The following is a 221303-nucleotide window of genomic DNA, read 5'->3' on the forward strand; positions in this document are numbered from 1 at the left end:
GCTTCTTCCACCGTGGTGGCGGTGGGCGCGGTGTTGTTCAGCAGCAGGGTTTCGGCGTCGGGCGTCTGCTCGTACACCGCCACGCCCATGTCGTTGAGCATGGTGACCACGACTTCCATGGTCTCGGCATCGACCAGCTTGTCGGGCAAGTGGTCGGAGATTTCGCCGTGCGTGAGGTAGCCGCGGGTCTTGCCCAGCGTGATCAGGGTCTTCAGGCGCGAGCGGCGCTTGGCCAGGTCTTCTTCGGAGAGCACGGTCTCGTCGAGGCCGAACTCCTTCATCAAGGCGCGTTCCTTCGCCTTGCTGATCTTCATGCGCAGCGGCTTGACCTTTTCTTCGGTGGTCGTGGCGACCACCGGTTCGTCGCCGGCCAGGTCTTCTTCGATGTCCGACAGGTCGACGTCGCTCTCGGCGGCTTCATTGCCGGCCTTGGGCTTGCGGCCGCGCTTGGCGCCGGTGGCAGGTGCGGCGGCACCGGCAGCCTTGGGCGGACGGCCGACTTTCTTGGCGGCGGGAGCCGCGACTTTCTTGGGATCGTCGAGGGAGGTCGTTTTCGTGGGCACGGTTTTCACTTTCGTTGCGGGTGCCGATTTGGACGCGGCGGCACCCGTCTTAGATGCCGGCGTCTTGCCGGCTTTCAACGGTTTCTCTGCGACAGGCTTTTTGGCGACGCTTTTGGCAAGTGAAATAGCAGGCTTCTTTGAACTGGGCATACGACCTCGTTACGACAAGAATGGACAAGCGGAAATCACAGGCGCACTGCCATTCGGGCAGCGCCACCACAGCCCGCGCACAGGCACGGACATACAACAATTGGGAACGAGGAAATTAATTCCTCAGCAGACAAGATGTAGGGCGAACATTTGGTGTGCAGTCCTTGCGGTTATTGACCCTTTCCGCCGGAATTTACCGTTGGAGTGCGTTGCGCTAGGGGTCGGCCCGGAGGTGCTGCTGTCGCTCTTGTCTGATTTCGCCAGTTGCGAAGCCCTACATTATAGCGTCTTTGCCAAATTTCAAGCGGTTTCTGAACCGCGCGGACTCAGGCGGCTGCGTAATTCCAGCCGCCGCGCCTCGAGTGCCTTGTAGCGCTCCAGCGCTTTCGGGTCCTTTCCGACCGCGGCGATGGCCTCGCTTTGCTGGGCCTTGAGGCGGTCGTCGAGCATGAAGTCGAGCACGCTGGAAAGCTCCTTGGCGGCGTCGACCAGGTGCTGTTCTTCCTCGCCCTCGGGGACCGGGGCAGCGTCGGCGACGTTCATGAGGCGCTCGGCCAGCGCTTCGAAATCCTGCCCCCGCATGCCTTCGCGCAGCGCCGCCCAGGGTTGCACGCCGTGCTCGTGCAACTGGCTGTCGAGCCAGGTGAAGAGCGCGCCATGTTGTCCGGGCAGGTCGCACAGCATCAGATGGAGTTCGTGCGAGAGCGCGTCCCACTGCGCCATGTTCGACAGCAACAGCCGCACCGCCACGTCGGGCCGGCTGGGCGGCTTGCCGCGTCCGCGCAACGGCTCGATGGGCTCTTCGTACTTGCCACCCCAACGCTTGCCCTTGACGAATTTGCGCGACTTGCTATCGCTTTCATAGCGCGGCGCTTCATATTCCATGGGCGGCGGCATGTCCGGATAGTCCCCGCCGTCGCCGCCCGATTCGCTGTGGCGCGGTGAAGGCGGGGAAGCCGCCTTGCGCGGACCGGGCGTGGAGGCCCAGAGATCCGAAAGCGCCGCCGCATCCAATTGCACCAGCGTGGCGATCTCGCTCAGCAGCTGCCGCTTGAGTGCGCCGTCCGGCATCGCGCTCCAGAGCGGGCGCACGTTGCTGGTCATGTGGGCGCGGCCTTCGGCGGTGGTCAGGTCGCAGCCTTCGCGGGCGGCCTCGAGCATGAAGCGCGACAGCGGCGTGGCTTCGGCGACGAATCGGGCGAAGGCCTCGGCGCCGTGTTCGCGGATGAAGCTGTCGGGGTCGTGCTCCGCCGGCAGGAACAGGAACTTGATGCTGCGCACGTCAGTGGCATAGGGCAGGGCGCCGTCCAGCGCCTTGCGCGCGGCGCGTCGGCCGGCGGCGTCGCCGTCGAAGCTGAACACCACCGATTCGGTGAAGCGGAAGAGCTTCTGCACATGCTCGGTCGTGCAGGCGGTGCCGAGCGTGGCCACCGCGTTCGGAAAGCCCAGTTGCGCGAGCGCGACCACATCCATGTAGCCCTCGGTGACCAGCGCATAGCCGCGGTCGCGAAAGGCGGCGCGCGCCTCGTAGAGGCCGTAGAGCTCGCGGCCCTTGCTGAACACGGGCGTTTCGGGGGAATTCAGGTACTTGGGCTTTTCGTCGCCGAGCACGCGCCCGCCGAAACCGATGCACTCGCCCTTGACGTTGCGGATCGGGAACATCACGCGGTCGCGGAAGCGGTCGTAGCGCTTGGCTTCGCTCTCGTCGAGCTGGCCGTCTTCGTTGTTGACGATGACCAGGCCGCTCTCGGCGAGCAGCGGATCGTCGTAGTCGGGGAACACGCTCGCCAGTGCCCGCCAGCCCGCGGGCGCATAGCCGATGCCGAACTGCTTGGCCACTTCGCCCGAAACGCCCCGGCCCTTGAGGTATTCGATGGCGCCGGGCGCCTGCCGCAACGACTTGCGGTAGGACTCGCCGGCCTTCTCGAGCACGTCGGTCAGCGTGGCCTGCTTCTGGCGCTGGTTGGCGGCGCGGGCGCGCTCGGCAGGGGAGGCGTCGTCTTCCGGCACCTGCAGGCCGTATTGGCCGGCGAGGTCGTGCACCGCCTCGACGAAGCCCATGCCCGCGTGCTCCATGAGAAAACCGATGGCGTTGCCATGCACCCCGCAGCCGAAGCAGTGATAGAACTGCTTGGTCGGGCTGACCGAAAAAGAAGGGGATTTCTCGCCGTGGAAGGGGCACAGCCCCATGAAATTGGCGCCGGCCTTCTTGAGCGGCACATAGCGGCCGACGATTTCGACCACATCGGCGCGCGCGATGAGTTCCTGGATGAATGAAGCGGGGATGGTCATGTAGGCGAAGAGCGGCAAATCATACGCAAGCGGCCGGCCCATTGCGGTGGGGCGGCATACTGATTGCGATCCGGATTTCCCAACGCATGACGACGCCCAACCCATTGCACCACGCCGCGCCGCTGCTGCGGCACCCGTTCCGATTCATCTGGGACGCGCTGAAGGCCTTTCGCGCCAACCAGGGGCTTCTGCTCGCGGGGGCGGTGGCGTACTACGCGCTGCTGTCCATCGTGCCGCTGCTGATCGTGAGCGTGATCGCGATTTCGCATGTCATCGACCAGGCGGAACTGCTGCGCACCATCGGCCGGTATCTCGAATGGCTGCTTCCGGGGCAGTCGAAGGCGATCGTGACCGAGCTGTCGAGCTTTCTCGACCACCGCGACGTGATGGGCCCGGTGCTGCTGGTGACGATGATCTTCTTCAGTTCGTTGGCCTTCAGCATCCTCGAAAGTGCCATGGCGGTGATCTTTCACCACCGCAAGGCCGACCACAAGCGCCACTTTTTGGTCTCGGTGGCCATGCCGTACATCTACATCCTGTGCCTGTGCGTGGGGCTGCTGTTGGTCACGCTGGTGTCGGGCGCGCTTCAGCTGGTGGGACAGGAAAGCGTCGACTTGCTGGGGCGCAGCTGGTCGCTTTCGGGCGTATCGGGGCTGCTGCTGTACCTGCTGGGGCTGGGCGGCGAGATCTTCATGCTGACTTCGCTGTACCTCGTGATGCCGGCCGGCCGGATGTCGCTGCGCCATGCGCTGCTGGGCGGCGTGACCGCCGCGCTGCTGTGGGAGGCGACGCGGCGGGTGCTGATCTGGTACTTCTCGACCTTGTCGCAGGTCAATGTGGTCTACGGCTCGCTCACCACGGCGATCGTGGTGTTGCTGAGCCTGGAGATCGCCGCCACGCTCGTGCTGCTGGGCGCGCAAGTGATCGCCCAGTACGAGCGGCTGGACCGCACCGGCAGCACGGCGGTGCCGCCTCCGGCGCCGGGTGTCAGCGCGGAGGGAGTCGAATCGCTCCGTCCAGACGAATCACCTCGCCGTTGAGCATGTCGTTCTCGATGATGTGCTTCGCAAGCTTGGCGTAGTCCTCGGGCGTGCCCAGGCGCGAGGGGAAGGGCACGCTGGCAGCCAGCGCGTCCTGCACTTCCTGCGGCATGCCGAAGAGCATGGGCGTGCCGAAGATGCCGGGGGCGATGGTCATGTTGCGGATGCCGTTGCGGGCGAGGTCGCGGGCGATGGGCAGGGTCATGCCGACCACGCCGCCCTTCGAGGCGCTGTAGGCGGCCTGGCCGATCTGGCCGTCGTAGGCCGCGACCGAGGCGGTGGAAATGAGCACGCCGCGTTCGCCGGTGGCTTCGGGTTCGTTCTTGCTCATCGCGTCGGCCGCAAGGCGGATCATGTTGAAGCTGCCGATCAGGTTGACCGTGACGGTCTTGCTGAACACGGCCAGGGCGTGCGGGCCGTTCTTGCCCACGGTCTTCTCGGCCGGCGCGATGCCCGCGCAGTTGACGAGGCCGACCAGCTTGCCGAGCTTCGTGGCGGCTGCAACGACGGCCTGGCCGTCGGCTTCCTGGCTCACGTCGCATTTGACGAACACGCCGCCGATCTCCTTGGCGACGGCTTCGCCCTTTTCAGCCTGCATGTCGGCGATCACCACCTTGCCGCCGTTCGCGGCCAGCATGCGCGCCGCGCCTTCACCGAGGCCCGAAGCGCCACCGGTCACGATAAAAACCTTGCCGTCGATCTGCATTGAAGTCTCCTGAAGATAAGCCGGCCATTATCGAAGAGCCTCCTCAGGTCAAAAAAAAAGGCCTCATCCGAAGATGAGGCCCTGAATTGGATCCGTGAGGACCCAAGGAGACAACTGGTGTGGTCAGTGCTTAGCGCTTGCGCGAAGCGGTGGCCGTCTTGGCAGCGGCGACGGCTTGCGTCGACACGGCGTTGAAGTTGGCTTCGGCGACGTCGGAGGCTTGCTTGACAGCCTTCTGGACCGATTCGAATGCGTTGTTGGCGGCAGCCACGGCGCTCTTGAGCACGGCAACGGCGGTTTCCGAACCGGCCGGTGCGTTCTTGGAAGCGCTGTCGACCAGGCCGACGAAGGCTTGCTGGGCTTCAGAAGCCTTGGCTTCGAAAGCCTTGGAGAATTCCGAGCTGGTGCCTTGGGCGATGTCATACAGGTGACGGCTGTAGGCAGCGGTCTTTTCGGCCAGGGGCTGGAACAGGCTGGCTTGCAGCGTCAGCAGTTCTTGCGCGTCCTTGACGCTCAGGGCAGCCTGGGCAGTGCTCTGTGCTTCGGCCAGGGCGGCCTTCGATGCGGTCACGTTCAGCTCGACGAGTTTTTCGACGCCTTCGAAAGCCTTGGTGGTCAGGCCGAACAGGGTTTCGAGGTTTGCTTTTTGGGCGGCGAGGATTTGGTCAGCGGTCAGGGCCATTTGGGATCTCCAGAAGGATGGTGGTCGATACACGTTGCGCTGCGCCTCGTCGTCTTTGTTGCGGTGCAGCATGGCCTCAAGTATAGGCAGCTGGGATTTGCGATCAAGGGGTTTTTGCTGCGATGCAGCAATCTAGAGGCCGCTTTCTAAAACGGGCTCGCATCGCAGAATGCGGGTCATGCGCGCCTTCTATTCCGGCCAGTTCGTATTGCCCCTTCCGCCGGGGCACCGTTTCCCGATGTCGCGCTACGCCTTGCTGCGCGACCGCTTGGAGGAGCACCTGCCCGCCGTTCAGATGGACCAGGCTCCCCGCGCCAGCGACGGCGAACTGGCGCTGGCCCACACCCCGCAGTGGATCGCCGCCATCAGCGACGGCAGCGTGAGCCCGCAGGCGATGCGCGAGATCGGCTTTCCCTGGAGCGAAGCGATGGTCGAGCGCTCGCGCCGCTCCACGGGCGCCACCATCGCGGCCTGTCGCGCAGCCTTCGCCGGCGGCATCTCAGCGAACATGGCGGGCGGCACGCACCACGCCTATGCCGACAAGGGCGGCGGTTTCTGCGTCTTCAACGATGCCGCGGTGGCCGCCCGTCTGATGCAGGCGGAGCACGGCCGCAGCGGCCGGCAACTGAAGGTGGCGGTGATCGATCTCGACGTGCACCAGGGCAATGGCACGGCCAGCATCTTCCGCAACGACGCCAGCGTCTTCACGCTCTCTATGCACGGCCAGAAGAACTTCCCCTTTCGCAAGGAAGCCAGCGACCTGGACGTCGAACTGCCCGACGGCTGCGGCGACGCCGACTACCTCACCGCCCTCGAGCACGCGCTGGACGAACTCGATCGCCGTTTCTCGCCCGGCCTCGTGATCTACCTTGCAGGCGCCGATCCGTTCGAGCGCGATCGTCTCGGCCGCCTCAAGCTCAGCTTCGACGGCCTGGAGGCGCGCGACCGCCGCGTGTTCGACTGGACCTGGCAGCGCCGCATTCCCGCGGCTTTCGCCATGGCCGGCGGCTATGCCAGCGACATCGCCGAGACCGTGCAGGTGCAGTTGGGCACCTTCCGCGTGGCCTTCGACTATTGGCGCCGCTGGCAAAATGCCGCGCGATGAGCTCCGCCACCAAACCCACGCCGAATTCCCGCAGCAGCTATCGCGCGTTCCGCAGCATCCCGACGCGCTGGGCCGACAACGACATGTATGGGCACGTCAACAACGTCGTCTACTACAGCTGGTTCGACACGGCGGTGAATGCGCTGCTGATCGAACGCGGCGCGCTCGACATCCACCAGGGCCGGGTCATCGGCTTCGTGGTCGAGACCCAGTGCAACTATTTCGCCCCGATCGCGTTCCCGCAGACGGTGGAAGCCGGCATCCGGGTGGCGCAGGCGGGCCGCTCGAGCGTGCGGTACGAGATCGCGCTGTTCGCCGAGGGTGCAGACGCCGCGGCGGCGCAGGGCCACTTCGTGCATGTCTACGTCGACCGTGAAACACAGCGGCCCGTGCCTTTGCCCGAAGCGTTGCAGCGCGTGGTCGATTCGCTGAAATCCTAATCCCAATAAAAAACGGCGCCCGAGGGCGCCGTGGTCTTTTGTCGTACAGCAGATCGATTCGCCGATCAGCTGAACAGGCAGAAACTGCTTACTTCTTCATGGCCTTGATTTCGGCCTTGCCCTGGGCTTCGTCAGCCTTGGCTTGCTTCACGCAGGCATCCTTTGCGGCACCGTTCTGGTCGTCGCACTTTTCCTTCGCGACTTCGTAGGTGGCCTTCACCTTCTCTTCTGCCACCTTGCGTGCGTTGCTGTCGCTGGGCTTGTACTGCTGTTCGAGTTCGGCCTTGGCCACGTCTTCCTTGCCCTTGGCTTCCTTCTGGCAGACGTCCTTGGCGTTGTCCTTCAGCGTGTCGCACTGGCTCTTGGCGACCTTGTAGTCGGCTTCGATCTTTTCCTTGGCGACTTTGTGTTCATCACCGGTCATCGCGCTGGCTTGCGTGGCGACGAAACAGGTGGAAGCGAGAGCGAGCATGAGCAGGTGTTTTTTCATTGGAGTTTTCCTTCGAGGTTGTTGAATTCGGTTGGGTGCGGCGGCATTGGCCAGCGGCTTCTTGATCAGGACTTTTCGAACCAGAGCGAATCGGCCGTGCGGCCATCGCGCGATTCCCAGTCCTTGACTTGCTTTTCGGCTTCGTCGCGGCTGATGCCGTGGCGTTCCTGGATGCGGCCGAGCAGCTGATCGCGCTTGCCGGCGATGACATCGAAGTCGTCGTCGGTCAGCTTGCCCCATTGCTCCTTGACCTTGCCCTTGAGCTGCTTCCAGTTGCCTTCGATGGTGTCTTTGTTCATTGCGAATCTCCTTGAGAGGTTGATTCGGCGGCTGTGTTGCCGCCGTGAAATCAATGTCTCGTGATCGATTCGCCCTGCCAGTAGGACGTGCTGTGCAGCCCCCGTAGGCAGAGGCCGACGCTGCCCGTGATAATCGAGCGGACGCCGAAAAGTTTGAGACACCGCGCACCGACGACGACCATGATCATCCACAGCCTGCTCGACACCGACCTCTACAAGTTCACGATGATGCAGGTGGTCCTGCATCACTTCCCGGGCGCCCGGGTCGAGTACCGCTTCAAGTGCCGCAATCCCGGCGTCGACCTGGCGCAGTTCGCGGGCCAGATCCGCGACGAGGTGCGCAGCCTCTGTTCGCTGCAGTTCCGCGATGCCGAGCTGGCCTACCTGCGGTCCATGCGCTTCATCAAGAGCGACTTCGTCGACTTCCTGGGCCTGTTCAGGCTCAACGAGAAGTACATCAACATCATTCCCCAGCCCTCGGGCGAGCTCGAGATCCGCATCCAGGGGCCGTGGCTGCACACCATCCTGTTCGAGATCCCCGTGCTGGCCATCGTCAACGAGGTCTACTTCCGCAACACGCAGAAGAAGCCCGACATCGAGGAAGGCCGCCGCCGCCTCGAGACCAAAATCGCCCAGCTGCAGGACGCGGGCCTGGCCGACCTCAAGATCGCCGACTACGGCACGCGCCGCCGCTTCTCGAAGGACTGGCACGAAGAGGTGCTGCGCACCCTGAACTCGCGCCTGGGTGCCGTCACGCCGCCGCCGATGCAGGCCAAGCCCGGCGCCCGGCTGCCGCAGCTCGCGGGCACCAGCAACGTGCTGTACGCCATGAAGCTGGGCCTGATCCCGCTGGGCACCATGGCGCACGAATACCTGCAGGCCTGCCAGGCGCTTGGCCCGCGGCTGCGCGACAGCCAGATCTTCGGCTTCGAGAGCTGGGCGCGCGAATACCGCGGCGACCTGGGCATCGCGCTGTCCGACGTGTACGGCATGAGCGCCTTCCTGCGCGACTTCGACCTGTACTTCTGCAAGCTCTTCGACGGCGCCCGCCACGACAGCGGCGACCCGTTCCAGTGGGGCGAGCGCATGCTGGCGCACTACGTGGCGAACCGGGTCGATCCGCTCACCAAGACGCTGATCTTCAGCGACGGCCTCACGGTGCCGCGCACCATCGAGCTCTATCAGCAGTTCCGCGGCCGCTGCCAGCTGGCCTTCGGCATCGGCACCAACCTCACCAACGACCTGGGCTACGAGCCGCTGCAGATCGTCATCAAGATGATCAACTGCAACGGCCAGCCGGTGGCCAAGCTGTCGGACACGCCGTCCAAGAACATGTGCGAGGACGAAAAATACCTGGCGTACCTGCGCCAGGTGTTCGAGATCGAGGCATGAGGCGTGTCCCCGGGCTCGGGCTGCTGGCGCTGCTGCTTGCGCCCACGCTGGCCACGGCCGCGGACTTCGACGGTGCGCAGCTCTCGCCGCTCTGGGGCGTGCCGTTCGCCGGCATCCTGCTGTCGATCGCGCTGCTGCCGCTGCTCGCGCCTGCCTTCTGGCACCACCACTACGGCAAGATTTCCGCCGCCTGGGCGCTGGCCTTCCTGCTGCCCTTTGCCGCCACCTACGGCGCGGGCCTGGCGGGCGTGCAACTCGTGCATGCGCTGGTGGCCGAGTACATCCCGTTCATCATCCTGCTGACGGCGCTCTTCACGGTGGCGGGCGGCATTCACATCCGCGGCAACCTGCGCGGCGCGCCCGGGCTCAACACGGCGATCCTTGCGATCGGCGCGGTGCTCGCGAGCTTCATGGGGACCACCGGCGCCTCGATGCTGCTGATCCGGCCGCTGATCCGCGCCAACGACGACCGCCTGCACAAGGTGCATGTGATCGTGTTCTTCATCTTCATCGTCTCCAACGCGGGCGGCGCGCTCACGCCGTTGGGCGACCCGCCGCTGTTCCTCGGATTCCTCAAGGGCGTGGGCTTCTTCTGGACCGCGCAGAACATCCTCTTCGAAACGCTCTTCATCCTGGCCGTGCTGCTGGCGCTGTTCTATGCCATCGACAGTCACTACTACCGCAAGGAAGGCGTGCTGCCTGTCGACCCGACGCCCACGACGCCCGAGACACAGCGCCTGGGTTTCGATGGCGCTGCCAACTTCTGGCTGTTGGGCGGCGTGGTCGCGTTGGTGTTGCTGAGCGGCTTCTGGAAATCGCCGGTCAGCTTCGACGTGTTCGGCACCGAGGTCGGGCTGCCGGGGCTGGTGCGCGACGTGGGGCTGCTGCTGATCGCCCTGGTCTCGTACAAGCTCACCGCGCCCAAGGTGCACGCCGACAACCAGTTCGAATGGGAGCCGATGGCCGAAGTGGCCAAGCTCTTCGCGGGCATCTTCCTGACCATCATCCCGGTGATCGCGATGCTCAAGGCCGGCACGCAGGGCCCGTTCGGCGCCATCGTCTCGGCCGTGACGCGCGCCGATGGCCAGCCCGACCCCGCGATGTACTTCTGGGCCACCGGCGTGCTGAGCTCGTTCCTCGACAACGCGCCGACCTACCTCGTGTTCTTCAACACCGCAGGCGGCGATCCGGCGGCGCTCATGACCACCTACGCGAGCACGCTTGCCGCCATCTCGGCCGGCGCCGTTTTCATGGGCGCCAACACCTACATCGGCAACGCGCCCAACCTGATGGTCAAGGCCATCGCCGAGAGCCGCGGCGTGCGCATGCCGAGCTTCTTCGGCTACATGGCGTGGTCCGTGGCCATCCTGGTTCCGCTGTTCGTCATTTCCACGTTCATCTTCTTCCGCTGAGTGCACACATCATGAGCAAGCCCAAGATCCTGGTCGCACGCGCGATCTTTCCCGAGACCATCGAGCGCCTGTCGCAGCATTTCGAGGTCGAATCGAACCAGTCCGACGAGAGCTGGAGCAAAGAGCAGCTGATCGCCAGGCTCAAAGGCAAGCAGGGCGCCTTCACCACCGGCAGCGAGCGCATCGATGCCGCCGTGCTCGACGCGAACCCCGACCTGAAGATCTGCGCCAACATGGCCGTGGGCTACAACAACTTCGACGTGGACGCGATGGCTGCGCACGGCGTGCTCGGCACCAATGCACCCGACGTGCTGACCGAGACCACGGCCGACTTCGGTTTCGCGCTGCTCATGGCGACCGCACGCCGCATCACCGAGAGCGAGCATTTCCTGCGTGCCGGCAAGTGGGAGAAGTGGAGCTACGACATGTTCGCGGGCTCCGACATCCACGGCGCCACGCTCGGCATCATCGGCATGGGCCGCATCGGGCAGGGCATTGCCAAGCGCGGCGCGCATGGCTTCGGCATGAAGGTGATCTATCACAACCGCTCGCGCCTCGACGCGGCGCTCGAAACCGACTGCAAGGCCAGCTATGTGAGCAAGGAGGAGTTGCTCAAGACCGCCGATCACGTCGTGCTGGTCGTGCCTTACTCGCCCGCTTCGCACCACACCATCGGCGCCGCCGAGATCGCGCTGATGAAGCCGACCGCCACGCTGGTGAACATCGCGCGCGGCGGCATCGTCGATGACGCCGCGCTGGCCGTGGCGCTGCGCGAGAAGCGCATCGCGGCGGCGGGCCTCGATGTGTTCGAGGGCGAGCCCAAGGTTCATCCCGACCTGCTGACCGTGCCCAATGTCGTGCTCACGCCGCACATCGCGAGCGCGACCGTGCCCACGCGCCGCGCCATGGCCGACCTCGCGGCGGACAACCTGATCGCGTACTTCAGCGGCAAGGGGCCGCTCACACCCGTCACGCCCGTTCCGCCGGCCGCCAAGTAACCCAACCCTGCACAGCGACACAGCGCCTTCGCCTTGGAACCCAGTGAATTGATTCTTCTCGTGCTGGCTGCGCTCGCAGTCATCCAGCTCGTGCTGGTGATCTGGCTGCTCGCGCGCCGGCAGCCCAGGCCCGACCACAGCGAATTGCTCGGCGTCCTGGCCGCGATGGGCACGGCCAACGAGCGCACCGAGCGCGAGCTGCGCCGCGAGATCGGCGAAAACTCGCGCGGCGCGCGGCAGGAAACCGCGCAGGCCTTCGCCACCTTCCAGCAGTCGCTGGTGCAGCAGGGCGCCGAGGCCACGCGCACGCAGAACGCGCAGCTCGATGCCTTCTCGCTGCAACTCGCCTCGCTGCAGAAGTCGCTGGCCGACACGCTCAACACCCAGTTGCAGGGCCTGAGCGAATCGAACGCGCGGCGCCTGGCCGAAGTGCGAGCGACGATGGAAACGCAGCTCGCACAACTGCAACAGAGCAACGCCGCCAAGCTCGACGAGATGCGCAAGACCGTCGACGAGAAGCTGCAGAGCACGCTCGAAGCCCGCCTGGGCGAGAGCTTCAAGCAGGTGGCCGACCGACTCGAGCAGGTGCACAAGGGCCTAGGCGAAATGCAGACGCTGGCCGTTGGCGTCGGCAGCCTGCAGCGCGTGCTGACCAATGTGAAGACGCGTGGCGTGTTCGGCGAGGTGCAGCTCGAGGCGCTGCTCGAGCAGGTGCTCACCACCGACCAGTACGCCAAGCAGGTCGAGACGAAACCGCGCAGCGGCCAGCGCGTCGACTTTGCGATCCGCTTTCCGGGCCGTGGCGACGACGGCGCACCGGTGTGGCTGCCCATCGATGCGAAGTTCCCGCGCGACGACTACGAGCGCCTGATCGACGCGCACGAGCGCGCCGACGCGCCCGCCGCCGAACTCGCGGCCAAGGCGCTCGAAGCGCGCATCCGACTGGAGGCCCGCTCGATCGCCGAGAACTACCTCGCCGCGCCGCACACCACCGATTTCGCGATCCTGTTCCTGCCGGTCGAGAGCCTCTACGCCGAGGTGCTGCGTCGCCCTGGCCTGATGGACGCCATCCAGCGCCAGCACCGCGTGACGCTGGCCGGCCCGACCACCTTGCTCGCCATGCTCAACAGCCTGCACATGGGCTTTCGCACGCTGGCGCTGGAGCAGCAGGCCTCCGAAGTGTGGAAGGTGCTGGGCGCGGTCAAGACCGAATTCGAGCGCTATGGTGAATGGGTCGCGCGCATCAAGGAGCAGGTGGCCAAGGCCTCCGACACGCTCGACAAGGCCGACACGCGCGCCAAGCAGATGCGCCTGGCGCTGCGCAAGGTCGAGGCACTGCCCGAGGCAGAGGCGCAGGTCCTGCTGCCTCCCACCGCCGACAGCGAGGGCGACGACACCCCGTGAAAGGTTCCGAACTGCTGCGCGTCATCGCCGCCCAGGTCTGCCTGCACGCCACGATGGCCGGAATGCGTCTGGCAACGCCGCTGCTGGCGCTGCAGCAGGGCTACAGCCCCGTGGCGGTCGGCGTACTGATCGCGCTGTTCGCGCTGAGCCAGGTTTTTCTCGCGCTGCCAGCGGGGCGCTTTGCGGACCGACACGGGTTCAAGCGGCCGCTCTGGCTGTCGGTGATCGCGGCGTCAGGCGGCGCGGGGCTGGTGCTGGTCTTTCCGACTTTTCCGGTGATGTGCGTCTCGGCGCTGCTGACCGGCGGCTCTACCGGCGTGACCGTCATTGCACTGCAGCGCCACGTGGGCCGTTCCGCGACCAACGTGTCACAGCTCAAGCGCGTGTTCAGCTGGCTGGCCATCGCGCCCGCGGCCGCCAATTTTGTCGGGCCGTTCCTGGCCGGCATGCTGATCGACCACGCGGGCCGTGCGGCTGCGGACATGCAGGCCTTTCGCGTCTGCTTCGCGGTGATGGCCTTCCTGCCGGTCCTTTGCTGGCTGCTTGCACGCGGCGCGCACGAGCCGCCGCGTGCCGCCCCCGTTCCCGGCGCCGCAACCACGCGGGCCTGGGACCTGCTGCGCGAGCCGATGTTCCGCCGCCTGCTGTTCGTGAACTGGCTGCAGTCGTCCAGCTGGGACGTGCATGCCTTCGTGCTGCCGGTGCTGGGGCACGAGCGCGGCATCAGCGCCTCGGTGATCGGCTCGATCCTCGGCGCTTTCGCCATTGCGGCGGCGGTGATTCGCGTGGTGCTGCCGCTCATCGCCTCGCGCGCCTCGGAGCGCAGCGTGATCCTGAGTTCCACCATCGTCACGGCGTCGATGTTTGCGGTGTACCCGCTGCTCGATTCGGCCCTGGCCATGGGCATCTGTTCCGTGGTGCTCGGCTTTGCGCTCGGTGCGGTGCAGCCGATGGTGATGAGCATGCTCCACCAGATCACGCCGCACGCGCGGCACGGCGAGGCGCTGGGCCTGCGGCTGATGACCATCAACGCGTCGAGCGTGGCGATGCCGATGCTGTTCGGTTCGCTCGGGGCGCTGATCGGCATCGCAGGGGTGTTCTGGGTCGTGGGCGGCGTGCTGGCGCTGGGCGCTCGGGCGACCTGGGGGCTCAAGATCTAGAGGGGCATTCCGGCGAAACCATGGTCCGGACAAGATCAATTCACATTGAGTTGACATTCAACTGACCCAAAGTCAGTATCGACGCCTTCTTCAACGACCCGAAGGCGTCCACGGTGCGGCGCCGCCTCGTCCCCCGAGATTTGCCATGACACGAAGTGACCCCGCCGTCGATTCCACTGCGGCATGCGAGGCCGACCCTGCCGCGCCGCGCCGCCGTACCAAGGCCCCCGAAACCCGTGCCGTCGCGCTGATGGATGCGGCCGAGCGCCTCTTCATCGCGAAGGGCATCGCCAGCACCAGCATCGACGACATCGCGGCCGGCGCGCAGGTGGCCAAGGGCACCTTCTATCTGTACTTTCCGTCGAAGGAGGCGATGCTCGGCGCGCTGCAGCAGCGCTTCGTCGACAACTTCTGCGAGCGCCTGCAGAACGCCATGGACCGCCATCGCCCCGACAACCACCGTGCGCGCCTGAAGGCCTGGGTGGAGACGGGGCTCGAGATCTACCTCGACAACGTCGCTCTGCACGACGTGGTGTTCCACGAGTACCGGCCCGAAGATCGGCGCATGCGCAACGACAACGCGGTCGTCACGCAACTGGTCGGCATGCTGAAGCAGGGCGACGCGGCGGGGGTGTGGGAAGTGGAGGACGCGACGCTCACCGCCGTGATCCTCTTCAATGCGCTGCACGGCGTGGCCGACGATGCCGTGGCCATGGGGCCGGCCGAGGATCCGGTGGCCGACCGCCGCCGCCGCGCCCGGGCGCTCACGCGCTTCTTCGAGCAGGCGCTGCACCCCGACGTGGTCGATGACACCGACGCCTGAGCGCCGGCATGGGTCAGAGCTTGTAGAAGCGCTTGATGTAGTCCCACGCGTCTTCGGGCGCGTCGATGTACTCGAAGAGCTTCACGTCGCCCGGCGAGATCACGCCTTCGTCCACCAGGAAGTCGAAGTCGATCATTCGCTTCCAGTAGTCCGAGCCGAACAGCACGATCGGCACCGGCTTCGACTTCTTGGTCTGCACCAGCGTGATGACTTCGAACAGCTCGTCGAGCGTGCCGAAGCCGCCCGGGAACGCCACCAGCGCCTTCGCACGCATCATGAAATGCATCTTGCGGATCGCGAAGTAGTGGAACTTGAAGCTCAGCGCCGGCGTGACGTAGGGGTTGGCTTCTTCTTCCATCGGCAGCGCGATCGCAAGGCCCACCGAGATGCCGCCGCCTTCGTGCGCGCCGCGGTTGGCCGCCTGCATGATGCCCGGGCCGCCGCCGGTGCAGATGAATAGCTTGTCCTGCGGTTCCTTGTCGTTGCTGTATTGCGCGACCAGCTTGCCGAAGGCGCGGGCCTTCTCGTAGTAGTGCGAGCTGCGCGCGAGCCGGCGCCAGCGCTCGGCGGCCACCGTGTCGCCGGCTGCATCGGCCTGCGCGATCATGGCGGCGGAGTCTTCCTCGCTGCGAAAGCGGGCGCTGCCGAAGACCACCACCGTGTTCTCGATGCCATGGGCGCGCTGTTCGACATCGGGCTTCATCAGCTCCAGCTGCATGCGGATGCCGCGGGTCTCGCGGCGCAGCAGGAATTCGGGATCGGCGAAGGCGATGCGCGAGGGGTCGGGATCGAGCGGCAGGCCTTTTTCGGAATGGGACTTGAGCGTGGCCCAGGCATCGGCCAGGCGTTTGTCGTGAAGATCGTGCGTGTTGTTCATGAAGGACTCGGACGGGAAGACCTGAGGGATTGTGCAGCGTTGCAATCGCCATGCCCAAGAAACGAAAAAGGCCCCTTGCGGAGCCTTACTTCGGAGAGAGTGACCGACCCGTCGGGCCAGGAACGCTCAGACGCGCTTGCGGTATTCGCCGGTGCGCGTGTCGATTTCGATCTTGTCGCCTTGCGAGACGAAGAGCGGAACCGGCACTTCGAAGCCGGTGGCGATCTTGGCGGGCTTGAGGACCTTGCCCGAGGTGTCGCCCTTGACGGCCGGCTCGGTCCAGGTGACTTCGCGCTCGACGCTGGTGGGCAGTTCGACCGAGATGGCCTTGCCGTCGTAGAACACCACTTCGACGGCCATGCCGTCTTCCAGGTAATTCAGCGCGTCGCCCATGTTCTCGGCTTCGACTTCGTACTGGTTGTAGTCGGCGTCCATGCAGACGTAGAGCGGGTCGGCGAAGTAGGAGTAGGTGCAATCCTTCTTCTCGAGCACGATCTGGTCGATCTTGTCGTCGGCCTTGAAGACCACTTCGGTGTTGAAGTTGGCCACCAGGCTCTTCATCTTCATGCGCACGGTGGCGGAGTTGCGGCCGCCGCGGCTGTATTCGGTCTTGAGGACGACCATCGGGTCCTTGCCGTGCATGATGACGTTGCCGGCGCGGATTTCTTGAGCGATTTTCATAACAGGTTCTCTGGATGTTGGCCGCTCGGTGCACGGGGCTTTCTGCGACATCCGGCGACGTTCGAGACGCGCTTGCCGGTGTATCTGGCCCCGCGGTACATGTCCCGCGGCAGGTTTGGCGAAGAGCTTCTCGGGTCCTGAGGGCCCGGGCCGAAATCCGCAAAGCCCGCTATTTTAGCTTTTTTGGGCGATCAGATGCCGCAGTTGCGTGACCAGGTCGTCCTGATCGAGCAGCCTTTCGCGGCCGATCCGGGCTGTTTCCCGCCAAGGTCCCTGCATTTCCAGAGGCGGCAAGGGGGCAGGGTCGAACCCGTTCCATACGTGGTGAAAGCGCCTCAGCGAGGGCGGGGCACCGAGCCAGTCGAGCCAGGCGTTCAGCTTGGCGTGATGGGCGTCGTCATCCTGCGGATAGATCTGCCAGACCAGCGGGGCGCCGGCCCAGAGGGCGCGCACCAGCGAATCCTCGCCGCGCACGAAGTTCAGGTCGCAGGTCCACAACAGGTGGTCGAAATCCGGTTGGGTGAGGTGGGAGAGGTATGAAATCGATAGCGAGCCGCGTCCGTGTTTGGCGAAGGTCCGGGCGCCTTCGCTGGCAAGAAGCGCCTTGACCGCCTGCGTGGCACGGCCCGCAGTCACCAGCAACCGGGTGGATTCGCGGTCGTCGGCGAGCTGGGCCAGCAGATCCGCCAGCGCGGGAGGCTCATAGCAAAAGAGAGAGACGAGGCGTTCGCTTTCTGACCAGGGAATCTGCTGCGCCGCGAGCCATTGCGCGCGGTCGAAATGGGCTCGCCGTTCCAGCAGGTCGGGCTCCCGCAGCAGCCCGCCGGTCGCGGTCGTGAAGCCCGGATAGAAAAAGCGCTTGGTCAACCCCGCGCCCGGCCCCTTGAACACCGGCGAGGGCAGGCCGTGCAGGCGCTCGACGTACGGCTCGGCCGACAGGTATTCGAGGTTGATCCAGGCCCGGGGGCTGGCGGCGTTCGACGCCTCGGCGAACCTCGCAATCAGTTCCGGCGCCGGCTCGCAGCCGAAGGCTTCGATGAGCACATCGGGCGCCGACTCGGCTGCGGCCGCCTGCACTGCAGCAGGGGCTAGCCAGTCGATCACCTGCACGCCGTCGCGTCCCGCAGGCGCCATCCAGTGCAGCGCCGTCGCATCGTCGATCCACAGCCGCACGCGCTCGCCGAGCGCGGCCAACTGGCTGGCCAGTCGCCAGCACACGCCCAGGTCGCCGTGGTTGTCGATGACCTTGCAGAAGATGTCCCATTGCATGCGCTTGCCCATGGTCGCGAGTGTGCCTGTCCTGGGAGCCCGTTCGACGCCCGGCTTGCTATGCTGGCCGCCACAACAACCACCGGAGAGAGAAAGACCATGAGGATGCAGACCCGTTCGCAGTTTTCCCTTCGTTCCACCAAGACCGTGCTCGCCCTGTCGCTGGCCCTGTGCGGCATTGCCGGCATGACCGGTGCAGCGGCCCAGACAACAACCGCGCCGACGTCGCTCACGCCGCAGCAGCAGCGCTTCCACGATATCTATAAAGAGCTGATCGAGATCAACACCACCCACTCGACGGGTGACAACACGCTGGCCGCGCGCGCCATGGAAAAGCGCCTGATCGAATCGGGCTTCGCGCCCGGCGACATCCAGATCTTCGAACCCTTCCCGAAGAAGGGCAACCTGGTGATGCGCTTCAAGGGCAACGGCAGCAAGAAGCCGCTGCTGCTCCTGGCTCACATCGACGTGGTGGAGGCCCGGCGCGAGGACTGGAAGACCGATCCCTTCAAGCTGCAGGAAGCCGGTGGCTACTTCACCGCGCGCGGCTCCATCGACGACAAGGCCATGGCCTCGGCGCTGGTGTCGTGCTCGGGCAGCTCAAGCAGGAAGGCTTCAAGCCCAGCCGCGACATCATCCTGGCGCTGACGGCCGACGAGGAGCGCGGCGATGCGCTGAGCAACGGCGCCTTCTGGCTCATCAGCAACAAGCCCGAGCTACTGCAGGCCGAGTTCGGCATCAACGAAGGTGGCGGCGGCGAGCTGCGCGGCGGCAAGCCGAACCTGCACCGCATGCAGGTGGCCGAGAAGATGTACACCACCTACATGCTCGAGGCGCGCGACGTGGGCGGCCACAGCTCGGTGCCGACGAAGAACAACCCGATCTACGCGCTCTCCGCGGGTCTCGAGCGGCTGGGCAACTACGCCTTCCCGATCAAGCTCGCGGACGTCACCAGGACCTACTTCGCGCGCAGCGCCCCCTTCGCCACCGGCCAGCTGGCCGACGACATGCGCGCCATCGGCAGCGGCAACCCCGATGCCGGCGTGCTCGAGCGCATGACCGCCAACCCGGCCTACAACGCGCAGCTGCGCACCACCTGCGTGGCGACGATGGTGCAGGCCGGCCATGCCGAGAACGCGCTGCCGCAATCGGCCAAGGCGACGGTCAACTGCCGCATCCTGCCGCATGACGACCCCGACGAAGTCGAACGCCTGCTGACCCAGGCGGTGGGCAACGACAAGATCGTGGTGCGCAACATGGGCAAGCCGCTGCGCAGCCCGGCCTCGCCGCTGAACGGCGACCTGGTGAAGACGGTGGAGTCGCTCACGCAGCAGATGTGGCCCGGCGTGCCCGTGGTGCCCGCGATGAGCACCGGCGCCACCGACAGCCGGTTCCTGCGCAATGCCGGCATCCCGATGTACGGCGTGACAGGCATGTTCCTCGAACCGGCCGATGCGCGCGCGCACGGGCTGGACGAGCGCATCGAGATCCAGCGGCTGTACGACGGGCGCGAGTTCCTGTACCGGCTGGTGTCGGAAGTCGCGAAGTAGGCGGGTCGAACGAGCCCGTTCTTCCGCCAGCGGGGCCACCCGGCACTGCGGCCGTTGCAGAGGTGGCCGGGGCGGGGCGGGGGCTCCCGTCCCGCGCCACAATAGCCGCCATGTCAGACGTGCATTCCGATCAACTGCTCAGCGAGGTCGCGGCGCTGCCGCAACTGCCGGGCGTGTACCGCTATTTCGACGCAGCCGGCGCGGTGCTCTACGTGGGCAAGGCGCGCAACCTCAAGAAGCGGGTCGCCAACTATTTCCAGAAGAGCCACGGCGGCACCCGCATCGGCCACATGATCTCGAAGATCGTGCGCATGGAGACCACCGTGGTGCGCTCCGAGGCCGAGGCGCTGCTGCTCGAGAACAACCTGATCAAGACGCTCAAGCCGCGCTACAACATCCTGTTTCGCGACGACAAGAGCTACCCCTACCTGAAGATCGCGTCGCACGCATTTCCGCGACTCGCCTACTACCGCGGGTCGGTCGACAAGAAGCACCGCTACTTCGGCCCGTACCCGAGCGCCTGGGCGGTGAAGGAATCGATCCAGCTGCTGCAGAAGGTGTTCAAGCTGCGCACCTGCGAAGACACGGTGTACGCCAACCGCACGCGGCCTTGCCTGCTGTACCAGATCAAGCGCTGCACCGGCCCCTGCGTGGACTACATCACGCCCGAGGCCTACGCCCAGGACGTGGCCAGCGCCGAAGCCTTCCTGATGGGCGACACGCAGCTCGTGCTCTCCAGGCTCGAGCACCGCATGACCACGCACGCCGAGAAGCTAGAGTTCGAGCAGGCGGCCGAGCTGCGCAACCAGATGTCGGCGATCTCGCGCGTGCTGCATCAGCAGTCGATCGAGATCGCGTCGGACAAGGACGTGGACATCCTGGCCGTGAAGGTGCAGGGCGGCAAGGCCTGCGTCAACCTCGCGATGGTGCGCGGCGGGCGGCACCTCGGCGACCGGCCCTACTTTCCGGTGCATGTGGAAGACGCGGCGCAGATTCACCATGGCGAGATGGACGACGTGGAAGAGGGCGCCGCGCCGGTCGCGGCCGACCCCATCGAAGTGCAAGTGCTCGAAGCCTTCATCGCCCAGCACTACATCGACGTGCCAGTGCCGGCCACGCTGGTGCTGAGCCATCTGGTGAGCCGCGAGCTGATCGAGGCGATCTCGCTGCAGGCCGGCGGACGCGTGACGGCGGTGTTCCAGCCGCGCGAGCAGCGCCGCCACTGGCTCGAGATGGCCGAGACGAATGCCGGCCTGCAACTGGCCCGCCTGCTGGCCGAAGAAGGCTCGCAGCAGGCGCGCACCCGCGCGCTGGTCGAGGCGCTTGAACTCGCATGCGACGACCTGGACAACTTCCGTGTCGAGTGCTTCGACATCTCGCACACTGCCGGCGAGGCCACGCAGGCCTCGTGCGTGGTGTTCGCGCATCACACGATGCAGAACAAGGAATACCGTCGCTACAACATCGAGGGCATCACGCCCGGCGATGACTACGCGGCAATGCGCCAGGTGCTGCACCGCCGCTACGGCAAGCTGGCCGAGGCGATGGCGGCCGAGACCGAGGCGCTGCCGCCGGGCGACGCCGAGAGCGAAGGCATCGAGGGCAGCGAGGCATCGCCCAAGACGCGCACTGCGCGCATGCCAGAGCTGGTGCTGGTCGACGGCGGCAAGGGCCAGGTGTCGATGGCGCGCGAGGTGTTCAGTGAACTGGGCCTGCCGCTGTCGTTGATCGTCGGCGTCGAGAAGGGCGAGGGCCGCAAGGTCGGTCTTGAAGAACTCGTGTTCGCCGACGGCCGCGAGAAGGTCTACCTCGGCAAGGACTCGGCCGCGCTGATGCTGGTGGCGCAGATCCGCGACGAGGCGCACCGCTTCGCCATCACCGGCATGCGGGCCAAGCGCGCGAAGGTGCGGGTGGGCGGCAGCCAGCTGGAAGACATCCCAGGTATCGGCCCGAAGCGCCGCGCGCGCCTGCTGCAGCGCTTCGGTGGCATCCGCGGCGTGGCGGCGGCGAGCATGGAAGACATCGCCTCGGTCGAGGGCATCGCCGCCGAGTTGGCCGAGGAAATCTACAAGGCGCTGCACTGAGGCGCACACGAGAGACGAGCCAAGCTGCGGGGTCATCCCGCCGTGACACAATCGCCCGCATGTTCTGGACCCTACCGACCATCATGACCTGGACGCGCATCGTCGCGATCCCTTTGATCGTCGGAGTGTTCTACCTGCCGATCGCCGAACCGATGCGCAACCTGATCGCCACGGTCATGTTCATCGTCTTCGCGGCCACGGATTGGCTCGACGGCTACCTGGCGCGCAAGCTCAACCAGACCTCGGCCTTCGGCGCCTTCCTCGATCCGGTGGCCGACAAGTTCCTGGTGTGCGCTGCGCTGCTGGTGCTCGTGCATCTGCAGCGCGCCGACGTTTTCGTGGCGCTCATCATCATCGGCCGCGAGATCGCCATCTCGGCGCTGCGCGAATGGATGGCGCGGATCGGTGCCGGCAAGAGCGTGGCGGTCCACATGATCGGCAAGGTCAAGACGACCGTGCAGATGGTCGCGATTCCCTTCCTGCTTTATGACGGGCACCTCTTCAAGGTGATCGACACCGGCCTCTGGGGCCAGTGGCTGATCTGGATCTCGGCGGTGCTCACCGTCTGGTCGATGGTCTATTACCTGCAGAAGGCCATTCCGGAGATTCGGGCTCACTCCAAATGACGACGGCGGCCGCCGTACCCGGGCCGGGTGGCTCGGGCTGGCTCCGTGCAATGCCGGTGGTCTTCGTGCTGATCTGGAGCACCGGTTTCATCGTTGCGCGCTATGGCATGCCCTATGCGCCGCCTCTCAAGTTCCTCGCTGTGCGCTATGCGCTGTCGCTCGTGTGCTTCGGCGTGTGGGTCGTGCTCGCGAAGGTCGCATGGCCGAAGGAGCGCGCGCAGTGGGGGCACCTGGCGTTGACGGGCGTGCTGATGCAGGCGGGGTATCTCGGCGGCGTCTGGGCTGCGGTGCATGCGGGCATGGGCGCGGGACTGGTGGCGCTGCTGGTCGGCATCCAGCCGGTGCTCACCGCGATCTGGTTGTCGCTCAACGGCGGGCGTATTTCGAAACGGCAGTGGACGGGGCTGGTCCTGGGCTTCGCGGGCCTCGTGCTCGTCGTCTCGCGCAAGTTCGGCCAGGGTGCCGAAGTCAATGCGTTGACCTTGGGGCTCGCCGTCTTCGCGTTGCTTTCCATCACGGCGGGCACGCTGTACCAGAAGCGTTTCGTCGCGCCGTGCGACGTGCGCAGCGCGAGCGCGGTGCAGATGGCGGCGGCGCTGCTCGTGACCTTGCCCTTCGCGGCCATGGAGTCGCAAGGCATCGAATGGAACGCGCACTCGACTGGCGCGATGGCCTGGTCCGTGCTGGCGCTGTCGCTGGGTGGCAGCTCGCTGCTCTACATGCTGATCCAGCGCGGCACGGCCACGGCCGTCACCAGCCTGCTGTACCTGGTGCCGCCTTGCACGGCGGTGATGGCGTGGCTGTTGTTCGCGGAGCCGATCACGCTCGTGACGCTGCTGGGCATCGGCCTCACCGCGGTCGGCGTGAGCCTGGTGGTGCGCAGCGAACGCTGAACCTCAGCGCGTTGCCGTCTTCGCCGGCTTCCACGGCTCGCCGCGAAACTGCTCGGCCAGGTGATCGAGCAAGAGGCGCACCCGACGCGGCGTCTTGGGCCGCCATGGCGCGACCCAGTGAATGTCCGCATCGGGCATCGCGTACTGCGGCAGCACCCGGACCAATTCGCCGCTGGCGAGTTGCGGCGCGATGTCCCACAGGCTGCGCAGCATGATGCCGTGGCCGGCCAGGCACCAGTCGCGCACCATCTCTCCCGAGTTGCTCGCCAGCGGTCCCTGCACGCGAACGCGCGCGGTGCTGCTGTCGCGCGCATGGCGCAGCGTCCAGAGTGCGAACTGGCGCTGGTTGACCTCGCCGTTCTCGCGCGCGACCAGGCAGGCGTGCGAGGTCAGCGCGTCGACCGTGGCCGGCATGCCGTGCTGCGCGATGTACGAGGGCGCCGCCGCCAGCACGCGCTGGTTGCGCGCGATGCGTCGCGTGACCCAGTCGGCCGCGCGGTGCTGTTGCACGGCCCACAACCAGAGTGCGCCGTCGTAGCCTTCGGCGCCGAGGTCGGGCAGTTGCTCGGTCAGCAGCAGCTCGATCTGCAGCGCGGGGTGCCGAGCCTGGAAGGCGGCCAACGCCGGGCCGAGCCAGCGCCGTCCGAATCCGAAGGTCGCAGCGAGCCGGATCGTGCCGACCAACTCGTTCTGCCGTTCGCCGAGTTCGCTTTCAAGCGCCGCAAAACCTTCGAGCAGCGTGCGGGCATGCAGACAGACCGCCTCGCCCTCGGCCGTGGCGCTGAGCCGCCGCGTGGTGCGGTCGAACAGCCGCTGCCCGAGCCGCCCCTCGAGCGCGCCGAGCCGCTTGGTGATCACCGAGGGCACGACATCGAGCGTGGCGGCCGCGCCTGCGAGGCTGCCCTGGTCGCGAATCGCGATCACCAGTGCGAGATCGCTGCGTTCCAGCAAGGAGGGATTCATGCCAATCCGGAAAGTATGAATTGGCCGATTGTTGCTTGATGATCGCGGAGGCGCAACGCACAATCGTCGCGTGACTGCCTCCTTCCTCACCTTTCCCACCTTCGACATCGAGCGCAACGGCGTGCGCATCCATGGCCGCATCGGCGGCAAGGGCGCACCGCTGCTGTTGCTGCACGGCCATCCGCAGACGCATGCGATCTGGCATCGCGTCGCACCGCAACTGGCCGAGCGGTTCACGGTGGTCGCAGTGGACCTGCGCGGCTACGGCGACTCGGGCCGGCCGGCGGCCGATGCCGATCACGCGGTCTACAGCAAGCGCGAGATGGCGCTCGATGCGCTCGCCGCCATGCGGCACCACGGCTTCGAGCGCTTCGGCGTGCTGGCGCACGACCGCGGCGGGCGCGTGGCGCACCGGCTCGCGGCGGACCATCCTTCGGCGGTCGAGCGAATGCTGCTGCTCGACATCGCGCCCACGCTTGCGATGTACGAGAACACCTCCGAGGCCTTCGCGAAAGCCTATTGGCACTGGTTCTTTCTGATCCAGCCGCCGCCGTTGCCCGAGGCGCTGATTGCATCCGACCCTGTGCGCTACGTGCGCAGCGTGATGGGCGGGCGGCACGCGGGCCTTGCGCCGTTCGCGCCGGAGGTGCTGGCCGAGTACGAACGCTGCGCGCGCATTCCGGGCACGGCCGAATCCATCTGCGAGGACTACCGCGCTTCCGCCACCATCGACCTCGTGCACGACCGCGCCGACATCGCCGCCGGCAAGAAGCTTGCGCACCCGCTGCGCGTGCTGTGGGGCGCGCATGGCGCGGTGGGCAAGTGCTTCGACGTGCTCGCGCTGTGGCGCGCGTGCGCCGACGATGTCTCGGGCCGCCCGCTGCCGTGCGGCCACTATGTTCCCGAAGAAGCCCCGGCCGAATTGCTCGCCGAGGCGCTCGCATTCTTTTCATCTCTACAACCATCTCTCCCGCAGACAGGAGCCACTCCATGAGCACCCACAGAATCGCAGTCATCGCCGGCGACGGCATCGGCAAGGAAACCATGCCCGAGGGCCTGCGCGTCGTCGACGCGGCGGCGCGCAAGTTCGGCATCGACCTGAAGTTCGACCACTTCGATTTTTCCAGCTGGGACTACTGCGAGAAGCACGGCAAGATGCTGCCCGACAACTGGAAGGACCAGATCGGCGGCCACGATGCGATCTTCTTCGGCGCGGTCGGCTGGCCCGAGAAGATTCCCGATCACGTGTCGCTCTGGGGCTCGTTGCTGCTGTTCCGCCGCGAGTTCGACCAGTACATCAACCTGCGTCCCGCGCGCCTCATGCCCGGCATCATCGCGCCCGTGGTGCGGCGCGACGGCACGCCGCGCCAGCCCGGCGAGATCGACATGTACATCGTGCGCGAGAACACCGAAGGCGAGTACTCGAGCATCGGCGGGCGCATGTACGAAGGCACGCCGCGCGAGATCGTGGTGCAGGAGACCGTGATGTCGCGCGTGGGCGTCGACCGCGTGCTCAAGTTCGCCTTCGAACTGGCGCAGTCTCGGCCGAAGAAGCACTTGACCAGCGCCACCAAGTCGAACGGCATCTCGATCACCATGCCGTACTGGGACGAGCGCGTTGCGGAGATGGGGAAGAACTACGCCGACGTGAAGCTCGACAAGTTCCACATCGACATCCTCACCGCGCACTTCGTGCAGCGCCCCGATTTCTTCGACGTGGTGGTGGCGAGCAATCTCTTCGGCGACATCCTCTCGGACTTGGGCCCGGCCTGCACGGGCACCATCGGCATCGCGCCCAGCGCCAATCTCAATCCGGAGCGCACCACGCCCTCGCTGTTCGAGCCGGTGCACGGCTCGGCGCCCGACATCGCCGGCAAGGGAATCGCGAACCCGATCGGGCAGATCTGGTGCGGCGCGATGATGCTGGAATTCCTGGGCCACAAAGCGGCGCACGACGCGATTCTCTCGACGATCGAAAAGGTGCTCGCGCCCCAAAGCGGAGCGCCGCGTACCCCAGATATCGGCGGCAACGCCAGCACCAGCGACCTCGGAAAGGCGATTGCCGAAGCGCTTTGAAAAGTACTTCACGAAACGGCCCGGAAAGTGCGCGACGAAACGCCCCTAAAATCGCGCGCTCCGCTGTTTTGCATGACTGCGTGTCTTATTGACACCCTGCAGGGCAGTGGTTGTAATCCTCGCTGGCAGTGCGCTGCCGAGGCGTCAGGCCTGCCAAGCTCTTGAGTCGCACTCGCCGCGGCCAGGTCGCAGCTGACGAAAGCCGACCAACTTTTTCTCTACAAGGGGCCCTTGTGAACAAGACCGAACTGATTGAGCACATCGCAAAGAACGCCGATATTTCCAAAGCAGCTGCCACCCGCGCGCTCGAATCCACCATCGGCGCCATTCGCACGACGCTCAAAAAGGGCGGCTCGGTCTCGCTCGTCGGTTTCGGCACTTTCGCAGTAGGCAAGCGCGCCGCCCGCACCGGCCGGAATCCCCGCACCGGCGACGCGATTAAAATCAAGGCAGCCAAGATCCCGAAGTTCCGTCCAGGCAAGGCGTTGAAAGACGCGCTGAACTAAGACTAGACTCGGAGAGTATTCCCGGTGGGGTGCTTAGCTCAGTTGGTAGAGCGGCGCCCTTACAAGGCGTAGGTCGGGGGTTCGAGCCCCTCAGCACCCACCACCACGAATGCAATGAAATCAAGGGCTTAGAGCGATCTAGGCCCTTTTCTTTGCCTATATCGCCAACTTTTAGGGGAGCCAGAAGGAGCCTCTGCCAACCAAAAAGAGCAACTTGCCAGCCGTGCGAATCGCGTAAAGTGCGTAGCTTCACGGTGCAAAAGATGGAGCGGTCATGGCTGGAAAAAGGCAGCGGCCCAACGGGTGGGAATACGTCATCAAGCGGGCCGGCCTGCTCGACAAGCCGATCTACCTCACGTTCGCCGACGAGAAAGAGGGCGACGCCTTCGTCGCTCGCACTGAGAAGCTGCTCGACAAGGGAATCATCCCCACCGAGCTGCGCGCACCGTCGCGCATCGACACAATCGCCGACCTCGTGCGCGAGTACGAGCGCGATGCGCATCCGAAGGCGAAGGATCGCGCCGCCCTCGGAACGATCATCAAGGCGAAGGGTGCCGCGCGCTTGACCAGCATCGATGCGGGATGGGTCGATGACTGGATCTCGGAGATGAAGCGCATCGACAAGCTGGCGCCGGCTACGATCCGGGCGAAAGTGGGCGCGCTCGCACGCTGCACGGACTGGGGCATGCGGAAGGGGCACGTCCTGCTGCCCGACCATCCCCTGCGCACTCTCCCGGATGGCTACGCTCAGTACACCAAGACAGATGCGGCAATCGCCGGCGAGGCGCGCGTCGATGTGGAGCGCGATAGGCGGCTGGAGCCTGGCGAATTTGAGAAGGTGTCGGCCGTGATCGTGGCCGGCGTGCTGCCGCGCAAACAGCGGCCGCTTGCGCTCGATGACCCTCAGGCGCTGTGGTGCATGTTCGTGCTCGCCGTCGAGTCCGCCATGCGCATGCGGGAAATGTTCACGCTGACGCTCGATCAAGTTGACCTCGCGAAGCGCACCGCATTCCTCGACAAGACGAAGAACGGCGACAAGCGGCAGGTTCCTTTATCGAGTGTCGCGGTGGCGACTCTGACGGCCTACCTGGATCTGCGGACGGCCGCCGGCGCGAAGGGGAGGGATGTCCTTTTTCCGTGGTGGGATGGCGACACCAGTCCAAAAAAACTCGACAAAACTTCGGACTATCTTTCGAAACTCTACATCGGGATCTTCGAGGCGGCCAAGTGCCCGGGCCTAAAGTTTCACGACCTGCGCCACGAGGCGACGAGCCGTCTCTTCGAAAAAACGACCCTCTCGGAGACGCAGATCATGAAGATCACCGGGCACAAGTCGCACCGCATGATGATGCGGTACGCGAACCTACGTGGCAGCGACCTGGCTGCGCGCCTTTGGTGAGCGCAGCGGCTGGCGCATGCGCCGCGCTGTCTCATTGACGATCTTGCGCTCGATGTAGTCGAGCACGTCTTTTGTCAGCATCACCCATGCGCGCCCGATCTTGGCAGCGCGGATGTCGCCGCTGTTGATTAGGTCGAGCACTGTTTTCGGATGCACCTTAAGCAGCTCGGCCGCACCGAGCACGTCAACCGTGAGGTTCACTTGGCGAGTCCTTTCGCCGCTCCAGGTGGCTCGACAGTCGCTAACGGCGCCCCATCGTGCTCCTTCGAAGGGCGGGCTACCATCCGCGCAAATCGAGGAGAAGCGAAATGCCTGCTGTTGCCGAATATTGCCTTGTTGGAATTGACTGGTGGCCCCTCTGCATGACAAAAGCAGAATGGTCGGGTTGGGTCCAAGCGATCTTCTCGGTTGTCGCCATCGCTGCGACGGGAATCTACATCTACTGGCAACACAAAATGGAGCTTGCTCGTAGCCGCGGAGACGACGCAAGCCGCCGCCTCAGGCGTCTTGACTCCATAGTTGAACTCACCTTCGCGAACTCCCTGTTCGTCCGCTACGTCGCACTTCAGTTCAAAGATCGGCAATCTATCGACGACGTTCGAGAGGGGCGCGCCGGACTTGATGTGTCCGAAATCGACGACCTTGGCAATTTCACGGCGTCCATTCCGTTGCACGATCTCGACGATGCGGTGGTTGTTCGGCGTGTATTGCTTGCGACTCAGAACGCTCGTGCCGCGCGAAACATGGTTCGACGAGCCATGCGCGACTTTCGCGGACTGAGTGCTAACTCTTTCACAAACATCGCGGCGACAGTGAACGAGTGCGCCAGGCAATGCGAGGAGAGCTACAAGGTTCTCGACCAACGAGCGACGGACTATGCACAGCAAGAAGGATTGGAGAGGGCTATCAAGCAGCACACGACCAATCCGCAAACTGCAGCGGTTAATGGCAAATAGGGACGTACTCATGCGTCTCCTTCGGAGGCGTGTTTACGCATGCCCTGTTTTGAAGCCGCAGGTCGGTCCCACTCGGGCATCAACATGCTGCGTCCGCCGATGTGGAAACTCATCTCGTTGCGATCAAGCCCGAGTTCGCGTGCGATGAACAGCGACAGTACCTCGACCTGAAGCTGGCGCACGTCGTGGGCGTTGGTGATGACGACCTCAGGGTTGAAGCGGCTGCCGTCCGTCGAACTGACGTGTTCGCCTTCCGCGGCGCCGTCGTGTCCTGGGCGGGTGATTTGCCAGAGCACGGCGCCGGCCATCCGCAGTGTGTGGGCCTCGTTATCAAAACGCACATCGGTGACCACGAAGCGGGTTTCGCCCTCGCGGCGGTAGTCGGCGAGGCGCTTGATCAGCTGCGTGGTCCAGTAGCGCGGTGACTGCGCACGACGGTACTCAGTGCCCCACCATTGCAGGACCTGTCGCGGGCTGCGCGGCTCGTCTAGCCACTCACCGCTGAGTGGTGTTCGGCGGTTGGGTGCCGCGGCACTCAGGGACAGAATCACGGCCGCGAGGAAATCGTGCGGCGCGCGGCGCATGCGAAGCGCGACGGTCGGAACGTTCTTCAGATGCGGGTTGCTGAGGTCGGCGAGTGAGAGGTCGAATGCATTCGCGACCTCGCCGCGCAGCGCATCGGCGAAGGCGAGTTTGCGAAAGCGCGCATGCGCAACGAGCAAGTCAGCGGCGGTGTCCTTGCCGACGCCAGCGTGACCGGTGAGCGCGATGAGATGGTGAAGGGCGGGCCGCTTCACCGGCGGTGTGAGGGTGTTCATGTGTCCGGGTCGTGGGGGATGGGCTACGCGGTTTGAGCGGCAGCAGGGGCGTGTGCAGGCAGCAGCTCGCACGAAGAGATGGCGGCGTGCGTCTCCGGCGACACGGTGCCGGGCATCGCGCGCGGGTTGGAGAGCACCAGGCGCAGCGCGTCGCCGGCCTTGAGGTTGCGGTGCTGCGCACGCCAAGCCGCAGCGGCCGGGCCTACCCAGCGCGTCTCATAGACCTCAACGGTGCGCGGCCCTTGGTTGTCGATGAGGCGCATCTTCAGAACGAACTCGCCCGCATCGGACGTGTGTTCGCTGATGGCTGGACGCCCGGGGCGGTCCTTGTTGACGTAGAAGGTGCCGGTCGTCGTGGTGGTCATGGTGTGCTCCAGCCATAGACGCACATCGCGGCCAGCACGATGGGCAGGACGATGAAGACCGCGAGCGCGGCGGCGGTCGCGAGGAAGCCCGGAGCGGGCGCGACGGGCGATGTCCTCATGAGGCCAACGCCGGTGTCTTGGAACGAGGTCGAGCGCATGGCCGGCCTTTCAAAAGGGGCAGCGCAGGGCAGGGCGCCCGCGCGTGGTCAGGACGATTTCGAGCGCGATCTCGATCACCTCTTCGTCAGAAGCGCCGTGTCGGCTCGCGAGCAGCGCCGCGCTCATGGGGTTGTGCTCGCAGAAGGGCGAACCCGGGCGGTGCTCGTAGTGGTAGCCGCCGCACCGGCACAGCCGATGACCGGTTTCGCGCAGGTGCTGCGTGAACAGGCCATGGCTGCGCCGCCGCGTGCGGCACTCAGGGCAGCGAAAGAGGAACGCCATCAGGCAGCGCTCCCCGCAGCCCTCAGGGCGTCAGTGCGCGCGCGTTCGAAGGCTTCGATTTCCTCCGACAGCGAGGGGTGCTCGCTCGACAGGAAGCCGACCACGTAGTGCCAGTTCAGATGCCCGCACTCCTTGCCCGACTTCATTGCACGAACAAGGGCCTGAGCTGCGGTCGTGCGCCGCGCACGGGCCGTCTTCATGCGTCACCTCGCGCGCAGAGGTTGAGCGCGTCAATCTCTCCATTGAGAGCGCGCGCACGCTCGGCGAACGCGACAGCCATCGGGTGCGCCGGTGCGTCTTCGGTGTAGGCTTCGACGGTCGCGTCAGAGATACCTGGCAGGCTGATGCTGCCGAGCTTCAGCGCCTTGTCGGCGAGCGGCACGCCCATGGCTTGCCACGTCGAAACGCCCATGGCGGGGCAACGGTAAAACGCCTGGCGGCGGCGACCGGTCGTGCGAATCCAGATGTCGACGCGCGCCGAGCGGGTCGCGACGTAGCCCGGCGCTACGCGGCTGCTCGTGGCGTGGTGAGCTTGAACGCGGGCCACGTCTTCAGCCCTCGATGCGGGTTGCGTCGATCACCGGGCAACCGGTGACTTGCTGTGCGATGTCGAGAGCCTGTTCGGCATTGGCCGCGAGGAACTGCACGTACGGCGCCGCGCCCGTCTCGGACGGGTTCAAGTGGCCGAGCGAGTCGCGGGGCGTGTACGTGCAGCGATAGCGGCGATGGTTATCGACCTGGGCGGCCGTGATGGGGCGCGTTGCCCTCTTGGGTTGGTGCGCGGTGCGCGTCATTGCTCACTCCTTCGCGCCGGGATGGCGCATTGGAGTGAATTATCGGTATTCCGATATTTATGTCAACGGTTTACCGATATGAGGTCCGATATTTTTATCGGTTTCCCGTTGAGAACGGAGGAACCCGGCAGCCCCGAGGAGATGCTTCAGGCTCCTCGCCATCGTTCTCCGGACAAACCGAAAAAATGGCGAGATGCTCGGCCCGGGTTAGCGAACTTTCCAAAATGCTCGTACTTATCCTGCGGTCACGTCGTTGCGTGGAGCTGGGCATTCGAATGGCTTTGAATAGGCGTTGCTCCAAAGCTGGTCTTGGGCGGTGCCGATAAGCCGCCGCGCGGGGGCATCCGCAAGCATCTCTTCCATCTTGTCCCATGGAATGAAGACTTGATGGGCCTTGCGCCCTTCTAGGCAAAGGGGACAACCGGTTTCGACGGCATACAAAGAAAGGTCGGTATGCACCCACCCAAGCCGTCTTGAGAGAGTCTTGAATCTCCACATGTGGGCTAGTCGGTCTCGAACAGTTGACTTTTTGTAGGGGTAGAGGATGCCAACATGCGCCAGGTGAATGTCGTGCGGGGAGAGGTTGCGGACACACACACTCAGCCCGGAGCGCGTCTCACCGTCTACGGTCTCGACTGTGAAAATAATGTCAACCCTCATTCTCGGGCGAGCCTGAAGCAAGTTCCATAGGAACACCGCAGTTGATAGCAACGCGGCATAGAGAGCCAGGTAGTCCGTGGTCTTCATTTCCATCTACTCCTTTTGTGTCGCCTTTTATGGGGCGCGATCGGAAAGGGATGGAATTCGAGGCAAAGGGGTTGGGTCTCCCCTTCAGGGCATCCCCGATGTGTCCACCTGGTTTGAATCGAGCTCCCTCGTGCCTCAGCGTTTGTGCCTTTCGACGGCCTGAGCAACCAGCTTTGATACGCTATCGCGATCACGCTTCAGCCTCGCTGCCATCAGCTTATCGCTCATGATGAGTTCAATGGCCTTGCGCAGGATCGGCAGCTCACCCTCGCATTGCTCTTCAGTTAATTCGTGTACTCCAAGGCTGAGAATCCCATAAAGCTCGGGATGCTCAGACATAAATTTGGGCAAGTGATCTCGTAGCAGCCGAATGCGCTCATCAGTCCGGGCGCTCTTAAATTCAGGCCAATCCGACATGTTCTTCTCGACCATGTACTGGTCTCTGGCCTCGATGAGAACGCCTTCGAATACCCTCCGGTAGTACACACACGCGGCAACATTGAACCCATGAGCAGCAGTGTTGGTGGCCCGAACAAATTCTCTTCGCTGCTGCTTTGACATTCCTTCTTCGAACGCGCTCAGGTCACCAAGATGAAAATCTGTCAGTGAAGGAAATTGCCCCACCTTGATGATCGAGTACTTAAATGGTGAGGACGCAAAACTCAGCGGAGCACCAGGGGTGCTGGAGACAACCTTGGTGTGAAAATAGAAGTTCGCCACATGGTCTGCATTCCGAGCACAGGCGGTGCGGAGAACGAAGTCTCCCATCCAGCTTAATGGCCTGGATGAAGTCTGGGCCCCCGCCATAGCAACCCGGTCCTTCTCTGTGATGGCTCGCTGTTCTAGATCCGGCAGCGGGACTGCGGTCCATGTAGTGTGTTTCTCGCACCGGGGGCAGTAATCGTCGAACTTAGTTCGGCTGATCCGGACCTCTCGAACCTGCTCGCTAGGCTTGGTTTTTCCGTCGAGGTCGAATGCACCATAGAGCGGCATCTTGATGAGCGTCTGAAAGAGCTGTGGCGTTGAGGTGGGGGTGGCCGGGCCAAATGGAGATTGTTCGCTCATCGCGATATTCTCCACCCCACGCCCTAGTTTCGCCTCTGCAATAGATGTCTACGTCCAGCAGCGACAGCGGTCGTCGCGCGGCTATTCAAAAAAATTTCAGCTGAAAGCTGACGGGAACAGGAATAGGACCCTAGGTGCGAGTTTTGATCTTTCGCCGCGGCACCGGGTACGGAACGTAGTACATCCACGCGACCTGCTCGGCCTTAAGGTGCAGAACCACGCTATCGTTATAGCTGGCTAAGCTATAGCCGCCGCGACGGGAAACAAGGCGTTTGATCATGGTCTCACCCGTCACGAGGCGCACTAGCACGTCGTCTTCTAAATCAGGCTCGGTTCCTGGCTCCACGAGCGCGAAATTGCCGGGCGTGTACTTGGGGTGCATGCTTGCTCCCTCGACTTCAACAACGAATGCATGTGGATCGCTACTCGCAATGTCCTCGGCGTATTCACCGGTCGCCCCCACTGGGTAGTCTGAATCAGTCCAAATCACCTGCGGCATTGCTCCCCCGTTGCCTCTCCCAACTACGGCAACGCCCTTCAGCTTGCCGGCCCTGACAGCCTGCGCCGTCTCAAGCCCTTTCGGTCGAGGGATCATCTCGCCTTCGCCAGTCGCGAGCCAGTCAACGTTGACGCCGCAGGCCTTCGCAATTTGCGGTGTGAAGGCAGACCCAAGGCCCGATTTCTCGGCCTCAGAGTAAGCCGACTGGCTCATGCCGACCTGCTTCGCAAGCGCACCCTGTGTCAGGTCCGCATGCTTGCGCGCAGCGGCAAGCCGCTGGCCGAAATCTGTGCGTTGGACATCCCTCATGACCGATAGGGTAGGTTCACTGTACATCGGAAAACCGCTTGAATGAATATCGGAATACCGATAAAGTCTGGCGCCTATGGACTGGCCTCAACTCATTTCGGGACTGCAGCGACGAAAGCTCAGCCACACCCAAATAGCCGCCTTGTGCGGATGTGGGCAGGCGACCATCGCCGACTTGGCTCGGCGAGCCACCACTGAGCCTCGCTATGGGCTCGGGCGGTCGCTCGTGCAGCTCTCGCATGCGAGCAACGTCGAGATTCAGCGCCGATTGGCGGTGTTGCGGCCGGCTGCTGTGCCTATCGAGCCCGCTCGCGGCGAGGGCGCACATGCTTGAGCGGCGACCGCCGTTGCGGCGAATCACGACAACCATCCCGACGACGGCCGTAGCACGTCTACGGCGGGCGCAAGCACGCGCTCGCACAGCTGCGCCATCGCGGCGCGTTGACGCGGCGCCTGCAGCCCTTGGACGCCTACGCTTGCCGTCGTTATCTCGATCCACGCCGCAATGCTCTCCCGGTTCAGGTCTGGTTCGACCTCCAGCAGTAGCACGAGCTGCTGCAGGAATTGCTCGATGGCGTCGATGCGCTCCGCCAGCGTCGGAGCAGGACTCGCGTCTGCATGTGCATTTGCGAGGCATTGGCTGTTTTTCTCTGAGGTCTGCATGAGAACGAATATCTCAATTGACGAGGCGCACGGCTATGGCGCCGATGAGCCCGTGCCCGACAAGCTGCGCGGCCACGATGCCGCGGTAGCGGCCTATGACACCGCGCATGGCTACGAGGGCGGCATTGATGCCCTCGCCAAGCGCATGGGCCACAACGTCAACACGCTGACGCACAAGGTCAATCTGCGCAACACGACCCATCACCTCACGGTGCGTGACGCCATCGAGATGCAGTGGCAGAGCCGCGATTACCGCATCTTGCACGCCATGGCCGACGAGCTGGGATATGTCTGCGTCCGCGCGACGCCGGTGCATTCCGATGACGATCCGGTCGATACGTTGATGCGCATGCAGATGGCGTTTGCCGACTACGTGCAGGCGCTCGGCGAGGCGTGGACGCGGCGGCAGGGCGGCGTATCGCGCAATCAAATGCGCAAAGCCGAGCACCATGCGGCCGAGGCAGCTGCCAGCATGGGCCATGCGCTGGCGATGCTGCGCGACATGATGCGGGAGGAACCGAAGGCATGAGCGCAGCGGTTCAACCTGGGCGGGGAGGGCGCGCGACCCCATGAGCATCAAAGTCATGTCGATGGTCTTTGACCGCTATCCATCGGGCGGCATGGAGCGGCTGCTCGCGCTAGCGATGGCCGACCATGCCAGCGACGACGGCCGGCGCATCTGGCCCTCCGTGGATGAACTGGCCCGCAAGACCATGCAGAGCCGCAGCAGCGTGCAACGGCAGATCCGCCGGATGGTCGCCATCGGTTGGTTGATTCAGGTCCGCTCCGCCACCGGGCGGCCGGGCATCACCAACGAGTACCGCATCTGTCCCGAATGGATCGAAGGCGGCGAAGTGCCAACACCAGAGAGGGGTGTCAATTTGACACCCCTCAACGATGAATCCCCAGCTGAAGTTATCCACACGGGTGTCAATCTGACACCCGTCCCAAGGCCCGAGAGGGGTGTCACCACAGCCGCGAGGGGTGTCACCAGAGACGAGAGGGGTGTCACAGCTATGACACCCGAATCTTCAGAACCATCATTGAACCAATCCCCCCTACCCCCCGGCGGGGGGGCGAGCGGGTTCGATGAGCTTTTCTCGATCTACCCGAACCACGACAACCGGGCGAAGGCAGAACGCCGATACCGCCGGCTTGCGCCGACCGCCGCGCTGCAGCAGACGATGCGCTCGGCCATCGAGGCCCAAAGGCTTAGCAAAAGGTGGACGAAGGACGACGGCGAGTTCGTGCCCGAGTTCGCGACCTGGCTTCGTAACGAGCGGTGGCGCGACGAGCCTCGTGCGACTGGCGCCAGCAGCGCCGATGCCAGCAACGACGCATGGCAGGAGACGCGCAGCGGCATTGACGCGAAGGCGCGTGCCCTCGGCCTCACCGCCTGGGACGAAGCGGCCTTCTCGGTGGGCCGCGGCGAGAACTACATGGCCTTCACCGCACGGGTGAAGCGCGCCGCCGAGAAAGCAGGGGAGGCGGTATGCGCGTGAGCGTGGGATTCAACGGCACCGGCCTCGCGAGCGTGCAGTCGAAGCTCGCCAAGCTCTCGGGCCAACAGGCCAAGCAGGCCTATGCCGACGGCCTGAGCGACGGCGGATTCCATGTACGGCGCGGATGGCAACGCGAGATGCGCGAGCAGTTCGACCGACCCACCGCCTACATCCTCAAGAGCGTGTATGTGCGCAAGTCCACGCCCGAGCGGCTGAGCGTGGAGATCGAGCCCACCTACTTCGGCGGCAAGGGCGTGGACCCCCAAAAGATTCTGCAGGCGCAAGAGTTCGGCGGTGTGCGTCGAGACAAGCGCAGCGAGGCCGCACTGCGCCGCATCGGCATCTTGCCCGCCGGCTATCAGACGGCCATCCCCGCCACGCCATTCCCGGGCAGCGATGACGGGCGCGGCAACATGCGCGGCGGCTTCCTCGTGCGCCTGCTGTCGTACTTCCAGGCGATGGGAGAGCAGGGCTACAAGGCCAACATGACGGACAAGCGCAAGGCCCGTCTGCACAAGGGGACCAAGGGCCGCGAGGGCGTGCGCTTCTTCATTGCATACGGGCGTCTTCGCAGTGGTCCGACACAGCACCTTGCACCTGGCATCTGGGCGGCGACCGGACAAGACGGGTTCATCGTGCGGCCCGTGCTGATGTTCGTGCGTGATGGCAGCTACGAATCGCGGATCAGCCGCGAGCGCGTGGCAGAGCGTGCCGACCTTGAGCCCTACATCGAGCGGCGCATCCGCTATCGCATCCGAAAGATGGTGGGCGAATGAGCAGAGCAGTGTCCACGCCGTCTATCGAGGCCGGGCCCACCTCGCACCACCTCGGGGCATCGCGCGCGCCCAAGGGCACGGGTCCTTCCGCAGAGGTGGTCGTTACGGGTAATTCGAACCCCGACTTCGGACTGTTCGGCCGCATTGCTAAGGGGGTTAAGTGAAGGCCATTGAAGCAATGAGGCAGGCGATTTCGCAGGCCGAGTTCGGCGCGTGGGTCGGCATCAGCGAAGCGCGCGTGAGCCAGCTCATGGCCGAGGGCGTGCTCACGCGCGGCGAGACAGGCCACGAATGGCTCATCGCCTACTGCGAGCGCATGCGGGACATCGCCGCCGGCCGCGCGTCGTCGGAGACGGGCGGCCTCGACCTTGTGCAAGAGCGCGCGGCGCTGGCGCGCGAGCAGCGCCTCGGGATCGCGATCAAGAACGCCGTCGCCCGCGGCGAGTACGCGCCGATCACGCTCCTGGCCGAAGTGCTCGCGACCGCGAGCCAGGCCGTCTCCGAGCGCTTCGAGCAACTGCCCGGCCTGCTGCGCAAGGTGTGCCCCGAGCTGCCCGACACCGCGCGCGACAAGCTGATGTCGGCCTTCGCCGATGCGCGCAACCAGTGGGTTCGCTTGACGAGCCGCCTTGTCGCCAAGGCCATCGTGCAGGTCGAGAGCGATGGCGACGAGGACGATGGCGATGACGAAGAAGAGGACGTGTCGGAATGAGCATGGCGCCCACCGAAACGCAACGTGCCATCGTCCAGGCGGTGAGGTTGGGCCTCGTGCCGCTCAAGATGGAACGGCCGCAGCCGCTGAGCACCTGGGCCGAAGACAACTTCTATCTCTCGCCCGAGGCCAGCCACACGCAGGGCGAATGGAAGGCCTACCCGTTCCAGAAGGGCTGGATGGATGCCTTCAGCAATGACGACATCGAAGAGGTGACCGTGCGCAAGGCCAAGCGCGTCGGCTACACGAAGACGCTGCTGGCCTTCATCGCCTACAACGCGGCGCACCGCCGCCGCAAGCAGGCGCTGTGGATGCCGACCGACGACGACCGCGACAGCTTCGTGAAGTCGGAGGTCGAGCCGATGCTGCGCGACGTGGACGCCCTGAAGGCGGTCATCGTGCCGGGCAAGGAAGACACGATGAAGCTCAAGAGCTTCTTCGGCTCCGTGCTGCACCTGCTCGGCGGCAAGGCCGCGCGCGCCTATCGCCGCATCACGGTGGCGGTCGCGGTGCTCGACGAGGCCTCGGCCTTCGATCAGAAGATCGAGAAGTCGTCGGACCCGATCACGCTTGCACGCGGCCGGCTCGAAGGCGCCCCGTTCCCGAAGCTGGTCGCCGGCAGCACCGTGCGCATCAAGGACTTCGACCACATCGAGACGCGCGAGAAGAACGCCGATGCGCGCATGCGCTACCACATCGTCTGCCCGCACTGCGACACCAAGCACCCGCTCATCTGGGGCAGCAAGAAGGTGCGCCACGGCTTCAAGTGGGACGGTCACGACTACAACACGGTGCGGCATGTGTGCCCGCACTGCCACGAGTCGATCACGCAAGCCGACTACCTGCGCATCTGGGACACCCGGGCGATGTGGGTCAGCGAGTGCGGCCGGTATCGCTACGACCACGATCTGCACGTCTGGACCGATGCGCAAGGCGTCGTCATCCGCGCGCCGCGACATGTGGCCTTCGTGGAGATGTGGAGCGGCTACAGCCCGCAGCGCGCATGGTCGGACATCGTGCGCGAATTCCTCGAAGCCACGATCAAGGCGAAGGCAGGGGACACGGCGCCGCTCGAAGGCTTCGTGAACGAGACCCTTGCGCAGTACTGGGAAGCCGTGGTCGAGCGCGCCGACGAGCACGCGCTCTCGCGCCGGGCCGAGGGCTATCGCCGCTTCACCGTGCCGTATGGCGGCCTCGTGCTGGTCACCGGTGTGGACGTGCAAGACAACCGCTTCGAGTTGGTGACCTGGGCCATTGGCCGCGGCGAGGAAATGTGGTGCATCGATTACAGCGTCATCTATGCGAACCCGGCCGACGAGCGCGACTGGTCGCACCTCGATGCCTACCGCAAGACGATCTTTCAGCACGAGAGCGGGCAGGCGATGAAGATCGAAGCGATGGCCGTGGACACCGGCGGCCACTTCACGCACCAGGCCTACAACTACTGCCGCCAGCGCGAGCGCGAACGGGTCTTCGCGGTGCGCGGCGATCCGCAGCCCAGCAAGATGGTCAAGAGCAAGGCCACCGTTCAGGATGTGAACTGGGGCGGGAAGATCATCAAGCGCGGCGTTCGCCTTTGGTATGTTGGCACCGACACGGCGAAGGATCTGATGTATGGCCGCCTGTGCGTCGAGAAGAGGGGCGCCGGCTTCGTCCACTTCAGCAAGGATCTGCCGCCCGAGTTCTACACGCAGTTGACCTCCGAGGCGCGCGTGCCGCAGCGCGTGGCCGGCGGCGAGGCCTATCGGTGGATGAAGTCGCCCGGCGCGCGCAACGAGGCGCTGGACTGCACCGTCTACGCGATCTTCTGCACGCACATGCTCGGACTGCACCTCTACACCGGAAAGATGTGGGAGCGGCTGGAGTCCATCGTGCAGCCGCCGAATGGGGATCTGTTTCGCGTGGAACACACGGAAGAGGTTTCACCGGCTGATGTTCCACGCGAAACGCAATCGGTCGAGCAGACCTCCGAGGAGGCAAGTGCCGAGCCGAGTGCGACGCCCACGAGCCCACCGCTACCGCCTCCCGCACCGCCAACACCGGCGGCGCCTCCAGTCGCACCCACGAAGCCGGCCCCGCCGCGCCGAACCGTTCAACGCCCCTCCCGTCAATCCTTTCCCGCTAGATCATGGTGAATATCACGAACCAGAACGACATCGTTCTCGACATCCTTGGCCGAGTGCAGGAAGCGCTTGCCGAAGCCAAAGGCGAGCTGACGCCCGAGCTGGTGAAGGGCGTAGAGGCCGGCATCCGGGCCGACTGGGGTGGTGACCGCGTGTTCATCGCGAAGCGCCGCGGGGAGGGGCATGGCAATCGGAACAGCCGCATCTTCCGGGACTACCTGGCCGGGGAGCGGGTGAAGCTGCTTTCGCGGCGCTATGAGCTTTCCGAGCGGCAGGTGCTACGGATCGTCAAAGCACCGAAATCCTAGGCTGTTTGGAAAATAACCTACGAGCCGCTCAGCCGCTATGAAGACGGTTTTGGGCGCGTCCTGTAAATCTAAGCGGCTTATCTATTCACTAAACGCGCCCAATCATCCAATTAGGTCGCATGCTGTGAAAAACAGTAGGCTTCATCGATTCGGTTCCAAATGTGATCATAAATAGCTTGCAAATCCGAGCAGTAGCGTGACTCGTTTTTGAAGCTTGTTCCCGACCAGCGGTGCGGAAAAAAACCGCCGCCGCAAGATTCGGAATAACGGCACTCCTTGCACTTTTTGCACAGGTCGGTTGACTGATAGGCTATAGCAAGCCAGTTTGGATCACTTCTGATGGATTGCAGCGGGTGCTCAAGAATATTAACTGCAGTTTGAGTAAATCCTCCGCCATTAGATCTTAAAACGTCAAGCGGTTCTAAAGCGCCTGAAGGTAATAAGGTTGTGGTTATTATGGGGCCATACCCGTAACTCTCGACTTCGGTATTCAGGCCGAGTAACCCTCTGATAATTGCAGAAAAAGTTCGGATTGAAACACCGTCTGATTCGGCGTGATCGTACCAATGGTCAAACAGTCCAGTCAGGAACGGAGCAATCGATGCCACGTTGGAGTTTGTCCAGCTAGCATCGGGTAATAACACGTCAAAATGCCTAATCCCCAACTGTTTCATGTGAAGGTAGTACTCCACCGGATCAGCGGCCGCATCGCCTACTGAAAGACATCCAAATGAGAGTCCAAATTTTGCTAGGTGCCGCATTCCGCGAACTGTTGAAGCGGCGGTGCCTCCTCCATCTTTTTGCACTCTGTGTTTGTCATGGCTAGGGCCGTCGTAGCTCAAAGTCACCGCTACATTTAGCGCACAGAAAAGCGCGCACCATTCATCATCGATTAACGTTCCATTTGTGGTCAAGGAAAATGAAATTTCGGTGCCACAATCAGTCCCAATACGCTTCAACGTTTCACACAATCGAAGAAATCTCCGCTTCGGAAATAAGAGGGGTTCGCCTCCATGAAATAAAATTTCGAAACGGGGAATTGAATGCTGTGTAAGGTGCTCTTGGAGCTTTTCGGCTAATGCCTTCGTGACCTCATTTGACATGGTAAGTCGACCCGCAAGCACATCTGGATCTCTAAACCAGTAGCAATAGTCGCAATTTATGTTGCATGCCGACACCAGCTTTACCAGCAAATAGTTGATGGCGAATTTGCTTGCTGGTACCTCGTCCGCAGTTATTCTTTTTGAAAAGTATATGGGGGTAGTCATTCCCGAAACTTTTCGACGATTTGATTTATCTCATTCGGCGAAATGTGATCTTCCCAGGTATCGATAGTGCCGTATCCCGATTGCGTCCTGTCGTATCTCGTGTAATCGGGTTTCCCGACCTGCCCTTCGGTATACGTTTTCGTGTAATCCGCACTGGCGGCCTCTTGAAAAGAGGGTTTTGCCAGAACATTTTTTAAAATCTCATCAACTACTAGATTCTTTTTTAGAGGAGATGCTTGGGAAAGCAGTGAGTTCTCGATGATTTTTGCTCTCAGCGCATCGTTAAACGTGTTCACGGTTTCACTCCTTAGATAAGAAACTCAAAATATCACTGGCGAGGCGCGATGTACACGGCATATGTCTTTTGGCCGGTCAGAGCCCGCATGCGAGATGGCTCTAGGCAGCCGTAGAACCATTTGCTCACTCGATATGGAGATGTTGGGTACTTGTCCGCCCGAAGTGACACGTCTCGCCTTGTCGATGTCAGCATCCCCCTTCGATAGTCCGGTCAACACTGACCAAAGGCCTGACCGTGGCTATCGACACCTCCAACACCGAACCCATCTCCATCATTCCCGGCGATACCGTCAAGTGGACGCGAACGCTCGCGGACTACCCGGCCTCGGCCGGTTGGGCGTTGAGCTACGAACTGCTCAACGCGATGCATCGCTACGAGATTCCCGCATCCGCTGACGGCAAGGCGTTTCGCGTCGTGGTCTCGGCGCAGACCACGCAGAGCTATGCCCCCGGTTCCTACGACTGGAGAGCGCGCGTCACGAATGCGGATGAGGTCTACACAGTCGCCAGCGGTCGCCTGACCGTCGCGCCATCGTTCGGCGCCGTAGGCGATGTCCGCTCGCATGCCCGGCGCACCCTCAAAGCCATCGAGGCCGTGCTCGAAGGCCGGGCCACCAGCGCAACAGCCGAATACGAAATCAACGGCCGCCGCCTGAAATACATCCCGCTCAACGAGCTGCACGCGATGCGCACGAAGTATCAGCGCGAGGTCGCTGCGGAGGAGGGTAAGAGCGGCCCGCGGGGCGTATCGGGCCGCATCATGGTGAGGTTCGGCGCATGAAGGCCCCCGCATTCCTTCGCAACCTCTTCCGCGGCAAGCCCATCGCCAAGAAGACGCAGGTTCGCCGCTTCCAGGCCGCGCGCATCGACCGCCTCTCGGCCGACTGGATCGCCACCTATTCGAGCATCAACGAAGAGCTGCGCGGCGACCTCGACCGGCTTCGCGCGCGCGGGCGCGAGCTGCGCAACAACAACGACTATGCGCGCAAGTTCTGCGGCATGGTCGAAACCAACATGGTCGGGCCGGCCGGCTTCGTCATGCAGTCGCGCGCAGAGATCGCACCCGGCAAAGCCGACAAGCTAGCGAACGATGCCATCGAAGCGGCCTTCGTGCGCTGGCAGGCGGTGTGCGACGTCACCGGCCGGCAGTCGTTGCGCGACATGTGCGAGACGCTGGTCGGCGGTCTGCCGAGCGACGGCGAGTTTCTGGTGCGGATGGTGCGCGGCCCCGATGCGCGCAACGAATTCAACTTCGCGCTGCAGCTCATCGACGTGGACCGGATCGACACCACGTTCAACGGCGTCGAGCATTCGACGGGGAACACCGTCATCATGGGCGTGGAGGTGGACGCCTACCGCCGAACCGTCGCGGTCCACATCTTCGAAGCCCATCCGAACGACGGCCCGCGCACCTCGCGCCAACGTGTGCGCCTGGCGGCCGAAGACATCATCCACGGGTTCAAGGTCGAGCGCGCCGAGCAGGTGCGCGGCATCCCGTGGATGGCCCCGGGCATGCTGAGCCTGCACCACCTGGGCGGCTTCATGCTGGCCGCGGTGCTGGCCGCCGAGCATGGCGCGAATCACTTCGGCTTCTTCACGCAGAACCAGGACGCGGCGCCGGGCACCTTGCCCATCGGCGAGCGTGACGACGGCGGCGATGCGATCACCACGAGTCAGCCCGGCATCTACGACACGTTGCCGCCGGGCTACGACTTCAAGCCGCACGAGAGCAAGTACCCGAACGAGGTCTTCGGCCCCTTCGTGAAGACCGCGCTGCAGCGCGTGGCGAGCGGCTGGCGCGTGTCGTACCACGCCCTCGCGAACGACCTCGAAGGCGTCAACTTCTCCAGCATCCGCAGCGGCACGCTCGACGAGCGCGACCGGTGGTCGTCGGATCAACAGTGGTTCATCGACATCCTGCTCAAGCGTGTGCGCGCCGAGTGGATGGTGATGTCCCTGCTGTCGAATGCCATCACGATGCCGAACGGAAGTCCGCTGCCCGCGGCGAAGGTCGCGAAGTTCGGCGCGCACGACTGGCTCGGCCGTCGTTGGGAATGGGTGGACCCGCTCAAGGACATGAACGCGCGCATTGCGGGTGTCGGTGCAGGCTTGATGGCGCCGCAGGATCTGAGTGCGCAGATGGGCCGCGACTTCTACGACACCATGCTCAAGATCAAGGAAGCGCAAGACCTGGCGCAGCAGCTCGGCATCGTGCTGCCAGCGTATGCGACGAAGGTCGCGGCACCAGCGCCGAAGCCGGCACCGAAGGGGCGACCTGCCGACGTCGAAGAAGAAAACGAAGAGGAAGAAGAAACCGCGACCTAGTGACATCGCGTGCCTTATGAATGTCAGTGCCGCGCAGTTGCAATAGCGGCATGACTTCAAGTCTTCCTCAAGTCCTTCGCCAGCACCTTCCCACCGGCCAACTCCAGCGCGCCTTCGTGGTGGAGCGTGCCTCCATCGACGAAGAGACGCGCACCGTGAAGCTCGCCTTCGCGAGCGAAACGCCCGTCAATCGGGGCTGGTTCATCGAGATGCTGGACCTGAGCCGCAAGTCCATGCGAACCGGCCGCCTGACCGCCGGCGCCAACCTCCTTTGCGACCACGACACACGCGATGTGGTCGCGGTCGTCGAGTCTGTGGAAATCGGTTCGGACAAGGTCGCCCGTGCTGTGGTGCGCTTCGGTCGAAGCGTGCGCGCAGAGGAAGTCTTCCGAGACGTGATCGACGGAATCCGCGTCAACGTGTCGGTGGGCTACATCGTCCACGAAGCCATTCTGGAAGGCACGAAGGATGGTGCTGACACCTACCGCGTGACCGACTGGGAGCCCTTCGAGTTGTCTCTGGTCAGCGTGCCAGCGGACGCGACTGTCGGTGTCGGCCGCAGTCTCCCCACCGAGCTGCCGGCCCCTTCTTCCATTGCTTCCCTTGCCTCCACTTTTCCAACCTCTACGGAGAACCGCGCCATGACGACGCCCGCAACCATTCCCGCCACCAACCCGGCGCCCACCATCGAAGTTATCGCGCAGCGCAACCACGCCAGCGAAATCAGCCAGATCGCTGCGGCCATGCCGGGCGGTGCCGAGCTGGCGATGCGTTCCATCCAAGCTGGCCACACGGTCGAGCAATTCCAGGCCGAGGCGATTCGCGCGCTCGCGTCCAAGCCCGTGCCCACAGCCGACATTGGCCTGACCCCGAAGGAAACGCGCCGCTTCAGCATGGTCCGCGCCCTCAATGCGCTGGCGAACCCCGGCGACACCGCGGCACGCAACGCCGCGGCCTTCGAATTCGAGTGCTCCAGTGCGACTGCGACCAAACTCGGCAAGGCCTCGCGCGGCATCATGATTCCATTCGAGGTGCAGAAGCGCGACATGGTGGTGGGCACGCCCTCGGCTGGCGGCAACCTTGTGGCCACGGACCTGATGTCGGGTGACTTCATCACCATCCTGCGCGATGCGATGGTGCTCAACACGCTGGGCGTGCGCTTCCTCTCGGGTCTGGTCGGCAACATCGCGATTCCGAAGCAAACCGGCTCCGGCAGCGCCTATTGGGTGGCCGAAGGCCAAGCGCCCACCGAGAGTGCTGCAGCCATCGGTCAGGTCGCGATGTCGCCGAAGACGGTTGGCGCCTTCACCGACATCAGCCGCAAGCTCCTGCTGCAATCGAGCATCGACGTGGAGAGCTTCGTGTCGGCCGACCTGGCGATGGTGCTCGGCCTGGCGATCCAGCGCGCGGCCATCTCGGGCGGCAGCGTTGCGAATGAACCGCTCGGCATCCTTGCCAAGCTCGCAGCGAGCGTCATCGGTGGCCCCAATGGTGGCGCGCCGACCTGGGACAGCGTGGTGGATCTGGAGACGGCCGTGTCGGTCGCGAATGCCGACGTGGGCACGCTGGCCTATCTCACCAATGCCAAGGTGCGCGGCAAGCTCAAGAAGACCTTCGTCGATGGCCCCGGCACCGGCGAGCGCGTGTGGCAGAAGGGCAGCGAGCCGCTGAACGGCTACCGCGCCGCCGTCACCAACGCAGTGCCGAGCAACATCACGAAGGGCACCGGCGAGGATCTGTCGGCGCTCATCTTCGGCAACTTCGCCGACCTCGTGATCGGCATGTGGGGCGGCCTCGACCTGATGGTCGATCCGTACACGCACAGCACCACGGGCACGGTCCGCGTGACTGCACTGCAAGACGTGGATGTCGGCGTCCGCAACGAAGAGAGCTTCGCCACGATGGAAGACGCGCAGACCGCGTGAACCGCGTAAATCCACCATGTTTGCCGAAGACCTGTCCGTTTTCTTTAGCGACTTCGCGGTGAGCGCTTCGTTCACTGTCGAAGGCGTGCAGAAGACCGCGCGCGTCCATTTCGACCGCCCGTATGCGGCGCCCTTCGGAATGCAGGCCGATGCGGATTCACCGTCGTGCCAAGGCGCGACGGCGGACCTCGCCGGGCTGCAGCGCGATGACGCGATCACCGTCGATGGGAAGCCGTTCGAAGTCGCGCGTGCGGAGCCGGACGGCACCGGTGTGACCAACCTTGTGCTGCGGAGTCTCTGATGCTTGCGCTTGAGCCCGCCATCGTCACGCGCCTGCGCGGAGAGCTGCCCGGGACGTGGACCGTCAAGGGCGTCTTCACCGACAGCGGCAAACGCGATCCAGTGCTGCTGGTGTCGGTGCTGTTCGTCGATGCCAACGTGCCGGCCAGCGATGTGCCTGGCGCACTGGTGCGCCCGTTCTGGGCCATCACGCTGATGGCGAAGCGCGGCGATCCCGAGGCCCTTGTGCATCTCGACAGCGCGTTCGCGCTCGTCGTCGAGGCGCTGCAGGGCTGGACGCCCGGACAGGTCGCAGGGCGGCGCTGGGAGCGCCTGCAACTGGTGAGCGTGAAACCGCCGCCTTACCCCGACGACGGCTTCGTCGGCATCGAACTCATTTTTTCTACTTCGGCCCGCTTCGACGGCCAACCCTGAAAGGAATCCCCATGCCCATCGTGCATACCAAAACGGAACTGTCGGCCCCGCGCGGCCGCCTGCGTCTGGACATCATGAACGCCCTCGAAGAACTGACGGGCGAAGAAGAGATGGGCAACTGCCCGAGCTTTGTCCTCACCGTCGATTCCGAGAAGGCCGAGGAATTCTCGGCCGAGACCGCCGCGAGCGAACTCATCGGCACGCTGACGGGCAAGGTCAAGCGAACCGCCAAGATCAGCTGCAACAACATGAGCATGGCGACCTATCAGCGCTTCCTCGCGGCGACGAGCGAGGTCGTGACGCAGGACGCCACGGCGGTGACCGGTGAGATTCGCACCGTGGTGCCCGGCAAGATCTATCAGCTCGGCCAGACCGCCGCCAATCCCATCGGCGTGCGCAACGTCACGGGCGTGACCGTCAAGACCGAAGACGGCACCACGCCCTACGAGGCAGGCGTCGACTTCAACGTCGATCCCGAAACCGGCGCCGTGCAGATCATCGCCGGCAAGGGCATCGCGGCGGGCAAGGTGCAGTTCGGATACACGCCCGTGGCCGGCTCGTACACGCGCCTGAAGACCGGCGGCAGCACCTCGTTCCTCGCAGCGATCCGCGTCATGGCCGACAACGCCGCGGGCAGCAACAAGGATTGGTACATGCCGCGTTGCAGCCTCACGCCTTCCGGTGACCTTCCCATCGTGTCGAACGAGGTCGAGTTCGTGACCGTCGAGTTCGATGTCGATGTTCTCAAGTCCGCCAACGCAGAGGCGGTCTACGTCGGCGGCCGTCCCGTCGCCTGACCGTCCCCCGTCCCCGCGCGTGGCGCGGGGGCGTGGTGACGCATGCGGCTTCGCAGCGAGGCCGCATGCGCCGCCACCGTCCATTCACTTGATCTTTCCTCCCCATGGGCTTTAAGCCGATTCAGATCGTTATCAACGCCAAGGACGATGCGTCCAAGGTGTTCGACCGCCTGCAAACGCGCCTTGCCGCGTTCGTCGCGGTCGTGCTGGGCTACTTCGGCATTCAGGCGTTCGCCGGCTGGGTGAAGGGTGGCGCGGACTTCGAGCAGGCGCTGAGCCGCGTACAGGCCGCCACCGGTGCCACCGCCAGCGAAATGCGCGCGCTGCGCAAGGCGGCGCAGGAAGCTGCGGCCGATGCCCGGTATGGCTTCACGGAACTGGAAGCGGCCGGCGCGCTGGAGAACCTGGCAAAAGCCGGTCTCGGCGTGCGCGATGCCATCGCCACGCTGCCCGCCGCGATGCAGCTCGCGCGGGCCGGCGACATCGAGCTGGCAACCTCGGCCGAGTACCTGACGAAGATCGTCAACGGTCTGGGCCTTGCCTTCACCGACTCGGGCCGCGTGGCCGATGTGCTCGCCAAGGGTGCGAACGCGACGAACACCAGCGTCACAGGTCTCGCGCAAGCGCTGAGCTATGCGGCGCCGCTCGCGAACACGCTCGGGCTGAGCCTCGAAACCACCGTTGCGATCATCGGCAAGTTCGCCGATGCCGGCATCGATGCGAGTCGCGCCGGCACGGCGTTGAACAGCATCCTCGCGCAGTTTTCCGACCCGGCCAGCAAATTCCGCACGGAGCTGGCTGCGGCCGGCATCACGACGGGCAACTTCGAGAAGATGCTGCACGAGCTGGCCGCGGCCGGCCCGGCGGGGCAGCGGGCCATTGCGGCCGTGGGGCAGGAAGCCGGCCCGGCACTGCGCGCGCTGCTGAATCAGGGCGTCGACAAACTTGATGCGCTGAAGAAGTCGCTGGAAGGCGCGACGGGCAGCGCGGCCGAGACCGCCGCGGTCATGCAGTCGAACCTCAACGGCGCGCTCAACGGCCTGCGTACCGCATGGGATTCGACGATCAATGCGCTGACCACGCCCATCCTGCCTGTGCTGAAGGAAGGCGTCGAGCAACTGTCCGGCGCGCTGCGCGCGGCGGTTGCCGATGGCACGGTGGGGCGCTTTGGCTCCGCGCTGGCATCGGCGTTTCAGAACGGCATCAAGTGGGTGCAATCCTTCGTCGCGAGCGTGGATGTGCCGGCACTGGTGGCGAAGGCGCAGGCACTGGCCGACCGGGTGGGCGCGCTGCTCGACAGCTTCGGGCAGAAGGCGCAAACCACCGGCGACATCGTGAAGGCGGTGTGGGGTGTCGCAGCAGCGGGCACGAATGTGCTCCTGGCGGCGATCTTCAAACTGGCCGAGGCGTTCGCGACGGTCGGATCGTCGATTCATTCGGGCCTGGCCTTCATCACCGAGGGGCTGTCGAAGATCAGCTTCGGCGGGCTGTCGGAGTCCTTCAAGCAGCTCGCCGCGGATTTCCGGGAGTCGGCAGGCGGCGCCGTTGCGGTAGCGGATGCCTTCGGGCAAAAGGCGGAAGAGGCCTTTGACCGTGCGGCCGAGGGTGCCGAGCAGGCGCGCGCCGGATGGGCGGGCCTCACCGAGAGCGCCGAGACGACGACGACTGCAGCGGCCAGCAGCGCCGCGGCCTTCACGAACATGGCGGCGGAGATGAAGGCTGCCGGTGACAGTGCGCAGGACGCGGGCCAGAAGGCCGCCAGCGCGGCCGAAACGCAACGGGTGAAGGCAGAGGAGGTCCGGGCGACCATCGCGCGCCTGAAGGCCGAATACGCGCAGGCCATCGAGACGAAGAATTTCGAGCTGGCGGTGCAAAAGCTCGACGAACTGAAGAAAGCCAACAACGCGGCGGCCGACGCGGCAGGCGGGAACAAGAAGGCGCACGCCGAAGCCGCTGCGGAGATTGCCGCCGCCTTCCAGCGTGCCGGCGTGCAGACCCAAGTCGAGCTGGAGACGGTCGCCAAGACCGCACTGCGCGACTTCGAGCTGATTCGCGACAGCGGGCAGGCCACGGCCATCGGGCTGGGCGAAGCGTGGAAGCGCGCCGCCGAGGCGGCCATTGCGGCGGGCAACGGCGTGGCGCCGGGTTGGGTGCAGGCGCAGTCCGCCATGCGCGGCTTCGAGGTCGTGCTCGACAGTGCAGGGCGCTCCACCCTCAAGTTGCGCGATGCGCAGCAGGACGCCACGCAGACGGCCCACGGCTTGGCCGGCGCGCTGCGCGAGGTCACCAGCGCGAGAGAGAAGGACATCGAGGCGCGCGAGAAAGCGAATGCCCTCAAAGAGCGCGAGAACGCCCTCGAAGACAAGCGCCTCGGCCGCGACGCGAGCGGCTTCTCGACCGACAAGAACGGGAAGACCGTCAACGCCGGCAGCGACCTCGGCACCCTGACCGGCATTGCAGCCTTCCTCAAGAACGCCGGTGTCAAGGACGACGAGACGGCGCGCCGCATTGCCCGCGAATTTGCGGACGAGAAGGGCAACGTTCAGTTCTTCAACAACCCCGGGCAAAAGAAGTACGGCGGCGATGGCGGCACGCTGAGCATGGCGCTACTGAAGGCGGCGGAGAAAGTGACGTTCTTCGGCGACGGGCAGACGCCCACCTCGATCCCGAAGCCGGAATCCAACCGCACGGTGAACCTGCAGCTCAACCTCAACGGCCGCGACTACGGCCGGGTGAGCACCGATGCGGCCGGCGCCGACGCCATCGAGGGATTGCTCGCGCAGCTCGGCGCCGCGGCCGGCACGTCTTCCATTCGCCCGAGCTGACGCATGTCTGTACCCATGTTTCACACCCTCGGCGCCCTGCAGATCCCGCGCGGCATGGTCTGGTCCGACGAGTTCGGATGGAGCCGTGTCGAGAAATCTCTCGAGTACTCCGTCACGGGCGCGGCCTTGATCGATGCCGGCGTGCGCCTGGCTGGCCGGCCGATTACGTTGCAGGGCGAAGTCGAGGCCGGTTGGATCAGGCGTGGCGCGCTCACCGCGTTGCAGGCGCTGGCCGATTCCGACCCCACCGGCGAACACGCCCTCGTGCTGGCCGATGGCCGCACGTTCACCGTGCAGTTTGCGCCCGGCCTCGCCGTGGAAGGCAAGCCGGTGGCCCGTCCCGAGCTGCCCGTCGAGAGCTATCCCTATGTCGCGACCGTGCGGCTCATCACTGTTTGACCATGACCATTCACGAATCCGACATCAAGCTCGTTGCCACACAGGTGATGGACGACGTGCCCGAAGGCGGCGGCGCGCCAACTTCGACCGTCATCGAAGACGGCAAGAGCAACGCCATCTTCAAGGACATCAGCGAGCCCGACCGGGCCATCGGCGATGTGTCCATCATGAAGGTGGCCGCCACCATCCAGACGCTCAACACCGACACCGCGCTCGGCGGCAGCGTGATCCTGTCGCGCCCGCCGGTGGACCCAAACGTGAGCGCCACGCTGTTCTACACGGGGGATTTCTTCGACCGTCGCGCGAGCATCCAGAACCGTATCGAGAGCTACCTGTCGCCCGGCGAGGAATTCAGTGGCTTCCTGCTGAGCAACCATGTGCAGGGCCAACGCTCGATCCAGATCTTTCAGCGCCCGGGCGCCACGCCGCCCGACGTTGGCGGGACGCTGCAGATCAGCGGCGGCGGCAACATCGACTACGCCCGTGTGACCGACGTGACGGTGCAGCAGCGCACCTACAGCTACAGCACGGGCGGCGGGTTTGTCGACTACGACGCGCAGGTATGCATCTGCGACCTGGCCGATGGCCTGAAGCACGACTACAGCGGCACCGCCGCCAATCGACTGTTCGAGCGGACGCAAACCGCTGCGGTCATCGACCGCATGCTTGTGGCCGACGCCGCGCGGTACTACGGTGTGGCGAAGCTGGCGGCGAACATCACGGCCGGCGACCTTTCCGCGCTCGTGGACACGATCTTCGCGCAGCTCGTGCCCAGCGCGCAGACCGAAATCCCCATCGTGGACACCAGCGCCGCAGGCTCGGCCACTGCGCTCGTGCCTTCGGGTGCCGGCAGCCTGTCCATCGCCACCAGCGCGGCGTTTGCGGCCAATGGCGTGATCTACGTCGGCAACCCGTTTCTGCCCGGCACGCTGTCGGTCACCACGACCGCCGGCACCATCACCGACGACGGCGGAAAGCTCAAGCTCGGCGCGACCACCATCGGCACCGCCACCTACGCCGCCGGTACGCTGGCCTTCGCGAGCGACGCGCCGACGATTGCCGGGAGCAAGACGATCAGCTTCCAGCCCGCCGGCGCACCGCTGGAGCTGGCCGACAGCGCTTCCATCGTTGTGACCGACGCGAGCCGGGCGCTCAACTACATCATGACGATCTTGCCGCCGCCGTCGCCTGGCACGGTGCGCGTGAGCTATCGCAGCAATGCGAACTGGTACGAGCTGTACGACGACGGGGCAGGGCGCCTGCGCGGCGCTGATTCGACCGTGGGCAGCGGCTCCGTGGACTATGCAACCGGCACCGTCGCCGCGACGCTGGGCGCACTGCCGGACGTGGGCGGCGAGGTCATCGTCCAGCACGGCGCCAAGGTCAACTACAAGGACCGCAGCGGCACGCTGGCGAACGCGCCCTCGGTCATTCTCGACCTGGCGAACCAAGGCGCGGAAGCCGGCGCCGTGTCGGTCGCTTGGAATGACGGCACCGCACGCCTGGCGGGCGACAACGGCAGCGGCGTGTTGACGGGCGATGCCACCGGGCCGGTGGCCTATGCCAGCGGCACCATCACGCTCAAGCCCAACGTGCTGCCGGCCTCGGCGGTTCCCTTCACCGTGACCTACAACCACGGCGACCTCGAGACGAAGACCTTCAATGCGCCGGCGCGCGAGGTCAACGGCTCGGTGAGCGTGAACCTCGGAAAGACGAACATCGCGCCGAAGTCGGTGGCACTGAGCTGGAACCTCGTCCTCCAGTCCACGGGCGGTGTGCCGGCCAACCAATGGGTGCCGCAGAACTTCGCGGCCACCAAGAGCGTGACCGACGACGGCGCCGGCACACTGCGCGACGCGCTGGGCGTGGCCTTCGGGACGGTGGACTACGCGACCGGCATCGCCAACTTTTTCCCCGAGGTCATCTCGACCGTGGCGGTGCCGCAGTGGGCCGTCAATCAGCAGGGCGTGCTCGGGACCGTGCTGTCGCCGAACCTGCCGGGCCTGTACCGCAACACGCTCACGGGCTACAGCTATGCGGCGCTGGCGACCACGCTGCCATTTGATGCGTCGGCCGTGGTGACGGCGAATTTCCGGATGGTGGGTTCGAGCAATTCGGCCACCGAGGTGTTCGAACAGCCGCGCCTCTCGATTGCGCTGCTGCCCACCTTCCGCGAAACCGCCGTGCCTGGCAGCGTGAACTTCACGCTGGGCGGAAAGACCTTCTTCGACCGCGCCGGCAGCATCTACAGCGACCTCGACCCGACCACGGGCGCAGGCACGCTGGCAGGCAGCTTCGACTATGCGACCTGCACCGCATCGCTCACGACCTGGCCGGCCTCGGGCTCGACTGATGTCATGGTGAACAGCCTGCTCACCACGCTGGACGGCCAGCCGGTGGAGTACGTGGTGTTCCGCACGCCCGTGGCCCCGGTGCGCACCGGCTCGCTGCAACTGCTCGCGACCAGGCTCAACGGCGGCACCGTAAACGTGACGGCCGATGCCAGCGGGACCATCGTCGGACCCGACGTGCTCGGCACCTTCGACTACTCGACCGGTGTCGCGAAGGTGCGCTTCGGAAGTTGGGTCGTCGCCGCCGGCAACGAGGGCGAGATCTGGTACCGCGCCGATGCCGTGGGCACGGACGGCAAGATCTGGAAGCCGGCGCCGGTCTTTGCGAGCACGATCCGCTACAACGCGGTCGCCTTCACTTACCTGCCGCTCGATGCATCGCTGCTGGGCCTCGACCCGGTGCGCCTCCCGCAGGACGGCCGCGTGCAGATCTTCCGCAAGGGCGGGCTGGTGGTGATCGGTAACACCAAGCGCATGGGCGCGGCCGTGGTCAGCGCGGGGCAGACGCTCAACGTCGGGCGCGAACGCCTGTCGAGCCTGCGTGTGATCGGCAGCGATGGCCTGACCATCGTCGGCGGCTACACGCGCAACCTCGACGCCGGCACCGTGACCTTCAACGACGTGACCGGCTATGCGCAGCCCGTCGAGGTCGAGCACCGCATCGAGGACATGCTCGGCGTCTCCGATGTGCAGAACAACGGCCGGCTGGCCTTCACCCGCCGGATCACGCACGACTATGCGGCGGGCGAGAGCTACGTGAGCAGCGCGCTCATGACCGGCGACCTCAAGGCGCGCGTGTCGACCTTTTTCGATCAGCAGACGTGGACGGGCCTGTGGGCCGATGAGTTGATCGGCAATCCGGCCGACGCGGGCTACAACGACATCGACTTCCCGCTGCTTGTGACGAACAAGGGTGCCGTCACCGAGCGTTGGCGCATGCAGTTCACGAGCACCACGACCTACAACCTCATCGGCGAGCACCTGGGCCAGATCGTCACGGGCCAGAGCATCAACGTCGATTGCGAGCCGATGAACACGGCCGCCGGTGCGCCCTACGTGTCCATCCGCGCCGCGGGCTTTGGCAACGGCTGGGGCAACGGCCAGCTCATCCGCTTCAACACGGTGGCCGCCACCGTCCCGTTTGTCGTCATCCGCACGGTGCAGATGGGCGCCGAGACGGTGCTCGACGACAGCTTTGAACTTCTGGTCCGCATCGGCGTGGACCGCCCCTGAACTGAAAGCGAACCCTCTCTATGACTTCTATCGTGGACACCAGCGTGAAGCTGTACACCAGCGACATGGCGAATGCGCCGGCGCTCACCAATGCGAACGGCTCGCTGATCGCGCTGCTCGACGCGGTGCTCAAGGATGGCTTCGACGTGAAGAGCATCACATCGCTGACCGTGGCTGCGGGAGTGGCGACGCTTGCGTGGACGGGTTCGCATTCGGCGATTCCGCATGCGGTCATCGTCGTGGCTGGCGTCACGGGCGGGCCCGAAGGCTTCGCCGACATGAACGGCGAGCAGAAGGTGCAGACCAAGCCCTCGGCCAGTTCGTGCACGTTCCTCACGTCGCTGCCCGATGGCGCCTACACCGGGACCATCACGATCAAGATCGCGCCGCTCGGTTGGGAGAAGCCGTTCTCGTCCGGTGCAGACAAGGCCGCCTATCGGAGCGCTGACCTTGAGAGCACGCGCATGTTCCTGCGCGTCGATGACAGCTACGGCACCAGCGCAAGGCTCGTCGGCATGGAGACGATGACGGACATCGACACGGGCACGGGTCGATTCCCGACGTCGGCGCAGGCTGCGAGTTTTGCAGAGGGCGGCGGTTGGTGGCCGAAGGCAGAGGCTGGCGCGCAGCCGGCGCCCTGGGTGATCGTGGGCGATGGGCGAATCTTTTTCTATCACGCCTCGCCCTACGTCTCGAACGGCAGTGCCTACAACGGCTACATCATCGGCAACCTGCGCGGCTTCGGAGACCTGATCGCATTGCGACCGGGCGGCGATCCGTATGCATGCATGCTGGGTGTCCAACAGGGACCGGGCGGCTCCTACCCCACCTACGGCACGGTCGATGCCGGTTCGTCGAACATGAACTTCCTGCCCCGCGATTGGACGGGGGTCGGTTCCTCGCACCCCAACTATTGCGTGCCGTACACGGGTTCCCCCAACCCGGTGTCCGGGATGGACAACACCCTCGGCGCTTTCCCGAGTCGCATCGATGGGTCGCTGCGGCTGTCGCGTCGGTTCATGTCGCAGTACCCACTCGGGGACGCACCGCGCGCGGATGTGCCTGGCGTCCTCTCGATCCCGCAGTCCGGGCTCGGTGGGCTGGAGCACAAAGGTTTGTTTGACGGCACGGAAGACCTGGCCGGCCGAAAACTTCTGGGTCTCATCGTCTCCAGTGGTGGCCCCGGTCAGCTACCCACACCGGGCAACGCTGGAATGATCCTGCTCGATGTCACGGGGCCGTGGCGCTAATGGCTGCGACTTTCCCTCCTGTGACGTTGCTGCATTTGAATGGCAGCAACGGCTCGACGGACATCGTCGATGTGATGCGCAACGCGTGGACAGCGAACGGCGGCGCGAAGCTCACGACCGCGGACTCGAAGTTCGGCGGATCGTGCCTGGCCTTGGATGGCGATGGGGATTACGTCAGCATGGCCGGCTCCCTCGCGTTCTACTTTGAAGCGAACGACTTCACCATCGAAGCGTGGATGAAGCCGACCAACACAGGGCGGGAGATGGTGATGGTGGACCACTACCTGTCGGGTCAAGCGGCGTGGCAGGTGCTGGTGACCTCGGCAGGCCTGCTGTCCTTCTATGGCTGGAATGGGTCCACGACGAATTACATCGTCTCCGGCACCTCGTCGCTCTGGGGCGCCTGGCACCACATCGCAGTCTCCAAGCGCAACGGCGTCATTCGTCTGTTCGTCGATGGTGTGCTCGAAAACAGCGTGCCGCACACCGCATCGTTCACTGCCCAGCCGTCTTACTTCGCACTCGGCGCGCAGGTGTCGGCGCGCAATGCGGCCTACGACTATGCGGGTCTGATGGATGAGGTGCGGGTGATTCGGGGAACCGGGCTTTACCTGGACTCGTTCACGCCGCCCGCAGCACCATTTGCGGACGAGACGCGGCCCTCTGTTTTGGAGGCGTCTTTGCCTTTGCCCGCCGGACTGGCGGCGGCGTCGTTTTCGGGCGTGGTTCCGGTCACCAAACAGCGCCTCTACCGCAACTTCAACATCCTCGGCGCCGAGGCTCGGCTGATTGGCACCGTCAAGGAAAAGCATCTGCCCGCCAACACGCCGCTGCGCCGCCGCGTGCGGTTGATTCGAGAGCGCGACGGTGCCACCGTGGGGCAGACATGGAGCGACATGACCACGGGCAGCTATGTGTTCACGAACATCGACTCGGCCGAGGCGTACACCGTCATCGCCTACGACTACCAGCACAACCACCGGGCGGTGGTGGCCGACAACCTGACGGTGGCGGGCGGCGGCGTGGAGTTGGTCGCATGAACGTGTTCGCGATCAACTTCATGCTCACGGCGCTCATGAGCTACATGGGCACCGGTGCGAAGTTCAAGGTCTACGGCGGCATCAAGCCAAGCGCGGGCGGTGCCGAGACCACGCTGCTCGCTGCAGCCGTCCTGGCCGATCCTGAAGGTGTCGTCAGTGGCGGCATGCTCGTGCTCGCGCAGGCCGACGCGGCCGGTGACATCGCATTGGCAACCGGCGTCGCAACGTGGGGCCGCCTCGAAACCGCGGATGGCGTGTGGGTCGAGGACTTCACCGTGAGCGGCCCGTCTGGCAGTGGACAGGTCAAGATCACTGCGGTGGACCCGGCGCCGGGCGATCCCGAGGGTCAGATCTATGCCGGCGGCACGTTCTTGCTCGGGACGGTGATCCTCGGTGCCTAGCGATCTCGTCTTCGACAGGCCGCCGCTGACCGGCTCGCCGGTCGAGCTCGTCTTCGGCGATGACGTGGCAACGCCGAGCGATGCCGTCTATGCGACCGGCCGCATCGCGCTGCCTTCGTTCATCGTGCTTGGCGCCGCGACAGTGAAACGGCCGCCGACCGCGACCGCCGGCGGAAGCATTGCGCTGCCTGCCTTCATGCTGACCGGCACCCTGCGCTACGACAGCGCGGTCGAACGCCCGCTGGTGGGGCGTGCGCGTGCGCAGTGGCAGCTCGCTGCATCTGTGCAGTCACCCGTCAGCGCAGAGCTTCAGGCGGTGCAGCCGGTGCGCGCAACCTCCCGCGCCAAATGGCAGCGCGCCGCGCCGGTTGCTGGGCGCGCGGCACTTGCCTGGCAGGACGTGCAGGCCACTCGAGTGGTCGCCGGCATGCGGCATCAGGACGCGCTGCGCGTCGGTGCTGCGGCGGATGCAAGGTTTCAGGACGTGCAGCGGGTGCGCACCGGCGGCGTGAGCCGCTGGCAGGAAGCCGTGCGCGTGCTGCCGGCTGCGTGGTCCATGCGGCATCAGGATGCCAACCGCCTGCGCGCCGCGGCGCAAGCCCGCTGGCAGGAGGCGGTGAAGCGAGACCTGCTGCGCGAAGAGCCCGCACGCGCAGCCGGACTCACCGCAGCCGGTACTCGTTCGCGCTGGCAGGAATTCATGCGTCCGCTGCCGGGCGTCTCCATCGTCGTGCCGCCGGCACAGGAGCCTTGCTACCTGCCTTCGACGGCGCTCGTTTTTGCAGAGGGGCCGCTCGCCACGGGCGTGCTCGTCTTCGTGTGCGAGCGGCACACCACGCCGCCCGGCGGCGAAATCATCACCGTGCCCATCAGGAGGGCCTACATCGTGCAGAACAGCATCAGCCTCGTACGTATCGACAGCGGCGAGGTGATCGAGGCCTCGGCCTTCTCCATGAGCCTCGATGCGGACTCGTGGACATGGCGATGGAGCGCCACGCTGCCCGGCGCAGCATGGCCCGTCATCCGGCGCGGCATTCATGCGGCACCGGTGGAGATCCTCGCCACCGTCAACGGTGTGCCGTATCGCCTGGCTGCGACCGACTGCAATCGTGACCGCAGATTCGGCGATGCAAGGGTGCAGGTACAGGGCAAGGGGAGGGCGGCCATGCTCGACGATCCGTATGCGCCGATCCTCAACCATGCGTCGGCCTCCGCGCGCAGCGTGGCGCAACTGCTCGACCTCGCGCTGACTTACAACGGCGTGGGTATCGGCTGGGACATCGACTTCGGTCTGACCGACTGGACCGTGCCCGGCGGAACGTGGAGCTTCCAAGGGAGCTACATCGGCGCGGTGCTCGACATCGCCAGCGCGGCCGGCGCCATCGTGCAGCCGCACGCCACCGATGCGACCCTGCGCGTCATGCCGCGCTACCCCGCGGCGCCGTGGAACTGGGACACCTTGACGCCCAACTTCGTGCTGCCTGCGGCTGCTGTATCCATTGAGGGTATCCAGCCGCTGAAGAAGCCGGACTACAACCGTGTGTTCGTGGCCGGCGCCAACGCGGCCGGCGTGCTCGGGCAAATCACCCGCAGCGGCACGGCTGGCGACAGCGTGGCGCCGATGGTGACGCATGCCCTCGCCACACACAGCGATGCGGCCGCGCAGCGTGGGCTCGCGGTGCTCTCGGACACAGGCGCACAAGCGAGCGTCAGCCTGCGGCTTCAGGTGTTGCCCGAAACGGGCCTCATCCTGCCCGGCGCACTCGTGCGCTACGAAGACGGCGCCGAGACGCATCTCGGGCTCGTGCGCAGCACGTCGGTGGATTGGCAGCGTCCGGTGTTGCGCCAGTCGATCACCCTCGAAACGCATGTGGAGGTGTGAGCGTGGCAACGAACGTTTATTCCGCCTTCCTTGCACTGCTGCCGAGCTACCCGCTGCAAGTCGCAACCATCACCGCCATCGACGGCGAGATCGCGCGACTCGCGCTGCCTGGCGGCGGCGTGCTCACGGCGCGCGGTGTCGGCGCCGTGGGCGATCAGGTCTTTGTGCGCGACGGCGTGATCGAGGGTCAAGCGCCCGCCATGCCCTTCGTGCAGGTCGAAATCTAAGAGAAAGAGAAGAGGCACCACATGGACATGGGCGACATCGCCGGCAATCCGATCGCGCAGCTTGCGGCGCTGATTCTTTCCGTTGCCGGTGGCTACAGGGTCTGGCGCGCGCAGCAGCCGACCGAAGCCAAAGAGCGCGCCGACAGCGAAGGCCAGATTGCTGCGCTTGCGACCTGGCAAGCATTGCTCGAAGGCGAGCGTGCAGCGCGGGTGAAGGCCGAAGAGCGCGCCGACAAGTTCGCGGCCGAACGCAACCAGGCGCTGCAGGAGCTGTGGGAGATGAAAGGCCAGATTAAGGCCATGAACGAAACGCTCACCGCGCAGACCCTCGAACTGGGCTCGCTGCGCGACCTCGTTCGCCAACTGAAGGACCAACGAAATGCAAAGTGAATCGCACATCGACGCCGACCGGACGCTGCATGAAGAGCAGCCGCGCATGCGCGTGCCGCGCCAGTGGCGCCGCCTCTTCGAGACCTTGGGTGTCGTCGGGAGCCTGTTCCTCGGCGGCTTCGGCTCGGGCTACTTCTGGGCCACGCGCAATGCCGAGGCGCAGATGACGCGCCAGCGCGACGACCACCTCGCGGAAATCGACCGACTGCGCGAAGCGTTCGGCGACCGCCTCACTTCCCTTGCTGGCCGCGTGAACCAAGCGGCCGGCACCGCGGCGAGCGCTGCGCAGACAGCGGGTGAAGCCGCGAGCACTGCGCAGACCGCCGCACAGACCGCCAACCAAGCCGCGAAGACCGCGGCAAAGGAGTTTAAGAAGCCATGATCGACACACAGACCCTCATCGACTGCACCGGCGCCACGCGCGCCAACGCCGAGCGCTACGTGCTGCACCTGGCGGACGGCATGAACCGCTTTGGCATCCATTCCGACAGCGCGGTGGCCGCATTCCTCGGTCAGCTCACCATCGAATCTGACGAGCTGGAGAAGGTCGAGGAGAACCTCAACTACACGACGGCCGCGCGGCTGCGCGAGATCTTCCCGAGTCTGTTCGTGCAAAGCGGCTATCGCGCGGAGGACTACCTGCGCAACCCGCGAGGGCTGAGCATGCTGCGCTACAAGGGATTTCACGGCCGCGGCCTGATTCAGTTGACCTGGGAGGATGCCTACATCGCCGCTGGGCGGGCTATGGGTGTGAACTACCGCGCCAACCCCGAGCTGCTGCTGCAGCCGCAGCATGCGGCGTTCTCGGCGTGCTGGTTCTTTGCGGACTTCAAGGACTGTCTGCCGGCGGCCGAGCGTGGCGATGTCTACGACATCACCGGGCGCGTCAACGGCCCGAAGCGGCTCAAGCTGGCCGAGCGCAAGGCGGCGACGGCGCGCGCGTACAAGGTGCTTTGCAAATGAATGCGCGAGTCGGTGAGCTTCCGTGCTGGGGCAACCCATGAGCAAGTTGCTCGACATCGTGCCGTCGTGGCTGTGGGCGTTCCTGCTGGTGCTGGCTCTAACCGTGGCGGGAATCGAGCGAACGCAGGTGCTCAAGGCCAAGGCCGATACCGCGGCGGCGCAGAAAGCCGTCTCCGATGAAAAGCTCGACCGTGAGGCCGAGAACACCCGCCGCGCACTCGCCGCGCTCGCTGATCTTCAGCGCGTGATTGCAATGCAGGCGGCCCATGCCAAAGCTCAACAGGAAAACGTCAATGCCTACGAAACGAAACTGGCTGCACTCGATGGTCGCCGCCGCGCTGCTGCCGGCGATGCTGAGCGGCTGCGTAATCAGTTCACCGTCTTCGCCTCCCGTGATCGGGACCAAGCTACAAGCGAGTCCGCTGCCTGCCAGCGTGTCGCGGATCGATCCGCGATCCTCGGAGACTTGGCTGCACGAGGTGCAGAGCTACTTCGAAGCGGTCGAATCATCGTTGAGCAGCGAGATGCCGAAGTGAAAGTATTACTGGGCATCTCCCGTAACGACCGCAGATTGCTTGCCGACTGAACGCCTCGGCCGAATGACTCTAGTACACCTCAATTGATCGGGGAAATGATGAAGAGCATTTGTATGCCCCGGGCTTCGCCCCATTGCCAGCACGAGAGAGACTGAGTTTCAACTTCGAAGTGCTGGAACAGCCGCATGTTTGAGACAAATGGGGGAGAGGTGCATGGCGGCATGCCGCTGCTTTCTCTGTATCGCGAATCAACGCTATGGAACGGAGCGCGACCATCCCATATTCAGGCGATAGGAGTTGCGGCCGTGCAACCATATGGTTGCTCGCTGCGAGCGAAGGGGGAGCACTGGCGTCCAGCTACGCACAAAAAAAATTGGAGGAGTTCATGAAATCCTTTCTTCTGCTGTTGTGCCTCACGGCGCTGACAGCCTGCGGCAGCTATTCCGTAAAGCCTCCACCATCCATTGCATCGGACCCAGAGATAAACGCTTCGAGCCTCTCTCCGGCGGAAGGTCTGGACGTGTATTTCGCCTTCAATGCCGCACTCACTCAAGCGCGCAGAACTCCATCTTCAGAACACCACGCGACGCTTCTTGGCGAAGGGATGGAGCTCATCTCCGCGAATTGCACTCGCTATTTCTCTCGCCTCGGAGCTGCCGACCAACACCTGAGATTTGCGCGACGGGAAACGGTGTTGACCGGGGGCGTGGTCGCGACCGCACTTGGTCTCGCAAACTCCACTCCGAAGGTCATCGCGAACACCGCAGCTCTCTTTGCGTTTGGCGCTGCCACCATCGATGGCTATTCGGAGACTTACGTGTTCTCCCCCGATGTAAAAGCCGTCCAGAGCTTGGTGATTTCAGCACTGAATGCGCAAAAGGCGCTAGGCGATGGGCTGATTGTCGACGCACAAGCGAGTAAGTATCTTAGCTATACAAAGGTGGCGAACTTTCTGCTCGTGATGGAGAGTTCATGCCAGCCTCATGGAATTCGCGAACTAGTAAACAGGGCAGTATTGGGGCTCAAGGCGGTACCGGTCGATGCGACAGCGGGGGTTGTACCGCCTGCTGTCGTGCCGCCTGCTGTCGTGCCGCCTGCTGTCCGGCCGCCCGCTGTTGTGCCGCCTGCTGTTGTACCGCCTGCTGTTGTACCGCCTGCTGTTGTGCCGCCTGCTGTTGTGCCGCCCGCTGTTGTGCCGCCCGCTGTTGTGCCGCCCGCTGTTGTGCCGCCCGCTGTTGTGCCGCCCGCTGTTGTGCCGCCCGCTGTCGTGCCTGCACCGATTCCAGGGGCGGAAACCATTAGAGGGCTCCCATTTCCTCCACCCGAGCCCTCTTTCGGCAAGCCGCCTAGCCGATCCACTTCACAGGAGCTGAAGTTGGTCCCACGTTAAACGCGGAGCGCTGAACGCATCACCGCCTGTTGCGGCTCTGACTTCAAAGAAATTCCACAATGCCGCTCGATCGTCCTTTTAGGCTTGTCAGCCGCCAACTTATCGATGGCTCCTATGCCAACAATGGGAACGGCCGCTATGTCTCGCATGCCGCGTACGCAAAGCAGCCCGCGCACTATGTCCGTGCGTTTTTGCTGCTCCAGGACGATCTCAAGAGACTCTTCGAGTTCGTTGAGCCGGCGGATCAGAACCTCAACTGCTACTCGTTTCGCATCCATGAACTGCTGATGCGTGCCTGCATTGAAGTGGAGGCAAATTGCAAGGCAATTCTTCAGGCCAACGGGTATGCCGACGACGGCTTCCCCACGATGTACGACTACATAAAGATCAATGCGTCGCATCGCCTGTCTTCCTACGAGGTGCGTGTGCCGACGTGGGATGGAGCAATGCGGGTTCGCAAGCCTTTTGCAAAATGGCACGATGGCGTGTCACTGCCTTGGTACAAGGCTTACAACGAGTCCAAGCACGACCGCCACGCAAACTTCAAGCGCGCCACGTTTGAACATGCGCTCGACGCCATCGGCGGGTGCGCGATCATCTTGGCTGCGCAGTTTCGAGGGGAGGATTTCAATTCCCTGACGAGCTATCGCACCTTGGAGGGCGGCCGCGATGGATGGGTGGATGCCATTGGAAGATTTTTTCAGATCAAGTACGCAGACGATTGGCCTGTGGCGGAGCGCTACGAGTTCAAGTGGAGCGATCTTGAGGGAGAGGCCGATCCCTTTGTGAATTTTCCGTACCCGCCGAAACCGCCGAGGCCGACGCGGTGAGCGAAAGCGGTCAGTCGAAGCGATTCCTGTCTAGAGCGCATGCTGCGTCCGTGGCGTTAATTTGTAAGACGGCCGCCCGGATGGATCCGTAGCGGTTGATCGTCGGCTCCTCCTTGGTCACAGGAATGCACCACCAAACCTGCCGCCAGTATTGCCGATAGCCGTGCTCCTGCTGGCCCTCGATTCGCAGGCCTCCGCGTTTGATCTTCTTCACATGCGCGTAGTCCACGAAGGCAACTACCTCGGTGGGGTCTGTCCTGCTTCGGTGCAGATGCGCTTCCTCGTGCGGGTAGCTCCGGCCCGCGTCCCCGAAGCACAGCCAGCCGCGAACCGGGTGAGCTTTTGCCTGGCCTTCGGGGCGTGGTTCGCCGGATTGGTAGAGGATGTAAACGTCACATAGCACTGTATAAATATACAGTAATATGTGCTTATGGAAAACGTGCCCGCAACCCTCTGGATTGCTGCCTGCGCGCACCGGTTGCAGCAGCAATGGCATACGGTCGATCCTCTCCAGTTGGAGGAAGTCGCGCGCGACCTTTGGCGCGACGAGCGGCTGCGAGCGATGCCGCCGGATGAAGCGGCGGTCGATTGGTTGAGGCCGATAAGCGGTGCGGGTTGAAGATGCGGCACGCTGTTAATAAACGGGCGTGGGGATGGCACAGGGTCGTTCTTGCTCCAAGTCGGAAATGAAAAAAGCCATTGAATATCAATGGCTTACTAAGTTGGCCTGACTGCGTGGCGCGGGCCGAGGGCCGTCGCCACGTGTCGAGGTCGGATCAGTTCGGAAACTGAGGCAGCGAACGGAGCGCAGGGGCGACGATTTTGTCCGCGGCAGTGCGGAGCGAAATGTCGCTGTCGCGCATGCGGTCATCGGGGTAGATCTCCACCGCCTTGCCGTTGCTGAGCCTTATGAAAAAGCGCGCTCCCGCACGATACATCGCCACGACTGCGGCCACAGGAAGGCGCCACATTTGGCGACCATTCAGCACAGCACCTACCTCTACGACTGAAAAACCGTCTAGATTCACGTGCGTAACTTCGACACACAAGTTGCTACTCATTTTGGATACCCAAAAAAAAGTGCTTGGCGCCGTCTTCGCGAAATGCAAAAATATTTGCGCTGTCTAGGCACGAATGGTTTTTCGCTGTTCGTTTCCCCCGCCAAGCTAAAACAGGTGGGGCCAGAGGGTCAGATCTGTGCAACCAGGTCTGACCCTTCTGTGTTTCTGGACCTCCAGAAACAGGACTTGGGGAAACTATATCTAGGGTGTCGTGGCTCAACAACCCACTACATATGGCGTTTAGCGCCCGGAGCGCACACTTACTCAAAAATGAGTAACACCTGTTGACGGCGTCGTCAACAGTCAAAGTGCCCACACCCCGCGCAGAAGCAAGGGCATCATCGCGTATGCCGCATGAACATTGGCTTTGGAGATGATTTCTTGCGGCAGACCGCATGGATGCTGAAGACTTTGATTGCAGTGGTCAAATATCGCCGTCGTTCCACGTGATAATCGACCGGCGTGTAGTGATTGAAAAAATGCATGGGCCGCTTGGAGGTGGTCTAGACCAGTTATTTCCCTCTCTTTCATATGGTTAATGCCGTCGCTGGAAACGGAGGGGCTTCCTACCTTGCCTTGCCGCAGTCTTGTGGAGGCGCAATGGCAGAAAATTTGCCGCGCTCAACGCGTTGTGAAGCCAAGCATCACGTTACATTGAGTCCTTGGTTCACAGCCGCCTTTGGCTGAGTGATCCGCAAAAACGATGAGGTCGCTCATGAAGGTGTTTGTCAGCTGGTCGGGGCCACGCAGCCATGCTGTTGCGCAAGTGCTTAGGGAATGGGTAATGGCAGTCATTCAGGCTGCACGTCCTTGGCTCTCATCCGAAGATATTCAACGCGGGGCGCAGTGGTTTGGCGACATTGGTAGCCAACTCCAAGAGTCTTCTGTTGGAATTTTTTGCTTGACGCAACGCAACAAAACTGCGCCTTGGATCCTTTTTGAGGCGGGTGCCATCGCAAAGGGTGTTCCGACTAATAGGATTTGCACGCTGCTGATTGACTTGGAGCCTACAGACGTGCTCGGGCCTCTGGCTCAGTTCAATCACACCAGGCCCACGCGCGATGAGATGTACAAGCTCGCTGCCACGCTGAACTCGGCGCTAGGTGAAACGCGGCTCACCGAGGCTCAGCTGAAAAAGTCGTTCGATGCGCACTGGGAGAGTTTCGACGAAGACTTTAGAGCGGCCGTTGATGAAAATCCCGAGGCTGGCGCACCTGTGGCGCCGCCAGCAACCGACGAGATGCTTGGCGAGATTCTTTCCAACCTTCGAAGCATGAACTCGCGGTTGTCTCAGATTGAAGCGAGTGCTACTGCAGACGTCACCGAGGCATTCGTAAGGGCTGCGAAAGCAGCGACAGCAAATCGCCCGCCATGGTTGAAAGATGACGGATTGCCTCGTCTGGAGCCCGTAGACATCAGTCAACCGGAAAAGAAAAGCATTCTGATCAGGAGAAGGCCAATAACGGGTGTGGGTGGAATGGATCCATCGCAGAGCTAGCGTAGGGTTTTTAGCCATCGCCGCCCCGAGTAGAATCTGCCGTCGCTACGCGCCAAAGTTGGTAGCGAATGGTTGGTAAGCTTGCTATCTCGTTGATTTGTAAGGGAATCCTGTTCCCTTACAAGGCGTAGGTCGGGGGTTCGAGCCCCTCAGCACCCACCACCACCCAGATGCAAAGGCGAACACCAGTTCGCCTTTTTTATTGCCGTCCGACTTCCGTCGAAAAAGAGTGTCCAAGCATGTTTGATTTCTTCCGCAAGTACAACAAGATCGTCATGATTTTCTTGTTCTTGCTGATCATTCCGTCGTTCGTGCTCTTCGGCGTCGAACGTTATCAGGGCTCCGGCAGCGACGAGAAGGTTGCCCGCATCGAGGGCCACGACATCACCAAGCCCGAGTGGGACGCGCAGCACCGCATCGAGAGCGATCGCATCCGCCAGCAGTCGCCCAACGTCGATCCGACGGTGCTCGACTCGGACGCCCTGCGCTATGCCACGCTGGAGCGCATGGTGCGCGACCGCGTGCTGGCCGCGGCGGCCGCCAAGGCGAACATGACGGTGTCCGAAGACCGCCTGGGGCGGATCTTTGCGCAGGACCAGGGCCTCGCCTCGTTCCGCACGCCCGATGGCAAGTTCGACCGCGAAACCTTCCTGCGCGTGACGGGCCGAACGCCCGAGCAGTACGAAGCCTCGGTGCGCGCCGACATGTCCACGCAACAGGTGCTGCTCGGCGTCTCGGGCACGTCCCTCACGCCGCCCGCGCTGGTGGCCGCCACGGTCAATGCCTTCTACGACCGCCGCGAAATCCAGGTGGCGCGCTTCACGCCGGAGAGCTTTGCTTCGAAGGTGACCGTGAGCGACGCCGATGTGGAGGCCTATTACAAGGACCACACCTCGCAGTTCCAGGCGCCCGAGCAGGCCAACATCGAATATCTGTTGCTCGACCTCGATGCGGCCAAGAAGAACGTCGTCGTCAGCGAAGCCGATCTCAAGACCTACTACGAACAGAACACCGCGCGCTTCGGCACGAAGGAAGAACGCCGCGCCAGCCACATCCTGATCACCGCGCCGGCCAGCATGGCGGCCGCCGATCGTGCCAAGGCAAAGGCCAAGGCAGAGCAACTGCTTGCCGATGTAAAAAAGGCGCCGAACACCTTCGGTGACGTGGCGCGCAAGAACTCACAGGACCCGGGCTCGGCGGAGAAGGGCGGAGACCTCGACTTCGTCACCAAGGGCGCGATGGTCAAGCCGTTCGAGGATGCGATGTTCGCGCTGAAGAAGGGTGAGATCAGCGGCATTGTCGAAACCGAGTTCGGCTATCACATCATCCACCTCGTCGACATCAAGCCGGCCGTGGTGCCGCCTTTCGAACAAGTGCGCGCGACCATCGAAGGCGAAGTCCGCGCCGCACAGGCCGCGCAGGAATTCGCGAAGGCCGCCGAGGTGTTCACCGATGCGGTCTACCAGCAGCCCGACAGCCTCAAGTCCGCCGCGGAGAAGCTCAAGCTCACGATCCAGACAGCGACCAATGTCCCGCGCATTCCCGCGCCGGGCGCGAAGGGTCCGCTGGCCAGCCGCAACTTCCTGAGCGCGCTGTATGCGAGCGACTCGCTCGAGCGCAAGCAGAACACCGAGGCGATCGAGGTTGGCTCCAGCCAGCTCGCGTCGGGCCGCGTGACCCAGTACACGCCCGCGCATCCGATCCCGCTGGCCGAGGTCAAGGAAAAGATCCGCGCGCAGCTCGTCACCGAGCGTGCCGCCGCGCTCGCCAAGGCCGAAGGCGAAGCCAAGCTCGCGGCCTGGACGACCAAGGCGGACGGCGCAACCTTCGGCGCCCCGGTCACGGTCTCGCGCATTGATGCGCAGTCGCAGCCCCTTCCCGTGATCGATGCCGCGCTGCGCGCCGATGCGGCCAAGCTGCCTTCGCTGGTGGGCGTGGACCTGGGTGCGCAGGGTTATTCGGTGGTCCGCGTGACCAAGGTGGTTCCGCGCACGCCGCCGACGCCGGAGCAGGCGCAGCAGGAAAGTGCGCAGGTCGGCCAGTCGGTCACCGCTGCCGAGGCTGCCGCCTACTACGACCTTCTGAAGGAACGCTTCAAGGCCAAGATCCTCGTGCCGAAGCCGGCGGACACGCTGCCCGTTGCCACAGCGCGCTGACAAGGCGCCGCGCACGACAAACGCCCGGGTCGATGACCCGGGCTTTTTTTTGGTCGCACGAGGGACAAGCGTCGCCCGCGCTTCTTGCCAGAATCCGGCGCATGGGAACCCTCTACCTTGTGCGCCACGGGCAGGCCAGCTTCGGCGCCGCCGACTATGACAACCTGAGCGAGCTCGGGCACCGACAGTCCGTGCGCCTGGGCGAGTATTGGCGCGAGCGCGGCATGAAGTTCGATGCCGTCATCACCGGCACCCTGAAGCGGCATCGCCAGACCTGGGAAGGCATCGCCAAGGGCCTCGGGCTCGAGCGCGACGATGTGCTGCCGTGGCCCGGGCTCAACGAGTACGACAGCGAGGCGGTCATTGCCACCATTCACGAGGGCAAGCTCGAGAAGCCCGATTCACCCGAGATGTACCGCCATCACTTCCGCCTGTTGCGCGAAGGGTTGGGCGCATGGATGCAGGGCAGGACGGCACCGGTCGGCATGCCGAACTATGTCGACTTTCTCTCCGGCGTGACGACGGCGCTCGACCATGTGCGCGACCGGCACCACGGGGCGAAGGTGCTGGTGGTGTCGAGTGGAGGGCCGATCAGCACCGCGGTCGGCCATGTACTGGGCACGAGCGCCGAGACGACCATCGAACTCAACCTGCGCATCCGCAACACCTCGGTGACGGAGTTCGCCTTCACGCCGAAGCGCCACATGCTGGTGACCTACAACACGCTGCCGCATCTCGATGGGCCGGCGTACGGGGACTGGGTCACCTACTCCTGAGAACCCCGATTCGCATGGCGCGGCGCGTCAGGCCTGCCAGACGCCGTAGCCGGCCTTGCGCAATGCGATGCCGAGGTCGACCTCCATGAGGCGCGCGTCGTCATAAGGCATCGGGTTGTGGCGCTCGTAGAGCGCGGGGAGCAGCCGCAAGCCGAACGCCTGCACGAAGCTGTTGGCCTGGATGCCGGCCTTGTGCTTGTCGAAGCGGATGTCCGGGTCCAGGCCAGTCATGCCCACGTAGACGAAGGGCTTGCCGAGCTGGTAGTTGGGATTGGCGCGCCTGAAGCGGCTGCTGTTCCACACGCGATCGTCGAGCTCGACCACATAGACGTGGTGCCTGGCGCGTGGCTTGCGGGGCATGGGGTTCGCGGCCTGGCTTGGCCTTGCCGCGCTGCGCGGCGACGGCAAGGCCGCGTGGGGATCAGCTCTTGCGCTTGATCAGGCCGTAGAGGATCAACAGAACGATCGCGCCCAGCACGGAAGCGATGAAGCCGGCGCCCTGGCCTGCGGTGTACCAGCCCATGGCCTGGCCGACGTAGGTGACGATCAGCGAGCCTGCAATGCCGATCAGCGTGGTCACGATGAAGCCGGCGGAATCGTCGCCGGGCTTCACGGCGCGTGCCACAAGACCCACGACGAACCCGATCAGAATAGTCCAGACGATGCTCATGAAGAAATTCCTTTGGTGAGGTGGAAGTGGCGAAGCGCCGCGCCCGGCTGCGCGGGCCGCGTCGATGATAGCGGAGCCATGTGAGCGGTCGCACCCGCGATCCGCATCGGTGCGTGCGAGCGAGGATTTTTGCTGCAGGGCAGCGGCCAGGGCGCTGTGGCGTCCTACAGCGGGCGGACGCATGCGGGGCTATACCTGCCGCATGCTCGAAAAACTACCTGAAGCCGTCGGCCGTGCATTGCACGGCGTGCGCGCCGGCCTGGACAACATCGTCTTCAACACGCTCGGCCTGCGCGAAGGCATGGCCTCGATGACGCTGACGAGCCTGGCGTTCGCCGACCATGCACCGATTCCGTCGCGCTACACGGCCGATGGAGAGGGCGTTTCGCCTCCCTTGCAATGGACGGGGCTGCCCAAGGGCGCCGCATCGCTGGTGCTGGTCGTCGAGGACGCCGACTCGCCCACGCCCAATCCGCTGGTGCATGCCATCGTGGTCGGGCTGGCGCCTGAAGACGGCGCGCTGGCAGAGGCGGCCATTCCCGGTGGTGATCGCGAAGGCGCAGGCCTGCACGTCGGGCTCAATTCGAGCCTGCAGGCGACCTGGCTGCCTCCGGACCCTCCGCCCGGCCACGGCGTGCATCGCTATGCCTTCCAGCTGTTTGCGCTGGGCACCGTTCCGGTGTTTTCCGAAGAGCCGGGCCGTGACGAGGTACTGGGCGAATTGCGCGATCACGCCATTGCCAGTGGACTCCTGATCGGCACCTGCGAACGATCCGATGGATCGATCAAGATCGAGGAGGGTGTGTCGGCGTCGGGCCCTCTTGCGGCAGGCTGAACATGAATTTCAAACCATGTCGCAGTCGCCGAAGCAAAAATCGCGATTTTTGACGCTACAATTGCGGGCTCTGCGGTGGCTGTAGCTCAGCTGGTAGAGTCCCAGATTGTGATTCTGGTCGTCGTGGGTTCGAGTCCCATCAGCCACCCCAAAAAACAACTTCTTCGTGCTATTTCCAAATAGCACTCAAGCAAATACAACGCCGGGTTTACCCGGCGTTGTCATTTTTGGCAAATCGCTCGTTGCAGCAGTTGCCTCGAACTTTCCCTCCTGTTTCCCCTCGATATACCGCGCGAAAGCGATCTGCTTTGCGTTGCGCCCTGTTGCATTGCACCGATTGGTGCTGCCATTTTTTTGGGGTCGGCGTACTTGTGGCAAATGTAAACTGAATTAAAATCCACCCGTTTTCAATTTCAGGAGTCCAACAATGGCTTCGACACTCGCCGATATCAATTCCCAGATCAAGAAGCACGACGAGCAGATTGCTCAATTGCGCAAGCAGGCCGAAGACCTCCGTAACCAGGAGCGCGCAGGCGTGATCGAGGAGTTGCGCAAGAAGATTGCGGAATTCGGTTTGACCGCTTCCGACCTGAAGCTCGGCGGCCGCGGTCCGGCCGCCAAGCGCAGTGCAGGTGCCGCGGCACCCAAGGCAGCTGCCAAATACCGTGGTCCGACAGGCGAAACCTGGTCTGGTGGCCGTGGCCGCAAGCCACGCTGGGTGACCGAAGCATTGGCTGCCGGCAAGTCGCTTTCTGATTACGAGATCAAGTAAGCGCCCCGAGTCGCCGAACTTTTATCAATAAAAAAGCCCGCTGATGCGGGCTTTTTTATGGATGCTGAAACGAGGCTCGCTCAGTTCACCATCACGAGTTTTCCTTTGACGCCGCGCGAGCCCATGTGGGCATACGCGGCCTTCAATTCGGCCATCGGCATCGTGCTGTCGATCACCGGTTTGATCTTTCCTTGTCCGTACCACTGTGCCAATTCGGCCATCATCTGCGCATTGGCTTTGGGTTCGCGCCTGGCGAAATCGCCCCAGAACACGCCCACGAGCGACGCGCCTTTCAGCAGGGTCAGGTTCAATGGCAGCGATGGAATGGGGCCTGATGCAAAACCCACCACCAAATAGCGGCCGCGCCAGCCAATGGAGCGAAAAGCAGGCTCTGCAAAATCACCGCCCACGGGGTCGTAAATGACATCGGGGCCCTTGCCGTCGGTTGCCGCCTTGATGGCGTCCCGAAAGCCGTTGGGCAATGCGTGGGTCGTGTAGTTGATCGTCGCATCGGCACCAATGGATCGGCACAGTTCACATTTCTCGTCGGTGGAAGCGGCAGCAATCACCTTGGCACCGGCAGCCTTGGCAATCTGGATGGCTGCAGTCCCCACGCCGCCTGCTGCACCCAGCACCAGCACGGTTTCCCCGGCCTTGAGCTGCGCGCGGTCCATCAGTGCATGCCACGAGGTGGCGTAGATCATGATGAACGCGGCCGCGTCGACATGGCCGAAGCCCTCGGGCAGCGGCATGCACAGCGCGGCGGGTGCCAGCGTGTGGGTGCCGAAGCCGCCGGTGCCCGACAGGCAGGCCACGTTCTGGCCGACCTTCAGGTGCGTCACGCCTTCGCCGACCGCCTGGATGACGCCCGCATATTCCGACCCCGGAACGAAGGGCAGGGGCGGCTTCATCTGGTACTTGTTCTGCACGATCAGCAGGTCGGGGAAATTCAGGCTGGCCGCCTTGATTTCGATCAGCACCTGCCCTGGACCCGGCGTGGGCGTCGGCAGTTCCTTCCAGGTCAGCGCGTCGACGCCAATGGGGTTTTCGCAAAGCCATGCGTGCATGCTCGGGTCTCCTTCGGATGGGTAATGTTGAGGCAATGACTGCGGGCATGATAGGTGTCGCGGCGGGGCATCCTTGTCCCTGCTGCGACGCACCCGACGCCTACAATCCGGTGCACCGAAAAGCACCATGAAGATACTTATTTCCAATGACGATGGCTTCCAGGCACCGGGCATCGTCGCATTGCACGACGCGCTCAAGGACATCGCCGAAGTCGAGGTGGTCGCACCCGAACACAACAACAGCGCCAAGTCGAATGCACTGACGCTGGCCGCACCGCTCTACGTGCACAAGGCGCACAACGGTTTCCGCTACGTGACCGGCACGCCGGCCGACTGCGTGCACATCGCGCTCAAGGGCCTGCTCGACTACCGGCCCGACCTGGTGGTTTCCGGCATCAACAACGGCGCCAACATGGGCGACGACACCATCTATTCAGGCACGGTCGGCGCGGCCATGGAGGCCTACCTGTTCGGCATTCCGGCCATTGCTTTCTCGCAGATCGAAAAGGGCTGGGCGCACGTGGATGCGGCCGCACAGGTGGCGCGCCGGCTGGTGCAGCAGATCGAGCGCGAGAAGATGATCGGCGGTCCGGCTTTCCTGCTCAACGTGAATGTGCCGAACCGGCCGTTCGACGAACTGAGGCCGGTCAGGGTCTGCAGGCTCGGCCGTCGTCACGCGGCGGAGAAGGTCATCACGCAGGACAGTCCGCGCGGCGAGACGATGTACTGGATCGCAGGCGCGGGCAGCGCCAAGGACAGCGGCGAGGGCACCGACTTCCACGCCACCGCCGCAGGCCATATCGCCCTCACCCCGCTGCAGATCGACCTGACCGACCACGCCAACCTTGGCCAATGGCGCGAGACGGTGGCCCGTCTCGGCAATTGACATGGCCACGCAACGGCCCAGCTTTCCGGTTCGCCTGACACCCACCGCTTCGGCTGCCACGCGCGGGCGCATGCCCGCCGTGCCGGTCAAGCCCATGGTGCCTTCCACGCCCTCGATGGCTTCGGACGCCGTGCGCGCACGCATGGTGCAAAAGCTCGCGGCGCAGGGTGTTTCCGATCCGCGCGTGCTGCGTGCAATGAGCGCCGTCGAGCGGCATCGCTTCGTGGACAGCGCCCTGGTCAACCAGGCCTACGAAGACACCAGCCTGCCGATCGGCCTGGGGCAGACCATTTCCAAGCCGAGCGTCGTGGCTCGCATGATCGAACTCCTGCTGGCCGCGCCCGCGCTGGCCGGAAAGCCGAACGACCGGCTCGGCCGCGTGCTAGAGATCGGCACCGGCTGCGGCTACCAGGCCGCGGTGCTGAACCACGTGGCGACCGAGGTCTACAGCATCGAGCGCCTGCGCGGCCTGCATGAGCGTGCACGCGCCAATCTGCGTCACTTCCGGCTGGCCACGGTTCACCTGATGCTGGGCGATGGAATGGTCGGCTATGCCAAGGGCGCGCCCTATGCCGGCATCATCGCGGCGGCCGGCGGCGAAGCCGTTCCAGAGGCCTGGATCGAACAACTCGCGGTCGGCGGGCGCATCGTTGCGCCGACCCATTCGGCCAAGGGCGGCCAAGCCCTTGTCGTCATCGACAAGACTGCCCGTGGGCTTGAGCGCCTCATTCTTGAGGCGGTTCACTTTGTCCCCCTAAAATCAGGCATCGCTTGAAGGAATAACAAATGCAGGGTTTTGGCAATCGGAGTTTGTTCGCGGGCATCACGTTGGCCGTCGTGCTCGTGATCGCGGGCTGCTCCGCACCGCGCGGGCCGGCGCCCGTCGAAGACCGCGGCACCATGACGCGGGCGCCCGGTGCCACGCCTGGCGGTTCTCCCATCACCGTCGATGCCAATGGCAAGCCGCTGGCGGGCATCGAGAACTACGGCAAGCCCGGCTACTACGCGGTACGTCCCGGCGACACGATCCGCCGCATCGGCAGCGAAACCGGACAACGCTGGCAGGACATCGTCCGCTGGAACAATCTCGACAACGCCGACCTGATCGAAGTGGGCCAGGTGCTGCGTGTGATTCCGCCCTCGGGTTCGGGCACTGCCGTTGCAACCGCTCCCGCGGCTTCCGGATCGGATGGCGCCGTCACCAAGCCGGTTGTGCCACCCTCGGTGGTGGCACCCGTTCCTGCGACCGGTGCCAGCACGCCGGTCAAGCCGGCGGCGCCTGTCACGGCCTCTCCGGCGAGCCCCGGCAGCGGAAGTTCGGGCGACGAAGATCTCGGCTGGATCTGGCCCGCGAGCGGTTCGCTGATCGCCGGCTTCGACGAAGCCAAGAACAAGGGCTACGATATCAGCGGCAAGGCCGGCGACCCCGTGCTGGCCGCGGCCGACGGGCGAGTGGTTTATGCGGGTGCGGGCCTGCGCGGCTACGGCAACCTGATCATCCTGAAGCACAACAACACCTACCTCACGGCATATGCGCACAACCAGGCGCTGCTCGTGAAGGAAGACCAGTCGGTTCAGAAGGGCCAGAAGATCGCCGAAATGGGCAACAGCGACGCCGATCGCGTGAAGCTGCATTTCGAGATCCGCCGTCAGGGCAAGCCCGTCGATCCGTCACGCTACCTGCCCGGCCGGTGATGCCATGGCTGCCTCCCGCCCCCGCCGCACACTGCCTGTGCGCGGGCTGGCGGGCCGAGGCGGCAAGTCTCATGACGGCGAAAGGGACGCCTCTGCCGATGAGGCGCTCCCAGCCGACCCCGTAGCGCTCAACGCATCGCTGCCGCGAGGCGCAATGACCGAGTTGATCGGCGGCGAAGGTGCCGATGCGCTGACCATCTACCTGCGCCAGGTCCGGCGCACCGAGCTCTTCACGCCCGACGAGGAATTCCAGACCGCCTGCGCTGCGCGGTCCGGCGATTTCGCGGCACGGCAATCGATGATCGAGCACAACCTCCGGCTCGTGGTCAACATCGCCAAGGGCTACCTTGGCCGCGGTGTGCCGCTGTCGGACCTCATCGAAGAGGGCAACCTCGGACTGATGCACGCCATCACCAAGTTCGAGCCTGAACGCGGTTTCCGTTTTTCCACGTATGCGACCTGGTGGATCCGCCAGTCAGTCGAGCGCGCGGTCATGACGCAGGCGCGCGCGATCCGCCTGCCGGTGCACGTGGTGCGCGAACTGCAGCAGGTGCTGCGTGCCCGGCGTGCGCTCGAAGGCGACGCGGAGTTTCTTGCGCGCCGACCCGACGGGGTGCGCGTGGAAGACATCGCGGCACTGCTCGGTCGCGACGTGCAGGCGGTGGCCGACCTGCTGGCCCTGTCCGAAGCGCCGCGCTCGCTCGATGCCGGCGATGCGCGCGGGGACGAGGGCTTCACATTGGCCGACACCGTGGCCTCCGACGACGAGCAGGGCAATCCGAGCGGCGTGACGCAGGCGCACGAGGTGGAGCGCCTGCTCGACCAGTGGGTCCACGCGCTCGATGCACGCGAGCGCGAGGTGCTGGAAGGCCGCTACGGCCTGCATGACCGCGAGCCTGAAACGCTCGAGGTGCTGAGCGTGCGCCTGGGCCTTACGCGGGAGCGCGTCAGGCAGATCCAGAACGAGGCGCTGGCCAAGATGCGCCGGCAGCTGGCGCGCTCGGGCATCGGGCGGGACGCGCTGTTCTAGCGGGGTGAAAAGCGGGGGCGGCCGCTGAGACAATCGGGGGATGACGGAATCCATCGAAGAAAAGAAAGTCCCCACGAATCCCGGCGAAGAATGGCTGAAGGTCGAGTCGCTCGACCTCGATGCGCAGGGCGTTTCCCACAAGGCCGACGGCATGGTCGTTTTCATCGAGGGCGCATTGCCTTTCGAGGAAGTGCAGTTCAACGTCCATCGCCGCAAGAACAACTGGGAGCAGGGCACGGTCACCCACATCCGGCGCGAGTCCTCGCAGCGGGTGCGCCCGGGCTGCCCGCATTTCGGCCTGCACACCGGCGCCTGCGGCGGCTGCAAGATGCAGCACCTGGATGCGGCGGCCCAGGTTGCCGTGAAGCAGCGTGCACTCGAAGACAACCTGTGGCACCTGGGGAAGGTGCGTCCTGAGAGCGTGCTTCGGCCGTTGGAAGGCCCCGCATGGCATTACCGCTATCGCGCGCGGCTGTCGGTGCGCCACGTGGTCAAGAAGGGCACGGTGCTCATCGGCTTTCACGAGCGCAAGAGCCGCTATCTGGCGGACATGCAGGTGTGCCCCGTGCTGCCGAAACAGGTCAGCGAGATGCTGATGCCGCTGCGTGCTTTGATCGGTTCGATGGATGCGCGCGAGACCTGTCCGCAGATCGAACTGGCCTGCGGCGACGCACCCGATTCCACGGCACTCGGCACGATCGCCCTGGTGCTGCGGCATCTGGCGCCGTTGTCGGGCGCCGATATCGACCGGCTGAAGGCCTTTGCTGCTCAGAACAAAGGCATCCAGTGGTGGCTGCAGGCCAAGGGGCCGGAGACGGTGAAGCTGCTGGAAGAAGGCGGCGCGCCGCTCGCCTACCGCTTGCCCGAGTTCGGCGTGACCATGCCGTTCAAGCCCACCGATTTCACACAGGTCAATCCGCACATCAATCGCGCGCTGGTGGGCAAGGCGCTTCGCCTGCTCGACGTGCAGCCCGACGAACGGGTCATCGACTGGTTCTGCGGCCTCGGCAATTTCACCTTGCCGCTGGCTAGCCGGGCGCGCGAGGTGCTCGGCATCGAAGGCAGCGACACGCTGGTGGCGCGCGCGACCGACAACTTCCAGAAGAACCAGCCTGCAACGAGCGCGCGACGCGCCCTCTCAGCGACCCGGTTCGTGGCGCGCAATCTGTTCGAGATGACGCCGGCCATGCTGGTGGCCGATGGCCGCGCCGACAAGTGGCTGGTCGATCCGCCGCGAGAGGGCGCTTTCGCGCTCGCCAAGGCCATGGCCGACCTGCATCAGCAACCCGAGTTGCGCACCGATGGCTGGACGCCGCCGAAGCGCATCGTGTATGTGAGCTGCAACCCGTCGACGCTCGCGCGCGATGCCGGGCTGCTGGTGCATCAGGGCGGCTACCGATGCACCTTCGCGGGGGTGATCAACATGTTCCCGCACACCGCGCACGTCGAGTCGATTGCGGTGTTCGACCTGGAATAGCAAAGGGCCCCGAGGGGCCCTTTGTTCTTTGAAGCGCTTCGCCCGGTCAGTCGCGTTCGCCGCCAAAGATGCCCAACAGTGCCAGCAGGCTCTGGAACACGTTGAACAGGTCGAGGTACAGGGCCAGGGTGGCGGTGATGTAGTTGGTTTCGCCGCCGTCCATGATCTGCTTCAGGTCGTAGAGCATGTAGGCCGAGAAGATGCCGATGGCGGCCACCGAGATGACCAGCATGCCCGTGGTCGAGCCGACGAACACGTTGATGATCGCGCCGAACATCAGCACCATCGCGCCGACGAACAGGAACTTGCCCATGCCCGACAGGTCGCGCTTGATGAAGGTGGCCAGCGAGGCCATCACGAAGAACACGCCTGCAGTGCCGCCGAAGGCCGTCATGACGAGCTCGGAGCCGTTCTTGAAGCCGAGCACCATTGCAATCAGGCGCGACAGCATCAGTCCCATGAAGAAGGTGAAGGCCAGCAGCACCGGAACGCCGGCGGCCGAGTTCTTTGTCTTCTCGATGGCGAACATGAAACCGAATGCGCCGCCCATGAAGACGATCAGGCCGAGCCCGCCGGTGAGCGAGCGCGTGATGCCGGTGCTGACGCCGAGCCAGGCGCCCAGCACGGTAGGCAGCAGGCTCAGTGCCAGCAGCCAGTAGGTGTTGCGCAGGACGCGTTGGCGCTCCGCCTGCGGCAACGTCTGGCCGTAGCCAGTGGAAGTGTCGAGGGTGGTGACGCGGTCGTTCATGGCCGAAGCTCCTGTGGTTGCTGCTACGCAGTTGGGCGCATTCTAGGTGGCTGCAAGAGGAGGGTGTCCGAAAGACCGTATGCAGGTTGTTCTTAAGCGCCTTGGCGGTTTAGAGGCGGGCGGCCGTTATGCTTTCGGGTTTTTACGCAACCAGAGCTCAATATGAAGACCAAATCATTCCTCGAACTTGCCGACGTCAAGGCCATCGCCGCAGCAGCCGAAGCCGAAGCGCTCAAGAACAACTGGGCCGTGACCATCGCGATCTCGGACGACGCCGGCAACCTGCTCTGGCTGCAGCGCCTGGACGGCGCCGCGGCGCTGTCGTCGCACATCGCTCCCGCCAAGGCGCACACGGCCGCCATGGGCCGGCGCGAGAGCAAGGTCTATGAAGACATCATCAATGGCGGCCGGACTGCGTTTCTGACCGCACCTGCGGTTCAGGGCCTGCTCGAAGGCGGTGTGCCGATCGTGAAGGACGGTCAGGTCATCGGCGCGGTTGGCGTGAGCGGCGTGAAGTCGAACGAAGATGCGCAGATCGCCAAGGCGGGCATTGCCGCAATCGGCCTCTGAGTCGTTCTTTCTGCACAAAGCAAAACGCCGACTTCGAGGTCGGCGTTTTCTTTGGAGCGTTCAGCGTGAAAAAAAGCTTGGCTAGTCGGCGAACCGTTGGCTAGCAAAAAACGACCCTTCGGAGATGAATCTCCTTGAGTCGCCCCACGATGAAACTTGCGCGAAGGGCGGGCTGGGTGACCTACTTGGTCAGGATCAGCTTGCCGAGTTTGGTGGCTTGGAGGCGGTAGAGCGAACCGTTGTGCATGATGCCCACGGTCTTGCTTCCCTTGAGAAGCTCCGTGCTTTCGACCATTGGCACCGGACGCGACGCCTGGATCGACGCATGGCCGCCACCTGATTGGTCGAGCGACGGATGGTTCAGAACAGAAAAGGCGTTCGGTGTGGCTGGCATCTGGAGTTCCCTTGTCGAAGCGATGAGTGAATGATAATGATTCTCAATAAAAAGTCAATCGTGAAGATTGATTTTTTCACACGCTTCGCATTCGGATTACTTCGTTTCGGGTTCCGTGATGAAGCCGATCTTCCGAACGCCGGCCTCCCGCGCTTCCGACATGGCCTTTGCTACGCGTTCATAGCGCACGGCCTTGTCGCCGCGGATGTGCAGCTCGGGCTGCGGCTCCTTGGCGGCTTCGGCGGCGAGGCGGTTGGGCAGTTCGCTGTCGTCGATCTTCTGTTCGTTCCAGTAGTAGCTGCCATCGGCCGTGACGCTGAACAAAATGTTCTGCGGCTTGGGTTGCTCCGGCTCGCTGCTGGCACGAGGAAGGTCGATGTTGACCGCGTGTTTCATCACCGGCACGGTGATGATGAAGATGATCAGCAGCACCAGCATGACGTCGACCAGCGGCGTCATGTTGATCTCGTTCATCACCTCATCGGGCTCGTCTTGTGTTCCGAAAGCCATGGTGCTCAGCCTTTCTTGAGCGGAACCACGATGGCATCGCCGCTGCCGCTCTGTACGCGGGCGCCGGTGACGAAGTAGGCATGCAGGTCGTGGGCAAAGCTGTTGATCTTGGTCAGCACGAACTTGTTGCCGCGAACCAGCGCGTTGTAGCCGAGCACGGCGGGAATCGCCACTGCCAGACCGAGCGCCGTCATGATCAGCGCCTCGCCGATCGGGCCTGCCACCTTGTCGATGGTGGCTTGGCCGGCCGAACTGATGCTCATCAGTGCGTGGTAGATGCCCCAGACCGTGCCGAAGAGGCCGATGAACGGTGCCGTGGAGCCGACCGAGGCGAGTATGGCGAGGCCGGTCTGAAGGCGTGCAGTGAATGCGTCGATGCCATTGCGCAGCGCGCGCGTGATCCAGTCGCTCACGTCGAGCGCGTCGTGCAGGTGGGCCTTGGTGTTGCGGTGGTGTGCTGCCGCTTCACGGCCTTCGAGTGCCAATGCGCGGAACGGGTTGCTGTCGTCCTTGCCGAGCTTGTTCAGCGCGGTGGCGAAGTCTTCGCTGTGCCAGAAGTCCTGCGAGTGCTTGGCAAGGCGCTTGTACTTGATGACGTCGAGCGCCTTGACGATGATCACGATCCACGACGCGAGCGACATGCCGATCAACAGCACCGCGACAGCCTTGGTGACGAAATCGCCCTGATTCCAGACGTTCATCAAGCCAAATTGGGAATCCATACGAAGTTGCTCCAGAGAAAAATTAGTTCAGAACGTAGTTGACGGGGGCGTCATAGGACATGGCCTGCACCACGCCGTTGACCTTGCCGGGCACGAACCGGCATTTCATGATGTATTCGACGGCGGCCTCGTCGAGGCGGTCGAAACCGCTGGATTTCTTGACTTCGGCGCTCTTGGGCAGGCCATCTACGCCGACGAGCACCTTGACGATCACCTTGCCCTGTTCGCCGAGGCGCTTGCTCATGGCGGGGTAGACCGCCTTGGGGTTCTGAAGGTAGTCGGCGTTGCTCGACGGCAATTGCACGGCAGGTGGGGCCGGTGGAGCGGGAGGCAGTGCGGGCGGAGCCGGTGGCGTGGGCGCAGCCGGCGGCGCTGGAGGAGGAGGCGGTTCCGTGGTGCCCACAGGCGCCTGCGGAGCGGGCGTGGGCCTTGGTTCGCGAATGGCTTGCGGCCGCGGCGGAGGCGGCGCTTTGGCCACTTTCGGTGGTGGCGGTGGCGGGGGAGGGGGATCCACCTTGGGCTTTGGCGGCTCGACGAACTGGCTCAGTATTTCGACCGGGATCACCACTTCGGCGGCCCGCCGCAGCAGTCCGCTTTGCAGTGCCCAGAGCGCAGCCGCATGAAAAAGGATGACGCCTCCCGCAATGACGACATTGCGCGAGAGGCCTAAAACCGAGGGAGGGGGGGCAAAGCGGTCAGACACGATCAACCATTCGAGTGCGGGCACGCCGGAACGTGCCCCGATTGCAGCAAAACCGCTACGACGTTACTTGCGAAAAATCCACCAGACCGAGCCTGCAACCAGGATCAGGCTGCCGCCGAGTGCCGAGACGAGTTCCATGCCTTGCTTTCCGTGATGGAGCTGGCAAGCTGGATCGCCCTCGGACCCGATTCGCGATTCAGCGCGGCGACCGGATGCGAGGCACTGCACTGTGCGACGATATCGCGCGCACAACCTTCACATTGACCACACTGGGTGGCCACACCGAGTTCGAATTGGACTTCGTCGAACGTCATGCCGGCTCGCACATGACGTGCGATTTCACGGTCGGAGACTCGGCGGCAGACGCAAACGATCATGGCTGTGAAAGCGGCAGTGGGCTGGCTGTTGGTTGCCTGATTATAAATAAGAATCCATCGCATTTGCAATAACTATGGTGTTACCGGGCTTTGCGAAGCCTCCGCAGGCACCCGGCTACACCTCGGACCAAAGCCGCAAGAGGTTGTGATAGTGGCCCGTCAGCGCCACCGTCTCTTCGCATTCGCCCAGCCGCGCCCGCAATTTCTGGATGTTCTGGTCGAGTTCGAACAGCATGCTGCGTTTCTGGTCGCCGCGCACCATGCTCTGAAGCCAGAAGAACGAGCAAACCCGCGCCCCGCGCGTCACAGGGTGAACGCGGTGCAGGCTGCTCGCCGGATACAGAATGAGGTCGCCTGCCGGCAGCTTGACCTCGTGCGACCCGTAGGTGTCGATCACCTCGAGCTCTCCGCCGTCGTAGTCGTCCGGATCGCACAGGAACAGCGTGCAGGACAGGTCCGTGCGCAGTTGCTGGCCGCTGCCCGGCAGCGCGCGCACCGCACCGTCGACGTGAACGCCATAGTGCTCGCCCCCCTCGTAGCGGTTGAACAAGGGTGGAACGAAGCGCAGGGGCAGCGCTGCCGAAAAGAAGAGCGAATGACGCGCCAGCGCGGCAAGCACCGTGCTGGCGAGTTCTCGGCCGACGGCCGACGACTCCGGCAGTTGCCGGTTGCGCTTGACCTGCGCGCCCTGTTCGCCAACGGTTTCGCGGCCATCGATCCAGTTCGTGGCCTCCAGCGCCGTGCGCATTTCGTGCACCTGGGCGGGGCTCAGAACGTCGGGCACATGCAGCATCATTTCGGGAACTCCGCAAAGAGAAAAGCCCCGGCGCAGGCCGGGGCTCGAGTTTCGCACCGTGCCGGGCGAACCCGGCAGGCAAGGATCAGAACGCGAAGTTCGCGGTGATCTTCGCCGAACGGGGCGTACCCGGCGTGTAGCGGTAGCCGCTCTTGTTGATGGCCGCTGCGTACTGCTTGTCGAACAGGTTGGAGACGTTCAACTGGAGGTCGACGTTCTTGTTGATGCGATAGGACGCCATGGCGTCGAACACCCAGTAGGCGTCGATGTAAGCCGGCGTTCCCACCGCGCCGTCGGTGCCGCGATGCAGCTTGCCGTTGTAGCGCGCGCCGCCGCCGATGGTCAGGCCGAACGGGAACTGGTAGGTGGTCCAGGCCGTGAAGGCGTTCTTCGGGGTGTAGACCAGCACATTGGTGCCGTCGGCGGTGACGTTGGGGCCGCTCTGGACCTTGGTGTCCATCGTCGTGAACCCGGCCGTCACGCCCCAGCGTTCGGTGATGCTGCCTGCCAGGCCCAACTCGATGCCCTGGACGCGCTTCTTGCCGCTCTGGTAGTAGAGCGAGGTATTGGTCGGATCCTGCACCACTTCATTGGTGACGTCCGTGCGGTAGATCGCGCCGGTCAGCGACAGCTTGTCGTTCATCACATCCCACTTCGTTCCGATCTCGAAGGTCTTGGCCTTCTGCGGCAGGAAGTCGGTGCGCGCAGCGCTGTTGCCCGAGCCGGCGGCCGACAGCGAGAAGTTCGCGCCGCCCGGGGGCTGGGCCGAGGTGCCGTAGGCCGCGTAGATGCTGCCGTTCTTCACAGGCTTGTAGACCACGCCGATCTTGCCGGTGAACAGGTTGTCGGAGAGCTTCAGCGACGAAGGCACCAGCGTGCCGAGCGTCAGGCCCGGGTTGGTCGTCGCGGTCGACAGCGTCGCGCCCTGGAACGACGTGTTGTAGTGGTCGAAGCGCAGGCCGCCCGTGATCTGCCACTGCTCGTTGAGCTTGACGGTGTCGAAGGCATAGAGGCCGACCGTATTGGTCACGCCCTTGCTGTCGGCGCCGCTCTGAATGCGGCTGTAGCCGTTGACGTAGGGGTTCGGTGCGTAGAGGTTCGCGGCCGGCCAGGCGCCGTTCTGCACAGCCTGGCCGTTGAACAACGCGCCGGGAGCGAAGTAGCCCAGGTTCGACTGTTCTTCGCGGATCAGCTCGACGCCTGCGCTGAGCGAGTGGCTCACGCTGCCGGTGTCGAACTTGGCGGTCACGTTCGTCTGGTTGACGAAGATCGTGTTTTCCTGGTTCTTGTTGGTCGGCGAATTGCGCGTGACCGACCAGGTGGAGGGCAGGCCCGGGACCAGCGTGTCGAGGAATGCCGTGCCGGCCGCGGGCCGCGCACCGGTGGCCGTGAGGCCGCCGAGCATGAACGACGTCAGCATGTAGTCCTGCTTCGTCTTGCCGTAGCGCGTGGTGTTGCGCAGCGTGACATCGGGCGTGATGTCGTGCTCGACGCGCGCGGTGAACATGTCCGCCGTCACCTTGTTGAAGTCATAGGCCGTGCCGTAGAAATTCTTCGGATCGACCGGCGAGGCAAAGTTCAGGAAGCTGCGCCGACGTGCGCCGAGTGCCGTCGGATCGGGGTTCGAATAGCTGGGCAGGCCGATGGTGGGCACGCCGCCGTCGGGGACGTTGTCCTGGTCGACGTGCAGGTAGTCGAAGTAGAAGCGCGTGGGTGAATTCAGGCCGAGCGCGATCGACGGCGCAATGGCCGTGTGCTTGTTCTTGACGAAGTCGCGGCCGGCAACGCCCGAGTCTTCCACCACGGCGTTCAGGCGGAATGCCGCGCCGATGCCGTTGGCGCTGCTGAGCGACTTGTTCCAGTCGATGCTGCCGCGCTTGTAGTCGGCGCTGCCGAAGCCGATCGAGCCCACGAAGCTGTCTTCGAGCTTCGGCTTCTTGGTGACGAGGTTGATGTAGCCGGTGGGCGAGGTGCGGCCGACGTCGGTGCCCGACGGGCCCTTCACCACTTCGACCTGCTCGATGTTGAACACGTCGCGCGAGATCGAGCCGAGGTCGCGAATGCCGTCGACGAAGATGCTGCTCGAGCTGTCGAAGCCGCGCATGAAGACGGCGTCGCCGGTGTTCGTGTTGCCGTTCTCCCCGAGGAAGAAGGTGCCCACGCCGGGTGTGTTGCGCAGCGCTTCGGTCAGCGTCGTCGCGCCCTGTTCGCGGATGACCTGTTCCTTGATCACCTGGACGGTTTGCGGCGTGTTCAGCAGCGGTGCGGTGAATTTGGGATTGGCGGAGGTGTCAGTCTTGTAGTCGACGCCGGCGGAGTCCTGCACGCGGACTTCGGGCAGTGCGCCGCCTGCCTGTGCAAAGGCGGCGGGGGCCACAATGGCCATCAGCGTTGCAGCGGCAGCGCCAGAGAGGTGGGGAACGGCGCGCGCGACGGCGTGTTTGCGGCTCTTGATGTAGGCCATGAAGTTATCTCCGGAAAGGGCGGCGAACTGAAAGACTCGACTGGCGAGGTCCGCAGGCATGCTTTCTGGGAAGAGAAAACCGGGGACTGGCTGAGTGAGTCAATTTGCGGCGAATGCAAATTGATGCGAATAATAGTGTTTCTCATTAACTTTTGAGAAACAAAGGCAAACTTAGGTCATAAGTTTTGCTGTGTTGTTGCTAGTTCGCAACTGATCCAGATCTGCGGAGTGAAGGAAGATCAGTAGACATCGCGGCAATAGCGACCAGTTGCCACCAGATCCTGCCAAAGCGTACTGCCGGCCACCTGCTTCAAGGCGGCATCCACACCCGACGCCATGCCTTGCCGGCTTCCGCATACGTAGATTGCCGCGCCCTTGTCCAGCCACGCGCGCAGCGTATCGGCCGATTGCAGCAACCGGTGTTGCACGTAAAGCCGCTCGGGTTGGTCGCGCGAAAAAACCATGTCGAGCCGCTGCAGCACGCCGCTGGCCTGCCAAGCCTCGATCTCCCCGCGGCAGAGGAAGTCGTAGGCCGCTTGCCGCTCGCCGAACACCAGCCAGTTGTCGTGGCAACCTGCCGCCGCGCGAGCACGCAGATGGGCGCGCAGGCCGGCCAGCCCAGTGCCGTTGCCAATGAGGATCAGGGGCCGGGTTTCGTTGCCCTCGAGACGGAAGGCGCGGTGCGGCCGCAGGCGCAGTGCAACGGTGTCGCCGATCGTGAGCGTCGATGTGAGCAGGCCCGATGCAGTGCCCAGGGTGCCGTCGGGGTGCTGCTCCTGGCGCACCAGCAATTGCAGTTCGCCGTCGGTAGGCAGCGAAGCGATCGAATAGTCGCGCGGCCGCGCCGGATCGCTGGCCACCGCGATCTGCACCAGATCGCCGGAGGCCCAGCGCGGCATCGCGCCCGCGTGCGGCACCAGGCTGAGCAGGAAGACCGGTGCACCCGCGCTGCCGGCGTTGAGCAGCTCACGCCTCGCAAGCCGCCACGGCGCGAATGCACCGTCCGGATCTTCATGCCCGATCGCAGCGGTGTCGCCCCATCGGGCCTGCCAGGCGGCCAGCGCGGCGGGGTCGCTGTTGTCGACCTCAAGGCATTCGAAATTGGGGCTGGCGCCTGACGCCTGCAGCCAGGCATCGAGCGCGCGCCCGAAGCCGCAGAAATTCTTGTACTGGCGATCGCCCAGCGCCAGCACGGCATAGCGAAGCGAGGACAGGGCGAGAGGCGAGCCCATCACGCGTTCGGCGAACACGCTGGCGCCGTCGGGGGCATCGCCCTCTCCGTAGGTGCTTGCCACGAAGAGCGCGCGGCTTGCGGAGCCCAGCGTGGCGGCGTCGAGGGCGTTGAGTTCCATCACGCGCACCGGAGTGCCTGCCGCGCGCAGTTGCCGCGCTGTCTGCCAGGCGATCGTCTCTGCCTGGCCGGTCTGGCTGGCGAACAGCACGAGGGTCGGGGCGGCATCGCTTTCGGCCGAGAGAGCCGCCGCCTCGCGGATCGCCGCGCTGCGCAGCCGCCGCTGGCGCGCATAGACGGCGAGGCAAAGCGCCGCATAGGCTGTCGCCGTGGCGCCCGCGCCCAGCGTGCGCAACATCGCCTCGGTCATGCGCCGGTCTGGGCTCGCCAGGCGCGCGAGGCTTGCGGAGCCGCATCGTCGTGGCCGATGAAAAGGGCCGCGATGTCGTGCCGCTCTGCGAAGGCCAGGCCATCGTCCGGGCCCAGCACGGTCAGAACGGTTGCGAGCGCATCGGCCTGCATGCACTGCGCATGCAGCATCGTGACGCTCGCCAGTGCGTGCGCGACCGGCTCGCCATTGCGCGGATCGATGGTGTGCGACCAGCGGCGGCCTTCGTGCTCGCGACGATGCCAGCGGTCGCCCGACGTGGCGATGGCCATGTCGGCCAAGGCGATGCGCTGAGGGTCGGCCGAATCGCCATCGACCAGCACCTGCCACGGCCGGCCGTCCGGACGGCGACCGATGCCGCGCAGTTCCCCGCCGATTTCGAACAGCAGATTGGCGAGGCCGAGTTCGAGCAATGCCTCGATCCCGTGATCGACCGCGAAACCTTTGGCGATGCCCGAGAGGTCGAGCGTGATGCCTCCCGGTTGCAGCAGCGCGTTGCTCGCTGCATCGAATTCCAGCCGCTGCCAGCCGGCGCGTGCACGCACCGCGGCAAGCACTTCGGTGGCGGGCACGCCGTTCTCTTTTGCCTCGGGGCCGAATCCCCAGCAGGCCACCAACGGCCCGACGGTGGGATCGATCGCGCCTGCGCTGATGCGCGCCCAGTGAAAGGCGCAAGCCATCACCTCGGCAAACTCCCGGGGCAGTTCATGCCGCGAGCCCGCAGGTGCCCGGTTGAATCGGCTGATGTCCGACGTCGGCTCCCAGTGGCTCATCTGCGCGATCACCCGCGCAAGCGCTGCCTCCACCGCTTCGCGCACCTGCTCCAGCGGAAGCATTCGCGGGTTGTCGAAGCGCAGCGACCAGGTCGTGCCCATGGTCTGCCCGCCCAACTGCTGCAGGGTGGCCGGGTCGGCGCGGCGCGGGACGGCCGCGTTGGCGTAGCCGCCTGCGTGCCAGGTGCTGAAGGAAAGTCCCAAGGGAGCGCGCAGGTGTCAGGGCATCACTTCAAGGGTGGCCGCATAGCTCAGGCGGCGTTCCTTGGCTTGCGGCACGGTGGTCTTGTTGTCCTTGGTGCTGGCGTCGAGCCAGTACATGCCGGCGGCCGGCCAGGTCACGCTGAACTGGCCCTTGTCGTCGGTCTTGAGCTTGATTTCCTCGAGCTTGTCGCGGTACTGCGTGTTGCCGGCGGTGACCGTCACTTCGAGGTTCTTCGCGGGCTGGCCGTCGAGGTTCAATGTGAAGCTGGCTTTCTCGCCCTTGACCAGGTCGGTCGGGCTGCCGGCCACGATCAGTTCCAGCCCCTGGCCGATGGCCTTGAGCGGCGAGGGCTTGCCGACCGTCACGAAGGTCTCGATGCGGCCGGACGACTGGGTGATGGTGACGTCCTGCGCATCGGCCGGGATTTCCATGCCGATGGTCTCGGCCGTCCCACGCGCACGCTTGTTCTGGCCGGTGGCCTTGTCCTTCCAGCTCGCGAAAGCGCCCGCATTGACCACGGCGATGCGGTACGTGCCCGGTTGCGCCACGCTCACGTCGAACACGTTGCGCAGCTTGAGCTTGGCTTCGCTCTCGGGTTTGACAGTGCTGCCATCGGGCGCGGTGATCTGCAGGCCCTCGAGCCGCAGCGGCGCGTGATTTGCGACGAACAGGTCGTTCGAGACGGCCGCATCGACGGACACGGTGTCCGCTTTCGAGAACACGGTGGACGAAGGCAACAGCCAGGCGTTGTGTGCCATGGAAACGGAGGCGAGCGCCGAGAGGGCGATGGCGAGGCCGGTGGCGCGCAGCGTGGAACGGGTCATGGGAGGTCCTTGATGGATGAAGCTAGAGGAGAAGGGCGGTCTGGCGTCGATCAGGGCTTGAGTTCGAGCTTGATCTCGCCGAGCTCTTCCTTGCCGGCCGCGGTCGGCTGCGTTGCCGCGGTGGGTGGCCACTGGAAAGGAATGCTTACGACCTCGCGGCCGCCGACTTCGCGCGCCGCCTCGACCACCAGCTTGTAGGCGCCGGGCGCGAGCTTGGGCATCGGTGCCGTGCCTTCATTGAAGCTCAACTGGTGCTTGCCGGCGGGCTTGGTGGCACCGGTCACGCCATCGACAGGCACCGCGAGTTCGCGGCCGCCGCGGCGCCACCACTGGCGCATGTCCTTGAGCCACTTGGTGCCTTCGCCTTCGGGGTTGTTCGTCTTGGTGCGCACGTCGTACCAGACGGCCAGCGTGCCGGCGACCGTGTTGTCGGCGCGCTCGATCCAGGTCGCCACATAGGGGCGGTGGTACTCGGAAACGTTCAGCCGGGGAATCTCGATATTGACAGCCAAGCTCGCCGCAAAAGCTGGGGCTGCGAACAGCGCCGACATGGCGATCGGTGCGAGTGAATAGCGAACGTGCACGGGAAACCTCTTTTTCTGAATCGATCGGTCGATCAATGAATGAACAGCAGCGCGAGCAGCATCGGCACGACCAGCCCCATGCCCACCATCGGCCAGGTGAACGGTCGATTGCCCGCATGCATCTTGAGAATGAACAGCCCGGTGATCGAAAAGACCAGCGTGGCGCCCGCAAAGATGTCGATGAACCAGCTCCAGGCCGCGCCGGTGTTGCGGCCCTTGTGCAGGTCGTTGAGGTAGGAGAGCCAGCCGCGGTCGGTGCGCTCGTATTCGATCTCGCCGTCGGCCAGGCTCAGGCGCAGCCAGGCGTCGCCGCCGGGGCGGGGGAGCGAGAGGTAGATCTCGTCGTCGGACCATTCGGCCTCTCGGCCTTTGGTGTCGACGTCCCAGTTTTTCTGAATCCAGCCTTGCAGTTCGGCGGGCAGGGGCGCCTTGCCTTTTTGCGCCTTGGCGGTGGGCAACTGCTGTTCGAGCCGTGCGCGCAGTGCCTCGTCGATCGAGCCATTCAGTTTCGTGATCGCGGGGTTGGCCTCGATCTGGCCCGCGTGGTTGAGGGTGAAACCCGTGACGCTGAACAGGATCATGCCGATGAGGCAGATCGCAGAACTCACCCAATGCCATTCGTGCAGGGTCTTGAGCCAGTAGGCACGGCGGCGGTTGTCGGGGCGGGCGGCAGCGGTCATCGAAGGCGCGGATTCTATCCGTGCAAATGAGAATGACTGCTATTTGACAATCGTTAAGTTACGTAAAGCAATAAAAAACGGGGCCGAAGCCCCGTTGCCTGAATTCGAAAGCTTGCGCTTATGCGAGTTCGCCCATTTGCGATTGCAGATAGTTCTGCAGGCCGACGCGGTCGATCAGGTCGATCTGGGTTTCGAGGAAGTCGATGTGCTCTTCCGTGTCGTCCAGAATTTCTTGCAGCAGGTCGCGCGAGACATAGTCGCGCACCGATTCGCAATGCTGGATGCCGTCCTTGATGGTGGCTTGCGCGCCGGTTTCTGCGCCGAGGTCGCAGCGCAGCAGTTCGGGCACGTCTTCGCCGATGTTCAGCTTGCCGAGGTCCTGCAGATTGGGCAGGCCGTCGAGCATGAAGATGCGGTCCATCAGCTTGTCGGCGTGCTTCATCTCGCCGATCGATTCCTCATATTCCTTCTTCGCCAGCTTGTCCAGACCCCAATGCTTGAGCATGCGGTAGTGGAGGAAGTACTGGTTGATTGCAGTGAGCTCGTTCTTGAGCTGCGCCTGCAGATGTTCGATGACCTTGGGGTCGCCCTTCATGATTTTTCCTTGTTCTGAAAGTGGTGATTGTCAGAGGGGCGGGTGCGCACTTGCAAGCAATCCCATGCTGCGCCGGTCTGCATGCGTTTGATGGTGATACACGTTCGTATTGGAGGCGCCGATAAAGCCTTCGCGATCCCATCGCAAACATAGCAAGCTCCAATAGTTTTAATAGCTCATGGCTATTGATAATATGAGATTGGTAGCTATACTCATGGTTCGCCTTTTTCATCAGCCACCTAGGAATCACCAATGTCCCTGATCAACACCCAAGTCCAACCCTTCAAGACCCAGGCCTACCTCAACGGCAAGTTCATCGATGTGTCCGACGAGACGCTCAAGGGCAAATGGTCCGTGCTGATCTTCATGCCGGCGGCATTCACCTTCAACTGCCCGACCGAAGTCGAAGACGCGGCCGACAACTACCCCGAGTTCCAGAAGCTGGGTGCCGAGGTCTACATCGTGACCACCGACACGCACTTCTCGCACAAGGTCTGGCACGACACGTCGCCGGCCGTCGGCAAGGCCAAGTTCCCGCTGGTGGGCGATCCGACCCACACGCTGACCAATGCTTTCGGCGTGCACATCCCCGAAGAAGGCCTGGCACTGCGCGGCACCTTCGTGATCAACCCCGACGGCATCATCAAGACCGCCGAAGTGCACTCCAACGAAATCGCCCGCGACGTCAAGGAAACCCTGCGCAAGCTCAAGGCAGCGGTCTACACCGCCGCCCACCCGAACGAAGTTTGCCCGGCCAAGTGGAATGAAGGCGACAAGACCATCGCTCCGTCGTTCGACCTCGTCGGCAAGATCTAAGCGCTTCCCGTGCGAAAGCCCGGGCGCTCACGAGGCCCCGGGCTTTTTTGTTCCCAGTTGATAGTTTCCAGTTATCGAAAGTGAGTCCGTCATGCTCGACGCCAGCACCAAAGCCCAATTGAAGAGTTACCTCGAACGCGCCACGCAACCGATCGAAATCGTTGCCTCGCTCGACGACAGCAAGGCCTCGGGCGAGATGTTGTCGCTGCTGAAGGACGTCGCCGAGTCCTCGCCGCTGGTCAAGCTGACCGAGAGCCGCGAAGACAGCCACCGCAAGCCCTCGTTCTCGGTCAACCGCCCGAGCGAAAACCACGGCCCGCGTTTCGCCGGCCTGCCGATGGGCCATGAATTCACCTCGCTGATCCTTGCGTTGCTGCAGATCGGCGGCTATCCGCCCAAGGTCGAGCAAGCCGTGCTCGACCAGATCAAGGCACTCGACGGCGACTTCGAGTTCGAGATCTACGTCTCGCTCACCTGCCACAACTGCCCGGATGTGGTTCAGGCGCTGAACCTGATGGCGGTGCAGAACCCGCGCATCCGCACCACGATGATCGAAGGCGGCACCTTCCCGGACGAAGTGAAGGAACGCCAGATCATGGCGGTGCCGACCGTGTTCCTGAACGGCACCGAGTTCGGCCAGGGCCGCATGAGTCTGGAAGAAATCCTCGCGAAGATCGACACCAGCGGCGTCGAGCGCGAAGCGAAGAAGATCGCCGCCAAGGACCCGTTCGACGTGCTGATCGTCGGTGGCGGCCCCGCGGGCGCCGCAGCCGCCGTGTATGCGGCGCGCAAGGGCATCCGCACCGGTGTGGCGTCCGAGCGTTTCGGCGGCCAGGTGCTCGACACGCTGGGCATTGAGAACTTCATCTCGATCAAGGAAACCGAAGGCCCGAAGTTCGCCCATGCGCTCGAAGAGCATGTGCGCGACTACGACGTGGACATCATGAACCTGCAGCGCGCCAAGGCCCTGGTGCCGGGCGCTGACCTCATCGAAGTGCAACTGGAAAGCGGCGCCTCGCTGAAAAGCAAGTCCATCATCATCTCGACCGGTGCGCGCTGGCGCAACATCAACGTGCCCGGCGAGCACGAGTTCAAGAACAAGGGCGTGGCCTACTGCCCGCATTGCGACGGCCCGCTGTTCAAGGGCAAGCGCGTCGCGGTGATCGGTGGCGGGAACTCGGGCGTCGAAGCGGCGATCGACCTGGCCGGCATCGTGGGCCACGTCACGCTGATCGAGTTCGACACCGCGCTGCGCGCCGACGCCGTGCTGCAGCGCAAGCTGCACAGCCTGAAGAACGTCGACGTGTTCACCAACGCGCAGACCACCGAGATCACCGGCGACCAGAAGGTCAACGGCCTGGTCTACAAGGACCGCGCATCGGGCGAACTGAAGAAGGTCGAGCTCGAAGGTGTGTTCATTCAGATCGGCCTCGTGCCCAACACCGACTGGCTCAAGGGCGTGGTCGAGCTCACGAAGCACGGCGAGATCGTCGTCGATGCTCGCGGCCAGACCTCCGTGCCAGGCGTGTTCGCGGCGGGCGATGTGACGACCGTGCCGTTCAAGCAGATCATCATCGCGGCCGGCGACGGTGCGAAGGCGGCGCTCGGTGCGTTCGACCACCTGATCCGCACCTCGGCGCCCGCTGCGGCCTGACCCGTCGATTCCATCTTGCGTTCTGGCGCCTGAATGCGCCAAACAAATGGGCTGCCGATCCGGTAGCCCATTTTTTTTGGAAGGCTCAGTAAGTCAGCCGCTCCGGCCGCAGTTCCTGCAGGATCGTGGTCGCGATTTCCTCGATCGACTTGGTGGTGGTCGAGAGCCAGCGGATGCCGGCGCGCCGCATCATCGCCTCGGCCTCGCTCACCTCGTGGCGGCAGTTCTCCAGGCTGGCGTAGCGCGAATCGGGCCGTCGCTCATTGCGGATCTCGCTCAGCCGCTCGGGCTGGATCGTCAGGCCGAAGATCTTCTTTCGGTGCGGCATCAGCGCCGGCGGGAGCTGGCGGCGGTCGAAATCCTCGGGAATCAGCGGGTAGTTGGCCGCTTTCAGGCCGTGCTGCATCGCCAGGTAGAGCGAAGTGGGTGTCTTGCCGCTGCGGCTCACGCCGACCAGGATCACGTCGGCGCCCTGCAGGTCGCGGTTGCTCTGGCCGTCGTCGTGCGCCAGGCTGAAGTCGATGGCGGCGATGCGGGCGTTGTATTCCTTGCTCTTGCTCACGTCGCTGAAGCGGCCGATGCGGTGGTTCGACTTCACCGCCAGCTCGATCTCCAGCGGCCGCACAAAGGTGCCGAACATGTCCAGCAGCATGCCTTTGCAGCCGGTTTCGATGACTTCCAGCACGTCCATGTTGGCCAGCGTGGTGAAGACGATGGGCCGCAAGCCTTCGAGTTCGGCCGTGTGGTTGATCTGCCGCACCGCCTGGTGCGCCTTGTCGACCGTGTCGGTGAAAGGCAGCCGCACGTGGCGCGGCTTCATCTCGAACTGGGCGAGCACGGCGTTGCCGAAAGTCTCGGCGGTGATGCCGGTGCCGTCGGAAATGAAGAAAACAGTGCGTGTATGCATGGTGTTGCTCTTGCGGCCTTGTCCTGCGGCGCGGGCGACCTTGCCACGCCTACAATCCGGGCCATTATCGGGAATCTGCTTTCCCACCCCCATTCTTTCCATGCACGCCGCAACCGCACCCAAAGCAACGACAACGATCGTGCCGTGCCGCCTGCATGCAGCACCGGTTTCAACTTCTGGAGCTTCCCCATGTCTGCACTTTTCGACGCGACCGCCCTGGTCGTACCGTTTGAAAACCTGAGAATGACCGACGTCGAGGCGGTTGGCGGCAAGAACGCCAGCCTCGGCGAAATGATCTCCCAGCTGCCACAAGGCGTGCGGGTGCCCACCGGTTTCGCAACCACGGCACACGCATTCCGCCAGTTCCTGGCCCACGACGGCCTGGCCGACAAGATCAGCAAGCGCCTGGCCGCACTGGACACCGAAGACGTGCGCGCGCTGGCCACGGCCGGCGCCGAGATCCGCGCCATGGTCGAGTCCCAGCCTTTCCCGGCCGACCTGCAGAAAGCCATTGGCGAGGCCTTTGCCACGCTGAGCGCCGGCAACCCCGAGGCCTCGTTCGCCGTGCGTTCTTCCGCTACCGCCGAAGACTTGCCCGACGCCTCGTTCGCGGGCCAGCAGGAAACCTTCCTGAACGTGGTCGGCATCGACGACGTGCTGCACAAGATGAAGGAGGTGTTCGCCTCCCTCTACAACGACCGCGCCATCAGCTACCGCGTGCACAAGGGCTTCGAGCACGATGTGGTTGCCCTCTCGGCCGGCGTGCAGCGCATGGTGCGCTCCGACCTCGGCGCCGCCGGCGTCATGTTCACCATCGACACCGAATCGGGCTTCGACCAGGTCGTTTTCATCACGTCGAGCTATGGCCTCGGCGAGACGGTGGTGCAGGGCGCCGTGAACCCGGACGAGTTCTACGTGCACAAGCCGACGCTGCGTGCCGGCAAGCGCGCGGTGATCCGCCGCAACCTGGGCTCCAAGCTGATCCAGATGGAGTTCGCGACGCCCGAAGAGAAAAAGGCCAGCGGCAAGCTGGTGAAGACCACCGACGTCAAGGCCGAGCAGCGCAACCGCTACTCGCTGAGCGACGCCGACGTGGAGCAACTGGCCAGGTACGCGCTGGTCATCGAAGAGCACTACGGCCGCCCGATGGACATCGAGTGGGGCAAGGACGGCACCGACGGCCTGCTCTACATCCTGCAGGCCCGTCCCGAGACGGTGAAGAGCCAGCAGCAGGGCAAGGCCGAGCAGCGCTACAAGCTGCTGGGCAAGGGGGCAGTGCTCGCCGAAGGCCGAGCCATCGGCCAGAAGATCGGTACTGGCCCCGTGCGCCTGGTGCACAACATCAGCGAAATGGACAAGGTCCAGGCCGGCGACGTGCTCGTCACCGACATGACCGACCCCAACTGGGAACCGGTGATGAAGCGCGCCGCCGCCATCGTCACCAACCGCGGCGGGCGCACCTGCCATGCGGCCATCATTGCGCGCGAACTCGGCATTCCGGCCGTGGTCGGCTGCGGTGACGCGACCGACCTGCTGAAAGACGGCACGCTGGTCACCGTGAGCTGCGCCGAGGGCGACACCGGCTTTATCTACGACGGCCTGCTCGAAACCGAAGTGACGGAAGTGCAGCGCGGCGTGATGCCCGAGATCGACATCCAGCTGATGATGAACGTGGGCAACCCGCAACTGGCCTTCGACTTCGCGCAGTTGCCGAACCACGGCGTGGGCCTGGCCCGCCTCGAGTTCATCATCAACAACAACATCGGCGTGCACCCGAAGGCGATCCTCGACTATCCGAACGTCGACAACGACCTGAAGAAGGCCGTCGAATCGGTGGCCCGCGGACACGCTTCGCCGCGTGCGTTCTACGTTGACAAGGTGGCCGAAGGCATTGCGACCATCGCTGCCGCCTTCTGGCCCAAGAAGGTCATCGTGCGCCTGTCGGACTTCAAGTCGAACGAGTACCGCAAGCTGATCGGCGGCAGCCGCTACGAGCCGGAAGAAGAGAACCCGATGCTGGGCTTCCGCGGCGCGGCGCGCTACCTGAGTGCCGATTTCGGCGAGGCCTTCGCCATGGAGTGCGAGGCGCTCAAGCGCGTGCGCAACGACATGGGCCTGACCAACGTGCAGATCATGGTGCCCTTCGTGCGCACCCTGGGCCAGGCCGAGCGCGTGACCACGCTGCTGGGCGAGCATGGCCTCAAGCGCGGCGAGAACGATCTCAAGCTGATCATGATGTGCGAGGTGCCGAGCAACGCGATCCTGCCGGAAGAGTTCCTGAAGTTCTTCGACGGCTTCTCGATCGGCTCGAACGACCTGACCCAGCTCACGCTGGGCCTGGACCGCGATTCGGGGCTCGAGCTGCTGGCGGCCGACTTCGACGAGCGCGACCCGGCCATCAAGGCGCTGCTGAGTCGCGTCATCAAGGCCTGCAAGGCTGAAGGCAAATACGTGGGCATCTGCGGCCAGGGGCCCAGCGACCATCCGGACTTCGCGCTCTGGCTGGCGGAGGAGGGGATCGAGTCGATCTCGCTCAACCCCGACAGCGTCATCGACACCTGGCAGCAGCTCGCCAGGCGCTGAAGGCACCACGCAACGGATTGCAACGGATTGCGGAAATCCCCATGGGGGGATTCCCGCGACCTGTAGGTGTTCTGGAAACAAATTGCGTATTTGATGCCAGACTCGCGAGACTCACGGGCGTATCCCGGAAGGGAAGACCACCATGATTCTTGTGAAGACGCAGACGGGCCATCAGGCCCTGAAGGACCGCTCGGTCACCTTGTCGCCGCGCCAGCGCTCGGCCTTCATCCTGTTCGACGGCAAGCGCGCGGTCGACGAGGTGCTGGCCAACGGCATGGGCATCGTCCGCGAGGACATCGACCACATGGTCGCGCTGGGGCTCCTGGAGCCGATGGCGGGCAGTGCGGCGCCACCGGCGGTGGTCGCCAGCGCAGTCGTCGACGCAGCGAAGCCGGCAGTTCCTTCGGCCGCGCCCGCGGCAGGCTCTTCAGGCCGCAGCAGGCAGCAGCGCTACAAGGACGCCTACCCCATCGCGACCCAGCTCACCGGCAGCCTGGGCCTGATGGGGTTCCGGCTCAACCTGCAGGTCGAGGGCACGACGAGCTATGAAGACCTCCTGGCACTGGCGCCCAAGATTCGCGCCGCGGTCGGCCCGGAAAAGGCCGCCGCCCTGGACAAGGCCCTCAACGACTGAGGTGCCTTGCCGGGTTGTCAATTCCAGGGCTATAATCGCCGGCTTTGCCTTGCCACACTGCGCCCGACGCTGCAGGTGGCTTTTCCTCTTCTTCGGAAGAATCCACAAGGAGTGCCATGCGTCACTACGAAATCATTTTGCTGATCCACCCGGATCAGAGCGAGCAAGTTCCGGCCATGCTGGAGCGCTACAAGGGCCTGATCACGGCCGGCGGTGGCAAGGTCCATCGCGTTGAAGACTGGGGCCGCCGTCAGCTGGCCTACCAGATCAACAAGCTCAACAAGGCGCACTACCTGTGCGTCAACATCGAAGCCGAGCAAACCGTGATGGGCGAACTGGAACACGCGTTCAAGTTCAACGATGCCGTGCTGCGTCACCTCACCGTCCAGAAGAAGAAGGCCGACACCGGTCCTTCGTCGATGATGAAGACGGTCGAGCGCGAAGAAGCCCGCAAGGCCCAGCAGGCCGAATACGCCGCCAACAACAACTGATGGCGTGACTGCTGCCGCTGCGGCAACCGGTGTCAATCAGCTGTTGCTGACCGCCTCGGTTGCCGAACTCGGAGCCTTGCGATACACGCCCGCCGGCCTGCCCGCCATCGACCTCAGACTCGAACACGAGTCGACCCTCGATGAAGCAGGCAAACCCCGGCAGGTGAAGACGGCCCTCAAGGCCGTTGCCTTCGGCGCCATCGCCGAGAGGCTCGCAAGACAGTCGATGGGAAGTCTCTGGCGTTTTCAGGGGTTTCTCGCGACACCGGGCAATGGCAAGCATCCGGTCCTGCACATCCAGGATTTTCAGCAAGATTAATTTTCGACAAGAGGTCCCCAAATGGCCACGTTCAAGAAATTCAACAAAGACAAGCGCCCGAAGCGCAACACCCAGTCGCTGCTGTTCAAGCGCAAGCGCTTCTGCCGTTTCACCGTCGCTGGCGTCGAGGAAATCGACTACAAGGACATCGACACGCTGCGTGACTTCATCAGCGAAAACGGCAAGATCATCCCCGCACGCCTGACCGGCACGCGCGCGATCTACCAGCGCCAGCTCAACACCGCCATCAAGCGCGCCCGCTTCCTGGCCATGGTCCCGTACAGCGACCAACACCGCGTCTAAGGAGCCGACACCATGCAAGTCATTCTTCTGGACAAGGTCGTCAACCTCGGCACCCTCGGCGAAATCGTCAAGGTCAAGGACGGTTACGCACGCAACTTCCTGATTCCGTCGGGCCGCGCCCGCCGCGCCACCGCTGCCAACAAGGCCGAATTCGAAGCCAAGCGCGTCGAACTCGAAAAGGCTGCGGCTGCCAAGCTGGCTGAAATGCAAGCCCAAGGCGAAAAGCTCGGCGGCACGACCGTCAAGCTGACGCAAAAGGCTGGCGTCGACGGCCGCCTGTTCGGCTCGGTCACCAACGGCGACATCGCCGAGGAACTGGGCAAGCAAGGCTACAAGGTTGCCAAGTCGCAAGTGCGCCTGCCCAACGGCCCGATCAAGGTTGTTGGCGACAGCACCGTGAGCGTTGCGCTGCACACCGACGTGGTCGTCGAGATCACCGTGACTGTCTACGGCGAAACCGCCTGATCGTTTGCAGCGCCTCGTGCGCTGCCGCGAAAAGCCGCCTTCGGGCGGCTTTTCTTTTTGTGCCTTGAGTTTTCCAGCGCGCTGCACTGGAAGATCACTGTTTATTCACAACCTTGTCCACAAGCGCAGTGCCGTGCGCGGCTTAGCATGCAGGGTTGCAAGGGAAGTCCATGTCCGCCGTTTTCTCCTACTCCGACGGTAATTCGTCGGCCGACCGCCAGATCGCCCAACTGCGCGTTCCGCCTCACTCCATCGAGGCCGAATCGAGCGTGCTCGGTGGCCTGCTGCTCGACAACGGCGCCTGGGACCGCATGGGCGACCTGCTGGTCGACGGCGACTTCTACCGCCACGAGCACAAGCTGATCTATGCCGCCGTCGGCGGGCTGATCAATGCCAGCAAGCCGGCCGACGTCATCACGGTCTTCGAGCGGCTGCAGAGCCTGGGCAAGGCCGACGAGATCGGCGGGCTGGTCTACCTGAACTCGCTGGCGCAGTACGTGCCCAGCGCGAGCAACATCCGGCGCTATGCGGAGATCGTGCGCGAGCGCTCGATCCTGCGAAAGCTCGTCTCGGCCAGCGACGAGATCGCGACCAACGCCTTCAACCCGCAGGGCAAGCCGGTCGACAAGATCCTCGACGAAGCCGAACAGAAGATCTTCAACATCGGCGAAGAAGGCTCGCGGATGAAGCAGGGCTTCCAGAGCATGGACGCCCTGGTGGTCGAGCTGCTCGACCGCGTGAACGAGATGGCCGAGAACCCGAACGACATCACGGGCGTTCGCACCGGCTTTCACGACTTCGACAAGATGACCTCCGGCCTGCAGCCGGGCGACATGATCGTGCTGGCCGCGCGTCCCTCGATGGGCAAGACCTCGCTGGCGATCAACATCGCCGAGCACGTGGCGCTCAACGAAGGATTGCCCGTTGCCGTGTTCTCGATGGAAATGGGCGCGTCCCAGCTGGCGGTGCGTATCGTCGGCTCGATCGGCCGCATCGACCAGGGGCATCTGCGCACCGGCAAGCTCAGCGACGAGGAGTGGCCGCGCCTGACCGAAGCCATCGAGAAGCTGCGCACCGTGTCGCTGCACATCGACGAGACGCCGGGCCTCTCGACCAGCGAACTGCGCGCCAATGCACGCCGGCTCGCGCGCCAGTACGGGCGCCTGGGCCTGATCGTGGTTGACTACCTGCAGCTCATGTCGACCAGCACGAGCGGCGACGAGAATCGCGCGACGGCTGTGGGCGAAATCTCGCGCGGCCTGAAGATGCTCGCCAAGGAACTCAAGTGCCCGGTGATCGCACTTTCGCAGCTCAGCCGCGGCGTGGAAAGCCGCACCGACAAGCGGCCCATGATGAGCGACCTGCGCGAGTCCGGCGCCATCGAGCAGGACGCGGACATCATCATGTTCATCTACCGCGACGACTACTACGACAAGAACAGCAAGGAGCCGGGCGTGGCGGAGGTGATCATCAGCAAGCACCGCAACGGCCCGACGGGCACCATCAAGCTGGCCTTCCTGAAGCCGATCACCAAGTTCGAGAACCTGGAAGGCTACAGCCACAGCGACCAGTACTGACGCGAACGGAGCGAGATCAGCGGCCCGAAGGACCCTGGGCCTTCGACGGCCATGCCTGTGGTTCCGGTGGCGTCGCTTCAACCTGGCGGGCCTTCACCTGGCGCAGCAGATCGGCCAGCGTCTTGCCCGGTTCGTCGCGGAATCGATCGGGCAGCACCTGGACCGCGTCCATGCGGTCGACGCGAAACCCGCGGAAATCGTTGCGCAGCTCACACCAGGTCGACAGCGTCCAGACCTTCCCCCAGTAGAAGCAGCCGAGCGGCCGCACCGTGCGCTCGCTGGCATCGCCCGACACGTCGCGGTAATTCAGGCGCAGCTTCTGGCGCGCCTGCACTGCTTCGCGCAAGGCCTGCAGCCGGGCGCCCATGACGTCGTCCAGCCCCAGCGCCGGTGCATAGAGCGCCAAGCCTTCCGCCGAAACGCGCGCGGCTGGCGGCAGCACCGAGAGGATCTTGCCCAGCCCCGCTTCGATGTCGCGCGCCAGCGCCGGATCGACCCAGCTCTGCGCGAGCCGCGCCGCAGCCACGAGCGCGGAGGCTTCGTCCTGCGTGAACATCAGCGGTGGCAACTCGAAGCCCACGCCCAGCCGGTAGCCCACACCGGCTTCTCCTTCGATCGGCACGCCCTGGTGCTGCAGGTCGGCCACGTCGCGGTACACCGTGCGCTCGGAAACCTCGAGGCGCTGCGCCAGGAAGGCAGCTGTGGTGAGCCGGCGCCCGCGGATGAACTGCACGAGCTGGAAGAGGCGGTCGGCGCGGCGCATCAACGCGTTCCGGAGAGCTTCTTGGCGAAGTCCTCGACGAAGTAGCGTTGGCCGCGCTGCACGACCGTGTGGCCCTCGGCTTCGAGCCTGGTCATCTGCGCCTCGATGCCACCGGGGTACTTGGGGTTGAGTTCGCCGCCGATCTTGAGCGTGCGCCAGTACGGCGTCCGGTCCTGCGCCTTCGACTCTTCGGTCGCGTGCGCAACCATGTGCGCAAAGATCGCCGTGGTCACGGTGCAGCCGATGGTGGCGCGGTGGCGCGCCAGGTGCGGGTAGCCGGCGAGCCTGTCGCGCCGGTTCTTCTTGGTGCTCATGAAACTGCGGAAACTCCGATGTGGATCGCCACCTTGTCCGGCCCCTCGTAGGCTTCGAAATCGCTGCGCAAGCGGCGCGCGATTTCCGGGTGAGCCTCGAAATACTGCCAGATGCGCTGCCAGGCGGCGATCACCATCTGCGGCATCTCGCCCTGGCCGTTGAAGACGAGGTAGTCGCCGGCTTCGATGGCCACGCTGTCCGCGCCCTCCGAGACGGCCACGCCGACAGTGATGTCGAAGGGGCCATGGGCATCGGATTCGTAGGCGGAGTAGATCCCGAAGATGCGTGTGTCGCTCGTGCGGTGGGGCGTCGATACGTAGGTCTGCTCGCCGAAGAAGCGCCCCCACAGCGCGCCGATGCGGGCTGTAGCGGGATCGTTTTCTTCGCGGTTGGTCGTGCGGACCGTGAGGCCTGCGACCCGGAAGGCGTCGTGGTGTTGGCGGGCGGGTTCCATGGGTTCTTCTCTTGCGTCTGCGATGTTCGGGTGTTGCTGCTCAAAGAGCGAGCGTTTTCAGGTCTGCCTTCATGGTCCGGGCGATCAACGCCATGTCGGCGTCGGTCACATCGAACATGCCGAAGCGGAACTTGTAGCCCCACTGCTTCGGCGTCTCGATGAATGCGAGGCGCTCGATCAGTGGCGCGATGGGGGCTTCGTGCGAGGCCGCATAGCTCACGTCGCGGCGCCAGGGCACGAAGCCGCCGCCCATGTCGAACTCGTACGCCTCGCCAGGCAGCACGATGCCGATCGACACAAAGCTCTGCAGCTTGTCCGTGCCGCCGAACACAGTGGCCGGTGCGTAGTAGGCCACGCGGTCGCCCGCGGCGACCCGCTTGAGCGGGCCCAGCTTGCCGTGCCCGACCTGCATGAAGCCGAGCGGCTTGTGGTCGCGCCCGCGCCGGGCATGCTCGGCGCTTGCGACAGCGATCCAGTTGCGCTGTGCCATGGTGCTTCAGGCGAGGGCGTGCAGGCCGACTTCGTTGCCTTCGGTGTCGCGCAGGTGGGCGATGAAACCCATGCCCGGCGGCAGTGCCGACTTGGGCGCGACGATCTGCCCGCCGGCCGCCTCCACGCGCGAGAGCACGGCGTCGATGCTGGGCATGCAGTCCAGGTAGATGCGGATGCCGGTGCCCGCACGCGCAGCGCCCGTCGTGCCGGCCTGCAGCGCGCCGCCGGTGGCGGGGTCGTCGTAGGGGAACACGGCCAGCGTCTCGCCGCCGAAGTTCTCGCGGCGCAGCTTGCGCGCCAGCACGGTTTCGTAGAAGGCCTGGGCGCGGTCCATGTCGGCGACGGGGATCTCGAACCAGCTGATGGCGTTCGTCATGAAGGGCTCTCTTTCGTTGTGTTGCAAGGAGCCTCGATGGTGCGGACCGCCTCCTGACAACGTCTTGTCAGGAGCCTGTCATGGGCGGGCGAGAAAAAGCCCGCGATGCTCCTGGGAGCATGCGCGGGCTCGATACCGGCGGACTGGTTTTTAGAGCACGTCGCTCGCGAAGTCGGCCAGGCGCGAGCGTTCGCCGCGCGCCAGCGTGATGTGCCCGCCGTGCGGCCAGCCCTTGAACTTGTCGACCGCGAAGGTCAGGCCCGAGGAGCCTTCCGTCAGGTACGGCGTGTCGATCTGCGCCAGGTTGCCCATGCAGATGATCTTGGTGCCCGGGCCGGCACGGGTGATCAGCGTCTTCATCTGCTTGGGCGTCAGGTTCTGCGCCTCGTCGATGATCACGTACTTGTTCAGGAAGGTGCGCCCGCGCATGAAGTTCATGCTCTTGACCTTGATGCGGCTGCGGATCAGCTCGTTGGTGGCCGCGCGGCCCCACTCGCCGGCGCCGCCGCCGTCGCCCTTGGCCAGGAACTCGAGGTTGTCGTCCAGCGCGCCCATCCAGGGGCCCATCTTTTCTTCCTCGGTGCCGGGCAGGAAGCCGATGTCCTCACCCACGCTCACGGTCGCGCGGGTCATGATGATCTCGGTGTAGCGGCGGTCGTCGAGCACCTGCGTGAGGCCCGAGGCCAGCGCCATCAGGGTCTTGCCGGTGCCGGCGGTGCCGGTCAGCGTGACGAAGTCGATCTCCGGGTCCATCAGCAGGTTCATCGCGAAGTTCTGCTCGCGGTTGCGCGTGTTCACGCCCCACACCGCGTTCTTGCCGGAGCTGTAGTCCTTGAGCGTCTTGAGCACCGCGGTCTTGTCGCGGATTTCGGTGACGCGCGCGTACATGCTCGGCTCGCCGGGCGCCTCGAAGAAGACGAACTGGTTGATGTACAGGTTGGGCACGATCGGACCGCTGATCCGGTAGAAGGTGTTGCTGCCGCTCTGCCAGCTCTCGACCGTCTTGCTCTGGCGGGTCCAGAAGTCGGGCGGGAGCGCCAGCGAGCCTGCGTAGAGCAGGTCGCCGTCTTCCAGCGTCTTGTCGTTCTGGTAGTCGTCGGCGGCAAGGCCCAGTGCGCGCGCCTTGACACGCATGTTGATGTCCTTGGACACCAGCACCACTTCCTGCTTCGGCTTGCCCGGGCGGTCTTTGGCGTACTCGTCGCGCAGCGCACTCACCACCCCCAGGATCTGGTTGTCGGCCTTGCCCTGGGGCAGGCTGACCGGCAGCGAGTAGTCGAGCGGGGCGGTCTGGAAGAAGAGGCGCCCGCCGGCTTCGCGATGGCCGGTGATGTCCAGCTTCAGGCCCTTGTCGATGTCGGCATCCTGCGGGCCGGCCAGCGCGTCGAGCGTGCGGCTCGTCTGGCGGCCGTTGCGGGCGACTTCGGTGGTGCCTTTCTTGTGACCGTCGAGCTCTTCCAGCACGATCATCGGCAGGAAGATGTCGTGCTCCTCGAAGCGGAACAGGCACATCGGGTCGTGCAACAGCACGTTGGTGTCGAGTACGAACAGCTTGGCCGGGCCGGTGGACTTGCTGCGCTTGGGGCGTGCGGGCGCTTGCGGTGCCACTGCCACAGGAGCGGGAGCGGGAGCGGGAGCGTGAACCGGAGCGGGAGGCGTGGGGACCCGCGTCTCGACCTGGATGGCAGCAGGCTGTTGCGGGGCAGGCACGGGCGCCGGCCGGGGGCGGCCGCGGCGCGACGGACGCGCGGTTTCGCCGCCGCCCGCCGCCTCGGAAGCCAGGTTGTCGAACAGCTCCAGCGGCTGCGGACCGTTGGAGGTTGTTTCGTCAGCGCGCTGGTCGCCAGCGCGGCGCGACCCCCTGTGCGAGGAGCGGGCGGGTGCGTCGACCGCATCCGGCGAGAGCAATGCGGCGCGTTTCGTGGGGGCGGGAGGCAATGGCATGTGGGAAGTCGCTCGCAGGAAAGTGAAAACCAGAAAACGAAAAAGCCGCCTGAAGACCAAGGCGGCTTTGTTCGGGGGATGCGGTCGTGGAGCTCAACGGCATGAGGCCATTATGCACACCGCAGGTGACACGCCAGAGGCTCTTTGCGGCTGCGTTGGGCATTCCCCACGCAAATCGCCCAAAGCGCAAGCTGGCGCTTCTTGCTGCGGTCAGGCGGCCTTCTTGAGCGCCTTGACTGCCTTGAGCACGTCATCGACGTGGCCCGGAACCTTGAGCCCGCGCCATTCGGCCTTCAGGATGCCGTCGGCGCCAATGAGGAAGGTGCTGCGTTCGATGCCCTTGACCTTCTTGCCGTACATGATCTTGTTCTTGACCACGCCGAACATGTGACACATTTTTTCTTCGGTGTCGGCGATGAGTTCGAAGGGCAGCTCGAGCTTGGCCTTGAACTCGTCGTGCGACTTCATGTTGTCACGCGAAACGCCGAAAACGGTGGCACCGGCTTTTTCGAAGTCCTTGTAGCGGTCGCGAAACTGCATGGCTTCGGTGGTGCAACCCGGAGTGTTATCTTTCGGGTAAAAATACATGACCAGCACGTGGCCGAGATGCGAGGTATTCGAGACCTTGAGGCCGCCCGTGGCGTTGGCGTCGAATTCAGGAATGGGTTTGTTGACAACGATCGCCATGAAACTTGTTTTCTCCGTTAGATTCCGTGGACCGAGTTCTTTGGGGCAGACGCGATGCGCGGAGGATTGGTCGTTGCTAACTTTGGGGTAGCTGGCCTGTTCGCAACCCAGTATTTTACCCCGAAAATACCCTCTCAGTCAGGTGACGGGCTCTCGATCAGCAGCGCGGCGATCACGTGCCTGCCTTCGCCGGCCAGGATGTTGTATGTCCGGCAGGCCGCAGGGGTGTCCATGGTTTCCACGCCGGTGCGCTGCGCCATCAGGGGGCGCAGCCATGCGGGCTGCGGGAAGCGGATGCGGGTTCCGCTGCCAAAGATGATCAATTCGGCGCCCAATTCGGCAAGTTGCGCGAAATGTTCCGGGCCGAGTTCGTCGAAACGGGTGCAGTTCCATGCGAAACGCTCGCCGCGCGAGCCGACAACCACGCTGCCCTCGACCTTTTCGTTGTTGATCGCGACCCAGCCGGGGCCGTGTGCGGTGAGGGACTGGGCGTCGGATTTGTCGGGCTGGAGCTTCATCTGGTCACTGGGAACTGTGGTCAAATTATAGGTTTTCCCCAGTGACACGAGGCCTGCAGGGGCCTTTGACTTCGAGTAAACCCGCCCGGGAGGGCCCTTTGAAGCAGCTCAAGAAATCGGCCAAGCTGGCCAACGTCCTCTACGACATCCGCGGTCCCATCATGGACGCCGCCAAGCAGATGGAAGAGGACGGCCAGAAGATCATCAAGCTCAATATCGGCAATCTCGCCGTGTTCGGCTTCGATGCGCCCGAGGAAATCCAGCAGGACATGATCCGCAACCTGCCGAATTCGGCGGGCTATTCGGACAGCAAGGGCGTCTTCGCCGCGCGCAAGGCGGTGATGCACGAGACACAGAAGCAGGGCATTGCCGGCGTCACGCTGGACGACATCTACCTGGGTAACGGCGCCAGCGAGCTGATCGCCATGTCCACGAACGCGCTGCTGGACGATGGCGACGAGCTGCTGCTGCCGGCCCCCGACTACCCCCTGTGGACCGCCTCCACCAGCCTGTCGGGCGGCACCCCGGTGCATTACCTCTGCGACGAGGCCAACGGCTGGATGCCCAACCTGGACGACATCCGCGCCAAGATCACGCCCCGCACCAAGGGCATCGTGGTCATCAACCCCAACAACCCGACCGGCGCGCTCTATTCCGACGAGCTGCTCAAGAGCATCGTGGCCATCGCCCGCGAACACAGCCTCGTGATCTTCGCCGACGAGGTCTACGACAAGGTCCTGTATGACGGCGTCAAGCACACCGCCATCGCCAGCCTGTCGACCGACGTGCTCACGCTCACCTTCAATTCGCTTTCCAAGAGTTATCGCTCGTGCGGCTACCGCGCCGGCTGGCTGGTTGTTTCCGGCGACAAGCGCGCCGCGCAGGACTACATCGAGGGCCTCAACATGCTCTCGAACATGCGCCTGTGCGCCAACGTGCCGGGCCAGTGGGCCATCCAGACAGCCCTGGGCGGCTACCAGAGCATCAACGACCTGGTCTGCGACGGCGGGCGCCTGCGCCGCCAGCGCGACCTGGCCTACGAGCTGATCACCGCCATCCCGGGCGTGACCTGCGTCAAGCCCAGCGCCGCGCTCTACATGTTTCCGAGGCTCGATCCCGAGGTCTACCCGATCACGGACGACCGCCAGTTCTTCCTCGAACTGCTGAAGGAGACCCGCGTGATGCTGGTGCAGGGCACCGGCTTCAACTGGGCCACGCCGGACCACTTCCGCATCGTGTTCCTGCCCCACGAAGACGACCTGCGCGAGGCCATCAACCGCATCGCGAAGTTCCTGGAGCAGTACCGCTTGCGCCGCAAGACGGGACTGTGAAATCTGCTGGCGGCGGCATGTGCCGTTGCCTTGCCGGCGCTTCCTGAAGGCTGCCCCCATTCAAACCATGAACGCCATGAGCGCGACCCTCTCAATGAAACCCATCCAAGTAGGCCTGCTCGGCGCAGGCACGGTCGGCAGCGGCACCTTCAAGGTGCTCCAGCGCAACCAGGAAGAAATCAAGCGCCGCGCCGGCCGAGGCATCGAGATCACCATGGTGGCCGACCTGGACACCGCCCGCGCCCGCGAAGTGGCGGGCGAAGGCGTCAAGGTGGTGGCCGATGCGCGCGAAATCATCGCCAACCCCGACATCGGCATCGTCATCGAGCTGATCGGCGGCTACGGCGTCGCGAAACAGCTGGTGCTTGAAGCCATCGCGGCCGGCAAGCACGTGGTCACGGCCAACAAGGCGCTGCTTGCGGTGCACGGCACCGAGATCTTCGCGGCCGCGCATGCCAAGGGCGTGATGGTGGCTTTCGAGGCGGCGGTGGCCGGCGGCATCCCGATCATCAAGGCGCTGCGCGAAGGCCTCACGGCCAACAGCATCCAGTGGGTGGCGGGCATCATCAACGGCACGACCAACTTCATCCTCTCCGAGATGCGCGACAAGGGCCTGGACTTCGCCACCGTGCTCAAGGAAGCCCAGCGCCTGGGCTATGCCGAAGCCGACCCGACCTTCGACATCGAGGGCGTCGACGCCGGTCACAAGGTCACGCTGATGAGCGCCATCGCGTTCGGCATTCCGGTGCAGTTCGACAAGGCCCACATCGAGGGCATCACCAAGCTCGCCGCGCAGGACATCAAGTACGCCGAGCAGCTCGGCTACCGCATCAAGCTGCTGGGCATCACCAAGCGCACGGCCAAGGGCATTGAGTTGCGCGTTCACCCGTCTCTCGTGCCGGCCAAGCGCCTGCTGGCCAACGTCGAAGGCGCGATGAACGCGGTGGTCGTGCACGGCGACGCCGTCGGCACCACGCTCTACTACGGCAAGGGCGCCGGCAGCGAGCCGACCGCGAGCGCCGTGATCGCCGACCTGGTCGACATCACCCGCCTGCACACGGCCGACGCCGCGCACCGCGTGCCGCACCTGGCCTTCCACCCCGACGCGATGAGCGACCTGAAGGTGCTGCCGATGGCCGAGGTGGTCACCAGCTACTACCTGCGCCTGCGCGTGGCCGACCAGGCCGGCGTGCTCGCCAAGGTCACGGGCCTGCTGGCCACCGCCGGCATCAGCATCGACGCGGTGCTGCAGCGCGAAGCCGACGAAGTGGGCGGCGAGGGCTCCACGCAGACCGACCTCATCATCCTCACGCACGACGCGCGCGAAGGCACGGTCGACGACGTGCTGGCCGAACTGCAGGCACTGCCCACCGTGCTCGAACCCATCGTGCGCATCCGCAAGGAAGAGTTGAAGTGAACTACCTGAGCACCCGCGGCCACCCGGACCGCAAGCGCTTCTGCGAAATCCTGCTCGAAGGCCTCGCGCCCGATGGCGGCCTGTATCTGCCCGAGAAGTACCCGCAGGTCGATACCGCCACGCTCGCGAAGTGGCGCGATCTGCCCTATGCCGAGCTGGCCTTCGAGATCCTCTCGCTCTACATCGACGACATCGCACCCACCGACCTGAAGGCGATCTGCGCCAAGACCTACACCGCCGAAGTGTTCGGCACCGACGAGATCGTGCCGCTGCGCGAGCTCGAAGACGGCGTGTACATCGAAGCCCTGTCCAACGGCCCGACGCTGGCCTTCAAGGACATGGCGATGCAGCTCCTGGGCAACCTGTTCGAGTACGAACTGGCCCGCCGCGGCGCGGAGCTCAACATCCTGGGCGCCACCAGCGGCGACACCGGCAGCGCGGCCGAATACGCCATGCGCGGCAAGAAGGGCGTGCGCGTCTTCATGACCTCGCCGGACGGCCGCATGAGCCCGTTCCAGCAGGCACAGATGTTCAGTCTGCAGGACGAGAACATCCACAACATCGCCATCACCGGCGTGTTCGACGACTGCCAGGACATCGTGAAGGCGGTGTCCAACGACCTGGGCTTCAAGCGCAAGTACCGCATCGGCACGGTCAACTCGATCAACTGGGCGCGGCTGCTCGCGCAGGTCGTCTACTACTTCGCGGGCTACTTCCAGGCGACGGCCAGCAACGACAAGCCGGTGAGCTTCACCGTGCCCTCGGGCAACTTCGGCAACGTCTGCGCGGGCCACGTGGCCCGCATGATGGGCCTGCCCATCCAGACGCTGGTGGTCGCCACCAACGAGAACAATGTGCTCGACGAGTTCTTCCGCACCGGCATCTACCGCGTGCGCAGCGCCGCCGACACGCACGAGACCTCCAGCCCCTCGATGGACATCAGCAAGGCCAGCAACTTCGAGCGTTTCGTCTTCGACCTCGTGGGCCGCGATGCGGGCAAGCTGCGCAAGCTGTTCGTGGAAGACCTGGGGCTGGAAGGCCGCTTCGACCTGAGCGCCGACCCGGCCTTCAAGCAGGCTGCCGAACGCTTCGGTTTCAAGAGCAGCCGCAGCACGCACGCCGACCGCCTGGCCACCATCCGCGACACCGAGAAGCGCTTTGCCACGCTGGTCGATCCTCACACGGCCGACGGCCTGAAGTCCGCGCGCGAATTCCTCGTGCCCGGCGTGCCGATGGTGGTGCTCGAAACGGCGCTGCCGATCAAGTTCGCCGCCACGATCGTCGAAGCGCTGGGCCACGAACCGGACCGGCCCGCGAAGTTCGAAGGCATCGAGGCGCTGCCCAAGCGCGTGGTCAAGCTGCCGGCGGACGCGGAGGCCGTCAAGGCCTACATCGCCCAGAACTGTGACTGACACATCGAGCCATCCGGCATGAAGGTCGTCGGGTTCGCTGGCTATTCGGGCGCGGGCAAGACCACGCTGGTCGAAAAGCTGATTCCCGTGCTCAAGCGGTTCGGCAAGCGCGTCTCCGTGGTCAAGCATGCGCACCACAAGTTCGACATCGACCATCCCGGCAAGGACACCTGGCGCCACCGCGAGGCGGGCGCCTTCGAGGTGGTTGTCGCCTCCGACAAGCGACTGGCGCTGATGCGCGAGTTCGAAACCCCGGTCGAACTCGATGTGCACCAGCTGCTGGCCGAGCTGCATTCGGCCGCCGACTGGGTGCTGGTCGAGGGATTCCGGCACACCGATGTGCCCAAGATCGAGGTCTGGCGTCAGCCCGGGGCGAGCGAGCCGTCGAGGCCCGTGCTCTACACGGATGACCCGTTCGTCACCGCCATCGCCACGGACGCACCCGACAGCCTCCCGGCCCCCACCGAGCGGCCACTGTTCGACCTCAATGACGCCGAGGCCATCGCGCAGTGGCTCATCGCCCATGGCGAGCGCTTCGAGTACAACCCGGAACACCATGGCTGACACACCCGTTCCGTTCTCCGCGTCCAACGCGCGGCCCCCGCTGATGCCGCTGGACGAGGCCATCGCGCAATTGCTGGCCAAGGCGGTGCCGAAGCTTGCCGACGAAAGCGTCGTCACTTTCGAGGCCGATGGCCGGGTGCTCGCGCAGGACCTGGTCTCCGGCCTCACCGTGCCGCCGCGCGACAACAGTGCGATGGACGGCTACGCGGTGCGTGCGGCCGATTGCGCCATGCCCGGCGCCGAGCTTCAGGTGACGCAGCGCATTCCCGCCGGCACAGTCGGCACGCCGCTCGCGGCCGGCACCGCGGCGCGCATCTTCACCGGCGCGCAGATTCCCGAGGGCGCCGACGCCGTCGTGATGCAGGAAGACACCACCGCCACGCCGCAGGAAGGCGGCCTGGGCTCGGTGCGTATCGCGATCGTTCCGGTGGCCGGTCAATGGGTTCGACGCGCGGGCGAGGATGTGGCCTCCGGCGACATCGTCTTGAAGAAGGGCGAACGCCTCACGCCCGCGGCGCTCGGCCTTGCGGCCAGCGTCGGCTTCCATAAGCTGCAGGTTGCCCGCAAGCCGCGCGTGGCCATGCTCTCCACCGGCGACGAGCTGGTGATGCCCGGCGAGGTCGCGCCCGACGCGATGAAGCCCGGCGCGATCTACAACTCCAACCGTTTCTTCATGCGCGCCTTGCTGCACAGGCTGGGCTGCGAGGTGAACGACCTGGGCATCGTGCCCGACAACCGCGAGACCACCATCGCGGCATTGCGCGACGCGGCCGAGACCAGCGACGTGATCATCACGACCGGTGGAGTCTCCGTCGGCGAGGAAGACCACATTCGCGCCGCGCTGCAGACGCTCGGCGAACTGCAGCTGTGGTCGCTGTCGATGAAGCCCGGCAAGCCTTTCGCTTATGGCTCCATTGCGCGCAGCAACGGGCAGGGCGTGTGCCATGTCACGGGGTTGCCCGGCAATCCGGTGTCGAGCTTCCTGACCTTCCTGATGCTCGTGCGCCCCTTCCTGTTGACGCTGCAGGGCGCCGATCGCGTGACGCCCGAGGCCGTGCAGATGCGCGCTGATTTCGACTGGCCGCGCGCAGACAAGCGCCGCGAGTTCCTCCGCGCACGGCGCAACGCGGCGGGCGGGCTCGACCTGTTCGCCAACCAGAGTTCGGGCGTGCTGACCTCGATGGTCTGGGGCGACGGCGTGGTCGACAACCCCTCGGGCCGGACGATCAAGTCCGGCGACACCGTGAACTTCATTCCCTTCGCCTCGCTGCTTGCCTGATACGCCCATGAAGGTCCAGATCCGTTATTTCGCCTCGGTGCGCGAGGCGCTCTCCACGAGCGGTGAAACCGTCGACACCCGCGCCGAAACGCTCGCTGCGCTGCGCGACGAACTCATCGCACGCGGCGGTGCACACGCCACCGCCCTCGCGCGCGGCAAGGCGGTGCGCATGGCGCTCGATCAGGTCATGAGCGACGAAGCCGCGGCCCTGCACGAAGGCTGCGAAGTCGCGTTCTTCCCGCCGGTTACGGGCGGCTGAGGCGCGCGTCCAGCGCCACCAGGCGCTCGCGCAGGTCGTCGGAGGCGCGGGTCATCGGCGAGCGCAACTCGTCGCGCATCGTGCCGCCGTGGGCCAGCAGCGCCTTCAATGGGCCGGGGTTAGCTTCGGCGAACAGCATCTCGATCAGCGGCTGCAGCGGTTGCCATTCGGCGCGGGCCTCGGCGACGCGGTTGTCGGCCAGGAGGCGCAGTACCTGCACGAAGCGCTTCGTCTGTACATGCCCGCTCGCTGCGATAGCGCCCACGCCGCCTTCGGCCACCGTCGAGAAAATCTGGTGGTCTTCGCCCGACAGCACCTGCAGCCGGCCATCGGCGATCAGGGTGCGCGTCTTGGCCATGTCGCCGCCGCAGTCCTTGATGCCCTGGATGCGCGGGTGTGCCGCCAGCGCCAGCAGCGTTTCGCGGGTGAGGGTGGCGCCGGTGCGGTAGGGGATGTCGTAGATCAGCACCGGTACCGCGCTCGCATCGGCAATCGCACGGAACCATTCGAGCAACCCCGCCTGCGAAGGGCGGATGTAGTGCGGCGCGGGGACCAGAAGACCCGCCAGCGGCCGTTCCGAAAGCTTGCGCACCCAGGCCGTCGTCTTGCCCAAGTGGTAGCCCGAGAGGCCCATGACCACCGGCAGGCCGCCGGCGGCTGCCAGCACGGTATCGAGCGAAGCCAGTTGTTCCGTCTCGTCGAGCGCGGCGGCCTCGCCGGTCGAGCCGCAGACCACGAAGCCGGCCACGCCCTCGGCGGCAAGGCGGCGGGTCAGTGCGGCGAGCGCGTCATGGTCGACCGCGCCGTCCCGGAACGGCGTGACGAGCGGAATCCAGAGGCCCGAGAAATCGGGGGCAGGGGAGGCGGATGGTTGTTGTGGCACGCAGGTTTCCTTTCAGGAATCAACCGATGGAAAGAACCACCGTCCGATGCGCGCACAACCATGCTGGGGTCAAAGCCTCTTGGCAGGCTCCGTCGCTCATCCGACGACGGAACCGCAGCTCCGGTCAGACGAGCTTTGGTTTTTTGGCTTTGCTGCCTTGTCGCGCGCAACGGCTCCCCGGGTGCGAAAGCACCGTGGCGAACGTGGCGAGGCAAGGCATGGGCGCAGTCTATCGCGATGCCACAATCCGGACATGAGCGTTGCGCGTGTTTCGATCCAGACAGCCGATTTCGACTTGAGCCAGGAGCTCGCCACGTTGCGTGCGGGCGACAAGCGCGTGGGCGCGGTCTGCAGCTTCATCGGCACCGTGCGGGATCGCAACGACGGCAGCACCGTCGCCTCCATGGAACTGGAGCACTACCCCGGCATGACCGAGAAAGCCATCGAGGCCATGATCGACGAGGCGCACAAGCGCTTCGACATCCTCGGCGCCCGCGTGATCCACCGCGTGGGCCTCCTGCAGCCGCTCGACCAGATCATGATGGTGGCGGTCGTCTCGGCCCACCGCGGCCAGAGCTTCGAGGCCTGCGAGTTCCTGATGGACTACCTGAAGACCCAAGCCCCGTTCTGGAAAAAAGAACAGACGCCCGAAGGCGCCCGTTGGGTCGATGCGCGCGTCAGCGACGACGCCGCGTTGGCGCGCTGGGGCATCTCTGCCCCGAACGCTTAAAGCGGCTTGAAGCCGCTGGCCTGGATGATCCGTTCCCAGGTCTGCGTGTAAGTGCGCACGCGGCCTGCGAACTGCCCCTGCGGCTCATAGCCGACCGTGAGGCCCATCGTCGTCAGCTTCTGCTTCACATCCGGCATCGCCAGCACTTTCTGAAGCGCATCGCCGTACTTGTCGATGATCGGCTGCGGCGTGCCCACGGGCGCGAAGATGCCGTAGTAGGGCAGGTCTTCCAGGTTCGAGAAGCCCAGCTCGGTGAAGGTCGGCACGTTCGGCAGCACCGCCTGGCGCTTGGCGCCGATGGAGGCCACGATGCGCACCTTGCCCGCCTTGTGGTTCTCGATGAAGTCCGGCACCGAGGCGATGCCCGCGGTGATCTGGTTGCCCAGCATGTCGGCCACCATGGGCGCGCTGCCGCGGTAGGGCGCGGGCTGCACGTCGATCTTGTACTTGTCCGAGATCATCTTCACGAGGAATTCGGGGATCGAAGCCGGCGCCGGGATGCCGATGGTCTCCTTGCCATCGCGCTGCGTGCGGACCCACTTCACGTACTCGTCGATGCTCTTGGCCGGCGTGCCGCCCGAGACAGCCAGCACGTTGGCGAAGGTGGCGAAACCGGCCACGGGCACGAAATCGGTGGCGGGGTTGAAGCCGGGGTTCTTGACCACCTGCGGCAGGATCGAGATGGTGTGGTCGTGCGAGAGGAACAGCGTGTGTCCGTCGGCAGGCGACGACTTCAGCACCGTTGCGGCAATCTGCCCGCCCGCGCCGCCGCGGTTCTCCACCACCACCGGCACGCCCAGCACGTCCTTGAGCTTTTCGCCCAGCGTGCGTGCAATGGCATCGGTACCCGCGCCGGCCGGAAAGCCCACGAGCAGGCGAATGGGGGTGGCGCCTTGCGCCTGCGCAAGGCCGGACAGGCCCAGGGCGGCTAGAAAGAGGCCGGCGCTGATCGCCCGGCGGACCGGCTGAACGCGCTGCGTTGAAAAAACCATGATCGACTCCATTCGAGAGAGAGAAATGCCTACGGCAATAAGGTACGAGGCACCGTGCAATACCCGTGCCCACGGCGCGAGTCCGGTTTGCAACCTTGAATCGTGCCCGAACGGCCCTATTTTGGAAGCAGGAATACCACCATGCGACAAGACAAACTCACCACCAAATTTCAGGAAGCGCTGAGCGACGCGCAGACGCTGGCGCTCGGCAACGACAACGCCTACATCGAACCGGCCCACCTGCTGGTCGCGATGCTGCGCCAGGACGACGGCCCCCGCGCCCTGCTGGAGCGTGCCGGGGTCAATGTGCCGGGTCTCTTGCAGGCGGCCGAGGCTGCCATCAAGAAGCTGCCGCAGGTGCAGGGCCACGACATCGTGCAGGTCGGCCCCGACCTGGGCAAGCTGCTGCAGGCCACCGAGAAGGAAGCCATCAAGCGCAATGACCAATTCGTTGCCGGCGAACTTTTCCTCCTGGCCGTGGCCGACAGCAAGTCCGACATCGGCAGGATCGCGAAGGAGAACGGCCTGAGCCGCAAGTCGCTCGAATCGGCCATCGACGCCGTGCGCGGCGGGCAGGGCGTGAACAGCGCCGATGCCGAAGGCCAGCGCGAAGCGCTCAAGAAACACACCATGGACCTGACCGAGCGCGCGCGTCTCGGCAAGCTCGATCCGGTCATCGGCCGCGACGAGGAAATCCGCCGTGCCATCCAGGTGCTGCAACGCCGTACCAAGAACAACCCCGTGCTCATCGGCGAACCCGGCGTGGGCAAGACCGCCATCGTCGAAGGCCTCGCGCAGCGCATCGTCGCGGGCGAGGTGCCCGATTCGCTCAAGGGCAAGCGCGTGTTGTCGCTCGACATGGCTTCGCTGCTGGCCGGCGCCAAATTTCGCGGCGAGTTCGAGGAGCGCCTGAAGACCGTGCTCAACGAACTCGCGAAGGACGAAGGCCAGACCATCGTCTTCATCGACGAGCTGCACACCATGGTCGGCGCCGGCAAGGCCGAGGGCGCGATGGACGCGGGCAACATGCTCAAGCCCGCACTCGCGCGCGGCGAACTGCATTGCGTGGGCGCCACCACGCTGGACGAATACCGCAAGTACATCGAGAAAGATGCTGCCCTGGAGCGCCGCTTCCAGAAGATCATCGTGGGCGAGCCGAGCGTGGAGGCCACCATCGCCATCCTGCGCGGCTTGCAGGAGAAGTACGAAGTGCACCACGGCGTGCAGATCACCGACCCGGCCATCGTGGCCGCGGCAGAACTGAGTGACCGCTACATCACCGACCGTTTCCTGCCCGACAAGGCCATCGACCTGATCGACGAGGCCGCGGCCAAGATCAAGATCGAGATGGACTCCAAGCCCGAGGTCATGGACCGCCTGGACCGCCGCCTGATCCAGCTGCAGATCGAGCGCGAGGCCGTGCGCCGCGAAAAGGACGAGTCCTCGCAGAAGCGCTTCGCCCTCATCGAGGACGAGATCGCGAAGCTGCAGAAGGAAATCGCCGACTACGACGAGATTTGGCAGGCCGAGAAGGCCCAGGCCCAGGGCAGCGCGCACATCCGCGAGGAAATCGAGAAGCTCAAGACCGAGATCAAGGAATGGGAGCGCAAGGGCGACTTCAACAAGCTTGCCGAGCTTCAATACGGCCAGCTGCCCGCGCTCGAAAAGCGCCTGAAGGAAGCCGAGGCCAATGAGGCGAACAAGGGCAAGTCCAGCGCGCCCACGTTGCTGCGCACGCAGGTCGGCGCCGAAGAAATCGCCGAGGTCGTGGCGCGCGCCACCGGCATTCCGGTCGCCAAGCTGATGCAGGGCGAGCGCGACAAGCTGCTCGTGATGGAAGACAAGCTGCACGAGCGCGTGGTCGGCCAGGACGAAGCCATCGGTGCGGTCGCCAACGCGATCCGCCGCTCGCGCTCGGGCCTGTCGGACCCGAACCGCCCCACGGGCTCGTTCCTGTTCCTCGGCCCCACGGGTGTGGGCAAGACCGAGCTGTGCAAGGCGCTCGCGGGCTTCATGTTCGACAGCGAAGACCACCTGATCCGCATCGACATGAGCGAGTTCATGGAGAAGCATTCGGTCGCCCGCCTCATCGGCGCGCCGCCGGGCTACGTGGGCTATGAAGAGGGCGGCTACCTCACCGAGGCCGTGCGCCGCAAGCCTTACAGCGTGGTGCTGCTCGACGAGGTCGAGAAGGCGCACCCCGACGTGTTCAACGTGCTGCTGCAGGTGCTCGACGATGGACGCCTGACCGACGGCCAGGGCCGCACCGTGGACTTCAAGAACACCGTGATCGTGATGACGAGCAACATCGGCTCGCCCATCATCCAGGCCATGGTGGGCAAGCCTTCGGAAGAGATCAAGGAAGCGGTGTGGGACGAGCTGAAGAACTACTTCCGCCCCGAGTTCCTGAACCGCATCGACGAGACGGTGGTGTTCCATGCGCTCGACGCGAAGAACATCGAATCGATCGCCGCGATCCAGCTGAAGGTGCTCAAGGCGCGTCTGGCGAAGATGGACCTGGGCCTGGAGGTCTCGCCCGCGGCGCTCGCCGAGATCGCCAAGGTCGGCTTCGACCCGGTGTTCGGTGCGCGGCCGCTCAAGCGTGCGATCCAGCAGCGCATCGAGAACCCGCTCTCGCGGCTGCTGCTGGACGGCAGCTTCGGGCCGAAGGACACGATCGATGTCAACACCGACCCGATCCGGTCGCCAGGCCAGTTCTCGTTCACCAAGGGCGGGGAACCAACGGCGGCGGCTTCGGCCTAAAGTCGGATGATGAACTTCATTCTTCGCGTCATTCTTCTGCTCCTGGGGCTGGTCTTCGCGGCCAGCCTGGCCGTCGCGGTCATGCTGCTGGCGGCCGTGTGGGGCGTGCGCTACGCCTGGGCGCGCCTCACGGGCAAGCCGGTGACGCCCTGGATGGCGTCGATGGGCGGACGCTTCAATCCGCGCTCGGGCTTCGACCGGTTTCGCAATGCGGCAAAACCCGCCGAACCGACCGCTGCGGATGTGGCCAATGCGCGGGCGCGTGGTGAATCGGTGGCGCGCCCGGAGCGCATCCGCGGCAGCGTGAGCGATGTGACCGACGTCGCGCCGAAGTCGGTCTCGCGCGGCTGAGCCTCCGCCATCGCCGAACGCGTTTGAAGGCACACTCGCCTTCATGCTCCGCCCACCCCTCCTGATCGATCCCGACGAAGTCGAGATCAGCGCCATCCGGGCGCAGGGCGCGGGCGGGCAGAACGTCAACAAGGTGTCCAGCGCGGTGCACCTGCGCTACGACATCCCCGCTAGCTCGTTGCCCGCCGACGTGAAGGAGCGGCTGCTCGCGCTGCGCGACAGCCGCATCACGCAGGAGGGCGTCTTCGTGCTCAAGGCGCAGCAGCACCGCACGCAGGAGATGAACCGCGCCGATGCGCTCGCGCGCCTGCAGGCGGTGATCGATACCGTCGCCACGCCGCCGCGCGTGCGGCGTGCCACCAAGCCCACCTACGGTTCGAAGCAGCGCCGGCTCGAAGGCAAGAGCCAGCGTTCGCAGATCAAGAACCTGCGCGGACCTGTGCGGGACTGACCGGCTTGTCGCCGCGCATCCGCTTGATCTGCAGCGTCACGCCGACCAGGTACAGCGCGCCGAGCACCGCGGTGATCGCCTTGAGTTCGGGCGCCTCGGCGCTCGGCAGCAGCGGCGCTCCCAGCGGCAGGCGGGTCAGGGTTTCGGTGAAGGCCGGGATCCAGTGGAAGAGAAAGCTGGCCGAATAGGCGATGGCCTCGATGTAGCGCGAGTTCTTGCCGAGGCTGCCCCGGCCGGCCAGTGCACCCACCGCGAGCGCGACCAGCGTGATGATGCCCAGCGCGTGCGGCTTGCCGAAGCCGCCGTGCTGGAAGATGCCGAAGCCGGTCAGGCAGGTGAGCACCGTGGTCCAGACGAAGACCTGGCCCCAGCCGGTGCGCAGGGTGATTTCCTTGTAGCGCAGCAGGGCGACGAGCCCCGCGACGACGGCGATCAGGCTGATCGCGGTGTGAACCAAGCCGAGGGACGTGAGCCCCAGCCATCCTGTCGCTGCCATGCGGATCTCCTCGTTGTCGTGGTGCGGCATTCTGGCGCGACGTCATCCATTTGTGTGAATTGCGACGAATTGAGTGTCAAAGGCCCTGCTTTACGGGAATGAAACATCTCACAAGCAAAATCGCGCTCATGAGAAGGTTCTTTTCGCGTGCCCTGCTGTCGGCATTTCTCCTGGCGCCGGCTGCCGCGCTGCTGGCCGGCTGCAGCCCGCAGGCCGCCGCAACGAGCGCGAGCGCAGCCGCCGCCCCGGAGCTCAACTGGGATGAGCTCATCCCCAAGAGCTGGGACCCGACCAGGCGCTACCGCAACATCAGCCTCGAGGCGCTGCGCGACAACGACCCGCGCGCGATCCAGATGCTCGACGAGATGCGCGCGGTCTGGGACAACGCGCCGGTCAACGTGGCGCTCGACGGCACCGCGGCCAAGCTCTCGGGCTTTGTCGTGCCGCTGGACAGCACGCAGGACGGCATCCGCGAATTCCTTCTCGTGCCGTACTTCGGCGCCTGCATCCACACCCCGCCGCCACCGGCCAACCAGATCGTGCATGTCATCGCGGCCCAGGCCTTCAAGGGCTTGCACGCGATGGACACGGTCAAGGTCAGCGGCGTGCTGAAGGCGGCCCGCTATGCGTCGGCGGACATGGGCGTGAGTGGGTACGAGATCAAGTCTGCGGCGGTGGAGCGCTTCGTCGCGGCACGGCCGAATTGAGAAGGTGTGAGCGCTGTCGCTCAGGTCATTCGCTGCGTAAGGAAGTCCAGGAACGAAGTGATCCGCGCCGACAGCTGCGTGTTGCGGTAATACACCGCGTTCACCGGCTGGCGCACATCCACCGTCTCCTTCGCCAGCACCTGCACCAACGCGCCGCTCGCGCGGTCGGCGGCGGTCATGAAATCCGCCAGGCACACGATGCCCGCCCCGGCCAGCGCGAGTTGGCGCAGCGTTTCGCCGCTCGACGCGGCGAGCGTGGGCGCGATGGGCCATTCGTCGCCGTGGATGCCGTTCTCGCCACGCAGCGGCCAGCGGTTGAGCGACTCGGGCTGGGTGAAGCCCAGCAGCGCGTGATCGGCAAGATCCGTCACCTTGCGCGGCTTGCCGTGCGCCTCGAGGTACGCCGGGCTCGCGAGCACGCGCAGGCGGTGCGTGCCGAGCGGCCGCGCGTGCAGCGTGGAATCGCGCAGCGGGCCGATGCGGATCGCGATGTCGGTGCGCCGCTCCAGGAGGTCGATGGGCAGGTCGTCGGTGTCCAGCTCCAGGCTGATCTGCGGATAGAGCTTTCGGAATTCGGGCACCAGCGGCACGATGGCGTGCAGCATGAAGGGCGAGGCCGCGTTCACGCGCAGCCGCCCGGCGGGTTGTTCGCGGCGCGCGGCCATCTGCTCTTCGGCGTCGTCGATCGCATCGAGGATCGCGCGGGTGCGCTGCAGGAAGGCCGCGCCTTCCTCGGTGAGTTCCAGGCGCCGCGTGGTGCGGCGCATCAGTGTGGTGTCCAGCTTCTGTTCGAGCCGGCTCAGCGCGCGGCTGATGCCCGAGACCGTGTGCCCGAGCTGCTCGGCCGCGGCGGTGATCGAGCCGGTGTCCACCACCGTGCGGAACGCGACGAGTTCTTCGATGGTGGTTTTCATGGGGCCGGGTTCAGCCTGCGGTTTCGGCTTCGACGGGCACTTCGATGCGCGGCATCAGCGCAGCCAGCGCCTCACCGTCGGTGCGGTAGCAAAAGAGCATCGGCCCCGGCGTGAGCAGGCCCGCGCGTTCCAGCACCTCCATGGCGGGCAGCTTCATGCCGCTCAGGTGCAGGCGCACGCCCTTGGATTCCATCATCCGGCGGATCGAGCCGAACACCTCGGCGCCGGTGATGTCGATGCGGTTGATGGGCTGCGCGAAAAGGCACACGTCGGTGAGGTCCGGGCGATCGGCCAGCGCGACGGTGAGCGCGCGTTCGAGCGTGGAGGCGGAGGCGAAGTCGAGCTCGGCGTCCATGCGCAGCGCATAGAGCCGCGGCGCGAGCGGCGGCAGCTTCCAGAGGTTGCGGTCGCGCAGGCTGCCGTCGGGGTGCAGGCCCACCTCGATGATGCGCGGATGCAGGTGGCGGTACATGTAGTGCGCCATGCTCGCGAGCAGCCCGCCGAGCACGCCCCAGTAGATGCTGGGCGCGGTCGCGATGGTCAGCACGAAGGTGCCGAAGGCGATGCCGGCCTCGATGCGCGAGATGCGCCACAGCGCCGTGAAACTCGCGGGCTTCACCAGCCCGAGGATGGCCGTGACCACCACGGCCGCCAGCACCGCCTGCGGCACGTGATAGAGCAGCGGCATGAGCCACAGCAGCGCACCGGCCACCACCGCCACGCTGAAGAGCGTCGCCCAGCCGGTCTGCGCGCCTGCATAGAGCGTGATGGCCGAGCGCGAGAACGACGAGCTGGTCGGGAACGCGCCCGAGAAACCCGAGGCCAGCTTGGCCAGGCCTTGGCCGATGAGGTCCTGGTTTTCGTTCCACAGCGTGCCGGCGCGCGCGTTGTCGACCTTGGCGCTGGAGGCGGTCTCCAGGAAGCTCACCAGCGTGATCATCAATGCGGGCAGCACCAGCGCGCTGAAGGTGCTCAACGGCAGCAGGCCGGGCCAGTAGAACGATGGCAGGCCCGAAGGCAGGCTGCCGACCACGGCGCCGCCACGCAGGGCGTAGTTGATGCCCCAACTGATGGCAGCCGCGCCGGCCACCAGTGCCATCGTGGTCGGGAAGCGCGGCAGCAGCCGCTTGCCCAGCCATAGCACCGCGATGCTGCCCAGGCCGAAGGCGATGGCCACGAGATCGGGCAGCGGCCCGCCCTGCAGCACCTGGGGAATCGTGCGCCCCGTGAAGCCCAGCAGCGAAGGCAATTGCGAGATCGCGATGAGCACCGCCGCACCCTGCGTGAAGCCGATCAGCACCGGTGAATTGACCAGCCGCAGCAGCCAGCCGAAGCGCCCCGCGCCCAGCACGATCTGGATGGCGCCGGACATCAGCGTGAGCCACACCGCCATCGCCACCCACTCGGCGCTGCCCGCCACCGCGAGCGGCGCGAGCGAGGCGCCGACCAAGAGGCTGGTGAGCGCCGTCGGCCCGACCGACAGCCGCTGCGACGAACTGAACATCACCGCGATCAGCGCCGGGAACAGCGCCGCGTACACGCCGGTCACGAGCGGCATGCCGGCCAGCGCCGCATACGCCACACCTTGCGGAATGACCATCAGCGCCACGGTGATGCCGGCCATCGCCTCGCTGCGCAACAGCGCCGCGGAAGGGCGGGGCCATGCAAGACAGGGAACCCAGCGCGCGAGGCGCTGGCGCAGGGAAGAGGGGGAGGCAGCCGGGGTCATGAAATCGTTACGGGCGCACGGGGAGAAACAGGCAAGCACATGCGCGGTGCGCCGCGCGGGGGCAATGCAGGGGCGCTGTCAGGTCAGATCAGCGAAGTGGCGTTCTTGAGGACGTAGTCGCAGGCTTTTTCCTTGACCTTCGACGACAGGATCTTCATGTTGAGCGTCTTGCCGTCGCCGCCTTTCAGCAGGCCTTTCGCGCCGCTTTCGAAGTTCTTTTCCTGCTGCTTCTGTCCGGTGATCTTGGCCAGCAGCTTGTCTTTCACCGAGGCCGCATCGCCGCCCAGGTAGTTGTTCTTCACGCAGTACTGCAGCACGCCGGCGGCACTGCCGATGGTGCTGGAGCCGAGCGCGGGCATCTTGAAGCCGAGGTTGCTGCCTTGCGAACTGGCGGCCGCGCCGGCCTTTTCCTTCAGCTGGTCGAGCAGGTCGTTGGCCTGCGCCGAGGCGCCCGCGGCGAGCAGGGCCAGGGCGATGAGTGTGGAGCGGGCATGCATGACGGTCTCCTTGGCGAGCATGGATGGGAAGCGCCCACCAGCATACCGGAGAGCCCCGGGCACGGCCCCTCCTAGTTCTTGCGCGGAGCGCGTTTCTCCAAGAGCGGTGCGCTCGTGCCCTGCACACCGACCAGCCCCAGCACGGTGACGAGCGAGTTTTGCGCACCCTTCCAGCCGTCGGTCACGTCGATCCACTCCGACAGCGCGTGAAAGCCCCCGGTCTTGCCACCGGCGCCGACGATGATGGCCGGAATGCCCAGCGACATCGGCACGTTGGCGTCGGTGCTCGCGCCCGTCAGCAGGGTCTTGTGGCCGAAGGCGCTGTTCGCGCGCGTCGCGGCCTCGACGATCACCGTGTCCGACTGCGTGCGGCCACCCGGCCGGTCGCCGATCAGCTTGCGGCTCGCGCTCAGGGTGGTCACGTTCCAGCGCTTGTTCTCTTCCTCGACGGCCTCGTCGATGGCCGCGAGGATCTTCTTCTCGGTCTCCAGCAACGGCGCCATTTCGTCGGAACGGATGTCGATGGCCATGCGCGCATCGGGCGCGATGGTGTTGACCGACGTGCCGCCGCCTACGGTGCCGACGGTGAACGTGGTCTTCGGGAAAGTCGGCGTGCGGACTTCCGCGATCTTCGCGATCGCGCGGCCCATGCCGTGGATGGCGCTGGGCACCTGGCCGAACGCGCCGAAGCTGTGGCCGCCCGGGCCCTTGAAGGTGACCTCGTAGCGGTGGCTGCCCGTGCCCAGCATCAGCACCGTGCCGTCGGGTGCCGGTTCGAGCCCGACCATGCCATCGATGTCCAGGTTGTCGCGAAAGATCGCCTTGATGCCGCGCAGGTTGCCCAGCTCTTCCTCGCCGACGTTGCCGACGATCAAGAGGTCGCCCACCGTCTGGATCTTGTTGTCGTTCAGCACCTTGAGCCACGACAGCAAGACGGCGAGGCCGCGCGTGTCGTCGGAGATGCCGGGGGCGTAGAGCTTGCCGTCGCGCTCCTTCACCTTCACGTCGGTGCCGGCTGGGAACACGGTGTCCAGGTGCGCGGAGATCAAGAGCTTGGGGCCGTTGCCCGTGCCTTTGCGCAGTCCGACCACATTGCCCTCCGCATCGATCTTCGCGTCGGTGAGACCGAGCGCCTTCATGCGCGCGAGGAAGGCTTCGGCGCGCTTCTGTTCCTTGAAGGGCGGCGCTTCGATCTCGGTGAGCATCTTCAGGTCTTCGACCGAGCGCTCGTGATCGGCCTTGACCGCGTCCAGCAGCTTCTGGATTTCGGGCGATGTCATCAGCTGCGTGTAGGCCTTGTCGATCTCGGGCCGGACCTGCGTGGGCGTGGCTGCGACGGCGGCGTTCTGGGCCTGGGCGAACCCGACGGTGCAGGCCAGGGCAAGGACGATCGGGGCAAGGCGGAATGACGCGGAGCGAGGCATGGCGGTGGGTTGTCCTTGAAGGTGAAGAGCGCGCCGCCGGCGCGGCGCCGTCAGCAATTCTTATGGTCAAGTTAGCGGCCTGCTCTGGTTTAATCTTGGGCCTTGTCAGTTTTTCTAACGAATCCAGCCATGCGCCGTCATATTCCAAGCACCCGCGCGCTGCTGACCTTCGACGCCGTGGCTCGCCATCATGGCGTGGGCAAGGCGGCCGAGGAGCTGTGCCTCACGCACAGCGCGGTGAGCCAGCAATTGCGGCTCCTCGAATCGCAAATCGGCGTGCGGCTGGTGCAGCGCACCGCGCGCGGCACCGAGCTCACCGATGCGGGACGCCGCTACCACGGCCAGATCGCGGGCGACCTGATGCGGCTGCAGAACCACACGCTCGAAGCCATGGCGCAGCGCGTCGACGGCCTGCGGTTGATCGTCGGCGCGGTGCCCGTGCTGGCGGAAGGCTGGCTCACGCCGCTGCTGCCGCAGTTCATCGCGCTGAACCCGGGCTGCAGCCTGCATCTGCAGGTGTTTCCCACCGACCTCTACATGGCGGACATGCCGTTCGACGTGGGCGTGCAGTACGACGATGCCGTGTGGCCCGGCGCCGATGCGCGGCCGTTGATGGGCGAGTTCTGCGTGGCCGTGTGTTCCCCGCGCGCGAAGGGCCGGGCCGCGATGGCGCGCGGTGACTTCCGCGCCGCGCCGCTGCTCCAGCTGCGCACGCGCATGGGTGCGTGGGAAGAATGGTTCGCGCAGACGCCGCATGCTCAACCGCCCGAGAGCCTGGTGACGGGCCACCGCTTCGATCTGTTCTCGTCGCTTGTGGCGGCGGTGCGTGCCGATCTCGGCGTGGGACTGGTGCCGGCGTACTACGTCGAGCGCGAGTTGCGTTCTGGAGAACTGCTGCTCGCATGCGCGCACCGGGCGCCGTCGAGCCGCGGCTACAGCGTGTTCATGGCGCCGAACCGCACGGCCGATCCGCTGGCGGAAGCTTTCGTGGCGTGGCTCTGCGAGGCCGGGGCCGGGGCCGTGTCGCAGCCGCAGGCTTAGTCAGCGCGGCGGAAGAGCAGCACCGAGTTCGTGCCGCCGAAGGCGAAGGAGTTGCTCATCGCGGCTTCGAGCGCCGGTGCGGCGGTGTTGTCCTGCATCACCAGGTTCATGCTGCAGGCCGGATCGATCTCGCTGCAGTTCGCATTGGGCGGCAGCTGCCGCCGATGCAGCGCGAGCACCGTGATGAGCGCCTCGATGGCACCCGCGGCGCCGAGCATGTGACCGTGCAGCGCCTTGGTGGAGCTCACGCGCAGGCCGTCGAAATCGTCGCCCCACACCTCCGCCAGCGCATTGCGCTCGACCACGTCGCCGATGCGCGTGGCCGTGCCGTGCGCATTGCAGTAGCCCACGTCGCGCGGTTGCAGGCCGGCCTGCCGCAGCGCCTGGCGCAATGCGCGCGCCTGGCCGGGTGCGTCGGGCTTGGTGAGATGGGTGGCATCGCTGCTCAGGCCCCAGCCGGCCAGCGTGGCGTAGCTGCGCGCGCCGCGGCTGCGTGCGCGCTCGGCGGACTCGAGCACCAGGAAGGCCGCGCCTTCACCGAGCGCGAAGCCGCTGCGATCGCTCGCGAACGGCCGCACCGCGCCGGCCGCTTCGCCGGGCTGGAAGGTGGCCAGCGTCTGCATCGCCTGCCAGGCCAGCACCACGCCCGGCACGATCAACGCCTCGCTGCCGCCAGCAATAGCGATGTCGACCTCGCCGCGCTGGATCGCCTTGGCGGCTTCGGCGATAGCCACGGACGACGACGCGCAGGCGACGGAGTAGGTGAGCACCGGGCCGAGCACGCCGTTGCGCATCGCCACGTGGGCCGCGGGCGCGTTGGGCATGAAGGCCGGAATGGTGAGCGGCGACACACGCCCGTTGCCGCGGTACGCCGCTTCGAGCGCGGCCGCACCGCCCATGCCGCAGCCGGCATACACGCCCACGCGTTCCGGATCGGCATCGGCGATGGAAAGGTTCGCATCGCGCAGCGCAAGGTCGGCCGCGGCCACCGCGAGCTGGCTGACGCGGTCGACGCCGGCCAGCTGCAGCTTGGTGAACCAGCGCGTTTCGTCGAAGGCCACCGTGGCGGCGGCGGCAGGCTTGGGCAATTCGGGGAAGACGGGCTGGATGGCCGATCGGGCCTGCAGCAGCGCCTCGAACAGCGCGCCGGGCTCGTCGCCGTGGGGCGCCATGACGCCCAGTCCGGTGACGGCAACCTCGTGGCGGTTCACGCGACCTTCGCGGCCCGAACCTTGTCGACCAGCTGCGCGAGCTCGGCCAGGGTGTCGATGCTCGCGTCCTCGTCGGGCATGGTGATGCCGAAGTGGTCTTCGATGGCAAAGAGGAATTCGGCCAGCGCCAGCGAATCGAGACCGCCGGTTTCGCGCATCGAGGCGTGGGGGTCGAGCTTGGACGGTTCGATGCCGTACTTCTCGTGAATCAGGTCCTGCAATTCCTTCAGCGAACTCATCGTGCGATGCCTGTCGTCTTGTGCCGCCGTTGATCGATTGCAGCCCTTGCGGGGTGCGCCATTGGATCGATCCCTTCCTCGCTCGGCCTGTGGTGGTCAGTGATGGCCGATGATATCCGCTCCGACCGGAGGGGCATCCTCTCGCAAACGCTTTCCCGGGCGCCAGCGCAGCGAGGGCAAAGCGAATGCCATGCCGAGCAGCGCACCGGCCAACACGTCCAGCACCACGTGCTGCTTCACCGCCAGCGTCGAGTAGGCGATGGCCAGGAACCACGCCCCGTTGACGATGCGCAGCACGATGGGCGTGCCTGCCTTCCGCAGCAGGTGCTCGATCCAGAGGGCGGTGAAGATCGCGACGGCCACGTGCATAGAGGGACAGGCGTTGCCCGCCGCGTCCACGCCCTGCAGCATCGCGAAGCCGGGGTAGCCGGAGACGTCGATGGTCAGCGGCGGTATCTGCGTCGGCCAGATATAGAAGAGGGCCAGGCCGGTGAGACACAGCGCGCCGATCCACAGCCCGTAGACCACCAGTTCGCGAAAGGTGAGCTGCAGCCCCGGCGCGATGCCCACGTAGACCCATAGCGAGAGGTAAGCACCCAGCGTATAGGGCTGGAACGGAATCAGGTGGTCCAGCGCCGTGAGCGGCATCACCGCGACCGGGAAGGCGGGGTTGCGCAGCAGGTGGAAGTAGCCGATGAAGAACAGCCAGGTGAAGACCGTGGTCCCGACCGCCTTCAGGAGGAAATGGCGGCGAATGCGCAGGCCGATGTCGGCGGTCCAGGTCTGCGGTCGGGGAGGCGATGCCATGGGCAGGTCGATGAAGGTTCCGTGGTTTTTCGGGCTCGGCGATCTTGCCAGAGCGTCGTGAAGGCCCCGGGCACTGAATGGTTCAGGCAGGGGCAGCCGACCGCTTCTTGTGCTGGAACGAGGTCGGCGAACGCCCTGTGGCCGCCTTGAACATCGCGCAGAACGCGCTGTCGGTGGCATAGCCGCTGGCAGCAGCCACCTGGCTCACCGCCATGCCGCGCGCGAGCAGCGGCAGCGCATGCGCCATCACCGCCTGCTGGCGCCATTGCTGCCAGCTCATGCCCAGCTGGTCCCGAAAAAGCCGCGCCACCGTGCGCTCGCTGGCGCCGATGGTGGCGGCCCGCTCGGCCAGCGTGGAGCGGTCGGCCGGGTTGCGCAGCAACGCCTCGCAGAGCTGGCGCAGGCGCTTGTCGGTAGGCAGCGGCACGTCGATGCGGATCTGCGTGGCGCGCTCGATCTCGTCGACCAGGAGCGGCGCGATCATGCGTTCGCGCTGCGGCGCCTGCGGATCGGCCGGCGGGATGCCGTCGGGCGTGGTGTCCAGCGCGAGCATCAGGGCGCGCATCAGCGGACTGATTTCGAGCACCTCGCATTTTTCCCACGAGGGCGCGAGCCAGGCGTGCAGGTAGATGGTGCGCAACTCGGCGTCTTCGATCAGCATGATGCTGTGCGGCATGTTCGCCGGCACCCAGAGCGCCCGCGAGGGCGGCACGATGTAGCTGCCGTCCTCGGTGCTCAGGCGGATCACGCCTCGCGTGGAGAAGGTGAGCTGCGGCCACGGATGCTGGTGCAGTTCGACGAAAGTGTCGGCGCTCAGGAAGTGTTCCTTGGCGCGCAGCGGGCGCACCGCATCGGGCGCGAAGAGGTGCGGCGTGAGCGAGGCAACGCTGGTAACCGGGGCGGGGAAGGGGGCGGAAGCGGTGCGTGGCATGGTTTCGACAAATGTTGTCGCTGTATCGCCATTCTGCCGCGCCTCGCGGGCATAGCATCGGTGCCTGCCCCGGTTTTTTGTAGCAATCCATGTCTTCCCACGCGACCACCACCTCCCCAACGACCTCCCTGCGCTCCGACGCGAAGCTCATCGGCCTCGTCGGCCTGGCCCACGCGATCAGCCACTTCAGCCAGCTCATCCTGGCCCCCCTGTTCCCGTGGCTCAAGGACGCGTTCAACGTGAGCTACACCGAGCTGGGTGCCGTGCTCACGGTGTTCTTCGTGGTCTCGTGCATCGTGCAGGCGGCCTCGGGCTTCATCGTCGACAAGCTGGGCCCGCGCCCGGTGCTGTTCGTCGGCCTCGGCGCACTTGGGCTCGCCGCCTTCGGCTATGCGATGGCGCAGAGCTACTGGATGCTGCTGCTGTGTGCCGTGGTCGGCGGTATCGGCAACGGCGTGTTCCATCCGGTCGACTACACGCTGTTCAACCGCAAGGTCGCGCCCACGCGCCTGGGCCATGCCTACAGCGTGCACGGCATCACAGGGAGCCTCGGCTGGGCGCTCGCGCCGGCCTTCGTGGTGCCGATCGCCATCGCCTTCTCGTGGCGCGTGGCGCTGGCTTCGGCGGGCGTGCTGGCCATCGTCGTGCTGCTGGTGCTGTGGACCTACCGCAGCGTGCTCTCGCTCGACGTGGCGGCCGTGCACAAGGCCACGGGTCAGGGCGAGCCCGCGCCGGTGGGCGGCGAGTTCGATTTCCTGCGCATCCCGGCGGTGTGGATGTGCTTCGGTTTCTTCTTCTTCTATGCCGCGGTGATCAGCGTGGTGCAGACCTTCGCGCCGGTGGCCGCGGGCCATCTGCATGCGGTGCCGGTGGCGTTGGTGGCGGTGTGCCTCACGGTCTACATGGTGGCGAGCGCGGCCGGCATGGTGGTGGGCGGCTTCCTCGCCTCCGACCCGTCGCGCTGCGAGCGCATCGTGGGCGCGGGCTTCGGCATCGCGGCCGCGCTGGCGCTGGTGCTGGCCTTTGCGCAGTTCCCGCCGATCCTCGTGCCGGTGCTTTTCGGCGCGATGGGTTTCGTCTCCGGCGTGGCCGGGCCGTCGCGCGACCTGCTGGTCAAGCGCTCGACGCCGCCCAATGCCACGGGCCGCGTCTACGGCGTGGTGTACGCGGGGCTCGACATCGGCCAGGCGCTCGCGCCGCTGGTGTTCGGCCGCCTGATGGACCACGGCCAGTACACGAGCGTGATCGTCGGCCTGGCGCTGGTGCAGGGCGTGCTGATCGCGAGCGCGTTCAATGTCACCCGGGTGCGCCGCACGGCGCTGGTGCCGGCTTCGGCCTGACCCTCCTTTCCCCGGTCCGTCCGTCGATGCGGGCACAGTGCGGCGCGCTTCTATCATCGGCCGCATGCAAGCCTTGTATGTCTATGTGATCGTCGGCGCTGTGCTGGCGGGTTTCGTGCAGGGCCTGTCGGGCTTTGCGTTCGGACTGGTCGCGATGTCGATCTGGGCCTGGACGCTGGAGCCGCAGCTGGCCGCGGTGCTCGCGCTGTTCGGCGCGCTGACGGGGCAAGTGATCGCGGCCGTCACGGTGCGCCGATCCTTCGACAAGTCCTTACTCTGGCCGTTCGTGCTCGGTGGCCTGGTCGGCGTGCCGTTCGGTGTGTGGCTGCTGCCGCATCTGGACCTCGTGGTCTTCAAGCTGTGCCTGGGCACGCTGCTGGTGCTGTGGTGCCCGGCGATGCTGATGTCGCAGCACCTGCCGAAGATCACCTCCGGTGGCCGCGTGGCCGATGGCATCGTCGGTGCCATCGGCGGGGCGATGGCGGGCATCGGGGGCTTCTCGGGGACCATTCCCACGCTCTGGTGCACGCTGCGCGGCTTTCAGCGCGACACGCAGCGGACGGTGATCCAGAACTTCAATCTCTCGATGTTGATGGTGGCGTTCGCTATCCACCTGTTCAGCGGGAGCATCGCGGCGTCGATGGTGCCGCTGCTGGGGCTCGTGGCGCTGGCTGTTGCGGTGCCGGTGTTGTTGGGGGCGCGGCTTTATATCGGCATCAGCGAAGCCGCGTTCCGCAAGCTGGTGCTGGGTCTGCTCACCGCGTCGGGCGTCGCGATGCTGGCGTCAGCGGTGCCGGCGGTAATTCAGCGGGGTTGAAGCTGAAGCGCGACATTCCTTTGGCTCTTGAGCTAAGCGCCTTTCGCAGGTCGCAGACCAAGTGTGATGGGCTGGACTAAGGTGCGCGCGTAATTGCTGGCAAGAGCGCACAAAATGCGCCTTCAATATCTTCCTTCTCGGGAGTGTGGCCGTGCGACGAAAGCGTCAACGTTTCGATTTTTGTTTTTCCGGTTGTCAAGCTCATCATGCGCGCAGCACCGGAGTTGGTATACACAATGACTCCGTCAAGTCCTTCCAAATGACTTAAATCTAAATTCTTGTAGTTTTTTAATGCGGCGTTCAGGTATTTTTTTCGAACGGTATCTTTCTTTAGAAAAACGCTTTCGATTAATTCATCGGTGATGAGCGGAGGTCGCTTCTTCATGTAAAGCATGGGGCTGCGCAACCATGCTCCGTCGCAATCCTTTGAAGAGTTGGCAAAATCACTGATTATTTCGTTGACCCGGCTTCTGTTGGCAGACTTGTCGAGATTTACCCAGACAACAAAGGGGCCATTCGATGCTCCCGCGAATGCAAACGAGTAAGCGCCCCCTGCAATAACAAAAAACATCAATTCTCTAAATCGCGCGTGTCGAATATGTGATAAGAAAAACATGGCTTAAGTCGTGCTGGGTGACCGATTGGAATTTGAATTGTCAGTTTCAATGCCCATCGATTTGTTGATTTCTGCGGCACTCAGATTTTCAAGGCCGGGATCGGAAAGGTCTTTTTTTGCCTGTTCATAATAAGCGGTCGGAACGAAGAATTTCAGATGATTGGGATTGCCCTTGTGATATTCGGACTTGCCATCCTTGTTTTTCCGCGTGTAGCCCGCTACGGCGTTGATATTAAAAGGCGAAAAATTAATTTGGCTATCTTGATTTCCTCCTAGTAGAATCAATTTTTTGTCGCCATGCTTGGCATACACGAACCCGACATGATGACCGTGGTTGGATTTTGAAGTGACCATCGCAATTGCACCGTAAATTGGCTTGTCCAACTCGACAAACAAAGGGTTTCGAATCATGATCACGACCGCTTCTGATTTTTCTTTCGGGCCGCTCACTTCATAAAATCCGTGTGCACGTCCTTTTGCGGCTCTGCGATTGGGGAAATTCGAATTTTCAATTGGATATTTCGCCTGCATCAGGCACCAGTTGACGAATGCGGCGCACCAGGCATTACGCGGGCCGTCCAAGGATTTCAGGCCGTCATCGATTTCAACGTGATAGCTGATCTTCTTTTCGATTTTGGCTTCATGCTCCCCGCGCCGAAGCTTGGCTTCGGCAATTGCAATTGGCATCCATGGTGCTCGCCCCGACAAAGGGTTGATCAAAGCCAGAATCTTTCCGGTGCCTTCTTTGGATCGCTCCGAATCCGAAGGCTGCGTGCTTATGGGAATAGGTGGTGCTGGGACGAAAACTGGGTGTGGGATTTTCTTGGCGGCGATGGGGGCGGTGGGCTTTGAGGCATGGGCATCGAGCTTTGCTGGGGCAGAAAGCGATTTTTCCCTGTCTCTGCTGCTGATCGACAGCGTCTCGCCCGGATAGATCCTGTCGCTGTCCAAGTTGTTTTCGTCCTTGATTGCCGCAACGGTAGACCTGTATATTTTTGCGATCTTTCCGAGATTGTCTCCGGGTTGAACTACGTAGCGCATTGGCTTTTTTTGCCCCTGCGTGGAACTGTTGAATTTTTCCGAACCAGCAATGCCTTTCCACTTTCGGAATTTTGCCAAAAGATTGAAATCATTTCCCGTGTCACCCTTGATGGATCCAACCTTCATTGTTTTTTTGGATTTTTGATCAACCACGCTGACGTGCACTGGTTTTTTGTCGGCGGGATGGATTACAAGCGGAAAACGCCCTGCTGAATTGGATTTGACCTTGTTGCTCTGCCCTCCGATTTCCAGGATGATTTCTACCTCGGGAAGAGGTTGAGTGCCATCGGTCGCATTGATCGTGCTTACCGTCACCCACGTTTCCTTGCGAGTTTCAGGACTGGCGTGGTATCCCTCGATTTTTGCGATGCTGTCTACGATGTTCTCGATCTCTGCTTCGCTGCATGTGCCGATCTTCTTGTCAGCCGCGACCTTGCTTGACTTCAGTAAATCATCGATATACTTTTGGGTGTTATTTTCGTTTTTTGGCGCATAAAAGGGAATGGCTTCCGGAATGGTTCGATCCCCATGCATTCGTTTCAGATTCGCCTTCAACTCGGTACGTCCGGAAATTTCGTCCGGAAAGATCAAAAAAATTCTTCCAGATCTGGTCGTAGCAAATCCTACGTAGCCTTTGGCCTTTTTTGGTGCTGGTTTGCCATCGACAAGCAAAGCTGTCAGATCTCCCGGATTGTTGATTCGCCACGGCAATGTTCCTCCGTGCCGAAGCAGGCGGCGGCCGTCTTCGCAAATGAATTCAGCCACCTCGATGTTCGGGTGGTAAGTTGCAGATATCAGTTTTGGCATGATCGCGGTCAAGAAATCAAATCAAGTGTCGCAAGTGGGCTTCCACAGCGGATTCCGAAAGAAAATAATTGAGTCCAGACCCAGTTGCCGGGGTGGCGTATCTCGAGTTTTCGATCTCGAAGGCCTCGTCGTCCCGCCCTTCGTTGCTGGCTTCATCCGTGTCCTCTTCCGAGGTATCGAAGGGAGGAGTTGCCAAACGTGTTGTGGGCACAGGGCTCCACGCCCACACCTCCTCTCCAACGATCAAGGTCGCCTCATCCGGCGTCTCAAAAATGACTCTCGGCAGGCGGCCGTTTTCCGGAATGACGCCTTCTGCTTTGATGGCCTGCCGCTCGTCCAGAATCTTGTAAGGCAGCCCTGCCATCGCAACCTGCTGGAAGACCTCGTCGCCACCCAAGGTCGCGAAGCGAACGCTGTATTTGTCGTCCGGGCTCACGCCTTCCATGCGCAGCAGCTTTTCCATGTTCATCGGCCCGACGAGGCTGTGTGATGCTGCCTGTTCACGCCATGCGCCACTGGTGCCATGCTCTATGCCGGAGGCAGTCCACCGCGTGTAGCTGCTCCCCCCGTTGATCAGAATCTCTTCCTTGGCGGTGATGCTGATCCTGTTGGCCTCCTGCTTGATATCCAGCTTGGCCATGAGCTTGATGCTGTCCTGCAGTGCCACGATGTCGATGCCCGCGGTTGCGGCAGTCAGTCGGATGGCTCTGTAGGCGAAGAGGCGCACAGCCTCCTTGACACTGACCAGAAAGCCCTTGCCCGCGCTGATGCTCGTGTGCCCGCCGCTGCTAAGCGCGGTGTGCGTGATGCTCGCGATGTGCGTCGCGCTGCCCGCGGTGCTGTGGATGCCCGCGGAACTGGCGAGCACGAGATGTGGCTCGTCGAGTTCCGGAAAGCCGTCGTCGGCGTGCCCGCGGATGTTTTTGCCCTTGATGGCGTCGTTCTGTTCCTTGAGCGCCTTCGTGACCACATCCTGGTCGCCGTGTTCATGCGCCTTGGCTTCTTGCGCGGTCTGGCTCTGGCTCTCGTGCAGATCGCGCGCGGCCGTCAGGCGGTCAACGGTTTCCCCAAGATCGGTGATATGCGCCTGTGCGTTCGGCCTGGCTTGCGTGGTGACCAGCAGGCCCTTGGCGGCGCGGATGGCGCCGTGGCCGTCGGTGCGCAGTTCGGCGCCTTGGCCCCGATCGTCCTTGCGACCCGACGTGCCATCGATCCGCCCGATGTACCCCAGACTCAGGCTGCTGCACTGGTGATCGCTCTTGAGCTGCGCCTGGATCTTGCCGGGATGGTCGTCCAGTTCCAGATGGTTGCCTCGCGCACCCAGCCCGCTGCCATCCGCACTCAGTTCGCGGCTGCGAAAACCCGAGAGGTTCTTCTGCCCGGGCAGTTGCCTCGGCGGCATGTTCAACCGGTTGTAGACGCGGCCCGTGACGATGGGCCGGTCCGGGTCGCCGTTCTCGAAGTCGACGATCACCTCCTGGCCCATGCGCGGAACCTGCATGCCGCCGAACTGAGAGCCCGCCCAGGTGGAGGCCACGCGAATCCAGCACGACGAGTTCTCGTCCTTCGTGCAGTAGCGGTTCCAGTGAAAGCTGAGCTTGATGCGGCCGTATTCGTCGGTCCATATTTCCTGGCCGCTCGGGCCGGTGACGATGGCCGTCTGCGGGCCCGTGGTGCGGGGCTTGGGCTGGGTCTGCGGCGAGCGGAAGATCTTGTTGGCCGGCTGGACCTCGAAATCGGTACGGCAGACGTAGTCTTCCTGGCCGCTGGCATGCCCGCTTTCATGGAGGCGCAGGGTGCTCGCGATGACCAGATACGCCTGGTTCGCGGCATCTTGCGGATAGTTGACCAGCGAGAAGGTGCACCCCGTCACCACCCCCCGCAGGTTGCCGCTTCCTCGCCCACGGCTGCCCGGTGCGCCGGTCGCTTCCATGCGGGTTCGCGCGAGGTCGCGGCCCTCGTCAGGGTCGCTGTAGTCGCCCGGCCACTTGTAGATCTCTTGCGCACTGTTGCCTGTGTTGCGCGGCATCCGCGAGGTCTGCCGAAGCCTCGCGCGCGGCTTGGTGAAATCGAAATCGTCGGTGGTCCACTGGCCCGGTTCGAGGTTTTCGATGCTGCAGAAGTTGTCGCAGTATTCCTCGTCGATCTTGTGGCCTGGCGGGTGGTAGCTGATGGCTTGGTAGGCCTCGCTCTCGGATTTCCTGTGGGCCCCGAGGTCGTCCACCAGCACCAGCCTGTGGGCGCCCTCCTTGTGCTCGAAGAAATAGTAGATGCCGAACTCCTGCATCAGCCGGGTGATGAACTCGAAGTCCTTCTCGCCATATTGAACCTGGAACCCCCGCTTCGGATAGCGATGCGTGATGCGTTTCTCAACTGGGAAGTTGTAGTCGGCAAGGACCTCCTCGACGATCTCCAGCGGGGTCTTGTTCTGGAAGATCCTGTAGTCGCTGGTATGCGTGGCCAGGGCCAACCATGGGCGCAGGACGATCTCGTAGATGCCTCGGCGGTTCTCGTGTCGAAGGAACCGGGCGCTGGTCACGAGGCCATTGATCTCTCGCGTACCGGCGCCCCGACGGGCCCCAAAGCCTTTGCCGTCGAGCTCGATGCCGATGCCGAACTCCTTGCCGACCAGTTGCTTGACCGGCACATTGGCCGTCACGTACTCGGTGAGCATCGGACTGTCGGGGGTCTGCAGCCGGACGGTGTATTGGAAGAGTTCACCCAGCGCTTCGGTGCCGTCGAGCGATTTGAATACCAGCGCCGGGTTGCCCAGCAGGCTCGGCATGGCGGGACTGCCGACGGATATGGTTCGGGAGCCGGTGGAGAAGGAGGAGAACACGCAGTGGACCTTGACGAGTGATCGTCCAAAAAGTCTGAGGCCTGCGGCTCGAGCACCATTGCAAACAATGGTCGCTCAGCATCCATGGTCGGACAAAGCCGAAAAGAGTGCGAAGTAATTTGCAGATGCGGGATTGGGGGCCATGGCGGCCCCCGCGCGCTATCGCGGCAACGCCAGCGCGAACGGCAGGCTCGCCACCCCCAGCACCGTCGACAGCGTCACCAGCCCCGCCACATACGGCCCGTTGTAGCCCATGCGCGCCGCGAGCACATAGGCGCTCGAGGCCGTGGGCACGGCAGAAAAGGCCATCAGCACCGACGCCTGAACGCCATCGAGCCGCAGCGCCCGCCCGAGCACCCATGCGACCAGCGGAAGAATCAGGTGCCGTATCGCCAGCACCGACACCGCCAGTACCTTGCCGCGCCCGAGCGTCGCGAACTGCATCCCGGCACCGGCCGCGAGCAGCCCGAGCGCGAGCGAAGCCGCGCCGATGCGCGTGAGCGTCGGGGTGAGCCAGTTCGGCACGGTGAAGCCCAGCACGTTCGCCAGCAGCCCCGCCACCGTGGCCACGATCAGCGGATTGCGCACCAACTGGCGCACGAAGCCGGTTTGCGCATGCCGCGTCATCGGCCACACGGCCGCGATGTTGAACATCGGCACGCACACGCCGATCAGCACCGCGATGAGCAAGAGGCCCTCAGGGCCCGCGAGCCGGTCGGCCAGCGCGAGGCAGATGAAGGAGTTGAAGCGGAACCCGACCTGCGCGCTGGCGGCGTGGTCGCGCCGGTCGATGTGTGTGCCGATGCCGGGCACGAAGGGCAGGGCGTAGGCCAGCGCGATGCCGCACAGGCCGACACCGACGCCCGCGGTCAGCAGGCTCGAGGTGGCACCGAAGTCGAGCGGGCTGCGCACGATCGAATGGAACAGCAGCACCGGAAAAAGAAAGTAGTACACGAGGCTCTCGACCTGGTCCCACACGCGGCGATCGAGCGCGGTGTAGCGGCACAGGAGCCAGCCGATGGCGATGAGGGAAAAATCGGGGAAAAGCAGCTGTGCGTAGTTCACCGTTTCGAGCATAAACCGCACGGACCATGGGTAATCCAGAGCACGGGGAGGCCCTCCGAGCCGCTAGCATCCGGGCTTCGCTTTTTTCGACATCCGTCAGTCAAAGCAATCAATCAAGGAGTATTCGATGCAACGTCGTCAATGGAGCACCCTGGTGGGCGCAGTCGCGCTGGCTGCAGTCGCGGGCCAGAGCTTTGCACAGGGCTATCCCAACAAGCCGGTCGAACTGAGCGTGCCGTTCGCTCCGGGCGGCACGACGGACATCGTGGCGCGCGTGATCTCCGATCCGCTGGGCAAGATCCTGGGCCAGCCGGTGGTGGTGATCAACCGCGCCGGTGGCGGCGGCATCGTCGGCGCAGCCGAAACCGCACGCGCCACGCCCGATGGCTACAAGCTCGGCGTGGCCACGGTCTCGAGCACGGCGGCCAACCCGGCCATCAACCCCAAGGTGCCGTACGACCCGATCAACGACTTCACGCCGATCACCAACATCGCGGCCACGCCGAACATCATTGCGGTGAACCCGAACTTCCCGGCCAAGAACTACGCCGAGTTCGTCGCCGAGCTCAAGAAGAACCCCGGCAAGTACTCGTACGCCTCGTCGGGCACGGGCGGCATCGGCCACCTGCTGATGGAGCTCTACAAGAGTCTCACCGGTACCTTCGTCACGCACATCCCGTACCGCGGCGCGGGCCCGGCGCTGAACGACGTGGTGGCCGGCCAGGTGCCGATCATGTTCGACAACATTCCCTCGGCCATGCCCTTCATCACCAGCGGCCGGCTGATCCCGATCGTGGTGTCGGCGCCCCAGCGCCTGGCCGCGCTGCCGAACGTGCCGACCTTCAAGGAAGTGGGCCTGGAGCCGGTGAACCGCATGGCCTACTACGGCATCCTCGGCCCGAAGGGCCTGCCGAAGGAAGTGGTCGACAAGATCGCCGCTGGCGTGAAGAAAGCGGTGGAAGATCCGGCCGTGAAGAAGCGCATCGAGGACACCGGCTCGCTGATCGTGGCCAACACACCCGAGCAGTTCTCCGCGCAGATCAAGGCCGAGTACGAGGTCTACAAGCAGGTCGTGAAGAAGCAGAACCTGAAGCTCGACTGATCCGCTTCTGCCCCACGAAAGCCGCCCGCGCTCCGGGCGGCTTTTTCTTTTTGTTATCTTGCATCGCATGACCGAGGCCGCTGCCGCACCCACCCCCGAAATCGACGAATTCATCGACGCCCTCTGGCTCGAGGACGGCCTCTCGAAGAACACGCTGGCCGCGTACCGCCGCGACCTCGCGTTGTTCTCGCAGTGGCTGGGCAAGCAGCGCAGCGGTATTGCGCTCGATACGGCACAAGAGTCCGACGTGCAGGCCTACATGGGCGTGCGTCTCTCGACCAAGGGCAAGGCCACCTCGGCCAACCGGCGGCTCACGGTGTTCAAGCGCTACTACCGATGGGCGCTGCGCGAGCGCCGCATCACGGCCGACCCGACGATCCGGCTCGCGCCTGCGCGGCAGATGCCGCGCGCCATCAAGACGCTGTCGGAGAAGCAGGTCGATGACCTCCTGGCCGCGCCCGACGTCCAGACGCCGCTGGGCCTGCGCGACCGCGCGATGCTCGAGGTGATGTACGCGAGCGGCTTGCGTGTGAGCGAACTGGTGGCGCTCAAGGTCATCGACATGAGCCTGAACGACGGCGTGCTGCGCGTGCTCGGCAAGGGCAACAAGGAGCGCCTCGTGCCCTTCGGCGGCGAGGCGCGGCGCTGGATCGAGCGCTACCTCGACGAGTCGCGCCCCGTCATCCTCGATGGCCAGCAGACGCCCGACCTCTTCGTGACCGCGCGCGGCGCGGGCATGACGCGCGTGATGTTCTGGATCATCGTGAAGAAGCAGGCCACGGCCGCCGGCATCCATGTGCCGTTGTCGCCGCACACCTTGCGGCATGCCTTCGCCACGCATCTGCTGAACCACGGCGTGGACCTGCGCGCGGTGCAACTGCTGCTCGGCCATGCCGACATCTCGACCACCACCATCTACACGCACGTGGCGCGCGAGCGCCTGAAGCAGCTGCACGCAGCGCACCATCCGCGCGGCTGAATCGGCGGTCGTTCAGGCCTTGCGCTTGCGCGCCGACGCTGGGCGGGACCTGGTGCTTAGGATTGGGGGGATGACGTCCATCATTCCCGAGCTGCCGCGCATCGGATGCGCGGGTTGGAGCCTGCCGCGCGCCCTCTGGCCAGAGTTTCCGGCCGAGGGCTCGCACCTGGAGCGCTACGCGCAGCGCTTCGATGCGGTGGAAATCGACACATCGTTCTACCGGCCGCATCGGCGGGAGACCTACGAGCGCTGGGCCACCAGCACGCCCGACGGGTTTCGCTTTGCGGTGAAGCTGCCGAAGACCATCACGCATGAGCGGCGGCTGGCCGGTGCGATGCCGGCCTTCGATGAATTCCTTGCGCAGGCGGAGGGCTTGGGCGACAGGCTCGGGTGCCTTGTCGTGCAACTGCCGCCGAGCCTTGCGTTCGATGCTGATGTCGTCCTGCGGTTTCTCGCCGACGTGCGGCAGAGGCACGCCGGACCGGTGGTGCTGGAGCCAAGGCATCGCAGTTGGTTCGTGCCCGCGGCCGAATCGCTGTTGTCGCGCTTTCAGGTCGGGCGCGTGCTGGCCGATCCGGTGCTGTTCGACGAGGCTGCGGCGCCCGGCGGATGGCCGGGTCTCGTCTATCTGCGATTGCATGGATCGCCGCGCCGGTACTGGTCGGCGTACGACGACGCGCTGCTCGAGCGGCTCGCAACGCGTCTGCGACTCGCGCGCGAGGAGGGCGCCGCGTGCTGGTGCATCTTGGACAACACGGCGGGCGGCGAGGCGGTCGGCAATGCGATGACCTTGGCGCGCCTGCTTCAGAATCGCTGATTCATTCGAGGAGACAACCCCATGAACTTCAACAGACTCTGCGCCGGCGTTGCGCTGGCTGCCGCCGCAGGGCTCGCCGTGGCGCAAGGTTTCCCCACCGCCAAGCCCATCCGCCTGATCGTCGGCTATCCGCCCGGCGGCGGCATCGACTTCGCGGCGCGCACGGTGCAGGTGCCGCTGCAGGAGGCGCTCAAGCAGCAGCTGGTGGTCGACTACAAGCCCGGCGCGAGCGGCATGATCGCGGCCACCGAACTCACGCGCCAGCCGGCCGACGGCTACACGCTGCTCTTGGCCAACACGGGCCCCTTCGCCATTGCGCCGTACCTGCAGAGCAAGCCGCCGTACGACCCGATCAAGCAGTTCACGTACATCGGGCAGATCAGCCAGGGCAGCTACATCGCGGTGACGCGGCCCGACCATCCGGCCAAGAACCTCAAGGAGTTCGTCGCGTGGGCCAAGGGGCAGCCGGGCAAGGTCAACTTCGCCTCGGGCGGCAACGGCACCTCGACGCACCTGAACGGCGAACTGATGAACCAGGTGACGGGCCTGGACATGACCCACGTGCCCTACAAGGGCAGCGCGCCCGCGGTGCAGGACCTGCTGGGCGGACAGACGCAGATCCTCATCGATGCGGGCAGCGTGCTGCTGCCGCAGGTGAAGGGCGGCAAGCTCAAGGCGCTGGCGGTGACCGGGCCGGTGCGCGATCCGCAATTGCCTGATGTGCCGACGGTGAAAGAGCTGGGCCTGGCGGGCATGGAGTCGGTGGGGTTCCAGGGGCTGGTCGGACCGGCCAACATGCCCAAGGACGTGGTCGATCGGCTGTCGAACGAGCTGGCTCGTGCGCTGGCGCAGCCTGAGATCAAGGCCAAGTTCGCGACCGCCGGTGCCGAGGTGCATCCGCTCGGGCCGGCCGAGTTCGCGGCCTTCGTCAAGGCCGACAATGAGAAGTGGTCCAGGCTCATTCGCGAGCGCAAGCTGCAACTCGACTGATTCCCTTCCTCAAGACAGACATGCATTTCAAGTTCAAGCCGTCGTGGCTGCTTGCTGCGGCCGCGCTCTGCGCTGCCGGCGCGCAGGCGCAAACCGTTCCCAAGACCATGCGCCTCATCGTGGCCTACCCCGCTGGCGGCGTGAGCGACGTGGTCGCGCGTGCGCTGGGCGACAGGCTCGCCGTGCAACTAGGCACGACCGTGGTCGTCGACAACCGGGCTGGCGCGAGCGGTGCCATCGGCATGGACGCGGTGGCCAAGGCCGCGCCCGATGGCGCGACGCTGGGCTTCTCGGCCATCAGCCCGCTGGTGCTGAGCCCGCACCTGGGCAAGCTGCCTTTCGATCCATTGAAGGACATCGCGCCGGTCGCGAGCGTGATGTATTCGCCGGTGCTGCTGATCGCCACGCCGGCGAGCAAGGCGAAGGATTTCCGCGCGCTCATCGCCGATGCCAAGGCGCAGCCGGGCGCGGTGCGCTGGGCCACATCGGGGCCGGCGTCGCTCGGGCACATCGTGCTGGAGCAGGTGAGGGCGGCAACGGGCGTGGACATCACGCATGTGCCCTACAAGGGCGGCGGCCAGCAGCTCAACGATGCGTTAGGCGGGCAGTTCGAAATCCTGTCGACCAATGCGAGCCCTACGCTCACCTCGCACATCCAGTCGGGCAAGTTGCGGCCCCTGGCGGTGGGTGCGCCGGCGCGGCTCGAGAGCTTGCCGCAGGTGCCCACGCTGGGCGAGCTGGGCTACAACGCGGCGAACATCAACTCGCTGTTCGGCGTGTTCGCACCCGCAGCCACGCCGCCCGCGCTGATCGCGAAGTACAACGCCGAGATCAACAAGGCCCTGGCCAGCCCCGAGCTGCGCGCCAAGCTCACGGCCACCGACAACGTGCCGACCGGCGGCACGGCCGCGGCCTTCGCCAAGGAGATCGCCTCGGAGTTCGAGAGCAACGGTCGCATCGTGAAGGCCGCGAACATCAAGGCCGATTGACGATTGACCCTGCGGCTTGCGGTTGGAATTTCCCTACCTTATAGTAGGTAGATGACCAGCGCCATCGCCACCCTTGCCACCGGCAGCACCCGGGACCAGATCCTCGGTGTGGCGCGCGGCCTGATCGAAACCCGTTCGTACCTGGGCTTCAGCTTCCAGGACGTGGCCGATGCGGTCGGAATTCGCAAGGCGAGCCTGTACCACCACTTTCCGACCAAGGAAGCATTGGGCATCGCCGTGATCCGGCAGGCCACCCAACTCTTCAATGAGTGGGATGCGGCCCGGGAGCGCACGCCGAAAGAGGCGCTCGACTCTTATTTCCGCATGTACCGCAACACGCTCAAGGCCGGCTCCGGCATGTGCCCCGCAGGGTCGCTGACGCCCGGATGGGACTGCATCAACGAAGAATTGCGCCAGGCCGTGCAGGAGCTGCGCCGCACGCAGGTGCTGTGGCTCACCGGGGTGTTGGGCGCGCTGGCGCCGGCAGGGGCGCGAAAGACAGGTGCCTCTTCGGTCGCTGCGCAGGCCGGCTATGTGTTCTCGGTTTGCCAGGGTGCGCTGCTCGCCTCGCGCATGACGGGGCGCGTCGAAGACTTCGACGAAGCCATCGCGCAACTCAGGAGTTCATTGCCCGGCTGATGGCCGGGCGGCACGCAGGCACGCCAGGCGTGCTTATTTTTTGATCCCATAGCCTACCGATTGGATGGTAGTTTTCCCAAGGAGCATCTTCATGAAAGCCGTCATTTCCGCCTACGCCCGCTCGCCCTTCCACTTCGCCAAGAAAGGCGCACTCGCCGAGGTGCGCCCCGACACGCTGGCCGCCGGTGTGGTCAAGGGCCTGCTGCAACGCACCGACCTCGACCCTGCGCTGCTCGAAGACATCATCTTGGGCTGCGCCTATCCCGAGGCCTCGCAGGGCAACAACGTCGCGCGCATCGTCGGCCTGCTGGCCGGGCTGCCGCACGAGGTGGGCGGCATGACGGTGAACCGCTTCTGCGGCTCGTCGATGCAGGCCGTGCACATCGCTGCGGCGCAGATCGAGGCGGGCATGGGCGAGGCCTTCCTGTGCATCGGCGTGGAGTCGATGACGATGGTGCCGCAGGGCGGCTTCAACTTCTCACCCAGTCCCGAGCTGCTGGCCAACACCGACGCCTACATCTCGATGGGCGAGACCGCCGAGAACGTCGCGCAGCGCTGGAACGTGAGCCGCGCCGACCAGGAGGCGTTCGCGGTCGAATCGCACCGCAAGGCGGCCGCCGCGCGCGCAGAGGGACGGTTGGCCGGCGAGATCGTGCCGGTGCGCCTGGCCTCGGGCGATGTGGTCGATGCGGACGGCTGCATCCGCCCGAGCACCTCGGCCGAAGCGCTGGCCAACCTCAAGCCCGCGTTCCGCCCCGATGGCGTGGTGACGGCCGGCACCTCGTCGCCGCTCACCGACGGCGCGGCCGTCGTGCTCGTGACCAGCGACGCCTTCGCCGCAAAGCACGGCCTGCAGATGCTCGCGCGCATCAAGTCGTTCGCGACCGTGGGCGTGAACCCGGCCGTCATGGGCATCGGCCCGATCCCCGCGACCCGCAAGGCGCTCGCACGCGCCGGGCTGAGCGCGGCGGACCTCGATGTGATCGAGATCAATGAAGCCTTCTCGTCGCAGGCGCTCGCGTGCATGCGCGACCTGGGCCTCGACCCGGCGAAGATCAACCTCGACGGCGGCGGCCTCTCGATCGGCCATCCGCTGGGCGCGACCGGCGCGCGCATCACGGGCAAGGCGGCGTCGCTGCTGGTGCGCGAAAAGGGCCGCTACGCGCTGGCCACGCAGTGCATCGGCGGCGGACAGGGCATCGCGACCATCCTCGAGCGCGTCTGACGGAAAGTTGAGAATGCGCGAAGGCACGACAAGGAGACCTCATGGCCGCACCCACTGACACAGGCGCCAAGCGCGCGCTGTACCTCGAAGACCTGTCGGTCGGCGACCGTTTCCAGAGCGGCGAGCACACACTCGACGTGACGCAGATCAAGGCCTTCGCGCTGCAGTTCGATCCGCAGCCCTTTCACACCGACGAAGAGGCCGCGAAGCACACCTTCTTCGGCGGACTCGCGGCAAGCGGCTGGCACACCGCGGCAATCACGATGAAGCTGCTGGTGGAAAGCGGCGTGCCGCTGGCCGACGGCATCATCGGCTCGGGCGGCGAGCTGCAGTGGCCCAAGCCGACGCGGCCCGGCGACGTGTTGCATGTGGTGAGCGAGGTGGTCGACATCACGCCCTCGCGCTCCAAGCCCGGCCGCGCGATGGTGACGATGCGGTGCCAGACGCGCAACCAGCGCGGCGAGGTGCTTCAGTACTTCACGCCGAAGCTGGTGGTGCACAGCCGGCCTGCGCCGGGCTGATCGCCGGACTCAGACCACGCGCAGGCCCAGCTCTTCGACCAGCGACGCGGCCTGCCGGTGCGAGATGGTCGCGCCCTTGAACTGTGCGGCGTTCGCCAGCCGCAGGCCGCCCAGGTCGGCATCGCGCAGGTCCGCACCTTCGAAACGCGCGAGCTTCAGGTGCGCATTGCGCAGGCTCCCGCCTTCGAACACGGACTCGCGGAAATCGCAGCCCGAGAGGTCGGCTTCGGCAAAGTCCAGTTGCGCGAGCGTCTGCTTGCGAAACGACAGGCCGCGCAGATGCGCATCGACCAGCAGCGAGTCCTTGAAGACGATGCCCAGCGCCGAGACTTCGGCGAAGTGCGCGCCGGTGAGCTTCACGCCTGTGAAGAGCGCAGAAGCCAGCTTGGCCCGGGTCCACTGCGTGTTGTTGAGATCGCAGTCCTGGAAGCGCGCATTCGTGAGGTCCGCGAGGCCGAAGTCGGCCTGGCGCGCCCTGCATCCGGCCCAGCGGGTTTCCGACAGCAGGGCCCGCTCGAACGATGCTTCGGCGAACTGGCACAGCGTGAACTGCACGCCGCGCAGGTCGAGCCGGGACAGGTCCGCTTCATCGAAGTTGCAGCGCTCGAAATGCGGGGGCGTGTCACGGCCTTGCAGGCAGGCGAGCAGATCGGTGCGCGACAAGGTCTGGTCGGAAATCGCGGCTTCGGTGCTGATGTTCATGTGTAGTTGCCGTCGGTCAGCGCGCGCAGTTCTTCGGCGGTGAAGCCGGCGCGCTCGCGGGCTTCGAGATTGAACGGCGGCCTGATCCGCGGCGCGTCGTAGCGCGCGACGAGCGCCGGGTAGTTCGCCTCGGCATCGAGCCCCGCGCGCTCGCAGAGCCAGCGGTACCAGTGGTTGCCGATGGCGACGTGGCCCACCTCGTCGCGCAGGATGATGTCCAGGATTTCCACCGCGCGCAGCGCATCGGGCGTGTTGACGCGCTTGAGCTTTGCCTGGATCAGCGGGGTGGCATCAAGCCCGCGCGCCTCCAGCGTGCGGGGCACCAGCGCCATGCGGGCGAGCACGTCGTCCTTGGTTTTCTCGCACATGTTCCAGAGGCCGTCGTGGCCCGGGAAATCGCCGTAGCGATAGCCCATGCCCTGCAGGTGCGCATGCAGCAGCGTGAAGTGCAAAGCCTCTTCGTCGGCCACGCGCAGCCAGTCGCGGTAGTAGGCCTCGGGCATGCCGTCGTAGCGCCAGACCGCGTCGAGCGCGAGGTTGATCGCATTGAACTCGATGTGGCAGATCGAATGGATCAGCGACGCGCGGCCTTCGGGCGTGAAGGGCGAGCGCTTCTGCACCGCGGTGGCGGACACGCGCACGGGCCGTTGCGGGCGGCCCGGCACGTCCACGTCGTCGCCGTCGGTGCGGATCGGATCGGTTGCTATGGAATCGGTAGCGGCCAGTGCCGCGGTGGCGCGCGTTGCAGCCACCTTTTGTTCAGGATCGGTCAGTCGCAGCGCGGCCAGCGCGCTCAATCGGGGGTGCATCCCTACAATTCTAGTTTTTGCCCCCGGAGACCCCACGATGGCCCTCTACGAACTCGACGGCGTTGCGCCGCAACTTGGCACAGGCGCCTGGGTCGCCGACAGCGCGGAAGTGATCGGCAACGTGAAGCTGGGCGAGAACGCCAGCATCTGGTTCGGTGCCGTGCTGCGCGGCGACAACGAGACCATGACCATCGGCCGCAACAGCAACGTGCAGGACATGTCGATGCTGCATTCCGACCCCGGCAGCCCGCTCACCGTGGGCGAGAACGTCACCATCGGCCACCAGGTCATGCTGCATGGCTGCACCATCGGCGACAACTCGCTCATCGGCATCCAGGCGGTGGTCTTGAATAACGCGAAGATCGGCCGCAATTCGATCGTTGGCGCCGGCAGCGTGGTCACCGAGGGCAAGGAGTTTCCCGACAATTCCCTCATCTTCGGCTCGCCCGCCAAGGTGATGCGCACGATCAGCGACGAAGACGCTGCCCGGCTGCGTCACGGTTCCGAGCATTACGTACAAAACGCCGTTCGCTACGCGAAAGGCCTCAAGAAAATCGCCTGACCCCGCGCAGGCCCAACAGAAAGAAGAATCCGTTTTGAGCGAGCTGCACAAATTCCTGTTCGATGGCCTGCCGGTGCGCGGCATGATCGTGCGCCTGACAGATGCGTGGCAGGAGATCCTTGCGCGGCGCGCCTCCAACACTGCCACCGGCCCATACCCGCCGCCCGTGGCGGAACTGCTCGGTGAAATGACCGCCGCGGCCACGCTGATGCAGGCCAACATCAAGTTCAACGGCGCGCTGATCCTGCAGATCTTCGGCGATGGCCCCGTGAAGGTGGCCGTGGCCGAGGCCAAGCCCGACCTGAGCCTGCGCGCCACCGCCAAGGTGATCGGCGACCTGCCGGCCGATGCGCGCCTGCCCGACATGGTCAATGTGGGCAACAAGGGCCGCTGCGCGATCACGCTCGACCCGAAGGACAAGCTCCCGGGCGCCACGCCGTACCAGGGTGTCGTGCCGCTCTTCGGCGACGAAGGCGAAAAGCTGGGCAAGCTGAGCGACGTGCTGCAGCACTACATGCTGCAGAGCGAGCAACTCGACACCACGCTGGTGCTCGCGGCCGATGACAAGGTAGCCGCGGGTCTCCTGATCCAGCGCCTGCCGGTGAAGGGCGAGGGCAACCTCGAAGGCACGTCGGACAAGGATCGCGACCAGGCCAACGAAGACCAGATCGGCCGCAACGAGGACTACAACCGCATCTCGATCCTGGCCTCCAGCCTCACGCGCGACGAGCTGCTCACGCTCGACATCGAGACCATTCTTCGGCGCCTCTTCTGGGAAGAAAAGCTGCTGCGCTTCGAGCCACAGGCCGGCTTGCTCGGCCCGCACTTCGCCTGCACCTGCGGCCGCGAGCGCGTGGCGCAAATGATCCGCGGGCTCGGCGTCGAAGAGGCCGAGGAGATCCTCGCCGAGCGCGGCGACATCGAGGTGGGCTGCGACTTCTGCGGCAAGCAGTACCGCTTCGATGCGATCGATGCGGCGCAGATCTTCAGGCCGCCGACGGACCAGATTCCGGGCAGCCCGATCGTTCAGTAACGCGCAGCGCCCTGGCGGGCGTCGTCGTCGAACCCGCTGAACCCGATATCGGGCGCGCTCGTGTTGTGCTTCGAAGGCAGGCTGCGGCCAAAGCGCACCTGCGTGGCCTGCAAGGACTTCACCTCGGGCAAGGGCCTGGCCTGCAAGGCGGCGCTCGGTGATTCCTGCCAGCGCACTTCGCTCATGTCGGCGTTGTCGGGCGTGACGTACATCGAGCGCAGCACCGCGAAGGGTTGCGCGCTGGCGGTGGGTTTCGACAGCGTCACGTCCAGCGCCGTGCGCTTGCGGCTGATCTCGTCCACGCGTGCCACGGCGCTTGCGCCGTTCGCAAAGCGCAGATGGATCGCCAGCGGCTTCGGCACCACACGGATCGACGCGATGTTCACCACCGGCCGCCCGGCCTGTTCGACCGGGCCGAGCAGGAACGACGAGCCGTACACCCCATCGCCGAAGCGCGCCTCGGGCAGCGGCTTCAGGCGCCAGTAGCCGTCGGAGGGATACAGCACGATCGCCTCGAGCGCCTTGCCGTTCTCCTTCTTGAACACCTGCAGCAGGTGAAAGCCGCGGTCGCTGCGCGCACCCACCTGCACTGGCACGCGCTGCGGCCGCCAGAAGGTCGGCAGCGTCATGCCGACGATGCGCCACTCGGCGTTGTCCAGCAGCACCACAGTGCGTTTCTTGAAGCGGTGCGCCGGGTCGGTGGGGTGCGCGCCGCCGTCGAAGTTGCAGCCCGAGAAGTCGGGCGCGGTGACGTCGTTGCCGATCTTGTCCAAGTAGTCGGGCTGCAGCGCTTCGATGCGCATGTGGCGGATGCCCTCGCCGCGCAGCACCATGGAGACGTTGTCTTCCTCGGCGCAGGCGGTGGGAGTGGTGCCGTTCTCGACGGTGGCGGGGACGGGGGCCGCGAGCGCCGGGCCGGCAGAGAGCAGTGCGGCGACGAAGAGGGGCAAGAGGGAGGCGGTGCGCGGGGCGAGGTGCAGGGGCATCAGGTCTCCGGGAAAGAAGGGCGGCGTGCTTACTCGCGCCGCCCGATCAGGTCTGTGAAAAGCCGATGTTCGCATTCCGGGTCGGAACACTTCTCGCAAGGCCATGTCCATGCGGCGGGCTTTGTGTCGGCTTTGCCACGAGCCCGCGCGCGGGTTTCGCGGCCTTCGCTGTTGGCGATCGAATTGATGGCGTTCCATGCGTTGGCCAGGCGCTCGCCGCCGGTGCCGTGCACGACGGCGAACGAGAGCTTCGCGCCCGTGAGCGCTGCGCGCACGAGCGTGTCGGTCGGCTGGCGGGCATGGGGACCGTCGCGCATGTCGTCGGCGACCCAGGGGATGTCCAACGCGGTGAGCAGCGTGATGGCGCAGCGCCGTTGGGCCGCGAGCGCGTCGGCGTAGAGCGAGCGGTCGTCGAAGAGCTGCTCGCTGTAGACAGCGGTCATGAGCGCGGTGGTGTCGGCGATCACCACGCCCGTTGCGGCGGCGGCGTCGATGCGGCGGGTCTGTTCGTGAGCGATGGACTGCTGCTCGTCGGGACGCGGCGTGCGGCCTTCGCGCTCGCACCATTCGCGCAGGTACTCGCCGACCAGCGTGGTCGGAATCCCCCGCTCCTGCAGGCGCTGTGCGATGGCGCGCGCCAGCTCGGTCTTGCCCGTGCTCTCGGCGCCCAGCACCGCGATGACGCAGCCGGCTGGCAACATCGGCGTCATGCGCGCTCCGCCGCGGGCAGGCGCTGCCGCCATGCCAAATAGCCGGCCACGCTGAGCACGGCGAACACGGCATAGAGGCCGACGGTGAGCCACAGCCCCTTGTGGATGAACAGGCCCACGCTCACGACGTTCACGGCCAGCCAGACGAGCCAGTTCTCGATGAACTTGCGCCCGAGCAGGAACTGGCCGACAAGGCTCAGGCCCGTGGAAAAGCCGTCCCACCACGGCACGTCGGTGTCGGTGAAACGGCGAAGGAAGAGGGCGACAGCGGGCCATGCGATGGCGCAGGCCGCGAGGGTGAGCGCGATGCCGCGCGACGACAGGCGGCTGACGCGCAACGCACTGCCATCGCTGCGATGGCCGCGCAGCCACTGGAACCAGCCCCACAGCGCGACGCAGGCGAAGAACACCTGCAGCGATGCATCGCCATAGATGCGCGCCTTGGCGAAGACCACGACGTAGAGCAGCGAACTGACGATGGCCAGCGGCCAACCCCAATGAATCTCGCGCATGTTGCAGCCGACCATCGCGAGCGCCAGGACCGCGGCCACGAGTTCGAGCCAGCTGACGGGGGAGCCCCAGAGCGCGAAGGCGGGGGCCGAGAGGAACTCGGGCATCAGCAGGCGGGGGAGTGGAGGGTCAGTGCGCGATCTGGACGAACACTTCGTTCGGCTTGACCATGCCGAGTTCCGCGCGGGCACGTTCTTCGACCATCTCGAGCCCGTCCTTGAGGTCGTTGACCTCCGAGGCCAGCCGCTCGTTGGTGATCGTGGCCTTGGCGTTGGCCTCCTTCTGGTCGGTCAGCTTGGTCTGCAGTTGCGCCACGTCGCGCACGCTGCCGCGCCCGTTCCACAACTGCCACTGCAGAACGGCCAGCAGGAGCAGCAGAACGATGGGAGGAACGAAGCGCGCGCGCATGAGCGTCTACTGTTGCGCCACCTGCGCGCCGAGGCCGCCGCGCCGCTGTTCCGGCTGGAACAGCGAAATGCGCGGCCTGGCGAGCCGGGTGGCTGGCATCACTTGAGGTTGTAGAACGCGCCGCGGCCCGGGTAGCTGGCGATGTCGCCGAGGTCTTCTTCGATGCGCAGCAGCTGGTTGTACTTGGCGATGCGGTCCGAACGCGAGAGCGAGCCGGTCTTGATCTGGCCGGCGTTGGTGCCCACCGCGATGTCGGCGATGGTGCTGTCTTCGGTTTCACCCGAGCGGTGCGAAATCACGGCCGTGTAGCCCGCGCGCTTGGCCATCTCGATGGCGGCGAAGGTCTCGGTCAGCGTGCCGATCTGGTTGATCTTGATCAGGATCGAGTTGGCGATGCCCTTGTCGATGCCCTCCTGCAGGATCTTGGTGTTGGTGACGAACAGGTCGTCGCCCACCAGTTGCACGCGCTTGCCCAGGCGCTCGGTCAGGTGCTTCCAGCCGTCCCAGTCGCCTTCGTGCATGCCGTCTTCGATGCTGATGATCGGGTACTTGTCGACCCAGTTGGCCAGCATGTCGGTCCAGCTCTCGGCCGAGAGCGAGAGGTTCTCGCCGGACAGCACGTACTTGCCGTCCTTGTAGAACTCGCTGGCGGCGCAGTCCAGGCCCAGCGCAATCTGTTCGCCCGCGGTGTAGCCGGCCTTGTCGATGGCTTCCAGGATCAGCTGGATGGCCGCTTCGTGGCTCTCGACGCTGGGGGCGAAGCCGCCTTCGTCGCCGACCGCCGTGCTGATGCCGCGGTCGCCCAGAATCTTCTTCAGGGCATGGAACACTTCGGCGCCATAGCGCACGGCCTCGCGGAAGCTCTTGGCGCCCACGGGGATGATCATGAATTCCTGCAGATCGAGGCTGTTGTTGGCGTGCGCGCCGCCGTTGATGACGTTCATCATCGGCACCGGCAACTGCATGCCGCCCATGCCGCCGAAGTAGCGGTACAGCGGCAGGCCCGATTCTTCGGCCGCGGCGCGGGCCACGGCCATCGAGACGGCGAGGGTGGCGTTGGCGCCCAGGCGCGCCTTGTTGTCGGTGCCGTCCAGGTCGATCATCGTGCGATCGAGAAAAGCCTGTTCGCTGGCATCGAGGCCGAGCACGGCTTCGGAGATTTCGGTGTTGATGTTCTCCACCGCCTTGAGCACGCCCTTGCCGAGATAGCGGCTCTTGTCGCCGTCGCGCAGCTCGATGGCTTCGCGCGAACCGGTCGATGCGCCCGAAGGCACGGCCGCGCGGCCCATGGTGCCCGACTCGAGCAGCACGTCGCATTCGACGGTGGGATTGCCTCGGCTGTCGAGAATTTCGCGGCCGACGATGTCAACGATTGCACTCATCTTTTTCTCTTTCTCAAATAAAACGGATCACAGACCTTCGACAACGATCATGCGCATGATCGCGGCGCCCTGGCGCGATTCGCGCGCCTTGCCGTATTCGGGCGACTCATTGAATTTCTTCGCGGCTTCCACGCTCGGGAACTTGAGGATCACGATGCGCTGCGGGGCCCAGTCGCCCTCGAGCACTTCGACCTTGCCGCCGCGCACGCACACCTCGGCGCCGTGTGCCTTCATGGCTTCGGTGGACCACTTCTTGTAGTCCTCGTACTGCACCGGGTTGGTGACTTCGACGTTGGCGATGATGTAGGCGCTGCTCATTGCTGAAAGATGTCCTCGAGAAAAGCGTTTTTCTTGGTGACCCGGTCGAGCGCCACGAGCGTCTCGAGCAGGGCCTTCATGTGCTTGAGCGGCACGGCGTTGGGGCCGTCGCTCAGTGCCTTGGCGGGATCGGGGTGCGTCTCCATGAAGAGGCCCGCCACGCCCACAGCCACGGCTGCGCGCGAGAGCACCGGGACCATCTCGCGCTGGCCGCCCGAGGTTGTGCCCTGGCCGCCGGGCAGCTGCACCGAGTGCGTGGCGTCGAACACGACGGGCGCCTTGGTCTCGCGCATGATCGCGAGCGCGCGCATGTCCGAGACGAGGTTGTTGTAGCCGAAGCTCGCACCGCGTTCGCAGGCCATGAAGCTGTCTTCGTCCAGGCCCGCTTCTTTCGCCGCAGCACGCGCCTTGTCGATCACGTTCTTCATGTCGTGCGGCGCGAGGAACTGGCCCTTCTTGATGTTGACCGGCTTGCCCGACTGCGCCGCGGCGTGGATGAAGTCGGTCTGGCGGCACAGGAACGCGGGCGTCTGCAGCACGTCGATCACCTTGGCGGCCTCGGCGATGTCCTCGATGGTGTGCACATCGGTCAGCACGGGCAGGCCGAGCTCGCGCTTGACCTTGGCCAGGATCTCCAGGCCCTTGTCGCGGCCCGGGCCGCGAAAGCTGGTGCCCGAAGAACGGTTGGCCTTGTCAAAGCTGCTCTTGAAGATGAACGGAATGCCCAGCGCCGAAGTGATTTCCTTCAGCGTGCCGGCGGTGTCCATCTGCAACTGCTCGGACTCGACCACGCAGGGACCGGCGATCAGGAAGAACGGTTGGTCCAGCCCGACGTCGAATCCGCAAAGTTTCATGCGACGGCCTTCAGGGCCTTGGTGCTTCCGGCACCCTGGTCCTTGTGTTCGAGCGCCGCCTTGATGAAGGCGTTGAAGAGCGGGTGGCCGCCCCACGGCGTCGACTTGAACTCGGGGTGGAACTGCACGCCCATGAACCAGGGGTGCACGTCCTGCGGCAGTTCGACGATTTCGGTCAGGTGCTCGCGCTGCGTGAGCGCCGAGATCACGAGGCCGGCGGCGCGCAGTTCGTCCAGGTAATTGACGTTGGCTTCGTAGCGGTGACGGTGGCGCTCGGTGACCACGTCGCCATAGATGCTGTGGGCGAGCGTGCCGGGCGTGACGTCGGAGCTCTGCGCACCCAGGCGCATGGTGCCGCCGAGGTCGGACTTCGCGTCGCGCGTCTTCACGGTGCCATCTGCGTCCTTCCACTCGGTGATCAGCGCGATCACGGGGGTGGGCGTCTCGGGGTCGAACTCGGTGCTGTTGGCGTTCTTCAGGCCCGCCACGTGGCGCGCGTACTCGATGGTGGCCACCTGCATGCCCAGGCAGATGCCCAAGTACGGCACCTTGCCTTCGCGGGCAAAGCGGGCTGCGGAGATCTTGCCTTCCACGCCGCGCTGGCCGAAGCCGCCGGGCACGAGGATGGCGTCGTATTTCGCGAGGCGCGAGACGTCCTGCGCCGAGATGGTCTCGGAGTCGATGTAGTCGATCTTCACGCGCGCATGGTTCTTCATGCCGGCGTGGCGCAGCGCCTCGTTGAGCGACTTGTAGCTGTCCGACAGGTCGACGTACTTGCCGACCATGGCGATCGAGACTTCCTGCTGCGGATGCTCGACCTCGTAGACCAGGTCGTCCCAGCGCTGCAGCTTGGCGGGCGGGGTGTTGATGCGCAGCTTGTCGCAGATGAGGCCGTCCAGGCCCTGCTCGTGCAGCATGCGGGGCACCTTGTAGATGGTGTCCACGTCCCACATCGAGATGACGCCCCATTCGGGCACGTTCGAGAACAGCGAGATCTTGGCGCGCTCGTCGTCGGGGATCGGGCGGTCGGCGCGGCACAGCAGCACGTCGGCCTGGATGCCGATGGCGCGCAGTTCCTTGGCGGTGTGCTGCGTCGGCTTGGTCTTGAGCTCGCCGGCGGCGGCGATCCAGGGCACGTAGGAGAGGTGCACGAAGGCCGAGTTGTTCGGGCCGTTGCGCAGGCTCATCTGGCGCACGGCTTCGAGGAAGGGCAGCGACTCGATGTCGCCGACCGTGCCGCCGATCTCGACGATGGCCACGTCGACCTCGTGCGGGGTGCCGATGCCGGCGCCGCGCTTGATGTATTCCTGGATTTCGTTGGTGATGTGCGGGATCACCTGCACCGTCTTGCCAAGGTAGTCGCCGCGGCGCTCCTTCTCGAGCACGGTCTTGTAGATCTGGCCGGTGGTGAAGTTGTTGGCCTTGCGCATGCGCGTGTTGATGAAGCGCTCGTAGTGGCCGAGGTCGAGGTCGGTCTCGGCGCCGTCATCGGTGACGAACACCTCGCCATGCTGGAACGGCGACATCGTGCCGGGGTCGACATTGATGTACGGATCCAGCTTGATGAGGGTGACTTGGAGGCCGCGCGATTCGAGGATCGCGGCGAGAGAGGCGGAGGCGATTCCCTTGCCAAGGGAAGATACGACACCACCGGTGACGAAGACAAATTTGGTCATGCCAGTTCCGGATGCGTGAATCCGGGCAGTGGGAAATTGCGATTATAGGTGTGCCCTTTGCGACACCTCCCACCAAGGGCTTGTTGCCATTTGTTCGATGGCCTATGAGCAACAATACGGCCCATGCAAGATCTCGCCGGAAAACACCTTGTCCTCGGCCTCACGGGCGGCATCGCCTGCTACAAGTCGGCCGAGTTGTGCCGGCTGTTCGTGAAGGCGGGGGCTACCGTCCAGGTGGTGATGACCGAGGCGGCCGAGCAGTTCATCACTCCGGTGACGATGCAGGCGCTGTCGGGGCGCACGGTCTACACCTCGCAGTGGGACACCCGCGAGCCCAACAACATGCCGCACATCAACCTGAGCCGCGAGGCCGATGCGATCGTGCTGGCGCCGTGCAGTGCCGATTTCATCGCCCGCCTGGTGCAGGGCCGATCCGACGACCTGCTGAGCCTGATGTGCCTGGCCCGGCCGATGGACCGCATTCCGCTCCTGATCGCCCCGGCCATGAACCGCGAGATGTGGGCCCACCCGGCCACCCAGCGCAACCTGATGCAGGTGTCGGCCGACGGTGCAACGGTGCTGGGCGTGGGCAGCGGCTGGCAGGCCTGCGGGGAGACGGGTGACGGGCGCATGCTCGAACCGGCGCAGCTGCTCGAGGACATCACCGCCTTCTTCCAGCCCAAGCTGCTGGCGGGGCAGAAAGTGCTGGTCACCGCGGGTCCGACCTTCGAGGCGCTCGATCCGATTCGCGGCATCACCAACCACTCGTCCGGCAAGATGGGCTTTGCCATCGCCCGTGCAGCTCGCGAGGCGGGCGCCGAGGTCACGCTGGTGGCCGGCCCGGTGCATCTGCCGACGCCGCGCGGCGTGACCCGCGTCGATGTGCTCTCCGCGCAGGACATGTTCGAAGCCACCACCCGCGCTGCTCAAGGTGCTAGCATTTTTGTAGCGACAGCCGCCGTCGCCGACTGGCGCCCGGCCACCCACAGCGACCAGAAGATCAAGAAGGACGGCAGCGGCAAGACGCCGGTGCTCGATTTCGTCGAGAACGCCGACATCCTGCTCACGGTCGCCAAGAGCGAGCGCGCCCAGGCCAAAAAACTGTTCTGCGTCGGCTTCGCGGCCGAGAGCGAGAACCTCGTCGAACACGCCAAGGCCAAGCGCGAGCGCAAGGGCATTCCGCTCCTGGTCGGCAACATCGGACCGCTGACCTTCGGTCAGGACGACAACGCACTGCTGCTCGTGGACGCCCAGGGCGTGCGCGAGCTTCCCCGCGCATCCAAGCTCACGCTGGCGCGTGAACTGATGACCGAGATCGCCGCGCGACTTCCCGACTGGAGCGTCTGATGAACACCGAATCGAATACACCGCCCAATGGCGACTTTGCCCGCTACGTGGAGCAGCTCTCGGCACGGGCCGCGCAGCCCGGGCGCGTGGCGCAGTCGGGCGAGCACGGGCTGGACGTCGGCATGACGCCTGGTCCCGGCGCCCAAGGCCCCGCGGCCACGGCAGCCCAACGGCGCGAGTCATCGAATGGCGAGGGGGCCACGTCCTTGATCGGGCCCACGATGCTCAAGGTGCTGGGCGGCGTGGGTGCGCTGCTGTTCGTGGTGCTCTGGGTGGCCGGCGTGCCGTTCTTCGTGCTGGTTCTGGCGGTCGGCGTGGCGCTCTGGTTCGGCAAGAGTTTCTTCAAGGGTTTGAAGTTGACGCCGGGTGTGGCCAAGTGGCAGCAAGTGCTCGAAGAGGCCGCCCGCAAGCAAAGAGAACAGCAACAAAAGCAAGGCAAGTAAGTGAAAGTCGACGTCCGTATCCTCGATCCACGCATGGTGGATCAATTGCCCACGTATGCCACGCCCGGAAGCGCCGGCCTCGACCTTCGGGCCTGTCTCGATGCTCCCATCACGCTGGAACCCAATGCCTGGCAACTGGTGGGCACCGGCATCTCGATCCACCTGGCGGATCCGGCCTTCGCGGCGCTCATCCTGCCGCGCTCGGGCCTGGGTCACAAGCACGGCATCGTGCTGGGCAATCTGGTTGGCCTGATCGACAGCGACTACCAGGGCGAACTCAAGATCAGCGCCTGGAACCGCAGCGACACGCCCTTCGTGCTCCAGCCGATGGAGCGGCTCGCGCAGCTGGTGATCGTGCCGGTGGTGCAGGCCCAGTTCCGGGTGGTCACGGAATTTGCGGCGTCGCAGCGCGGCGAGGGCGGCTACGGCTCCACCGGCAAGCACTGAGCCCGTGAGGGCGCATCAGCAGACAAAGCTGAAGGGAGCCTGAGTAACCGGCAGGTAAGCGAGGGGTAAAGAACGGAACCGCCGCAGGGCCAGCGCGCTCGAAAGTTTCAGCTTGTGTCCAGTGTCATCGCAGCGAAAGTTGCGACGTTAGTCACAGGCAGGCGCACTTTCACGCGCCGTTCTATTCGAGGAGCCTCTCAACATGAAGATCTCAATGCGCTTCGTATCCATCACCGCCTCCGTGCTGGCTCTCGCCACGCTCACGGCGTGCGTTGCCCCGGTGCCGGTCTACCAGACTTCGCGCTACCCCTACCAGGCGCCGCCGCAAGCCATCCAGTACCGCGAGGCCTCCCATGTCGAATACGGCCACGTGGCCAACATCGAGGTGCTGCGCAGCGAAACCGCCGGCGCCGGCACCACGGGCGGTGGCGCCGTGGCCGGCGGTGTCATCGGCGGCGTTGTCGGCAACCAGTTCGGGCGCGGCAACGGTCGTGCGGCGGCCACCGCGCTGGGCATCGTGGGCGGTGCCTTGTTGGGCAACACCATCGAGGCGCAGCAGAACGGCCCGCGCGTCTATGAGAGCTATCGGGTGTCAGTGCAGACCGACCGCGGCGGCTTCCGCGCCTTCGACGTCCAGAGCCCGGGCGACCTGCGCATCGGCGACCGCGTGCGCATCGACAACGGCCAGATCTCGCGCATGTAAGCAAGCTGCGTAACGGGCACAAAAAAGCCGGGTACTTGCCCGGCTTTTTGGCGTCTGCAGTCCTCAGTGCAGCATCTGGTTGCCTGGCGCCATCGGCGGCACCTTGAAAAACGCCGTTCCCGCCGTGCCGCGGCCGACTTCTTCTTCCGTCGCCTCGCGCACCGAACGCACGGTGATGTCGAGCCGGATCGCGATGCCGGCCAGCGGATGGTTGCCGTCGAGCACCAGGTGGTCGGGGTAGATTTCGGCGACCGTGTAGAGCGCGTCCCGCGGGATGGCGTCGCTCACGCCTTTCGGCAGCGCGGAGCCGTCGAAGGTCATGCCTTCTTCCGTGCCCTCGGGAAACAGCGACCGCGGCTCCAGAAAGAGCAACTGGTCGTTGAAGTCGCCGAAGCCCTGTTCGGGTTCGACCTGCAGTTGCACACGGGCGCCGGGCTCATGGCCTTGCAGGGCCGCCTCGATGACGTCGAAGAGATCGTCGCCGCCGACCATGAATTCCACCGGCTCGTCGAGCACGTCCAGCACGTCGCTGAGCGTGTCTTTCATTGTCCAGGTCAAGCCGACCACGCATTGTTCAGAGATTTCCATTGCAGAATTCTCCCATGGAGATTACACAACCGCTGCCGTTGCTCGGCGGCCTGAGCGCCGCGCAGTTCATGCGGCGGTACTGGCAGAAAAAGCCGCTGCTGGTCCGCCAGGCCATTCCCGCCATGGTGCCACCCATCGACCGCAGCGCATTGTTTGCGCTGGCCGAGCGTGAAGAGGTGGAATCGCGCCTCATCCGCCATGGCAAGGCCGGCTGGTCGCTCAAGCATGGGCCGCTCTCGCGGCGTGCCCTGCCGCCGCTGAAACAACCCGCCTGGACGCTGCTCGTGCAGGGCGTGGACCTGCACCACGAGGGCGTGCATGAGCTGCTGCGCCAGTTCCGCTTCCTGCCCGATGCGCGGCTGGACGACCTGATGATCAGCTACGCGAGCGACACCGGGGGCGTCGGCGCGCATTTCGACAGTTACGACGTGTTCCTGCTGCAGGCACAGGGCCGGCGCCGCTGGTCCATCGGCAAGCAGGGAGACCTGAGCCTGCAGCCCGGTGTGCCGCTCAAGATCCTCGAGAACTTCGAGCCCGAGCAGACCTTCGTGCTGGAGCCCGGCGACATGCTCTATCTGCCGCCGAAGTACGCCCATGAAGGCGTTGCGGTGGGCGACGACTGCATGACCTTTTCCATCGGCCTGCGCTCGTCCGCCGTGGGCGAGCTCGGTGCCGACCTGCTCGTTCGCATGGCGCAGGCCTACTCTGAAGACCTGGAAGACGCCGGCCCCGCGGAACTGGCGCGCTACCGCGACCCGACGCAGCCCGCGGTCGACACCCCGGCCGCGATGCCGGCGGCGCTGCAGGATTTCGCACGCAAGGCCGTCGAGGCTGCGCTGCGCGACCCCGACGCCATAGCCCGCGCTCTTGGCGAATCGCTCACCGAGCCCAAGGCCAACATCTGGTTCGACGAAGGCGGCGAGGTGCCCGATGCGATGCAGCGCGTGGCGCTCGACCGCCGCACGCGCATGCTCTACGACGCGCGCCACATCTACATCAATGGCGAGAGCTTCCGCGCGGGCGGTGCCGATGCCACGCTGATGCGAAAGCTGGCCGACCAGCGCGCGCTCGGTCCGCGCGAGCTGGCGCGGGCCAGCGAAGGGGCGCTGGCGCTGCTGGGCGAGTGGTGCGAGGCGGGATGGGTCCATGCCGGCTGACGACCTTGTTCCACTGCCCGAAGGCCGCTTCGATGGCCGCGAGGCTTTCGGCGAGATCGTCCGCAACGCGCTGTCGGCCGCCGCGCGAGAGGGCTGGAAGGAAATCGTCTTCAGCGATCCAGACTTCGCCGACTGGCCACTGGGCGAACGCGCCAGCATCGAGGCACTGCAAGCCTGGTCTGCCAGCGGCAGGCGCTTTGTGTTGTTGGCGCAGCGCTTCGATGTGATCGAACGCGGCCATGCGCGCTTCGTGCCGTGGCGCCGCATGTGGGACCACATCGTCGAATGCCGCGCCACCGGCAAGGCGGCAGGCGCCGAAGTGCCGAGCGCGATCTGGACGCCCACTTGGTTCGCGCACCGCATCGACCCCGAGGGCAGCCGCGGCGTCTGCGGCGTCGATCCGCGCGCGCGCCGCGAATTGCGCGAAGCCATCGACGAGAGCTGGCGCCTGGGCCGCCCGGCATTTCCGGCATCGACGCTCGGCTTGTAAGCCAATGCCGCGAATGCGGCCGCGAGACACATTCAGGCGGAGATGCGGGTCTAGAATTTTTTCGTTCCAGACATTCTTTGCCAAAGGAGTTCTCATGAAGAAGTCGTCGTCCGTCCTGATTGCCTCGTTGATCGCCGCTGCCGCACTCGTTGCCTGCGGCAAGAAAGAGGACGCCGCGCCCGCGGTCGTGACGCCCCCGCCCGCTCCGGTGACCGAGCCCGCAGCCCCGCCGCCCGCAGCCGCTCCGGCGCCTTCGGCGGACCCCGCTGCAACGAGCCCGTCGCCTGCCGCTTCGTCGGCACTGGACGCCGCGAATGCCGCGACAGAGGCCGCGAAGAAGAACGAAGCACCCAAGCAGTAAGGGTTCTTCACAAAACAGAAAGCCGCCTCGAGGGCGGCTTTTCTACTTGGGTTTTTTGACGGGTCAGCTGGCGGTCAGACATCCAGCCAAGGCGAGCCCTCGGCGGCTGTGGCGGTAAGCATTTCCGCTTCGTGGCCGCCCAGCGCCTCCGCCATCAGGCGCCGCACGATGTCGGGCCGGTTGTTCTGCTCGCTCAGGTGGGCCGCGACCACATGACGCAGGCCGTCGTGGCGAACCGCGCGCGCGATGTCCGCGGCCGCCGCATTCGACAGGTGCCCATAGTTGCCGCCCACGCGCATCTTGAGGAAGGGCGGGTAGGCCGAGTTGGCCAGCAGGTCGCTGTCGTGGTTGAACTCGAGCAACAGCGCATGCACGCCGCTCAGGCGGTTCAGCACGTGGGCGGTGGCATGCCCGAGGTCTGTCAGCACGCCGAGCGTGCGCGCGCCGTCCGAGCAGCGCAGCTGCAAGGGCTCGCGCGCATCGTGCGGCACGGTGAAAGGCTGCACGGCAATGTCGCCAACCGCGAACTCCGCGTCGTCGCGCGCCAGGTGGAGGCGGCCTTCGAAGTCGCGGCCGCCCGTGGCGAGCCAGGTGCCTTCGCTCATCCAGACGGGGATGCGGTTGCGCCGCGAGAGCGTGTGGGCGCAACCGATGTGGTCGCCGTGCTCGTGGGTGATGAAGATCGCGTCGATGTCGGCGGCGACGAGGCCGGCCTGGGCCAACCGCTGATCGAGCTGCCGGATGCCGAAGCCGCAGTCGACCAGGAGCCGGGAGGTGCGGCCGCCGCTGGTCGCCTCGACCAGCGCGGCGTTGCCCGTGCTGCCGCTGCCGAGGCTTCGGAAGCGGAGCATGCGGGTTACTTCAGGTCGTCGGCAATGACCTTGACGATGCGCTGTGCGTTGGCCGAGGTTTCGGGCGCACCGGCTTCGTTCTGCACCGAGACCGTGGTGGCCTCGCCCTGGCTCTTGACCAGGATGCGGAACTTGATCGGCTTTTCGTCCTTGGACGAGCTGCTGAACAGCTTGCCGAAGAAGCCTTCTTCCTTCTTGTCGGGGTTCGGCGTCACGTAGCGCACGAAGTAGACGCCGGCGCTGCGGTCGCGGTCTTCCACCGTGAAGCCGGTGCGGTCCAGTGCCAGGCCGACGCGGCGCCATGCGCGGTCGAAGCCTTCGCTGATCTGCACCACGGGCTGGTTGCCCACGCTGGCGATGGTGGCGGTCTTCGCCGGTGCCGTCGTGGCTGCCAGGATCTTCGACTGCTCTTGCGAGACGCCGAGCTTGACCATCAGGCGGCGCAGGAATTCGGTCTCGAGTTCAGGGTCGCTGGGACGCGGCTGCCAGACGGTCTGGTCCTGGCGCGAGTTGTTGTAGACCTCCTGCATGCCGCGGTGGCTGATGAAGATCTCGGTGCCGTTCGTCGTGCGTTCCAGGCGGGTGCGGAAGCGGTCGAGTTCGCCGGTCGAGTAGACCGAGTCGACCAGCTTGCCCAGCGTGCCGCGGATGATGTCCTGCGGCAGCTTGGCGCGGTTCTCGGCCCAGTCGGTTTCCAGGATGCCGAGGTTGCGCTGTTCCGTGGTCAGCAGGAAGCCGCTTTCCTGCCAGAAGTCCTTCACCGGGTCCCAGAGCTGGTCGGGCGTGCGGTTGACGACGATCCAGCGCTGCGTGCCCGAACGCTCCATGCGCACGTCGCCGATATTGGACACGGCCGTGGGAACACCCGGTGCGTTGGCAACGCCGGCCTGGTAGGCGTTGGCGGTGACTGCGCCGCCGGGCACCGCATAGCGGTTGTCGCGCGAGAGTTGCGACAGGTCGGGCGGGACTTCGAGCGTCGGGGCCTTGCCGGCGCTCTTGTAGTCGATCTTGTCGCTCTCGAGGATGGAGCAGGCGGCGAGGCTGGCAACGAGGGTGGCCAGCAATGCATATCGCGAAAGTTGCGAAAGGTTCTTCAACGTCGTCTTCCTTGTTGGAATGGTTCGGTCAATCTATGGGGCCGCAGTGCCCGCCGCCATCTCTGAGCACGGTTCGGGCAAAAGGTTGCTTAACCTTGTCGCGGCCAGGGGAAAAGGCAGATTGCAGGCGTGTGGTGGGGTGAGGCTCAGTTCTTCAGCAGGCCGGTGGCACGCAGGGCGCCCTCGACCGCCGGACGGCTCGCTTCGCCGAGTTCGGTGAGTGGCAGCCGCAGGGCGCCGCCGCACAGGCCGAGCCGGGCCATGGCCCACTTGAGCGGGATCGGATTGGGTTCGACGAACAGGTTGCGGTGCAGCGGCATGAGTTCGAACTGGATCTGCATGGCGCGCTTGACGTCGCCGGCCAGCGCGGCCACGCAGAGTTCATGCATCTTGCGCGGCGCGATGTTGGCCGTGACGCTGATGTTGCCTTGGCCGCCGCAGAGCATGAGCGCGACGGCGGTCGGGTCGTCGCCCGAATAGACGGCAAAGCTCTTGGGCAGGTCGCGAATGAGCCACTGGGCGCGTTCGATGTTGCCGGTGGCTTCCTTGATACCGATGATGCCGGGCACCTGGGCCAGGCGCAGCACGGTGTCGTGCGCCATATCGGCGATGGTGCGGCCGGGCACGTTGTACAGCACGACGGGCAGGTCGCCCACGGCCTCGGCAATCGCCTTGAAGTGCTGGTACTGGCCTTCCTGCGTCGGCTTGTTGTAGTAGGGCACGACCTGCAGCTGTGAATCGGCGCCAACGCCCTTGGCGAACTTCGCCAGCTCGATGGCTTCCTTGGTCGAATTGGCGCCGCAGCCGGCCATCACGGGCACGCGGCCCTTGGCTTGCTCGACCGAGACGCGGATGATTTCGCAGTGCTCTTCCACATCGACCGTCGGCGATTCGCCGGTGGTGCCGACCACGCCGAGGCAGTCGGTGCCTTCGTCGATGTGCCAGTCGATGAGTCGCCGCAGGGCGGGGTAGTCGACACTGCCGTCGTCGTGCATCGGCGTGACGAGCGCGACGATGCTGCCTGTCAGTTGCTCCAAGGGGAATCTCTTTGTCGGTGGACGAAAGCGCCGATTCTACTTACTCCGGGCGCCGCCAAGGCAGCGGGGCCGGCCCCTTCAGTTTCCCTTGAGGAGAGCGCGCAGCGGATGGCCCGCAAGGGGCGCGGGCGCACGGATGGCGGCAATACGCTGCACGAAGCGGTCCGGTTCGGGCACGAAACCGTCTTCGTAGGCCACCACGCGCAAATCGGCGCAAGCCGCCAGCAGTTCGCCGGGCCGCAGCAGGAAGTCGGCCCGCGACGGCTTGCCCACTGTTTCGTTGCCGGCGGCGAAGGTCTCGTAGAGCAGCACGCCACCGGGCGCCACGGCGGCCACGATGTCGGCCATGCGGGGGCGCCACAGGTAATTGGTGACGACCACCGCCCCGAAGGCCTGGCCGGTGAAAGGCCAGAGGCCGGCCTCGATGTCGGCCGTGACCGCCCGGCCGAAGGCGCCGGCCGCAGCAACCGCTTCCGGCGATCGGTCGACGCCCGTGACGGGGTGTCCGCGTCCGGCAAACCACTGCATGTGCCGGCCCGCGCCGCAAGCCACGTCGAGCACCGTGGCTTCAGCGGACAGCAGGTGCGACCAGCGGACGATCCATTCCGATGGTGCACCCGCACCGTGCAACGGCATTCCATCTTTCATGGCAGATCGGCCCGCTTCAGAAACAGGACCACACCTGGTCGACCAGCGTCACCAGAAACTCGGGGTGGGTATAGAGCATGAACACGCCGCCCAGCGCCGCCAGCACGGCGGCGAGCCAGCCGGCGTGTGCGAGGTGGTGGCGCATTTGCGGTGTCATGACCCGATTGTCCGCAATCAGCCCGGCACGGCGGCCGGCCCGGTTCCGCGGGCGATGGCATGTTCCTTGACCGGCAGGTTGATCAGCGCCGCGAACACGCCCAGCGCGATCGCGATGTACCAGACGATGTCGTAGCTGCCCGTGGTGTCGTACAGGTAGCCGCCGAGCCACACACCCAGGAACGAGCCGACCTGGTGGCTCAGGAACACGAAGCCGCTGAGCATCGACAGGTGCGCCACCCCGAAGATCCCCGCCACGATCGCATTGGTCGCCGGCACGGTCGAGAGCCACAGGAAGCCCATCGCCGCCGAGAAGACGTAAACGCTGAGCGGCGAGATCGGCACGATCAGGAAGAGCGCGATCGACACCGCCCGCGCGAAGTAGATCGCCGCGAGGATCTTGCGCTTGGCCAGCGTCTGCCCGAGCAGACCGACCGTGTACGTGCCGAACACATTGAAGAGCCCGATCAGCGCCAGCGCATAGCCGGCCACGTCGGCCGGGAGGCTCCGGTCGCGCAGGTAGGTCGGCATGTGGATGCCGATGAAGGCCAGCTGGAAGCCACAGACGAAATAACCCGCCATCAGCAAGCCGAAACTCGGGTAGCGGAAGGCCTCGCCCACCGCCTGCAGCACCGACTGGTCGCGGTGCCCGGCCAGCGCCGCCGTCCGGGGCTCGCGCAGGCCGAAGGCCAGCGGCACGATCACCAGCACCAGCACTGCGAGCAACGCCAGCGCGGTCTGCCAGCCGAACTGGCCGATCAGGCGACCCTCGATGGGCGCCATCAGGAATTGGCCGAACGAGCCGGCGGCCGCCGCCACGCCCATGGCCCAGGAGCGTCGCTCGGCCGGAATCTGCCGCCCGATCACGCCGTAGATCACTGCATAGGTGGTGCCCGCCTGCGCCGCGCCGATCAGCACGCCCGCGCTCAGTGTGAACAGCAGCGGCGTTGGCGAATGCGCCATGCCCAGCAGCCCCAGGCCGTAGAACACCGCGCCGCCGATCAGCACCCGGAAGGCTCCGAACCGGTCGGCCAGCATGCCCGCGAAGACGCCGAAGATGCCCCACGAGAGGTTCTGGATCGCCAGCGCGAAGGAGAAGGTCTGGCGGCTCCAGTCCTGGGCCTGCGTGATCGGCTGCAGCCAGAGGCCGAAGCCGTGGCGGATGCCCATCGAGAGCGTGACGATCATGGCGCCGCAGAACAGCACCTGCTTGATCGAGAGAGTGGGCGTGGGGGCTTGCATGCCTTCGAATGTAGCCACTGCGTGCTGTGGCAGGCAGGCAGGCGGCCAAAGCCATTGATGATTTATCGGCGCCGTTTCAATGCGTATCCGGCATCAAAGCGCCTGCTGTATGGGTATCCAGTTGTTTGGCGGCGACTGACTACAATCCGCCCCCATGGCGACTCCTCCCAAGACAACCTCAGATTCCGCTTCCGGCTACTCGGAAGGCTCCATCCGCGTGCTCAAGGGCCTCGAGCCGGTCAAGCAGCGCCCGGGCATGTACACCCGCACCGACAACCCGCTGCACATCATCCAGGAAGTGCTGGACAACGCCGCCGACGAGGCGCTGGCCGGCTACGGCAAGAAGATCAAGGTCGTGCTGCATGCCGACAACTCGGTGAGCATCGAAGACGACGGCCGCGGCATTCCGTTCGGTCTGCATCCCGAGGAAAAGGCGCCCGTGGTCGAACTGGTGTTCACCCGCCTGCATGCCGGCGGCAAGTTCGACAAGGGCTCCGGCGGCGCCTACAGCTTCTCGGGCGGCCTGCACGGCGTGGGCGTGTCGGTGACCAATGCGCTCTCGAAGCGGCTCGAAGTCACCTCCCACCGCGAAGGCTCTGTCGCCAAGCTGGCCTTCAGCGCCGGCGACGTGATCGAGGCGCTCGAAATCCGCAAGCTCGAGGCTGGCGAGCGCAAGCAGGGCACCACGGTGCGCGCCTGGCCCGACGCCAAGTACTTCGAGACCGCTGTGCTCCCCATGGGCGAACTCACGCACCTCCTGCGCAGCAAGGCCGTGCTGATGCCCGGCGTGAGCGTCACGCTCACGAACGAGAAAACCAAGGAAACGCAGCAGTGGCTCTACAAGGGCGGTCTCAGCGACTACCTGATGCAGACGCTCAATGGCGATCCGGTGATTCCGCTCTTCGAAGGTAGCGGCCACGCCGACAGGAACGCCGACAACTTTGCCGAAGGCGAGGGCGCCGACTGGTGCGTGGCCTTCACCGAAGACGGCCAGCCGGTGCGGGAGAGCTACGTCAACCTGATCCCCACCAGCGCCGGCGGCACGCACGAAAGCGGCCTGCGCGACGGCCTCTTCACCGCGGTGAAGGGATTCATCGAACTGCACTCGCTGCTGCCCAAGGGCGTGAAACTGCTGCCCGAAGACGTGTTCGCACGCGCCTCCTACGTGCTGAGCGCCAAGGTGCTCGATCCGCAGTTCCAGGGCCAGATCAAGGAGCGCCTGAATTCACGCGACGCGGTGCGCCTGGTGTCCAGCTTCGTGCGCCCCGCGCTGGAGCTGTGGCTCAACCAGCACGTCGACTACGGCAGGAAGCTCGCCGACCTGGCCATCAAGGCCGCGCAGACCCGCCAGCGCGCCGGCCAGAAGGTCGAGAAGCGCAAGGGCTCCGGCGTGGCCGTGCTGCCCGGCAAGCTGACCGACTGCGAGAGCAAGGACATCGGCCACAACGAGGTCTTCCTGGTCGAGGGCGACTCGGCAGGCGGCAGCGCCAAGATGGGCCGCGACAAGGAAAGCCAGGCCATCCTGCCGCTGCGCGGCAAGGTGCTCAACACCTGGGAAGTGGAGCGCGACCGGCTCTTCGCCAACACCGAAATCCACGACATCTCGGTGGCCGTCGGCGTGGATCCGCACGGCCCCAACGACACGCCCGACATGAGCGGCCTGCGCTACGGAAAGATCTGCATCCTCTCCGATGCCGACGTGGACGGCTCGCACATCCAGGTGCTGCTCCTCACCCTGTTCTTCCGGCACTTTCCGAAACTCATCGAAACCGGCCACGTGTATGTCGCGAAGCCGCCGCTGTTCCGGGTCGATGCGCCCGCGCGCGGCAAGAAGCCGGCCTCCAAGGTCTATGCGCTCGACGAGGGCGAACTGACCGCCACGCTCGACAAGCTGCGCAAGGATGGCGTGCGCGAAGGCGCCTGGAGCATCAGCCGCTTCAAGGGCCTGGGCGAGATGAGCGCGGAACAATTGTGGGAAACCACGCTCAATCCGGATACCCGGCGCCTGATGAAGGTCCAGCTGGGACGCTTCGACTTCACCTCCACCCAGGGCGAGATCACCAAGCTCATGGGCAAGGGCGAAGCGGCCGCCCGGCGCGAGTTGATGGAACTGCGCGCCGACGACGTCGACATCGATGTTTGATCCCCGTGACCCTTACAGATTTCATGCGTCCGCTGCTGTTGGCTTTGCTGCTGTGCTTGCAGCAGGGAATGGCGCACGCCGCTGACATCTACGGCTACATCGACAGCAAGGGCGTTGCGCACTTCGCTGCAGAGAAGGTCGACGAGCGCTACCAGATCTTCTTCCGCGGCGGCCAGAGCTTCGACACTGCGCAGGGCCTTTCCCCGCTTTCACGCAGCGGGCGCAAGTTCGACGGCAAGGTGCCGCCGGCTTCGCAGAGCCTGCTGGCGCTCTTCGAGGCCTCGCCGAGCTACAAGACCGCCAAGGCCGCGCTGCGCGATGCCTCGAACAAGCATTCGATCGACTACGAGTTGCTGCAGGCACTGATCGCCACCGAATCCGGCTTCGACGCGCAGGCCGTCTCGCCCAAGGGCGCGATGGGCCTGATGCAGCTCATGCCAGCGACCGCGCAGCGCTACGGCGTTGCTGCGGACAAGCGCACCACCATCGAGAAGAAGCTGTTCGATCCACGCATCAACATCGCCGCCGGCTCCCGCTACCTGCGCGACCTGATCGCGATGTTCCCGGGGCAGATCGAACTGGCGCTCGCCGCCTACAACGCAGGCGAGGGCGCGGTGCAGCGCGCGGGCAACAAGATCCCGAACTACAAGGAAACGCAGAACTACGTGCAGACGGTTCTGCAGCTCTATGCGTACCTGAAGCCCGGCGCGACCGGGCGCATCGGCGGCAGCGGCGGTGGCAAGTCGCCTGGCCGCATCCGCATGGAAATGGGCGGCGCCGTCGGCCGCGGCAACATGCCGCCCGACCGGCCCTGGCTGCCGGCCGCCTCGCCGGCCACGCCCGCGCTGCCGGCGCCGGCCGAAGTGCCGACCTCTCCCTACATGCCCGAAGTGCCGGTCTCGTCCATGACAGGCGCGCCTTCGGTGGCCATGTCCGAATAAACAAGCAACAAAAATCATCCGGAAACGACAGACGATGGATTCCCAACCTCCGCTCGACCTCGGCGGCCCCACCGACGGCGACACCACCCTCACACTGGCCGACTACGCGCAGACCGCCTACCTCGAATACGCGCTCAGCGTGGTCAAGGGCCGCGCGCTCCCCGACGTGTCCGACGGCCAGAAGCCGGTGCAGCGGCGCATCCTGTACTCGATGTCGCGCATGGGCCTGGGCTTCGGCGGCACCAACGGCACCGTGGGCGCCAAGCCCGTCAAGAGCGCGCGCGTGGTCGGCGACGTGCTGGGCCGCTTCCACCCGCACAGCGACCAGGCCGCCTACGACGCGCTGGTGCGCATGGCGCAAGACTTCTCGCAGCGCTACCCGCTGGTCGACGGCCAGGGCAACTTCGGCAGCCGCGACGGCGACGGCGCCGCGGCCATGCGCTACACCGAAGCGCGCCTGGCCCGCATCACCAGCCTGCTGCTCGACGAGATTGACGAAGGCACGGTCGACTTCATTCCCAACTACGACGGCAGCACCGAAGAGCCGCGCCTGCTGCCCGCGCGTCTGCCGTTCACGCTGCTCAACGGCGCGAGCGGCATCGCTGTCGGCCTGGCCACCGAAATCCCGAGCCACAACCTGCGCGAGATAGCCGACGCCTGCGTCGCGCTGATCAAGTCGAACGGCAAGCTGAGCGAAGAAGAGCTGCTGGCGATCGTGCCCGGCCCCGACTACCCGGGCGGCGCGCAGATCATCAGCGGCCCGGGCGACATCGCTGATGCCTACCGCACGGGCCGCGGCTCGCTCAAGGTGCGCGCACGCTGGAAGATCGAAGACCTCGCGCGCGGCCAGTGGCAGCTCGTGGTCAATGAATTGCCGCCCGGCGTCAGCACGCAGAAGGTGCTCGAGGAGATCGAGGAAATCACCAACCCGAAGGTCAAGGCCGGCAAGAAGGCGCTCTCTGCCGACCAGACGCAACTGAAGGCCGCGATGCTGTCGGTGCTCGACGTGGTGCGCGACGAATCGAGCAAGGACGCCGCCGTGCGGCTCGTGTTCGAGCCCAAGACCTCGCGCATCAGCCAGGAAGAGTTCATCACGACGCTGCTCGCGCAGACCTCGCTCGAAACCTCCTCGTCGATCAACCTGACCATGGTCGGTATCGACGGCAAGCCCACGCAGAAGTCGCTGCGCCAGATGCTCAACGAGTGGATCGCGTTCCGCGAGATCACCGTCGAGAAACGCTCGCGGCATCGCCTGAACAAGGTGCTCGAGCGCATCCACATCCTCGAAGGCCGGCAGCTGGTGCTGCTGAACATCGACGAGGTGATCGCGATCATCCGTACGGCGGAAGAGCCGAAGGCAGCGCTGATCGCGCGCTTCAATCTCAGCGACGTACAGGCGGAGGACATTCTTGAAATCCGGCTGCGCCAGCTTGCACGGCTGGAGGGCATCAAGATCCAGCAGCAGCTCGACGAGTTGCGCACGGAACAGAAGAAGCTCGAAGACATCCTCGGCAGCCCGGCCACGCTGCGCCGCCTGCTGAGCAAGGAAATCGAGGCCGACGCCAAGACCTTCGAAGACCCGCGCCGCACGCTGATCCAGGCCGAGAAGCGTGCCGTGGCCGAAGTGAAGGTGGTCGACGAACCCGTCACCGTGATCGTGTCGCAGAAGGGCTGGGTCCGTGCCCAGAAGGGCTGGGCCAGCGAGAAGGCCGCGAACGGGAGCAATGGCTCCTCGACGCCCGAGTACAGCTTCAAGTCCGGCGATGCGCTTTACGGCGCCTTCGAATGCCGCAGCGTCGACACGCTGCTGGTCTTCGGGTCCGCCAAGGACAAGAGCGTGCGCGTCTACACCGTGCCCGTGGCGTCGCTCCCCGGCGCGCGCGGCGACGGCCAGCCCGTCACCACGCTCATCGACCTCGATGCCGGCACGCACGTCACCCACTTCTTCGCGGGCCCTGTGGGCGCGAGCGTGCTGCTGGCCAACACCGGCGGCTACGGCTTCATCGCGACGGTCGAGAACATGATGTCGCGCCAGCGCGGCGGCAAGGCCTTCATCGACGTGGGCGAGGGCGAGCAGCTCTGCCGCCCCTCGCTGGTGGGCGGCGCGAGTGGCGCCGAGCCGATGCCTGCCGCCACGCACGTGGCCTGCGCGTCGACCGGCGGCCGCATCCTGACCTTCGACATCGCCGAGCTCAAGAGCCTGCCCAAGGGCGGCCGCGGCCTCACGCTGATCGACCTGGAGCCCAAGGACACCCTCGCGGGTGCCGCGGCCTACACGCGCAGCGTGAAGATCGAAGGCATCGGTCGCGGCGGCAAGGAGCGCGACGAGACGCTGGAGATCCGCACCCTCAACAACGCGCGCGGCACCCGTGCGCGCAAGGGCAAGGCGGCCGACCTGGGCTTCAAGCCGGCCAGCATCGTGCGGGTGTTGTGATGGGCGGCATCGACATCAGCGTCATCGGCCTGTTCATCGCGGTGGTCACCGGCCTCGCCAGCTTCCTGGTGGGCCGGCACTTCCGGATGAAGCGCGCGGCGAAGCGGCGCGAGAAGGACCGCGTCGCGGCGCAGGCCATCGAGACCCGGCAGGTGCGCCGGGCGCGCGAGCGGCGCGAAGGCGGCAGGTGAGCGGAGCGCGGGCGAGGGGCTAGCGCAGCCCGTGCCACCACCGCGTGTTGGTGCGCGCCTGCCCCACCGTCACCACCTCCCCGATCACCGGCGTCGCGAGCTCGATCTTCTTGGCTTCCGTCAGGCTCGCGATGCGGTCCAGCGGGTCGTGCCAGGTGTGGAACGAAAGATCGAAGGTGCTGTTGTGCACCGAGAAGAACACCTTGCCGCGCAGGTCCTCGAAGGCCTGCACGCTCTGCTCGGGGGTCATGTGCACGCCGGGCCAGTAGGCGTCGTAGGCGCCGTTTTCCATCAGTGCCAGGTCGAAGCCGCCGAAGCGCTCGCCGATCTGCTTGAAACCCTGGAAGTAGCCCGAATCGCCGCTGTAGAAGATGCGCTGCTCGCCGCTTTGGACCACCCATGAGGCCCACAACGTGCGGCCGCGGTCCGAAAGCGTGCGGCCCGAGAAATGCTGGGCCGGCGTGGCGGTGAGCTTCACGCCGTCGTGCTCGGCGTCCTGCCACCAGTCGAGCTCGGTCACGCGCTCGGCGGGCACGCCCATCACCAGCAGCCGCGAGCGCACGCCCAGCGGCACGAAGTAGTGCTTGACGCTCTTGGCGAGGTATTCGATGGTCGCCACGTCCAGGTGGTCGTAGTGGTCGTGCGAAAGGATCACGCCTTCGATGGGCGGCAACTGCTCCAGCGCGATCGGCGGCTTGTGAAAGCGCTTCGGGCCGGCCCACTGCACCGGCGATGCGCGCTCGCTGAACACCGGGTCGATCAGCCAGTACTTGCCTCGCAGCTTGAGCAGGTGCGACGAGTGGCCGAGGCGCACCACGTGGTTGGCCTTGGCGTCGAGCGCGTCCAGGTCCTTCGCGCTGATTTCGCGCACCGGGATCGCATCGACCGGCACCGTGTCGACCTTGCTCCCCACGATGAAGCGCGACCAGATGCGCCAGGCGCTGGCCGAGGGCTTCTCGTCGGGGTTGGCCATGTTCTGGAAGACGCCGTCACGGAACTGCGGCGAGTTCTCGTAGCGTCCGTATTCGCTCGTGCCACCACCGGCGGCGCTGCAGCCCGCGACGAAGGCGCAGCCGGCTGCCGCGAGCGCCGTGCCCCGGCGCAGGAGTTGGGGCAGGTAGGAGCCCTGCGAAGACGAGTCGTCAGCCATGGGAAGAAACCTCTGGACGTGTGTTTGTGTGGAGGCGCGAGACTATCCGCAGCCGATGTTTCAATGGTTTCAGCGACAGAAACATTCGGGGCGCAGGGGGATTTCCGGCCTGCGCGCCGGGCCCGTCCCTATGCCATGCGCTCTATGGCACGCCGCGCCTCGCCCCGGCACACTCGGGCGCTTCATGGGCCATGAGAGGGCGATCCACATGAGCGGCAACCGCTATCCCATCATCTACGTGCGTGGCTATGCCATGACCGAGTCCGAGCGCGACGAGACCGCGGCCGATCCGTTCTGCGGCTTCAACGTCGGCTCCACGGTCTACCGGGCCACGGTCAAGAAGGACGCCCCCGCGCAGAAGTTTGTCTTCGAGTCGCCGGTGGTGCGTCTCCTGGCCGACTTCCAGTACCAGAGCGTCTACCAGAACGGCCTGGACATCCTCGATGACGACTGGAAGCCCTCGCCCGACGAGACCGGCAAGGACGTGGACGGCATCCCCTCGGCCTCGGTCATCATCTACCGCTACTACGACACCGGCTCGGAGCTCTTGGGCGACGGCAAGGCGCGCAACATCACGGTGTATGCGCAGGGCCTGAGCAAACTGATCCTGCGCGTGCGCGACCTGGTGGCGCAGCGCGAAGGCGCGGCCACCAAAGCGGATTTCCGCTGCTACCTGGTGGCGCATTCGATGGGCGGGCTGGTGGTGCGCGCCTTCCTGCAGAACCCGGCGCTGGGCGACCCCGCCGCGCGGGCCTGCGTGGACAAGGTGTTCACCTATGCCACGCCGCACAACGGCATCGACATGGGCGGCGTCAACATCCCGGGCTGGCTCACGGCCAACGAGATGAACACCTTCAATCGCGAGAAGATGTCCGAGTTCCTTGCCACGCCGGCCATCGATGGCCGCATGGACTACCTGCCGATCACGGCCTTCCCGGCCGAGCGCTTCTTCTGCATGGTGGGCTCCAACCGTGGCGACTACGAAACCGCCAAGGGGCTCTCCCGCATGTTCGCGGGCCACGGCAGCGACGGGCTGGTGCGCATCGAGAACGCCTCGCTCTGGTCCATCGACGCGAACAAGAAAACCCAGCCCGTGGCCACCGCCTACGCCTTTCGTTCGCACTCGGGTTACTTCGGCATCGTCAACTCCGAGGAGGCTTACCAGAACCTCGTGCGCTTTCTCTTCGGCGACGTGCGGGTGGACCTCTGGTTCGAGGTCGATGGCGTGACCCTGCCGCCCGACCTGCCCAAGGACGCCGACGTCGATGCGCTCTACCAGGTCGAGCTCCTGGCCGCGCCGCGCGGCAAGCGCTGGTACCTCAGCCGGCGCGTGGCCGAAGAAGACTCGCCCGCCTGCCGCACGCACAAGGAGCTGACCGACCCGGCCAGGCCCGAGCGGCGCTCGATCTATCTTTCGACGGTGTTCCTCGCCAACAGGGCCCGCGTCAACCAGGACCGCCCGACGCTCGCCTACGCCATGACGCTGGGCGTGCGCGTGCCCGACTACCAGGTGAACAAGAAGTTCTGGCTCGACGGGCACTACGAAGGCAGCTCGCTGTTCCGCGACACGCTCATCATCGAGATCGCCCCGCCCAAGGCGGAGGACCCGGCGCAGAACTGGAACGTCAAGTACGGCTGGCAGACCGACACGGCGGGGCAGGCCTCGCTGCCGATGAGCCCCAGGCAATTGGCCGGCGGCAAGCAGCAGTTCATCGTGCCGCTCTCCAGCCTGGGCGCCGCGCCGGCGGCGCCCGGCATCACCGGCAAGGTGCGGCTGGAGGTGAGCGCCTGGCAGTGAGATCGCCGAGGCCGAAGTCCGTGCGCATGGCCCCACAATTGCATTCGCGTGCATTGCCTGCTCTTCGTCGGCGCGTTCGTGTTCTTCGCGCTTGTCTCGACCTTTCTTTCCGGCGCCGTCCTCTGGTCGATGCCGGACCTAGCCTTCCAGCACCATGAAAACTGCCGTTCTCGTCATCGATGTACAGCGCGGTCTTTGCGACGATCCGCCGCGTCCGCACGAAGCCCAGGAAGTGATCCAGCGCATCAACGCGCTCACCGGACGCGCCCGCGCGGCCGGCGTGCCGGTGGCCTTCATCCAGCATGAGAACGCGGTCGACCTGGAGTTCGATTCCGAGCGCTGGCAGCTCGCGGATGCGCTGCAGGTCGATGCCGCAGACACGAAGATCCGCAAGGCCACGCCCGATTCCTTCCTGCGCACACCGCTCGAGGCCTGGCTCATGGGGCAGGGCGTGCGGCGCGTGGTGATCTGCGGCTACTCGTCGGAGTTCTGTGTGGACACCACCGCCCGCCGCGCGGCCGCGCTGGGCTACGAGGTGGTGCTCGCGGCCGATGCGCACACCTCGCACGACAAGCCGCATGCCGCTGGCGCCTTCATCCGAGCGCACCACAACGCGACGCTCGCGGACATCACGAGCTTCGGTGTACGCATCAGTGCCGTCGCGAGCGCGGAGATCGGTCTCTAGGACATGCGGCCGGTGGCAAGCGCACGGGCCCAGTCGGGCCGTCCGTGCTTCAGCGCGAGTGCCGACATGGCCGTGTGGTCGTAGGGCACGGCAATCAGCCTGGAGCTCCAGCCGCCGTCGCGCTGCTCGACGATGGCATAGCGTGCATTCGGTGAACCTGTTTCGACCGCATGCGGATACGGATGGATGTCGTCGTACGCCGGCAGGCCGACGCTGCCCGGATTGACGATCAATTGCCCGCTCGACGCATGCGCCGCGCGCGGCACATGCGTGTGCCCGCAGGCGACGAGCGCGGCATCGACATTGCCGAGCCGCGCATCGATTTCCGCCTGCGTGGCCGCGCGGAAGTCGCTGGGCGTGACCGTCTCCAGAAAGTATTCGAGATCGCTCGCCGGCGTTCCGTGGCAGAGCATCACGTCCGCGCTGAAGCGGTGCGTGTGTGCTAGCGATGCGATCCACGCGAACTCCTTCGCGCCGAGTTGCGCATGGGCGAACGCGTCGGATGCGCCGCGCATGTCTGCGGGCACGGTGAGCAACTGGCGCTCATGATTTCCGGCAAGGTGAATCCAGTCCTGAGCCATCAGGAACTGTGCGGTCTCTTGGGGCATCAGCGGGCCGGAGAGGCTGTCACCCAGATTGACGATGGCATCCGCGCCGCGGCGTTCGATGTCCTCGACCACGGCTTCGAGTGCGGGGAGGTTGCCGTGGATGTCGGAGACGATGGCGAGGCGCATTCAGAGAGGTGTGCGTTGGAGAGAGGGCGATGTTAGTTTGCCGGGCGGAGTTCGGGGCGTGTGCACAGGGCACCGGGTACTCCCCTCCGCGAATGTCCCCCGGCCTGCGGCCTCCTCCTTGATTTCGCTGCGGGGAGCACCCGATGCCCTGTGCACCTGGGCGCGCTGCTGGTTATCGGCCGATTAACCAGCGCTCTGGAAACGTTCACTCCGATGGGGTGCCTTGCGCAGCGAAATCAAGGAGGAGCGAAGCGGGGGACATTCGCGGAGCAAGGTACCCCGTCGGCGTGATCGCCGCCCTGAACAGGCGACTCAGTCCGCCCCCGGCCGCCACACCCGCGCGAGCGCGGCCATCTTCCCCCGAAACCCCAGCCGGTCGTTCGACAGCGCATCGATGAAGTCCGACAGCCGCTGCGATTTCACCATCGTGTAGATCGTGAGCCAGGTTGTGAAGGCGAACACCACGCCGAACCACAGCGCCTTGCGCCACAGCGGCGCATCGGCTTCGGCCAGCAGGTTCATGCCGAGAAAGCCGGTGGTGATGGTGCCGATCAGGCCGAACAGCGTGACCACCGTGAGCCGCACGACGGTGCTGGCCTGCCGGCGCAGGCTATCGGCGTCCAGATACGTGTTCATGTCGGCGATGCGCGACTTGACCTCGTCGTACAGCGGGTCGAGCCCGAGGTGCGCGGCGCACATGTGCGAGAGCGCACGCACTTGGGCCTGCTCGGAAATCTCGTGGAACCAGTAGCGGTGCGTGAAGCGAAGGAACCGCTCGAAGCTCGAGCGGATCGCGCGCTTGAACTGCTTCACGCTCGGCGTGCTGCGGATGTCCAGCTTCTTGAGCGCCTCGACCAGTTGGTCCGAGAACATCAGCAGCGACGCCTTCTGGAAGTGCGCGATCAGGAACAGCAGGAAGTGCTGGTGCCTGAACTGCGCGAGCACGCCGCGGTCGCGGCAGCAGAAGAACTCGGAACGCGCATCGCCCACCACGACCAGTGCGTGGCCGTTGCACAGGTAGCGCGTGTTGGGTGCGGCGCCCGCATCGACCCAGAAGCGGTCGTAGCAGTACTTGTGCTCGAAGTCCGCGAGGTGGTGGTCGGCGTAGGGCAGGTGGGCGTCGGGCGTGCCCGCGCCCGTCACCAGTGCGAGCCGCACGAAGTCGTCGCGCGTGAGGCGTCGCGGATCGTCCATCGAGAGGTACGCCATCACCGGCATGCGGTAGTACTCGATCTGCCGGTAGCGCAGCGTGCCGGGGTCTTCCGAATGGTCGCTCACCAGCGGCTGCATCAGGTAGGCCCAGTGCGACGAGATGCGTGGCGCGCGGTGCTGCGCCACATGCGAGAGAAAGCTCTCGCGCTGCTGCGCATCGGAGCTTGCGAGCACGCGGCCGTCGGCGCCCAGCCACTCGACGCTCGCCATGCAATGCAGCGCGGAGCCGTCGGGCTCCCAGCCCGAAGGGTAGGCGCGGCCGAAGCGGTAGAGGATGTCCTGCGCCTGCGCGAGGCTCAGGTGATTCACCCCGACTTCGAGGTTGAGCAGCACCACGTCGATGTCGAAGAAGAAGTAGAGGTCGCAGTGCACCACGTCGAGCGTGACGGGGGCATCGCCGGGGCGCGCCACCACGCGCACGGCCGCGATGTCGTGACGGCGGAAGATGCGCATCGGCGAATCGCTGTCCTTGCCTGAAGCGGAGTCGTCGCCCTTGCCGCGGGAGCGCCCCTCGCCATAGAGAAAGCGCTGCACGTAGGGCAGGAAGCTCACGAACTCGTTGTAGTGCCGCTCGTGGAAGCGGCTGCTGTCGCCGGTGTATTCATCGACCTCTTCGCGCCACGGAGACGCATCGCCCATGTCGCGCAGCACCTGCCAGGGGCCGTGGTGCGTGTGCCTGGCATCGGGGGAGGGCATCAGCCGCAGGGGCCAGAGCAGCGCCTGCCTGAAATGCTGCACGACGGGGGCGCCGGAAACCGGTGCATTCGCCTCTGTGGGCATGGTGGCTGCGGGTGGGGTCAGCATCGCGCTAGTGTAGGCACAAGGTAGGTCAAACCACCTGACTGCGCGGACGCCCACCAGCCGGATCGGAACCGCTCGTTTCGCAGCAGGCTCGGCTTGGTTGCGGGAGGCGCAATTTACGGCCTGTACAAATGGCCGAGTGGCTGGCTGCGCGCAGGGCAGCGATCCAGGGTGCCGTGCCGACAGCGCAGGAATTGCCGCACTGTGACCATTCATCTTTCCTTGTTATCAGTCGATTTCATTGCCTGACAATTCGCGAATTCCGTCGAATGAGCGGATTTTCTGCCTCTCGTGTAATTCATCACGACCGCATTTGATGCGTCAATTCGGATGAGAACTTTGTGCGGACTGCACAGATAGAGCGCCTCCCATAATCAAGCGGATGACCCCGGAAAGGGGCGTCATCAGGGAGTTCTCTATGTCCATCTTCGATGGTGCGCTGTCGCGCACCCTTGCCGTCCATTCGCCCGCAATTCCGTTGGTGCTTGGACGCCCCGCCCTTGAACCTGTGCGCCTGTCGGGCCGCGAGGGTTTGAATTCGCTGTTCGACTACGAACTGCTGCTCAAGACGCCCGATGCCTTGAACCTTGGTGCAAGCGGGGCCGCCGACTTCGACCTCGACAGCTTCATTGGCCGGGAGATCACCTGCAGCATCCAGCTTGACGGATCGGGTCGGTTCTTGCCCGGCGCCGTCGGTGCTTCGGTCGATGGCATCGGTGCGGGCGTCCGCCAGATCAACGCCCTGATCACCGATGCCGCCATGTGGGGCGAGGAAGGCCGCCACATTCAGTACAGGCTCGCGCTGCGCCCCTGGCTGCACCTTGCCACGCTGACCACCGACTGCAAGATCTTCCAGAACAAGACCGTCGTCGAGATCCTCGATGAACTGCTGGCCGACTACGACTTCGCTGTCGACAAACGCCTGATCGAGACCTACCCCCAGCGCGACTACCAGACGCAGCTCAACGAGAGCGACTTCGATTTCTTCAGCCGCCTGTGCCAGGAGTGGGGCATCAGCTACTTCTTCGAGCACGGCGAAGACAAGCATCGCCTCGTGCTCATCGACAACATGGGTGCGTACAGGAAGAACGCGAGCGCGGCCTATCAGGAGGTGGAGTACCACGCGCCCGGCTGGAAGGCGGATGCCGAATACGTGCACAGCTTCGTGCCGCACAACCAACTCACCAGCGGCAGGTACGCGACCCGCGATTACGACTACACGCGCCCACGGGCCGACCTGAGCGCAGGCCGCAACGATCCGCGCCCCACCGGCCAGGCCGATGGCGAGGTCTACCAGTGGCATGCCGGTCAAGCCGGCAGCCACTATGCCCAGCCGCGCGCGGGCAGGGCCGAGGCCAACGACCCTCAGGGAGAAGGCCGGCAACTCGCGCTGTTGCGCATGCAGGCGCTGCGCACCCATGGTGCCCGTGCGAGGGCCAGCGGCAACCTGCGGGGAATGGTCCCCGGCAGCAGCTTCGCACTCAGGAAGCACCCGCGCCAGAAGGCCAACGCCGAGTACCTGATTCTGGACACGCGGCTGCTGATCGAGGATGTGGCGCTGGACAGCCAGGTCCAGGGCGCTGCACCGGACCGAGGGCAGCGCTGGAAGGTCGAGGTGGACTTCACCGCGCACCCGATGGCGGAGCCATTGCGGCCAGCGCTCCTGCAGGCCAAGCCCTTCACGCACGGGCCGCAGTCCGCGCTGGTGGTTGGACCCGAAGGCCAGAACCTCTGGACCGACGAACTGGGCCGCATCAAGGTGCAGTTTCCGTGGGACCGCCTCAGGCAGAAGAACCAGCACAGCACCTGCTGGATCCGGGTGTCGAGCCCGTGGGCGGGCAACCAACTGGGCGGTGTGCACATCCCGCGCATCGGCCAGGAGGTGATTGTCGATTTCATCGGCGGAGATCCGGACCTCCCGGTGTGCACGGGCCGGCTGTACAACCAGACGAACCTGCCGCCCTGGGAGCTGCCAGGCCAGTCGGCCCTGAGCGGTTTCAGGAGCCGGGAGCTGACCCCGGAGGGCGGCAACAGCGCGGCAGGGCGCAGCAACCATCTGGTGCTGGATGACACGCCGGCAAAGATTCAGGTCCAGCTCAAGAGCGACCATCAACACAGCCAGTTGAGCCTCGGGCACATCACGCGCATCGAGGACAACGCCGGGCGCAAGGACCCGCGCGGCGAAGGTTTCGAGTTGCGCACCGATGGGCATGGTGTAGTGCGCGCTGCCGACGGCATGCTCATCACCACCGAGGCCCGGATGGACGCTCTGGGGCACGCGAAAGACCTCGGCGACGCGATTCAACGCCTGACGCTCGCGCGCGACCTGGTCGAAGGCCAGTCCGATGCTGCGCGAACCAGCCAGGCCCAGATCAAGGGCGATCAGGATGCGGTCGCCAAAGCCCTCAAGCAACTCAACGACGCCATCAAGGGCACCGGCGGCAACCCCGAGACCGGGCACTTCCCTGAATTGGCGGACCCGCACATGGTCCTGGCCACACCCAGCGGCATGGCCTTGACCTCTGGCGGCTCAACCCACATCGCCAGCACCGAGCACACGCAAATCACCAGCTCCAGGCACACCAGCATCAACAGCGGCCAAAGCCTGATCGCGGTCGCCCTGGAGGCCTTCAAGGTCTACGCCATGCAAAACGGCATGGAAGTGATCGCCGCCCAGGCCGACATCGAAATCAAGGCCCTGAAGAACTCGATTCACATGATGGCCAAGGACACCATCAATCTGACGGCCGACCACATCAACATCGTTGCCAAGACAAAGTTGACCCTCAACGGCGGTACGAGCTACGAGGAATTCAGCGCGGGCCAGATCACCAAGGGCACGACCGGCAAGTACACCAACTACGCGCAGGTTCATAGCCTTGGGCCGGGCAACTCCAAGCCGACCAAGCCGCTGAATGGGGAGGCTTGCGGCACCAAGGAGAAGGAAGCCGACAACGGCAGTGGTTCGGTGTCCCGCTCATGAAGCGCAACACCGATTCGCCATGCCTGCAACTGATCGATGCCTTCATCGAGGACTGGCGTGGCCTGACAGTGTCTGTGCCCAAGGCCTATGGGGGAGGCAGGGACGCACCCAAAAAACAACTCGTCCCGCAACGGGCCTACCTGCTGTTCAATCGGTGGGATGACAACCCCTTGGCTCAGGCGCTGGAGGGGCAATTCCCCAAATGGGTGCGCGATCGCGTCATCGTGCCCGACCGGCAGTTTGAGCATCGAAGCGAGCATGCCCCGTTCCTGCTGGAACTGCCCGAGGAACTGATTCTTCCCAGCCCTGACTTTCAGAGCCGGCCCGTGCGGGATTGGCTGGTGCAGTGTCTTGAATATGCCGCACAGCAGAGGTATCAAAGCACCGACAAGCAAGACTTTTGCGGCATCGTTGTCAGCTCCGAAAAACCACAGGCCATCGCTCGGCACTGGGTGGGTTTGGGCGACCAGCGGCCGCCCTTCAAAGACGAAAGCGTGTTGTTTCGTTATCACGATCCGCGTGTCATGCAGCGGGTCTGGCCCGCACTGAGCGCGCACCAGCAGAGCAGGTGGTTAGGCCCCGTCACGCATTGGTGGTCGTTGGTGCAGCCTTGGGGGCCGTTCGGCGGTGCACCGGAGACCCCGCAGTGGCTTCATGCCAAAGTGCCGATGCTGCCGCACGATGTGCAGGCGGGTGGATCGCCGCGCGATCTGTTCGACGAAGCCCAGTGGTTCCTTGCGGGCATCTCGCCGCAGGCCAATCTGATCTGGCGCAGCTATGCCAAGCACCACGTCGCACCCCAGGCACAGCCCGATGTGACCAGCCTGCTTCGGATGCTGGAAGACGCCAGCCATCTGGATCTAGCGGGCCTCGACCTGGAAGACTATGTGTGGATCACCTGGCAGCACACGCCCAAGGAAGGCGCTCCCCACGCGCTGGACTGGAGCGTGCCGCACCTGGCGCCGGTTCTGAGTCGAATCCAGGAACAACTGCGCACGCAGCCCGGCGCCCGCTTTTCGAGCCTTTGGGTTGAAGCCGTCAAAGCCACCCATATCAAGAATTGAATCCACCATGGCACACACCACCGCGTGCGATAAATGCAGCAAAAGCGGGTTTCCGATCCTGTTTGCCCGCTACGCCGCCGCCTACAGCGCAACGACAAGAGGCAAGGCACTGCTGGATGCGCTCAAGCCCACCAAAGGCAAGCTGAAGGCCCAGCCCGGCGGCATCGCGCTGCACACTGCCAAATACGGCGTGCGCATGCTGCGCTCCGGCTACCTGTACCTGCGGCTCGAATCCAGACACAACAAACCCGAGTGGCTTGGCTACGCCGTGCACCCACATGGGTACTACACCGAATTCAATGTGGAAAGCCCCCACAGCGCCAGGACAGAGGCCGCCTGCGAACCCAACAAATGGGGTGCCAATCGCAGTCTCGTGTGGATTCAAGATGCCAAAAACATCACCAAGCTCTGGTACATGTTTCACCCCGATCCGATCGACTTTGCACACCTGAATTCGGAGATTGCCGGCAACCTCAAGACGTACATGCAAAGTATCGACGTTGCGGGCTGGGTCGACGGAACAACCGCCCAAGACCACGCCATGTTGCCCGGTGACCTCGATAGCCAGGTCGCCGACTTCGCGGCCCTGAGCAATATCGAACTCAAGGAGGCCATGGAACTGCAGTATTACGGCCTGATGGGAACCAATCGGGAGGAGCGGCAATGGGGCAATTGGGAAGAGCACACCACCCGGATCGAACCCATACCCTTTGACGACTTCGGACGCACCCAGGAGGTTGTCACGATCATCAAACATCCTCAGCCGGACTATGCCAATGTGCACGGCACGCGCCTGCACAAGATCGCCGACTACCTCAAGAAGCACAAGGGCGCCGTCGTGGCCTGCGAAGACGCCATCGGCATTGCACAGAGCCTGGCGATGGCTCACCCGCTGGCCGTCGCGCCTTACGAACTGTGGAGCAAAACCGCGCCCAGCGACCCCGACATCATCAAGGCGGTGGCCAACTTCTCGAACATGACCAACGGCTGGCTGGCCATGGCTGCCGGAAGCGTCGACCAACTGCTGGGTGCCATGAAAACCGGGCTGCTGGCCACGCAGGGCGAGTCGCTCAAGCAACTGCAGGATATGCGCGACAAAGTCGCCACCAGCAATCGGATCGGCGGCTACCCAACCACCGGCCCCGATGGCAACACGCGCTACGTCACACCCGCCGAAGAACGGGCGCGGATGCTGCGCGAACTGGACGAAAAGATCGCCCGCATGCAAAGCGACCAGACCCGCGAAGCCAACTACGATCCAAAGGACACGTTGGGCAAAGCCCGCGTCTTGGTCGATCAGAAACTCGTGGACACCTTCCAGGGCTTGCATAAGCTCGAACTGGATGCACTCAACAAGCGGTTGAACGAACTCAGCGCCGACTCCGTGGCGTGGCTGCAAGCGGGCAAACTGCTCGACGCCCTGGGGCGTTACAACGGCCACCCCGCCAACAAGGGAGGCAACGGCGAGCGTTTTGCGCTGCAGCTTTCTGTAGCGCTGCACAACCTGGACAGCTCCGAGACCGGCAAGGAGTTCCTCAGCGGCAAGAACCCCTTCACCTACGCCCGAGACAACCTGGTGGCGCGCATGATGGCCTGCAACGACGCCGGCATCGGCCAGCGGTTGAAGGGCGCGTGCGATCGATTGCAAGCCTCGCTGGACAATGCTGATAGGGCTTCGCGCGATCCTGGCGAGGCGCGTCTGCGTCAGATCGAGGCGCTCATCCAGGAACTCGATGGTTGGAAAGATGTCATCACCTCGGCCAACAAGCTTCACGAGCTGCACGGCAAGCGCCCCAAAACCCTGGTGGAGCGAGTAACGGCGGCCAGCGACGTCAAGGACGCCATCAAGGCTGCTGCCGGTGCGGGTTGGAGCAGCGTTGTGTTCGCGGCTGTCACCCTTTTTGCACTCAAGAAAAAGCCCGGCAACCGCGAAGGCCTGTTGCTCACAGGTCAGGCCCTGACCATGGTCCACGGTCTGGCGGACAAGACCATCGAGCTACTCAAGAAAGACGCTGCCGAGCGGGCCGAAGTCGTAAAAAAGCTCGCCGCACAGCACGGCAAGTCGTACGCCGTTGGCCTGGAGCGCAAAAGCTATTGGCTGGCCGAAGAGCGCAGGCTGCACAGAAATCTGGAGAACAAAGTCGCCATTGCTTCCAGGGAACTGGGTATGGTTGGCAAGCTGCGCGTGGCGGGGCTGCTGATGGTGGCCGACGGGCTGAGCACGCTGGTGGGCTCGGGCGGCAAGACCGCGGTCAACCGCGACTTCAGAACCACCTTTGAGTCCAGCGGCAGGCTGCTGACCCTCGTGGGCGGATTCAAGGACATCCGCTCGACCTTGTGCGAAGAAGCGGTCTACAGGACGGTCGTCTCCGAGGACGGGAAGATCGCGGCGTTTGCTGTAGGCACCAAACTGGACGACGTGACGGCAGCGAAGTTGCTGGAGTTTCGGCGCGCAGCCGGGCGCTACACGATCGCAGGGGCGAGTGTCGCGGTTGCGTTGGATGTGTTTGATGCGACACGGGCTGCGTACGCAGGGAATGGGTGGCTGATGGGGGCGTACATCGTTCGGGTGATTGGTGGTTTCTCTTCGATTGCAGGAGTTGGAGTTTCGATGGTCACGCTGACACGCGTCACGCTGGTGTTCCGCCTGAACATCATCGGCTTGACCTTGACCGCTGTATCCACCGTTGCCATTGAACTGCTCAAGGACAAGGAATGGCAGACCTGGTTTCAGTCGCAGCCCTTCCGCGCCAGCAAGTTCAGCAACGACGGCACGTGGTTCAACAAGCTGATGCAACCCACGCCGCATCGCAGCGAGGCTTACATGATGAGCAAGCTCGATGCGGCCATTGGTGAAGTCAAGGGAGACTGAGCATGTTCGAAGGTGCAAACCTACTCGCTGGCGACAAGCGCAAGTATGGCCAACAGGCCGCGATGGAGATCGCGGGCGACATTCACGAGTACACCGAGCTTTACAGCCCCGAGGAATCCATCGGCGTGCCGTATCTGAATGGGCGGCAGGTGTTTGACTTCAATGAACACTTCATTGAGCTGGGGACCGCGACCGAGGGGAGGTCGTTCTTTTTTATGCTGCTAGGGCTATCGGCCTTTGTGTCGATCGCTACTTTTGGAGGTTGGCTCTACAGCGTCTTTTCAACATATGGCCCCAGCGATCCACCTCGATGGGCGTTTATCGCATTTATGACGTTGCCTATGGCGGGCGCTGCTTGTATCTCCAGTTTGCTCTGGCGCATCCTTCTGCGCAGCGTCTTCCTCACCGCCCTGACAGCCCGCTACCGCTTCAACCGCACCACAGGCAAGGTCTACGTGCTGCGGCCCAAGAGGTTTGGCGGCAACGCGGTGCTCGACTGGCATCGCGTCAAGGCCCATCCCAGGTGGTGCACGCCCCTGGAAGTCAAACCCGGCTGGCAGTACAACGAAAGAGAACGCGACAAACGCAAGCGTGCCGGCGGGGGCTTTTCCATGCGCCGTGGCCTGGTGTTGTACTGGCCCCCGTTGGATGCCAACGACCCCGAGCGCAAGGGTGAAGACATTCTCTGGGTCGGCTGCTGGCTCTCCGGCACTCCGCTGTGGGAATACATCCGCGCCTTCATGCAGGAAGGCATGCAGGCCGTGCCCGCACCCGAGCCGCACGAATACCGCCGCAAGCGCCGCAGCAGCATGTGGCAGTACCTGTGGGAAGAGGGCTTCGATGCAACCATCCGCGAAGCGCGATTGATGGGCCACGAGAAGCCTGAAAGCGCGGTCGGCGTGGGCGACTGGCTGCGCGAAGGACCATTTGTGATGTTCAACAGCTGGGCGCAGTGGCTGTGCTGGTGGCCGACATTCCCGAAGGAGTGGAACAGCGACTGTGGGCAGAAGCGGCGCGAGCACGGCATTGGGGCGGAAGAGCCGTTGCGATGGAAGGCCAAGGCGTGAGGGTTGGTTCGAGAGCCAGGTCGGTCTGCAAGACCTTTGGAGCGCCACACCGCACCAGCAGCAAGGCCTACATGATGAGCAAGCTCGATGCGGCCATTGGTGAAGTCAAGGGAGACTGAGCATGTTCGAAGGTGCAAACCTACTCGCTGGCGACAAGCGCAAGTATGGCCAACAGGCCGCGATGGAGATCGCGGGCGACATTCACGAGTACACCGAGCTTTACAGCCCCGAGGAATCCATCGGCGTGCCGTATCTGAATGGGCGGCAGGTGTTTGACTTCAATGAACACTTCATTGAGTTGGGGACCGCGACCGCGGGGAGGTCGTTCTTTTTTATGGTGTTTGCGGTGTTGGCACTTGTGGCTGCAGCGCCAGCGGTGCTACTACTTTTGGGAACTGTATGGTGGACTGATGGTGGTGATATGTCTCGCACTTCGTTCGTCCTCATGGGATTGGGGCTTGCAGCTTTTGCATGGACATGTGTTGCCATCTTTTGGCGAATCTTGCTGCGCGCGGCATTCCTCACCGCCCTGACAGCCCGCTACCGCTTCAACCGCACCACAGGCAAGGTCTACGTGCTGAGGCCGAAAAAGTTCGGCGGCAACGCGGTGCTCGACTGGCATCGCGTCAAGGCCCATCCCAAGTGGTGCGCCCCCCTCGAAGTCAAACCCGGCTGGCAGTACAACGAAACAGAACGCGACAAACGCAAGCGTGCCGGCGGGGGCTTCTCCATGCGCCGTGGCCTGGTGCTGTACTGGCCTCCGCTGGATGCCAACGACCCCGAGCGCAAAGGCGAAGACATCCTCTGGGTCGGCTGCTGGCTCTCCGGCACTCCGCTGTGGGAATACATCCGCGCCTTCATGCAGGAAGGCATGCAGGCCGTGCCCGCACCCGAGCCGCACGAATACCGCCGCAAGCGCCGCAGCAGCATGTGGCAGTACCTGTGGGAAGAGGGCTTCGATGCAACCATCCGCGAAGCGCGATTGATGGGCCACGAGAAGCCTGAAAGCGCGGTCGGCGTGGGCGACTGGCTGCGCGAAGGACCATTTGTGATGTTCAACAGCTGGGCGCAGTGGCTGTGCTGGTGGCCGACATTCCCGAAGGAGTGGAACAGCGACTGTGGGCAGAAGCGGCGCGAGCACGGCATTGGGGCGGAAGAGCCGTTGCGATGGAAGGCCAAGGCGTGAGGGTTGATGTGAGAGCCAGATCGGTCTGCAAGACCCGTGGATGGGCGCCGGCGCCCATCGAATTTGTAGCGAGCCAGCGGCTCAATGCCATTCAACGGCCGCGAAAAAGCGCCGCCAACTCGGACGAGTCTCTTTAACTGAATCTCACCATGCCTCTTCTGAAAGAAGTCGACATTGCCGTTCGCAATGAGCTTGAGCAAGTAGCCAGTCGACTGATTGCGAAAGCCAACCCACCCCCGCCCCCAAAGCCCGTCCTGCAAACCCAGCAGGTGCTGGCCCGCCAGTCTCCCCAGCCCGACCGTCTCGTAGCTGTACGCGCCGCCGCGTCCCGGCTGTTTGAAGCCGCAGGCTCACTGCTCGATGCACTGCCCGTCTTGGTCCGAAGGAATGGTCAACTGGACGCGACGCGGGCCGACAAGCTGCATCGCCAACTCGTGAGCGAAATCATCTCGTTTCAGTCCATCTGCCAAGACGCTGGGCTGCGCTACGAGCACATCGTGATTGCCAGCTACGCTTTGTGCACTGCGCTGGACGAGTTCGCCAGCGACGCACTGCGCGACCCTATCGACAAGACCAGCCCACCATCGAAGGCCGAGCCCGTCGCCAGCGGCTGGATGGCGCACTCGCTGGCCGTTCGCTTCCACGGCGATGCCAAGGGCGGCGAGAACATCTTTCTGCTCATCGGGCGGGCGATCATCGAGCCAGACAAGCACATCGATCTGCTCGAGTTGTTCTTCGTCATCCTCAGACTGGGCTTCGAAGGCGTCTACCGTCACGCCAGCAATGGTCGACGCGAGATGGACCGCATACAGCATCGCATCCACGATCTGGTGAACACCCACCGCAGGGATGGCCCTGTCAACCTGCTCGCCCATTGGCAGCAGATCGAACGCTCCCTCGACACATCGAGCCATGCGGCGCCTGCGGCGCGGCCCCAAGGAATCACATCTGCGTGAGCGCTCAGGACTCGGCCGGAACGCGGGAAGCATGCGCGAAGGAGGTACACCATGAGCGACTGCAACATGAGCGGTGCGGGCATGTCCGGCTGCACCTTCACCGGAGCCACCTTGGCGGGTGCGGTGTACTCCGGCACACAATAGACCGGCTGCAAGTTTCAGCGCTGCACCTGGAAGAACCTGGGTTTTGCCAATTGCCAGTGGGACCAGGTGGACATCCTCGACTGCCACTGCGATGGCATCAAGGGCGAAGGCATCACCGGCGAGAAAGTCCTTTACTACGGCAGCGTCTTCGAGAACTCCGAGTTCACAAACAGTTCGATCAATGGCAGTACTGGTGACTGAGCGCGGCCACCGCCTTGGCAAGGGCTACCGCTTGGGAGGCCAGCGAACCGGGTCTTGCAGTCAGCCGCAACGCTTCAAAGCAGAAAGAGATCGGCCGGCGGTACCCGTGGCTGGCGCATTGAGTTCCGTCGCCGGTCGACGCAGCGTCTGCGCAGGAGCCTCAGGCGGCAGGAGCCCTTCACGTTGCCCCGCCGATGTCCAGCTCGATCAGCAAACAAGCTCTTGGCAGCTCGCTCATAGGGGAATCCCTAGTCATTCCTGAAACCGGTTTCATATAAGCTGCAAGCCTTCTTTCGGAGGCCTGCGCACGGCCCTGTCGTGCACGCCGCACCATGAACTACCAGTTTCAATTCGACGCCGTTTTCGCGGCCTGGCCGCTGCTGCTCAAGGGCACCTGGATCACGATCCAGCTCTCGCTCATCGCGACGGTGCTGGGCCTTGTGGTCGCGATCTTCTGCGCCTGGGGCAAGACCTCGGGGCCGGGGTGGCTGCGCTTCATCATCAATGCCTACATCGAGGTGATCCGCAACACGCCCTTCCTCGTGCAGCTGTTCTTTTTCTTCTTCGCGCTGCCGGCCATCGGGCTGCGCTGGTCGCCGCAGACGGCCGCGCTGGTGGCGATGGTGGTGAACCTGGGCGCGTATGCGACCGAGATCATCCGCGCGGGCATCGAGTCGATTCCCAAGGGGCAGATCGAGGCGGGGAGGGCGCTCAACCTCAAGCCCTGGGAGATCTTCCGCTTCGTGATCATCAAGCCCGCGCTCAAGGCCATCTACCCGGCACTCACGAGCCAGTTCATCTTGCTGATGCTGAGCTCGGCGGTGGTGTCGGTCATCTCGGCCGACGACCTGACCTCAGTGGCCGCCAACCTGCAGTCGCAGACCTTCCGCAGCTTCGAGATCTACATCGTGGTGGCCGCCATCTACCTGGCGCTGGCACTGGCCTTCTCGGCGATGTTCAAGCTGATCTACAAGCGCACGCTCAACTATCCGGACCGCCGGTAACGGGCCCGCACGGAAGACAACATCATGCGTACCTTCGGCTTTCCCGAATTCCTTTTCATCCTCGAAGCGGCCCAGTGGACGCTCGCTCTGTCGGTGATCGCCTTCATCGGCGGCGCGATCCTCGGCTTGATCGTCGCGCTCACGCGCACCTCCGAATCGAGCTGGGCGCGCGGCGTGTCGAGGACGTTCATCCAGATCTTCCAGGGCACGCCGCTGCTGCTGCAGCTCTTTCTGATCTTCTTCGGCGCGCCGGTGCTGGGCTTGGACATCAACCCGTGGATCGCCGCGGGCGCGGCGCTCATCCTCAACAGCGCGGCCTTTCTCGGCGAGATCTGGCGCGGCTGCATCGAGGCCGTGCCGCGCGGCCAGTGGGAAGCGGCCGAGGCGCTGAGCCTCAAGTACACCGCACGCATGCGCGACGTGGTGCTGCCGCAGGCCTTCAAGATCGCGCTGGCGCCCACGGTGGGCTACCTGGTGCAGATCATCAAGGGCACCTCGCTGGCGGCCATCATCGGCTTCACCGAGATCACCCGCGCGGGGCAGATCATCAACAACGCCACCTTCCAGCCGCTGATCGTGTTCTCGGTGGTGGCGGCCATTTACTTCGTGATCTGCTGGCCGCTGTCGCTGCTGGCCGCGCGCATGGAGCGCAAGCGCGCAATGGCGCTTGCACGCTGACCCATTTTTTTCTCGTCGCTTCCTTCTTTATTCAGGAGACACATCAATGACCGTTACCACCACCCGCCGCGCTGCCATCGCAGCCCTCGGCCTCGGCGCCGCACTCACCGTGTTCGCGCCTTTCGCCTCGGCACAGTCCGTGGCCGACATCAAGAAGAAGGGCGAGATCACCATCGGCATGCTGGTGGACTTTCCGCCCTACGGCACCACCGACGCCAAGAACCAGCCCGACGGCTACGACGCCGACGTGGCCAAGCTGCTGGCCAAGGACTGGGGCGTCAAGGCCAACATCGTGCCGGTGACCGGCCCTAACCGCATTCCCTTCCTGCTGACCAACAAGGTCGATGTGCTGGTCGCCTCGCTGGCCATCACGCCCGAGCGCGCGAAGCAGGTGCAGTTCTCGCAGCCCTACGCGGCCGCGACCATCGTGCTGTACGGCGCGACCAAGACGCCCATCAAGGCCGCCACCGACCTGAAGGGCCTGCGCGTGGGCGTGGCCCGTGCGTCCACGCAAGACGTGGCCGTGACCAAGGCCGCACCCGAAGGCACCGAGATCCGCCGCTTCGACGACGACGCCTCGGCCATGCAGGCGCTGATCTCGGGCCAGGTCGATGCCATTGGCTGCTCGGTCACCGTGGCGGCGCAGATCGCCAAGCGCGTGCCCGCCGGCACCTACGAAAACAAGTTCACGCTGGTGCAGCAGTCGATGGGCATCGCGATGCGTCCGGGCCAGGAAGAGCTGACCAAGGCGGTGAACGACTTCGTTGCGAAGAACACCGCCAACGGCGAGCTGAACAAGCTCTATCAAAAGTGGCTGCAGGCCGACCTGCCCAAGATGCAATGAGCCAAAGCGCTTGAAGGAAACCCTGGCATGACGACGGAATCGATCATCCGCATGGAAGCGGTCAACAAGTGGTACGGTGAATTCCAGGTGTTGACCGGCATCGACCTGTCGGTGCGCCAGGGCGAGCGCATCGTGATCTGCGGGCCTTCGGGCTCGGGCAAGTCGACGCTCATCCGCTGCATCAACCGGCTGGAGACGGTGCAGAAGGGCCGCATCGTGGTCGATGGCATCGACCTCACCGCCGGCGGCAAGAACGTGGACGCGGTGCGTGCCGAAGTCGGCATGGTGTTCCAGCAGTTCAACCTGTTCCCGCACCTCACCATCCTGGAGAACTGCACGCTCGCGCCGATGCGCTCGCGCGGCATGACGAAAGCGCAGGCCGAGGAGGTGGCGATGAAGTACCTCACCCGCGTGCGCATTCCCGAGCAGGCGAAGAAGTATCCGAGCCAGCTCTCGGGCGGCCAGCAGCAGCGCGTGGCGATTGCTCGCGCGCTGTGCATGACGCCCAAGATCATGCTGTTCGACGAGCCCACCTCGGCGCTCGACCCCGAGATGGTCAAGGAAGTGCTCGACACGATGATCGGCCTGGCCGAAGACGGCATGACCATGCTGTGCGTGACGCACGAGATGGGCTTTGCCCGCAGCGTGGCCGACCGCGTGATCTTCATGGCCGAAGGCAAGATCGTCGAGCAGGCACCGCCCGAAGAATTCTTCGGCAACCCGAAGGACGAGCGCACGCGCCAGTTCCTCGGGCAGATCCTCAGCTCCCACCAAGCCCACTGATGTCCTTCGAGGTCCTGATTTCTCTGTCGTCCTTCGGCGCGGCCGAGGTGGGGCGGCACGGCCAGCTCTGGTGTTCGCAACTTGCGCGCACTGCGGGTGCCGATTCGGTGGAAGTGCGCGGCGAGATGCTGCGCGATGCGGATGCCGAACTGCCAGCGCTCAACGGTCTTGCGTCCGTGTACTCCAGCCCCGAAGGTCTGTGGGCCGAGGGTGGATGGCTCGACAGTGCGGCGCTCAAGCGCGGCATTGCCGCGGCAACCCGCGTCGGCGCGAAGCGGCTGAAGATGTCCATCGGCGATTTCCAGGCTTCCTCGCACGGCTCGCTCTGGGGCTTGAAAGTGGAGCTGTCGCAAACCCGCGTCGAACTGCTCATCGAGAACGACCAGACGCTGCGCGCCGGCACGCTGCCCGCATTGCAGTCCTTCTTCGACGTGGCCGACCGCGCCGGCGTATCGCTCGGCATGACCTTCGACATGGGCAACTGGCACTGGCTGGGCGAGTGCCCGCTGCAGGCCGCACAGGCGCTCGGCCATCGCGTGCGCTACGTGCATTGCAAGGGCGCGCAGCGCCTGCCGCACAAGTGGGTGGCGGTGCCGCTCGGCGATTCGGTCGCGCCATGGCGCGCGGTGTTGCGCGCCTTGCCGGCCGACGTGCCCCATGCCATCGAATACCCTCTGGTCGGCGACGACCTGCTGGCCGTCACCCGCACGCAAATCGAATTCATCCGCGCCGCACGGGCGTAGACCACACATGCCAGAACCCACCGCTTTCGACGTCGCCCTGTTCGGCGAGGCCATGATGCTGCTCGTGGCGGACCGCCCCGGCCCGCTGGAGAACGCAGAGGCGTTCCACAAGCGCACCGCGGGCGCCGAGACCAACGTGGCCATCGGCCTCTCGCGCCTGGGCCTGAAGGTGGGCTGGGCCAGCCGACTGGGCACCGACTCGATGGCGCGTGCGCTGCTCGCGACGATGAAGGGCGAGGGCATCGATTGTTCGCACGTCATCTGCGATCCGAAGCAGCGCACCGGCTTCCAGTTCAAGGGCCGCGTCACCGACGGCAGCGACCCGCCGGTCGAATACCACCGCAAGGGCTCGGCCGCGAGCCAGATGGGCCCGGCCGATGTCGATGAGGCGTGGCTGCGCTCGGCGCGCCACCTGCACGCCACCGGTGTGTTCGCCGCCATTTCCGAGACCAGCCTGCAGGCCGCGCTCAAGACCATGGACGTGATGCGCGCGGCTGGCCGAACGATCTCGTTCGACACCAACCTGCGCCCGACGCTGTGGTCTTCAACCGAAACGATGCGCCACTGGATCAACGAACTCGCCTCGCGCGCCGACTGGGTGCTGCCCGGCATCGAAGAAGGCCTGCTGCTCACCGGCCACAGTGAGCCCGATGCCGTCGCGCGCTTCTACCGCGAGCGCGGCGCGAAGCTGGTGGTCGTCAAGCTCGGTGCCGAGGGCGCCTATTACGACAGCGACGTGGCCGGCACCGGCCGCGTCGACGGCTTTCCGGTCAAGGAAGTGATCGACACCGTGGGCGCGGGCGACGGCTTCGCGGCCGGCGTGGTGAGCGCACTGCTCGAAGGCAAGAGCGTGCCCGAGGCGGTGCGCCGCGGTGCGTGGATCGGCGCTCGTGCGGTGCAGGTGCTGGGCGATACCGAAGGGCTGCCGACGCGCGCCGAACTTGAAGAAGCGGGGCTTTGAAGACCATGACGAAGAAGAACGTGCTTGTTTTCCGGCCCTTGCCTGAAGACCAACTGGCGCGACTGCAGGCCGCGCACCACGTGACCGTGGCCGATCCGCGCACGGAGCCCGAGGCCTTTGCCGCCGCGCTCGCCACCGCGAACGGCCTGATCGGATCCAGCCACACGGTCGATGCCGCGCTGCTCGATGCGGCGCCGCAGCTCGAGGTGATTTCGAGCGTGTCGGTCGGCGTCGACAACTATCCGCTCGCCGAACTGCACAAGCGCGGCATCGTGCTGTGCCACACGCCCGACGTGCTCACCGAGACCGTGGCCGACACGGTGTTCGCGATCCTCATGGCCACGCAGCGCCGCGTCGTCGAGCTCTCGAACCTGGTGCGGGAAGGCCGTTGGGACAAGAACATCGGCGAGGAACTCTTCGGCACCGACGTGCATGGCAAGACGCTGGGCATCCTGGGCTTTGGCCGCATCGGGCAGGCCGTGGCGCGGCGCGCCGCGCTGGGCTTCGGCATGCCGGTGCTGTATCACTCGCGCCGCGCGGTGGACCTGGCCGCGCAGGCGCCCGAGCTGCAAGGCCGCGTCACGCACACACCGCTGGACGACCTGCTGGCGCGCGCCGACATCGTGCTCGCGATGCTGCCGCTGACCGATGCCACGCGCGGGATGATCGATGCTGAATTCTTTGCGCGCATGAAGCCGGGCGCTTCTTTCATCAACGGCGGCCGCGGCGCCACCGTGAACGAAGGCGCGCTGCTGCACGCGCTGGATCACGGCACCCTGCGCGCTGCCGGCCTCGACGTGTTCGCGAAGGAACCGCTGCCCGCCGATTCGCCGCTGCGCACGCACCCGCGCGTGACACCGCTGCCGCACATCGGCTCGGCCACGCACGAGACGCGGCATGCGATGGCGGAACTGGCGACGACCAATCTGCTGCAGGTGCTGGCCGGCGAGAAGCCGATCGCGCCTTACGACACCACCGCCGCATGACTGCGATCCCGCTTTTCTCCCTCCCCCGTTGGAGGAGGGTAGGGGTGGGGGCAGGCGGCGCATCCATCGAGCGCTCTGCCTGCCCCCATCCCAACCTTCCCCCAGCGGGGGAAGGAGCAATGCGAACACCTCGCCTGTGGATGTCCCCGAGGACTTTCTCCCTCCCCCTCTGGGGGAGGGCAGGGGTGGGGGCAAGCGGCGTATCCATCGAGCGCTCTGCCCGCCCCCATCCCAACCTTCCCCCAGCGGGGGAAGGAGCAATGCGAACGCCTCGCCTGTGGATGTCCCCGAGGACTTTCTCCCTCCCCTTCCGGGGGAGGGCAGGGGTGGGGGCCAGCGGCGTATCCATCGAGCGCTCCGCCTGCCCCCATCCCAGCCTTCCCCCAGCGGGGGAAGGAGCAAAACCATGAAGCCCACGGGCCGCGCCACCATCGCCGACGTCGCCGAAGCGGCGGGCGTTTCCAAAGCCACCGTCTCGCGCTTCCTCAACCATCGCGAGCGTTTGCTGAGCCCCGACATCGCCGCACGCGTAGAGGTCGCCATCGCCAAGCTGGCCTACACGCCCAGCCCGATGGCGCAGGCGCTGAGCCACGGCCGTTCGCGGCTCATCGGGTTGATCGTGGCCGACATCACCAACCCGTATTCGGTCGCCGTGCTGCGCGGCGCCGAGAAGGCCTGCCAGGATGCCGGCTACCTCGTGATGCTGTTCAACCTCGGCAACGAGAGCGAACGCGAGCGCGAGGCCATCGATGCGCTCGCGGGCTACCAGGTCGACGGCTTCATCCTCAACACGCTGGGCCGCGGCAGCAACGTGGTCGATGCGGTCACGCTGCATGGCAAGCCCGCGGTGCTGGTCGATCGCCGGCACACGGGCATGCACACCGACTTTGTCTCGCTCGACAACCACGCAGCGATGCAGGCGACCTGCGAGCATCTGCTCGAAGGCGGCTACCGCGAGCTGCTTTACGTCACCGAGCCGCAGAAGGGCGTAAGTTCGCGGCGCGAGCGCACGGCCGCTTTCGGCGCCTGCGTGGCGGCACATGAACCACGCGTGGCAGGCGAGGTGTTCGAAAGCGTCGAGGGCGAAAACGATGCGCTCGATGCGGCACTGACCGCCCTGCGCAAGCGCGCCAGGCGCGGCCGCCGCGCCGCCGTGGTCGCGGGCAATGCCGTGGTCACGCTGCGCGTGGCGCAGGCGATGGCGCGGATGGGCTTGCAGTTCGGCGGCGACCTGGGCTTCGTCGGCTTCGACGATCCCGAATGGGCCTCGCTGATCGGCCCCGGCCTCAGCACCGTGGCGCAGCCCACCGACGCCATCGGCCGCACCGCCGCCACGTGCCTGATCGAGCGGCTGCGGGGACTCGATGCCGCGCCACGCCAGCTCCTGCTTCCCGGCGAGTTGATGGTGCGGGGCTCGTCGCAGGCGCTCTAGGCGTCGTTCTCTCCAGACCGCTTACCAGCCGTGGAAGCGCCCCCATGGCTGCAGCGCCCCGTCTTCGCCGAGCGCCTGATATTCAGGGAATTGCGCACCCGTCGCGCACGCATGGTTGGGCAGGATGCGCAGGCGCGTGCCGATAGGAAAGCGCGTCGCAATGTCGGTGTCTGGCGCACCTTCGCGCGACAGGATGCCGTGCTCCTGGTTCGCACCGCTGAGCACATAGCCGTCGAGCACCGCGCCATCGAGGCTGCAGATCTGCCCGTAGCCATAGTCGCGCTTCTGCTTCTGCGTGCCGCGGTCGCGGCTCATCGCCATCCAGCCCGCATCGACGATGGCCCAGCCCTTCTCGACCTGGTGGCCGATCACGGTGGTGAGCACGCTCAGCGCGATCTCGCCCGCATCGCACACGCCCACATTGCGCATCACGAGGTCGAAGAACACGTAGACCCCCGCGCGCACTTCGGTCACCCCGTCGAGGCGCTCGGCCATCAGCGCCGTCGGCGTGGAACCCACGCTGACGATGGGGCAGGGCAGGTCGGCATCGCGCAGCCTTTGCGCGGCACGCACGCAGCCGGCGCGCTCCTGCTCGGCCATGGCCTTGAGCGCTTCGGGTGTGTCGAGGTCGTAGCTGGAGCCGGCGTGCGTCATCACGCCGGCGAGACGCATGCCGCCGTCGTGCAGTGCATGCGCCACTTCGAGCAGCACGTCGTCGTCCGGGCGGATGCCGGAGCGGTGGCCGTCGGTGTCGACTTCGATCAGCACGTCGAAGGCTTCGCCGTTCGCACGGCCGAACTCGGCAATGGCGCGCGCCGAGGCCACGCCGTCCGTGATGATCGAAAGCGCGCAGCCGCGGCGGCGCAGTTCGAGCGCATGCGGCAGCCGGTGCGCGGCCATGCCCACGGCATAGAGGATGTCGCTGAAGCCGGCGGCGAAGAACTGCTCGGCCTCCTTCAGCGTGGAGACGGTGATGCCCTGCGCACCCGCATCGCGCTGCGCACGTGCCACGTCGATGCACTTGCTGGTCTTGACGTGAGGCCGGAAGCGCACGCCGAGTGCGTTCATGCGCGCCTGCATCCGCGCGATGTTTTGCTGCATGCGCGGCCGTTCGACGATGGCGGCGGGCGTGTCGATGGTGGTGAGGGTGAGGGCGTTCATGAGCGTCGTCCGTTCAGGAAATCGAAGCGAAGGATTGGAGCCAGGGCAGCGCGGGTGCGAGCGTCGGTGCCTGCTGCTCGGGCGGCGGTGCGCCCTTCGGCAAGGCGAGCCCCACGCGGTTGTGCCAGAAGGTGCGCAGGCCGACGGCCGAAGTGCCGAACATGTCGTAGCCCGAGCCGGCGACGAAGGCGGCCTCATCTGCCTGCACGCCCAGCCGGGCCAGCGCCATGCGGTACGGGCGCGGGTCGGGCTTGTAGAAGCCGGCTTCTTCCGAAGTGACCACCACGTCCCAGTCGACGCCCAGCAGCGCCGCCGCGCGATGGCCGAGCCGCTGCGAGCAGTTGGTGACCACCGCGAGCTTGCAGTGCGGCTTGAGCGCCTGCAGCAGTTCGCGTGCGCCGTCCCATGCGGGCAATTGGTCCCAGTGCGCTTCGAGCGCGTCCGGTGCGGTGCCGGCCATGCCGGTGTTTCGTGCGGCGTCCTTCACCAGTTGCTCGTAGGGCACATAGGCGCCGCAGCCGTAGGTGAGGCGCAGGTATTCGGCGCGCCACGTGCGGCCCTTTTCCTCGGAGCCAGCGGCGGCGTTCCACACGGTCCACGAGTCGAGCAGGGCGGTGAGCAGGTCGAAAAGCACGGCGCGGGGGTAGGCGCCGGATGGGGCGATGGGGGCTTGCATGGTCGCCGACTGTACGTTTCAAAGCCGTCGTTGTGCTTCAATGCCAGCTCATCAATCGTTAAGCACTGCTGAATGATCCAGATCGAAGACATGCAACTGGCAGCAGCCTTGCTGCGCGAACCTTCGCTGAGTGCCGCGGCGCGCTCGCTCGACGTCACGCCGCCCGCGCTGTCGATGCGCTTGCGCAAGCTCGAAACCACGCTCGGCCTGTCTCTCGCCACCCGCACCGCGCGGCGGCTGAGCCTCACGGCCGAAGGCGAGCGCTTTGCACGCGAGGCCGCGGCGCTGCTCGGGCAGATCGAGGGGCTGCGCGAATCGATGCAGCGCGACGACCGCCGCCTCACCGGCACGCTGCGCATCGCCGCGCCCTTCGGCTACGGCCGGCAGTACGTGGCGCCGATGCTCGCGCGCTTCGCTCGCCTGCATCCGGGCCTGCGCATCCAGTTCGACCTGCGCGAGACGCCCTGGCCCGACCGGCACGACGCCGACGCGATCATCCACATCGGCACGGTGCGCGACTCCTCCTGGGTCGCGCGCACGCTCGGCGACAACGAGCGCTGGCTGTGCGCGAGCCCGGAGTACCTGCGCGCGCGCGGCACGCCCCTCGTTCCGCGCGACGTGATGGCGCACGACTGCATCGTCATCCGCGAGAACGACGAAGACGTGACGCTCTGGCACGTGCGCCGCGCCGCGAAGCCCAAGGCAGCTGCGTCATCGGTGAAGGCGGGCGCGCGCGAAACACTGCGCATTGCGCCGGCCTTCGTCACCAACGACGGCAGCGTGGCGCGGCATTGGGCCGAGCAGGGCATGGGGCTGGTGCTGCGTTCCGAATGGGACGCGGCGGATGCGATCGCGCGGGGCTCGCTGGTGCGGGTGCTGAAGGATTGGGCCTTCGACAGTGCGCCGGTGCTGCTGCTGGTGCCGACCCGCAAGGGGCGCACGGCGCGCGTGCAGGCATTGATCGAATTCCTGGAGGCGAGCCTCGGCAGGCCGTCCTAGTTCACGGCACCCGGTCGCCGTCGCGCACCGACTCGACCGCGCCGTTGTAGAACCGCACGATCCCGAGGAAGTTGCCCTGGCCGCGGTGGTAGGTCCATTCATCCATCGGAACGCATTGCTGTGAACCGATCTGGCGGACGCCGCCGCTGCGCGCGCCCGGGTTGATGATCCATTCGACCTGGGGCCGGGCGACGCAGACGACGTCCTTGAGGACCGGTTCGCCGCATTTGTTGAGGACGGAGAACTTCGATTCGCCCACCCCGGCAAGAAATCCGCCGCAGCTGAGCGACTGCGCGTACGAGCCTTCGGCACCCAGCAGCAGCGCAGTCGAGGCAAAGGCACGCAGGACGATGTTCATGGCTTCGAAGACTCCGGATCGGCCCCGTCCGCCTCGATGGCCGGCGAGGCGTTGGTCTGCGGGATCAGCCGACTTCGGCGATCAGTTCGATCTCGACGCAGGCGCCCATCGGGATCTGTGCCACGCCGAAGGCGCTGCGCGCATGTGCGCCCTTTTCGGGGCCGAAGACTTCGGCGAAGAATTCGCTCGCGCCGTTGGTCACCAGGTGCTGTTCGGTGAAGGTGCCGACCGAGTTCACCAGGCTCATCACCTTGACGATGCGCTTGACCTTGTTCAGGTCGCCCACGGCGGCGTGCAGCGTGCCCAGGAGGTCGATGGCGATGGCGCGTGCGGCCTGCTTGCCTTCCTCGGTGCTGATGTTGGCGCCGAGCTGGCCGGCCCAGACCTTGCCGTCCTTCTTGGCGATGTGGCCCGAGAGGAACACGAGGTTGCCGGTCTGCACGAAAGGCACGTAGGCGGCGGCGGGGGCCGAGACCGGGGGCAGGGTGATGCCGAGGCTGGAAAGTTTGTCGTAAACGCTCATGGAGACTCCTTGTCTTGGGAAGGCGATTGTGTCTGTGTTCGCGGCAGGCCTTCGATCACTTCCCCCACCGGCTGCACGGTCACCCCGACGCTCAGCGTGTGCCTTGCGCCGCCATGCAGTACGCCGCGCATCGGCGAGACGTCGGAGTAGTCGCGGCCGATGGCCAGCGTGACGTAGTCCTCGCCCGGCTGGCGGCCGTTGGTGGGGTCGAAGTCGGCCCAGCCGCCGGGCCCGTCGTCTTCGCCCGGCAGGTAAACCGACACCCACGCATGCGAAGCATCAGCGCCCACCAGCCGCGGTTGGCCCGGCGGCGGCTGCGTGAGCAGATAGCCGCTCACGTAGCGCGCGGGCAGGCCCAGCGTGCGGAAACACGCGATCATGATGTGCGCGAAGTCCTGGCACACGCCCTTGCGCTGGGCCAGCGCCTCGACGGCGGGGGTGTTGATCTCGGTGCTGTCCGCGTCGTAGTCGAAGTCGCGGTACATGCGTTCGGTGAGGTCCATCGCCGCGTCGAAGGTGGGGCGCCCGGGCGCGAAGCTCGCGCGCGCATAGGCGGCGAAGTCGTCGTGGCGCGGCACGTAGGGCGAGGGAAAGACGAACTCGGAAGCCGCGTCGAAGGTGGCGTCCTTGCGAAAGCGGAAACGCTCGCGCACGGTCTCCCAGGGCAGATCGCGGGCGATGGCGTCCGAGAGCACCGGCACCGAGGTTTCGACGACGCTCTCGGCCGTGACCACCAGCCGGTCGTGCGTGGCTTCGAGCGCGAAGAAGGCGCGGGTGTTGCCGTAGACATCGGGCAGCTCGCCGCGCTGCGCCGGCGGCGGATCGATCGCGAGCGTGTGGCTCACCAGCCGCTGCGAACCGGTGGCCAGCGGCTTCAGGTGCGCCAGGTGCTGCGCGGTCTCGACCGGCGGTGCGTACTCGTAGCGGGTTTCGTGGGTGACGTGCAGCAGCATGGCAAGAGCGGTCTTTACTGCGACGCGGCGCCGAAGTGCGATGCGTAGATCTTCGCGTAGGTGCCGTCGGCCTTGATGTCCGCAAGGCCCTTGTCGATCTTCGCCAGCAGCTCGGCATTGCCCTTCTTCACCGCGATGCCGTACTGCTCGGCCGGAAAGCCCGCATCGCTCACCGTCTTGAAGCCACCGCCCGCGTTGTTCGCGAGGTAGTGCGCCACCACGCCGTTGTCGGCCACCACGGCCTGCACGCCGCCGGCCTCGAGTTCCTTGAGCGCCAGCGGGGTCGATTCGAAGCGCTTGATCGCGGTGCTCGACTTGCCCAGCAGCTTGCCCACCACTTCGTCGCCGGTGGTGCCGTTCTGCACGCCGACCTTCAGGCTCTTGATGTCGTCGAACTTCGCGACGGGCGAATCGCTCTTCACCGCGATGAGCTGGCGCGCCTCGAAGTAGGGCTGCGAGAAGTCCATGGTCTGGCGGCGCTCGTCGGTGATGGTGATGGACGACACCAGGAGGTCGCGGTCGCCCTGGTCGAGCGAATTGAAGATGCCTTCCCACGGCGTGTTGACGAACTTCACCTCGATGCCGGCCTTCTGCGCCACGGCCTTCACCACGTCGATGTCGAAGCCCACGACCTCGCCCTTTTCGTTCTGCGATTCGAAGGGCGCATAGGCCGCATCGGTGCCCACGACCAGCACGCGGGCCGCGGCGGGCGGCGGCGGTGCCGAAGCGGCGGCGGGTGCAGCGGGTTCCTGCTTGCCGCAGCCGGCCAGTGCGAGTCCGACGAGAAGGCTGGCGGCGGTGAGGGTGCGACGGCGATTGATGGCGATGCCCGACATGGAAATGCCTCCTTCGAAATATCGTTATGGAATCAGGCGCCGACGGAGCGCAGGGATTCGGATGTGAGCGTGAAGTAGCGCGTGCCGATGGCGTCCGACACATGGTAGGCCGCCGTCTCGCAGTTGGCGAGCAGCCGGATCAGCGCGGGGTAATCCCCCTCGGGCCCGGCGGCGCACAGGTGCTCGAGCGTCCATGTGGCCGGATCGGGCAGTTCGTACGACAGCGCGGTGAGCTTGCCCGGCGCGCTGCCCGCCAGACGCGCGATGCGCCCGCGCAGCGTTTGCGTGACCCAGGCCAGCGAGCGCGGGTTTTCCGCGTCGAGCACCAGCAGGTCGACCAGCGTGGCGACGTCGCGCCGCTGCTGGTAGCGCGCATGGAAGGTGATGGTGCTGTCGAACAGCGCCACCATCGCCTCGAAGCCGCTGACCTCGTGCACGGCGCCGTTGCCGAAGCCGACCTCGAGCGCGTTCGACAAAAAGCCCAGCCGCTCGATGTGGCGGCCGATGGACAGCAGGCGCCAGGCGTCGTCGCGCGTCATGCGGTCGGTCTGCGCGCCGGTCATCGCGGCCAGCGCGGTGCTGGCGGATTCGAGCGCGCGCAAGGCGGCGCTGGCGGCAAAGCTGCCTTCGCCGGCCTGCTCGGCGGCGCGGCGGAGGAACTCGGCCTCCGCACGCACGATCTGGTTCCAGTTGTCCTGCGAAAGCCGCTCGCGCACCGCGGCCGCGGCCTGCCGGATGCAGCGCAGGCTATAGCCGACGCTGCCGCCCCCGTCGACGTCGCCGAGCTCGGCCACCAGGGCGCGTTCGAACACCCGGCGCGACTGCGGCGCGCTCGGCGCCTCGGCCGGCACCAGCGCATTGCGCACGGCCATGCGGTGCAGCCATTCGAGCAGCGGGCGCGACGACTGGTCTTCGCCACCCAACAGGTTGAGCGTCAGGCGCGCCAGGCGCACCGCGTTCTCGGCGCGCTCGGTGTAACGCCCGAGCCAGAACATGTTCTCCGCGGCGCGGCTGGTGACCGGCGCGCGGTGCCGTGCGAGCGAAGCCGGCGTGGCGTGGGGCTGCAGCCGCGTGGTGCGGTCGACCTCGCCGTGCGTCTGCACCCAGGCATCGGCGCTGCTGCCGCCGCGCTGCATCGAGGCGATCTGCGCATCGGCGCCCGCGAGGCGGGCCAGCCCGCCGGGCAGCACGCGCCACGACTGCGCACCGTCGCTCACCGCGAACACGCGCAGGAGCACCGCGCGCGGCTCGATGTGGCCGGGGCCCAGGTCGCTGGCCCATGTGGGCATCTGCGACAGCGGCAGGTAGCTCTGCACCGTGTGGGCGTCGCCCTCGCGCACGATGCGGCCGGCCCATTCGTCGAGTTCGCGCCGCCCCAGCTGGCTGCCGAGCACCGCGTCGAAGCTCACGCGGCCGTCGATGCCGGGGTAGGTGGGCTTGATGAAGCAATCGCCCAGCTGCGGCAGCACCGCCTCGAGCGCGGCGCGCTCGCCGCACCACCAGGTGGGCAGCGCGGGCAGCTTGAGCTTCTCGCCGATCAGCCGGCGCGCCAGGCCCGGCAGGAAGCCCAGCATGGCGGGCGATTCGAGGAAGGCCGAGCCCGGCATGTTGGCCACCAGCACGTTGCCGGCGCGAATCGCCTGCAGGAGGCCGGGCACGCCGAGCGTGGAATCGGGGCGCAGCTCCAGCGGATCGAGGAACTGGTCGTCCAGCCGCTTGATGAGGCCGTGCACCGGGCGCAGGCCCTGCAGCGTCTTGAGGTAGAGCCGCTGGTCGCGCACCGTGAGGTCGTTGCCCTCGACGAGCGTCACGCCCAGGTAGCGCGCGAGGTAGGCGTGCTCGAAGTAGGTTTCGTTGTACGGGCCGGGCGTGAGCAGCGCGATGTGGGGCGGCACGCCGGCCGGGCACATGCGCTGCAGCCCGTCCATCATGGCGCTGTAGGTGGCGGCCAGCCGCTGCACGTGAAGCGCCTCGAAGGCCTGCGGAAACTGTCGCGTGATGGCGAGGCGGTTCTCCAGCAGGTAGCCCAGGCCCGAGGGCGCCTGGGTGCGCTGCGACACCACCCACCAGTTGCCGTCGGGGCCGCGTGCGAGGTCGAAGGCCGCGATGTGCAGCCAGGTGTCGCCCGGCGGCTTCACGCCGTGCAGCGCGCGCAGATAGCCCGGATGGCCGCGCACCAGCGCCGGCGGAATCAGCCCTTCGCTCAGCAGCTGCTGCGGGCCGTAGACGTCGGCCATCACCCGGTCGAGCACGCGCACGCGCTGGAGCACGCCGGCCTCGATCTGGCTCCAGCTCTCGGGCGAGACGATCAGCGGGAACAGGTCGAGCGACCAGGGGCGCTGCGGGCCGTGGGTGGCGTCGGCGTAGACGTTGTAGGTAACGCCGTTGTCGCGGATCTGGCGCTCGAGGCTGACCGCGCGGCGCGGAAGGTCGTTGAAGCCGCCCGGGCCGAGCTGGTCGAAGAAGGCGTTCCAGCCGGGGGTGAGCGGGGGTGCTTCGCCGGTCGGCGCAGGTTGCTGCGACTGGGACTGGCCCTGGGACTGCGATGAAGAAGACTGGGACTGCGATTGGGACTGCGTGGCCGCCGGGCGTTCCGCCGCCGCGTCGTACAGCAGCGGGGTGCTTGCCGGGGGCGCACCTGCTGGCGCAGGCCGCACCGGCGCCGCCGGCCTGGCTTTGCCGCGCAGTTCATCGAAGTGGCCGGGCAGTGCGGCCGGCGCGAGCGCCGACGCCAGGGCCGCTGGAAACTCCAGGGCCTGGGCGTCGAACAGGGATTCGTTCAAAGGTTCCACAGGAAGGGGATTGTCACACCGCCGTCACGGCAGGGCCGCTGGTGCAGTGTGGTAGGTGGCCCCTTATCGCCGCAGATCGAGGGTGAACGGGAATTCGCGGCTGCCCGGCAGCTCGATGGTGGCCGGCGGCGTGCGCATGAGGCCGGGCGTGTGGCCCATGCGCGTGAAGCGCGAATGGCGGCGGCTCTCGGCCTCGTAGGCGTTGACCGGGAAGCTGTCGTAGTTGCGTCCGCCCGGGTGGGCCACGAAGTACTGGCAGCCGCCGAGCGAGCGCTTCATCCAGGTGTCGACCAGGTCGAAGGTCAGCGGCGCATGGGCGCCGATGCTGGGGTGCAGCGCCGAGGGCGGGTTCCAGGCCTTGTAGCGCACGCCCGCGACGAACTCGCCGGTCACGCCCGTGGGCTGCAGCGGCAGCACCTTGCCGTTGACGGTGACGACATGGCGGCTCTCGTTGAGACCCGTCACGCGCACTTCGATACGCTCGAGCGACGAATCGACATAGCGCACCGTGCCGCCCGCCGAGCCTTCCTCGCCCATCACGTGCCACGGCTCCAGCGCATTGCGCAGCGACAGCTCCACGCCCATGGCCTGCATCTGGCCCACGAGCGGGAAGCGGAATTCGAAGTGCGGCGCGAACCAGTCGGGATCGAAGGCAAAGCCGGCCTGGCGCATCTCGCTGATGACGTCGTCGAAGTCCATCTTCACGAAGGTCGGCAGCAGGAAGCGGTCGTGCAGCTCGGTGCCCCAGCGGGTCACGGGCGCCTTGTAGGGATCGTCCCAGAAGCGGGCGACCAGCGCGCGGATCAACAGCTGTTGCGCGATGCTCATGCGCGCATGCGGCGGCATCTCGAAAGCGCGCAGCTCCAGCAGGCCGAGGCGGCCAGTGCTCGAATCGGGCGAGTAGAGCTTGTCGATGCAGAACTCGCTGCGGTGCGTGTTGCCGGACACGTCGATCAGGATGTTGCGCAGCGTGCGGTCGACCAGCCATGCGGGCATGTTGGCGCCGTAGATTTCGCGGTTCTTCGCGATTTCCTGCAGGGCGATTTCGAGCTCATAGACCTGGTCGTTGCGCGCTTCGTCCACGCGCGGCGCCTGGCTGGTCGGGCCGATGAACATGCCCGAGAACAGGTAGCTCAGCGAGGGATGGTTGTGCCAATACAGCAAGAGGCTCGCGAGCAGCTCCGGCCGGCGCAGGAACGGGCTGTCCGCCGGCGTGGCACCGCCCATCACGAAGTGGTTGCCGCCGCCAGTGCCGGTGTGGCGGCCATCGGTCATGAACTTCTCGGCCGAGAGGCGGGTTTCGAACGCGGCGTTGTAGAGGAACTCGGTGTGCGCGACCAGTTCCTTCCAGTTGTGGGCCGGGTGGATGTTGACTTCGATCACGCCCGGGTCGGGCGTGACGGCCAGCATCTTCAGACGCGGATCGCGTGGCGGCGGATAGCCTTCCATCACGATGCGCATGTCCAGTTCGCGCGCGGTGGCTTCGACGGCGGCGACGAGGTCCAGGTAGTCCTCCAGGCGCGCGAGCGGCGGCACGAAGACGTAGAGCACGCCCGAGGCGCTGCCCTTCTTCTCGGCCGACGGGCCGTTGGCGCGGCGCGGGTCGCGCACTTCGACGCACAGCGCGGTGCGCGTGACCCAGTGGGCCGATTCGCCGCGCAGGGGTTGTCGGGTGGCGGGCGTGGCGGTGGCGTCGTCGGCGGCACGCGCGGCCGCCGCAGCGTCGCCGCTGGCTGCATCGCCGGGACTCTGCATGCGCAGCGATGCGGGCACCACGGGCGGCGTGCCGAAGGTGTAGGGCACATCGCCGAGGCTGGCGCCGGCAGTACCGGGGGCACCGGCAGCGCGGGCAGCGCCGGTGGCACCTGCAGCAGCACCGGCAGTGCCGGGGGCACCCGTGCTGTAGCGCGCGCGGTAGTCGGCGGAACTCGGCAACGCGCCGCGCGGTGCGGTCGGGTCGCGTTCGATCAGGTAGGGGTAGTCGCCCTTGCTGGCCCACGGCTGCGAGTCGAGCGGCAGGCGGTAGCCCATGGGCGAGTCGCCCGGAATGAGATAGAGCCGGTCATCGCGCAGGAACCACGGGCCGGTCTTCCAGCCGGGGCCGGCGAGCGCGGGCGCATCGGCGTTCGCATTGCCCGGCTCGATGGGCAGCATGTAGCCGATCACGGCATCGAGCTTCTGCGTGAACACGCGGCGCAGGCGCACGCGTTCGAGTTCGTCATCGAGCTTCGATTCGAAGGGATCGACGTTCACCGGCAGGCGGCGTTCGCGCCAGAGGTAGTAGTAGGTGTCTTCGTAGCCGGGCTGGATGTAGCGCTCGGTCAGGCCGAGGTTCCCGGCCAGCGTGGCGGTGAAGCGGCGCGCGTCCTCGCTCGTGTAGTGCGTGGGAAAGCGCTCGTCGGCGAAGAGCGCCGGGTCGTGCCACAGCGTCTGGCCGTCGGCGCGCCAGAAGATCGACAGCGCCCAGCGCGGCAGCTGCTCGCCCGGGTACCACTTGCCCTGGCCGAAATGGAGGAAGCCGCCGTTGCCGTATTCGGCGCGCAGCTTGTGGACGAGTTCGGTCGCGTAGCCGCGCTTCGTGGGGCCGAGTGCATCGGTGTTCCACTCGGGCGCGTCGCGGTCGGCGGTGGCCACGTAGGTGGGCTCGCCGCCCATCGTGAGGCGCACGTCGCCGGCCTTCAGGCGCGCGTCGACGGCGTCGCCGAGAGCGAGCACTTCGGCCCACTGCTCTTCGGTGTAGGGCTTGGTGACGCGCGGCGATTCGTAGATGCGCGTGACCTTCATCTCGTGGCCGAACTCGACCTCGGATTCATCGACGCCGCCCTCGATGGGCGCCGCGCTCGACGGCGTGGGCGTGCAGGCGAGCGGAATGTGGCCTTCGCCGGCCATGAGGCCCGAGGTGGCATCCAGGCCGATCCAGCCTGCGCCCGGCAGGAACACCTCGCACCAGGCGTGCAGGTCGGTGAAGTCGACCGTGGTGCCGCTCGGGCCGTCGAGCGCCTTCACATCGGGCGTGAGCTGGATCAGGTAGCCCGAGACGAAACGCGCGGCCAGGCCCATGTGGCGCAGCAGCTGCACCAGCAGCCAGCCTGAGTCGCGGCATGAGCCGCTGCCGTTGGTGAGCGTTTCTTCCGGCGTCTGCACGCCGGGCTCCATGCGGATCAGGTAGTTGACGTCCTGCTGCACCTGCTGGTTCAGGCCGACCAGGAAGTCGATGGTGCGCTGTTCCTTGCGGTCGATCTTGGCGAGGTAGGCCTCCACCAGCGGCGTGACCGGGTCGGCCACGAGGTAGGGCGCGAGTTCCTCGGCCTGCGAGGCGGTGTACTTGAACGGAAAGTTCTCGGCCTGCGGCTCGAGGAAGAAGTCGAAGGGGTTGTAGACCGCCATCTCGACCACGAGGTCGACGGTGACCTTGAATTCGCGCGTCTTCTCGGGGAACACCAGCCGCGCCTGGTAGTTGGCGAACGGGTCCTGCATCCAGTTGACGAAGTGCTCGGCGGGCTCGACCGTCAGCGAGTACGAGATGACGTTGCTGCGGCAATGCGGCGCGGGCCGAAGGCGAACGACCTGCGGGCCCAACTGCACCAGGCGGTCGTATTTGTAGTGAGTGACGTGGTGGAGTGCGGCGTGAATGGACATGCGTTTTTGTGTGCAGTACTGCGAGATTGCATCGAAAAGATGTCTCTTGTGAGACGCATACTAGCCGAGATAACAAGCAATTAACGCGCCATCGAGCGCGGGTTCGGGGAGGGTTTGCGTCATGTGCCATGAGGTTGTGCCGACGCGCTCGCGCGCGTCCGGCAGGGGCGGGTCGTGGGCGTTTGCCGCGTTGGGAGGTTCGCTGGTCGGCGCGGCAGTGCAGTTGCACCAGCCCGCGCTGTGGGCGGCGGGTGCCTATGCGGCTTTGCTGTTCGCGGGTGCCGTGGGGCTGTGGCGACGGCGTGCCTTCGGGCGACTGCTGCCGGTCGCGGCGTTGGTGTGCGGTGCGCTGGCCGGTGTGGGGCTCGCGGGCTGGCGTGCCGTGGCGTATGCGGACGGCGCGCTCGATCCGGCGCTCGAAGGGCGCGACCTGCAGGTGGTCGGCGTGGTGTCGCAGATGCCACAGCGCAACGAGAGCGGAACGCGGTTCCAGCTCGACGTCGAGTCCGCCCGATGGGCCGAGGCGCGCACCGATGCGCTGCCGGCCGTGCCTTCGCGCATCGCGCTGGGCTGGTATGGCGAGAACACCGGTCTGTGGGGGCGCATGCCGGAGGGGCGGTCTTCTTCCGTGGCCGTCGGCGCGGTCCATGCCGGCGAGCGATGGCAACTGACCGTGCGGCTCAGGGCGCCGCACGGCAGCCTCAACCCCCATGGCTTCGACGCCGAGTTGTGGCTGTGGGAGCAGGGCGTGCATGCCAACGGCTACGTGCGCACCGGCGCGCGCCATGCCGCGCCGGCGCATGTGGCAGGCACATGGCGGCACCCCATCGAGCGTGCACGCGAAGCCGTGCGTGACGCCGTGTTCGAGCGCGTGTCCGACCGCCGGCAGGCCGGCGTGATCGCCGCGCTGGTCACCGGCGACCAGGCCGCGATCGACCGGGCCGGATGGGATGTGTTCAGGGCAACCGGCGTGGCACACCTGATGTCGATCTCGGGCCTCCACATCACGATGTTTGCGTGGTTTGCCGCGCACATCGTGGGCGCGCTGTGGCGGCGCAGCAGCCGGTTGATGCTGTGGCTCCCCGCGCCGCAGGCGGCACTGATCGGCGGCGTGTGGCTCGCCACGCTCTATGCGCTCTTCAGCGGCTGGGGCGTGCCCGCCCAGCGCACGGTGTGGATGTTGGCAACCATCGCGTTGCTGCGCCTGGCCGGCCGGCGCTGGCCGTGGCCGCATGTCTGGCTGCTGACCGCCGCGGTGGTGGTGGCGATCGACCCCTGGGCCCTGATGCAGGCGGGCTTCTGGCTCAGCTTCGTCGCGGTGGGCGTGTTGTTCGCTACCGATTCGACGGACGCGGGCGAAAGAAAGCCGACCGCCGCGAACCGGCTGTTCCTGTTCTTCCGCGAGCAATGGGTCATCACGCTCGCGCTCACGCCGCTGAGCCTGCTGCTGTTCCAGCAGGTGTCGCTGGTCGGCCTGCTGGCCAATGCCATCGCGATTCCATGGGTCACCCTCGTGGTCACGCCGCTTGCCATGCTGGGCGCGGTCGTGGCGCCGCTGTGGGATGTCGCGGCCTGGGCGGTGCATGCGCTCTCCGTCCTGCTGCAATGGTTGGCCGGGTTGCCTTTCGCCACGCTCTCGATGGCCGCGCCGCCGTGGTGGATGGCCGCTTCCGGCGTGGTGGGCGGGGCCTTGCTCGCCATGCGGTTGCCGTGGTCGATGCGCGCGCTCGGACTGCCGCTGTTGCTGCCGGTGCTGCTGTGGCAGATGCCGCGGCCGGCCGTTGGCGAGTTCGAACTGCTCGCGGCCGACATCGGGCAAGGCAGCGCCGTGCTGGTGCGCACGGCCACGCACAGCCTGCTCTACGACACCGGACCGCGCTACAGCCTCGAGAGCGATGCGGGCCACCGCGTGCTCGTGCCGCTGCTGCGTGCCTTCGGCGAGCGGCTCGACATGCTGGTGCTGAGCCACCGCGACACCGATCACACCGGCGGCGCGCCCGCCGTGCTTGCGATGCAGCCGCAGGCCGCGTTGCTCAGTTCCATCGAAGCCGCCCATCCGCTGCAGGCGCTGCGCCCGGCCCAGCGGTGCGAAGCAGGCCAGCGCTGGAAATGGGACGGCGTGAGTTTCGAGGTGCTGCATCCCTTCGATGCCGACTACCGCAGCTTCACCAGGCCCAATGCCGTCTCGTGTGTGCTGCGCGTCGGCAACGGCCGTGCGACGGCGCTGCTGGCCGGCGACATCGAGTGGCTGCAAGAGGCCGCGCTGGTCGCGCGAACGGAAAGGGAACAACTGCGGGCCGACGTGTTGCTGGCGCCGCACCATGGCAGCAAGTCGTCCTCGAGCGCGCCGTTCCTGGCAGCGGTGCAGCCGCGCATCGCGCTGGTCCAGGCCGGTTACCGCAACCGCTTCGGGCACCCCGCGGCCGATGTGATGGCGCGCTACGCGGAACACGGCGTGCGGGTGGTCGAGAGCGCGCGCTGCGGTGCCGCGCGCTGGCTCAGCACGCGGCCCGACGACGTGGCTTGCGAGCGTGAGCGCCATGCCCGTTACTGGCAGCACCGCATGCCCTGAAACGTTCCCTCCCGCCTTGCGGCGCCCGCAAGGAAGCGTCCAAATCGTGAATAAATTGTTAAAAGAGGGGTCGAAAGCCAATTGCAAGGTCGCGGAAGCCGGCGCCTGATGCGTTGCATCGTCCTGACACAACGACAACGCGAGGAAGAGTCATGCACCGCAGAGACAGGCCCCAGGGCGGATTCCTCGGCAGGACGCCATGACGTCCGCGGCCGTGCCTGCCATTACCAGTGCCGGGGGGGCATCCGCGCCCGCCGCAAAGCTCCACATGCACCGGGAGGGGGCGGTGCTGGTGATGACCATCAGCAATCCGGCGGCGCGCAACACCGTCAATCCATCGATCTACCGCGCCGCGGCCAAGGCGATCCGCGCCGCTTCGGGCTTTCGCACCGTCCGCGCCATCGTGCTCACCGGGGAGGGCGAGCATTTCTGCGCCGGTGGCGACCTGCGGCGGCTGGTGAGGCAGCGCAAGCTGCCGCAATCGGAGCAGCTGGCCCATTCCGACGCCTTGAACGAATGGGTCATGGCGATGCAGGAGGCACCGCAGCCCGTGATCGCCGCGGTCGAGGGCATGGCGGCGGGCAGCGGCTTTTCGCTCTGCCTGGCGTGCGACCTGGTCGTTGCGGCCGAGGATGCGGAATTCGCGATGTCCAACGTCAACTTCGGCCTTTCGATCGATGGCGGCGGCACCGATTCGCTGGTGCGCTCGCTGCCACCGCAGGCGGTGATCGAGATCCTGCTGGGCGGCTCGGTCCAGACCGCCCGCCGGCTCCATGACTGGGGCGTGGTCAACCGGATCGTGCCGCGCGGCACGGCCTACGCCGTCGCGCTCGCCTGGGCGCAGAAGCTCGCGCAAGGCCCCTTCGACGTGCAGGCGCGCATCAAGGAACTGGTCTATTCGGCGCGCGACCGCAGCCGCCGCGAGCAGCTCGAGGCCGAGCGCGGCGTGCTCGTCGAAAGCCTCTACAGCGACGAAAGCGGCAAACGGATGAAGGAATTTCTCGCGGCCCGCAAGAAGCGATAGCGCGAGAGCGACCATTTACGGGCCTTTCGGCGACGCATAAGGGGTTCTACTGGCCCTGAACTTGCTAAGCTATGGCCGAAGGAGATTGGTCGTTCCATGCACAAATTCGACGAGATGTATGAGCAGTTGCCCTATGCGGGGGCTGCGATCCGACAGCACTACAAGCGCTACGACCAATGGCTCGCGAAGCAACCCGGTGAGGTGATGCGTTCGCGGCGTGAAGAGGCGGAAATGATTTTCCGCCGGGTCGGCATCACCTTCGCGGTGTATGGCGCGAAGGATGAGGACGGCTCCGGCACAGAGCGGCTCATTCCGTTCGACCTGTTGCCGCGCATCATTCCGGCCCATGAGTGGGACAGCATGGAAAAGGGACTGGTGCAGCGCGTCACGGCGCTCAACCGCTTCCTGCATGACGTCTACCACGACCAGGAAATCATCAAGGCCGGCATCATTCCGGCCGAGCAGATCCTGAACAACGCGCAGTTCCGCCCCGAGATGATGGGCGTCACGGTGCCGCACAACGTCTACTCGAACATTTCGGGCATCGACATCGTGCGCGCCCCCGATGCCGACGGCAACGGCGAGTACTACGTGCTCGAAGACAACCTGCGGGTGCCCAGCGGCGTGAGCTACATGCTGGAAAACCGCAAGATGATGATGCGGCTCTTCCCCGAGCTCTTCAACCAGAACCGCATCGCGCCGGTCGCGCACTACCCCGACCTGCTGCTCGAAACCCTGCGCGCCAGCGCGCCGCCGGCCACGGCCGAGCCCACGGTGGTGGTGCTCACGCCCGGCATGTACAACAGCGCCTACTTCGAGCACGCCTTCCTCGCCCAGCAGATGGGCATCGAGCTCGTCGAGGGGCAGGACCTGTTCGTCAAGGACGACTTCGTCTACATGCGCACCACGCGCGGGCCGCGGCGTGTCGACGTGATCTACCGCCGCGTCGATGACGACTTCCTCGATCCTAACGTGTTCCGCCCCACGTCCACGCTCGGCACGGCGGGCTTGATGCGCGCCTACCGCGCGGGCAACGTGGTGATCTGCAATGCAGTGGGTACCGGCGTGGCCGACGACAAGTCGATCTACCCCTACGTGCCCAAGATGATCGAGTTCTACCTCGGCGAAAAGCCGATCCTGAAGAACGTGCCCACCTACATGTGCCGCAACAAGGACGAGCTGCAGTACACGCTCGACAACATGAAGGATCTCGTCGTCAAGGAAGTGCACGGCGCGGGCGGCTACGGCATGCTGATTGGCCCGGCCGCCACGCACGCCGAGATCGAGGACTTCAAGAAAGCCGTGCTCGCCAAGCCCGATGGCTACATCGCTCAGCCCACGCTGAGCCTGTCGACCTCGCCGACCTTCGTGGACGCCGGCATCGCGCCGCGCCACATCGACCTGCGGCCCTTCGTGCTCTCGGGCAAGGAAGTGCAGATGGTGCCCGGCGGCCTCACGCGCGTGGCGCTGAAAGAGGGTTCGCTGGTGGTCAATTCTTCGCAGGGCGGTGGCACCAAGGACACCTGGATCCTCGAAGCCGAGCGTGCGCCCAAGGCGCAATCGCAGTCCCAATCGCAAAGCCAAACGTCATCGGTCTGAGTGCAGGCAAGGAATCAGGAGAACACAAGATGCTTTCACGCACCGCAGACCACCTCTACTGGATGTCCCGCTATACCGAGCGCGCCGAGAACACCGCGCGCATGCTGGACGTCAACTACCAGACCTCGCTGCTGCCCCAGTCGGCCGAAGTCGCCAAGTACGGCTGGCAGGGCGTGCTGTCGATCAGCGAGCTGCTGCCGCTCTACAACAAGAAGTACGAGCAGATCGCGCCCAACGAGGTGATGGAGTTCATGGTCAAGGACGAGAGCAATGCCTCGTCGATCGTCTCGTGCCTGAAGGCCGCGCGCGAGAACGCGCGTGCCGTGCGCGGAGCGCTCACCACCGAGGCCTGGGAAACGCAGAACACCACTTGGCTCGAAGTCAACCGCATGCTGCGCCAGGGCGACTTCGAACGCGATCCGGGCCAGTTCTTCGAATGGGTCAAGTTCCGCTCGCACCTCTCGCGAGGCGTCACGCTGGGCACGATGCTGCAGGACGAGGCCTTCTACTTCTCGCGCCTGGGCACGTTCCTCGAACGCGCCGACAACACCGCGCGGCTGGTGGACGTGAAGTTCCATGCGCTGAACAGCGAGTTCTTCGGCGCCGCCACCGAGGAAGACCAGGAGTACGACTTCTATCACTGGAGCGCGATCCTGCGCAGCGTTTCGGCCTTCGAGGTCTACCGCAAGGTGTACCGCGACGTGATCAAGCCCGAGCGCGTGGCGGAGTTGTTGATCCTGCGCGCCGACATGCCGCGTTCGTTGCATGCCAGCCTGGCCGAGGTGGTGAGCAACCTGGCCAAGGTGCAGAACGAGCAAAGCGCCGAAACGCAGCGCCGCGCCGGCAAGCTCCTGGCCGACCTGCAGTACGCGCGGGTCGACGAGATCCTGGCGACCGGGCTGCATGCCTACCTCACGCAGTTCCTCGACCGGGTGAACGAGCTGGGCGGGCGCATCAGCCAGGACTTCCTGGTTCCTGCGCACTGAGCCCGGGGGGCTGTCAGCGTGAAAACGACTCGACAGCCACCGGAATCTTCGGCGCCTCCCAGCGGTAGGCATCCCCCAGCACATTGCGCTCGGGCTTCTGCCCGTCCCACCGGATCTTGAGCAGGTCCATCAGCGTCCATGCCGTCCAGTCCGCCCGAAAGGGCTGCTGTTGCGCGGCGCCGTTCGGCAGCGGTTCCCGGTTGCGCCAGACGACGGCCGGAATGCGGTAGCCCGAGGCTGTCGCGGGGCTGTGGCCCGCGCGGTCGCTGCCGTGGCCGACCTCCTGGCCGTGGTCCGAGAGGTACATCCATGCGCGGTACTCCTCCGGCTTGCCCGCGCTGCGCGTCTGCTGCAGCAACTCCGACACCACGAAGTCGTGGTACAGCAGCGCCGCGTCGTACTCTTGGCGAAAGCGCCGCACCCAGGCCGAGCGACCGTCCTTGACCAGGCCGTTCTCGACCGCGTCGATGTTGTCGTCGAAGGGATTGGCGTTCTCCGGAAAGCGCAGGCTGTAGTGCGGATGCGCGCCCATCAGATGCACGACGATCAGCTTGCGGTCGGTGCCCGTGTCCGCAAAGGCTTCCTGCACGCAGTCGAGGATCTCGCCGTCGAGCGAGGCGCTGGCCCGGCCGGGCGTGCGGTTGAGCATGTCGACGACATCGGCGAAGCGTGCATGCTGCTGCTCGATGGCGAGGTCGTCGTGGTTGCTGATCCACCAGACCTTGTAGCCCGCGGCGCGCGCCAGGGCCAGCAGGTGCGGCGGGTTCTCGCTCTCGGGCAGGCCGAAGTGGAACATGTTGCGCAGCGCGGGCAGGGTGCTCGCGTCCACCGACCACGCGTTCTTCAGCACCGCCATCTGTTCGCCGGCCTGCGCCTTGTGCGCCAGCAGGCGCGGCGTGGTCGGGCGGCCGTAGCCGTAGAGGGCCATGTTGTCGCGGTTGATGCTGTCGGTGATGACCAGCACCACCGTGGATGGTCCGGCCTGCGTGATGACAGGGGCGATGGCTCTGGCCTGGGCCATCGCGCGATCGCGCACCTGCTGCTGGTCGGCCCAGGCGGCGCGCTGCGTCTGAACCGACTGCGACCAGTGGGTCCAGAAGATCGCGGGATGGAGGCGGCGCCACGGCTTGCTCGCATACGCCACGCAGGCGATCAGCAAGAGAGCGAGCACCAGCGAGCGGGTCCAGAACGCCGGCCGTGCGCGCACCGAAGAAGAGGAAACGGCCGCATCGCGGACGGCACCACGCCGCGCGAACATGCCCACGAGCACGCCCGCGATGACGAGCGCACCCGACCAGATGACGGCCGAACGCCAATGCATCTGCAGGTACTCGGTGCTCTCGCGCGCATTGGTGTTGGCTGCCGCGCCGAGCACCATCGCGCCGTCGGGCGCGGCCTGGTAGGTGTCGAGCAGGTAGGCGCGCACCGCGCCGTCGAACGCGAAGGCCATGGCCCAGAGCCACACGAGCACCGTGCGCACGCGCTGCATGCGCGCGCTGCGCAACGGCCATGCGAGCCAGAGCACCATCGGCATGGCGAGCACTGCGAGCTGGGCGATGCGGCGACCGTCGTGGCCCAGCGCGATCGAGGCCAGCAGCGTGGCGCCGACTGCGCCGCAGGCGAACAGGACGTTGTGGCGCGATGCGTGATGCGCACGCGGCGTTTCGGCGGAAGGGGAGGTCAAGCGGTCGGGCAGCGGACTGCAGGTCGGAAGGCGGCCGCATTCTGCCCCGCTGCATGCGCCCGGCCCGCAGTCCCCCCAGCGGGCCGGGGTGTTTGGCTTCTCAGGTCGCCGTGGCTTGCCGCACCGCGCGCTCCCAGCGCGCCATCGATTCCTCGGCCTGCGCACGGCCCATGGTCGGCAGGAAGCGCCGCTCCACCTTCCACAGTTTCGAGAGCTGGCGCGCGTCCGCATAGACGCCGGTCGACAGCCCCGCAAGGTACGCGGCGCCGAGCGCGGTGGTCTCGATCACCTCGGGCCGCACCACCGGAATGCCCAGCAGGTCGGCCTGGAACTGCATCAGCAGGTCGTTGACGCTCGCGCCGCCGTCCACGCGCAGCTCGGCCACCGGCTTGCCGCCGGCTGCCACCGCATCGCGGCTCATGGCCTGCAGCAGGGCGGCGCTCTGGTAGGCGATGCTCTCCAGCGCGGCGCGTGCGATGTGCGCCACCGTCGTGCCGCGCGTGAGGCCGGTGATCGTGCCGCGCGCATCGGCGTCCCAGTAGGGCGCGCCAAGGCCGGTGAAGGCCGGCACCATCATCACGCCGCCTGCATCGGGCACGCTCTCGGCGAGCGACTGCACCTCGGCGCTGCCCTTGATGGCCTTGAGACCGTCGCGCAGCCACTGCACCACGGCGCCGCCGACGAACACGCTGCCTTCCATCGCGTACTGCGGGGTCGTGTCGGCCTGCGCCGCGCTGGTCACCAGCAGGCCGTTGTGCGAGGGCTGGAACGCGCCGCCCGTGTGCATCAGCAGGAAGCAACCGGTGCCGTAGGTGTTCTTGGCCATGCCGGCCTCGAAGCAGGCCTGGCCGAATAGGGCGCTCTGCTGGTCGCCCGCCACGCCGCCGATGGGCAGCGTGTGGCCGAGCAGCGCGGCATCGGTGTCGGCGAAGTGCGAGCTCGAGGGCTGCACCTTGGGCAGCAGCGCGGCGGGGATGTCGAGCGCCTTGAGCAGGTCGGCGTCCCACTCGTTCGTGTGCACGTTGAAGAGCATCGTGCGCGAGGCGTTGCTCACGTCGGTCACATGCACCTTGCCGCCGGTGAGCTGCCACATGAGCCAGCTGTCCACCGTGCCGAAGGCCAGGTCGCCGCGCTCGGCCTCGGCGCGTGCGCCGGGCACGTTGTCGAGCAGCCAGCGCAGCTTGGTGCCGGAGAAATACGCATCGATCACAAGGCCAGTCTTCTCGCGGATGGTGTCGGTCATGCCCTCGTCGCGCAGCTGCGCGCACAGCGGCTCGGCGCGGCGGTCCTGCCAGACGATGGCGTGGTGCACCGGCTGGCCGGTCTTGCGGTTCCACAGCACGGTGGTCTCGCGCTGGTTGGTGATGCCGATGGCGTGGATGTCGGTGGGCTTGAGCTTCGCCTTCACCAGCACTTCGCGCGCGGTGGCGAGCTGGCTGCGCCAGATTTCCATCGGATCGTGCTCGACCCAGCCGGGCTGCGGATAGATCTGCGTGAGTTCCTTCTGTGCGATGGCGACGATGTGGCCTTCGCGGTCGAACACGATGCTGCGGGAGCTGGAGGTGCCTTGGTCGAGGGCTAGCAGGTAGGTCATGGGTTCATGTTCCTCTGGGTCCGGTCAATGGAGCGGAATGGTCTTGCTCCTTCCCCTTCCGGGGGAAGGCGGGGATGGGGGCAGGCCTTCGATCAGGCGCTGCGTCTTTTTGGAAGCCGTCGTGCCCCCACCCCAACCCTCCCCCGGAAGGGGAGGGAGCAATGCAGGGAGCGGTCATGTTTCGCGCGCGATCTCGAGGCGGACCTGCGCGCTGTGCAACAGATCAGCAAAAGGCGCCGGCGGCGCGGCATCGGTGAAGAGGCGATCGATCTGCGAGAGCGTGCCCAGCTGGATCATCGCCGGCCGGTTGAACTTGCTCGCATCCGCCGCGAGCCACACTTCGCGCCCCTGCGCAATGATGGTCTGCGCCACCTTCACTTCGCGCAGGTCGAAGTCGCGCAGCGACCCGTCGGCCTCGATGCTCGACACGCCGATGAGCGCGATGTCGACCTTGAACTGGCGGATGAAATCGATGGTCGCCTCGCCCACGACGGCGCGGTCGCGCGCGCGCACCGAGCCGCCCGCCACGATCACCTCGCACGAGGTGTTGCCGCTCAGGATGGTCGCCACGTTCAGGTTGTTGGTGATCACGCGCAGCCCCGTGTGGCGCAGCAGCGCCTTGGCGATGGCCTCGGTGGTGGTGCCGATGTTCAGGATCAGCGAGCAGTCGTTGGGCACCAGCTCGGCCACGCGCTGCGCAATGCGCGCCTTGCCTTCGGCATTCAGCGTTTCGCGCTGCTGGTAGCCGATGTTCTCGGTGGTCGAGCTGGGCATGCGCACGCCGCCGTGAAAGCGCGTGAGCAGCCCCTCGTCGGCCAGCCGCTGCACGTCGCGCCGCACGGTCTGCAGGGTCACGCCCAGCATGTCGGCCAACTGCTCGACGGTGACGGAGCCGCGCGTGCGCACGGTGTCCAGGAGATTGATCTGGCGCGGGTTGGAGTTCACAAAGGCGTCGTGGAGTGCGTGAAGACTGCGGGGATGGCCCAACGGTACAGGGCGCGTCACTTTAAAGCGAACCAAAACGAACCCGACTAAGGGAAAACTCGGAGGAAAATCGCGCTAAAAGGAATCCAAATGAAAAAACACGAAAATACAATGGCGCCCTTCAGTGACCTAAGTCACGGTTCTACGGACTCCATTGTTGTGAGCGATTTCTCCTCAAATCCGCCTCTGCCGGCCACCGAATGCGACGTACTGATCGTCGGCGGCGGCATCAATGGCTGCGGCATCGCGCGTGACCTCGCCGGCCGCGGCTGGCGCGTCGTGCTGTGCGAAAAGGACGACCTCGCCTCGCACACGTCTTCCTCTTCCACCAAGCTGATCCACGGCGGTCTGCGCTACCTGGAGTACTACGAGTTCTCGCTGGTGCGCAAGGCGCTGCAGGAGCGCGAGGTGCTTCTCAAGAGCGCACCGCACATCATGTGGCCGCTGCGCTTCGTGATGCCGCACGACCCCTCGATGCGGCCAGCCTGGATGATCCGCATCGGCCTGTTCATGTACGACCACCTCGCCAGGCGCGAAGTGCTGCCGGGTTCGCGCAGCGTCGATCTGCGCAAGCATGCGGCCGGCAAGCCGCTCAAGGACCAGTACAAGCGCGGCTTCGTCTATTCCGACGGCTGGGTCGACGACGCCCGGCTCGTGTTGTTGAACGCGCTCGATGCGCAAGCGCGCGGCGCCGAGGTGCTCACCCGCACCCGCTGCACCCATGCACAGCGCGATGCCGACGGATGGACCGCGACGCTCGAAGGCCCGCAGGGTACGCGCACCGTGCGTGCCCGCGCCGTGGTGAACGCAGCCGGACCCTGGGCCGAATCCTTCCTGCGCGGCGTGGCGCAATCGGCCAAGGGCGAAGCGCTGGCCACCAAGAGCCTGCGCCTCGTGAAGGGCAGCCACATCGTCGTGCCGCGCCTGTTCGAGCACGACCACGCGTACATCTTCCAGAACCCCGACAAGCGGATCATCTTCGCCATTCCCTACCAGGACGAGTTCACGCTGGTCGGCACCACCGACATCGAACTGAACGGCGACGACCCCGGCGCCGCGCGCATTGCGCAGGAAGAGATCGACTACCTCTGCACGCAGGCCAGCCGCTATTTCGAGAAGCCCATCGTGCCGGCCGACGTGGTGTGGACCTACTCGGGCGTGCGCCCGCTGCTGGACGATGCCTCGGGCGATCCCTCGGCCGTCACGCGCGACTACATGCTCGAGTCCAACACCACCGCCGCGCCGCTGCTGTCGGTGTGGGGCGGCAAGATCACCACCTTCCGCAAGCTCGCGGAAGACGCGGCCGACGAGGTCGGCAAGATGCTCGGCCAGTCGAACGCGCAGCGCCCCGCATGGACCGACGGCGCATTCCTCGCCGGCGGCGACCTGTCGGCGTGGATCGGCGCTGCAAAGCGGCCCGACGACGATTTCGAGCGCTTCGTCTCGGCCGTGCAGGCGAAGTACCCATGGCTCTACGGCAAGCTCACGCGCCGCCTCGCGCGCGCCTACGGCGCACGGGTGTCGGAGCTGCTCGGCGATGCGAAGTCGCTGGCCGACCTCGGCCCGGCCGTGGCGCCCGACCTGCACGAACGCGAACTGCGCTTCCTGCAGGACAAGGAGTGGGCCGTGAGTTCGGACGACGTGCTCTGGCGCCGCTCCAAGCTGGGCCTGCACTACACGGCGGCCGAGCGGGAACAGGTCGCGGCCTGGCTGCAGGCCAACGCGAAGAACAACAACACATCGGAAGTGAAGGTGAGCTGATGCAGCTGACTCTGGAGCGCGTCACCAAGAAGGTCGGCGCGCAGACATGGCTCTATGAACAGAGCATCGCCCCCAAGAGCGGCGCGGTGACCGTTCTGCTGGGCGCCACGCAGGCGGGCAAGACCAGCCTGATGCGCCTAATGGCGGGGCTCGACACGCCCACCACCGGCCGCGTGCTGGTCGACGGCAAGGACGTGACCGGCATGCCGGTGCGCGAGCGCAACGTCGCGATGGTCTACCAGCAGTTCATCAACTATCCGTCGCTCAAGGTGTCCGACAACATCGCCTCGCCGCTCAAGCTGCGCGGCGAGCAGAACATCGATGCGCGGGTCAAGGCGCTGGCCGACAAGCTGCACATCGGCATGTTCCTGGACCGCCTGCCGGCCGAGCTCTCGGGCGGCCAGCAGCAGCGCGTGGCGCTGGCGCGTGCGCTGGCCAAGAACGCACCGCTGATGCTGCTCGACGAGCCGCTGGTGAACCTGGACTACAAGCTGCGCGAGGGCCTGCGCGAAGAGCTCACGCAACTGTTCGCCACCGGCGACTCGACCGTGATCTACGCGACCACCGAACCCGGCGAAGCATTGCTGCTGGGCGGCTACACCGCGGTGATGGATGCGGGCGAACTGCTGCAATACGGCCCGACCGCCGAGGTGTTCCATGCGCCGCAATCGCTGCGCGTGGCGCGCGCCTTCAGCGATCCGCCGATGAACCTGCTGGCCGGCACCGCCACCGCGGGCCGCGTGCAACTGGGTGGTGGCCCGGCGCTTGCGCTGGCCTTGCCCGACAACGTGTCGGGTCCGGTCACGATCGGCCTGCGCGCGAGTGCATTGAATGTGGGCGCGGGCGAGGGCGACATCGCCTTGCCCGGCAAGGTGGAACTGGCCGAGATCTCGGGCTCCGACACCTTCGTTCACGTCGAGACGCCGGTCGGCGAACTGGTGGCGCAGCTCACCGGTGTGCACCGCTTCGAGCTGGGCGCTTCGATCACGCTGTACTTCAGCGCCCGCCAGGCCTATGTGTTCGATGCCGGCGAAAAGCTGGCGCTCGCGCCCGCATGGCGCAAAGGAAACTGAGATGGCACGCATCGATCTCGACCTGGCCCACGCCTACCGCGCCAACCCCACGCAGGACAGCGACTACGCGCTGCTGCCGCTGAAGATGAGCTTTCGCGACGGCGGCGCCTACGCCTTGCTCGGCCCCTCGGGCTGCGGCAAGACGACCATGCTCAACATCATCTCGGGCCTGCTCGTGCCTTCGCAGGGCACTGTGACTTTCGATGGCCGCGACATGACGCGCGCCACGCCGCAGGAACGCAATATCGCGCAGGTGTTCCAGTTCCCGGTGATCTACGACACCATGACCGTGGCCGAGAACCTCGCGTTCCCGCTGCGCAACCGCAAGGTGCCCGAAGACCAGATCAAGAAGCGTGTCGGCGAGATCGCCGAGATGCTCGACATGAGCGGGCAGCTCAACCAGCGCGCGGCGGGCCTCGCGGCCGACGCCAAGCAGAAGATCTCGCTGGGCCGCGGCCTGGTGCGCAGCGACGTGTCGGCGGTGCTCTTCGACGAGCCGCTGACGGTGATCGATCCGCACCTGAAGTGGCAACTGCGCCGCAAGTTGAAGCAGATCCATCGCGAGCTGAAGCTCACGCTGATCTACGTGACGCACGACCAGGTCGAGGCGCTCACCTTCGCTGAAGAGGTGGTGGTCATGACGCGCGGCAAGGCGGTGCAGGTGGGCAGCGCCGAGGCCCTGTTCGAGCGGCCGGCCCATACCTTCGTCGGCCACTTCATCGGCTCGCCGGGCATGAACTTCCTGTCGGCCAAGAGTGCGAACGGTGCGCTCGAAGTGGCGGGCACGCCGCTGGTGCCCACGCGCGAGCTGCCGCAAGGCGCGCTCAAGATCGGCATTCGCCCCGAATACCTGCGCCTGTCGAATGCCGGTGCCGCAGGCGCCGTGCCCGCGGTGGTCAAGCAGGTGCAGGACGTGGGCACGCACGCGATGCTGAGCGCCGAAGTCGACGGCATCGTGATCAAGGTGCGGCTGCATTCCGACGAGCAGCCGCCGGCCGTAGGCGCCACGGTGTGGCTGCGGGTGCTGGACGCCCACACCTGCTATTACAAGGACGAGGAACTGGTCGCATGAACGCCACCAACAAACCCATCAATCAAAAAGCCTGGTGGCTCGTGCTGCCGGTGCTGATCTGCGTGGCCTTCTCGGCCATCGTGCCGCTGATGACGGTGGTCAACTACTCGGTGCAGGACATCATCTCGCCCGAGCGCCGAGTGTTCGTGGGCACCGAATGGTTCGCCTCGGTGATGCGCGACGACGAGCTGCACCAGGCGCTGTGGCGCCAGCTAGGCTTCTCGCTGTCGGTGCTGCTGGTGGAAATTCCGCTGGGCATCGGCCTCGCGCTCTCGATGCCGGCCAAGGGCTGGAAGTCGTCGGCGGTGCTGGTGGTGGTGGCGCTCTCGCTGCTGATTCCATGGAACGTCGTCGGCACCATCTGGCAGATCTACGGCCGTGCCGACATCGGCCTGCTGGGCCATGCGCTGCAGACGCTGGGCATCGACTACAACTACACCGGCAACGCGGCCGACGCCTGGCTCACCGTGCTGGTGATGGACGTGTGGCACTGGACGCCGCTGGTGGCGCTGCTTTGTTACGCGGGCCTGCGCTCCATTCCCGACGCCTACTACCAGGCAGCGCGCATCGACGGTGCGAGCAAGTTCGCGGTGTTCCGCTACATCCAGCTGCCCAAGATGCGCGGCGTGCTGATGATCGCGGTGCTGCTGCGCTTCATGGACAGCTTCATGATCTACACCGAGCCCTTCGTGCTGACGGGCGGCGGGCCGGGCAATGCGACCACGTTCCTGAGCCAATACCTCACGCAGAAGGCCGTGGGGCAGTTCGACCTCGGGCCGGCGGCGGCGTTCTCGCTCATCTATTTCCTGATCATCCTGTTGTTCTGCTTCGTGCTCTACAACTGGATGCAGCGGGTCGGCACGCAAGAAGTGGAGAAAGAACAATGAACGAAAAACGCTTCCACAAGCGCAGCATCTTTTTGGTGCTGTACATCCTGTTCGCGCTGTTGCCCATCTACTGGATGATCAACATGAGCTTCAAGACGAACGAGGAGATTCTTTCGAGCTTCTCGTTCTTCCCGCAGCACCTGACCTGGGCGAACTACGCGCGCATCTTCACCGACGAGTCGTGGTACTCGGGCTACATCAACAGCCTGATCTACGTGGCGATCAACACGGTGATCTCGCTCACCGTGGCGCTGCCGGCGGCGTATGCGTTCTCGCGCTATTCGTTCCTGGGCGACAAGCATGTGTTCTTCTGGCTGCTGACGAACCGCATGACGCCGCCCGCGGTGTTCCTGCTGCCGTTCTTCCAGCTCTACAGCACGGTCGGCCTGATGGACACGCATCTGGGCGTGGCGCTTGCGCACCTGCTGTTCAACGTGCCGCTGGCGGTGTGGATTCTTGAAGGCTTCATGAGCGGCATTCCGCGCGAGATCGACGAGACGGCGTATATCGACGGCTACTCGTTCCCGCGCTTCTTCCTCACCATCTTCCTGCCGCTCATCAAGGCGGGCGTGGGTGTGGCGGCGTTCTTCTGCTTCATGTTCAGCTGGGTCGAGCTGCT

General features: G+C 65.4%; 223 protein-coding genes, 2 tRNA genes and 1 pseudogene (2 of these 226 only partly in view). 129 read left to right on the forward strand and 97 right to left on the reverse strand.

The window, feature by feature from the left end:
- Positions 1-713: the beginning of an RNA polymerase sigma factor RpoD gene (gene rpoD / locus M2282_RS16000; RefSeq protein WP_280809776.1), read on the reverse strand. It extends 1624 nt beyond the left edge of the window; the window shows 713 of its 2337 coding nt (coding positions 1-713); its start codon is at positions 711-713; its stop codon lies beyond the left edge, outside the window.
- Positions 714-1013: 300 nt separating this feature from the next.
- A complete protein-coding gene (dnaG, locus tag M2282_RS16005; protein ID WP_280809777.1) occupies positions 1014-3005 on the reverse strand; it encodes a DNA primase in 1992 nt (663 codons plus the stop codon).
- 86 nt (positions 3006-3091) lie between these two features.
- On the opposite strand from dnaG, the gene M2282_RS16010 reads away from it, so the two are divergent.
- Complete coding sequence (locus M2282_RS16010; protein WP_280809778.1) at positions 3092-4045, forward strand: YihY/virulence factor BrkB family protein; 954 nt, start codon at positions 3092-3094, stop codon at positions 4043-4045.
- On the opposite strand, the gene M2282_RS16015 is transcribed toward M2282_RS16010, so the two are convergent.
- Both M2282_RS16015 and M2282_RS16020 read right to left on the reverse strand, forming a co-directional pair.
- On the reverse strand, positions 3993-4751 hold the full coding sequence (locus M2282_RS16015; protein WP_093434280.1) for a 3-hydroxyacyl-CoA dehydrogenase: 759 nt from the start codon (positions 4749-4751) through the stop codon (positions 3993-3995). The two genes, M2282_RS16010 and M2282_RS16015, sit on opposite strands and share 53 nt — an antisense overlap.
- A 130-nt stretch (positions 4752-4881) precedes the next feature.
- Positions 4882-5433 (reverse strand): phasin family protein, encoded by a 552-nt coding sequence (locus M2282_RS16020; RefSeq protein WP_280810040.1) that lies wholly within the window; start codon positions 5431-5433, stop codon positions 4882-4884.
- A 178-nt stretch (positions 5434-5611) separates the two neighbouring features.
- Between M2282_RS16020 and M2282_RS16025 the strand changes: the two genes are divergently transcribed.
- Positions 5612-6538 carry a histone deacetylase family protein gene (locus tag M2282_RS16025; RefSeq protein ID WP_280809779.1) on the forward strand — a complete coding sequence of 309 codons (927 nt, stop codon included), beginning with the start codon at positions 5612-5614 and terminating at the stop codon, positions 6536-6538.
- Positions 6535-6978 (forward strand): acyl-CoA thioesterase, encoded by a 444-nt coding sequence (locus M2282_RS16030; protein WP_280809780.1) that lies wholly within the window; start codon positions 6535-6537, stop codon positions 6976-6978. The genes M2282_RS16025 and M2282_RS16030 overlap by 4 nt, the downstream gene beginning before the upstream one ends.
- Before the next feature lie 88 nt (positions 6979-7066).
- On the opposite strand, the gene M2282_RS16035 is transcribed toward M2282_RS16030, so the two are convergent.
- Both M2282_RS16035 and M2282_RS16040 read right to left on the reverse strand, forming a co-directional pair.
- The gene (locus M2282_RS16035) at positions 7067-7468 is read right to left on the reverse strand and encodes a hypothetical protein (protein WP_280809781.1); all 402 of its coding nucleotides are present in this window, start codon (positions 7466-7468) and stop codon (positions 7067-7069) included.
- A 65-nt stretch (positions 7469-7533) separates the two neighbouring features.
- Positions 7534-7767 (reverse strand): CsbD family protein, encoded by a 234-nt coding sequence (locus M2282_RS16040; protein ID WP_176658504.1) that lies wholly within the window; start codon positions 7765-7767, stop codon positions 7534-7536.
- A gap of 180 nt (positions 7768-7947) precedes the next feature.
- Here M2282_RS16040 and pncB point away from each other — a divergent pair, with 180 nt between their 5' ends.
- The 6 genes from pncB to M2282_RS16070 all read left to right on the forward strand — a co-directional run bounded on the left by pncB (position 7948) and on the right by M2282_RS16070 (position 14956).
- Positions 7948-9159 carry a nicotinate phosphoribosyltransferase gene (gene pncB / locus M2282_RS16045; RefSeq protein WP_280809782.1) on the forward strand — a complete coding sequence of 404 codons (1212 nt, stop codon included), beginning with the start codon at positions 7948-7950 and terminating at the stop codon, positions 9157-9159.
- Positions 9156-10571 carry a sodium:proton antiporter gene (locus M2282_RS16050; RefSeq protein WP_280809783.1) on the forward strand — a complete coding sequence of 472 codons (1416 nt, stop codon included), beginning with the start codon at positions 9156-9158 and terminating at the stop codon, positions 10569-10571. Before pncB ends, M2282_RS16050 begins: the two co-directional genes overlap by 4 nt.
- A gap of 11 nt (positions 10572-10582) precedes the next feature.
- On the forward strand, positions 10583-11569 hold the full coding sequence (locus M2282_RS16055; RefSeq protein ID WP_280809784.1) for a 2-hydroxyacid dehydrogenase: 987 nt from the start codon (positions 10583-10585) through the stop codon (positions 11567-11569).
- A 33-nt stretch (positions 11570-11602) separates the two neighbouring features.
- The gene (locus M2282_RS16060) at positions 11603-12973 is read left to right on the forward strand and encodes a DNA recombination protein RmuC (protein WP_280809785.1); all 1371 of its coding nucleotides are present in this window, start codon (positions 11603-11605) and stop codon (positions 12971-12973) included.
- Positions 12970-14133, forward strand: a complete 1164-nt coding sequence (locus M2282_RS16065) for an MFS transporter (RefSeq protein ID WP_280809786.1) — start codon at positions 12970-12972, stop codon at positions 14131-14133. Before M2282_RS16060 ends, M2282_RS16065 begins: the two co-directional genes overlap by 4 nt.
- Before the next feature lie 145 nt (positions 14134-14278).
- Positions 14279-14956: a TetR/AcrR family transcriptional regulator gene (locus M2282_RS16070; RefSeq protein ID WP_280809787.1), complete on the forward strand. Its 678-nt coding sequence runs from the start codon at positions 14279-14281 to the stop codon at positions 14954-14956.
- Between the two features lie 13 nt (positions 14957-14969).
- Here the strand turns inward: M2282_RS16070 and M2282_RS16075 are convergent, their stop codons facing one another.
- From M2282_RS16075 to earP, 3 genes are all read right to left on the reverse strand, one after another.
- Positions 14970-15833, reverse strand: a complete 864-nt coding sequence (locus M2282_RS16075) for a TIGR00730 family Rossman fold protein (RefSeq protein WP_280809788.1) — start codon at positions 15831-15833, stop codon at positions 14970-14972.
- A gap of 126 nt (positions 15834-15959) precedes the next feature.
- The gene (gene efp, locus M2282_RS16080; protein ID WP_280809789.1) at positions 15960-16514 is read right to left on the reverse strand and encodes an elongation factor P; all 555 of its coding nucleotides are present in this window, start codon (positions 16512-16514) and stop codon (positions 15960-15962) included.
- Between the two features lie 174 nt (positions 16515-16688).
- Positions 16689-17795 carry an elongation factor P maturation arginine rhamnosyltransferase EarP gene (gene earP, locus M2282_RS16085; RefSeq protein WP_280809790.1) on the reverse strand — a complete coding sequence of 369 codons (1107 nt, stop codon included), beginning with the start codon at positions 17793-17795 and terminating at the stop codon, positions 16689-16691.
- A 399-nt stretch (positions 17796-18194) separates the two neighbouring features.
- On the opposite strand from earP, the pseudogene M2282_RS16090 reads away from it, so the two are divergent.
- The 4 genes and pseudogenes from M2282_RS16090 (at position 18195) to M2282_RS16105 (ending at position 22936) form a co-directional block, all read left to right on the forward strand.
- A pseudogene (locus M2282_RS16090) lies at positions 18195-19333 on the forward strand (M20/M25/M40 family metallo-hydrolase).
- 110 nt (positions 19334-19443) lie between these two features.
- Positions 19444-21417, forward strand: coding sequence for an excinuclease ABC subunit UvrC (uvrC, locus tag M2282_RS16095; protein WP_280809791.1), 1974 nt, complete (start codon positions 19444-19446; stop codon positions 21415-21417).
- A gap of 59 nt (positions 21418-21476) precedes the next feature.
- Positions 21477-22043, forward strand: a complete 567-nt coding sequence (pgsA, locus tag M2282_RS16100; RefSeq protein WP_093434251.1) for a CDP-diacylglycerol--glycerol-3-phosphate 3-phosphatidyltransferase — start codon at positions 21477-21479, stop codon at positions 22041-22043.
- Positions 22040-22936, forward strand: a complete 897-nt coding sequence (locus M2282_RS16105; RefSeq protein WP_280809792.1) for a DMT family transporter — start codon at positions 22040-22042, stop codon at positions 22934-22936. The genes pgsA and M2282_RS16105 overlap by 4 nt, the downstream gene beginning before the upstream one ends.
- Positions 22937-22939: 3 nt before the next feature.
- Here the strand turns inward: M2282_RS16105 and M2282_RS16110 are convergent, their stop codons facing one another.
- Complete coding sequence (locus M2282_RS16110; RefSeq protein WP_280809793.1) at positions 22940-23899, reverse strand: LysR substrate-binding domain-containing protein; 960 nt, start codon at positions 23897-23899, stop codon at positions 22940-22942.
- 70 nt (positions 23900-23969) lie between these two features.
- Here M2282_RS16110 and M2282_RS16115 point away from each other — a divergent pair, with 70 nt between their 5' ends.
- The 5 genes from M2282_RS16115 (at position 23970) to M2282_RS16135 (ending at position 27880) form a co-directional block, all read left to right on the forward strand.
- Positions 23970-24893: an alpha/beta fold hydrolase gene (locus M2282_RS16115; protein WP_280809794.1), complete on the forward strand. Its 924-nt coding sequence runs from the start codon at positions 23970-23972 to the stop codon at positions 24891-24893.
- Positions 24890-25975, forward strand: a complete 1086-nt coding sequence (locus M2282_RS16120) for a tartrate dehydrogenase (protein WP_280809795.1) — start codon at positions 24890-24892, stop codon at positions 25973-25975. Before M2282_RS16115 ends, M2282_RS16120 begins: the two co-directional genes overlap by 4 nt.
- A gap of 233 nt (positions 25976-26208) precedes the next feature.
- Positions 26209-26481, forward strand: coding sequence for an HU family DNA-binding protein (locus M2282_RS16125; protein WP_007830705.1), 273 nt, complete (start codon positions 26209-26211; stop codon positions 26479-26481).
- 27 nt (positions 26482-26508) lie between these two features.
- Positions 26509-26584 (forward strand) — tRNA-Val (locus M2282_RS16130).
- A 171-nt stretch (positions 26585-26755) separates the two neighbouring features.
- Complete coding sequence (locus M2282_RS16135; RefSeq protein ID WP_280809797.1) at positions 26756-27880, forward strand: site-specific integrase; 1125 nt, start codon at positions 26756-26758, stop codon at positions 27878-27880.
- On the opposite strand, the gene M2282_RS16140 is transcribed toward M2282_RS16135, so the two are convergent.
- Positions 27845-28081 carry a helix-turn-helix domain-containing protein gene (locus M2282_RS16140; protein ID WP_280809798.1) on the reverse strand — a complete coding sequence of 79 codons (237 nt, stop codon included), beginning with the start codon at positions 28079-28081 and terminating at the stop codon, positions 27845-27847. The two genes, M2282_RS16135 and M2282_RS16140, sit on opposite strands and share 36 nt — an antisense overlap.
- A 107-nt stretch (positions 28082-28188) precedes the next feature.
- Here M2282_RS16140 and M2282_RS16145 point away from each other — a divergent pair, with 107 nt between their 5' ends.
- Complete coding sequence (locus M2282_RS16145) at positions 28189-28836, forward strand: hypothetical protein (RefSeq protein ID WP_280809799.1); 648 nt, start codon at positions 28189-28191, stop codon at positions 28834-28836.
- An 8-nt stretch (positions 28837-28844) separates the two neighbouring features.
- Here M2282_RS16145 and M2282_RS16150 read toward each other — a convergent pair whose 3' ends face one another.
- From M2282_RS16150 to M2282_RS16200, 11 genes are all read right to left on the reverse strand, one after another.
- On the reverse strand, positions 28845-29654 hold the full coding sequence (locus tag M2282_RS16150; protein ID WP_280809800.1) for a hypothetical protein: 810 nt from the start codon (positions 29652-29654) through the stop codon (positions 28845-28847).
- A 23-nt stretch (positions 29655-29677) separates the two neighbouring features.
- Positions 29678-30019, reverse strand: coding sequence for a hypothetical protein (locus M2282_RS16155; protein ID WP_280809801.1), 342 nt, complete (start codon positions 30017-30019; stop codon positions 29678-29680).
- Positions 30016-30138, reverse strand: a complete 123-nt coding sequence (locus M2282_RS16160) for a hypothetical protein (protein ID WP_280809802.1) — start codon at positions 30136-30138, stop codon at positions 30016-30018. The genes M2282_RS16155 and M2282_RS16160 overlap by 4 nt, the downstream gene beginning before the upstream one ends.
- Before the next feature lie 49 nt (positions 30139-30187).
- Positions 30188-30460: a hypothetical protein gene (locus M2282_RS16165; protein WP_280809803.1), complete on the reverse strand. Its 273-nt coding sequence runs from the start codon at positions 30458-30460 to the stop codon at positions 30188-30190.
- Positions 30460-30660 (reverse strand): hypothetical protein, encoded by a 201-nt coding sequence (locus M2282_RS16170; protein WP_280809804.1) that lies wholly within the window; start codon positions 30658-30660, stop codon positions 30460-30462. The genes M2282_RS16165 and M2282_RS16170 overlap by 1 nt, the downstream gene beginning before the upstream one ends.
- Positions 30657-31007 carry a hypothetical protein gene (locus tag M2282_RS16175; RefSeq protein ID WP_280809805.1) on the reverse strand — a complete coding sequence of 117 codons (351 nt, stop codon included), beginning with the start codon at positions 31005-31007 and terminating at the stop codon, positions 30657-30659. The genes M2282_RS16170 and M2282_RS16175 overlap by 4 nt, the downstream gene beginning before the upstream one ends.
- Positions 31008-31011: 4 nt before the next feature.
- Complete coding sequence (locus tag M2282_RS16180; RefSeq protein WP_280809806.1) at positions 31012-31254, reverse strand: hypothetical protein; 243 nt, start codon at positions 31252-31254, stop codon at positions 31012-31014.
- A 234-nt stretch (positions 31255-31488) separates the two neighbouring features.
- Positions 31489-32001 (reverse strand): hypothetical protein, encoded by a 513-nt coding sequence (locus M2282_RS16185; protein ID WP_280809807.1) that lies wholly within the window; start codon positions 31999-32001, stop codon positions 31489-31491.
- Between the two features lie 135 nt (positions 32002-32136).
- A complete protein-coding gene (locus M2282_RS16190; RefSeq protein ID WP_280809808.1) occupies positions 32137-33066 on the reverse strand; it encodes a hypothetical protein in 930 nt (309 codons plus the stop codon).
- A gap of 130 nt (positions 33067-33196) precedes the next feature.
- Entirely contained in the window at positions 33197-33874 is a 678-nt protein-coding gene (locus tag M2282_RS16195; RefSeq protein WP_280809809.1) for an XRE family transcriptional regulator, read from the reverse strand.
- Positions 33875-34231: 357 nt separating this feature from the next.
- The gene (locus tag M2282_RS16200; protein ID WP_280809810.1) at positions 34232-34537 is read right to left on the reverse strand and encodes a hypothetical protein; all 306 of its coding nucleotides are present in this window, start codon (positions 34535-34537) and stop codon (positions 34232-34234) included.
- A gap of 52 nt (positions 34538-34589) precedes the next feature.
- On the opposite strand from M2282_RS16200, the gene M2282_RS16205 reads away from it, so the two are divergent.
- From M2282_RS16205 to M2282_RS16230, 6 genes are all read left to right on the forward strand, one after another.
- Positions 34590-35066, forward strand: a complete 477-nt coding sequence (locus tag M2282_RS16205; protein ID WP_280809811.1) for a phage regulatory CII family protein — start codon at positions 34590-34592, stop codon at positions 35064-35066.
- 40 nt (positions 35067-35106) lie between these two features.
- A complete protein-coding gene (locus tag M2282_RS16210) occupies positions 35107-36039 on the forward strand; it encodes a helix-turn-helix domain-containing protein (protein WP_280809812.1) in 933 nt (310 codons plus the stop codon).
- Positions 36030-36815, forward strand: a complete 786-nt coding sequence (locus tag M2282_RS16215) for a hypothetical protein (protein WP_432422907.1) — start codon at positions 36030-36032, stop codon at positions 36813-36815. Before M2282_RS16210 ends, M2282_RS16215 begins: the two co-directional genes overlap by 10 nt.
- A gap of 178 nt (positions 36816-36993) precedes the next feature.
- Positions 36994-37527, forward strand: a complete 534-nt coding sequence (locus M2282_RS16220; RefSeq protein ID WP_280809814.1) for a hypothetical protein — start codon at positions 36994-36996, stop codon at positions 37525-37527.
- Positions 37524-39662 carry a phage terminase large subunit family protein gene (locus M2282_RS16225; protein WP_280809815.1) on the forward strand — a complete coding sequence of 713 codons (2139 nt, stop codon included), beginning with the start codon at positions 37524-37526 and terminating at the stop codon, positions 39660-39662. The genes M2282_RS16220 and M2282_RS16225 overlap by 4 nt, the downstream gene beginning before the upstream one ends.
- Positions 39656-39958: a Mor transcription activator family protein gene (locus M2282_RS16230; RefSeq protein WP_280809816.1), complete on the forward strand. Its 303-nt coding sequence runs from the start codon at positions 39656-39658 to the stop codon at positions 39956-39958. The genes M2282_RS16225 and M2282_RS16230 overlap by 7 nt, the downstream gene beginning before the upstream one ends.
- 110 nt (positions 39959-40068) lie before the next feature.
- Here M2282_RS16230 and M2282_RS16235 read toward each other — a convergent pair whose 3' ends face one another.
- Together M2282_RS16235 and M2282_RS16240 are read right to left on the reverse strand one after the other, a co-directional pair.
- A complete protein-coding gene (locus M2282_RS16235; protein ID WP_280809817.1) occupies positions 40069-41226 on the reverse strand; it encodes a radical SAM protein in 1158 nt (385 codons plus the stop codon).
- The gene (locus M2282_RS16240; protein WP_280809818.1) at positions 41223-41522 is read right to left on the reverse strand and encodes a hypothetical protein; all 300 of its coding nucleotides are present in this window, start codon (positions 41520-41522) and stop codon (positions 41223-41225) included. Before M2282_RS16240 ends, M2282_RS16235 begins: the two co-directional genes overlap by 4 nt.
- 236 nt (positions 41523-41758) lie before the next feature.
- Here M2282_RS16240 and M2282_RS16245 point away from each other — a divergent pair, with 236 nt between their 5' ends.
- The 20 genes from M2282_RS16245 to M2282_RS16340 all read left to right on the forward strand — a co-directional run bounded on the left by M2282_RS16245 (position 41759) and on the right by M2282_RS16340 (position 63001).
- A complete protein-coding gene (locus M2282_RS16245) occupies positions 41759-42304 on the forward strand; it encodes a hypothetical protein (RefSeq protein ID WP_280809819.1) in 546 nt (181 codons plus the stop codon).
- On the forward strand, positions 42301-43848 hold the full coding sequence (locus M2282_RS16250; protein ID WP_280809820.1) for a phage portal protein: 1548 nt from the start codon (positions 42301-42303) through the stop codon (positions 43846-43848). The genes M2282_RS16245 and M2282_RS16250 overlap by 4 nt, the downstream gene beginning before the upstream one ends.
- A gap of 50 nt (positions 43849-43898) precedes the next feature.
- Positions 43899-45773, forward strand: coding sequence for a phage major capsid protein (locus M2282_RS16255; RefSeq protein ID WP_280809821.1), 1875 nt, complete (start codon positions 43899-43901; stop codon positions 45771-45773).
- 16 nt (positions 45774-45789) lie between these two features.
- Complete coding sequence (locus tag M2282_RS16260; protein WP_280809822.1) at positions 45790-46074, forward strand: head-tail joining protein; 285 nt, start codon at positions 45790-45792, stop codon at positions 46072-46074.
- The gene (locus tag M2282_RS16265) at positions 46074-46487 is read left to right on the forward strand and encodes a hypothetical protein (RefSeq protein ID WP_280809823.1); all 414 of its coding nucleotides are present in this window, start codon (positions 46074-46076) and stop codon (positions 46485-46487) included. Before M2282_RS16260 ends, M2282_RS16265 begins: the two co-directional genes overlap by 1 nt.
- An 11-nt stretch (positions 46488-46498) precedes the next feature.
- A complete protein-coding gene (locus M2282_RS16270; RefSeq protein WP_280809824.1) occupies positions 46499-47284 on the forward strand; it encodes a hypothetical protein in 786 nt (261 codons plus the stop codon).
- Positions 47285-47388: 104 nt separating this feature from the next.
- Positions 47389-50109, forward strand: coding sequence for a phage tail tape measure protein (locus tag M2282_RS16275; RefSeq protein WP_280809825.1), 2721 nt, complete (start codon positions 47389-47391; stop codon positions 50107-50109).
- A 15-nt stretch (positions 50110-50124) separates the two neighbouring features.
- Positions 50125-50508 carry a hypothetical protein gene (locus M2282_RS16280; RefSeq protein ID WP_280809826.1) on the forward strand — a complete coding sequence of 128 codons (384 nt, stop codon included), beginning with the start codon at positions 50125-50127 and terminating at the stop codon, positions 50506-50508.
- Between the two features lie 2 nt (positions 50509-50510).
- Positions 50511-54092, forward strand: coding sequence for a hypothetical protein (locus M2282_RS16285; protein WP_280809827.1), 3582 nt, complete (start codon positions 50511-50513; stop codon positions 54090-54092).
- A 32-nt stretch (positions 54093-54124) separates the two neighbouring features.
- On the forward strand, positions 54125-55342 hold the full coding sequence (locus M2282_RS16290) for a hypothetical protein (RefSeq protein WP_280809828.1): 1218 nt from the start codon (positions 54125-54127) through the stop codon (positions 55340-55342).
- A gap of 20 nt (positions 55343-55362) precedes the next feature.
- Positions 55363-56382: a LamG domain-containing protein gene (locus M2282_RS16295; protein WP_280809829.1), complete on the forward strand. Its 1020-nt coding sequence runs from the start codon at positions 55363-55365 to the stop codon at positions 56380-56382.
- The gene (locus M2282_RS16300; protein ID WP_280809830.1) at positions 56379-56783 is read left to right on the forward strand and encodes a hypothetical protein; all 405 of its coding nucleotides are present in this window, start codon (positions 56379-56381) and stop codon (positions 56781-56783) included. The genes M2282_RS16295 and M2282_RS16300 overlap by 4 nt, the downstream gene beginning before the upstream one ends.
- Entirely contained in the window at positions 56776-58665 is a 1890-nt protein-coding gene (locus tag M2282_RS16305; RefSeq protein WP_280809831.1) for a hypothetical protein, read from the forward strand. Before M2282_RS16300 ends, M2282_RS16305 begins: the two co-directional genes overlap by 8 nt.
- A 2-nt stretch (positions 58666-58667) precedes the next feature.
- The gene (locus tag M2282_RS16310; RefSeq protein WP_280809832.1) at positions 58668-58892 is read left to right on the forward strand and encodes a hypothetical protein; all 225 of its coding nucleotides are present in this window, start codon (positions 58668-58670) and stop codon (positions 58890-58892) included.
- Positions 58893-58913: 21 nt separating this feature from the next.
- The gene (locus M2282_RS16315) at positions 58914-59282 is read left to right on the forward strand and encodes a hypothetical protein (protein WP_280809833.1); all 369 of its coding nucleotides are present in this window, start codon (positions 58914-58916) and stop codon (positions 59280-59282) included.
- Entirely contained in the window at positions 59272-59664 is a 393-nt protein-coding gene (locus tag M2282_RS16320) for a hypothetical protein (RefSeq protein ID WP_280809834.1), read from the forward strand. The genes M2282_RS16315 and M2282_RS16320 overlap by 11 nt, the downstream gene beginning before the upstream one ends.
- On the forward strand, positions 59661-60245 hold the full coding sequence (locus M2282_RS16325) for a glycoside hydrolase family 19 protein (RefSeq protein WP_280809835.1): 585 nt from the start codon (positions 59661-59663) through the stop codon (positions 60243-60245). The genes M2282_RS16320 and M2282_RS16325 overlap by 4 nt, the downstream gene beginning before the upstream one ends.
- 37 nt (positions 60246-60282) lie before the next feature.
- Positions 60283-60831, forward strand: a complete 549-nt coding sequence (locus tag M2282_RS16330; RefSeq protein WP_280809836.1) for a hypothetical protein — start codon at positions 60283-60285, stop codon at positions 60829-60831.
- 335 nt (positions 60832-61166) lie between these two features.
- On the forward strand, positions 61167-62171 hold the full coding sequence (locus tag M2282_RS16335) for a hypothetical protein (RefSeq protein WP_280809837.1): 1005 nt from the start codon (positions 61167-61169) through the stop codon (positions 62169-62171).
- A 59-nt stretch (positions 62172-62230) separates the two neighbouring features.
- Positions 62231-63001, forward strand: coding sequence for a hypothetical protein (locus tag M2282_RS16340; RefSeq protein ID WP_280809838.1), 771 nt, complete (start codon positions 62231-62233; stop codon positions 62999-63001).
- 10 nt (positions 63002-63011) lie between these two features.
- On the opposite strand, the gene M2282_RS16345 is transcribed toward M2282_RS16340, so the two are convergent.
- Positions 63012-63497 (reverse strand): hypothetical protein, encoded by a 486-nt coding sequence (locus tag M2282_RS16345; protein WP_280809839.1) that lies wholly within the window; start codon positions 63495-63497, stop codon positions 63012-63014.
- Positions 63498-64777: 1280 nt separating this feature from the next.
- On the opposite strand from M2282_RS16345, the gene M2282_RS16350 reads away from it, so the two are divergent.
- The 3 genes from M2282_RS16350 (at position 64778) to M2282_RS16360 (ending at position 68492) form a co-directional block, all read left to right on the forward strand.
- Positions 64778-65560 (forward strand): toll/interleukin-1 receptor domain-containing protein, encoded by a 783-nt coding sequence (locus M2282_RS16350; RefSeq protein WP_280809840.1) that lies wholly within the window; start codon positions 64778-64780, stop codon positions 65558-65560.
- A 239-nt stretch (positions 65561-65799) separates the two neighbouring features.
- A complete protein-coding gene (locus M2282_RS16355; RefSeq protein ID WP_280809841.1) occupies positions 65800-67716 on the forward strand; it encodes a peptidyl-prolyl cis-trans isomerase in 1917 nt (638 codons plus the stop codon).
- A 101-nt stretch (positions 67717-67817) separates the two neighbouring features.
- Positions 67818-68492, forward strand: a complete 675-nt coding sequence (locus M2282_RS16360) for a histidine phosphatase family protein (RefSeq protein ID WP_280809842.1) — start codon at positions 67818-67820, stop codon at positions 68490-68492.
- Positions 68493-68519: 27 nt separating this feature from the next.
- On the opposite strand, the gene M2282_RS16365 is transcribed toward M2282_RS16360, so the two are convergent.
- Both M2282_RS16365 and M2282_RS16370 read right to left on the reverse strand, forming a co-directional pair.
- Positions 68520-68852 carry a hypothetical protein gene (locus M2282_RS16365; protein WP_280809843.1) on the reverse strand — a complete coding sequence of 111 codons (333 nt, stop codon included), beginning with the start codon at positions 68850-68852 and terminating at the stop codon, positions 68520-68522.
- Between the two features lie 61 nt (positions 68853-68913).
- Positions 68914-69162: a GlsB/YeaQ/YmgE family stress response membrane protein gene (locus M2282_RS16370; RefSeq protein WP_013540415.1), complete on the reverse strand. Its 249-nt coding sequence runs from the start codon at positions 69160-69162 to the stop codon at positions 68914-68916.
- A 202-nt stretch (positions 69163-69364) separates the two neighbouring features.
- Here M2282_RS16370 and M2282_RS16375 point away from each other — a divergent pair, with 202 nt between their 5' ends.
- The 3 genes from M2282_RS16375 (at position 69365) to M2282_RS16385 (ending at position 70769) form a co-directional block, all read left to right on the forward strand.
- Positions 69365-69997, forward strand: a complete 633-nt coding sequence (locus M2282_RS16375; RefSeq protein ID WP_280809844.1) for a YbhB/YbcL family Raf kinase inhibitor-like protein — start codon at positions 69365-69367, stop codon at positions 69995-69997.
- Positions 69998-70072: 75 nt separating this feature from the next.
- Positions 70073-70148, forward strand: a tRNA-His gene (locus tag M2282_RS16380).
- Positions 70149-70424: 276 nt separating this feature from the next.
- Positions 70425-70769: an H-NS histone family protein gene (locus M2282_RS16385; RefSeq protein WP_280809845.1), complete on the forward strand. Its 345-nt coding sequence runs from the start codon at positions 70425-70427 to the stop codon at positions 70767-70769.
- Positions 70770-70849: 80 nt separating this feature from the next.
- On the opposite strand, the gene M2282_RS16390 is transcribed toward M2282_RS16385, so the two are convergent.
- Positions 70850-71836, reverse strand: coding sequence for an NADPH:quinone oxidoreductase family protein (locus M2282_RS16390; protein WP_280810041.1), 987 nt, complete (start codon positions 71834-71836; stop codon positions 70850-70852).
- Positions 71837-71963: 127 nt separating this feature from the next.
- Between M2282_RS16390 and surE the strand changes: the two genes are divergently transcribed.
- From surE to rlmD, 5 genes are read left to right on the forward strand one after another with little or no spacing between them, the layout of a single operon-like run.
- Positions 71964-72722, forward strand: coding sequence for a 5'/3'-nucleotidase SurE (gene surE / locus M2282_RS16395; RefSeq protein WP_280809846.1), 759 nt, complete (start codon positions 71964-71966; stop codon positions 72720-72722).
- Between the two features lies 1 nt (position 72723).
- Entirely contained in the window at positions 72724-73497 is a 774-nt protein-coding gene (locus M2282_RS16400; protein ID WP_280809847.1) for a protein-L-isoaspartate(D-aspartate) O-methyltransferase, read from the forward strand.
- Between the two features lie 11 nt (positions 73498-73508).
- Positions 73509-74417 carry a peptidoglycan DD-metalloendopeptidase family protein gene (locus M2282_RS16405; protein WP_280809848.1) on the forward strand — a complete coding sequence of 303 codons (909 nt, stop codon included), beginning with the start codon at positions 73509-73511 and terminating at the stop codon, positions 74415-74417.
- 4 nt (positions 74418-74421) lie between these two features.
- Positions 74422-75447, forward strand: coding sequence for a sigma-70 family RNA polymerase sigma factor (locus tag M2282_RS16410; protein ID WP_280809849.1), 1026 nt, complete (start codon positions 74422-74424; stop codon positions 75445-75447).
- Between the two features lie 40 nt (positions 75448-75487).
- Positions 75488-76924, forward strand: a complete 1437-nt coding sequence (gene rlmD, locus M2282_RS16415; protein WP_280809850.1) for a 23S rRNA (uracil(1939)-C(5))-methyltransferase RlmD — start codon at positions 75488-75490, stop codon at positions 76922-76924.
- A gap of 46 nt (positions 76925-76970) precedes the next feature.
- Here the strand turns inward: rlmD and M2282_RS16420 are convergent, their stop codons facing one another.
- A complete protein-coding gene (locus M2282_RS16420) occupies positions 76971-77672 on the reverse strand; it encodes a Bax inhibitor-1/YccA family protein (protein ID WP_280809851.1) in 702 nt (233 codons plus the stop codon).
- Positions 77673-77834: 162 nt separating this feature from the next.
- On the opposite strand from M2282_RS16420, the gene M2282_RS16425 reads away from it, so the two are divergent.
- Positions 77835-78242 (forward strand): GlcG/HbpS family heme-binding protein, encoded by a 408-nt coding sequence (locus tag M2282_RS16425; protein WP_013540499.1) that lies wholly within the window; start codon positions 77835-77837, stop codon positions 78240-78242.
- Between the two features lie 181 nt (positions 78243-78423).
- Here the strand turns inward: M2282_RS16425 and hemP are convergent, their stop codons facing one another.
- The 13 genes from hemP to bfr all read right to left on the reverse strand — a co-directional run bounded on the left by hemP (position 78424) and on the right by bfr (position 89488).
- Positions 78424-78636, reverse strand: a complete 213-nt coding sequence (gene hemP / locus M2282_RS16430) for a hemin uptake protein HemP (protein WP_280809852.1) — start codon at positions 78634-78636, stop codon at positions 78424-78426.
- A 96-nt stretch (positions 78637-78732) separates the two neighbouring features.
- Positions 78733-79146: an ExbD/TolR family protein gene (locus tag M2282_RS16435; RefSeq protein WP_280809853.1), complete on the reverse strand. Its 414-nt coding sequence runs from the start codon at positions 79144-79146 to the stop codon at positions 78733-78735.
- A gap of 5 nt (positions 79147-79151) precedes the next feature.
- Positions 79152-79868, reverse strand: coding sequence for a MotA/TolQ/ExbB proton channel family protein (locus tag M2282_RS16440; protein ID WP_280809854.1), 717 nt, complete (start codon positions 79866-79868; stop codon positions 79152-79154).
- Between the two features lie 22 nt (positions 79869-79890).
- The gene (locus tag M2282_RS16445) at positions 79891-80574 is read right to left on the reverse strand and encodes an energy transducer TonB (RefSeq protein ID WP_432422910.1); all 684 of its coding nucleotides are present in this window, start codon (positions 80572-80574) and stop codon (positions 79891-79893) included.
- A gap of 101 nt (positions 80575-80675) precedes the next feature.
- Positions 80676-80948 carry a (2Fe-2S)-binding protein gene (locus M2282_RS16450; RefSeq protein WP_093434223.1) on the reverse strand — a complete coding sequence of 91 codons (273 nt, stop codon included), beginning with the start codon at positions 80946-80948 and terminating at the stop codon, positions 80676-80678.
- A 115-nt stretch (positions 80949-81063) separates the two neighbouring features.
- A complete protein-coding gene (locus M2282_RS16455) occupies positions 81064-81744 on the reverse strand; it encodes a Fe2+-dependent dioxygenase (RefSeq protein ID WP_280809855.1) in 681 nt (226 codons plus the stop codon).
- An 85-nt stretch (positions 81745-81829) separates the two neighbouring features.
- Positions 81830-84208: a catecholate siderophore receptor Fiu gene (locus M2282_RS16460; protein ID WP_280809856.1), complete on the reverse strand. Its 2379-nt coding sequence runs from the start codon at positions 84206-84208 to the stop codon at positions 81830-81832.
- 239 nt (positions 84209-84447) lie between these two features.
- A complete protein-coding gene (locus M2282_RS16465; RefSeq protein ID WP_280809857.1) occupies positions 84448-85809 on the reverse strand; it encodes a sulfite reductase subunit alpha in 1362 nt (453 codons plus the stop codon).
- A complete protein-coding gene (locus M2282_RS16470) occupies positions 85806-86804 on the reverse strand; it encodes an FAD:protein FMN transferase (protein WP_280809858.1) in 999 nt (332 codons plus the stop codon). The genes M2282_RS16465 and M2282_RS16470 overlap by 4 nt, the downstream gene beginning before the upstream one ends.
- Before the next feature lie 15 nt (positions 86805-86819).
- Positions 86820-87629 (reverse strand): DUF4198 domain-containing protein, encoded by an 810-nt coding sequence (locus M2282_RS16475; protein WP_280809859.1) that lies wholly within the window; start codon positions 87627-87629, stop codon positions 86820-86822.
- A 50-nt stretch (positions 87630-87679) separates the two neighbouring features.
- Positions 87680-88180, reverse strand: a complete 501-nt coding sequence (locus M2282_RS16480) for a DUF2271 domain-containing protein (RefSeq protein WP_280810043.1) — start codon at positions 88178-88180, stop codon at positions 87680-87682.
- A gap of 65 nt (positions 88181-88245) precedes the next feature.
- Complete coding sequence (locus tag M2282_RS16485) at positions 88246-88893, reverse strand: PepSY-associated TM helix domain-containing protein (RefSeq protein ID WP_280809860.1); 648 nt, start codon at positions 88891-88893, stop codon at positions 88246-88248.
- A 118-nt stretch (positions 88894-89011) separates the two neighbouring features.
- A complete protein-coding gene (gene bfr, locus M2282_RS16490) occupies positions 89012-89488 on the reverse strand; it encodes a bacterioferritin (protein ID WP_280809861.1) in 477 nt (158 codons plus the stop codon).
- 252 nt (positions 89489-89740) lie between these two features.
- Here bfr and ahpC point away from each other — a divergent pair, with 252 nt between their 5' ends.
- Together ahpC and ahpF are read left to right on the forward strand one after the other, a co-directional pair.
- Entirely contained in the window at positions 89741-90304 is a 564-nt protein-coding gene (ahpC, locus tag M2282_RS16495) for an alkyl hydroperoxide reductase subunit C (protein ID WP_258353953.1), read from the forward strand.
- Between the two features lie 91 nt (positions 90305-90395).
- The gene (gene ahpF / locus M2282_RS16500; RefSeq protein ID WP_280809862.1) at positions 90396-91958 is read left to right on the forward strand and encodes an alkyl hydroperoxide reductase subunit F; all 1563 of its coding nucleotides are present in this window, start codon (positions 90396-90398) and stop codon (positions 91956-91958) included.
- Between the two features lie 85 nt (positions 91959-92043).
- On the opposite strand, the gene ppsR is transcribed toward ahpF, so the two are convergent.
- Positions 92044-92865, reverse strand: a complete 822-nt coding sequence (gene ppsR, locus M2282_RS16505; RefSeq protein ID WP_280809863.1) for a posphoenolpyruvate synthetase regulatory kinase/phosphorylase PpsR — start codon at positions 92863-92865, stop codon at positions 92044-92046.
- Positions 92866-93054: 189 nt separating this feature from the next.
- Here ppsR and ppsA point away from each other — a divergent pair, with 189 nt between their 5' ends.
- The 7 genes from ppsA to dnaB all read left to right on the forward strand — a co-directional run bounded on the left by ppsA (position 93055) and on the right by dnaB (position 99237).
- A complete protein-coding gene (gene ppsA, locus M2282_RS16510; protein ID WP_280809864.1) occupies positions 93055-95448 on the forward strand; it encodes a phosphoenolpyruvate synthase in 2394 nt (797 codons plus the stop codon).
- Between the two features lie 142 nt (positions 95449-95590).
- Positions 95591-96082: a hypothetical protein gene (locus tag M2282_RS16515; protein ID WP_280809865.1), complete on the forward strand. Its 492-nt coding sequence runs from the start codon at positions 95591-95593 to the stop codon at positions 96080-96082.
- 116 nt (positions 96083-96198) lie between these two features.
- Positions 96199-96573, forward strand: a complete 375-nt coding sequence (gene rpsF / locus M2282_RS16520) for a 30S ribosomal protein S6 (protein ID WP_198787691.1) — start codon at positions 96199-96201, stop codon at positions 96571-96573.
- Positions 96574-96577: 4 nt separating this feature from the next.
- On the forward strand, positions 96578-96892 hold the full coding sequence (gene priB / locus M2282_RS16525) for a primosomal replication protein N (RefSeq protein WP_042579539.1): 315 nt from the start codon (positions 96578-96580) through the stop codon (positions 96890-96892).
- Between the two features lie 21 nt (positions 96893-96913).
- Positions 96914-97195: a 30S ribosomal protein S18 gene (rpsR, locus tag M2282_RS16530; protein ID WP_007830781.1), complete on the forward strand. Its 282-nt coding sequence runs from the start codon at positions 96914-96916 to the stop codon at positions 97193-97195.
- A 12-nt stretch (positions 97196-97207) separates the two neighbouring features.
- Complete coding sequence (gene rplI, locus M2282_RS16535; protein WP_280809866.1) at positions 97208-97660, forward strand: 50S ribosomal protein L9; 453 nt, start codon at positions 97208-97210, stop codon at positions 97658-97660.
- A gap of 170 nt (positions 97661-97830) precedes the next feature.
- Entirely contained in the window at positions 97831-99237 is a 1407-nt protein-coding gene (gene dnaB, locus M2282_RS16540; RefSeq protein ID WP_280809867.1) for a replicative DNA helicase, read from the forward strand.
- Between the two features lie 16 nt (positions 99238-99253).
- Here dnaB and M2282_RS16545 read toward each other — a convergent pair whose 3' ends face one another.
- The 8 genes from M2282_RS16545 to M2282_RS16580 form a co-directional block, all read right to left on the reverse strand.
- Positions 99254-100000: a helix-turn-helix transcriptional regulator gene (locus M2282_RS16545; RefSeq protein ID WP_280809868.1), complete on the reverse strand. Its 747-nt coding sequence runs from the start codon at positions 99998-100000 to the stop codon at positions 99254-99256.
- On the reverse strand, positions 100000-100314 hold the full coding sequence (locus tag M2282_RS16550) for an MGMT family protein (protein WP_280809869.1): 315 nt from the start codon (positions 100312-100314) through the stop codon (positions 100000-100002). The genes M2282_RS16545 and M2282_RS16550 overlap by 1 nt, the downstream gene beginning before the upstream one ends.
- Entirely contained in the window at positions 100311-100769 is a 459-nt protein-coding gene (locus tag M2282_RS16555) for a GyrI-like domain-containing protein (RefSeq protein WP_280809870.1), read from the reverse strand. The genes M2282_RS16550 and M2282_RS16555 overlap by 4 nt, the downstream gene beginning before the upstream one ends.
- 40 nt (positions 100770-100809) lie before the next feature.
- The gene (locus tag M2282_RS16560; RefSeq protein ID WP_280809871.1) at positions 100810-101259 is read right to left on the reverse strand and encodes an EVE domain-containing protein; all 450 of its coding nucleotides are present in this window, start codon (positions 101257-101259) and stop codon (positions 100810-100812) included.
- Between the two features lie 6 nt (positions 101260-101265).
- Positions 101266-101637, reverse strand: coding sequence for a VOC family protein (locus M2282_RS16565; protein WP_280809872.1), 372 nt, complete (start codon positions 101635-101637; stop codon positions 101266-101268).
- 150 nt (positions 101638-101787) lie between these two features.
- Complete coding sequence (locus M2282_RS16570) at positions 101788-103581, reverse strand: PhoH family protein (RefSeq protein WP_280809873.1); 1794 nt, start codon at positions 103579-103581, stop codon at positions 101788-101790.
- Between the two features lie 210 nt (positions 103582-103791).
- The gene (locus M2282_RS16575; RefSeq protein ID WP_007830801.1) at positions 103792-104268 is read right to left on the reverse strand and encodes a peroxiredoxin; all 477 of its coding nucleotides are present in this window, start codon (positions 104266-104268) and stop codon (positions 103792-103794) included.
- Between the two features lie 134 nt (positions 104269-104402).
- Positions 104403-104786 carry an Mth938-like domain-containing protein gene (locus M2282_RS16580; RefSeq protein WP_280809874.1) on the reverse strand — a complete coding sequence of 128 codons (384 nt, stop codon included), beginning with the start codon at positions 104784-104786 and terminating at the stop codon, positions 104403-104405.
- Positions 104787-104884: 98 nt separating this feature from the next.
- Between M2282_RS16580 and M2282_RS16585 the strand changes: the two genes are divergently transcribed.
- From M2282_RS16585 to moaD, 6 genes are all read left to right on the forward strand, one after another.
- Positions 104885-106117, forward strand: coding sequence for a pyridoxal phosphate-dependent aminotransferase (locus M2282_RS16585; RefSeq protein WP_280809875.1), 1233 nt, complete (start codon positions 104885-104887; stop codon positions 106115-106117).
- Between the two features lie 94 nt (positions 106118-106211).
- A complete protein-coding gene (locus tag M2282_RS16590) occupies positions 106212-107534 on the forward strand; it encodes a homoserine dehydrogenase (protein WP_280809876.1) in 1323 nt (440 codons plus the stop codon).
- Positions 107531-108946 carry a threonine synthase gene (gene thrC, locus M2282_RS16595; protein WP_280809877.1) on the forward strand — a complete coding sequence of 472 codons (1416 nt, stop codon included), beginning with the start codon at positions 107531-107533 and terminating at the stop codon, positions 108944-108946. Before M2282_RS16590 ends, thrC begins: the two co-directional genes overlap by 4 nt.
- An 18-nt stretch (positions 108947-108964) precedes the next feature.
- A complete protein-coding gene (gene mobB / locus M2282_RS16600) occupies positions 108965-109510 on the forward strand; it encodes a molybdopterin-guanine dinucleotide biosynthesis protein B (protein ID WP_280809878.1) in 546 nt (181 codons plus the stop codon).
- A complete protein-coding gene (locus tag M2282_RS16605; RefSeq protein WP_280809879.1) occupies positions 109503-110789 on the forward strand; it encodes a molybdopterin molybdotransferase MoeA in 1287 nt (428 codons plus the stop codon). The genes mobB and M2282_RS16605 overlap by 8 nt, the downstream gene beginning before the upstream one ends.
- A 7-nt stretch (positions 110790-110796) precedes the next feature.
- A complete protein-coding gene (moaD, locus tag M2282_RS16610; RefSeq protein ID WP_280809880.1) occupies positions 110797-111048 on the forward strand; it encodes a molybdopterin converting factor subunit 1 in 252 nt (83 codons plus the stop codon).
- Here the strand turns inward: moaD and dapA (M2282_RS16615) are convergent.
- The gene (gene dapA, locus M2282_RS16615; protein ID WP_280809881.1) at positions 111035-111931 is read right to left on the reverse strand and encodes a 4-hydroxy-tetrahydrodipicolinate synthase; all 897 of its coding nucleotides are present in this window, start codon (positions 111929-111931) and stop codon (positions 111035-111037) included. The genes moaD and dapA (M2282_RS16615) overlap by 14 nt on opposite strands.
- Positions 111932-112184: 253 nt before the next feature.
- Between dapA (M2282_RS16615) and M2282_RS16620 the strand changes: the two genes are divergently transcribed.
- Positions 112185-112661 (forward strand): molybdenum cofactor biosynthesis protein MoaE, encoded by a 477-nt coding sequence (locus M2282_RS16620; RefSeq protein WP_042579522.1) that lies wholly within the window; start codon positions 112185-112187, stop codon positions 112659-112661.
- On the opposite strand, the gene M2282_RS16625 is transcribed toward M2282_RS16620, so the two are convergent.
- Complete coding sequence (locus tag M2282_RS16625; RefSeq protein ID WP_280809882.1) at positions 112658-113653, reverse strand: Bug family tripartite tricarboxylate transporter substrate binding protein; 996 nt, start codon at positions 113651-113653, stop codon at positions 112658-112660. The genes M2282_RS16620 and M2282_RS16625 overlap by 4 nt on opposite strands.
- Positions 113654-113794: 141 nt before the next feature.
- Between M2282_RS16625 and clpB the strand changes: the two genes are divergently transcribed.
- Genes clpB through arfB form a run of 3 tightly spaced genes read left to right on the forward strand, consistent with a single transcriptional unit; the run spans position 113795 to position 117218 of the window.
- A complete protein-coding gene (clpB, locus tag M2282_RS16630; RefSeq protein ID WP_280809883.1) occupies positions 113795-116416 on the forward strand; it encodes an ATP-dependent chaperone ClpB in 2622 nt (873 codons plus the stop codon).
- A 9-nt stretch (positions 116417-116425) separates the two neighbouring features.
- A complete protein-coding gene (locus tag M2282_RS16635; protein ID WP_432422908.1) occupies positions 116426-116767 on the forward strand; it encodes a hypothetical protein in 342 nt (113 codons plus the stop codon).
- A 43-nt stretch (positions 116768-116810) separates the two neighbouring features.
- Positions 116811-117218: an alternative ribosome rescue aminoacyl-tRNA hydrolase ArfB gene (gene arfB / locus M2282_RS16640; protein ID WP_280809886.1), complete on the forward strand. Its 408-nt coding sequence runs from the start codon at positions 116811-116813 to the stop codon at positions 117216-117218.
- On the opposite strand, the gene M2282_RS16645 is transcribed toward arfB, so the two are convergent.
- A complete protein-coding gene (locus M2282_RS16645) occupies positions 117187-117714 on the reverse strand; it encodes a hypothetical protein (RefSeq protein WP_280809887.1) in 528 nt (175 codons plus the stop codon). The two genes, arfB and M2282_RS16645, sit on opposite strands and share 32 nt — an antisense overlap.
- Before the next feature lie 128 nt (positions 117715-117842).
- Here M2282_RS16645 and M2282_RS16650 point away from each other — a divergent pair, with 128 nt between their 5' ends.
- Positions 117843-118421, forward strand: coding sequence for a DUF3299 domain-containing protein (locus M2282_RS16650; RefSeq protein WP_280809888.1), 579 nt, complete (start codon positions 117843-117845; stop codon positions 118419-118421).
- Positions 118422-118441: 20 nt separating this feature from the next.
- Here the strand turns inward: M2282_RS16650 and M2282_RS16655 are convergent, their stop codons facing one another.
- The 4 genes from M2282_RS16655 to M2282_RS16670 all read right to left on the reverse strand — a co-directional run bounded on the left by M2282_RS16655 (position 118442) and on the right by M2282_RS16670 (position 122985).
- Positions 118442-119335: a LysR family transcriptional regulator gene (locus M2282_RS16655; RefSeq protein WP_280809889.1), complete on the reverse strand. Its 894-nt coding sequence runs from the start codon at positions 119333-119335 to the stop codon at positions 118442-118444.
- A gap of 10 nt (positions 119336-119345) precedes the next feature.
- The gene (locus M2282_RS16660) at positions 119346-121064 is read right to left on the reverse strand and encodes a SulP family inorganic anion transporter (protein ID WP_280809890.1); all 1719 of its coding nucleotides are present in this window, start codon (positions 121062-121064) and stop codon (positions 119346-119348) included.
- A gap of 83 nt (positions 121065-121147) precedes the next feature.
- Complete coding sequence (locus M2282_RS16665; RefSeq protein ID WP_280809891.1) at positions 121148-121561, reverse strand: DUF2501 domain-containing protein; 414 nt, start codon at positions 121559-121561, stop codon at positions 121148-121150.
- Positions 121562-121632: 71 nt separating this feature from the next.
- Positions 121633-122985, reverse strand: coding sequence for a M20/M25/M40 family metallo-hydrolase (locus M2282_RS16670; protein WP_280809892.1), 1353 nt, complete (start codon positions 122983-122985; stop codon positions 121633-121635).
- A gap of 129 nt (positions 122986-123114) precedes the next feature.
- Here M2282_RS16670 and M2282_RS16675 point away from each other — a divergent pair, with 129 nt between their 5' ends.
- Positions 123115-124026 (forward strand): LysR substrate-binding domain-containing protein, encoded by a 912-nt coding sequence (locus M2282_RS16675; RefSeq protein ID WP_280809893.1) that lies wholly within the window; start codon positions 123115-123117, stop codon positions 124024-124026.
- Here the strand turns inward: M2282_RS16675 and M2282_RS16680 are convergent.
- From M2282_RS16680 to M2282_RS16695, 4 genes are all read right to left on the reverse strand, one after another.
- Positions 124023-125237, reverse strand: a complete 1215-nt coding sequence (locus tag M2282_RS16680; protein WP_280809894.1) for a beta-ketoacyl-[acyl-carrier-protein] synthase family protein — start codon at positions 125235-125237, stop codon at positions 124023-124025. The genes M2282_RS16675 and M2282_RS16680 overlap by 4 nt on opposite strands.
- On the reverse strand, positions 125234-125476 hold the full coding sequence (locus M2282_RS16685; protein WP_042579503.1) for an acyl carrier protein: 243 nt from the start codon (positions 125474-125476) through the stop codon (positions 125234-125236). Before M2282_RS16685 ends, M2282_RS16680 begins: the two co-directional genes overlap by 4 nt.
- A 96-nt stretch (positions 125477-125572) precedes the next feature.
- Positions 125573-126283, reverse strand: a complete 711-nt coding sequence (locus M2282_RS16690; RefSeq protein ID WP_280809895.1) for a phosphatase PAP2 family protein — start codon at positions 126281-126283, stop codon at positions 125573-125575.
- An 82-nt stretch (positions 126284-126365) separates the two neighbouring features.
- On the reverse strand, positions 126366-127214 hold the full coding sequence (locus tag M2282_RS16695; RefSeq protein WP_280809896.1) for an AraC family transcriptional regulator: 849 nt from the start codon (positions 127212-127214) through the stop codon (positions 126366-126368).
- A gap of 89 nt (positions 127215-127303) precedes the next feature.
- Between M2282_RS16695 and M2282_RS16700 the strand changes: the two genes are divergently transcribed.
- Positions 127304-128554, forward strand: coding sequence for an MFS transporter (locus M2282_RS16700; protein ID WP_280809897.1), 1251 nt, complete (start codon positions 127304-127306; stop codon positions 128552-128554).
- Positions 128555-128618: 64 nt separating this feature from the next.
- Complete coding sequence (locus M2282_RS16705) at positions 128619-129371, forward strand: sulfite exporter TauE/SafE family protein (protein WP_280809898.1); 753 nt, start codon at positions 128619-128621, stop codon at positions 129369-129371.
- Positions 129372-129447: 76 nt separating this feature from the next.
- On the opposite strand, the gene M2282_RS16710 is transcribed toward M2282_RS16705, so the two are convergent.
- From M2282_RS16710 to M2282_RS16725, 4 genes are all read right to left on the reverse strand, one after another.
- On the reverse strand, positions 129448-129987 hold the full coding sequence (locus M2282_RS16710; RefSeq protein ID WP_280809899.1) for a hypothetical protein: 540 nt from the start codon (positions 129985-129987) through the stop codon (positions 129448-129450).
- A 3-nt stretch (positions 129988-129990) separates the two neighbouring features.
- Positions 129991-131847 (reverse strand): LysM peptidoglycan-binding domain-containing protein, encoded by a 1857-nt coding sequence (locus tag M2282_RS16715; RefSeq protein WP_280809900.1) that lies wholly within the window; start codon positions 131845-131847, stop codon positions 129991-129993.
- A gap of 4 nt (positions 131848-131851) precedes the next feature.
- On the reverse strand, positions 131852-134674 hold the full coding sequence (locus M2282_RS16720; RefSeq protein WP_280809901.1) for a type VI secretion system Vgr family protein: 2823 nt from the start codon (positions 134672-134674) through the stop codon (positions 131852-131854).
- Positions 134675-134833: 159 nt separating this feature from the next.
- Positions 134834-135751, reverse strand: coding sequence for an AEC family transporter (locus M2282_RS16725; protein ID WP_280809902.1), 918 nt, complete (start codon positions 135749-135751; stop codon positions 134834-134836).
- 115 nt (positions 135752-135866) lie between these two features.
- Here M2282_RS16725 and M2282_RS16730 point away from each other — a divergent pair, with 115 nt between their 5' ends.
- The 8 genes from M2282_RS16730 to M2282_RS16765 all read left to right on the forward strand — a co-directional run bounded on the left by M2282_RS16730 (position 135867) and on the right by M2282_RS16765 (position 143001).
- A complete protein-coding gene (locus tag M2282_RS16730) occupies positions 135867-136841 on the forward strand; it encodes a tripartite tricarboxylate transporter substrate binding protein BugE (protein ID WP_280809903.1) in 975 nt (324 codons plus the stop codon).
- A 67-nt stretch (positions 136842-136908) separates the two neighbouring features.
- A complete protein-coding gene (gene xerD / locus M2282_RS16735) occupies positions 136909-137820 on the forward strand; it encodes a site-specific tyrosine recombinase XerD (RefSeq protein WP_280809904.1) in 912 nt (303 codons plus the stop codon).
- Between the two features lie 70 nt (positions 137821-137890).
- Positions 137891-138637 (forward strand): DUF72 domain-containing protein, encoded by a 747-nt coding sequence (locus tag M2282_RS16740; protein WP_280809905.1) that lies wholly within the window; start codon positions 137891-137893, stop codon positions 138635-138637.
- Positions 138638-138658: 21 nt separating this feature from the next.
- Positions 138659-139627 (forward strand): Bug family tripartite tricarboxylate transporter substrate binding protein, encoded by a 969-nt coding sequence (locus M2282_RS16745; protein WP_280809906.1) that lies wholly within the window; start codon positions 138659-138661, stop codon positions 139625-139627.
- A gap of 20 nt (positions 139628-139647) precedes the next feature.
- A complete protein-coding gene (locus tag M2282_RS16750) occupies positions 139648-140616 on the forward strand; it encodes a Bug family tripartite tricarboxylate transporter substrate binding protein (protein WP_280809907.1) in 969 nt (322 codons plus the stop codon).
- Positions 140617-140667: 51 nt separating this feature from the next.
- Positions 140668-141255, forward strand: coding sequence for a TetR/AcrR family transcriptional regulator (locus tag M2282_RS16755; RefSeq protein ID WP_280809908.1), 588 nt, complete (start codon positions 140668-140670; stop codon positions 141253-141255).
- Positions 141256-141346: 91 nt separating this feature from the next.
- The gene (locus M2282_RS16760) at positions 141347-142480 is read left to right on the forward strand and encodes a thiolase family protein (protein ID WP_280809909.1); all 1134 of its coding nucleotides are present in this window, start codon (positions 141347-141349) and stop codon (positions 142478-142480) included.
- A gap of 41 nt (positions 142481-142521) precedes the next feature.
- Complete coding sequence (locus M2282_RS16765) at positions 142522-143001, forward strand: MaoC family dehydratase (RefSeq protein WP_280809910.1); 480 nt, start codon at positions 142522-142524, stop codon at positions 142999-143001.
- A 9-nt stretch (positions 143002-143010) separates the two neighbouring features.
- Here the strand turns inward: M2282_RS16765 and M2282_RS16770 are convergent, their stop codons facing one another.
- Both M2282_RS16770 and M2282_RS16775 read right to left on the reverse strand, forming a co-directional pair.
- Complete coding sequence (locus M2282_RS16770) at positions 143011-143703, reverse strand: pentapeptide repeat-containing protein (protein WP_280809911.1); 693 nt, start codon at positions 143701-143703, stop codon at positions 143011-143013.
- On the reverse strand, positions 143700-144512 hold the full coding sequence (locus M2282_RS16775) for a ferritin-like domain-containing protein (protein WP_280809912.1): 813 nt from the start codon (positions 144510-144512) through the stop codon (positions 143700-143702). The genes M2282_RS16770 and M2282_RS16775 overlap by 4 nt, the downstream gene beginning before the upstream one ends.
- 37 nt (positions 144513-144549) lie before the next feature.
- Between M2282_RS16775 and M2282_RS16780 the strand changes: the two genes are divergently transcribed.
- Complete coding sequence (locus M2282_RS16780) at positions 144550-145074, forward strand: gamma carbonic anhydrase family protein (protein WP_280809913.1); 525 nt, start codon at positions 144550-144552, stop codon at positions 145072-145074.
- A gap of 34 nt (positions 145075-145108) precedes the next feature.
- Complete coding sequence (locus M2282_RS16785; RefSeq protein WP_280809914.1) at positions 145109-146107, forward strand: Hsp33 family molecular chaperone HslO; 999 nt, start codon at positions 145109-145111, stop codon at positions 146105-146107.
- On the opposite strand, the gene M2282_RS16790 is transcribed toward M2282_RS16785, so the two are convergent.
- From M2282_RS16790 to M2282_RS16825, 8 genes are all read right to left on the reverse strand, one after another.
- The gene (locus M2282_RS16790; protein ID WP_280809915.1) at positions 146101-147093 is read right to left on the reverse strand and encodes a hypothetical protein; all 993 of its coding nucleotides are present in this window, start codon (positions 147091-147093) and stop codon (positions 146101-146103) included. The genes M2282_RS16785 and M2282_RS16790 overlap by 7 nt on opposite strands.
- Positions 147094-147122: 29 nt before the next feature.
- A complete protein-coding gene (locus tag M2282_RS16795) occupies positions 147123-147803 on the reverse strand; it encodes an ATP-binding protein (protein WP_280809916.1) in 681 nt (226 codons plus the stop codon).
- Positions 147800-148420 carry a nicotinamide riboside transporter PnuC gene (gene pnuC, locus M2282_RS16800; protein WP_280809917.1) on the reverse strand — a complete coding sequence of 207 codons (621 nt, stop codon included), beginning with the start codon at positions 148418-148420 and terminating at the stop codon, positions 147800-147802. The genes M2282_RS16795 and pnuC overlap by 4 nt, the downstream gene beginning before the upstream one ends.
- A 22-nt stretch (positions 148421-148442) precedes the next feature.
- Positions 148443-148721, reverse strand: a complete 279-nt coding sequence (ftsB, locus tag M2282_RS16805; protein WP_042579475.1) for a cell division protein FtsB — start codon at positions 148719-148721, stop codon at positions 148443-148445.
- A 98-nt stretch (positions 148722-148819) separates the two neighbouring features.
- Positions 148820-150103: a phosphopyruvate hydratase gene (gene eno / locus M2282_RS16810; RefSeq protein WP_013540608.1), complete on the reverse strand. Its 1284-nt coding sequence runs from the start codon at positions 150101-150103 to the stop codon at positions 148820-148822.
- A 27-nt stretch (positions 150104-150130) separates the two neighbouring features.
- Complete coding sequence (locus tag M2282_RS16815; protein ID WP_280809918.1) at positions 150131-150421, reverse strand: DUF1330 domain-containing protein; 291 nt, start codon at positions 150419-150421, stop codon at positions 150131-150133.
- The gene (gene kdsA, locus M2282_RS16820; RefSeq protein ID WP_280809919.1) at positions 150418-151275 is read right to left on the reverse strand and encodes a 3-deoxy-8-phosphooctulonate synthase; all 858 of its coding nucleotides are present in this window, start codon (positions 151273-151275) and stop codon (positions 150418-150420) included. The genes M2282_RS16815 and kdsA overlap by 4 nt, the downstream gene beginning before the upstream one ends.
- Positions 151272-152951, reverse strand: a complete 1680-nt coding sequence (locus tag M2282_RS16825) for a CTP synthase (RefSeq protein ID WP_280809920.1) — start codon at positions 152949-152951, stop codon at positions 151272-151274. Before M2282_RS16825 ends, kdsA begins: the two co-directional genes overlap by 4 nt.
- Positions 152952-153074: 123 nt before the next feature.
- Here M2282_RS16825 and coaBC point away from each other — a divergent pair, with 123 nt between their 5' ends.
- The 4 genes from coaBC (at position 153075) to M2282_RS16845 (ending at position 155891) form a co-directional block, all read left to right on the forward strand.
- Entirely contained in the window at positions 153075-154298 is a 1224-nt protein-coding gene (gene coaBC, locus M2282_RS16830; protein ID WP_280809921.1) for a bifunctional phosphopantothenoylcysteine decarboxylase/phosphopantothenate--cysteine ligase CoaBC, read from the forward strand.
- On the forward strand, positions 154298-154741 hold the full coding sequence (locus tag M2282_RS16835) for a hypothetical protein (protein ID WP_280809922.1): 444 nt from the start codon (positions 154298-154300) through the stop codon (positions 154739-154741). Before coaBC ends, M2282_RS16835 begins: the two co-directional genes overlap by 1 nt.
- Positions 154742-155188 (forward strand): dUTP diphosphatase, encoded by a 447-nt coding sequence (gene dut / locus M2282_RS16840; RefSeq protein WP_280809923.1) that lies wholly within the window; start codon positions 154742-154744, stop codon positions 155186-155188.
- A 202-nt stretch (positions 155189-155390) separates the two neighbouring features.
- Positions 155391-155891, forward strand: coding sequence for a glycine zipper 2TM domain-containing protein (locus tag M2282_RS16845; protein WP_280809924.1), 501 nt, complete (start codon positions 155391-155393; stop codon positions 155889-155891).
- 63 nt (positions 155892-155954) lie between these two features.
- Here M2282_RS16845 and M2282_RS16850 read toward each other — a convergent pair whose 3' ends face one another.
- A complete protein-coding gene (locus M2282_RS16850) occupies positions 155955-156479 on the reverse strand; it encodes an FKBP-type peptidyl-prolyl cis-trans isomerase (protein WP_280809925.1) in 525 nt (174 codons plus the stop codon).
- Positions 156480-156493: 14 nt separating this feature from the next.
- Between M2282_RS16850 and M2282_RS16855 the strand changes: the two genes are divergently transcribed.
- From M2282_RS16855 to M2282_RS16865, 3 genes are all read left to right on the forward strand, one after another.
- A complete protein-coding gene (locus M2282_RS16855; protein WP_280809926.1) occupies positions 156494-157636 on the forward strand; it encodes a JmjC domain-containing protein in 1143 nt (380 codons plus the stop codon).
- Entirely contained in the window at positions 157626-158126 is a 501-nt protein-coding gene (locus tag M2282_RS16860) for a hypothetical protein (RefSeq protein ID WP_280809927.1), read from the forward strand. The genes M2282_RS16855 and M2282_RS16860 overlap by 11 nt, the downstream gene beginning before the upstream one ends.
- 94 nt (positions 158127-158220) lie before the next feature.
- Positions 158221-158487 (forward strand): hypothetical protein, encoded by a 267-nt coding sequence (locus M2282_RS16865; protein WP_280809928.1) that lies wholly within the window; start codon positions 158221-158223, stop codon positions 158485-158487.
- Positions 158488-158561: 74 nt separating this feature from the next.
- Here the strand turns inward: M2282_RS16865 and M2282_RS16870 are convergent, their stop codons facing one another.
- From M2282_RS16870 to M2282_RS16895, 6 genes are all read right to left on the reverse strand, one after another.
- Positions 158562-159338, reverse strand: coding sequence for an MBL fold metallo-hydrolase (locus M2282_RS16870; protein ID WP_280809929.1), 777 nt, complete (start codon positions 159336-159338; stop codon positions 158562-158564).
- A gap of 5 nt (positions 159339-159343) precedes the next feature.
- The gene (gene bamC / locus M2282_RS16875; protein WP_280809930.1) at positions 159344-160435 is read right to left on the reverse strand and encodes an outer membrane protein assembly factor BamC; all 1092 of its coding nucleotides are present in this window, start codon (positions 160433-160435) and stop codon (positions 159344-159346) included.
- Positions 160436-160581: 146 nt separating this feature from the next.
- On the reverse strand, positions 160582-161472 hold the full coding sequence (dapA, locus tag M2282_RS16880; RefSeq protein ID WP_280809931.1) for a 4-hydroxy-tetrahydrodipicolinate synthase: 891 nt from the start codon (positions 161470-161472) through the stop codon (positions 160582-160584).
- 78 nt (positions 161473-161550) lie between these two features.
- Positions 161551-162120 carry a class I SAM-dependent methyltransferase gene (locus M2282_RS16885; RefSeq protein ID WP_280809932.1) on the reverse strand — a complete coding sequence of 190 codons (570 nt, stop codon included), beginning with the start codon at positions 162118-162120 and terminating at the stop codon, positions 161551-161553.
- Between the two features lie 16 nt (positions 162121-162136).
- Positions 162137-162277, reverse strand: a complete 141-nt coding sequence (locus M2282_RS16890) for a hypothetical protein (protein ID WP_177224791.1) — start codon at positions 162275-162277, stop codon at positions 162137-162139.
- Positions 162278-162294: 17 nt separating this feature from the next.
- Positions 162295-163518, reverse strand: coding sequence for an MFS transporter (locus tag M2282_RS16895; RefSeq protein WP_280809933.1), 1224 nt, complete (start codon positions 163516-163518; stop codon positions 162295-162297).
- A gap of 154 nt (positions 163519-163672) precedes the next feature.
- Between M2282_RS16895 and M2282_RS16900 the strand changes: the two genes are divergently transcribed.
- The 4 genes from M2282_RS16900 to M2282_RS16915 are packed head-to-tail and all read left to right on the forward strand — an operon-like array spanning position 163673 to position 169227.
- Positions 163673-165661 (forward strand): DNA topoisomerase IV subunit B, encoded by a 1989-nt coding sequence (locus M2282_RS16900; RefSeq protein WP_280809934.1) that lies wholly within the window; start codon positions 163673-163675, stop codon positions 165659-165661.
- 23 nt (positions 165662-165684) lie between these two features.
- Positions 165685-166602 carry a lytic transglycosylase domain-containing protein gene (locus M2282_RS16905; RefSeq protein ID WP_280810044.1) on the forward strand — a complete coding sequence of 306 codons (918 nt, stop codon included), beginning with the start codon at positions 165685-165687 and terminating at the stop codon, positions 166600-166602.
- 34 nt (positions 166603-166636) lie between these two features.
- Entirely contained in the window at positions 166637-169036 is a 2400-nt protein-coding gene (parC, locus tag M2282_RS16910; RefSeq protein WP_280809935.1) for a DNA topoisomerase IV subunit A, read from the forward strand.
- Positions 169036-169227: a hypothetical protein gene (locus M2282_RS16915; protein ID WP_280809936.1), complete on the forward strand. Its 192-nt coding sequence runs from the start codon at positions 169036-169038 to the stop codon at positions 169225-169227. Before parC ends, M2282_RS16915 begins: the two co-directional genes overlap by 1 nt.
- A 19-nt stretch (positions 169228-169246) precedes the next feature.
- Here the strand turns inward: M2282_RS16915 and M2282_RS16920 are convergent, their stop codons facing one another.
- The gene (locus tag M2282_RS16920; protein ID WP_280809937.1) at positions 169247-170377 is read right to left on the reverse strand and encodes an MBL fold metallo-hydrolase; all 1131 of its coding nucleotides are present in this window, start codon (positions 170375-170377) and stop codon (positions 169247-169249) included.
- A gap of 208 nt (positions 170378-170585) precedes the next feature.
- Here M2282_RS16920 and M2282_RS16925 point away from each other — a divergent pair, with 208 nt between their 5' ends.
- A complete protein-coding gene (locus M2282_RS16925) occupies positions 170586-172175 on the forward strand; it encodes an esterase/lipase family protein (RefSeq protein ID WP_280809938.1) in 1590 nt (529 codons plus the stop codon).
- A gap of 154 nt (positions 172176-172329) precedes the next feature.
- Positions 172330-172860: a cysteine hydrolase family protein gene (locus tag M2282_RS16930; RefSeq protein ID WP_280809939.1), complete on the forward strand. Its 531-nt coding sequence runs from the start codon at positions 172330-172332 to the stop codon at positions 172858-172860.
- Here M2282_RS16930 and M2282_RS16935 read toward each other — a convergent pair.
- Together M2282_RS16935 and M2282_RS16940 are read right to left on the reverse strand one after the other, a co-directional pair.
- Positions 172857-173594 (reverse strand): metallophosphoesterase family protein, encoded by a 738-nt coding sequence (locus M2282_RS16935; RefSeq protein ID WP_280809940.1) that lies wholly within the window; start codon positions 173592-173594, stop codon positions 172857-172859. The two genes, M2282_RS16930 and M2282_RS16935, sit on opposite strands and share 4 nt — an antisense overlap.
- A 312-nt stretch (positions 173595-173906) precedes the next feature.
- Positions 173907-175610: a hypothetical protein gene (locus tag M2282_RS16940; RefSeq protein ID WP_280809941.1), complete on the reverse strand. Its 1704-nt coding sequence runs from the start codon at positions 175608-175610 to the stop codon at positions 173907-173909.
- Between the two features lie 415 nt (positions 175611-176025).
- Here M2282_RS16940 and M2282_RS16945 point away from each other — a divergent pair, with 415 nt between their 5' ends.
- From M2282_RS16945 to M2282_RS17020, 16 genes are all read left to right on the forward strand, one after another.
- Positions 176026-178590, forward strand: coding sequence for a type VI secretion system Vgr family protein (locus M2282_RS16945; RefSeq protein WP_280809942.1), 2565 nt, complete (start codon positions 176026-176028; stop codon positions 178588-178590).
- Complete coding sequence (locus M2282_RS16950) at positions 178587-179654, forward strand: DUF4123 domain-containing protein (protein ID WP_280809943.1); 1068 nt, start codon at positions 178587-178589, stop codon at positions 179652-179654. Before M2282_RS16945 ends, M2282_RS16950 begins: the two co-directional genes overlap by 4 nt.
- Before the next feature lie 7 nt (positions 179655-179661).
- Positions 179662-182526, forward strand: a complete 2865-nt coding sequence (locus M2282_RS16955) for a T6SS effector BTH_I2691 family protein (protein ID WP_280809944.1) — start codon at positions 179662-179664, stop codon at positions 182524-182526.
- Between the two features lie 2 nt (positions 182527-182528).
- Positions 182529-183593 (forward strand): MFS transporter, encoded by a 1065-nt coding sequence (locus tag M2282_RS16960; protein ID WP_280809945.1) that lies wholly within the window; start codon positions 182529-182531, stop codon positions 183591-183593.
- Between the two features lie 121 nt (positions 183594-183714).
- Positions 183715-184779, forward strand: coding sequence for an MFS transporter (locus M2282_RS16965; RefSeq protein ID WP_280809946.1), 1065 nt, complete (start codon positions 183715-183717; stop codon positions 184777-184779).
- 149 nt (positions 184780-184928) lie between these two features.
- Positions 184929-185735, forward strand: a complete 807-nt coding sequence (icmH, locus tag M2282_RS16970; RefSeq protein ID WP_280809947.1) for a type IVB secretion system protein IcmH/DotU — start codon at positions 184929-184931, stop codon at positions 185733-185735.
- Positions 185736-185786: 51 nt separating this feature from the next.
- Positions 185787-185879 (forward strand): pentapeptide repeat-containing protein, encoded by a 93-nt coding sequence (locus tag M2282_RS16975; RefSeq protein ID WP_280809948.1) that lies wholly within the window; start codon positions 185787-185789, stop codon positions 185877-185879.
- A gap of 66 nt (positions 185880-185945) precedes the next feature.
- Positions 185946-186080, forward strand: coding sequence for a hypothetical protein (locus tag M2282_RS16980; protein ID WP_280809949.1), 135 nt, complete (start codon positions 185946-185948; stop codon positions 186078-186080).
- 332 nt (positions 186081-186412) lie between these two features.
- Positions 186413-187084, forward strand: a complete 672-nt coding sequence (locus tag M2282_RS16985) for an amino acid ABC transporter permease (RefSeq protein WP_237675106.1) — start codon at positions 186413-186415, stop codon at positions 187082-187084.
- Positions 187085-187108: 24 nt separating this feature from the next.
- Complete coding sequence (locus tag M2282_RS16990) at positions 187109-187762, forward strand: amino acid ABC transporter permease (RefSeq protein ID WP_280809950.1); 654 nt, start codon at positions 187109-187111, stop codon at positions 187760-187762.
- A 46-nt stretch (positions 187763-187808) separates the two neighbouring features.
- Complete coding sequence (locus M2282_RS16995; RefSeq protein WP_280809951.1) at positions 187809-188606, forward strand: transporter substrate-binding domain-containing protein; 798 nt, start codon at positions 187809-187811, stop codon at positions 188604-188606.
- Between the two features lie 27 nt (positions 188607-188633).
- Positions 188634-189389, forward strand: a complete 756-nt coding sequence (locus M2282_RS17000) for an amino acid ABC transporter ATP-binding protein (RefSeq protein WP_280809952.1) — start codon at positions 188634-188636, stop codon at positions 189387-189389.
- Positions 189389-190132 carry a sugar phosphate isomerase/epimerase family protein gene (locus tag M2282_RS17005; protein ID WP_280809953.1) on the forward strand — a complete coding sequence of 248 codons (744 nt, stop codon included), beginning with the start codon at positions 189389-189391 and terminating at the stop codon, positions 190130-190132. Before M2282_RS17000 ends, M2282_RS17005 begins: the two co-directional genes overlap by 1 nt.
- Positions 190133-190139: 7 nt before the next feature.
- Positions 190140-191093: a sugar kinase gene (locus tag M2282_RS17010; protein ID WP_280809954.1), complete on the forward strand. Its 954-nt coding sequence runs from the start codon at positions 190140-190142 to the stop codon at positions 191091-191093.
- A gap of 5 nt (positions 191094-191098) precedes the next feature.
- A complete protein-coding gene (locus tag M2282_RS17015; protein WP_280810045.1) occupies positions 191099-192079 on the forward strand; it encodes a 2-hydroxyacid dehydrogenase in 981 nt (326 codons plus the stop codon).
- A 406-nt stretch (positions 192080-192485) separates the two neighbouring features.
- Positions 192486-193511, forward strand: a complete 1026-nt coding sequence (locus tag M2282_RS17020; protein WP_280809955.1) for a LacI family DNA-binding transcriptional regulator — start codon at positions 192486-192488, stop codon at positions 193509-193511.
- A gap of 21 nt (positions 193512-193532) precedes the next feature.
- On the opposite strand, the gene M2282_RS17025 is transcribed toward M2282_RS17020, so the two are convergent.
- Both M2282_RS17025 and M2282_RS17030 read right to left on the reverse strand, forming a co-directional pair.
- Positions 193533-194672 carry a DSD1 family PLP-dependent enzyme gene (locus tag M2282_RS17025; RefSeq protein WP_280809956.1) on the reverse strand — a complete coding sequence of 380 codons (1140 nt, stop codon included), beginning with the start codon at positions 194670-194672 and terminating at the stop codon, positions 193533-193535.
- 13 nt (positions 194673-194685) lie between these two features.
- The gene (locus M2282_RS17030; RefSeq protein WP_280809957.1) at positions 194686-195348 is read right to left on the reverse strand and encodes an HAD family hydrolase; all 663 of its coding nucleotides are present in this window, start codon (positions 195346-195348) and stop codon (positions 194686-194688) included.
- A gap of 72 nt (positions 195349-195420) precedes the next feature.
- On the opposite strand from M2282_RS17030, the gene M2282_RS17035 reads away from it, so the two are divergent.
- Positions 195421-196347 (forward strand): LysR family transcriptional regulator, encoded by a 927-nt coding sequence (locus tag M2282_RS17035; RefSeq protein ID WP_280809958.1) that lies wholly within the window; start codon positions 195421-195423, stop codon positions 196345-196347.
- Between the two features lies 1 nt (position 196348).
- Here M2282_RS17035 and M2282_RS17040 read toward each other — a convergent pair whose 3' ends face one another.
- The 6 genes from M2282_RS17040 to M2282_RS17065 form a co-directional block, all read right to left on the reverse strand.
- A complete protein-coding gene (locus M2282_RS17040) occupies positions 196349-196705 on the reverse strand; it encodes a DUF2845 domain-containing protein (protein WP_280809959.1) in 357 nt (118 codons plus the stop codon).
- Positions 196706-196769: 64 nt separating this feature from the next.
- Positions 196770-197228: a RidA family protein gene (locus M2282_RS17045; RefSeq protein WP_280809960.1), complete on the reverse strand. Its 459-nt coding sequence runs from the start codon at positions 197226-197228 to the stop codon at positions 196770-196772.
- The gene (locus tag M2282_RS17050; RefSeq protein WP_280809961.1) at positions 197225-198181 is read right to left on the reverse strand and encodes a transglutaminase family protein; all 957 of its coding nucleotides are present in this window, start codon (positions 198179-198181) and stop codon (positions 197225-197227) included. Before M2282_RS17050 ends, M2282_RS17045 begins: the two co-directional genes overlap by 4 nt.
- Positions 198182-198195: 14 nt before the next feature.
- Entirely contained in the window at positions 198196-199017 is an 822-nt protein-coding gene (locus tag M2282_RS17055; RefSeq protein WP_280809962.1) for a basic amino acid ABC transporter substrate-binding protein, read from the reverse strand.
- 32 nt (positions 199018-199049) lie between these two features.
- The gene (locus M2282_RS17060; protein ID WP_280809963.1) at positions 199050-201809 is read right to left on the reverse strand and encodes a circularly permuted type 2 ATP-grasp protein; all 2760 of its coding nucleotides are present in this window, start codon (positions 201807-201809) and stop codon (positions 199050-199052) included.
- Positions 201810-201872: 63 nt separating this feature from the next.
- Positions 201873-205448 carry a DUF2126 domain-containing protein gene (locus M2282_RS17065; RefSeq protein WP_280809964.1) on the reverse strand — a complete coding sequence of 1192 codons (3576 nt, stop codon included), beginning with the start codon at positions 205446-205448 and terminating at the stop codon, positions 201873-201875.
- Between the two features lie 121 nt (positions 205449-205569).
- On the opposite strand from M2282_RS17065, the gene M2282_RS17070 reads away from it, so the two are divergent.
- The 4 genes from M2282_RS17070 to M2282_RS17085 all read left to right on the forward strand — a co-directional run bounded on the left by M2282_RS17070 (position 205570) and on the right by M2282_RS17085 (position 211629).
- Positions 205570-208020: a DNA internalization-related competence protein ComEC/Rec2 gene (locus tag M2282_RS17070; RefSeq protein WP_280809965.1), complete on the forward strand. Its 2451-nt coding sequence runs from the start codon at positions 205570-205572 to the stop codon at positions 208018-208020.
- A 199-nt stretch (positions 208021-208219) separates the two neighbouring features.
- Positions 208220-209044, forward strand: a complete 825-nt coding sequence (locus M2282_RS17075) for an oxepin-CoA hydrolase, alternative type (RefSeq protein WP_280809966.1) — start codon at positions 208220-208222, stop codon at positions 209042-209044.
- A 96-nt stretch (positions 209045-209140) separates the two neighbouring features.
- Positions 209141-210643: a circularly permuted type 2 ATP-grasp protein gene (locus M2282_RS17080; RefSeq protein WP_280809967.1), complete on the forward strand. Its 1503-nt coding sequence runs from the start codon at positions 209141-209143 to the stop codon at positions 210641-210643.
- A gap of 29 nt (positions 210644-210672) precedes the next feature.
- A complete protein-coding gene (locus M2282_RS17085; RefSeq protein WP_280809968.1) occupies positions 210673-211629 on the forward strand; it encodes an alpha-E domain-containing protein in 957 nt (318 codons plus the stop codon).
- Positions 211630-211642: 13 nt separating this feature from the next.
- Here M2282_RS17085 and M2282_RS17090 read toward each other — a convergent pair whose 3' ends face one another.
- The 3 genes from M2282_RS17090 to M2282_RS17100 form a co-directional block, all read right to left on the reverse strand.
- A complete protein-coding gene (locus M2282_RS17090; RefSeq protein WP_280809969.1) occupies positions 211643-213313 on the reverse strand; it encodes a phosphoethanolamine transferase in 1671 nt (556 codons plus the stop codon).
- A gap of 100 nt (positions 213314-213413) precedes the next feature.
- Positions 213414-214907: a glycerol kinase GlpK gene (glpK, locus tag M2282_RS17095; RefSeq protein WP_280809970.1), complete on the reverse strand. Its 1494-nt coding sequence runs from the start codon at positions 214905-214907 to the stop codon at positions 213414-213416.
- 174 nt (positions 214908-215081) lie between these two features.
- Positions 215082-215852 (reverse strand): DeoR/GlpR family DNA-binding transcription regulator, encoded by a 771-nt coding sequence (locus M2282_RS17100; protein ID WP_280809971.1) that lies wholly within the window; start codon positions 215850-215852, stop codon positions 215082-215084.
- Between the two features lie 129 nt (positions 215853-215981).
- Here M2282_RS17100 and glpD point away from each other — a divergent pair, with 129 nt between their 5' ends.
- The 5 genes in view from glpD to M2282_RS17125 are tightly spaced (at most 1 nt apart) and all read left to right on the forward strand, a layout consistent with a single transcriptional unit that may run on beyond the window.
- Positions 215982-217652: a glycerol-3-phosphate dehydrogenase gene (gene glpD, locus M2282_RS17105; RefSeq protein ID WP_280809972.1), complete on the forward strand. Its 1671-nt coding sequence runs from the start codon at positions 215982-215984 to the stop codon at positions 217650-217652.
- Positions 217652-218725, forward strand: coding sequence for an ABC transporter ATP-binding protein (locus M2282_RS17110; protein WP_280809973.1), 1074 nt, complete (start codon positions 217652-217654; stop codon positions 218723-218725). Before glpD ends, M2282_RS17110 begins: the two co-directional genes overlap by 1 nt.
- A gap of 1 nt (position 218726) precedes the next feature.
- Positions 218727-219797, forward strand: coding sequence for an ABC transporter ATP-binding protein (locus M2282_RS17115; protein ID WP_280809974.1), 1071 nt, complete (start codon positions 218727-218729; stop codon positions 219795-219797).
- Positions 219794-220684: a carbohydrate ABC transporter permease gene (locus M2282_RS17120; protein WP_280809975.1), complete on the forward strand. Its 891-nt coding sequence runs from the start codon at positions 219794-219796 to the stop codon at positions 220682-220684. The genes M2282_RS17115 and M2282_RS17120 overlap by 4 nt, the downstream gene beginning before the upstream one ends.
- Positions 220681-221303, forward strand: the 5' portion of a protein-coding gene (locus tag M2282_RS17125; protein WP_280809976.1) for a carbohydrate ABC transporter permease. Its footprint extends 190 nt past the window's final position; 623 of the gene's 813 nt are visible here — the first part of the coding sequence; the start codon lies at positions 220681-220683; its stop codon lies beyond the right edge, outside the window. The genes M2282_RS17120 and M2282_RS17125 overlap by 4 nt, the downstream gene beginning before the upstream one ends.

Source organism: Variovorax boronicumulans (genome assembly GCF_029892485.1).
Lineage (GTDB): Bacteria > Pseudomonadota > Gammaproteobacteria > Burkholderiales > Burkholderiaceae_C > Variovorax > Variovorax boronicumulans_B.

What these genes read in the sequence shown, in the direction of transcription:
- M2282_RS16215 (WP_432422907.1), top strand. Translation starts at nt 36,030, where the DNA reads ATGCGCGTGAGCGTGGGATTCAACGGCACCGGCCTCGCGAGCGTGCAG.
- rpsR (WP_007830781.1), top strand. Translation starts at nt 96,914, where the DNA reads ATGGCCACGTTCAAGAAATTCAACAAAGACAAGCGCCCGAAGCGCAAC.
- M2282_RS17080 (WP_280809967.1), top strand. Translation starts at nt 209,141, where the DNA reads ATGCACAAATTCGACGAGATGTATGAGCAGTTGCCCTATGCGGGGGCT.
- M2282_RS16650 (WP_280809888.1), top strand. Translation starts at nt 117,843, where the DNA reads ATGAGAAGGTTCTTTTCGCGTGCCCTGCTGTCGGCATTTCTCCTGGCG.
- M2282_RS16940 (WP_280809941.1), bottom strand. Translation starts at nt 175,610, where the DNA reads ATGCTGACCCCACCCGCAGCCACCATGCCCACAGAGGCGAATGCACCG.
- M2282_RS16740 (WP_280809905.1), top strand. Translation starts at nt 137,891, where the DNA reads ATGACGTCCATCATTCCCGAGCTGCCGCGCATCGGATGCGCGGGTTGG.
- M2282_RS17050 (WP_280809961.1), bottom strand. Translation starts at nt 198,181, where the DNA reads ATGCTGCTGCACGTCACCCACGAAACCCGCTACGAGTACGCACCGCCG.
- M2282_RS16835 (WP_280809922.1), top strand. Translation starts at nt 154,298, where the DNA reads ATGAACACCGAATCGAATACACCGCCCAATGGCGACTTTGCCCGCTAC.
- M2282_RS16515 (WP_280809865.1), top strand. Translation starts at nt 95,591, where the DNA reads ATGATTCTTGTGAAGACGCAGACGGGCCATCAGGCCCTGAAGGACCGC.
- pnuC (WP_280809917.1), bottom strand. Translation starts at nt 148,420, where the DNA reads ATGCCCGAGTTCCTCTCGGCCCCCGCCTTCGCGCTCTGGGGCTCCCCC.
- M2282_RS16425 (WP_013540499.1), top strand. Translation starts at nt 77,835, where the DNA reads ATGAAGACCAAATCATTCCTCGAACTTGCCGACGTCAAGGCCATCGCC.
- M2282_RS16365 (WP_280809843.1), bottom strand. Translation starts at nt 68,852, where the DNA reads ATGCCCCGCAAGCCACGCGCCAGGCACCACGTCTATGTGGTCGAGCTC.
- M2282_RS16635 (WP_432422908.1), top strand. Translation starts at nt 116,426, where the DNA reads ATGAACTTCATTCTTCGCGTCATTCTTCTGCTCCTGGGGCTGGTCTTC.
- M2282_RS16480 (WP_280810043.1), bottom strand. Translation starts at nt 88,180, where the DNA reads ATGTCGGCGCTGTTCGCAGCCCCAGCTTTTGCGGCGAGCTTGGCTGTC.
- M2282_RS17020 (WP_280809955.1), top strand. Translation starts at nt 192,486, where the DNA reads ATGAAGCCCACGGGCCGCGCCACCATCGCCGACGTCGCCGAAGCGGCG.
- M2282_RS16185 (WP_280809807.1), bottom strand. Translation starts at nt 32,001, where the DNA reads ATGAAGACCACGGACTACCTGGCTCTCTATGCCGCGTTGCTATCAACT.
- M2282_RS16955 (WP_280809944.1), top strand. Translation starts at nt 179,662, where the DNA reads ATGGCACACACCACCGCGTGCGATAAATGCAGCAAAAGCGGGTTTCCG.
- M2282_RS16590 (WP_280809876.1), top strand. Translation starts at nt 106,212, where the DNA reads ATGAAACCCATCCAAGTAGGCCTGCTCGGCGCAGGCACGGTCGGCAGC.
- M2282_RS16485 (WP_280809860.1), bottom strand. Translation starts at nt 88,893, where the DNA reads ATGACCGCTGCCGCCCGCCCCGACAACCGCCGCCGTGCCTACTGGCTC.
- M2282_RS16710 (WP_280809899.1), bottom strand. Translation starts at nt 129,987, where the DNA reads ATGTTTTTCTTATCACATATTCGACACGCGCGATTTAGAGAATTGATG.
- M2282_RS16135 (WP_280809797.1), top strand. Translation starts at nt 26,756, where the DNA reads ATGGCTGGAAAAAGGCAGCGGCCCAACGGGTGGGAATACGTCATCAAG.
- M2282_RS16685 (WP_042579503.1), bottom strand. Translation starts at nt 125,476, where the DNA reads ATGAGTTCGCTGAAGGAATTGCAGGACCTGATTCACGAGAAGTACGGC.
- M2282_RS16460 (WP_280809856.1), bottom strand. Translation starts at nt 84,208, where the DNA reads ATGGCCTACATCAAGAGCCGCAAACACGCCGTCGCGCGCGCCGTTCCC.
- M2282_RS16315 (WP_280809833.1), top strand. Translation starts at nt 58,914, where the DNA reads ATGGACATGGGCGACATCGCCGGCAATCCGATCGCGCAGCTTGCGGCG.
- M2282_RS16795 (WP_280809916.1), bottom strand. Translation starts at nt 147,803, where the DNA reads ATGACGCCGATGTTGCCAGCCGGCTGCGTCATCGCGGTGCTGGGCGCC.
- M2282_RS16730 (WP_280809903.1), top strand. Translation starts at nt 135,867, where the DNA reads ATGCAACGTCGTCAATGGAGCACCCTGGTGGGCGCAGTCGCGCTGGCT.
- M2282_RS16450 (WP_093434223.1), bottom strand. Translation starts at nt 80,948, where the DNA reads ATGATCGTTTGCGTCTGCCGCCGAGTCTCCGACCGTGAAATCGCACGT.
- icmH (WP_280809947.1), top strand. Translation starts at nt 184,929, where the DNA reads ATGCCTCTTCTGAAAGAAGTCGACATTGCCGTTCGCAATGAGCTTGAG.
- M2282_RS16890 (WP_177224791.1), bottom strand. Translation starts at nt 162,277, where the DNA reads ATGACACCGCAAATGCGCCACCACCTCGCACACGCCGGCTGGCTCGCC.
- M2282_RS16950 (WP_280809943.1), top strand. Translation starts at nt 178,587, where the DNA reads ATGAAGCGCAACACCGATTCGCCATGCCTGCAACTGATCGATGCCTTC.
- M2282_RS16265 (WP_280809823.1), top strand. Translation starts at nt 46,074, where the DNA reads ATGCTTGCGCTTGAGCCCGCCATCGTCACGCGCCTGCGCGGAGAGCTG.
- M2282_RS16870 (WP_280809929.1), bottom strand. Translation starts at nt 159,338, where the DNA reads ATGCTCCGCTTCCGAAGCCTCGGCAGCGGCAGCACGGGCAACGCCGCG.
- M2282_RS16195 (WP_280809809.1), bottom strand. Translation starts at nt 33,874, where the DNA reads ATGAGGGATGTCCAACGCACAGATTTCGGCCAGCGGCTTGCCGCTGCG.
- earP (WP_280809790.1), bottom strand. Translation starts at nt 17,795, where the DNA reads ATGGGCAAGCGCATGCAATGGGACATCTTCTGCAAGGTCATCGACAAC.
- M2282_RS16260 (WP_280809822.1), top strand. Translation starts at nt 45,790, where the DNA reads ATGTTTGCCGAAGACCTGTCCGTTTTCTTTAGCGACTTCGCGGTGAGC.
- M2282_RS17015 (WP_280810045.1), top strand. Translation starts at nt 191,099, where the DNA reads ATGACGAAGAAGAACGTGCTTGTTTTCCGGCCCTTGCCTGAAGACCAA.
- uvrC (WP_280809791.1), top strand. Translation starts at nt 19,444, where the DNA reads ATGTCAGACGTGCATTCCGATCAACTGCTCAGCGAGGTCGCGGCGCTG.
- M2282_RS16055 (WP_280809784.1), top strand. Translation starts at nt 10,583, where the DNA reads ATGAGCAAGCCCAAGATCCTGGTCGCACGCGCGATCTTTCCCGAGACC.
- M2282_RS16390 (WP_280810041.1), bottom strand. Translation starts at nt 71,836, where the DNA reads ATGCACGCATGGCTTTGCGAAAACCCCATTGGCGTCGACGCGCTGACC.
- arfB (WP_280809886.1), top strand. Translation starts at nt 116,811, where the DNA reads ATGCTCCGCCCACCCCTCCTGATCGATCCCGACGAAGTCGAGATCAGC.
- moaD (WP_280809880.1), top strand. Translation starts at nt 110,797, where the DNA reads ATGAAGGTCCAGATCCGTTATTTCGCCTCGGTGCGCGAGGCGCTCTCC.
- M2282_RS16755 (WP_280809908.1), top strand. Translation starts at nt 140,668, where the DNA reads ATGACCAGCGCCATCGCCACCCTTGCCACCGGCAGCACCCGGGACCAG.
- dnaG (WP_280809777.1), bottom strand. Translation starts at nt 3,005, where the DNA reads ATGACCATCCCCGCTTCATTCATCCAGGAACTCATCGCGCGCGCCGAT.
- M2282_RS17075 (WP_280809966.1), top strand. Translation starts at nt 208,220, where the DNA reads ATGACGTCCGCGGCCGTGCCTGCCATTACCAGTGCCGGGGGGGCATCC.
- M2282_RS16675 (WP_280809893.1), top strand. Translation starts at nt 123,115, where the DNA reads ATGCGCCGTCATATTCCAAGCACCCGCGCGCTGCTGACCTTCGACGCC.
- M2282_RS16270 (WP_280809824.1), top strand. Translation starts at nt 46,499, where the DNA reads ATGCCCATCGTGCATACCAAAACGGAACTGTCGGCCCCGCGCGGCCGC.
- M2282_RS17115 (WP_280809974.1), top strand. Translation starts at nt 218,727, where the DNA reads ATGGCACGCATCGATCTCGACCTGGCCCACGCCTACCGCGCCAACCCC.
- M2282_RS16360 (WP_280809842.1), top strand. Translation starts at nt 67,818, where the DNA reads ATGGGAACCCTCTACCTTGTGCGCCACGGGCAGGCCAGCTTCGGCGCC.
- M2282_RS16110 (WP_280809793.1), bottom strand. Translation starts at nt 23,899, where the DNA reads ATGAATCCCTCCTTGCTGGAACGCAGCGATCTCGCACTGGTGATCGCG.
- M2282_RS16410 (WP_280809849.1), top strand. Translation starts at nt 74,422, where the DNA reads ATGGCTGCCTCCCGCCCCCGCCGCACACTGCCTGTGCGCGGGCTGGCG.
- M2282_RS16070 (WP_280809787.1), top strand. Translation starts at nt 14,279, where the DNA reads ATGACACGAAGTGACCCCGCCGTCGATTCCACTGCGGCATGCGAGGCC.
- M2282_RS16815 (WP_280809918.1), bottom strand. Translation starts at nt 150,421, where the DNA reads ATGAGCAGCGCCTACATCATCGCCAACGTCGAAGTCACCAACCCGGTG.
- ahpC (WP_258353953.1), top strand. Translation starts at nt 89,741, where the DNA reads ATGTCCCTGATCAACACCCAAGTCCAACCCTTCAAGACCCAGGCCTAC.
- M2282_RS16745 (WP_280809906.1), top strand. Translation starts at nt 138,659, where the DNA reads ATGAACTTCAACAGACTCTGCGCCGGCGTTGCGCTGGCTGCCGCCGCA.
- M2282_RS16670 (WP_280809892.1), bottom strand. Translation starts at nt 122,985, where the DNA reads ATGCCTCGCTCCGCGTCATTCCGCCTTGCCCCGATCGTCCTTGCCCTG.
- M2282_RS17005 (WP_280809953.1), top strand. Translation starts at nt 189,389, where the DNA reads ATGTCCTTCGAGGTCCTGATTTCTCTGTCGTCCTTCGGCGCGGCCGAG.
- M2282_RS17070 (WP_280809965.1), top strand. Translation starts at nt 205,570, where the DNA reads ATGTGCCATGAGGTTGTGCCGACGCGCTCGCGCGCGTCCGGCAGGGGC.
- M2282_RS16220 (WP_280809814.1), top strand. Translation starts at nt 36,994, where the DNA reads ATGAGGCAGGCGATTTCGCAGGCCGAGTTCGGCGCGTGGGTCGGCATC.
- M2282_RS16700 (WP_280809897.1), top strand. Translation starts at nt 127,304, where the DNA reads ATGTCTTCCCACGCGACCACCACCTCCCCAACGACCTCCCTGCGCTCC.
- M2282_RS16580 (WP_280809874.1), bottom strand. Translation starts at nt 104,786, where the DNA reads ATGAAGCTCCAGCCCGACAAATCCGACGCCCAGTCCCTCACCGCACAC.
- M2282_RS16325 (WP_280809835.1), top strand. Translation starts at nt 59,661, where the DNA reads ATGATCGACACACAGACCCTCATCGACTGCACCGGCGCCACGCGCGCC.
- M2282_RS16895 (WP_280809933.1), bottom strand. Translation starts at nt 163,518, where the DNA reads ATGCAAGCCCCCACGCCCACTCTCTCGATCAAGCAGGTGCTGTTCTGC.
- M2282_RS16050 (WP_280809783.1), top strand. Translation starts at nt 9,156, where the DNA reads ATGAGGCGTGTCCCCGGGCTCGGGCTGCTGGCGCTGCTGCTTGCGCCC.
- M2282_RS16465 (WP_280809857.1), bottom strand. Translation starts at nt 85,809, where the DNA reads ATGACCGAGGCGATGTTGCGCACGCTGGGCGCGGGCGCCACGGCGACA.
- M2282_RS16930 (WP_280809939.1), top strand. Translation starts at nt 172,330, where the DNA reads ATGAAAACTGCCGTTCTCGTCATCGATGTACAGCGCGGTCTTTGCGAC.
- M2282_RS16280 (WP_280809826.1), top strand. Translation starts at nt 50,125, where the DNA reads ATGTTTCACACCCTCGGCGCCCTGCAGATCCCGCGCGGCATGGTCTGG.
- M2282_RS16780 (WP_280809913.1), top strand. Translation starts at nt 144,550, where the DNA reads ATGGCCCTCTACGAACTCGACGGCGTTGCGCCGCAACTTGGCACAGGC.
- M2282_RS16790 (WP_280809915.1), bottom strand. Translation starts at nt 147,093, where the DNA reads ATGCCCCTGCACCTCGCCCCGCGCACCGCCTCCCTCTTGCCCCTCTTC.
- M2282_RS16370 (WP_013540415.1), bottom strand. Translation starts at nt 69,162, where the DNA reads ATGAGCATCGTCTGGACTATTCTGATCGGGTTCGTCGTGGGTCTTGTG.
- M2282_RS16180 (WP_280809806.1), bottom strand. Translation starts at nt 31,254, where the DNA reads ATGACGCGCACCGCGCACCAACCCAAGAGGGCAACGCGCCCCATCACG.
- M2282_RS16040 (WP_176658504.1), bottom strand. Translation starts at nt 7,767, where the DNA reads ATGAACAAAGACACCATCGAAGGCAACTGGAAGCAGCTCAAGGGCAAG.
- M2282_RS16190 (WP_280809808.1), bottom strand. Translation starts at nt 33,066, where the DNA reads ATGAGCGAACAATCTCCATTTGGCCCGGCCACCCCCACCTCAACGCCA.
- M2282_RS16620 (WP_042579522.1), top strand. Translation starts at nt 112,185, where the DNA reads ATGAGCGTTGCGCGTGTTTCGATCCAGACAGCCGATTTCGACTTGAGC.
- M2282_RS16985 (WP_237675106.1), top strand. Translation starts at nt 186,413, where the DNA reads ATGAACTACCAGTTTCAATTCGACGCCGTTTTCGCGGCCTGGCCGCTG.
- M2282_RS16905 (WP_280810044.1), top strand. Translation starts at nt 165,685, where the DNA reads ATGCGTCCGCTGCTGTTGGCTTTGCTGCTGTGCTTGCAGCAGGGAATG.
- M2282_RS16825 (WP_280809920.1), bottom strand. Translation starts at nt 152,951, where the DNA reads ATGACCAAATTTGTCTTCGTCACCGGTGGTGTCGTATCTTCCCTTGGC.
- M2282_RS17110 (WP_280809973.1), top strand. Translation starts at nt 217,652, where the DNA reads ATGCAGCTGACTCTGGAGCGCGTCACCAAGAAGGTCGGCGCGCAGACA.
- M2282_RS17120 (WP_280809975.1), top strand. Translation starts at nt 219,794, where the DNA reads ATGAACGCCACCAACAAACCCATCAATCAAAAAGCCTGGTGGCTCGTG.
- M2282_RS16690 (WP_280809895.1), bottom strand. Translation starts at nt 126,283, where the DNA reads ATGGCATCGCCTCCCCGACCGCAGACCTGGACCGCCGACATCGGCCTG.
- ppsA (WP_280809864.1), top strand. Translation starts at nt 93,055, where the DNA reads ATGTCTGCACTTTTCGACGCGACCGCCCTGGTCGTACCGTTTGAAAAC.
- M2282_RS17030 (WP_280809957.1), bottom strand. Translation starts at nt 195,348, where the DNA reads ATGCAAGCCCCCATCGCCCCATCCGGCGCCTACCCCCGCGCCGTGCTT.
- M2282_RS16695 (WP_280809896.1), bottom strand. Translation starts at nt 127,214, where the DNA reads ATGCCACGCACCGCTTCCGCCCCCTTCCCCGCCCCGGTTACCAGCGTT.
- M2282_RS17025 (WP_280809956.1), bottom strand. Translation starts at nt 194,672, where the DNA reads ATGAACGCCCTCACCCTCACCACCATCGACACGCCCGCCGCCATCGTC.
- bfr (WP_280809861.1), bottom strand. Translation starts at nt 89,488, where the DNA reads ATGAAGGGCGACCCCAAGGTCATCGAACATCTGCAGGCGCAGCTCAAG.
- M2282_RS16155 (WP_280809801.1), bottom strand. Translation starts at nt 30,019, where the DNA reads ATGACCACCACGACGACCGGCACCTTCTACGTCAACAAGGACCGCCCC.
- M2282_RS16120 (WP_280809795.1), top strand. Translation starts at nt 24,890, where the DNA reads ATGAGCACCCACAGAATCGCAGTCATCGCCGGCGACGGCATCGGCAAG.
- ppsR (WP_280809863.1), bottom strand. Translation starts at nt 92,865, where the DNA reads ATGCATACACGCACTGTTTTCTTCATTTCCGACGGCACCGGCATCACC.
- M2282_RS16915 (WP_280809936.1), top strand. Translation starts at nt 169,036, where the DNA reads ATGGGCGGCATCGACATCAGCGTCATCGGCCTGTTCATCGCGGTGGTC.
- M2282_RS16545 (WP_280809868.1), bottom strand. Translation starts at nt 100,000, where the DNA reads ATGCGCCGCGCCGACCGCCTCTTCCAGCTCGTGCAGTTCATCCGCGGG.
- M2282_RS16350 (WP_280809840.1), top strand. Translation starts at nt 64,778, where the DNA reads ATGAAGGTGTTTGTCAGCTGGTCGGGGCCACGCAGCCATGCTGTTGCG.
- M2282_RS16200 (WP_280809810.1), bottom strand. Translation starts at nt 34,537, where the DNA reads ATGCAGACCTCAGAGAAAAACAGCCAATGCCTCGCAAATGCACATGCA.
- pncB (WP_280809782.1), top strand. Translation starts at nt 7,948, where the DNA reads ATGATCATCCACAGCCTGCTCGACACCGACCTCTACAAGTTCACGATG.
- M2282_RS16935 (WP_280809940.1), bottom strand. Translation starts at nt 173,594, where the DNA reads ATGCGCCTCGCCATCGTCTCCGACATCCACGGCAACCTCCCCGCACTC.
- xerD (WP_280809904.1), top strand. Translation starts at nt 136,909, where the DNA reads ATGACCGAGGCCGCTGCCGCACCCACCCCCGAAATCGACGAATTCATC.
- M2282_RS16160 (WP_280809802.1), bottom strand. Translation starts at nt 30,138, where the DNA reads ATGAGGACATCGCCCGTCGCGCCCGCTCCGGGCTTCCTCGCGACCGCC.
- M2282_RS16420 (WP_280809851.1), bottom strand. Translation starts at nt 77,672, where the DNA reads ATGAACGACCGCGTCACCACCCTCGACACTTCCACTGGCTACGGCCAG.
- M2282_RS16165 (WP_280809803.1), bottom strand. Translation starts at nt 30,460, where the DNA reads ATGGCGTTCCTCTTTCGCTGCCCTGAGTGCCGCACGCGGCGGCGCAGC.
- M2282_RS17000 (WP_280809952.1), top strand. Translation starts at nt 188,634, where the DNA reads ATGACGACGGAATCGATCATCCGCATGGAAGCGGTCAACAAGTGGTAC.
- clpB (WP_280809883.1), top strand. Translation starts at nt 113,795, where the DNA reads ATGCGACAAGACAAACTCACCACCAAATTTCAGGAAGCGCTGAGCGAC.
- M2282_RS16340 (WP_280809838.1), top strand. Translation starts at nt 62,231, where the DNA reads ATGCCGCTCGATCGTCCTTTTAGGCTTGTCAGCCGCCAACTTATCGAT.
- M2282_RS16625 (WP_280809882.1), bottom strand. Translation starts at nt 113,653, where the DNA reads ATGGTTTTTTCAACGCAGCGCGTTCAGCCGGTCCGCCGGGCGATCAGC.
- M2282_RS16300 (WP_280809830.1), top strand. Translation starts at nt 56,379, where the DNA reads ATGAACGTGTTCGCGATCAACTTCATGCTCACGGCGCTCATGAGCTAC.
- M2282_RS16725 (WP_280809902.1), bottom strand. Translation starts at nt 135,751, where the DNA reads ATGCTCGAAACGGTGAACTACGCACAGCTGCTTTTCCCCGATTTTTCC.
- M2282_RS16945 (WP_280809942.1), top strand. Translation starts at nt 176,026, where the DNA reads ATGTCCATCTTCGATGGTGCGCTGTCGCGCACCCTTGCCGTCCATTCG.
- M2282_RS16025 (WP_280809779.1), top strand. Translation starts at nt 5,612, where the DNA reads ATGCGCGCCTTCTATTCCGGCCAGTTCGTATTGCCCCTTCCGCCGGGG.
- M2282_RS16225 (WP_280809815.1), top strand. Translation starts at nt 37,524, where the DNA reads ATGAGCATGGCGCCCACCGAAACGCAACGTGCCATCGTCCAGGCGGTG.
- M2282_RS16760 (WP_280809909.1), top strand. Translation starts at nt 141,347, where the DNA reads ATGAAAGCCGTCATTTCCGCCTACGCCCGCTCGCCCTTCCACTTCGCC.
- M2282_RS16230 (WP_280809816.1), top strand. Translation starts at nt 39,656, where the DNA reads ATGGTGAATATCACGAACCAGAACGACATCGTTCTCGACATCCTTGGC.
- M2282_RS17065 (WP_280809964.1), bottom strand. Translation starts at nt 205,448, where the DNA reads ATGTCCATTCACGCCGCACTCCACCACGTCACTCACTACAAATACGAC.
- M2282_RS16345 (WP_280809839.1), bottom strand. Translation starts at nt 63,497, where the DNA reads ATGCCATTGCTGCTGCAACCGGTGCGCGCAGGCAGCAATCCAGAGGGT.
- M2282_RS16750 (WP_280809907.1), top strand. Translation starts at nt 139,648, where the DNA reads ATGCATTTCAAGTTCAAGCCGTCGTGGCTGCTTGCTGCGGCCGCGCTC.
- M2282_RS16990 (WP_280809950.1), top strand. Translation starts at nt 187,109, where the DNA reads ATGCGTACCTTCGGCTTTCCCGAATTCCTTTTCATCCTCGAAGCGGCC.
- M2282_RS16330 (WP_280809836.1), top strand. Translation starts at nt 60,283, where the DNA reads ATGAGCAAGTTGCTCGACATCGTGCCGTCGTGGCTGTGGGCGTTCCTG.
- M2282_RS16170 (WP_280809804.1), bottom strand. Translation starts at nt 30,660, where the DNA reads ATGAAGACGGCCCGTGCGCGGCGCACGACCGCAGCTCAGGCCCTTGTT.
- M2282_RS16145 (WP_280809799.1), top strand. Translation starts at nt 28,189, where the DNA reads ATGCCTGCTGTTGCCGAATATTGCCTTGTTGGAATTGACTGGTGGCCC.
- rpsF (WP_198787691.1), top strand. Translation starts at nt 96,199, where the DNA reads ATGCGTCACTACGAAATCATTTTGCTGATCCACCCGGATCAGAGCGAG.
- M2282_RS16405 (WP_280809848.1), top strand. Translation starts at nt 73,509, where the DNA reads ATGCAGGGTTTTGGCAATCGGAGTTTGTTCGCGGGCATCACGTTGGCC.
- M2282_RS16275 (WP_280809825.1), top strand. Translation starts at nt 47,389, where the DNA reads ATGGGCTTTAAGCCGATTCAGATCGTTATCAACGCCAAGGACGATGCG.
- M2282_RS16400 (WP_280809847.1), top strand. Translation starts at nt 72,724, where the DNA reads ATGGCCACGCAACGGCCCAGCTTTCCGGTTCGCCTGACACCCACCGCT.
- M2282_RS16655 (WP_280809889.1), bottom strand. Translation starts at nt 119,335, where the DNA reads ATGAAAACCACCATCGAAGAACTCGTCGCGTTCCGCACGGTGGTGGAC.
- M2282_RS16440 (WP_280809854.1), bottom strand. Translation starts at nt 79,868, where the DNA reads ATGGATTCCCAATTTGGCTTGATGAACGTCTGGAATCAGGGCGATTTC.
- M2282_RS16285 (WP_280809827.1), top strand. Translation starts at nt 50,511, where the DNA reads ATGACCATTCACGAATCCGACATCAAGCTCGTTGCCACACAGGTGATG.
- M2282_RS16960 (WP_280809945.1), top strand. Translation starts at nt 182,529, where the DNA reads ATGTTCGAAGGTGCAAACCTACTCGCTGGCGACAAGCGCAAGTATGGC.
- rlmD (WP_280809850.1), top strand. Translation starts at nt 75,488, where the DNA reads ATGACGGAATCCATCGAAGAAAAGAAAGTCCCCACGAATCCCGGCGAA.
- M2282_RS16335 (WP_280809837.1), top strand. Translation starts at nt 61,167, where the DNA reads ATGAAATCCTTTCTTCTGCTGTTGTGCCTCACGGCGCTGACAGCCTGC.
- M2282_RS16845 (WP_280809924.1), top strand. Translation starts at nt 155,391, where the DNA reads ATGAAGATCTCAATGCGCTTCGTATCCATCACCGCCTCCGTGCTGGCT.
- M2282_RS16995 (WP_280809951.1), top strand. Translation starts at nt 187,809, where the DNA reads ATGACCGTTACCACCACCCGCCGCGCTGCCATCGCAGCCCTCGGCCTC.
- surE (WP_280809846.1), top strand. Translation starts at nt 71,964, where the DNA reads ATGAAGATACTTATTTCCAATGACGATGGCTTCCAGGCACCGGGCATC.
- M2282_RS16435 (WP_280809853.1), bottom strand. Translation starts at nt 79,146, where the DNA reads ATGGCTTTCGGAACACAAGACGAGCCCGATGAGGTGATGAACGAGATC.
- M2282_RS16555 (WP_280809870.1), bottom strand. Translation starts at nt 100,769, where the DNA reads ATGGAACCCGCCCGCCAACACCACGACGCCTTCCGGGTCGCAGGCCTC.
- M2282_RS17035 (WP_280809958.1), top strand. Translation starts at nt 195,421, where the DNA reads ATGATCCAGATCGAAGACATGCAACTGGCAGCAGCCTTGCTGCGCGAA.
- M2282_RS16075 (WP_280809788.1), bottom strand. Translation starts at nt 15,833, where the DNA reads ATGAACAACACGCACGATCTTCACGACAAACGCCTGGCCGATGCCTGG.
- M2282_RS17045 (WP_280809960.1), bottom strand. Translation starts at nt 197,228, where the DNA reads ATGAGCGTTTACGACAAACTTTCCAGCCTCGGCATCACCCTGCCCCCG.
- ahpF (WP_280809862.1), top strand. Translation starts at nt 90,396, where the DNA reads ATGCTCGACGCCAGCACCAAAGCCCAATTGAAGAGTTACCTCGAACGC.
- M2282_RS16010 (WP_280809778.1), top strand. Translation starts at nt 3,092, where the DNA reads ATGACGACGCCCAACCCATTGCACCACGCCGCGCCGCTGCTGCGGCAC.
- rplI (WP_280809866.1), top strand. Translation starts at nt 97,208, where the DNA reads ATGCAAGTCATTCTTCTGGACAAGGTCGTCAACCTCGGCACCCTCGGC.
- M2282_RS16765 (WP_280809910.1), top strand. Translation starts at nt 142,522, where the DNA reads ATGGCCGCACCCACTGACACAGGCGCCAAGCGCGCGCTGTACCTCGAA.
- M2282_RS16150 (WP_280809800.1), bottom strand. Translation starts at nt 29,654, where the DNA reads ATGAACACCCTCACACCGCCGGTGAAGCGGCCCGCCCTTCACCATCTC.
- eno (WP_013540608.1), bottom strand. Translation starts at nt 150,103, where the DNA reads ATGAGTGCAATCGTTGACATCGTCGGCCGCGAAATTCTCGACAGCCGA.
- M2282_RS16550 (WP_280809869.1), bottom strand. Translation starts at nt 100,314, where the DNA reads ATGAGCACCAAGAAGAACCGGCGCGACAGGCTCGCCGGCTACCCGCAC.
- M2282_RS16235 (WP_280809817.1), bottom strand. Translation starts at nt 41,226, where the DNA reads ATGACTACCCCCATATACTTTTCAAAAAGAATAACTGCGGACGAGGTA.
- M2282_RS16030 (WP_280809780.1), top strand. Translation starts at nt 6,535, where the DNA reads ATGAGCTCCGCCACCAAACCCACGCCGAATTCCCGCAGCAGCTATCGC.
- M2282_RS16475 (WP_280809859.1), bottom strand. Translation starts at nt 87,629, where the DNA reads ATGACCCGTTCCACGCTGCGCGCCACCGGCCTCGCCATCGCCCTCTCG.
- M2282_RS16645 (WP_280809887.1), bottom strand. Translation starts at nt 117,714, where the DNA reads ATGGCAGCGACAGGATGGCTGGGGCTCACGTCCCTCGGCTTGGTTCAC.
- M2282_RS16885 (WP_280809932.1), bottom strand. Translation starts at nt 162,120, where the DNA reads ATGAAAGATGGAATGCCGTTGCACGGTGCGGGTGCACCATCGGAATGG.
- M2282_RS16860 (WP_280809927.1), top strand. Translation starts at nt 157,626, where the DNA reads ATGCCGGCTGACGACCTTGTTCCACTGCCCGAAGGCCGCTTCGATGGC.
- M2282_RS16705 (WP_280809898.1), top strand. Translation starts at nt 128,619, where the DNA reads ATGCAAGCCTTGTATGTCTATGTGATCGTCGGCGCTGTGCTGGCGGGT.
- M2282_RS16035 (WP_280809781.1), bottom strand. Translation starts at nt 7,468, where the DNA reads ATGAAAAAACACCTGCTCATGCTCGCTCTCGCTTCCACCTGTTTCGTC.
- M2282_RS16775 (WP_280809912.1), bottom strand. Translation starts at nt 144,512, where the DNA reads ATGCACCCCCGATTGAGCGCGCTGGCCGCGCTGCGACTGACCGATCCT.
- M2282_RS16605 (WP_280809879.1), top strand. Translation starts at nt 109,503, where the DNA reads ATGGCTGACACACCCGTTCCGTTCTCCGCGTCCAACGCGCGGCCCCCG.
- M2282_RS16850 (WP_280809925.1), bottom strand. Translation starts at nt 156,479, where the DNA reads ATGGAAATCTCTGAACAATGCGTGGTCGGCTTGACCTGGACAATGAAA.
- M2282_RS16020 (WP_280810040.1), bottom strand. Translation starts at nt 5,433, where the DNA reads ATGGCCCTGACCGCTGACCAAATCCTCGCCGCCCAAAAAGCAAACCTC.
- M2282_RS16975 (WP_280809948.1), top strand. Translation starts at nt 185,787, where the DNA reads ATGAGCGACTGCAACATGAGCGGTGCGGGCATGTCCGGCTGCACCTTC.
- M2282_RS16255 (WP_280809821.1), top strand. Translation starts at nt 43,899, where the DNA reads ATGACTTCAAGTCTTCCTCAAGTCCTTCGCCAGCACCTTCCCACCGGC.
- M2282_RS16385 (WP_280809845.1), top strand. Translation starts at nt 70,425, where the DNA reads ATGGCTTCGACACTCGCCGATATCAATTCCCAGATCAAGAAGCACGAC.
- M2282_RS17085 (WP_280809968.1), top strand. Translation starts at nt 210,673, where the DNA reads ATGCTTTCACGCACCGCAGACCACCTCTACTGGATGTCCCGCTATACC.
- M2282_RS16320 (WP_280809834.1), top strand. Translation starts at nt 59,272, where the DNA reads ATGCAAAGTGAATCGCACATCGACGCCGACCGGACGCTGCATGAAGAG.
- M2282_RS16375 (WP_280809844.1), top strand. Translation starts at nt 69,365, where the DNA reads ATGCTCGAAAAACTACCTGAAGCCGTCGGCCGTGCATTGCACGGCGTG.
- M2282_RS17040 (WP_280809959.1), bottom strand. Translation starts at nt 196,705, where the DNA reads ATGAACATCGTCCTGCGTGCCTTTGCCTCGACTGCGCTGCTGCTGGGT.
- M2282_RS16925 (WP_280809938.1), top strand. Translation starts at nt 170,586, where the DNA reads ATGAGCGGCAACCGCTATCCCATCATCTACGTGCGTGGCTATGCCATG.
- M2282_RS16570 (WP_280809873.1), bottom strand. Translation starts at nt 103,581, where the DNA reads ATGCCATTGCCTCCCGCCCCCACGAAACGCGCCGCATTGCTCTCGCCG.
- M2282_RS16900 (WP_280809934.1), top strand. Translation starts at nt 163,673, where the DNA reads ATGGCGACTCCTCCCAAGACAACCTCAGATTCCGCTTCCGGCTACTCG.
- M2282_RS16575 (WP_007830801.1), bottom strand. Translation starts at nt 104,268, where the DNA reads ATGGCGATCGTTGTCAACAAACCCATTCCTGAATTCGACGCCAACGCC.
- parC (WP_280809935.1), top strand. Translation starts at nt 166,637, where the DNA reads ATGGATTCCCAACCTCCGCTCGACCTCGGCGGCCCCACCGACGGCGAC.
- M2282_RS16210 (WP_280809812.1), top strand. Translation starts at nt 35,107, where the DNA reads ATGAGCATCAAAGTCATGTCGATGGTCTTTGACCGCTATCCATCGGGC.
- M2282_RS16560 (WP_280809871.1), bottom strand. Translation starts at nt 101,259, where the DNA reads ATGGCACAGCGCAACTGGATCGCTGTCGCAAGCGCCGAGCATGCCCGG.
- M2282_RS16015 (WP_093434280.1), bottom strand. Translation starts at nt 4,751, where the DNA reads ATGCAGATCGACGGCAAGGTTTTTATCGTGACCGGTGGCGCTTCGGGC.
- M2282_RS17055 (WP_280809962.1), bottom strand. Translation starts at nt 199,017, where the DNA reads ATGTCGGGCATCGCCATCAATCGCCGTCGCACCCTCACCGCCGCCAGC.
- glpK (WP_280809970.1), bottom strand. Translation starts at nt 214,907, where the DNA reads ATGACCTACCTGCTAGCCCTCGACCAAGGCACCTCCAGCTCCCGCAGC.
- M2282_RS16250 (WP_280809820.1), top strand. Translation starts at nt 42,301, where the DNA reads ATGAAGGCCCCCGCATTCCTTCGCAACCTCTTCCGCGGCAAGCCCATC.
- M2282_RS16565 (WP_280809872.1), bottom strand. Translation starts at nt 101,637, where the DNA reads ATGACGAACGCCATCAGCTGGTTCGAGATCCCCGTCGCCGACATGGAC.
- M2282_RS16920 (WP_280809937.1), bottom strand. Translation starts at nt 170,377, where the DNA reads ATGGCTGACGACTCGTCTTCGCAGGGCTCCTACCTGCCCCAACTCCTG.
- M2282_RS16770 (WP_280809911.1), bottom strand. Translation starts at nt 143,703, where the DNA reads ATGAACATCAGCACCGAAGCCGCGATTTCCGACCAGACCTTGTCGCGC.
- pgsA (WP_093434251.1), top strand. Translation starts at nt 21,477, where the DNA reads ATGTTCTGGACCCTACCGACCATCATGACCTGGACGCGCATCGTCGCG.
- efp (WP_280809789.1), bottom strand. Translation starts at nt 16,514, where the DNA reads ATGAAAATCGCTCAAGAAATCCGCGCCGGCAACGTCATCATGCACGGC.
- M2282_RS16965 (WP_280809946.1), top strand. Translation starts at nt 183,715, where the DNA reads ATGTTCGAAGGTGCAAACCTACTCGCTGGCGACAAGCGCAAGTATGGC.
- kdsA (WP_280809919.1), bottom strand. Translation starts at nt 151,275, where the DNA reads ATGAAACTTTGCGGATTCGACGTCGGGCTGGACCAACCGTTCTTCCTG.
- M2282_RS16355 (WP_280809841.1), top strand. Translation starts at nt 65,800, where the DNA reads ATGTTTGATTTCTTCCGCAAGTACAACAAGATCGTCATGATTTTCTTG.
- M2282_RS16455 (WP_280809855.1), bottom strand. Translation starts at nt 81,744, where the DNA reads ATGATGCTGCATGTGCCCGACGTTCTGAGCCCCGCCCAGGTGCACGAA.
- ftsB (WP_042579475.1), bottom strand. Translation starts at nt 148,721, where the DNA reads ATGCGCGCGCGCTTCGTTCCTCCCATCGTTCTGCTGCTCCTGCTGGCC.
- M2282_RS16105 (WP_280809792.1), top strand. Translation starts at nt 22,040, where the DNA reads ATGACGACGGCGGCCGCCGTACCCGGGCCGGGTGGCTCGGGCTGGCTC.
- M2282_RS16865 (WP_280809928.1), top strand. Translation starts at nt 158,221, where the DNA reads ATGAAGAAGTCGTCGTCCGTCCTGATTGCCTCGTTGATCGCCGCTGCC.
- M2282_RS16665 (WP_280809891.1), bottom strand. Translation starts at nt 121,561, where the DNA reads ATGCATGCCCGCTCCACACTCATCGCCCTGGCCCTGCTCGCCGCGGGC.
- M2282_RS16660 (WP_280809890.1), bottom strand. Translation starts at nt 121,064, where the DNA reads ATGACCCCGGCTGCCTCCCCCTCTTCCCTGCGCCAGCGCCTCGCGCGC.
- dnaB (WP_280809867.1), top strand. Translation starts at nt 97,831, where the DNA reads ATGTCCGCCGTTTTCTCCTACTCCGACGGTAATTCGTCGGCCGACCGC.
- hemP (WP_280809852.1), bottom strand. Translation starts at nt 78,636, where the DNA reads ATGCCAGCCACACCGAACGCCTTTTCTGTTCTGAACCATCCGTCGCTC.
- coaBC (WP_280809921.1), top strand. Translation starts at nt 153,075, where the DNA reads ATGCAAGATCTCGCCGGAAAACACCTTGTCCTCGGCCTCACGGGCGGC.
- mobB (WP_280809878.1), top strand. Translation starts at nt 108,965, where the DNA reads ATGAAGGTCGTCGGGTTCGCTGGCTATTCGGGCGCGGGCAAGACCACG.
- M2282_RS17010 (WP_280809954.1), top strand. Translation starts at nt 190,140, where the DNA reads ATGCCAGAACCCACCGCTTTCGACGTCGCCCTGTTCGGCGAGGCCATG.
- glpD (WP_280809972.1), top strand. Translation starts at nt 215,982, where the DNA reads ATGAAAAAACACGAAAATACAATGGCGCCCTTCAGTGACCTAAGTCAC.
- M2282_RS16855 (WP_280809926.1), top strand. Translation starts at nt 156,494, where the DNA reads ATGGAGATTACACAACCGCTGCCGTTGCTCGGCGGCCTGAGCGCCGCG.